General features: G+C 61.3%; 189 protein-coding genes and 37 pseudogenes (1 of these 226 cut by a window edge). 134 read left to right on the top strand and 92 right to left on the bottom strand.

Going from position 1 to position 230,686, the window contains the following annotated elements; all coding sequences use genetic code 11:
- Positions 1 to 1,312, bottom strand: partial view of a serine/threonine protein kinase gene (locus METH_RS22245; protein WP_024092571.1) — the 5' portion only. It extends 857 nt beyond the left edge of the window; the window shows 1,312 of its 2,169 coding nt (coding positions 1-1,312); the start codon lies at positions 1,310 to 1,312; the stop codon falls past the left edge of the window.
- 44 nt (positions 1,313 to 1,356) lie between these two features.
- Complete coding sequence (locus METH_RS22240; RefSeq protein WP_024092570.1) at positions 1,357 to 1,929, bottom strand: OmpA family protein; 573 nt, start codon at positions 1,927 to 1,929, stop codon at positions 1,357 to 1,359.
- 182 nt (positions 1,930 to 2,111) lie between these two features.
- On the opposite strand from METH_RS22240, the gene METH_RS22235 reads away from it, so the two are divergent.
- Complete coding sequence (locus METH_RS22235) at positions 2,112 to 2,954, top strand: M15 family metallopeptidase (RefSeq protein ID WP_024092569.1); 843 nt, start codon at positions 2,112 to 2,114, stop codon at positions 2,952 to 2,954.
- Positions 2,955 to 2,976: 22 nt separating this feature from the next.
- Here METH_RS22235 and METH_RS22230 read toward each other — a convergent pair whose 3' ends face one another.
- The 8 genes from METH_RS22230 to METH_RS22195 all read right to left on the bottom strand — a co-directional run bounded on the left by METH_RS22230 (position 2,977) and on the right by METH_RS22195 (position 9,515).
- The gene (locus tag METH_RS22230; protein WP_024092568.1) at positions 2,977 to 4,476 is read right to left on the bottom strand and encodes a caspase family protein; all 1,500 of its coding nucleotides are present in this window, start codon (positions 4,474 to 4,476) and stop codon (positions 2,977 to 2,979) included.
- Positions 4,477 to 4,605: 129 nt separating this feature from the next.
- Positions 4,606 to 4,932, bottom strand: a complete 327-nt coding sequence (locus METH_RS22225) for a hypothetical protein (RefSeq protein WP_024092567.1) — start codon at positions 4,930 to 4,932, stop codon at positions 4,606 to 4,608.
- A gap of 2 nt (positions 4,933 to 4,934) precedes the next feature.
- A complete protein-coding gene (locus tag METH_RS22220) occupies positions 4,935 to 5,321 on the bottom strand; it encodes a response regulator (protein ID WP_044008847.1) in 387 nt (128 codons plus the stop codon).
- Between the two features lie 33 nt (positions 5,322 to 5,354).
- Positions 5,355 to 6,218, bottom strand: coding sequence for a CheR family methyltransferase (locus tag METH_RS22215; RefSeq protein WP_024092565.1), 864 nt, complete (start codon positions 6,216 to 6,218; stop codon positions 5,355 to 5,357).
- Positions 6,215 to 6,697: a chemotaxis protein CheW gene (locus tag METH_RS22210; RefSeq protein WP_019297432.1), complete on the bottom strand. Its 483-nt coding sequence runs from the start codon at positions 6,695 to 6,697 to the stop codon at positions 6,215 to 6,217. The genes METH_RS22215 and METH_RS22210 overlap by 4 nt, the downstream gene beginning before the upstream one ends.
- On the bottom strand, positions 6,687 to 8,855 hold the full coding sequence (locus tag METH_RS22205; RefSeq protein WP_024092564.1) for a chemotaxis protein CheA: 2,169 nt from the start codon (positions 8,853 to 8,855) through the stop codon (positions 6,687 to 6,689). The genes METH_RS22210 and METH_RS22205 overlap by 11 nt, the downstream gene beginning before the upstream one ends.
- Position 8,856: 1 nt before the next feature.
- Positions 8,857 to 9,231 (bottom strand): response regulator, encoded by a 375-nt coding sequence (locus tag METH_RS22200; RefSeq protein WP_024092563.1) that lies wholly within the window; start codon positions 9,229 to 9,231, stop codon positions 8,857 to 8,859.
- Complete coding sequence (locus METH_RS22195; protein WP_044008846.1) at positions 9,228 to 9,515, bottom strand: STAS domain-containing protein; 288 nt, start codon at positions 9,513 to 9,515, stop codon at positions 9,228 to 9,230. The genes METH_RS22200 and METH_RS22195 overlap by 4 nt, the downstream gene beginning before the upstream one ends.
- A 413-nt stretch (positions 9,516 to 9,928) precedes the next feature.
- Here METH_RS22195 and METH_RS22190 point away from each other — a divergent pair, with 413 nt between their 5' ends.
- The 7 genes from METH_RS22190 to METH_RS22160 all read left to right on the top strand — a co-directional run bounded on the left by METH_RS22190 (position 9,929) and on the right by METH_RS22160 (position 17,627).
- Positions 9,929 to 12,301: a methyl-accepting chemotaxis protein gene (locus METH_RS22190; protein WP_024092561.1), complete on the top strand. Its 2,373-nt coding sequence runs from the start codon at positions 9,929 to 9,931 to the stop codon at positions 12,299 to 12,301.
- A gap of 165 nt (positions 12,302 to 12,466) precedes the next feature.
- The gene (locus METH_RS22185) at positions 12,467 to 13,411 is read left to right on the top strand and encodes a CheB methylesterase domain-containing protein (RefSeq protein WP_024092560.1); all 945 of its coding nucleotides are present in this window, start codon (positions 12,467 to 12,469) and stop codon (positions 13,409 to 13,411) included.
- 26 nt (positions 13,412 to 13,437) lie between these two features.
- Entirely contained in the window at positions 13,438 to 14,001 is a 564-nt protein-coding gene (locus METH_RS22180) for a chemotaxis protein CheD (protein ID WP_044008845.1), read from the top strand.
- 182 nt (positions 14,002 to 14,183) lie between these two features.
- Entirely contained in the window at positions 14,184 to 14,888 is a 705-nt protein-coding gene (modA, locus tag METH_RS22175; RefSeq protein WP_245603020.1) for a molybdate ABC transporter substrate-binding protein, read from the top strand.
- Positions 14,885 to 15,589: a molybdate ABC transporter permease subunit gene (gene modB, locus METH_RS22170; protein WP_024092557.1), complete on the top strand. Its 705-nt coding sequence runs from the start codon at positions 14,885 to 14,887 to the stop codon at positions 15,587 to 15,589. Before modA ends, modB begins: the two co-directional genes overlap by 4 nt.
- Positions 15,589 to 16,674, top strand: coding sequence for a molybdenum ABC transporter ATP-binding protein (gene modC, locus METH_RS22165; protein ID WP_024092556.1), 1,086 nt, complete (start codon positions 15,589 to 15,591; stop codon positions 16,672 to 16,674). The genes modB and modC overlap by 1 nt, the downstream gene beginning before the upstream one ends.
- Positions 16,675 to 16,796: 122 nt before the next feature.
- The gene (locus tag METH_RS22160; RefSeq protein ID WP_024092555.1) at positions 16,797 to 17,627 is read left to right on the top strand and encodes a bifunctional allantoicase/(S)-ureidoglycine aminohydrolase; all 831 of its coding nucleotides are present in this window, start codon (positions 16,797 to 16,799) and stop codon (positions 17,625 to 17,627) included.
- A gap of 52 nt (positions 17,628 to 17,679) precedes the next feature.
- On the opposite strand, the gene bhcR is transcribed toward METH_RS22160, so the two are convergent.
- Positions 17,680 to 18,513, bottom strand: coding sequence for an HTH-type transcriptional regulator BhcR (gene bhcR, locus METH_RS22155; RefSeq protein WP_024092554.1), 834 nt, complete (start codon positions 18,511 to 18,513; stop codon positions 17,680 to 17,682).
- A gap of 198 nt (positions 18,514 to 18,711) precedes the next feature.
- On the opposite strand from bhcR, the gene bhcA reads away from it, so the two are divergent.
- From bhcA to bhcD, 4 genes are all read left to right on the top strand, one after another.
- Entirely contained in the window at positions 18,712 to 19,902 is a 1,191-nt protein-coding gene (bhcA, locus tag METH_RS22150) for an L-aspartate--glyoxylate aminotransferase BhcA (protein ID WP_024092553.1), read from the top strand.
- The gene (gene bhcB, locus METH_RS22145) at positions 19,902 to 20,870 is read left to right on the top strand and encodes a beta-hydroxyaspartate dehydratase BhcB (RefSeq protein ID WP_024092552.1); all 969 of its coding nucleotides are present in this window, start codon (positions 19,902 to 19,904) and stop codon (positions 20,868 to 20,870) included. The genes bhcA and bhcB overlap by 1 nt, the downstream gene beginning before the upstream one ends.
- A gap of 16 nt (positions 20,871 to 20,886) precedes the next feature.
- On the top strand, positions 20,887 to 22,050 hold the full coding sequence (gene bhcC, locus METH_RS22140) for a 3-hydroxy-D-aspartate aldolase BhcC (protein ID WP_024092551.1): 1,164 nt from the start codon (positions 20,887 to 20,889) through the stop codon (positions 22,048 to 22,050).
- Between the two features lie 70 nt (positions 22,051 to 22,120).
- Positions 22,121 to 23,086, top strand: coding sequence for an iminosuccinate reductase BhcD (gene bhcD / locus METH_RS22135; RefSeq protein ID WP_024092550.1), 966 nt, complete (start codon positions 22,121 to 22,123; stop codon positions 23,084 to 23,086).
- Between the two features lie 67 nt (positions 23,087 to 23,153).
- Here bhcD and METH_RS22130 read toward each other — a convergent pair whose 3' ends face one another.
- From METH_RS22130 to puuE, 3 genes are all read right to left on the bottom strand, one after another.
- Positions 23,154 to 24,590: a uracil-xanthine permease family protein gene (locus tag METH_RS22130; protein ID WP_024092549.1), complete on the bottom strand. Its 1,437-nt coding sequence runs from the start codon at positions 24,588 to 24,590 to the stop codon at positions 23,154 to 23,156.
- Between the two features lie 67 nt (positions 24,591 to 24,657).
- Complete coding sequence (locus METH_RS22125; protein WP_024092548.1) at positions 24,658 to 25,149, bottom strand: ureidoglycolate lyase; 492 nt, start codon at positions 25,147 to 25,149, stop codon at positions 24,658 to 24,660.
- A complete protein-coding gene (puuE, locus tag METH_RS22120; protein WP_044008844.1) occupies positions 25,146 to 26,561 on the bottom strand; it encodes an allantoinase PuuE in 1,416 nt (471 codons plus the stop codon). Before puuE ends, METH_RS22125 begins: the two co-directional genes overlap by 4 nt.
- 149 nt (positions 26,562 to 26,710) lie before the next feature.
- Here puuE and uraH point away from each other — a divergent pair, with 149 nt between their 5' ends.
- Complete coding sequence (gene uraH, locus METH_RS22115; RefSeq protein WP_024092546.1) at positions 26,711 to 27,067, top strand: hydroxyisourate hydrolase; 357 nt, start codon at positions 26,711 to 26,713, stop codon at positions 27,065 to 27,067.
- 79 nt (positions 27,068 to 27,146) lie between these two features.
- Here the strand turns inward: uraH and METH_RS22110 are convergent, their stop codons facing one another.
- Entirely contained in the window at positions 27,147 to 28,055 is a 909-nt protein-coding gene (locus tag METH_RS22110; protein ID WP_024092545.1) for a LysR family transcriptional regulator, read from the bottom strand.
- Positions 28,056 to 28,159: 104 nt separating this feature from the next.
- On the opposite strand from METH_RS22110, the gene METH_RS22105 reads away from it, so the two are divergent.
- Positions 28,160 to 29,419, top strand: coding sequence for a urate hydroxylase PuuD (locus METH_RS22105; protein WP_024092544.1), 1,260 nt, complete (start codon positions 28,160 to 28,162; stop codon positions 29,417 to 29,419).
- 291 nt (positions 29,420 to 29,710) lie between these two features.
- Positions 29,711 to 29,914, top strand: a complete 204-nt coding sequence (locus tag METH_RS22100; RefSeq protein WP_024092543.1) for a hypothetical protein — start codon at positions 29,711 to 29,713, stop codon at positions 29,912 to 29,914.
- Between the two features lie 54 nt (positions 29,915 to 29,968).
- Here METH_RS22100 and METH_RS22095 read toward each other — a convergent pair whose 3' ends face one another.
- Entirely contained in the window at positions 29,969 to 30,886 is a 918-nt protein-coding gene (locus tag METH_RS22095) for a LysR family transcriptional regulator (protein WP_024092542.1), read from the bottom strand.
- A gap of 206 nt (positions 30,887 to 31,092) precedes the next feature.
- Here METH_RS22095 and xdhA point away from each other — a divergent pair, with 206 nt between their 5' ends.
- Genes xdhA through guaD form a run of 5 tightly spaced genes read left to right on the top strand, consistent with a single transcriptional unit; the run spans position 31,093 to position 38,770 of the window.
- Positions 31,093 to 32,556 carry a xanthine dehydrogenase small subunit gene (gene xdhA / locus METH_RS22090; protein ID WP_024092541.1) on the top strand — a complete coding sequence of 488 codons (1,464 nt, stop codon included), beginning with the start codon at positions 31,093 to 31,095 and terminating at the stop codon, positions 32,554 to 32,556.
- A gap of 12 nt (positions 32,557 to 32,568) precedes the next feature.
- Positions 32,569 to 34,887 (top strand): xanthine dehydrogenase molybdopterin binding subunit, encoded by a 2,319-nt coding sequence (xdhB, locus tag METH_RS22085; RefSeq protein WP_024092540.1) that lies wholly within the window; start codon positions 32,569 to 32,571, stop codon positions 34,885 to 34,887.
- A gap of 3 nt (positions 34,888 to 34,890) precedes the next feature.
- Positions 34,891 to 35,784 (top strand): xanthine dehydrogenase accessory protein XdhC, encoded by an 894-nt coding sequence (gene xdhC / locus METH_RS22080; RefSeq protein WP_024092539.1) that lies wholly within the window; start codon positions 34,891 to 34,893, stop codon positions 35,782 to 35,784.
- Positions 35,785 to 35,815: 31 nt separating this feature from the next.
- Entirely contained in the window at positions 35,816 to 37,411 is a 1,596-nt protein-coding gene (locus tag METH_RS22075) for a xanthine/uracil/vitamin C permease (RefSeq protein ID WP_024092538.1), read from the top strand.
- 60 nt (positions 37,412 to 37,471) lie between these two features.
- Positions 37,472 to 38,770 carry a guanine deaminase gene (gene guaD, locus METH_RS22070; RefSeq protein WP_024092537.1) on the top strand — a complete coding sequence of 433 codons (1,299 nt, stop codon included), beginning with the start codon at positions 37,472 to 37,474 and terminating at the stop codon, positions 38,768 to 38,770.
- A 104-nt stretch (positions 38,771 to 38,874) separates the two neighbouring features.
- On the opposite strand, the pseudogene METH_RS24255 reads toward guaD, so the two are convergent.
- Positions 38,875 to 39,239 (bottom strand): annotated as a pseudogene (locus tag METH_RS24255) (IS5/IS1182 family transposase); the annotation flags it as partial.
- 388 nt (positions 39,240 to 39,627) lie between these two features.
- On the opposite strand from METH_RS24255, the gene METH_RS24250 reads away from it, so the two are divergent.
- From METH_RS24250 to METH_RS22045, 5 genes are all read left to right on the top strand, one after another.
- Complete coding sequence (locus METH_RS24250) at positions 39,628 to 39,882, top strand: hypothetical protein (protein WP_024092535.1); 255 nt, start codon at positions 39,628 to 39,630, stop codon at positions 39,880 to 39,882.
- 27 nt (positions 39,883 to 39,909) lie between these two features.
- Positions 39,910 to 40,881 carry an IS5 family transposase gene (locus tag METH_RS22060; protein ID WP_024092534.1) on the top strand — a complete coding sequence of 324 codons (972 nt, stop codon included), beginning with the start codon at positions 39,910 to 39,912 and terminating at the stop codon, positions 40,879 to 40,881.
- A 532-nt stretch (positions 40,882 to 41,413) separates the two neighbouring features.
- The gene (locus tag METH_RS22055) at positions 41,414 to 41,902 is read left to right on the top strand and encodes a hydrolase (protein WP_024092531.1); all 489 of its coding nucleotides are present in this window, start codon (positions 41,414 to 41,416) and stop codon (positions 41,900 to 41,902) included.
- Between the two features lie 26 nt (positions 41,903 to 41,928).
- The gene (locus METH_RS22050) at positions 41,929 to 42,300 is read left to right on the top strand and encodes a hypothetical protein (RefSeq protein WP_024092530.1); all 372 of its coding nucleotides are present in this window, start codon (positions 41,929 to 41,931) and stop codon (positions 42,298 to 42,300) included.
- 2 nt (positions 42,301 to 42,302) lie between these two features.
- Positions 42,303 to 43,298, top strand: a complete 996-nt coding sequence (locus METH_RS22045) for a 1-phosphofructokinase family hexose kinase (RefSeq protein ID WP_024092529.1) — start codon at positions 42,303 to 42,305, stop codon at positions 43,296 to 43,298.
- Here the strand turns inward: METH_RS22045 and ppsA are convergent.
- Positions 43,295 to 45,673, bottom strand: coding sequence for a phosphoenolpyruvate synthase (ppsA, locus tag METH_RS22040; RefSeq protein WP_024092528.1), 2,379 nt, complete (start codon positions 45,671 to 45,673; stop codon positions 43,295 to 43,297). The genes METH_RS22045 and ppsA overlap by 4 nt on opposite strands.
- Positions 45,674 to 45,878: 205 nt before the next feature.
- Between ppsA and METH_RS24245 the strand changes: the two genes are divergently transcribed.
- From METH_RS24245 to METH_RS22005, 9 genes and pseudogenes are all read left to right on the top strand, one after another.
- Entirely contained in the window at positions 45,879 to 46,031 is a 153-nt protein-coding gene (locus tag METH_RS24245; RefSeq protein WP_024092527.1) for a GerW family sporulation protein, read from the top strand.
- 56 nt (positions 46,032 to 46,087) lie between these two features.
- On the top strand, positions 46,088 to 46,267 hold the full coding sequence (locus METH_RS25525; RefSeq protein WP_024092526.1) for a hypothetical protein: 180 nt from the start codon (positions 46,088 to 46,090) through the stop codon (positions 46,265 to 46,267).
- Positions 46,268 to 46,360: 93 nt separating this feature from the next.
- Positions 46,361 to 46,534: a hypothetical protein gene (locus METH_RS25520; RefSeq protein WP_024092525.1), complete on the top strand. Its 174-nt coding sequence runs from the start codon at positions 46,361 to 46,363 to the stop codon at positions 46,532 to 46,534.
- Positions 46,535 to 46,662: 128 nt separating this feature from the next.
- Positions 46,663 to 48,396: an acetate--CoA ligase gene (acsA, locus tag METH_RS22030; protein WP_084013889.1), complete on the top strand. Its 1,734-nt coding sequence runs from the start codon at positions 46,663 to 46,665 to the stop codon at positions 48,394 to 48,396.
- On the top strand, positions 48,393 to 50,390 hold the full coding sequence (pdhA, locus tag METH_RS23685) for a pyruvate dehydrogenase (acetyl-transferring) E1 component subunit alpha (RefSeq protein WP_024092523.1): 1,998 nt from the start codon (positions 48,393 to 48,395) through the stop codon (positions 50,388 to 50,390). The genes acsA and pdhA overlap by 4 nt, the downstream gene beginning before the upstream one ends.
- 1 nt (position 50,391) lies before the next feature.
- Positions 50,392 to 51,552, top strand: coding sequence for a dihydrolipoamide acetyltransferase family protein (locus METH_RS22020; protein WP_024092522.1), 1,161 nt, complete (start codon positions 50,392 to 50,394; stop codon positions 51,550 to 51,552).
- 11 nt (positions 51,553 to 51,563) lie between these two features.
- On the top strand, positions 51,564 to 51,800 hold the full coding sequence (locus METH_RS22015) for an acyl carrier protein (RefSeq protein WP_245603018.1): 237 nt from the start codon (positions 51,564 to 51,566) through the stop codon (positions 51,798 to 51,800).
- A gap of 98 nt (positions 51,801 to 51,898) precedes the next feature.
- Positions 51,899 to 53,149: pseudogene (locus METH_RS22010) on the top strand (IS5 family transposase).
- 282 nt (positions 53,150 to 53,431) lie between these two features.
- Complete coding sequence (locus METH_RS22005; RefSeq protein WP_245603017.1) at positions 53,432 to 53,842, top strand: hypothetical protein; 411 nt, start codon at positions 53,432 to 53,434, stop codon at positions 53,840 to 53,842.
- A 43-nt stretch (positions 53,843 to 53,885) separates the two neighbouring features.
- Here METH_RS22005 and METH_RS22000 read toward each other — a convergent pair whose 3' ends face one another.
- Positions 53,886 to 54,938 carry a sodium:calcium antiporter gene (locus tag METH_RS22000; protein ID WP_024092519.1) on the bottom strand — a complete coding sequence of 351 codons (1,053 nt, stop codon included), beginning with the start codon at positions 54,936 to 54,938 and terminating at the stop codon, positions 53,886 to 53,888.
- Between the two features lie 13 nt (positions 54,939 to 54,951).
- The gene (locus tag METH_RS21995) at positions 54,952 to 55,794 is read right to left on the bottom strand and encodes a universal stress protein (protein WP_024092518.1); all 843 of its coding nucleotides are present in this window, start codon (positions 55,792 to 55,794) and stop codon (positions 54,952 to 54,954) included.
- 299 nt (positions 55,795 to 56,093) lie between these two features.
- Between METH_RS21995 and METH_RS21990 the strand changes: the two genes are divergently transcribed.
- A complete protein-coding gene (locus METH_RS21990) occupies positions 56,094 to 56,648 on the top strand; it encodes an Hsp20/alpha crystallin family protein (RefSeq protein WP_024092517.1) in 555 nt (184 codons plus the stop codon).
- 90 nt (positions 56,649 to 56,738) lie between these two features.
- A complete protein-coding gene (locus METH_RS21985; RefSeq protein ID WP_245603016.1) occupies positions 56,739 to 57,137 on the top strand; it encodes a CBS domain-containing protein in 399 nt (132 codons plus the stop codon).
- Here the strand turns inward: METH_RS21985 and METH_RS21980 are convergent.
- Positions 57,134 to 57,886: a Crp/Fnr family transcriptional regulator gene (locus METH_RS21980; RefSeq protein WP_044008842.1), complete on the bottom strand. Its 753-nt coding sequence runs from the start codon at positions 57,884 to 57,886 to the stop codon at positions 57,134 to 57,136. The two genes, METH_RS21985 and METH_RS21980, sit on opposite strands and share 4 nt — an antisense overlap.
- Positions 57,887 to 58,123: 237 nt before the next feature.
- Complete coding sequence (locus tag METH_RS21975; RefSeq protein WP_024092514.1) at positions 58,124 to 58,948, bottom strand: class II glutamine amidotransferase; 825 nt, start codon at positions 58,946 to 58,948, stop codon at positions 58,124 to 58,126.
- Between the two features lie 291 nt (positions 58,949 to 59,239).
- Between METH_RS21975 and METH_RS21970 the strand changes: the two genes are divergently transcribed.
- The 4 genes from METH_RS21970 (at position 59,240) to METH_RS25300 (ending at position 61,618) form a co-directional block, all read left to right on the top strand.
- A complete protein-coding gene (locus METH_RS21970; protein ID WP_044008841.1) occupies positions 59,240 to 60,454 on the top strand; it encodes a preATP grasp domain-containing protein in 1,215 nt (404 codons plus the stop codon).
- A 146-nt stretch (positions 60,455 to 60,600) separates the two neighbouring features.
- A complete protein-coding gene (locus METH_RS21965) occupies positions 60,601 to 61,026 on the top strand; it encodes a DUF2267 domain-containing protein (RefSeq protein ID WP_024092512.1) in 426 nt (141 codons plus the stop codon).
- 192 nt (positions 61,027 to 61,218) lie between these two features.
- Positions 61,219 to 61,500 carry a DUF6691 family protein gene (locus METH_RS25305; RefSeq protein ID WP_342667108.1) on the top strand — a complete coding sequence of 94 codons (282 nt, stop codon included), beginning with the start codon at positions 61,219 to 61,221 and terminating at the stop codon, positions 61,498 to 61,500.
- Positions 61,391 to 61,618, top strand: coding sequence for a DUF6691 family protein (locus METH_RS25300; RefSeq protein WP_342667107.1), 228 nt, complete (start codon positions 61,391 to 61,393; stop codon positions 61,616 to 61,618). Before METH_RS25305 ends, METH_RS25300 begins: the two co-directional genes overlap by 110 nt.
- A 297-nt stretch (positions 61,619 to 61,915) precedes the next feature.
- On the opposite strand, the pseudogene METH_RS21955 reads toward METH_RS25300, so the two are convergent.
- Positions 61,916 to 63,058: pseudogene (locus METH_RS21955) on the bottom strand (IS3 family transposase).
- Positions 63,059 to 63,213: 155 nt separating this feature from the next.
- On the opposite strand from METH_RS21955, the pseudogene METH_RS21945 reads away from it, so the two are divergent.
- From METH_RS21945 to METH_RS25070, 3 pseudogenes are all read left to right on the top strand, one after another.
- Positions 63,214 to 63,555, top strand: a pseudogene (locus METH_RS21945) (transposase); the annotation flags it as partial.
- 118 nt (positions 63,556 to 63,673) lie between these two features.
- Positions 63,674 to 64,296, top strand: a pseudogene (istA, locus tag METH_RS23670) (IS21 family transposase); the annotation flags it as partial.
- Positions 64,290 to 64,412: pseudogene (locus METH_RS25070) on the top strand (MBL fold metallo-hydrolase); the annotation flags it as partial. The pseudogenes istA and METH_RS25070, both read left to right, overlap by 7 nt.
- A gap of 293 nt (positions 64,413 to 64,705) precedes the next feature.
- Here the strand turns inward: METH_RS25070 and METH_RS21935 are convergent.
- The 4 genes from METH_RS21935 to METH_RS21920 all read right to left on the bottom strand — a co-directional run bounded on the left by METH_RS21935 (position 64,706) and on the right by METH_RS21920 (position 68,665).
- Positions 64,706 to 66,088: an MBL fold metallo-hydrolase gene (locus METH_RS21935; protein WP_044008839.1), complete on the bottom strand. Its 1,383-nt coding sequence runs from the start codon at positions 66,086 to 66,088 to the stop codon at positions 64,706 to 64,708.
- A 63-nt stretch (positions 66,089 to 66,151) separates the two neighbouring features.
- Positions 66,152 to 66,808 (bottom strand): universal stress protein, encoded by a 657-nt coding sequence (locus tag METH_RS21930; protein WP_169731269.1) that lies wholly within the window; start codon positions 66,806 to 66,808, stop codon positions 66,152 to 66,154.
- A 202-nt stretch (positions 66,809 to 67,010) separates the two neighbouring features.
- Complete coding sequence (locus tag METH_RS21925) at positions 67,011 to 67,340, bottom strand: aldehyde dehydrogenase (protein ID WP_245603014.1); 330 nt, start codon at positions 67,338 to 67,340, stop codon at positions 67,011 to 67,013.
- Positions 67,341 to 67,378: 38 nt separating this feature from the next.
- Positions 67,379 to 68,665, bottom strand: coding sequence for a sulfite oxidase (locus METH_RS21920; protein WP_024092501.1), 1,287 nt, complete (start codon positions 68,663 to 68,665; stop codon positions 67,379 to 67,381).
- 529 nt (positions 68,666 to 69,194) lie between these two features.
- Here METH_RS21920 and METH_RS21915 point away from each other — a divergent pair.
- Genes METH_RS21915 through METH_RS21905 form a run of 3 tightly spaced genes read left to right on the top strand, consistent with a single transcriptional unit; the run spans position 69,195 to position 73,784 of the window.
- Complete coding sequence (locus tag METH_RS21915) at positions 69,195 to 71,816, top strand: cation-translocating P-type ATPase (RefSeq protein WP_024092500.1); 2,622 nt, start codon at positions 69,195 to 69,197, stop codon at positions 71,814 to 71,816.
- Positions 71,817 to 71,861: 45 nt separating this feature from the next.
- Entirely contained in the window at positions 71,862 to 72,575 is a 714-nt protein-coding gene (locus METH_RS21910) for a VIT1/CCC1 transporter family protein (protein ID WP_044008881.1), read from the top strand.
- 57 nt (positions 72,576 to 72,632) lie between these two features.
- The gene (locus METH_RS21905) at positions 72,633 to 73,784 is read left to right on the top strand and encodes a site-2 protease family protein (protein WP_024092498.1); all 1,152 of its coding nucleotides are present in this window, start codon (positions 72,633 to 72,635) and stop codon (positions 73,782 to 73,784) included.
- A 201-nt stretch (positions 73,785 to 73,985) separates the two neighbouring features.
- Here METH_RS21905 and METH_RS21900 read toward each other — a convergent pair whose 3' ends face one another.
- The 3 genes from METH_RS21900 to METH_RS21890 form a co-directional block, all read right to left on the bottom strand.
- Positions 73,986 to 74,423: a host attachment protein gene (locus tag METH_RS21900; protein ID WP_024092497.1), complete on the bottom strand. Its 438-nt coding sequence runs from the start codon at positions 74,421 to 74,423 to the stop codon at positions 73,986 to 73,988.
- Entirely contained in the window at positions 74,420 to 75,283 is an 864-nt protein-coding gene (locus tag METH_RS21895; protein ID WP_024092496.1) for a formate/nitrite transporter family protein, read from the bottom strand. The genes METH_RS21900 and METH_RS21895 overlap by 4 nt, the downstream gene beginning before the upstream one ends.
- A 65-nt stretch (positions 75,284 to 75,348) precedes the next feature.
- Positions 75,349 to 76,194 carry a universal stress protein gene (locus METH_RS21890; RefSeq protein ID WP_024092495.1) on the bottom strand — a complete coding sequence of 282 codons (846 nt, stop codon included), beginning with the start codon at positions 76,192 to 76,194 and terminating at the stop codon, positions 75,349 to 75,351.
- Between the two features lie 464 nt (positions 76,195 to 76,658).
- Between METH_RS21890 and METH_RS21885 the strand changes: the two are divergent.
- Positions 76,659 to 77,222 (top strand): annotated as a pseudogene (locus METH_RS21885) (transposase); the annotation flags it as partial.
- A gap of 405 nt (positions 77,223 to 77,627) precedes the next feature.
- On the opposite strand, the gene METH_RS21880 reads toward METH_RS21885, so the two are convergent.
- On the bottom strand, positions 77,628 to 78,716 hold the full coding sequence (locus tag METH_RS21880) for an IS110 family RNA-guided transposase (RefSeq protein WP_024092492.1): 1,089 nt from the start codon (positions 78,714 to 78,716) through the stop codon (positions 77,628 to 77,630).
- Positions 78,717 to 78,922: 206 nt separating this feature from the next.
- Here METH_RS21880 and METH_RS21875 point away from each other — a divergent pair.
- The 4 genes and pseudogenes from METH_RS21875 to METH_RS21865 form a co-directional block, all read left to right on the top strand.
- Positions 78,923 to 80,173, top strand: a pseudogene (locus tag METH_RS21875) (IS5 family transposase).
- 16 nt (positions 80,174 to 80,189) lie between these two features.
- Complete coding sequence (locus METH_RS25515; RefSeq protein WP_425412336.1) at positions 80,190 to 80,585, top strand: hypothetical protein; 396 nt, start codon at positions 80,190 to 80,192, stop codon at positions 80,583 to 80,585.
- Entirely contained in the window at positions 80,586 to 81,188 is a 603-nt protein-coding gene (locus METH_RS25510; RefSeq protein WP_425412335.1) for an IS110 family RNA-guided transposase, read from the top strand.
- A gap of 121 nt (positions 81,189 to 81,309) precedes the next feature.
- Positions 81,310 to 81,624, top strand: a pseudogene (locus METH_RS21865) (IS5/IS1182 family transposase); the annotation flags it as partial.
- A gap of 13 nt (positions 81,625 to 81,637) precedes the next feature.
- Here the strand turns inward: METH_RS21865 and METH_RS23665 are convergent.
- The 4 genes from METH_RS23665 to METH_RS21850 all read right to left on the bottom strand — a co-directional run bounded on the left by METH_RS23665 (position 81,638) and on the right by METH_RS21850 (position 85,197).
- Complete coding sequence (locus METH_RS23665; protein WP_169731268.1) at positions 81,638 to 82,546, bottom strand: DMT family transporter; 909 nt, start codon at positions 82,544 to 82,546, stop codon at positions 81,638 to 81,640.
- Between the two features lie 129 nt (positions 82,547 to 82,675).
- Positions 82,676 to 83,308: a LysE family translocator gene (locus METH_RS21860; protein ID WP_024092486.1), complete on the bottom strand. Its 633-nt coding sequence runs from the start codon at positions 83,306 to 83,308 to the stop codon at positions 82,676 to 82,678.
- A gap of 486 nt (positions 83,309 to 83,794) precedes the next feature.
- The gene (locus METH_RS21855) at positions 83,795 to 84,559 is read right to left on the bottom strand and encodes a DUF2182 domain-containing protein (protein WP_024092485.1); all 765 of its coding nucleotides are present in this window, start codon (positions 84,557 to 84,559) and stop codon (positions 83,795 to 83,797) included.
- Positions 84,556 to 85,197 carry a DUF1326 domain-containing protein gene (locus METH_RS21850; protein WP_024092484.1) on the bottom strand — a complete coding sequence of 214 codons (642 nt, stop codon included), beginning with the start codon at positions 85,195 to 85,197 and terminating at the stop codon, positions 84,556 to 84,558. Before METH_RS21850 ends, METH_RS21855 begins: the two co-directional genes overlap by 4 nt.
- A gap of 375 nt (positions 85,198 to 85,572) precedes the next feature.
- On the opposite strand from METH_RS21850, the pseudogene METH_RS21845 reads away from it, so the two are divergent.
- Positions 85,573 to 86,820, top strand: a pseudogene (locus METH_RS21845) (IS256 family transposase).
- Between the two features lie 30 nt (positions 86,821 to 86,850).
- Here the strand turns inward: METH_RS21845 and METH_RS25065 are convergent.
- Positions 86,851 to 87,156, bottom strand: a pseudogene (locus tag METH_RS25065) (IS6 family transposase); the annotation flags it as partial.
- On the opposite strand from METH_RS25065, the gene METH_RS24420 reads away from it, so the two are divergent.
- Positions 87,092 to 87,376, top strand: a complete 285-nt coding sequence (locus tag METH_RS24420; RefSeq protein ID WP_169731264.1) for a hypothetical protein — start codon at positions 87,092 to 87,094, stop codon at positions 87,374 to 87,376. The pseudogene METH_RS25065 and the gene METH_RS24420 overlap by 65 nt on opposite strands.
- A 4-nt stretch (positions 87,377 to 87,380) precedes the next feature.
- Here the strand turns inward: METH_RS24420 and METH_RS23655 are convergent, their stop codons facing one another.
- Positions 87,381 to 87,773, bottom strand: a complete 393-nt coding sequence (locus METH_RS23655; protein WP_084013887.1) for a GFA family protein — start codon at positions 87,771 to 87,773, stop codon at positions 87,381 to 87,383.
- Between the two features lie 11 nt (positions 87,774 to 87,784).
- Positions 87,785 to 88,558 (bottom strand): CmcJ/NvfI family oxidoreductase, encoded by a 774-nt coding sequence (locus tag METH_RS21835; protein WP_024092480.1) that lies wholly within the window; start codon positions 88,556 to 88,558, stop codon positions 87,785 to 87,787.
- Positions 88,559 to 88,651: 93 nt separating this feature from the next.
- On the opposite strand from METH_RS21835, the gene METH_RS21830 reads away from it, so the two are divergent.
- Positions 88,652 to 89,563, top strand: coding sequence for a LysR substrate-binding domain-containing protein (locus tag METH_RS21830; protein WP_169731267.1), 912 nt, complete (start codon positions 88,652 to 88,654; stop codon positions 89,561 to 89,563).
- 283 nt (positions 89,564 to 89,846) lie between these two features.
- On the opposite strand, the pseudogene METH_RS21825 reads toward METH_RS21830, so the two are convergent.
- From METH_RS21825 to METH_RS21810, 4 pseudogenes are all read right to left on the bottom strand, one after another.
- Positions 89,847 to 90,737, bottom strand: a pseudogene (locus METH_RS21825) (IS3 family transposase); the annotation flags it as partial.
- Positions 90,738 to 92,076: pseudogene (locus METH_RS21820) on the bottom strand (IS110 family RNA-guided transposase).
- 224 nt (positions 92,077 to 92,300) lie between these two features.
- Positions 92,301 to 92,543 (bottom strand): annotated as a pseudogene (locus METH_RS21815) (transposase); the annotation flags it as partial.
- Positions 92,544 to 92,809: 266 nt separating this feature from the next.
- Positions 92,810 to 94,292: pseudogene (locus METH_RS21810) on the bottom strand (IS1182 family transposase).
- A 184-nt stretch (positions 94,293 to 94,476) separates the two neighbouring features.
- Here METH_RS21810 and METH_RS21805 point away from each other — a divergent pair.
- Complete coding sequence (locus METH_RS21805; RefSeq protein WP_024092473.1) at positions 94,477 to 95,502, top strand: IS110 family RNA-guided transposase; 1,026 nt, start codon at positions 94,477 to 94,479, stop codon at positions 95,500 to 95,502.
- A gap of 613 nt (positions 95,503 to 96,115) precedes the next feature.
- On the opposite strand, the gene METH_RS21800 is transcribed toward METH_RS21805, so the two are convergent.
- Entirely contained in the window at positions 96,116 to 97,138 is a 1,023-nt protein-coding gene (locus METH_RS21800; protein WP_024092472.1) for a GlxA family transcriptional regulator, read from the bottom strand.
- A 110-nt stretch (positions 97,139 to 97,248) separates the two neighbouring features.
- Between METH_RS21800 and METH_RS21795 the strand changes: the two genes are divergently transcribed.
- From METH_RS21795 to METH_RS23650, 5 genes and pseudogenes are all read left to right on the top strand, one after another.
- Positions 97,249 to 98,307 (top strand): class I SAM-dependent methyltransferase, encoded by a 1,059-nt coding sequence (locus tag METH_RS21795; protein ID WP_024092471.1) that lies wholly within the window; start codon positions 97,249 to 97,251, stop codon positions 98,305 to 98,307.
- A 39-nt stretch (positions 98,308 to 98,346) separates the two neighbouring features.
- Positions 98,347 to 99,039: a hypothetical protein gene (locus tag METH_RS21790; protein WP_024092470.1), complete on the top strand. Its 693-nt coding sequence runs from the start codon at positions 98,347 to 98,349 to the stop codon at positions 99,037 to 99,039.
- A gap of 56 nt (positions 99,040 to 99,095) precedes the next feature.
- Positions 99,096 to 100,211, top strand: a complete 1,116-nt coding sequence (locus METH_RS21785; protein ID WP_024092469.1) for a class II histone deacetylase — start codon at positions 99,096 to 99,098, stop codon at positions 100,209 to 100,211.
- The gene (locus METH_RS21780) at positions 100,208 to 100,522 is read left to right on the top strand and encodes a hypothetical protein (protein WP_024092468.1); all 315 of its coding nucleotides are present in this window, start codon (positions 100,208 to 100,210) and stop codon (positions 100,520 to 100,522) included. Before METH_RS21785 ends, METH_RS21780 begins: the two co-directional genes overlap by 4 nt.
- A 23-nt stretch (positions 100,523 to 100,545) precedes the next feature.
- Positions 100,546 to 101,076 (top strand): annotated as a pseudogene (locus METH_RS23650) (transposase); the annotation flags it as partial.
- 368 nt (positions 101,077 to 101,444) lie between these two features.
- Here METH_RS23650 and METH_RS21770 read toward each other — a convergent pair.
- From METH_RS21770 to METH_RS23635, 5 genes and pseudogenes are all read right to left on the bottom strand, one after another.
- Positions 101,445 to 103,016, bottom strand: a complete 1,572-nt coding sequence (locus METH_RS21770) for a GMC family oxidoreductase (protein WP_024092465.1) — start codon at positions 103,014 to 103,016, stop codon at positions 101,445 to 101,447.
- A gap of 208 nt (positions 103,017 to 103,224) precedes the next feature.
- Positions 103,225 to 103,434: pseudogene (locus tag METH_RS23645) on the bottom strand (integrase core domain-containing protein); the annotation flags it as partial.
- A pseudogene (locus tag METH_RS23640) lies at positions 103,426 to 103,675 on the bottom strand (helix-turn-helix domain-containing protein); the annotation flags it as partial. The pseudogenes METH_RS23640 and METH_RS23645, both read right to left, overlap by 9 nt.
- Positions 103,676 to 103,882: 207 nt before the next feature.
- Positions 103,883 to 104,155 (bottom strand): hypothetical protein, encoded by a 273-nt coding sequence (locus METH_RS21760; protein WP_024092462.1) that lies wholly within the window; start codon positions 104,153 to 104,155, stop codon positions 103,883 to 103,885.
- Positions 104,156 to 104,159: 4 nt separating this feature from the next.
- Positions 104,160 to 105,557: pseudogene (locus METH_RS23635) on the bottom strand (ISNCY family transposase).
- A gap of 161 nt (positions 105,558 to 105,718) precedes the next feature.
- Here METH_RS23635 and METH_RS21745 point away from each other — a divergent pair.
- The 7 genes and pseudogenes from METH_RS21745 (at position 105,719) to METH_RS21720 (ending at position 111,474) form a co-directional block, all read left to right on the top strand.
- Positions 105,719 to 106,747: pseudogene (locus METH_RS21745) on the top strand (IS110 family RNA-guided transposase).
- Positions 106,748 to 107,393: 646 nt separating this feature from the next.
- Positions 107,394 to 108,902 (top strand): thymidine phosphorylase family protein, encoded by a 1,509-nt coding sequence (locus METH_RS21740; protein ID WP_024092456.1) that lies wholly within the window; start codon positions 107,394 to 107,396, stop codon positions 108,900 to 108,902.
- A complete protein-coding gene (locus tag METH_RS21735; RefSeq protein ID WP_024092455.1) occupies positions 108,899 to 109,777 on the top strand; it encodes a ribose-phosphate diphosphokinase in 879 nt (292 codons plus the stop codon). Before METH_RS21740 ends, METH_RS21735 begins: the two co-directional genes overlap by 4 nt.
- A gap of 56 nt (positions 109,778 to 109,833) precedes the next feature.
- The gene (locus METH_RS22880) at positions 109,834 to 110,124 is read left to right on the top strand and encodes a transposase (protein ID WP_024092454.1); all 291 of its coding nucleotides are present in this window, start codon (positions 109,834 to 109,836) and stop codon (positions 110,122 to 110,124) included.
- Between the two features lie 23 nt (positions 110,125 to 110,147).
- On the top strand, positions 110,148 to 110,357 hold the full coding sequence (locus METH_RS25505) for a transposase (RefSeq protein ID WP_024092453.1): 210 nt from the start codon (positions 110,148 to 110,150) through the stop codon (positions 110,355 to 110,357).
- A gap of 85 nt (positions 110,358 to 110,442) precedes the next feature.
- Entirely contained in the window at positions 110,443 to 110,694 is a 252-nt protein-coding gene (locus tag METH_RS21725; RefSeq protein ID WP_024092452.1) for a hypothetical protein, read from the top strand.
- 24 nt (positions 110,695 to 110,718) lie between these two features.
- Positions 110,719 to 111,474 (top strand): sulfite exporter TauE/SafE family protein, encoded by a 756-nt coding sequence (locus METH_RS21720; protein WP_044008873.1) that lies wholly within the window; start codon positions 110,719 to 110,721, stop codon positions 111,472 to 111,474.
- A 379-nt stretch (positions 111,475 to 111,853) separates the two neighbouring features.
- Here METH_RS21720 and METH_RS21715 read toward each other — a convergent pair whose 3' ends face one another.
- On the bottom strand, positions 111,854 to 112,702 hold the full coding sequence (locus METH_RS21715) for a LysR substrate-binding domain-containing protein (RefSeq protein WP_024092450.1): 849 nt from the start codon (positions 112,700 to 112,702) through the stop codon (positions 111,854 to 111,856).
- A gap of 133 nt (positions 112,703 to 112,835) precedes the next feature.
- Between METH_RS21715 and METH_RS21710 the strand changes: the two genes are divergently transcribed.
- From METH_RS21710 to METH_RS21665, 10 genes and pseudogenes are all read left to right on the top strand, one after another.
- Entirely contained in the window at positions 112,836 to 114,023 is a 1,188-nt protein-coding gene (locus METH_RS21710) for a 2-aminoethylphosphonate--pyruvate transaminase (protein ID WP_024092449.1), read from the top strand.
- Positions 114,024 to 114,042: 19 nt separating this feature from the next.
- Complete coding sequence (gene phnA / locus METH_RS21705) at positions 114,043 to 115,302, top strand: phosphonoacetate hydrolase (RefSeq protein ID WP_024092448.1); 1,260 nt, start codon at positions 114,043 to 114,045, stop codon at positions 115,300 to 115,302.
- A 5-nt stretch (positions 115,303 to 115,307) separates the two neighbouring features.
- Complete coding sequence (gene phnY, locus METH_RS21700; RefSeq protein ID WP_044008872.1) at positions 115,308 to 116,756, top strand: phosphonoacetaldehyde dehydrogenase; 1,449 nt, start codon at positions 115,308 to 115,310, stop codon at positions 116,754 to 116,756.
- 84 nt (positions 116,757 to 116,840) lie between these two features.
- The gene (locus tag METH_RS21695) at positions 116,841 to 117,683 is read left to right on the top strand and encodes a DMT family transporter (RefSeq protein WP_024092446.1); all 843 of its coding nucleotides are present in this window, start codon (positions 116,841 to 116,843) and stop codon (positions 117,681 to 117,683) included.
- 231 nt (positions 117,684 to 117,914) lie between these two features.
- Positions 117,915 to 118,202 (top strand): annotated as a pseudogene (locus METH_RS21690) (transposase); the annotation flags it as partial.
- Positions 118,203 to 118,286: 84 nt separating this feature from the next.
- Positions 118,287 to 118,727, top strand: coding sequence for an aminomethyltransferase family protein (locus METH_RS21685; RefSeq protein WP_024092443.1), 441 nt, complete (start codon positions 118,287 to 118,289; stop codon positions 118,725 to 118,727).
- Entirely contained in the window at positions 118,724 to 118,999 is a 276-nt protein-coding gene (locus tag METH_RS21680; RefSeq protein ID WP_169731266.1) for a glycine cleavage T C-terminal barrel domain-containing protein, read from the top strand. Before METH_RS21685 ends, METH_RS21680 begins: the two co-directional genes overlap by 4 nt.
- A 247-nt stretch (positions 119,000 to 119,246) precedes the next feature.
- Positions 119,247 to 120,269, top strand: a complete 1,023-nt coding sequence (locus METH_RS21675) for a putative 2-aminoethylphosphonate ABC transporter substrate-binding protein (protein ID WP_024092441.1) — start codon at positions 119,247 to 119,249, stop codon at positions 120,267 to 120,269.
- Between the two features lie 118 nt (positions 120,270 to 120,387).
- Complete coding sequence (locus METH_RS21670) at positions 120,388 to 121,515, top strand: putative 2-aminoethylphosphonate ABC transporter ATP-binding protein (protein ID WP_024092440.1); 1,128 nt, start codon at positions 120,388 to 120,390, stop codon at positions 121,513 to 121,515.
- On the top strand, positions 121,512 to 123,542 hold the full coding sequence (locus METH_RS21665) for a putative 2-aminoethylphosphonate ABC transporter permease subunit (RefSeq protein WP_024092439.1): 2,031 nt from the start codon (positions 121,512 to 121,514) through the stop codon (positions 123,540 to 123,542). The genes METH_RS21670 and METH_RS21665 overlap by 4 nt, the downstream gene beginning before the upstream one ends.
- Before the next feature lie 290 nt (positions 123,543 to 123,832).
- On the opposite strand, the pseudogene METH_RS21660 reads toward METH_RS21665, so the two are convergent.
- Positions 123,833 to 124,246: pseudogene (locus METH_RS21660) on the bottom strand (IS6 family transposase); the annotation flags it as partial.
- Positions 124,247 to 124,470: 224 nt separating this feature from the next.
- Here METH_RS21660 and METH_RS21655 point away from each other — a divergent pair.
- The 4 genes and pseudogenes from METH_RS21655 (at position 124,471) to METH_RS21640 (ending at position 127,544) form a co-directional block, all read left to right on the top strand.
- A complete protein-coding gene (locus tag METH_RS21655) occupies positions 124,471 to 125,352 on the top strand; it encodes a PhzF family phenazine biosynthesis protein (protein ID WP_084013883.1) in 882 nt (293 codons plus the stop codon).
- Positions 125,353 to 125,594: 242 nt separating this feature from the next.
- Positions 125,595 to 125,828, top strand: a pseudogene (locus tag METH_RS21650) (IS6 family transposase); the annotation flags it as partial.
- Positions 125,815 to 126,618 (top strand): annotated as a pseudogene (locus METH_RS21645) (transposase); the annotation flags it as partial. The pseudogenes METH_RS21650 and METH_RS21645, both read left to right, overlap by 14 nt.
- A 239-nt stretch (positions 126,619 to 126,857) precedes the next feature.
- Positions 126,858 to 127,544: a winged helix-turn-helix transcriptional regulator gene (locus tag METH_RS21640; RefSeq protein WP_156927571.1), complete on the top strand. Its 687-nt coding sequence runs from the start codon at positions 126,858 to 126,860 to the stop codon at positions 127,542 to 127,544.
- A gap of 31 nt (positions 127,545 to 127,575) precedes the next feature.
- Here the strand turns inward: METH_RS21640 and METH_RS23630 are convergent.
- A pseudogene (locus METH_RS23630) lies at positions 127,576 to 127,789 on the bottom strand (transposase domain-containing protein); the annotation flags it as partial.
- A gap of 64 nt (positions 127,790 to 127,853) precedes the next feature.
- Between METH_RS23630 and tnpA the strand changes: the two are divergent.
- From tnpA to METH_RS25060, 4 genes and pseudogenes are all read left to right on the top strand, one after another.
- Positions 127,854 to 128,144, top strand: coding sequence for an IS66-like element accessory protein TnpA (tnpA, locus tag METH_RS21630; RefSeq protein WP_245603028.1), 291 nt, complete (start codon positions 127,854 to 127,856; stop codon positions 128,142 to 128,144).
- 374 nt (positions 128,145 to 128,518) lie between these two features.
- A complete protein-coding gene (locus METH_RS21625) occupies positions 128,519 to 129,523 on the top strand; it encodes a tyrosine-type recombinase/integrase (protein ID WP_245603027.1) in 1,005 nt (334 codons plus the stop codon).
- Positions 129,505 to 130,254: pseudogene (locus tag METH_RS21620) on the top strand (IS30 family transposase); the annotation flags it as partial. The gene METH_RS21625 and the pseudogene METH_RS21620, both read left to right, overlap by 19 nt.
- A pseudogene (locus tag METH_RS25060) lies at positions 130,214 to 131,187 on the top strand (tyrosine-type recombinase/integrase). The pseudogenes METH_RS21620 and METH_RS25060, both read left to right, overlap by 41 nt.
- Positions 131,188 to 131,515: 328 nt before the next feature.
- On the opposite strand, the gene METH_RS23625 reads toward METH_RS25060, so the two are convergent.
- Positions 131,516 to 131,698 (bottom strand): transposase, encoded by a 183-nt coding sequence (locus tag METH_RS23625; protein ID WP_156927570.1) that lies wholly within the window; start codon positions 131,696 to 131,698, stop codon positions 131,516 to 131,518.
- A 112-nt stretch (positions 131,699 to 131,810) separates the two neighbouring features.
- On the opposite strand from METH_RS23625, the gene METH_RS24225 reads away from it, so the two are divergent.
- Complete coding sequence (locus tag METH_RS24225) at positions 131,811 to 132,200, top strand: hypothetical protein (protein ID WP_044008830.1); 390 nt, start codon at positions 131,811 to 131,813, stop codon at positions 132,198 to 132,200.
- Here METH_RS24225 and METH_RS21600 read toward each other — a convergent pair.
- Both METH_RS21600 and METH_RS21595 read right to left on the bottom strand, forming a co-directional pair.
- A complete protein-coding gene (locus METH_RS21600) occupies positions 132,145 to 133,293 on the bottom strand; it encodes an aminotransferase class V-fold PLP-dependent enzyme (RefSeq protein WP_024092426.1) in 1,149 nt (382 codons plus the stop codon). The two genes, METH_RS24225 and METH_RS21600, sit on opposite strands and share 56 nt — an antisense overlap.
- A 274-nt stretch (positions 133,294 to 133,567) precedes the next feature.
- Complete coding sequence (locus METH_RS21595) at positions 133,568 to 134,887, bottom strand: pyridoxal phosphate-dependent decarboxylase family protein (protein WP_024092425.1); 1,320 nt, start codon at positions 134,885 to 134,887, stop codon at positions 133,568 to 133,570.
- Positions 134,888 to 134,981: 94 nt separating this feature from the next.
- On the opposite strand from METH_RS21595, the gene METH_RS21590 reads away from it, so the two are divergent.
- Positions 134,982 to 135,302 (top strand): ArsR/SmtB family transcription factor, encoded by a 321-nt coding sequence (locus METH_RS21590; protein WP_024092424.1) that lies wholly within the window; start codon positions 134,982 to 134,984, stop codon positions 135,300 to 135,302.
- A gap of 285 nt (positions 135,303 to 135,587) precedes the next feature.
- On the opposite strand, the pseudogene METH_RS24220 reads toward METH_RS21590, so the two are convergent.
- Together METH_RS24220 and METH_RS24215 are read right to left on the bottom strand one after the other, a co-directional pair.
- Positions 135,588 to 135,899: pseudogene (locus tag METH_RS24220) on the bottom strand (transposase); the annotation flags it as partial.
- Between the two features lie 232 nt (positions 135,900 to 136,131).
- A pseudogene (locus tag METH_RS24215) lies at positions 136,132 to 136,270 on the bottom strand (IS110 family transposase); the annotation flags it as partial.
- Positions 136,271 to 136,449: 179 nt separating this feature from the next.
- Between METH_RS24215 and METH_RS24210 the strand changes: the two are divergent.
- A complete protein-coding gene (locus METH_RS24210) occupies positions 136,450 to 136,590 on the top strand; it encodes a hypothetical protein (protein WP_024092422.1) in 141 nt (46 codons plus the stop codon).
- Here the strand turns inward: METH_RS24210 and METH_RS21580 are convergent.
- Positions 136,584 to 137,222 (bottom strand): TetR/AcrR family transcriptional regulator, encoded by a 639-nt coding sequence (locus tag METH_RS21580; protein WP_024092421.1) that lies wholly within the window; start codon positions 137,220 to 137,222, stop codon positions 136,584 to 136,586. The genes METH_RS24210 and METH_RS21580 overlap by 7 nt on opposite strands.
- A 110-nt stretch (positions 137,223 to 137,332) precedes the next feature.
- On the opposite strand from METH_RS21580, the gene dctP reads away from it, so the two are divergent.
- The 6 genes from dctP (at position 137,333) to METH_RS21555 (ending at position 143,629) form a co-directional block, all read left to right on the top strand.
- Entirely contained in the window at positions 137,333 to 138,343 is a 1,011-nt protein-coding gene (gene dctP, locus METH_RS21575) for a TRAP transporter substrate-binding protein DctP (RefSeq protein WP_245603026.1), read from the top strand.
- Positions 138,344 to 138,420: 77 nt separating this feature from the next.
- Positions 138,421 to 138,930 (top strand): TRAP transporter small permease, encoded by a 510-nt coding sequence (locus METH_RS21570; RefSeq protein WP_024092419.1) that lies wholly within the window; start codon positions 138,421 to 138,423, stop codon positions 138,928 to 138,930.
- A gap of 3 nt (positions 138,931 to 138,933) precedes the next feature.
- On the top strand, positions 138,934 to 140,232 hold the full coding sequence (locus METH_RS21565; protein ID WP_024092418.1) for a TRAP transporter large permease: 1,299 nt from the start codon (positions 138,934 to 138,936) through the stop codon (positions 140,230 to 140,232).
- Positions 140,233 to 140,406: 174 nt separating this feature from the next.
- Complete coding sequence (locus METH_RS24415; RefSeq protein ID WP_169731265.1) at positions 140,407 to 140,883, top strand: hypothetical protein; 477 nt, start codon at positions 140,407 to 140,409, stop codon at positions 140,881 to 140,883.
- A complete protein-coding gene (locus METH_RS21560; RefSeq protein ID WP_024092417.1) occupies positions 140,810 to 141,772 on the top strand; it encodes a TAXI family TRAP transporter solute-binding subunit in 963 nt (320 codons plus the stop codon). Before METH_RS24415 ends, METH_RS21560 begins: the two co-directional genes overlap by 74 nt.
- Positions 141,773 to 141,844: 72 nt before the next feature.
- The gene (locus tag METH_RS21555; protein WP_024092416.1) at positions 141,845 to 143,629 is read left to right on the top strand and encodes a TRAP transporter permease; all 1,785 of its coding nucleotides are present in this window, start codon (positions 141,845 to 141,847) and stop codon (positions 143,627 to 143,629) included.
- A 167-nt stretch (positions 143,630 to 143,796) separates the two neighbouring features.
- Here METH_RS21555 and METH_RS21550 read toward each other — a convergent pair whose 3' ends face one another.
- Positions 143,797 to 144,393, bottom strand: a complete 597-nt coding sequence (locus tag METH_RS21550) for a glutathione S-transferase family protein (protein ID WP_024092415.1) — start codon at positions 144,391 to 144,393, stop codon at positions 143,797 to 143,799.
- A 64-nt stretch (positions 144,394 to 144,457) separates the two neighbouring features.
- Between METH_RS21550 and METH_RS21545 the strand changes: the two genes are divergently transcribed.
- Positions 144,458 to 145,162 (top strand): helix-turn-helix transcriptional regulator, encoded by a 705-nt coding sequence (locus METH_RS21545; RefSeq protein ID WP_024092414.1) that lies wholly within the window; start codon positions 144,458 to 144,460, stop codon positions 145,160 to 145,162.
- Positions 145,163 to 145,262: 100 nt separating this feature from the next.
- Positions 145,263 to 146,202 (top strand): annotated as a pseudogene (locus METH_RS23615) (IS5 family transposase).
- Between the two features lie 426 nt (positions 146,203 to 146,628).
- On the opposite strand, the pseudogene METH_RS21530 reads toward METH_RS23615, so the two are convergent.
- Together METH_RS21530 and METH_RS21525 are read right to left on the bottom strand one after the other, a co-directional pair.
- Positions 146,629 to 147,807, bottom strand: a pseudogene (locus METH_RS21530) (IS91 family transposase).
- Between the two features lie 11 nt (positions 147,808 to 147,818).
- Complete coding sequence (locus METH_RS21525) at positions 147,819 to 148,691, bottom strand: tyrosine-type recombinase/integrase (protein WP_024092410.1); 873 nt, start codon at positions 148,689 to 148,691, stop codon at positions 147,819 to 147,821.
- A 1,667-nt stretch (positions 148,692 to 150,358) separates the two neighbouring features.
- Here METH_RS21525 and METH_RS25055 point away from each other — a divergent pair.
- Both METH_RS25055 and METH_RS21510 read left to right on the top strand, forming a co-directional pair.
- Positions 150,359 to 150,619: pseudogene (locus METH_RS25055) on the top strand (DUF4172 domain-containing protein); the annotation flags it as partial.
- A gap of 273 nt (positions 150,620 to 150,892) precedes the next feature.
- Complete coding sequence (locus METH_RS21510; protein WP_024092406.1) at positions 150,893 to 153,433, top strand: AMP-binding protein; 2,541 nt, start codon at positions 150,893 to 150,895, stop codon at positions 153,431 to 153,433.
- Here the strand turns inward: METH_RS21510 and METH_RS21505 are convergent.
- From METH_RS21505 to METH_RS21495, 3 genes are all read right to left on the bottom strand, one after another.
- The gene (locus METH_RS21505) at positions 153,430 to 154,638 is read right to left on the bottom strand and encodes a pyridoxal phosphate-dependent aminotransferase (RefSeq protein WP_024092405.1); all 1,209 of its coding nucleotides are present in this window, start codon (positions 154,636 to 154,638) and stop codon (positions 153,430 to 153,432) included. The two genes, METH_RS21510 and METH_RS21505, sit on opposite strands and share 4 nt — an antisense overlap.
- A 133-nt stretch (positions 154,639 to 154,771) precedes the next feature.
- On the bottom strand, positions 154,772 to 155,659 hold the full coding sequence (locus METH_RS21500; protein ID WP_024092404.1) for a LysR substrate-binding domain-containing protein: 888 nt from the start codon (positions 155,657 to 155,659) through the stop codon (positions 154,772 to 154,774).
- Position 155,660: 1 nt separating this feature from the next.
- The gene (locus tag METH_RS21495; RefSeq protein ID WP_084013880.1) at positions 155,661 to 156,566 is read right to left on the bottom strand and encodes a LysR substrate-binding domain-containing protein; all 906 of its coding nucleotides are present in this window, start codon (positions 156,564 to 156,566) and stop codon (positions 155,661 to 155,663) included.
- Positions 156,567 to 156,703: 137 nt separating this feature from the next.
- On the opposite strand from METH_RS21495, the gene amaB reads away from it, so the two are divergent.
- Positions 156,704 to 158,206: an L-piperidine-6-carboxylate dehydrogenase gene (gene amaB / locus METH_RS21490; RefSeq protein ID WP_044008863.1), complete on the top strand. Its 1,503-nt coding sequence runs from the start codon at positions 156,704 to 156,706 to the stop codon at positions 158,204 to 158,206.
- The gene (locus tag METH_RS21485; RefSeq protein ID WP_024092401.1) at positions 158,196 to 159,467 is read left to right on the top strand and encodes an NAD(P)/FAD-dependent oxidoreductase; all 1,272 of its coding nucleotides are present in this window, start codon (positions 158,196 to 158,198) and stop codon (positions 159,465 to 159,467) included. The genes amaB and METH_RS21485 overlap by 11 nt, the downstream gene beginning before the upstream one ends.
- A 32-nt stretch (positions 159,468 to 159,499) precedes the next feature.
- Here METH_RS21485 and METH_RS21480 read toward each other — a convergent pair whose 3' ends face one another.
- Positions 159,500 to 160,636, bottom strand: coding sequence for a zinc ABC transporter substrate-binding protein (locus tag METH_RS21480; RefSeq protein WP_024092400.1), 1,137 nt, complete (start codon positions 160,634 to 160,636; stop codon positions 159,500 to 159,502).
- A gap of 112 nt (positions 160,637 to 160,748) precedes the next feature.
- On the opposite strand from METH_RS21480, the gene METH_RS21475 reads away from it, so the two are divergent.
- The 3 genes from METH_RS21475 to METH_RS21465 are packed head-to-tail and all read left to right on the top strand — an operon-like array spanning position 160,749 to position 162,780.
- Positions 160,749 to 161,231 (top strand): Fur family transcriptional regulator, encoded by a 483-nt coding sequence (locus METH_RS21475; protein WP_024092399.1) that lies wholly within the window; start codon positions 160,749 to 160,751, stop codon positions 161,229 to 161,231.
- Positions 161,228 to 161,977 (top strand): zinc ABC transporter ATP-binding protein ZnuC, encoded by a 750-nt coding sequence (gene znuC, locus METH_RS21470; protein WP_024092398.1) that lies wholly within the window; start codon positions 161,228 to 161,230, stop codon positions 161,975 to 161,977. The genes METH_RS21475 and znuC overlap by 4 nt, the downstream gene beginning before the upstream one ends.
- A complete protein-coding gene (locus tag METH_RS21465; RefSeq protein ID WP_024092397.1) occupies positions 161,974 to 162,780 on the top strand; it encodes a metal ABC transporter permease in 807 nt (268 codons plus the stop codon). The genes znuC and METH_RS21465 overlap by 4 nt, the downstream gene beginning before the upstream one ends.
- Before the next feature lie 123 nt (positions 162,781 to 162,903).
- On the opposite strand, the gene METH_RS21460 is transcribed toward METH_RS21465, so the two are convergent.
- From METH_RS21460 to METH_RS25050, 3 genes are all read right to left on the bottom strand, one after another.
- On the bottom strand, positions 162,904 to 165,186 hold the full coding sequence (locus METH_RS21460; protein ID WP_044008826.1) for a response regulator: 2,283 nt from the start codon (positions 165,184 to 165,186) through the stop codon (positions 162,904 to 162,906).
- Between the two features lie 17 nt (positions 165,187 to 165,203).
- On the bottom strand, positions 165,204 to 166,022 hold the full coding sequence (locus METH_RS21455; RefSeq protein ID WP_425412334.1) for a PhnD/SsuA/transferrin family substrate-binding protein: 819 nt from the start codon (positions 166,020 to 166,022) through the stop codon (positions 165,204 to 165,206).
- A gap of 217 nt (positions 166,023 to 166,239) precedes the next feature.
- Entirely contained in the window at positions 166,240 to 166,512 is a 273-nt protein-coding gene (locus tag METH_RS25050) for a hypothetical protein (protein ID WP_245603025.1), read from the bottom strand.
- Between METH_RS25050 and METH_RS21450 the strand changes: the two genes are divergently transcribed.
- The 4 genes from METH_RS21450 (at position 166,511) to METH_RS21435 (ending at position 172,060) form a co-directional block, all read left to right on the top strand.
- On the top strand, positions 166,511 to 170,398 hold the full coding sequence (locus METH_RS21450) for a PEP/pyruvate-binding domain-containing protein (RefSeq protein ID WP_245603024.1): 3,888 nt from the start codon (positions 166,511 to 166,513) through the stop codon (positions 170,396 to 170,398). The genes METH_RS25050 and METH_RS21450 overlap by 2 nt on opposite strands.
- Positions 170,399 to 170,555: 157 nt before the next feature.
- Positions 170,556 to 170,792: a type II toxin-antitoxin system ParD family antitoxin gene (locus tag METH_RS21445; protein ID WP_024092392.1), complete on the top strand. Its 237-nt coding sequence runs from the start codon at positions 170,556 to 170,558 to the stop codon at positions 170,790 to 170,792.
- Positions 170,785 to 171,087, top strand: coding sequence for a type II toxin-antitoxin system RelE/ParE family toxin (locus METH_RS21440; RefSeq protein ID WP_024092391.1), 303 nt, complete (start codon positions 170,785 to 170,787; stop codon positions 171,085 to 171,087). The genes METH_RS21445 and METH_RS21440 overlap by 8 nt, the downstream gene beginning before the upstream one ends.
- A 61-nt stretch (positions 171,088 to 171,148) precedes the next feature.
- A complete protein-coding gene (locus METH_RS21435) occupies positions 171,149 to 172,060 on the top strand; it encodes a MurR/RpiR family transcriptional regulator (RefSeq protein ID WP_024092390.1) in 912 nt (303 codons plus the stop codon).
- A gap of 59 nt (positions 172,061 to 172,119) precedes the next feature.
- Here METH_RS21435 and METH_RS21430 read toward each other — a convergent pair whose 3' ends face one another.
- The 3 genes from METH_RS21430 to METH_RS21420 all read right to left on the bottom strand — a co-directional run bounded on the left by METH_RS21430 (position 172,120) and on the right by METH_RS21420 (position 174,683).
- Entirely contained in the window at positions 172,120 to 172,554 is a 435-nt protein-coding gene (locus METH_RS21430) for a GFA family protein (protein WP_024092389.1), read from the bottom strand.
- A 65-nt stretch (positions 172,555 to 172,619) separates the two neighbouring features.
- Positions 172,620 to 173,894, bottom strand: coding sequence for a Vi polysaccharide biosynthesis UDP-N-acetylglucosamine C-6 dehydrogenase TviB (gene tviB / locus METH_RS21425; RefSeq protein WP_024092388.1), 1,275 nt, complete (start codon positions 173,892 to 173,894; stop codon positions 172,620 to 172,622).
- A 105-nt stretch (positions 173,895 to 173,999) separates the two neighbouring features.
- On the bottom strand, positions 174,000 to 174,683 hold the full coding sequence (locus METH_RS21420) for a DnaA N-terminal domain-containing protein (protein ID WP_024092387.1): 684 nt from the start codon (positions 174,681 to 174,683) through the stop codon (positions 174,000 to 174,002).
- Between the two features lie 551 nt (positions 174,684 to 175,234).
- Between METH_RS21420 and METH_RS21415 the strand changes: the two genes are divergently transcribed.
- Entirely contained in the window at positions 175,235 to 176,539 is a 1,305-nt protein-coding gene (locus METH_RS21415; RefSeq protein WP_024092386.1) for an AAA family ATPase, read from the top strand.
- A complete protein-coding gene (locus METH_RS21410) occupies positions 176,536 to 177,636 on the top strand; it encodes a ParB/RepB/Spo0J family partition protein (RefSeq protein WP_024092385.1) in 1,101 nt (366 codons plus the stop codon). Before METH_RS21415 ends, METH_RS21410 begins: the two co-directional genes overlap by 4 nt.
- 1,095 nt (positions 177,637 to 178,731) lie before the next feature.
- Here the strand turns inward: METH_RS21410 and METH_RS21405 are convergent.
- A complete protein-coding gene (locus METH_RS21405; protein ID WP_024092384.1) occupies positions 178,732 to 179,772 on the bottom strand; it encodes an OmpA family protein in 1,041 nt (346 codons plus the stop codon).
- Between the two features lie 174 nt (positions 179,773 to 179,946).
- Between METH_RS21405 and METH_RS21400 the strand changes: the two genes are divergently transcribed.
- From METH_RS21400 to repC, 3 genes are all read left to right on the top strand, one after another.
- A complete protein-coding gene (locus METH_RS21400; RefSeq protein WP_342667106.1) occupies positions 179,947 to 181,464 on the top strand; it encodes a caspase family protein in 1,518 nt (505 codons plus the stop codon).
- Positions 181,465 to 181,602: 138 nt separating this feature from the next.
- Positions 181,603 to 182,310: an IS6 family transposase gene (locus METH_RS21395; RefSeq protein WP_024092382.1), complete on the top strand. Its 708-nt coding sequence runs from the start codon at positions 181,603 to 181,605 to the stop codon at positions 182,308 to 182,310.
- Positions 182,273 to 183,028 carry a plasmid replication protein RepC gene (repC, locus tag METH_RS21390; protein WP_024092381.1) on the top strand — a complete coding sequence of 252 codons (756 nt, stop codon included), beginning with the start codon at positions 182,273 to 182,275 and terminating at the stop codon, positions 183,026 to 183,028. Before METH_RS21395 ends, repC begins: the two co-directional genes overlap by 38 nt.
- Before the next feature lie 481 nt (positions 183,029 to 183,509).
- Here the strand turns inward: repC and METH_RS21385 are convergent, their stop codons facing one another.
- Positions 183,510 to 184,448 (bottom strand): recombinase family protein, encoded by a 939-nt coding sequence (locus tag METH_RS21385; protein WP_052348813.1) that lies wholly within the window; start codon positions 184,446 to 184,448, stop codon positions 183,510 to 183,512.
- Positions 184,449 to 184,722: 274 nt separating this feature from the next.
- Between METH_RS21385 and METH_RS24595 the strand changes: the two genes are divergently transcribed.
- A complete protein-coding gene (locus tag METH_RS24595; RefSeq protein ID WP_024092379.1) occupies positions 184,723 to 185,790 on the top strand; it encodes a hypothetical protein in 1,068 nt (355 codons plus the stop codon).
- Between the two features lie 142 nt (positions 185,791 to 185,932).
- Here METH_RS24595 and METH_RS21375 read toward each other — a convergent pair.
- The 3 genes and pseudogenes from METH_RS21375 to METH_RS21360 all read right to left on the bottom strand — a co-directional run.
- A pseudogene (locus tag METH_RS21375) lies at positions 185,933 to 186,415 on the bottom strand (transposase family protein); the annotation flags it as partial.
- Positions 186,416 to 186,590: 175 nt separating this feature from the next.
- Positions 186,591 to 187,538: a homoserine kinase gene (locus METH_RS21365; RefSeq protein ID WP_024092377.1), complete on the bottom strand. Its 948-nt coding sequence runs from the start codon at positions 187,536 to 187,538 to the stop codon at positions 186,591 to 186,593.
- Positions 187,535 to 188,812 carry an aspartate aminotransferase family protein gene (locus METH_RS21360; protein ID WP_024092376.1) on the bottom strand — a complete coding sequence of 426 codons (1,278 nt, stop codon included), beginning with the start codon at positions 188,810 to 188,812 and terminating at the stop codon, positions 187,535 to 187,537. The genes METH_RS21365 and METH_RS21360 overlap by 4 nt, the downstream gene beginning before the upstream one ends.
- 211 nt (positions 188,813 to 189,023) lie before the next feature.
- Here METH_RS21360 and METH_RS21355 point away from each other — a divergent pair, with 211 nt between their 5' ends.
- The 6 genes from METH_RS21355 (at position 189,024) to METH_RS21330 (ending at position 195,967) form a co-directional block, all read left to right on the top strand.
- The gene (locus METH_RS21355; RefSeq protein WP_024092375.1) at positions 189,024 to 189,821 is read left to right on the top strand and encodes an IclR family transcriptional regulator; all 798 of its coding nucleotides are present in this window, start codon (positions 189,024 to 189,026) and stop codon (positions 189,819 to 189,821) included.
- Positions 189,822 to 189,950: 129 nt separating this feature from the next.
- Positions 189,951 to 190,091, top strand: a complete 141-nt coding sequence (locus METH_RS24590) for a hypothetical protein (RefSeq protein WP_206777824.1) — start codon at positions 189,951 to 189,953, stop codon at positions 190,089 to 190,091.
- 11 nt (positions 190,092 to 190,102) lie between these two features.
- Complete coding sequence (locus METH_RS21345; RefSeq protein WP_024092373.1) at positions 190,103 to 191,461, top strand: aspartate aminotransferase family protein; 1,359 nt, start codon at positions 190,103 to 190,105, stop codon at positions 191,459 to 191,461.
- Between the two features lie 230 nt (positions 191,462 to 191,691).
- The gene (locus tag METH_RS21340; RefSeq protein WP_024092372.1) at positions 191,692 to 193,179 is read left to right on the top strand and encodes an aldehyde dehydrogenase family protein; all 1,488 of its coding nucleotides are present in this window, start codon (positions 191,692 to 191,694) and stop codon (positions 193,177 to 193,179) included.
- A 31-nt stretch (positions 193,180 to 193,210) separates the two neighbouring features.
- Positions 193,211 to 194,092 carry an MBL fold metallo-hydrolase gene (locus METH_RS21335; protein ID WP_024092371.1) on the top strand — a complete coding sequence of 294 codons (882 nt, stop codon included), beginning with the start codon at positions 193,211 to 193,213 and terminating at the stop codon, positions 194,090 to 194,092.
- An 81-nt stretch (positions 194,093 to 194,173) separates the two neighbouring features.
- Positions 194,174 to 195,967, top strand: coding sequence for a SulP family inorganic anion transporter (locus METH_RS21330; protein WP_024092369.1), 1,794 nt, complete (start codon positions 194,174 to 194,176; stop codon positions 195,965 to 195,967).
- A 6-nt stretch (positions 195,968 to 195,973) separates the two neighbouring features.
- Here the strand turns inward: METH_RS21330 and METH_RS21325 are convergent, their stop codons facing one another.
- Positions 195,974 to 197,647, bottom strand: a complete 1,674-nt coding sequence (locus tag METH_RS21325; RefSeq protein ID WP_024092368.1) for an amidohydrolase — start codon at positions 197,645 to 197,647, stop codon at positions 195,974 to 195,976.
- An 88-nt stretch (positions 197,648 to 197,735) separates the two neighbouring features.
- Here METH_RS21325 and METH_RS22870 point away from each other — a divergent pair, with 88 nt between their 5' ends.
- From METH_RS22870 to METH_RS21295, 6 genes are all read left to right on the top strand, one after another.
- Positions 197,736 to 198,245, top strand: coding sequence for a MarR family winged helix-turn-helix transcriptional regulator (locus tag METH_RS22870; protein ID WP_024092367.1), 510 nt, complete (start codon positions 197,736 to 197,738; stop codon positions 198,243 to 198,245).
- Positions 198,238 to 200,145 carry a TRAP transporter permease gene (locus METH_RS21315; RefSeq protein WP_024092366.1) on the top strand — a complete coding sequence of 636 codons (1,908 nt, stop codon included), beginning with the start codon at positions 198,238 to 198,240 and terminating at the stop codon, positions 200,143 to 200,145. The genes METH_RS22870 and METH_RS21315 overlap by 8 nt, the downstream gene beginning before the upstream one ends.
- A 20-nt stretch (positions 200,146 to 200,165) precedes the next feature.
- Entirely contained in the window at positions 200,166 to 201,182 is a 1,017-nt protein-coding gene (locus tag METH_RS21310) for a TAXI family TRAP transporter solute-binding subunit (RefSeq protein ID WP_024092365.1), read from the top strand.
- Positions 201,183 to 201,301: 119 nt separating this feature from the next.
- Complete coding sequence (locus tag METH_RS21305; RefSeq protein WP_084013895.1) at positions 201,302 to 202,789, top strand: amidase; 1,488 nt, start codon at positions 201,302 to 201,304, stop codon at positions 202,787 to 202,789.
- 2 nt (positions 202,790 to 202,791) lie between these two features.
- The gene (locus METH_RS21300; protein WP_024092363.1) at positions 202,792 to 204,072 is read left to right on the top strand and encodes a malonyl-CoA decarboxylase; all 1,281 of its coding nucleotides are present in this window, start codon (positions 202,792 to 202,794) and stop codon (positions 204,070 to 204,072) included.
- Between the two features lie 11 nt (positions 204,073 to 204,083).
- Positions 204,084 to 205,646, top strand: a complete 1,563-nt coding sequence (locus METH_RS21295) for a malonate--CoA ligase (RefSeq protein WP_024092362.1) — start codon at positions 204,084 to 204,086, stop codon at positions 205,644 to 205,646.
- Positions 205,647 to 205,854: 208 nt separating this feature from the next.
- Here METH_RS21295 and METH_RS24205 read toward each other — a convergent pair.
- Both METH_RS24205 and METH_RS23605 read right to left on the bottom strand, forming a co-directional pair.
- Positions 205,855 to 206,013: pseudogene (locus METH_RS24205) on the bottom strand (ISKra4 family transposase); the annotation flags it as partial.
- A 39-nt stretch (positions 206,014 to 206,052) separates the two neighbouring features.
- A pseudogene (locus METH_RS23605) lies at positions 206,053 to 206,223 on the bottom strand (integrase core domain-containing protein); the annotation flags it as partial.
- Between the two features lie 72 nt (positions 206,224 to 206,295).
- Here METH_RS23605 and METH_RS21290 point away from each other — a divergent pair.
- Complete coding sequence (locus tag METH_RS21290) at positions 206,296 to 206,958, top strand: IS110 family transposase (RefSeq protein ID WP_024092361.1); 663 nt, start codon at positions 206,296 to 206,298, stop codon at positions 206,956 to 206,958.
- A 53-nt stretch (positions 206,959 to 207,011) separates the two neighbouring features.
- Here the strand turns inward: METH_RS21290 and METH_RS23600 are convergent.
- Positions 207,012 to 207,173: pseudogene (locus METH_RS23600) on the bottom strand (integrase core domain-containing protein); the annotation flags it as partial.
- Between the two features lie 5 nt (positions 207,174 to 207,178).
- Between METH_RS23600 and METH_RS25500 the strand changes: the two are divergent.
- Positions 207,179 to 207,451 (top strand): H-NS histone family protein, encoded by a 273-nt coding sequence (locus METH_RS25500; protein ID WP_084013894.1) that lies wholly within the window; start codon positions 207,179 to 207,181, stop codon positions 207,449 to 207,451.
- Positions 207,452 to 207,946: 495 nt separating this feature from the next.
- Here METH_RS25500 and METH_RS21285 read toward each other — a convergent pair whose 3' ends face one another.
- The 3 genes from METH_RS21285 to METH_RS21275 form a co-directional block, all read right to left on the bottom strand.
- Positions 207,947 to 209,002 (bottom strand): lysozyme family protein, encoded by a 1,056-nt coding sequence (locus tag METH_RS21285; protein WP_156927568.1) that lies wholly within the window; start codon positions 209,000 to 209,002, stop codon positions 207,947 to 207,949.
- Between the two features lie 98 nt (positions 209,003 to 209,100).
- Positions 209,101 to 209,592 carry a hypothetical protein gene (locus tag METH_RS21280; RefSeq protein ID WP_024092358.1) on the bottom strand — a complete coding sequence of 164 codons (492 nt, stop codon included), beginning with the start codon at positions 209,590 to 209,592 and terminating at the stop codon, positions 209,101 to 209,103.
- Positions 209,589 to 209,888 (bottom strand): hypothetical protein, encoded by a 300-nt coding sequence (locus METH_RS21275; RefSeq protein ID WP_024092357.1) that lies wholly within the window; start codon positions 209,886 to 209,888, stop codon positions 209,589 to 209,591. Before METH_RS21275 ends, METH_RS21280 begins: the two co-directional genes overlap by 4 nt.
- A gap of 181 nt (positions 209,889 to 210,069) precedes the next feature.
- Between METH_RS21275 and METH_RS21270 the strand changes: the two genes are divergently transcribed.
- Positions 210,070 to 211,104, top strand: coding sequence for an IS110 family RNA-guided transposase (locus tag METH_RS21270; RefSeq protein WP_024092356.1), 1,035 nt, complete (start codon positions 210,070 to 210,072; stop codon positions 211,102 to 211,104).
- Positions 211,105 to 211,375: 271 nt separating this feature from the next.
- On the opposite strand, the gene METH_RS21265 is transcribed toward METH_RS21270, so the two are convergent.
- The 7 genes from METH_RS21265 to METH_RS21235 all read right to left on the bottom strand — a co-directional run bounded on the left by METH_RS21265 (position 211,376) and on the right by METH_RS21235 (position 220,138).
- Positions 211,376 to 212,404 (bottom strand): YeiH family protein, encoded by a 1,029-nt coding sequence (locus tag METH_RS21265; RefSeq protein ID WP_024092355.1) that lies wholly within the window; start codon positions 212,402 to 212,404, stop codon positions 211,376 to 211,378.
- Positions 212,405 to 212,511: 107 nt separating this feature from the next.
- Positions 212,512 to 213,777 (bottom strand): histidinol dehydrogenase, encoded by a 1,266-nt coding sequence (gene hisD, locus METH_RS21260; protein ID WP_024092354.1) that lies wholly within the window; start codon positions 213,775 to 213,777, stop codon positions 212,512 to 212,514.
- A 4-nt stretch (positions 213,778 to 213,781) separates the two neighbouring features.
- On the bottom strand, positions 213,782 to 214,483 hold the full coding sequence (gene cuyB, locus METH_RS21255) for a cysteate racemase (RefSeq protein WP_024092353.1): 702 nt from the start codon (positions 214,481 to 214,483) through the stop codon (positions 213,782 to 213,784).
- Positions 214,480 to 215,685: a DegT/DnrJ/EryC1/StrS family aminotransferase gene (locus tag METH_RS21250; RefSeq protein WP_024092352.1), complete on the bottom strand. Its 1,206-nt coding sequence runs from the start codon at positions 215,683 to 215,685 to the stop codon at positions 214,480 to 214,482. The genes cuyB and METH_RS21250 overlap by 4 nt, the downstream gene beginning before the upstream one ends.
- Before the next feature lie 2 nt (positions 215,686 to 215,687).
- A complete protein-coding gene (gene cuyA, locus METH_RS21245) occupies positions 215,688 to 216,701 on the bottom strand; it encodes a D-cysteate sulfo-lyase (RefSeq protein ID WP_044008823.1) in 1,014 nt (337 codons plus the stop codon).
- Entirely contained in the window at positions 216,610 to 217,695 is a 1,086-nt protein-coding gene (locus tag METH_RS21240) for a GlxA family transcriptional regulator (RefSeq protein ID WP_024092350.1), read from the bottom strand. The genes cuyA and METH_RS21240 overlap by 92 nt, the downstream gene beginning before the upstream one ends.
- Before the next feature lie 7 nt (positions 217,696 to 217,702).
- Entirely contained in the window at positions 217,703 to 220,138 is a 2,436-nt protein-coding gene (locus METH_RS21235; RefSeq protein ID WP_024092349.1) for a GcvT family protein, read from the bottom strand.
- A 191-nt stretch (positions 220,139 to 220,329) separates the two neighbouring features.
- Between METH_RS21235 and METH_RS21230 the strand changes: the two genes are divergently transcribed.
- Entirely contained in the window at positions 220,330 to 221,853 is a 1,524-nt protein-coding gene (locus METH_RS21230; protein ID WP_044008822.1) for a trimethylamine methyltransferase family protein, read from the top strand.
- 8 nt (positions 221,854 to 221,861) lie between these two features.
- Here METH_RS21230 and METH_RS21225 read toward each other — a convergent pair whose 3' ends face one another.
- The gene (locus tag METH_RS21225; protein ID WP_024092347.1) at positions 221,862 to 222,836 is read right to left on the bottom strand and encodes a LysR family transcriptional regulator; all 975 of its coding nucleotides are present in this window, start codon (positions 222,834 to 222,836) and stop codon (positions 221,862 to 221,864) included.
- Between the two features lie 175 nt (positions 222,837 to 223,011).
- Here METH_RS21225 and METH_RS21220 point away from each other — a divergent pair, with 175 nt between their 5' ends.
- The 3 genes from METH_RS21220 to METH_RS21210 all read left to right on the top strand — a co-directional run bounded on the left by METH_RS21220 (position 223,012) and on the right by METH_RS21210 (position 226,166).
- The gene (locus METH_RS21220; protein ID WP_044008821.1) at positions 223,012 to 223,974 is read left to right on the top strand and encodes an ABC transporter substrate-binding protein; all 963 of its coding nucleotides are present in this window, start codon (positions 223,012 to 223,014) and stop codon (positions 223,972 to 223,974) included.
- A 75-nt stretch (positions 223,975 to 224,049) separates the two neighbouring features.
- Positions 224,050 to 225,081 (top strand): ABC transporter permease, encoded by a 1,032-nt coding sequence (locus tag METH_RS21215; protein ID WP_024092345.1) that lies wholly within the window; start codon positions 224,050 to 224,052, stop codon positions 225,079 to 225,081.
- A gap of 5 nt (positions 225,082 to 225,086) precedes the next feature.
- Positions 225,087 to 226,166, top strand: a complete 1,080-nt coding sequence (locus METH_RS21210; RefSeq protein WP_024092344.1) for a quaternary amine ABC transporter ATP-binding protein — start codon at positions 225,087 to 225,089, stop codon at positions 226,164 to 226,166.
- 209 nt (positions 226,167 to 226,375) lie between these two features.
- Here METH_RS21210 and METH_RS22865 read toward each other — a convergent pair whose 3' ends face one another.
- Positions 226,376 to 227,506: a tyrosine-type recombinase/integrase gene (locus METH_RS22865; protein WP_156927567.1), complete on the bottom strand. Its 1,131-nt coding sequence runs from the start codon at positions 227,504 to 227,506 to the stop codon at positions 226,376 to 226,378.
- A 159-nt stretch (positions 227,507 to 227,665) separates the two neighbouring features.
- Positions 227,666 to 228,061 (bottom strand): annotated as a pseudogene (locus METH_RS23590) (IS21 family transposase); the annotation flags it as partial.
- Positions 228,062 to 229,060: 999 nt separating this feature from the next.
- On the opposite strand from METH_RS23590, the gene ampC reads away from it, so the two are divergent.
- Together ampC and METH_RS21185 are read left to right on the top strand one after the other, a co-directional pair.
- Positions 229,061 to 230,215, top strand: coding sequence for a class C beta-lactamase (gene ampC, locus METH_RS21190; RefSeq protein WP_024092339.1), 1,155 nt, complete (start codon positions 229,061 to 229,063; stop codon positions 230,213 to 230,215).
- 61 nt (positions 230,216 to 230,276) lie between these two features.
- Positions 230,277 to 230,603, top strand: coding sequence for a hypothetical protein (locus METH_RS21185; protein ID WP_024092338.1), 327 nt, complete (start codon positions 230,277 to 230,279; stop codon positions 230,601 to 230,603).
- The last annotated feature ends 83 nt before the right edge of the window (positions 230,604 to 230,686 follow it).

Genomic DNA, 230,686 nt, shown 5'->3' with positions numbered 1-230,686 from the left:
TGAGCCGCGCCTTGTTGTTGCTGACCACAAGGCGCCATTCGCGCAAACCCTCAAGCGGCGTGACCGTGTCGAGCACATCGGTGCCCCAAGTGTCAGATATGGCGCCCGTGGCCAGCGTCAGATCGGCATCCTGGGACAGCGCCAGAAGGGCCTCCCGTGCCGCCTCGGACGGCACATTTCCAACGATCTGCAGCGGCCCGTCGACGGGCTTTTCGGCAATGAATGAATAGGGGCGGGCCACGGGGTAGGACGGCTGTAGAATACTGTCGAGCATGCCGCTGAAATAGGCGCCGGCGCCGCCGCCGCCGAGCAGCAGAAGTACCGCCAGGACCGCCCAAAGGCCGCCGCGGCCGCCTTTCTTTTCGTCAGCCTTCCGGTGAATTGGTTTGGCGGCGGGCGGTGGCGCCGGGGCGGGCTGGCTTGTCTGCGGCACGATGATGGTGGCGTCTTCAGCCGGGCCATCCAGCACATCTTCCAGGCTGCCGCCATCGGGATTGTCCAGAAAGGCCAGAACTTCACCTGCAGTCTGGAACCGCGCGTTCGGATCCGGTGCGCACATACGCTCAATCAGGGTTTTGAATGGTTCAGGCAGGCCATCCGTGTCGAGTGGTTTTTGCTTGTTTTCAACAACTTCCATCGGGTTGGCGCCGAGCTTGGGCGCCGCGCCGCGGAAGTTGGCCAACAACAGCGCCCCCAGCGAATAGATGTCTGAGCGGGCGTCGGTGTCACCGCTCATCTGTTCCGGTGCGGCATAGGAGTATTTGCCGGCAAACTCATTTCCGACAATGGTCTGAGCGCCCGGATTGGTATCCTTGGCGATGCCGAAATCGATAATCACGGCCTCGGCTGGATCACCGCCGCGCAGAATGATGTTGTCCGGGCTCAGATCGCGGTGGACGATATTGCGGACATGCGCCGCCTGCAGACCCTGGGCCACGCGGCGGCAAATCACCAGCAGGTCCTCAGCCGCCATCGGCCCCTGTTTCAGGCGTTTGTCGAGGCCGGGGCCTTCGACATAGTCCATCAGCAGATAGATATGGCCGTCCGGTGTGCGGTGATTTTCCGAATAACGCACCACCGCAGCATGGCGGATTTCCCGGATATTTTCCTCGCGCGCCATCAGGACGGTGAAGTCCTCGTTGGCGGCAAGTTCCTGCTTCAGCACCTTCAGCGCCACCAGGTTGCCGGAAATTTCCGAGCGCGCCTTATAGACATGAGAGGTGCCGCCGCGGCCCAGCAGGCATTCGATCCTGTAGGTATTGTTCAGCAGGTCACCCGGCTGGAACAAGTCGCCAGGGCGCGATTCAAGCATGGAAGTCTCCCTGGCCTCTGGTCCGGCGCGGGTCGGGGCGGCGTTCAGCCCAGAGCCTGGAATTCAACACGGCGGTTTTCATCGGCGCGCGTATTGTTTTCGTTGAAGGGTGCGGTTTCACCCATGCCGATGGCTTTGAGCATATCCTCGCTCACACCGCAGGAGCTGATCAGGTGGCGGCGTACTTCCTGCGCCCGCAACAGTGACAGCCGTTCATTATAGGCGGCGGATCCAGAGCTGTCGGTATGGCCGATGATCTGGAACACGGTGCCATCGAGCGCCTTCATCGACGCGCACATATTGGCCAGTTTCGGCGCCTGATCGGCGCGCAGCGCGGCGCTGTCGAAATCGAAGGAGATCTGGACATTGATCTGGGTCTGCCGGTCGACAGGATTGTATTCCTCGGCGGCGGCCACGGTTGCGGTTTCCTCCGCAGGATCCTCAGCCGCAGCTGCGCTGCTTGGCACGATCACCAGGCCGCGGGTCTTCTGCTTCTTGAAAGCTTCGGTGATTTCCTCGACCGACAATTCGCCGCCATCCGACTGCGCCAGAGTTGGCGGAGCGAAAATCAAGCCCGCACCCAGAACACTTGCAAAAATTCCTTTAAGGCGGATCATGCCCGGCGCCCTCCCCTGCCAATTCAACATGGCTGGCAGTCTATACCAGCACCTGCGGCCTGCCAATGGCAGGCAGAGTGCAGCGCGGGAAAAAAACACGGTGTTTCCGGCAAGTTGTAATCAGGGGGTTTACTGCCGGGCGGCGAGGGATTGAAATGGGCGTAAATGAACCGGGAGGGGAAATGCGGGTTCTGCCAGCTGTGATAATCGCCATTGGCCTTGTGCTGGCTCCGGCAATTTGGTTCGGGCTCAGCTGGCTGCTGAGCGAAGAAGACTTCCAAGGGTCGGGCGGCGTGGATTCGACCGCGCGGATCGAGATCGAGATGCTGCGCCAGCAGGTCGAGGATCTGCAATCCCGGATGACGGATCTGCAGAGCGAGGTTGCCAGCCTGCCCGCTGGAGGGGCAGGCGGCGGAACCCCTTTTACCGATGACGCGGCCGGGGAAGCCGCGATCTGGAACCAGACCGGCGGCGCCGATCTGGATTATGCTCAGGTGGTGCTGATCGCCGACCGGCTGAACGTGAACCGGGGGCTGCGGGTCACAGGCGGCAGGTATCTGACGGAAAAACTGGGCCGCCCGCGGGAGGATTTGAACGACACCTGCCAGCCGATGACCAATGCGAACCTCAAGGACAAACTGGTCACCGAACGGGTCGGGCCGATCCGGGTCAGCATGCTGCGCCCGGCCATCGAAAGCCTGAAGGTCGTGTTCGAGAACATCCGCCAGGCGGATCCGGATCTTTATGCCCGCATCAACACGGCCGGGGCGCTGTGTGTGCGGCGGATCCGCGGCACCGCAAATTCATTGTCCACCCACAGCTATGGCCTTGCCGTTGATCTGAATATCGACGGCAAGCTGGATAATTTCACCGATGGCAAGACCCAGCTTGGGCTGACCATCATGGCGGACTTTTTCTATGACCAGGGCTGGGTCTGGGGCGCCGGGTTCCGGCGTGAAGACAGCATGCATTTCGAGATCAGCCGGCGTCAGTTGGATGCATGGATCGCGGACGGTCAGCTGTGATGGTGTACCGCGGTGCTGCCTGTCAGCTTTCCAGCCCGTAAGCCTGCCGGATTCCCCGTTGGGTTCCCGGTCCGAAGTCCCCATCAATGGCGCCGGCGTAGAAATTGTTTTCTTTCAGTTTCTGCTGAAGGAAGCGCCGGGTCTGCGCTGTGAACATATTGGGCCGCTCGCTCAGCAGATTGAGCACATCCGAACTGCCGCTGCGCAATGCCGCATAGAGATAATGGGCTGAATCTTCCGGGCCTTTCGACGGGATCAGGCCGTCATCTATGAGGGCCGCAAAATTGAACTGGGCCTGCGGATGGCGCAGATCCGCGGCGCGCTCAAAGAAGGTCAGGGCTTTTTTCGGGTTGGCAGGCAGCCCCAGCCCGCCCTGATAGTGCAAGAAGCCGAGATCGTTGATTGCATCAGCAAAATCCTGGGCGGCGGCCGCCTGGTACAGTTCCAGGGCCTTGGCCGGGTCCGCGGCGACTCCTGTGCCGCGCTCATAGAGCTTGGCCAGTTCGAACTGCGCTTCGGGAGAGCCGGCCTCGGACGCACGCTGCAGAAATCCGACCGCCGCAGCAGGATCAAACCGGCCCTCATTCGGGTTGAGCCTGATATAGGCCAGGCCCAGCATCGAGCGGGTATCGCCGAGATCGGCCAGCGCCAGCAGCTGTTCTTCCTGGTCGGGCTTCAGCGCTGCCCAGGCTTCGGAGGCATCCGCGACTGTCACCGGAGCATCATTTTCCCCCGGGCCGGCGAGATAGAACGGGACACCTGTCAGCGAGCCATAGGTATGAGGTTCCTGCAGATTGGCGGTGTTTTCCATCACCCGGTCGCGCACCTGGCGGAACATCAGGCTGATCTCCAGCCCTGGCTGCACCATCTTTTCTATTAGCGCAGCGGCATAGGGCGAGTTGCTGCCGGTTCCGTCCAATGCCACCTGGCCGTCCTTGGCGGCAAAGGCCACCAGGGTGCCGCGGTCCGGATCGGCTGCTGCCATGCCGCCGCCGCCGCGGGTTGCGGCAGTCGTCGCGGCGGTTCCGCCGCTGCCTTGCTGCAGCGCAATGGAATCGCCCAACGGGTTGTCGCGGCAGCTGTCAAGGATCACGATCCGCATCTTGCGGGCCCGGTCCACTGCCGCCAGCAGTTGCTTCAGGGACAAGGACTGGCGCTGCACATCGCGGTTGCTGGCCACCTCGGCATCTGCCGGGATCAGAAAATTCTCGCCCTGCACCTCGATCCCGTGGCCCGCGAAATAGACCAGCGCCAAATCGGCCACTTCGGAACGGAAAGTGAAGTCCTCCAGCAGCTGCACCATATCGGAGGTGCCGGGGTCCAGAGCGAGGCTGACGTCAAAGCCGATCCCTTCCAGCGTGTCCGCCATCGCCACAGCATCGTGGCGGGTGTTCTCCAGCGGCGGCAGGTGCTGGTAATCCGCCACGCCGATAACCAGAGCAATGCGATCGCTTGCGGCCTGCGCNCCCGCCGCAACAAGCAGGCAGGCTGTGAAGATCAGAGGTTTGATGAAGAACGACATGCGGATACCCGGGCTGGCAGTTTCAGCTATGGCCCAATGTAGTCCGCTGCGGCAGCAAAGAAAAAGAAAATTTGCCGCTGACGAAAGTGATTTGACAGCCCCGCCCGGCCCGGGCGGGGCTGTCATATTTCAGGCGCTCGTCAGGCTGCCTGCAGCGCGCAGCCGCTCGCGCAGCTTCTCCAGCGTGACGCCGGCCGCTGCGGCCGGCAGGTCGGCAGGCCCGGATTTATCAACCTGCGCCTGCACGCGCTTGTAGAAACCGGAGAGCCCGGACAGAGTCTGGATCACCAGATCAAAGTCCTGCAAAGAGCGCAGCTCCTGGCTGGTTGGGGCAGTGCCGCGTTCCAGCACGTCCAGAACAACGTCTTCCAACGTTTGCATCTGGCTGCGCAACTGCTCCATCTCCCAGGCCGACGCGGCGCATAATTCGCCCAGGGCTTTGTCGGGACGGTCCATGGTTATAGCCGCCCGACGACCTGTTCGATGGCCTGTTTCATTGTGGCCACCGTGAACGGCTTGCGGACAATATTGTTCAGCCCCAGCTGTTTGCCCACCTGGATCATCTCCGGAGTCGGTTTGCCGGTTACCAGAATGAATCCAACCCGCTGGGTCATCTGATGGCCGCGCACTGCCTGCAGCAGCCCCAGCCCGTCCATGCCCGGCATGTTGTAGTCCGACAGCACCAGATGCACCGGAGTCTGGGTCAGTTTCTGAAAGGCGGACTGCCCGGCGTTCTCGACCATGTAGTTCTTGATGCCGATCTCATCCAGGCTTTGTGTGATGATCCCCCGGCTTGTCGACATGTCGTCAACGACCATAACGCGGAGAGAGTCTTTCAAGCTCATTTTTCTTTCCTTCTGCTCTGCTTGCAGCCGCGGTCAGGTTTTCCTGCCTGCGGGTAAGTTGACGTAAGTGGTGATCCCGGCCGTCTTCAGCTGCTGCGCCGCCGGGCCTGACATGCGCTCGGAGTGGCCGATGAAGAGGTAACCGCCCGGGTTCAGGGCATTCTGGAAGGCGCTCCAAACCTTCTGCTGGGTTGGGTTGTCGAAATAGATCGCAACATTCCGGCAGAAAATCGCATCGAACCTGCCGCGGAACGGGAAGGGTTCAATCAGGTTCAGCACCCCGAAAGTGATCAGCTTGCGCAGACTTTCGGGAAAGCGTCCGTCGGGACCGCGTTTGGGGACCAGCTTGCTGTATTTGGCATCGATCTGGGCCAGCTCGTCCTCAGGGTACTTCGCCGCTTGGGCATGCTGGACCACAACCGGATCAATATCGGTGCCCAGGATTTTGAAATCCAGCTGCGCCGCTTCCGGACAGATGTCCAATACCGTCATGGCAATCGAATAGGGCTCCTGCCCGTTCGAGCAGCCCGCCGACCACAACCGCACCCGGCCGCCGCGGCGCGCCTGTTCGATCAGCGGCGGCAACACGTCGTTGCGCAGCGTCTCGAAATGGTGCGGCTCGCGGAAGAAATGAGTCACGTTGGTGGTCAGCAGCGACAGCAGCCCGCTGCGTTCCTGGTCGGCATTCGGACCGTCCAGGCTGGCAAGGTAATCCTTGAACCTGGTGATGTTGCGCTGGCGCAGCTTGCGGGCCAGACGCGAAGACACCAAGGGCTTTTTGCTGCTGGCCATTGCCAGGCCGAAGTGTTTGTGCGCGAATTGCGCAATGGCTTCGAATTCCTGGTCCGTCAGCGAAAAGTTCTCTGTGCTGGGAGAGATGGAACCTTCTGCCCTCACGGCATCACCTGCTCCGGAGCCGAGATCACCGCATCCAGATTGATGATGCGCACCATGGTATCATCGTGCGAGATAATCCCCTGGATGTACTCCATCGTGTTGCGGCTATCGACCGGCGGGGTATCCTGGATGTCGTCCGGATTGATCGAGATGATCTCGGAGACCGACTCGGCCAGCAGGCCGACCGGTTTGCCATGCACCGACACGACAATGACCACATTACGCTCGCTGGCTTCGGTTTGCTGCAGGCCGAACCGGGCGGACAGGTCGTAGATCGGGATCACCGCACCGCGCAGGTTCATCACTCCCAGCACGTCGGCCGGGGCATGCGGCAGAATCGTCACCGGTGACCAGCGCCTGATCTCGCGGATCTGGGTGATCTTCAGGCAGAAGGCCTGCCCGGCCACGGTGAAGCTGACAAACTCGCTGTGTTCAGCGTGTTTCACTTCCTGATCGGTTTGCTTCACTTCAGCTTGCATTGCTCATTCTCCGCTCGGTGTCAAAGGCGGCTGCTGTGGGCGAGGCCGCAATGATGCTTTCAGGGTCGAGGATCATGGCGATCTTGCCGTCGCCAAGGATGGTTGCAGCGGCGACGCCCGCGATCTCTCCGCAGACGCCGTCCAGGCTTTTGATCACCACCTGGCGCTGGTCGTGGATATCATCCACCGCCAGAGCGCAGCGCTGGCCGGTTTCGGTTTCCACCAGCAGGTAGACGCCGGCCTGCCGATCGCTTTCGCGGTACAGCCCCAGGCTGCCGGCAACGTCGCAGATGGGCACGAAATTACCGCGGATCGACAGCAGAGTGCCGTCGGCGCCGAGGCTGTTGATCATGTCATCGCTGCCGCGCATGGTTTCGACGATTGAGGTGATCGGCACCACCATGGTTTGGTCGGCAACCGACACCACCATGCCGTCCATCACCGCCAATGTCAGCGGCAGGATGATGGTGAAGGTCGACCCCTTGCCGGGCGTGGAGGAGATGTTGATGCGGCCGCCCAGGCCGGTCACCGCATTCTTCACCACATCCATACCGACACCGCGGCCGGAGAGGTTTGACACCTCCTTGGCGGTGGAGAAGCCAGGCGCGAACAGCAGATTGTCGATCTCGCCGTCAGTCAGCTCGGCATTTTCCGGGATCAGGCCCTTCTCGATAGCGATCTGCTTGACCCGAGGGCGGTTCACACCGGCGCCGTCATCCTTGATTTCAATGCAAACACTGCCGGAACGATGGGAGGCCGACAGCCGGATTTCACCAACCTTGGATTTCCCGGCGGCTTCCCGGTCCTCGGGCTTTTCGACCCCGTGGTCCACCGCATTGCGCAGAATATGCGTCAGCGGGTCGGACAGCCGTTCGATCACCGTCTTGTCGACTTCGGTGTTTTCGCCTTCATTCACGAGTTTACAGGTTTTACCTGTTGCGGCCGAAGCTTCACGGACGATCCGGGCCATGCGCTGGAACAGCGGTTTCACCGGCTGAGCGCGGATGGCCATGACACCTTCCTGGATGTCACGCGCGAGGTTTTTGAAACCTTCAAGCTCTGTTTCAACGTCCCGTGTATCAGAAACGTCGAGGTTGGCGATTTGCTGCGCCAGCATCGAGTGATTGATGATAAGCTCCCCGACAGCGTTGATCAGCCGGTCCACCCGCTCGAGTTCGACGCGGAGCGTGGGCTTGGGACCGCCGCGCTGCTCCTGCATGCCGCTCTCGGCTTTCGGGGCCGATGCCTTTTCTTCGGCAGCTGCCGGTTTGGCTTCGGGTTCAGGTGCGGGGACCGGCGGTTCAAAAGGGACTGCGGGTGCCTCCCCCTCGGCTGCGTCCGCTGCAGGCGGAGCAGCCGGTGCGCTGAACATAGCATCCAGTGCTGCCAGTGCATTGGCTTCCGCTTCTGCGTCGCCATCGCCTTCGATCGACAGTTCGCAAAGACCTTCGACAAATTCGAAGACTGCTTCGACAATCGACCGGGAGTCCTTGGTCACCAAAGTAATGTCCCAAGCCAGGTAGCTTTCGCTCATATCCATCGCGTCAAAGCCGGGGAGCTCGGTTTCGTCAAGCTTCACGGTCAGATCGCCCATGTCCCTAAGCGCCTGGAACAGGAAGAACGGCTCATTGCCGGTGCCGTACATTTCCTTCAGCGGCCGGAACCTGATCCGGTAGGTTTCCTGCTGCGGCTCTGCCGGTGTTGCCGGCATGATGCCAAGATCGGTCACTGGCGCGGGAGCGCCAAGCCCCATCGGCTCGAAGGTGAGGTCTTCCTCTTCTTCCGGGATATATTCATCCAGCGCCGCCAGCAGCGTGTCGTGGTGCGCCTCGTCTATCTGGCCGCCGTCGCGGGCGGCTTCGACCAGCGCTGACAGGTGATCGCTGGAGCGCAGCAGCAGCTGGATCAGCTTTCCATCCAGTTCCATCCGGCCTGCGCGCACTTCGTCAAACACGGTTTCGAACCTGTGGGCAAAGGCCACCAGATCGTCCAGGCCAAAGGCCCCGGCGCCGCCTTTGATCGAGTGCACGGCGCGGAAGATTGCATTGACTATCTCAGGGTCGTGATCGCCTCCTTCGATGGCGGTCAGCCCCTCATCCGTTGCTTCAAGGAGCTCTTCGCACTCCTCAAAGAAGGTATCCTGAATCGAACCCGACATCTTAGGCTGCAGCTCCTGTCACACGCTTGAGAGCGAAGATCAGCGAAGCATCGTCAAACGGCTTGGTGATCCAGCCGGTGGCGCCGGCGCCGCGGGCGCGGGATTTCAGCTCAGGAGCGCTTTCGGTGGTCAGAACCAGGATCGGCACCTTGGAATTGATCCCGGTGCCGCGCAGCTCCTCGATCACGCCGAAACCGTCGAGGTTGGGCATGTTGATGTCGGTAATCACGACGTCCGGATCCACGTTGGGATACATGTCCACGCCTTCGCGGCCATCGACCGCGCAGTGATATTCAAAACCGGCCTCTTCCAGGGTCGCGGCCAGAAGATTCCGGATGGTGCGGGAATCGTCGATTGCCAGAACTTTGGTCTTCATGCTGTTTCCTCGTCTTCAAATCGGTTGGGCTCCAGCCCCAGAAGCGTCAGGGACTTGCGGCAGGGTTCGGTTATGTTGGTGACGGAGAAGCCTACCCCCTCGGACCGCCATTGCTGCTCTGCACCGAGCAGAAGCTGCAGGCAGCGGGAGGGCATCAAGGCAACGCCGCGGCAGTCAATTTCGACTGCTTTGGAACGTGCCCCTTGAAGAAAGGCGATCAGCGGATCCAGTTCCGCGAAGGCATTGGGCAGATCCAAAATATGTTTTTGCGTTTCCGTAGTCATTGTCGGCGATTCGCACCCCCGTTGTCGGCGATCAGTTCGAGTTCGATGATGGAATGGATATGCGGCGGGCCTTAACATTTGATTGCCGGCTCGCCCGCGTAGAGGGGGATTCTTAAGGAGATTGGCTGCCATTCAGCCGGGGAAATCCCCTCAATTTTTATCTGTGCCGGAGGGGCTGTAGAAACACCTGCCGGCTGCTGTGAGAGAGCGGATTCGATCTATTTGCAACCTGAGGGTGTATATTTACTCAGCCTTTACCGAGTAGCGCTGTAGCACTGCAGAATTCAGTATTTTTTGCAATGATGCGGGGTGGATCGCCCCCCTCCGTAAGCCGCAAATTAACGTATGCCGCGCATCCTAAGAAACATCATGTTTTGCGGGAGCCTAAACCGCAATGCTCTTAGGAGGACGGAATGAAAGCGCTAAAATCGCTCAAGCTGGCATATAAGTTGCCGCTGTTTATTGTTGGGTTCTGTGTGCTCGTGACGGCGATTCTCGTCACGATCAGCACGGTCAGCTTCCAGAACAGTGCAGAGAAAAATGCCGAAGACCAGTTCCGCTCTATGGTGGCGGACCGGAAGTTTGCGGTACAGACACTGTTGGACGGAATTCATGCGGATGTGCAGACACTGGCGGCAGTGCCGTCGACTGCAACCGCGATCGAATGGCTGACGATGACCTGGAACGATCTGGACGGAAATCCGGGGCAGATCCTGCGTCAGGCCTACATTGACGATAACCCGAATCCGCTCGGGCAGAAGCATCTGCTGGCGCGTGCGAAGGGTGACTCGCCTTATCACATGCATCACGAAAGCTTTCATCCGGCGTATAAGACCCTGATCGAAAGCAAGGGCTACTATGATGCCTTCCTGATCAACCTGGCCGGCGACATCGTTTATTCGGTGTTCAAGGAAAGTGATTTCGGAACCAACATGATGAGCGGCCCGTATAAAGACTCCGGCTTGGCTAAGGCGTACCGCTCTGCCCTGGAAGGCAGCCGCGGCGAGGTGTTCTTTGCTGATATGGACCCCTATGCGCCCTCTGCCGGTGCCGCAGCGGCCTTTGCTGCCGCACCTGTTGTGAACGACGCTAATCTGACGGTCGGCGTGCTTGCAGTGCAGATTCCGGTGGATCTGATGGGGGCCATTGTCAACAATGACCAGGGTATGGGGCAAACCACCCAGATCTATATTGCCGGCTCAGACATGAAAGCCCGGACCACTTCGCGGTTCGAAGGTGGCTATCAGGTGCTGTCGCAACTGCCTTCGACCCCCCAGATCACAGCGGCCTTCGACGGAGACTCGCACGTCCAGAAAGGTGTCCCCGGGCTGACCGGCCATACCGTGCTTGCCTATTCCGAGCTGCTGCCGCTGGAATTCGCAAATTGGGCAATCATCGCCGAACAGGACTGGGCCGAACTGATGGCGCCGGCGGTGAAGAAGCGCAACATGCTGCTCCTCGCCTCGTTGATCTGCGCGGCTGTCATGTCCTTCTGCGGCTGGCTTTTCGCGCGCTCCATCACGCGGCCGATCGACCGGATCTGCAGCAATATGGAAGCCGTGTCGTCCGGTGAACTCGATACCGATATCGAAGAGGCGAACCGGGGCGATGAAATCGGAAAGATCGGAAAGACCCTTGTTTCGATGCAGGACGACCTGAAACTGGCCCGTGCCGCAGAAGAGGAACGCGCGGAAATGCAGCGGCAGCAGCAAGAAGTTGTCGAAAGCCTAAGCGCCGGGCTGATGCAGTTGGCAGAAGGCGATTTCTCCCAGGCGATCAAGGACGCGTTTCCGCAGGAATACGAGCAGTTGCGGGAAAACTACAACAGCACGGTCAGCAACCTCAGCTCCACGGTCCGGCAGGTGATTGAAGCCTCTGGGAGCATCCGCAATGGCGCCGCTGAGATCAGTCAGGCGTCGGACGACCTGTCTCACCGCACCGAAAGCCAGGCGGCCACGCTAGAAGAGACGGCTGCGGCATTGGATGAACTGACTGCGTCTGTGAAATCCGCTGCCGAAGGCGCCCGCAGCGTTGAAACCACAATGGCCAAGGCCCGGACCGAAGCGGAGAACAACCGGGAAGTTGTGCAAAGCGCCGTTTCCGCGATGACCGAGATCGAGCAGTCCTCGAACCATATTTCGCAAATTATTTCGGTGATTGACGACATTGCTTTCCAGACCAACCTCCTGGCGCTGAACGCCGGCGTCGAGGCTGCGCGGGCGGGTGAAGCAGGCAAGGGATTTGCCGTGGTTGCCTCGGAAGTGCGCGCTCTGGCGCAGCGGTCTTCGGATGCAGCGATGGAGATCAAGACGCTGATCGGCGACAGCACCAAACAAGTCGAGCGCGGCGTTGATCTGGTCGGCAAGGCCGGCGAGGCGTTGCAAAGCATCGTCGAGCAGGTCACCCATATCTCGCAACTGGTATCCGGCATTGCCGAAGGCGCGGCTGAACAGTCGACAGGCTTGCATGAGATCAATACCGGGGTCACCCAGCTGGATCAGGTGACGCAGCAGAATGCGGCGATGGTGGAAGAAGCAACCGCCGCTGGTCATATGCTGAACACTGATGCTGGCAAGCTGACTGAACTGGTTGCCCAATTCCGGGTGGCTGACGGCGGCGCAGCCCCCGCTGCAGCCCGTACCGCCGTCTCGGCGGCGACCGCTCCGGCGGCCAAACCTGCGCCCTCGGCACACGGTGAGGCAAAGTGGGAGATCGAGGCCAGCCCGGTGCCAGCCGCGGCGGCCGCCAACGGCAATGCTGCGCGCGATCTCTGGCAGGACTTCTAAACACTCACCGAAGGCGCCGCGGCCCTGGTTGCGGCGCCCTCACACATGTCGACCTGTGCCTGCAATTCTGAGGGCATTGCAATTTGACTGGGGATGCCATTGCCTTCGCGAAATATATTGATCATTACCACTGACCGCAGCTTTGCCCGCAATTTGCAAAGCTACATGGAAACCGCCTACCCCGGCATGAAGGTCCTATTGGCCAACAATCTGATGATGGCCTACAATCAAGCAGAGGCCGCGCAGCCGGCTTTTGCCTTTGTGGAAGACGGATTTTCCAAACTGCCTGAGTTTGAAATGATGATGGCGCTGTTTTCTGCCATGGACACCCGTTGGGTGGCCGTCATGGACTCTCAGGCCGCGACGCCGGCCAGAAAGTCCTCGCCGCTGCTGGATGTCGGGGCGGGCATTTTCGAGCTGACGAAAGCGGATCATCCCAGCCAGTTTGCCCAGTATTTCGACATGATGATCAATGCGCCGCGGCGCAGCGCCCGTGCGGCCCCGGGCATCGCCGGCGCCCGGCCTTCTGCCGCAGCCGCTGCCAGCAAGAAGCTGATCCTGATCGGGTCTTCTACCGGTGGTGTCGAAGCGTTGCGCAGCATTCTGGTCGGCTTCCCCTTTGACTGCCCGCCGACGCTGATTGTTCAGCATACCGGCAGGAACTTCGGATCCGGTCTGGTGTCGCTTCTTGACCGGCTGTGCCCGGCGCGGGTGCGTGCCGCCGAAGACGGAACAGCCTTGGAGCCGGGCCATGTCTATGTTGCTGCAGGTCAGCGCCGCCACATGGGGCTGAGCAGCCGCAAGCCGCTGCGCCTGCGGATGAAGGACGGACCTGATATTTCCGGCCATACTCCGTCTGTAGACGCTCTGTTCACCTCTGCCGTGCCTTATGGAAAGGATGTTGTAGCCACGATCCTGACCGGTATGGGCCACGACGGCGCCCAGGGGCTTCTGGAGCTGCGCAAGGCCGGGGCGAAAACCTTTGCCCAGGACGAAAAGTCCTCGGTTGTCTACGGGATGCCCAGGGTGGCCTGGGATATCGGCGCCGCACAGCAGCAGGTACCCCTGCCACGGATGGCCAGCACACTGTTACAAGCCAGCAAGGCCTGAACGTAACACAGGAAGGACCCAAAACATTGACCACTGTTTTCGCCAATTCAAAGTCTGTAACAGTTCTGCAAGGGGAATACCGGGTGGCCACTGATCCGAAGACCGTTTTTTCAACGGTGCTCGGTTCATGTATTGCAGCCTGCATTTATGATCCGGAAAATGGTGTGGGCGGAATGAATCATTTTCTGCTGGCCAACGCCCGCCAGGGCGGCGCTGCCAATGCCCGGTATGGAATCCATGCGATGGAACTTCTGATCAACGGTGTTCTGAAGAAGGGGGCAATCCGGTCCAACCTGAAAGTCAAGGTGTTCGGCGGCGCCAAAATGTCCGCAAACCTGTCGGACATCGGCGCAGCCAATGCCAATTTTGTACAGCAATTCCTGCGAGATGAAGGCATTCCCTGCATTTCCTCCAGCGTTGGCGGCACCTCGGCCCGCCGGGTGCGGTTCCATGCGTGTTCCGGCGCAGCTCAGCAAACCCATGTACAAGACGACCGCAAGCTCGGCGAACTGGAGCAGCGCGCGGCGGCGCGGCCCATTCCGGCTCCTGCTCAGGCTGGCGGAAGTGCAGGCGTGGTCGACCTCTTCTGATTTGGAACGCCGGCAAAGGCCAGTTCGGGCAGCCGAAATTTTTGTTTGCCCGTGCCTGCCCGCAGAGGTAGTTCCTAGAAGTGATGACAAATATCCAGGCTGCAGTTTTGGCATTCCTGGTTCCGCCCCGAGCCTGGCGGGGCCTTTTGACTTCTGTTGCCTTGTTTTTGGGCTTGGCGGCCATGGCGCAGGCACAGATTACGGTCTTCGCTGCAGCCAGCACTAAAACAGCGCTGGATGAGGCCGCCGCCGGCTACATGGCTGAAACCGGACAGGCCGCCATTTTGTCTTACGCAGGCTCTTCGGCGCTGGCACGGCAGATTCAGCTTGGCGCCCCTGCGGATGTCTTCATCTCGGCCAATCCCGGCTGGATGGATGTGTTGCAGCAGGACGGGCTGATTGCTCCTGCCTCGAGGCTGGATTTGCTGACAAACCGGCTGGTTCTCATCGCACATGGAGCAGATGCCGCGCCGCTGGACCTGGAGACTGTTGACCTGGGCGCACTGCTGGGCGAAGGTCGGCTGGCGATGGCGCTGGTCGATGCGGTGCCGGCCGGGATCTACGGCAAAGCCGCACTGACCGCATTGGGGCTATGGCCCTCCGTTGCGTCCAAAGTGGCGCAGGCCGCCAATGTGCGCGCTGCCCTGGCGCTGGTGGCATCGGGCGAGGCGCCATTGGGTGTGGTCTATGCCACCGATGCGGGGGCAGGCAGCAATGTCACAGTGGTCGCGTCTTTCCCGGAGGGCAGCCATCCCCCGGTCCTCTACCCGGCTGCGGTGATCTCAGGCGGCAATGCAGCTGAGGCCGGGGCGTTTCTCAACTACTTGCGCAGCCCGGCAGGCCGCGGCATCTTTCTGCGCCACGGATTCGGAGCGGCTGATCAGTGAGCGCCGCTGCGGCATGGCTTGGACCCGAGGAATGGCAGGCAGTGATGCTGTCACTGCGGGTATCGCTCTGGGCAACGCTGGCCGCGCTGCCGCTGGCGGTCTTTGTGGCCTATGCGCTGGCACGCTGGAAATTTCCTGGCAAGCAGCTTCTGAACAGCCTGGTGCATCTGCCGCTGATCCTGCCGCCGGTTGTGACCGGCTATTTGCTGCTGATGGTGTTTGGCACCAAAGGGCCAGTCGGCGGTGCGCTGCAGCAGATCGGTATCGTCTTTGCTTTCCGCTGGACCGGAGCAGCGCTGGCCGCGGGTATTATGGCCTTTCCGTTGATGGTGCGGGCGATCCGCCTGTCGGTTGAGGCAGTGGATCCCAAGCTTGAACAGGCCGCTGCCACGCTGGGTGCTTCACGGGCGTTGTGCTTTGCCACCGTCACACTGCCGATGATCCTGCCAGGTCTGATTGCCGGTACAGTGCTGGGGTTTGCCAAGGCAATGGGAGAGTTCGGGGCGACGATTACATTCGTCTCCAGCATTCCGGGGCAGACACAGACGCTGCCGTCAGCGATTTATACTTTTCTGCAAGTGCCCGGCGGTGAGACCGCAGCACTGCGGCTGACGCTGGTGTCGATTGCCATTGCACTGATGGCTCTTCTGATATCGGAATACCTGGCCCGCAAGGCAGCCGACAGGTCAGGAGGGCGCTGATGCTGTCGGTTTCATTGCAACACAGGCTGCCGGATCTAGGCTTGAATGTTCAATTCGAAGCCCCGTCAGGTGTAACCGTGCTGTTTGGCAGATCCGGAACGGGTAAGACCACAGTGATCCAGGCTGTAGCGGGCTTGTTGCAGCCGGATCAGGGACGGGTGACGCTTGGCGGCGAGGTGCTGTTTGACACAGGCCAACGCAAGTGGCTGCCGCCGAACAAACGCCGGATGGGCTATATCTTTCAGGAGGGGCGGCTGTTTCCCCATCTGACCGTGCGGCAAAACCTGCTGTTCGGGCAATGGTTTGCGCCGCGTGGCGCCAAACGGGAAAGCCTAGACCGGGTGGTGGAGCTGCTGGGGATCGGCCCCTTGCTGCAGCGCCGGCCGGGGCTGCTGTCCGGGGGGGAAAAGCAGCGGGTGGCGATCGGCCGGGCGCTGCTGGCGGCGCCGCGGATGATACTTGCGGATGAACCTTTGTCGGCACTGGATGAGGCGCGCAAAGCTGAGATCCTGCCCTATTTCGAGCGGTTGCGGGACGAAGTCGGTATTCCGGTACTTTATGTCTGCCACTCGGCCGCCGAGGTGGCCCGGCTGGCGACAACGGTTGTAGTGCTTCAGGACGGCCAAGTGCAGCGGCAGGGCAGTGCTGCTGAGGTTCTGAGCGACTCTGCGGTCCTGCCAGCCGGGGTGCGTGCCGCTGGCGCGCTGCTGGAGGCGCAGGTGGCACGCCACCATGCCGACGGTCTGACAGAACTCAACGCCGGCGGCGTGCCGCTGTTCCTGCCGCAAATCGCTAAGTCGATTGGCAGCCCGGTGCGGGTGCGGATCTTGGCGCATGACGTGATCCTGTCGCGGCACCGGCCCGAGGGCCTGTCGGCGCTCAATATTCTGCCGGGCACGGTTGAGCATGTCCGCACCGGCAGCGGCCCTGGCGCAATGGTGTCATTGCAGACGCCCGCAGGCCGGGTCCTGGCGCGGGTGACACGGCGGTCGGCGCAAGCCCTGGAGCTGGAGGCAGGGGCAGAGTGTTTTACCGTGGTCAAAACTGTCTCCATCGCGCCGGAGGATATCGGCGCTGGCGGGTAAGGCGGTCCGCGTCTTCAAAAATACCAAAACAATCCTTCAGGTATTCTTGCTACGGAAATAAGTTCGGTTGCGGCCGCGGGGCGGCTATCAATGGGGCAGCAGTTCAGCAGGAAAGGCAGCCGATGACCAAACGATCCTATTACGCCCCAGAAGGCGGGTTGCCGCCGCAGACCCAGCTGCTGACCGACCGCGCCATGTTCACCGAGGCTTATGCGGTGATCCCCAAAGGCACGATGAGCGACATCGTGACAAGTCTGCTGCCCTTCTGGGACAAGGCTCGGTTCTGGGTGCTGTCGCGGCCACTGTCGGGATTTGCCGAGACATTCTCGCAATACATCGCCGAGGTTCAGCCAGGCGGCGGCAGCGACCGGCCGGAAACAGAGCCCGGCGTGGAAGCGGTTCTGTTCGTCGTGAAGGGCTCGATGACCCTGGCCATTGATGGCGCGGCACATGAAATGGAGGAAGGCGGCTATGCCTTTCTGCCGCCGCACGCCAGCTGGTCACTGCGCAACAACGGGGACGCACCAGTGCGTTTCCACTGGATCCGCAAGGCGTATCAGGCCGTTGCGGGGCTGGACGCGCCCGAAGCCTTTGTCACCAATGAAAACCATGTCGATCCCACTCCGATGCCGGAGACCGAAGGCAAATGGGCGACGACGCGGTTTGTCGATCCGAACGATCTGCGCCACGACATGCATGTGACGATCGTGACTTTCGAGCCCGGTGCGGTGATCCCGTTTGCCGAGACCCATGTGATGGAACACGGGCTTTACGTTCTGGAGGGCAAGGCGGTTTACCGACTGAACCAGGACTGGGTCGAAGTCGAGGCTGGCGATTACATGTGGCTGCGCGCCTTCTGCCCGCAAGCCTGTTATGCGGGGGGGCCGGGCAAATTCCGCTATCTTCTGTACAAGGACGTGAACCGGCACATGCCGCTAGCCCCGCTGCGCTGACAGGCGGGCGGAGCACCCGGCCCGGATATGTGCCCGGGCGCTGCCCGGCTGTTCAGCCGGGCTGGGTTTCCACAGCTGCGGGCGCACCCAATCCATACGAAAGTTTTTCCGCGGCGTCCTTCACCAGGGCGCCGATGCCGTTGATGCCGGCATCCGGCATCCGGGAGGCGGGGCCGGAGATGGAGATCCCCGCCAGCACCTCCCCTTGCATGCCAAAGACAGGCGCCGCAACGCAGCGCATTCCCGGCGCCTTTTCTTCGTCATCGAAAGACCAGCCGCGGCTGCGAATTTGCAGGAGATCAGCACGTAAGGCTTTCGCTGAAATGAGCGTTTTCGCCGTGAACCGCTCCAGCGTCCGGCCGCGCAAAAAGCGGGCCAGCTGATCCTCGCCGAAACAGCTGAGCAGCGCCTTGCCGATGCCGGAGGCGTGCATTGGGGAGATGGTTCCCGGCGGAAAGAAAGCGCGGATCGATTCATGCGTTTCCACCTGGCTCACGAACATCACGTCGCCATTGCGTTCGATCCCGAGATTGGAGGTCTCGCCGGTGGCTTCCATCAACTCCCGCATTACCGGCCGTGCCCGTTCGATCACACTGGAGCGGCGCAGGAAGGCGGAGCCGAGGCGGAACGCCATCGCACCGATGTGCCAGGTCTGCGACTGAGGCTCTATCTCGACGATCTGGCGCGCCTCCAGCGTCGCGAGCACCCGGTACATGGTGGCCGCCGACTGACCCAGCCCCGTAGACAGTTCCGTCAGGGTCATGCCACTGGCGCCGGCCAATGCGTCCAGCACATCCAGTGCCCGGTCAAGAGCCTGGATCGTGGTCGGCTGGCTGGCGGAGTCAAAGCCTTTGGGGCGGCCTTTGCGGCGTGGCGGCTGGGGCATTTTCAAGCCTCCCGAGGTAATTCAATAAGCAGCTTATGGATAAAACTGAAAATCACTTCTGTACAGTGAAAAAACTGAATGCGTTGATTTTATTTAGAAAATAACCCCAGATCGTGTTTGTGAAAGCTTTTTTCAAAAAAGTGTCCCTGTGGGTGCATTGCATCTAAAGTGAAGGAAATCGCCACAGGAGGGCACGACATGAGCTTTCAAAACCCGGTTTTCATCCCCGGTCCGACCAATATGCCCGAAGCGCTGCGTAAGGCGGTTGACATGCCGACGCTGGACCATCGCTCACCGCTGTTCGGCCAGATCTTGCATCCGGCGCTGGCCGGCGTGAAGAAGATTCTGAAAAGCGAAACCGCCGAGATCTTTGTCTTTCCGTCGACCGGCACCGGCGGCTGGGAGACCGCGATCACCAACACGCTGAACGCCGGCGACAAGATCCTGGCCGCGCGCAACGGCATGTTCAGCCACCGCTGGATCGACATGTGCCAGCGCCACGGGCTGGACGTTCAGGTGGTTGAGACCCCTTGGGGCGCTGGCATCCCCGCCGACCGTTACGAAGAAATCCTGACCGCTGACAAGGGCCACGAGATCAAGGTGGTTCTGGCCACCCACAACGAGACAGCGACCGGCGTCAAATCCGACATCGCCGCCATCCGCCGCGCGCTGGATGCCGCTGGCCACCCGGCGCTGCTGTTCGTCGACGGCGTGTCCTCGATCGCCTCGATGGATTTCCGGATGGATGAATGGGGCGTCGACATTGCCGTCACCGGCTCGCAGAAAGGTTTCATGCTGCCGCCGGGTCTGGCCATTGTCGGCTTCTCGCCCAAGGCGATGAAGGCCGCGGACACCGCGACCCTGCCGCGCACCTTCTTTGATATCAAGGATATGGCCGCCGGTTATGCCAACAGCGCCTATCCCTACACACCCTCTATCGGTTTGCTGAACGGTCTGAACATGGCTTGTGGTATGCTGCTGGACGAAGGGTTGGAGAACGTCTTTGCCCGTCACCACCGGATTGCCGAGGGCGTCCGCGCTGCGGTCCGGGCCTGGGGGCTGGAGCTTTGCGCCGTGTCGCCGGACATTTACTCTGACAGCGTCAGCGCAATCCGCACGCCGGACGGCTTTGATGCCAACAAGTTCGTGAGCCTGGCGGCGGAAAAATACGGGGTCGCCTTTGGCACCGGCCTGGGTGAGGTCGCGGGCAAGGTGTTCCGCATCGGCCACCTGGGCAGCCTGACCGACGTGATGGCGCTGTCGGGCATTGCGACTGCCGAAATGGTCATGGCCGACCTAGGGTTGAATATCCAGCTGGGTTCCGGCGTGGCAGCGGCACAGGACTACTACCGCGGCAACAGCGCCAACAGCGCCAAGGCCGCCGCTTAATGAAGGATACCGCTATGTATATCCCGACTTATGAAGACATGCTGGCCGCGCATGAGCGCATCCAGCCGCATATCCGGCGCACGCCGGTGCGCACCTCGGCCTATCTGAATGAGCTGACCGGCGCCGAGCTGTTTTTCAAATGCGAGAACTTCCAGGAGCCGGGCGCCTTCAAGGTGCGCGGCGCCAGCAACGCGGTGTTTGGACTGGATGAGGATCAGGCCGCCAGGGGCGTTGCGACGCATTCCTCAGGCAATCATGCCTCCTGCCTGTCTTACGCAGCAATGCGCCGCGGCATTCCTTGTAACGTTGTGATGCCGCGCACCGCGCCGCAAGCCAAGAAGGACACGGTGCGCCGGTATGGCGGCAAGATCACCGAATGCGAGCCCTCGACCTCCTCGCGGGAGGAGACCTTTGCCAAGGTGCAGGCGGAAACCGGTGGCGATTTCGTGCATCCCTACAATGACCATCGCGTTATTGCGGGGCAGGGTACCTGCGCCAAGGAGTTCGTGGAGCAGACCGATGGCCTCGACATGGTTGTGGCACCCATCGGCGGCGGCGGCATGATTTCAGGCACCTGCCTGACGCTGTCGACGCTGGCGCCGGAAACCAAGGTGATCGCGGCGGAACCGGAACAGGCCGACGATGCCTATCGCAGCTTCAAGGCAGGCTACATCATTGCTGACGATGCGCCCAAGACCATTGCCGACGGGCTGCTCGTGCCGCTGAAGGAGCTGACCTGGCATTTCGTCAGCACCCACGTCAGCGAGATCTACACCGCCTCGGATGCAGAGATCATCGACGCAATGAAGCTGATCTGGAAGCACCTGCGCATCGTGATGGAGCCGTCCTCGGCGGTGCCTCTCGCCACCATTCTGAAAAATAAGGACGCCTTCGCGGGCAAACGCGTGGGCCTGATCGTCACCGGCGGCAATGTCGACCTCGACAAGCTGCCCTGGATGAACAGCTAAACTGGGGAATACCGAAATGAACGCACAGACCAAATTTGACGACCTCGAAGTTGGCTATGATGTCCCGGCCGTGCCGGGCATGAACGAGGCCGACATCCAGACCCCTTGCCTGGTGCTGGATCTGGACGCGCTGGAGCGCAACATTAGAAAGATGGGCGATTATGCCAAGGCGCATGGCATGCGCCACCGGGTGCATGGCAAGATGCACAAATCGGTGGATGTGGCCAAGCTGCAGGAAGAACTCGGCGGCGCTGTTGGCGTCTGCTGCCAGAAGGTCTCCGAAGCCGAGGTTTTTGCCCGCGGCGGGATCAAGGACGTCCTGGTGTCCAATCAGGTCCGCGATCCGCAGAAAATCGACCGCCTGGCACGGCTGCCCAAACTGGGCGCACGTACTATCGTCTGCGTTGATGACATCGACAATGTGCCCGACCTGTCTGCGGCAGCACAGAAGCACGGCACCGAGCTGGAAGTCCTGATCGAGATCGACTGCGGCGCAGGCCGCTGTGGCGTGACCACCACCGAAGCGGTTGTTAATATTGCTAAGGCGGTGAACGCGGCCGAGAGCCTCAAGTTCACCGGCATTCAGGCCTACCAGGGTGCGATGCAGCATATGGACAGCTATGAGGACCGCAAGGCCAAGCTGGACATCGCCATCGCCCAGGTTGCCGATGCGGTTGAAGGCCTGAAGAAAGAGGGCATCGATTGCGAGCTGGTTTCCGGCGGTGGCACCGGCTCCTACTACTTCGAGTCGAACTCGGGCGTTTACAACGAGTTGCAGTGCGGTTCCTATGCTTTCATGGACGCGGATTATGGCCGTATCCTGGACAAGGACGGCAACCGGATCGACCAGGGTGAGTGGGAAAACGCGTTTTTCATTCTGACCCAGGTGATGAGCCACGCCAAGGCCGACAAGGCCATCGTCGATGCCGGTCTCAAGGCGCAATCGGTGGACAGCGGGTTGCCCTTCATCTTCGGCCGCGACGACGTGGAATATGTCAAATGCTCGGACGAGCATGGCGTGGTTGCCGACCCTGAGGGTGCGCTGAAGGTCGGCGAGAAGCTGCGCCTGGTGCCCGGCCACTGCGACCCGACCGCCAACGTGCATGACTGGTACGTCGGCGTGCGAAACGGCAAGGTCGAAACTGTCTGGCCGGTCTCGGCCCGCGGCAAAGCATACTGATCCACCAATCCCCGAACTGGCGGAGGTGCGCTTGCCGCCCTCCGCCTATTTTTGTTTAGGAGAAACAAATATGTACATCGTTCCAGAACAGGAAATCGCCGATCTGATGACGCGCAAGGCGGCGTTTGACGCGGTGGAGAAGGTTTTTGCCGCCATGGCAGCTGGCGACGCCTACAACTTCCCCGTTGTGCGCGAGGCGATCGGCCATGAGGACGCGCTTTATGGCTTCAAGGGCGGCTTTGACCGCGCCGGGCTGACCCTGGGCCTCAAGGCTGGCGGCTACTGGCCGAACAACTTGGAAAAGCGCGGGCTGATCAACCATCAGTCGACCGTCTTTCTATTCGACCCGGACACCGGCAAGGTCAAGGCGATGGTGGGCGGCAACCTGCTGACTGCGCTGCGCACGGCGGCGGCATCCTCGGTGTCGATTAAGCATCTCGCCCGCAAGGATGCCAAGGTGATCGGCATGATCGGCGCGGGGCATCAGGCCAAATTCCAGCTGCGGGCAGCCCTGGAGCAGCGGGAGTTTGAAAAGGTCATCGGCTGGAACCTGCATCCGGAGATGCTGCCGAACCTGCAAGAAGTGGCGGATGAGGCCGGGCTGCCGTTTGAAGCGGTGGAGCTGGAGGGTCTGCGCGAGGCGGATGTCATCATTTCTGTCACCTCGTCCTTTGACGCGATCCTGAAGGTGGACCAGGTCAGCCCCGGCACCCACATTGCCTGCATGGGCACCGACACCAAGGGCAAGCAAGAGGTCGATCCCCAGCTGCTGGTAACGGCAGACGTGTTCACCGACGAGATCGCCCAGTCAGTCTCCATCGGCGAGGCGCAGCACGCGGTGGCGCAGGGCCTGATCAAGGAGGCTGACGTCGCCCAGATCGGTGCGGTTATCAATGGCACCAACCCGGGGCGCACCTCAGACGGACAGATCACCCTGTTCGACGGCACCGGCGTGGGGCTGCAGGATCTGGCTGTTGCTGCCTCTGTCGTGGAACGCGCGGTTGAGGCGGGTATCGCCATCGAAGTCGATTTCTGAACCGGCTGGACATAAAATGAAAAGGGCGCCGCTTTGGCGCCCTTTCTGTTTTCAGGATCTCCGCGTGTCAGGCGCGGTCTTCATGCGGCAATGATCCACGGCCCTGACCGCTCATCCCGCCGGAGACTTCCTCGGTTGCTTCCCCCGTCAGTTCGTTTGGCAGAAGCAGGTTCAGCACGATGGCAATCAGTGCTGCTGGCAGCAGGCCGCTGGTGAGGAGAATGCGGGCTGTGTCAGGCATATGCTGCAAGGCACCAGGTTCAAGCTGCAGGCCAAGGCCGATGGACAGCGCAATGGCAAAGATCACCATGTTCCGTCGGTTCCAGTCCACGTCGGACAGCATCGACACGCCGGCCGCGACCACCATGCCGAACATCACGATCACGCCGCCGCCCAGAACCTCGATTGGCACGGTGCGGATTACCGCGCCCACTTTGGGCACCAGCCCGCAGACGATCAGGAAGATCGCACCGCAGGTCACGACATGGCGGCTCATCACCCCGGTCATTGCAATCAGGCCGACATTCTGGCTGAACGAGGTGTTGGGGAAGGCGCCAAAGAAGCCCGCAAAGGCCGTTCCCACACCATCGGCATAGGTTGCGCCTGCGATCTCCTTATCAGTGGCTTCACGGCCTGCGCCGCCCTTGGTCACGCCAGAGACGTCACCCACGGTTTCCACCGCAGAGACAAAGCTCATCAGGCAGAAGCCGATGATGGCCGCGGCAGAGAACTCAACCCCGTACTTGAACGGCTGCGGCAGGGCAAAGGCCGCGGCCCGCTCCCAAGAGCCGGAGATCGCCTCAAATGTCAGCATGCCGGTCATCAGCGCATAGATGTAGCCCACGATCAGCCCCAGCAGCACAGCCGAGACCGACAGCATCCCCTTTGTGAAAAACTTCAGCCCCAGCGTCACCAGGATCACGACCAGCGCTGCCGACCAGTTCAGAAGCGAGCCGTATTCCGGCGTGCCGATGGCCGGAACTCCGCCCGCGGCGTACTGAATGCCAACCTTGACCAGCGCCAGGCCGATCATGGTAACCACCAGACCGGTTACCAGCGGCGGCAGGGCAAAACGGATCTTGCCGATCACCGTACCCAGCAGACTGTGGAATATACCGCCGACAATGACGCCGGTGAAAAGGGCTGCCAGCCCGTCCACGCCCTTGCCTGCGACCAGCGGAATCATGATCGGCAGGAAGGCGAACGACGTGCCCTGCACAATCGGCAGCGCCGAGCCTACGGGGCCGAGGGTAATGGTCTGCAGCAGAGTCGCGATGCCGGCAAACAGCATCGACATCTGGATCAGGTACAGCAGCTCGGGGAAATCCGGCGAATTGGAGCCGAAGCCGAACCCGGCGGCACCGGCAACAATGATCGCCGGTGTCACGTTTGAAACGAACATCGCCAGCACATGCTGGATGCCGAGCGGCACCGCCTTGTGCAAGGGCGGGGTGTAGTTGGGGTCGCGCAGCTGTTCTGGCGTCCCGATGGAAGTATCAACCATGTGTTCTCCTGTTGGTCATGGGGATCTTGCCGCTTCTTGTTTTTTTGCTGGCGGCTTCTGGGAGTGGTCAGTCCGCGACCACTGTGAAAGGCTCCTTGAACCAGTGTTCCTCGAGGTTCGGCGAGGTGCCGATCCGGTCGACAACAATGTATTGGCCGGGCGCACCCAGCGGCGCAAGCACCCCGTGCCAGGTGCCCTGGTGCAAGTTTATGGATTGGCCCGGCTGGCTGATAAAGGCCTGCAGGTTGACCGGCACGCCGCTGTTGTCATCCGCCACCACCACCAGCATCGGCACGCCGCTGACAGGCACGAATGCCTGGCTGCCTTCCGGGTGGCGTTCCACCATGTCCACCTTGTGCGGCAGGTGGCGGGCTTTGGCATCAAACAGGCTGATGCCGGCCCGGCCGTCCGGGCCGAAATCCAGGGCCGCGCGATCGTGGTGACGGCCGCACATGCCCTGATTGATCATCTTGTCCGGCGCGCCCGCGATCTCGATCACGTCGCCATAAGGCGCAAAAGCCGCTGCGGTCAGCGGCTTTGCTGTCAGCAGCCCGCTCACGGCAGCAGATCCTGCAGACGGAACTGGGCAATACGCTCGACCTGGCGGCAGGCCTCGCCGAACTCGGTCGCCCGGTCATTGTGAATGCGGCGATGGAACGCCTCCATGATCGACGCCTTGTTGTGGTCGCGCACCGCGATGATGAAGGGAAAGCCGTGCTTCTCCACATATTCGGTGTTGAGCCGGGTGAAACTCTCGCGCTCCTCATCGGTCAGCATATCAAGGCCGGCACTGGACTGTTCCGAGGTGCTCTCAGCCGTCAGACGGCCGGCGGCGGCCAGCTTGCCCGCCAGATCCGGGTGTGCGGTCAGCACGCCCAGGCGCTCTTCCTCGCTGGCGGTGCGGAAGATCCGGCACAGCGCGTTGTGGACACCGGCAGCGCAGTCATGCGCCGGACCCAGCTCCAGATCAAAGGCGCGGTCGGCGATCCAGGGCGAATGCTCGAAGATCGAACCGAACTTGGTGACAAACTCCTCGCGGTCCATCCGGCTGGGGCGTTCGCGCTTGACCGGCGGATGGGTTTCGGCCCAATGCTCGGCAATGTCGATCCGGCGCGGGCACCAGACGCCCTCAAAGCCTTGGATATAGTCGATAAAACGCTTCAGACCCGCAACCTTGCCGGGCCGGCCGATCAAGCGGCAATGCAGCCCGATGGTCATCATCTTCGGCGCACCGGCCTTTCCTTCGGCATAAATCACGTCGAAGGCATCCTTCAGATACTGAAAGAAATGCTCGCCAGTAATCCAGCCCGGTGAGTTCGCAAACCGCATATCATTGGCTTCCAGCGTGTAGGGGATGATCAACTGATCGCGCCCGCCGGTTTCCCGCCAATAGGGCAGGTCGTCGTCGTAGGTGTCGGAGATGTAATCAAATCCGCCTTCCTCAGCCACCAGCCGCACAGTGCTGACGCTGCAGCGCCCGGTGTACCAGCCGCGCGGGCGCTCACCTGTAACCTCGGTATGCAGCCGCACAGCCTCTGCAATGGCCGCACTCTCCTCCTCCTCGGTCATGTCCTTGTGCTCGACCCATTTCAACCCATGGCTGGCGATTTCCCAATCCGCGTCCTTCATCGCCTGCACCTGTTCGGGGCTGCGGGCCAGCGCGGTGGCGACACCATAGATGGTCAGCGGGATGCCGGCGCCGGTGAACAGCCGGTGCAGTCGCCAGAAGCCGGCCCGCGATCCGTATTCATAGACCGACTCCATGTTCCAATGGCGCTGGCCGGGCCATTGCGCAGCACCGGGAATGTCAGACAAAAAGGCTTCCGAGGCCGCATCCCCGTGCAGGATGCAGTTCTCCCCGCCTTCTTCATAGTTGAGTACAAATTGCACGGCGGCTTTGGCCCCATTGGGCCACTGCGGGTCAGGTGCGTCAGCACCGTATCCGCGCAAGTCACGAGGATAGCGCGTCACGTCAGGTCTCCTGTCTTTTTATTATGTATAGAACAGATAATCATGTTCGGCTTTCAGTATATTTTTGAAAGAACTTTTTGACTCTTCCTTCTGTATGCAATGTGCTGGACCGCGCATACCTAGGGAAACGGAATGAATAGGAGGCTGACATGGCCGGATTTCTGACCACCCATGTTCTGGACACCGCCCGCGGCTGCCCGGCAGAAGGGCTGAAGATTGATCTCTACCGGATCGAGGGCAGCGAGCGCGTCCATCTGCGCAGCCTGACCACCAACGACGACGGGCGCACCGATAAGCAGATCCTGCCCGCAGGTGAATTCGCGACCGGCACCTATGAACTGGTGTTCCATGCCGGCGGCTATCTGCGCGCAACCGGGCAGGCAGGCGCCGCTCCTCTGTTCCTGGATGAAGTGCCGCTGCGGTTCGGCATCAGTGAGGCAGACAGCCACTATCATGTGCCGCTGTTGCTGTCGCCCTACGGCTATTCGACTTACCGCGGCAGCTGAGCCGCACTCCCCGAGATACCTCTCCTCCCGCTGGGCATATGCCGGCGGTTCCCGTCTCAGGAAACTGGGGCGGGCTTTTTCATTCTGAGGGCAGCGATGCCTGGATGTGATCCACCATGAAATCCATGAACAGCCGCACCTTGGGATCCTGGTGGCGGCGATGCACATACAGACAGGCCATCTGAATCGGGATCGGCGGCTCCTCTGCCAGCACCGGCACCAGCCGGCCGGAGGCGAGGTGTTCCGAGATCTCGAACACCGGTTTCAGGATGATTCCATGCCCGTCCAGCGCCCAGTTGGTCAGCACGTCGCCGTGATCCGATTCAAACGGTCCGGTGACTGTGACCCGCTTGACCCCGTCCTGGCTGCGCAGCGGCCACTGAAACTCCGGTGCGCCGGGATAGCGGAGGTTCAGGCAGTCATGCGCGTCGGTCTTCAGTTCCTCACTGTTCTTCGGCTGTCCGCGTTGCCTGATATAGTCCGGTGAGGCGCACAGCACCCGCGGGCAGTCAGCGATCTTGCGGATACGCAGATTGGAATCCTCCGGCACGCCCAGGAAAAACGCCGCGTCCAAGCCCTCCGCGGCCAGGTCCAGCTTGCGGTCCGACATCCGCAGCCGGATCGAGATCAGCGGATAGGCTTCCTTGAACTTCGGCACCGCGGGCGCAACCAGACGCTGCCCCAGCCCCAAAGGCGCCGCCACATAGAGCGTGCCGCGCGGTGTCTGGGTCACGCTGCTGATATCCGCCTCGGCCTCATCCACGGCTTCCAGGATTTTCACTGCACCTTGATAGAACAGATTGCCCTGCTCGGTCGGGTTCAAAAGCCGGGTGGTGCGCTGGAACAGCCGCACATTCAGGTGATCCTCCAGCTGCGATATGCGCGACGACGCCACGGCGGCCGATATCCGCATGTCCCGCGCGGCGGCGGACATGTTGCCAAGTTCATAAACCCGGACAAAGGTGCGGATGTTGTCGAGATAGGCCATTCAAGTATTCTTTGCGTTATTTTGAAACAGCTTGGATTTTTTACCTAATACATGAAAATAACGGCATGCTCTAGTCTTGGGTCAAAGCTTATGAGGAGAGAACAATGGAAGAGCTTGTGATCATGTGGGACTGGCTGGGCTTTGCTGTCCGCTGGCTTCACGTCATCACCGCCATTGCCTGGATCGGGTCGTCCTTCTATTTCGTCGCGCTGGACCTCGGCTTGCGGAAAGTTCCGCATCTGCCGGTCGGCGCGCATGGCGAGGAATGGCAGGTCCATGGCGGCGGTTTCTATCACATCCAGAAATACCTGGTGGCGCCGGAGAACATGCCGGACCATCTGATCTGGTTCAAATGGGAGAGCTACGCCACCTGGCTGTCGGGTGCCGGCCTTTTGATGATCGTCTATTGGGCGGGCGGCGAGCTGTACCTGATCGACTCCAGCAAAGCCGATCTGGCCCTGTGGCAGGGCATTCTGATTTCCGGCGCTTCGCTGAGCATCGGCTGGCTGGTCTATGACGCGCTGTGCAAATCGCCGCTGGGGGAACAGCCGACCCTTCTGATGGTGCTGCTGTTTGTTCTGCTGGTCGCCATGGGCTGGGGCTACAACCAGATATTCACCGGCCGCGCAGTGATGCTGCATCTGGGTGCCTTTACCGCGACGATCATGACTGCAAACGTCTTTTTCATCATCATGCCGAACCAGCGTATTGTGGTGAAGGATCTGCAGGAAGGCCGCACGCCGGATGCCAAGTATGGCAAGATCGCCAAGCTGCGCTCGACCCATAACAACTATCTGACGCTGCCGGTCGTGTTCCTGATGCTGTCCAACCACTATCCGCTGGCCTTTGCCACCGAGTACAACTGGCTGATCGCGGCGCTGGTGTTCCTGATGGGGGTGACCATCCGCCATTACTTCAACAGCAACCACGCAGGGACCAGCAACCCGACCTGGACCTGGCCTGTGACCGCCATCCTGTTCATCGGCATCATGATCCTGAGCCAAGCGCCTCTGCAACAAGATACATATGAGGAATCCGAAGCGCGGGAGCTGACCAAAAGCGAGCAGGTCTTTGCCAGCAATCAGCATTTCGAGGATGTGATGAATGTGGTGCCGGGCCGTTGTGCGATGTGCCACGCGCGGGAGCCCTACTATGACGGGATCCGCCGAGCGCCCAAGAACGTGCTGCTGGAGACTCCGGCCGATGTGGCGAAATACGCCAAGGAGATCTACCTCCAGGCTGGCGCCACCCACGCGATGCCGCCCGCCAATGTGACCTTTATGGAGGACGAGGAGCGCGCTTTGATCCGCCGCTGGTACGGCAGCGCTTCCAAGAATCTGCCGTTCGCGCTGGCTGCGAACTAAACTTAAAAGCCTGAATAACCAGGATGGCCCTGCCTTTAAGGCGGGGCCATTTTTTTGCAGCACCGCGCGTGCACCCCGGCTATGCACCTGTTGGCTGGAACCAAACCAACCGGACCCGCGTTAGTCCCGCAAAGGGTTTGCCCAAATTGACCGGTTTCTCAAGGCTTCCGGTCTGTTCAGCCACAGCGCCAATTCCTTTCGGGCACTCTTCCTCCGGCACCAATCGCCGGAGACTGGCCGTTTGGGACCGCGGCAGAACTGCGGGATTTGGACGTTGACGGAGGTAATACAATGTTTAAGGCACCCATCGCTATTGGATTTGCCATCTGTACCACCCTTGCGGCCTGCGGTGACACCACCGGCGAGCGGCTGGTTTATGGCGCTGGCGCCGGTGCTGCCGGGTCTGCCGTTCTGGACGGCAACCTGGTGACAGGCGCCGCAGTCGGGGCCGCGGCCAACTTGATCTATTGCGAAGAAAATCCGCACCGCTGCTGAGGCACGGACGCTTGACTGAAGAAGGCGGGCCAATGAAGCCCGTCTTTTCGCTTGCTAACTTCCCGCCTCGCTCCGCCTGAAGGCCGCCAGCCCGTGTTTCACTGCATGGTCAACAAACAGGCGGATCTTGGGGTCCTGCAGTTTCCGGTGCGGATAGAGGCAGCCGAAAATGGTCGGCTCCGGCGGCGTATCCCGCAGCACCTCGACCAGCGCGCCAGAGCGCAGATGCGCGGCCACGTCAAACCGCGGCTTGTTGACAATGCCGTGCCCGTCCAGCGCCCAATTGGTCAGCACATCGCTGTCGTCGGCATCGTATTTCCCTGACACCTCCAGCTTGCGCGGCCCCTCCGGCGTGTCCAGCGTCCAGAAATATTCCGGCGAGCGCGGATAGCGCAGCAGCAGGCAGTTGTGGCCGGTCAGCAGATCCTCCGGCACCTGCGGCGTCCCGTGCCGCTCAAGATAGGCCGGCGCGGCGCACAGCACCCGCGCGCAATTGGCGATCTTTCGCATTTTCAGCGTGGAATCATGCGGAGTCCCGATGAAGAACGCCACGTCCAGCCCGTCGGCCAGAATGTCGACCTTGCGGTCCGACATCCGCATGCGGATTTCGGTGGCGGGATAGTCCTCGACAAATCCCGGCACCAACGGCGCAATGATACGGCGGCCGACACCAAGCGGCGCGGTCACCCGGATCACCCCGCGCGGCGCCTCGGAGAACTGCGAGACCACCGCCTCGGCGTCCTCAATCGATTCGAGGACTTTCTTCGCCTCGGCATAAAACAGCTTTCCGGCCTCAGTCGGGGTCAGCGATCTCGTCGTGCGGTTGAACAGGCGGACGCCAAGGTGCTTTTCAAGCTCCTTGATCCGTTTGCTGGCGACCGCCGGTGTCAGCCGCAGATCCCGCCCGCCAGAGGTGATGCTGCCCAGTTCGACGACTCGGGTAAAAACCCGCAGGGATTCCAGATAAGACATGGTTCACAGACCTTTGCGGGGCGCGCTTGCGACCTGCCCATTGGAGCGGCAGGCGGCAGGGACGCCGGTTCCGGCATGCTTTAGCCTAATCATTCTCAACAGGGTGTTGAAAGGCTTTCGCGATTGCAGCCGTTAACCGAGGCAGTCGAACAGGGTAAAAATGTCATAAGCGGGCCAGCACGGCCCACAGACAATCGGGAGGCCAGATGGCACATCAAACCGACATCCGCTTTCTTCTGAACGGCAAGGACATTGTGCTGGAGGACCTGAAGGCGACCACCACCTTGCTGGATTTTCTGCGCCTGGAGCAGCGCCTGACCGGTACCAAGGAAGGCTGCGCTGAGGGTGACTGCGGCGCCTGCACTGTGCTGGTGGGACGGCTGCAGAATGGCGCCCTGCGTTATGAGGCGGTGAACGCCTGCATCCGTTTCCTGGCGTCGCTCAATGGCTGCCATGTGGTGACGGTTGAGCATCTGTCCGGCCCGGGCGGGCGGCTGCACCCGGTGCAGCAGGCGATGGTGGAATACCACGGCAGCCAGTGCGGTTTCTGCACGCCGGGCTTTGTGATGTCGCTTTATGCGCTATGGATGGAAAACCCGCAGCCGACCGGGGCTGAGGTGGAAACCGCGGTACAGGGCAACCTCTGCCGCTGCACCGGCTATGAGCCGATTGTGCGGGCCGCGCTGGCGGTGAACCAATACGGCTCCCCGGCCAATGATTACCTGACCAAAGAACGCGTTAGTCTGACCGCCAAGCTGCAGGCGATTCAGCCGGACGCCCGCGTGGTGACCGGCCCCGAGGACGACCGCGCCATCCTGCCACTGAATAGCGCCGATCTGGCGCAGGTGCTGGCAGAGAACCCCAACGCGACCATCGTGGCAGGCTCCACCGATGTCGGCCTGTGGGTCACCAAATTCATGAAGCCGATCTCTCCGGTGGTGTTTGTGTCCCATCTGGAAGAGCTGAAGTCCATCGAGCTGACCGACGAGGCGCTGATCATCGGTGCCGGCGTCACCTATACCGAAAGCGAGGCGGCGATCCGTGATGCCTTCCCGCATCTAAGCGCATACTGGGACCGCATCGCCGGCTGGCAGGTGCGCAACATGGGCACCATCGGCGGCAATATCGCCAACGGCTCGCCCATCGGGGACACACCGCCGGTACTGATCTCTCTTGGCGCCGAGGTGACGCTGCAGAAAAAGGGCGGCAGCCGCACCCTGCCACTGGAAGAATTCTTTATCGACTATGGCAAGCAGGACCGCGAGCCTGGGGATTTTGTCGCCTCAATCCGCATTCCGCTGCGCCGGGATGGTCAAATTGATGCTGCCTACAAGATCTCCAAGCGCCGGGATGAAGATATTTCCTCGGTTGCTGCCGGAGTCAGCGTGGACGTGGCAGACGGTGTGATCACCGCGGCCCGCATTGCGTTCGGCGGCATGGCGGCAACGCCCAAGCGCGCCGCCAGTGCCGAGGCTGCGCTGGTTGGACAGCCCTGGGGCGAACCGGCGTTCGATGCGGCAGCGGAGGCAGTGCAGCAGGACTTCACACCCTTGAGCGACTGGCGCGCCTCTGCTGACTACCGGATGCTGTCGGCCAGCAACCTGCTGCGCCGTTTCTACTTGGAACATGATGCGGGAACCGCCGGTGCCGTCCGGCTGGCCGTCGCCTGAGGAGATTTTGAGATGAAAGACCATCAGACCATCAGCGGCGCCGTTCACCATGACCGCCAGCATGACAGCGCGATCAAGCATGTGACGGGGCGCGCCGAATACACCGACGATATCGCCGAACCCTTTGGCACGCTGCACGCCTACCTGGGTGTCTCCACCGTGGCGCATGCCAAAATTAAGGGCATCGACCTGTCGGCCGTCCGCAACGCCCCCGGCGTGGTGGATGTGCTGACCGCCGCGGATGTGCCCGGCGTTAACGACATCAGCCCCACCGGTAAACATGACGAGCCGGTGTTCCCGACCGAGAAGGTGGAATTCCACGGGCAGCCGATGTTTGCGGTGATTGCTGAAACCCGCGATGCCGCCCGCCGTGCCGCCGAGCTGGCGCAGGTGGATTACGAGGTGCTGCCGCACGCCCTGGACCCGGTCCAGGCGCAGGAGGCCGGTTACCCGATGGTCACCGAACCCTTGACGCTGAAGCGCGGCGATGTCGAGGCCGGCCGCAAGAGTGCCGCCCACCGCATTCAGGCGCAGATGACCGTCGGCGGACAGGACCACATGTATCTGGAAGGCCACATCGCCTTTGCCATTCCGGGCGAGGATGAGGATGTGACCGTGCATTGCTCCACCCAGCACCCGAGCGAGGCGCAGCATATGGTGGCGCATGTTCTGGGCGTTGCGAACAACGCGGTGACGGTCAACGTGCGCCGAATGGGCGGCGGTTTTGGCGGCAAGGAAAGCCAGATGAACCTGTTCTGCGCGGTGGCAGCAATTGCTGCAAAGAAACACAACCGTGCCGTCAAGATCCGCCCGGACCGCGATCAGGACATGACCGCAACCGGCAAGCGCCATGACTTCGTGATCGACTATGACGTCGCCTTTGACGACGCGGGCCGCATTCAGGCGGTAGAGGGCGGCTTTGCCGCGCGCTGCGGCTATTCCTCGGACCTGTCCGGGCCGGTCACCGACCGGGCACTGTTCCATGCGGATAACGCCTATTTCTACCCGAACGTGCTGCTGAAAAGCCGCCCGATGAAGACCAACACCGTCTCCAACACCGCATTCCGCGGCTTTGGCGGCCCGCAGGGTGTGGTCGCGGCGGAGCGGATGATCGAAGAGATCGCCTATGTCCTGGGCAAGGACCCGCTGGATGTGCGCAAGGCCAATTTTTACGGCGAAGACGGTCGCGACCTGACGCCGTACCACCAGAAGGTGGAGGACAATATCCTCGACCGGCTGATCGGCGAGCTGGAAGAAAGCGCCGAGTACCGCAAGCGCCGCGAAGAGATCATCGCCTTCAACAAGGAGTCGAAGATCATCAAGAAAGGTATTGCCCTGACACCGGTCAAGTTCGGTATTTCCTTCACCGCGACCTGGTACAATCAGGCCGGTTCCTTGATCCATGTTTACAATGACGGCTCGATCCACCTGAACCACGGCGGCACCGAGATGGGGCAAGGCCTCAACACCAAGGTGGCGCAGGTTGTGGCCGACGCTTTTCAGGTGGATTTCGAGCGTATCAAGATCACCAAGACCACAACCGAGAAAGTGCCGAACACCTCGGCCACAGCGGCCTCGTCCGGCTCGGACTTGAATGGCATGGCGGCGCTGGATGCGGCGGAGCAGATCATAGCCCGGCTGACCAAATTCGCAGCGGAAACGTATGAAGTGTCCGAGGCGGAAGTAGAGTTCCTGCCGAACCGCGTACGCGTAGGCAGCGAGGTCATCCCCTTCGACACGCTGGTGAAAGAGGCCTATATGGCCCGAGTCCACCTGTCGGCAGCGGGTTTCTACAAGACGCCGGAAATCCACTGGGACCGCGCTGCGGGCAAGGGGCAGCCCTTCTTCTATTACGCCTATGGCGCGTCCTGCTCGGAAGTCTCCGTCGATACGCTGACTGGCGAATACCGGGTCGAGCGTACCGACATTCTGCATGACGTGGGCCGCTCGCTGAACCCGGTTCTGGACAAGGGCCAGGTGGAGGGCGCCTTTATCCAGGGGATGGGCTGGCTGACCACCGAAGAACTGTGGTGGGACGGCGAAGGCCGCCTGCGCACCCATGCGCCGTCGACCTACAAGATCCCGCTGGCCTCTGACCGGCCGCGCATCTTCAACACGCAGCTGGCCCAATGGTCGGTGAACAAGAAACGCACCATCAAGCGGTCCAAGGCCGTGGGCGAACCGCCGGTCATGCTGGGCATCTCAGTGTTCGAGGCGCTGTCGATGGCGGTGGCCAGCACTGCGGACTACAAGGTCTGCCCGCGCCTGGATGCTCCCGCCACGCCGGAACGCGTGCTGATGGCGATCGAAACCCTCAAAGGGCAGGGCTGAGCCATGGCCCGCCGCCTCTCCCTCCAGGACTTTCTGGCCAGCCACTGCCGTGTGGTGCAGATCGCGCTGACCCGCGTCCGGGGGTCCTCCCCGCGTGAAGTCGGCACCTGCATGTTTGTTGCAGCGGACGGCCTGTGGGGGACCATTGGCGGCGGCCAGCTGGAATATATCGCCATTGACCACGCCCGGCGGATGCTGAAGCAGGATGTGCTCAGCGACACGCTGGATGTGCCGCTGGGGCCGGAAATCGGCCAGTGCTGCGGCGGCCGGGTGGAAATGTCGCTGGCGCAGATGCGCCAACCCGACCGCGCGGCGGCCGTCACCGCTGCCAAGGCCGAGGAACAGGCGCTGCCGCATGTCTATGTGATGGGCGCGGGCCATGTGGGCCGGGCGCTGGCGGACCTGTTCCAGCATATGCCGCTGCGCTGCATCCTGATCGACCAGCGCTCCGAAGAATTGAACTTGTGCCAAGCGGATGTGGAAATCCGCCAAAGCGCCATTCCCGAGATCGACATCGCCACCGCCCCGGCGGGCAGCGCCTTTGTTGTACTCACCCACGATCATGCGCTCGACTTCCTGCTTGCCTCCGCTGCCCTGCAGCGCGGCGATGCAGGCTATGTCGGCCTGATCGGATCGGCCACCAAGCGGGAGAAATTCCGCCGCTGGTGCCGGGACCATTGCGACGGTCTGGGAACCGACCGTCTCATCTGCCCCATCGGGGCAGGCGGCAGCCGCGACAAGCGGCCCAGCGTCATCGCGGCCTTCGTGGCCGCGGAAGTGATCGCTGATTTGACCTCTGAAACTGCCGCGTCCACCCCCGCAAGGGGCACAGACCTGCCTGAAACAGGCAAGCAACCGGACGCAGAGGGAGACACGGCTGGGAAGATCAGCCGTTAAGGACTGCGTCCTCTGATAGGAGGAGGCCGCCATGACCAAAGGGCGGAGCTATACTTACAAACTGTTCGCGCGGAATGACTTCAGTGCATTCTGGGCGCTGTTCACCGACAACCTGATCAACCTGATCGTGCTTTCGGGCATCTGTCAATTTGTGTTCAACATGCCGGCGGACATCGTGTTCGGCCGTATCGTGCCAGGCGCTGCGGTGGCGATCCTGGCCGGGATCGCGGTTTACACCTGGATGGCCAAGCATTTCGCCGAGAAACAGGGCCGGGACGTGACCGCGCTGCCTTATGGCATCTCGACCCCGGTGATGTTTGTCTATCTGTTCGGGGTGATCGGGCCGATCTATTGGTCCACAAATGACGCCATGCTGGCCTGGCAGGTGGGCATTGGCGCCGGCTTCATGGGCGGCATTGTCGCCGCATTGGGTGCCATCGTCGGCCCTTGGCTGAAGCGGGTGACTCCGCGCGCCGGTATGCTGGGCACCCTCTGCGGCATTGCACTGGTGTTCATCGGCACCGTGCCGCTGGCGACGATTTTCGAGGATCCGTTCATCGGTTTCGCTTCGATGATCATCATCCTGTGGGGCCTGGTGGGCCGTCACCGGCTGCCATTCAACATTCCCGCAGGCCTGCTGGCGCTGATCGTGGGTACTGTCGTGGCGCTGGGAATGGGCAAGGCTTCGGTCTCCTTCGAGGGCGTGGGCGTCTACCTGCCGATCCCCTACTTCGGTGATCTGATTGCCGGCATCCAGCATCTGTTTGCCAACCCGGAGCTGTTCCTGGTTCTGGTGCCGGTTCAGATCTACAACTTCATCGAGACCATGAATAACGTCGAAAGCGCCGAGGCGGCGGGCGACCATTATCCGGTGGGCCTGTGTCAGGTAACCGATGGCGTCGGCACCATGATCGGTGCAGTCTTCGGCTCGCCGTTCCCGACCACAGCCTATATCGGCCACCCGGCCTACAAGCGGATGGGCGCGCGCTCGGGCTATATCATCGGCGTTGGTCTGGTGATCCCCTTTGCCGCCTTCTTTGGCCTCTTGGCGTTCCTCAACAACCTGATCCCCGTAGCTGCTGCCGCGCCGGTGCTGGTGTTTGTGGCGCTCAGCCTGGTGACCAATACCGCGCATTCGGTGAAGACCGACCATATCGCCGCGGTGACCATCGCGATGATGCCGCATGTCTCCGCCTTCCTGATGGTGAAATGGGGCGCAATGGCCGGCGCCCTGGGCGCACTCGGTGCCACTGGCATGGCACAGCTGGGCGATCCGGAGCTAACCGCAGCGCTGCTGCAGCAAGGCGCGCATTTCGAAGGCCACCAGGCTCTTAGCCAGGGCGCCATCCTGACTGGCCTGATCTGGGGTGCCATCGTCGCCAGCGTGATCGACGGTGATTTCCGCAACGCGGGCGGCTTTGCCCTGGCAGCAGCGGCAATGTCGCTGGTCGGCGTGATCCATTCTGCCAGCCTGCATTGGCCGGAGTTCAGCGGTGTCGCGATGGGCTATCTGATCGCGGCCGGTTTCCTGTTCATCTATCCGATCTTCCACAAAGCGGATGGGTACGAGGAAGCTGAGGACGACAGTGCAAAACCTCATGTGCCGCACCTGCCGGCAGGCGAATAACCTTAACGGACAGGGCAGGGGGCGTCGCGCCCCCTGCCAGCAACCAAGGACAATACAGAAATGACAGCGAAACAGACACTGCTGCGCGGGCGGGTGCTGACCTTCACCGCAGAGCCGCAAGGCGCTGAGGACACCAGCGCTTATGAGTTCATCGAAGACGGCGCGCTGCTGGTGGCGGACGGAACGATCCTGGCCAAGGGCAACTACGGCGACCTCGCCGTACAGGCCGCGCAGGCGGAGGTGATCGACCACCGCCCGAACATCCTTATGGCGGGCTTCATCGACACCCACCTGCACTTCCCGCAGGTGCAGGTGGTTGCGTCCTGGGGCTCGCAACTGCTGGAGTGGCTGAACAACTATACTTTCCCCGAGGAGACCCGCTTTGCCGACGCAAGCCACAGCGCCAAGATGGCCGGCCACTTCCTTGACCTTCTGACCAGTCACGGCACCACTACAGCGGTCGCTTATTGCTCCGTCCATAAAGCGTCTGCCGAGGCCTATTTCAACGAGGCCGCACAGCGCAATATGCGGATGATAGGCGGCAAGGTACTGATGGATCGCAACGCGCCGGAGGGGCTCCTGGACACGCCGGTCAGCGGCTATGACGACACCAAGGCGCTGATTGCGAAATACCACGGCAAAGGCCGCGGGCTTTATGCGGTCACGCCGCGCTTTGCCATCACCTCCACCCCTGACCAGATGGAAATGGCGGGCGCCCTGGTGAAGGAACACCCCGATTGCTACGTGCAGACGCATCTGTCGGAGAACCATGACGAGATCGCCTTTACCGCGGAACTCTATCCGCAGGCGCGCGATTACTTGGATGTTTACCAGTCCTATGGGCTGCTGACCGAAAAGATGCTGCTGGGCCATTCGATCCACCTGCAACCGCGCGAGATCGATGCGCTGGCCGAAACTAAGGCCAAACCGGTGTTCTGTCCGACCTCCAACCTGTTTCTGGGCAGCGGGCTGTTCGACGACGCAGGCCTGCGCGCGCGCGGCATCACCAATGCGATTGCCACAGATATTGGCGCGGGCACCAGCTATTCCATGCTGCAAACGCTGAACGAGGGCTACAAGGTTCTGCAATTGCAGAACCAGAAACTGCACCCTTTGCGCGCCTTCCACTGGATCACCCGCGGCAATGCGGCTGCGCTGGGGCTGGACGACAAGATCGGCACATTGGAGGCCGGCACCGAGGCCGATATCGTGGTCCTGGATTCCCGCGCCACCCCGGCGATGGAACTGCGGATGCAGCGGGCAGAGACGCTGTCCGAAGAGCTGTTCATCCTGCAGACCCTGGGTGACGACCGATCCATCGCGCAGACCTATGTGGCCGGCAAGCCGATGAAGGTCTAGCAGGCCGCTGAATTCGTCAGGCCAGCGGGACGCTGTTCTCCCCGATGGGATGATCCGTCATCGATCTTCCGGATCAGATGGCTGGAAGTCGGCCTATGGCCGCATCATCCAGCCTCACCCGCCAGAAACCGGGGCAACCGGGCAGGATTTCCAGCGGCGAGCGTGAGGATGCAGCGGGACCGCACCCGCTTGAGGCCGCGATAGACGGTCTGGGACAGCCGAAGGCTTCTTCGATCCGCTTGCGGTGCTTCTGGGACAGGGCATAGCCTTTGTGCCGGGTTGTGCGCCCGTCGATTGCTGAATGCGCCGCTTTCCTGGCGGCGTGCGGAGTGACGCAGGCCTGGCGGAGATCCGCGACGAATTCGGCGGCATCATATCCCTTGCCGTCCCCCAAGGTCAGCTGCCGCGTCGATCCAGGGGAGTGGCGGTGCAGCATATCCAGCGCAGCCCTGCGTTCGGCGCGGCCGTCCATTGCCCGGCAGGCGCATGCGCAGGTCATCCGGCCCATCATCTTGGGGCGGCGAGCCCGCCGTCTTCAACTGGAAACTCTTCATCGGCGCCCAGGCCTTGATGAGCGTGCTATCGACCGGTAAGACTGCATGTCTTTGGAGCGAATTCACTGCAGGGTGGGTCTACGACATTGACCAAGGCGCGACAGCATGAAGCTCATAGTACATGCCGGTACCCACAAAACAGCGACAACCACATTCCAGGATATCTGTTATCAGGGACGTCTAGTTCTTGAGGCGCATGGAGTATTGTATCCGCCATATGAATCCTGGCGGCAGCACAGCTTTCTGGCATAGACGCTTCAAGAAAAGGCCTACAATGACATTGTCTTTTTTCTCAGGAGGGCGATGCAAGTTGCCCAGCAGAGTAATTGTCACCACGTCTTATTGAGCGCGGAGGATTTTGAAAACGTCCTTGTAGAAACTGACCAAGCCAGGATCTTCAATGAGATAGCGACCTGTGTCGGTTTCGAGAGCGTAGAATGGTTTTTGTCAGGCGTGCTGCTTTCAGTTATTTTAAACCAATTTATGCAGAGAAATCTAAATACGGCACTTTGCCAACCATGGGGCTTTGTTGCACAAATCGGTTCAGGGATTCACTGATTGAATCCAGCATGATAGCTGGGAAGCATGAGCAGTTGGTCCCCGACGAAGTACACGACCACGAACTGGCCTTCGTACAACACAGCACTGAAGCAACGCGGATCGCTTCCGGTCTGGTTTGACCCTGGAATGGTCTGGACCCCGCCACCGACTGGCAAGCGCGGTCGGCAACAGCAATTCAGCGATGCGGCGATCCAGACGTGCCTGACCCTGAAAGTCCTGTTTGGCTTGCCGCTGCGGCAAACCACGGGTTTCGTCGAGAGCCTGTTGCGGTTGATCGGGTTGGACTGGATCGTGCCCGATTTCAGCACTCTTTGCCGCCGCCAGAAGATGCTGAATGTGAGCCTGCCATATCGTGGTGGAACCGGCCCGCTGAACCTTCTGATCCCCTCTCATGGCTTGCAAGCAAACCACTGCCGGGCAGCGGACAGCACGGGTATCAAGGCCGAGAGAGAAGGCGAGTGGGACGCCCGCAAGCATGGCGACCCTAAGCGGCGGATTTGGCGCAAGATACACATAGGGATCGACGAGGAAACGCTGGAGGTGCGCGCCGTCGCAGTCACCGCCAGCAATGTCGGTGATGCACCGACGCTGCCCGAACTGCTCGACCAAATCCCTCCCGATCACGATATCAGGTCAGTGACCGCAGACGGAGCCTGCGACACGCGCAAATGCCACGACGCGATTGCTGCCCGTGGCGCCCATGCCGTCATCCCACCGCGCAAGAATGCCAAGCCGTGGAAACCCACGAGCGCAGGCGCCATCGCCCGGAACGAAGCGGTCAACGCGCCGCGATACCTGGGCCGCGCCATCTGGAGACGATGGAGCGGATATCACCGCCGGAGCCTTGTCGAGAGCAAGATGAACTGTGTGAAACTTCTTGGTCAGTCACTCATGGCGCGCGACTTCGATAGACAGGTCGCGGAAATCCAAATCCGCATCGCTGTCCTCAACCGCTACACCGCTCTTGGCATACCCGTCACTGGGGCCGTAGGATAAGTCCGTCCGGGGAAAGCGGAAGCCTGCTCATCAACCGATTTGCGCAACAAAGCCCTTCCGGGAGGCTGAAGGCCATGTGCAGGAAGAGTTGCGCAGGTTTGCTGAGGCTGGCGACATCGTGATTGCCGGATTCAAGCCGATTTTGCGCGCTGCGAGCTGCATTGTGCTGATCCTGGCGGAAGGGTAGGAGGTGCCGGAATATGCGGTCCGGCTGGCCCGAAAGACGGGCAAGCCGCTTGTGGAGCTGATTGCATGTCCGGCTGGAACGGAGCTGGCCGCTGCAACGCGGGCTGCAGGCGGCATGGAGACCCGGCAGCTGTCATTGCTACGGCGCCGCTTGCGGATTTGCCATCGGCCGCACGCATTCAGAACGCGGCGCGCTGTCCGCTGATTATTCGGAGCAAGGGCTGAGGCGGCTGTCCGGGCGGCGGGCGCGATTGATGTAAATCATTTCGGCCCGTGGCAGCGGGCATAGACTGACAGTATCTTGGGAGACCGGGAGGGTACGGGCATTGACACCAATTGCTTGCCAATGATGGACATGACAGACAATACGACTGGCTGCTGCCCCAGGTTCAATCCTGAAGGCTGGGACGGACTCCATCTGCATTTTGAGAACAAGCCGTTTGTCCGGGCAAAAACCCGCTGCGTGCTGCATGTTCCACTGAACATGGGTAGTGTTTTTACCCGGGTGCAGACGCATATCGAAGAAGCCGGCGTACAGGACCCGGACGGATATCTGGTCCTCAGCCGCGACCTGTCCGTGCTTGAAGGTGAGCATTTCTTTGCGGTGACGGGAGAGGTGCCCGGCGAGGAAATGACAGAGTTCTCAGGAGATTTCATCACCCGGGTCTTTGAGGGGTCCTACCGCAAGGCAAAGGATTGGGAGCACGAAATGGAGGTCGCTGCCGAAGCAGGCGGTAAAACCGCCGGATCTGTCTACATGTTCTATACAACGTGTCCGCGGTGCGCCCGGGCATACGGCAAGAACTATGTTATTGGCGTTGCGGAAGTCCGATAGAAATCCAAGAAGCTGGAGAGGTGGCTATGCAAGACCCGGAACTGGAAGTCCTGATTGACCGGTTGGAAAGCAGGACAGATTTCACCCTGGCGGATTTAGACGGCGTGCTGCGTGCACTTGTGTTTCTGCTGCCGGATACTGTGCAGGATGAGGAGAACACTGCGCAGCGGATCGGCACTGCGGACGGTGCAATGCATGTTGCCGATAATGCCTTTCCGGATTGGGATGTGCATATCCGGGGACGTGCCTATGGCAAACACGGCCGCTGGCATTGTACTTTGCGGGAAAACGGCAAACTCGATAACGATGCGGCGATCGGTCTGGGCCAGTCGCCAGTTCTGGCGCAAGCTGTCCTGGCGGCGGTTCTGCGGCTGGCGATGATCCTGAAAAGGGATTGAACATGGCTGGGTCTGCTGCTGCCCGCAGGGGCAGAGAGGAATGCGAACCGGTTTCCGGGATTCTGACAATCACGCTCAACCCCGCTGTTGATCTGTCGACCTCTGTTGAGCGGGTGGTTGCCGGGCTCAAGCTGTATTGCGGGGCGCCGCGCGTCGACCCTGGCGGCGGCGGCGTCAATGCTGCCCGTGCGATCCGCAAGCTTGGCGGGGATGTGACGGCGCTGGTTGCGGCCGGCGGTGCTATGGGCGAATGGCTGCTGCGGCTTCTGGCGGCTGAGGATGTGCCGGTGCGGGCGGTTTCCGCAGGCGGTGAAACACGGCAAAGCTTTGCCGTGACCGATGAAACAACCGGCGAGCAGTTCCGGTTCAGCGTTCCGGGTGAGACGATGGACGGCGCCGACAGCGCCCGGCTTCTGAGTGCGGTCGCTTCGGCTGCGCCTGAAGATGGGTACGTGATTCTTAGCGGTGGTATCACGTCAGGGCTGGATGACGATTTCCCGCAGCAGATCATGGAGGCGCTTGCGCCGCGCACCCACAAGCTGGTTGTGGATACATCAAAGGCGGCGCTGAGCCATCTGCTGGCCTCGCCCGCCAAACCGTTGCATGTCCTGCGGCTTGATCAGCGGGAGGCGGAACAGTCTGCCGGGCAGCCACTGGCGTCCGTTGAGGACAGTCTGGCGTTTGCCCAAGACCTGATCGCGCGCGGTGCGGCGCGTATTGTGGTTGGCGGGCGCGGGGCAGAAGGGTCCATTCTGGCCACGCAAGGCCAGCGGTTCTTTTGCCGCGCCCCGCAGGTTGAGGTGTGCAGCAAAATCGGGGCTGGAGATGCGTTCACCGGTGCGCTGACGCTGGCCCTGGCCCGGGGCGAGCCGCTTGATCAGGCATTGCGCTGGGGCGTTGCCGCGGCGGCTGCTACGGTTGGATCAGAAGGGACCGCGCTGTTCGGGAGCGGCCAGGTGCAGGCGCTGCTGCCGATATGCGCGGTTCAGGCCGTTTAGCTGGATTCCGCAGCGGCAGCGTTGCGCAGAACCTGCAGGAAACTGTCAGGCGTGACCGAAATGCTGTCGATGCCGAATTCCACCAGGCGACGGGCATAGCCCGGGTCATTGCTGGGGGCCTGGCCGCAAAATCCGACCTTGGATCCCGCCTTATGCGCTTCGCGGATGACGGTTTCGATCATCCACAGCACCGCCGGATCGTCCTCGCGGAACATCTCTGCCAAGGCGTCAGAGTCGCGGTCGATGCCCAGTGTCAGCTGCGTGAGGTCGTTTGAGCCGATGGAGAAGCCGTCAAACCGCTGCGCAAATTCGCCTGCGCGCAGGACATTGGCGGGGATTTCGCACATCACATAGACCTCGAGCCCATCGTCACCACGCTTCAGCCCGTGTTCCGCCATGACCGCCAGAACGCGGTCTGCCTCTTCCGGGGTGCGGCAGAAGGGGATCATCACGATCACGTTGTCAAAGCCCATCTGCCCGCGCAACCGGGCAATCGCCTGGCATTCCAGCGCAAACCCGGCGCGGTATTCGTCAGAATAATACCGCGAGGCTCCCCGGAAGCCCATCATCGGGTTTTCTTCTAACGGTTCAAAACCCCGGCCGCCCAGCAGATCGGCGTATTCATTGGTTTTGAAATCGCTCATCCGGATGATCACCGGCTTGGGATAGCAGAAGGCGGCAATCCGGGACAGGCCCCGGGCGAGGCGGTCGACGAAGTATTCGGTTTTTTCGCCATAGCCTTCGGTCAGCCGATCGATTGCGGCGCGGGTGTCCGGATCGTGTATCTGATCGAAGCGGGCAAGCGCCATCGGATGGGCACGCACGGCGTTGCTGATCACAAATTCCATCCGCGCCAGCCCGACACCGTCAACCGGCAGCCGCCACCAGCGCAGCGCTGCACTGGGGTTGGCCAGGTTGAGCATGATTTTGGTTTCAGGCCGGGGCAGATCCGCAAGGGAGTCTTCGGTGACGGCTATTTGCGACAGCCCTTCGGTCACAATGCCGTTGTCCCCGCCTGCACAGGATACCGTGACGTCCTGCTGATCATGCAGAACCTCGGTGGCATTGCCGCAACCGACGATGGCGGGCAGGCCCAATTCGCGGCTGATAATGGCCGCGTGCGAGGTGCGGCCGCCATGATCGGTGACAATGGCAGCGGCCCGTTTCATAACCGGTACCCAGTCGGGGTCGGTGGTGCCGGTCACCAGCACCGAGCCCTCAACGAACCGGCTGATGTCATCAGCGCTTTCGATGATCGACACGCGGCCTGAAACAGCGCCGCTGCCGACACTCATCCCGGTCACCAGCATGCGCCCCGGATCCATCACTGAACAGGTTCTCAGCGTTCCGGCGCCAGTGCGCGACTGAACGGTTTCCGGCCGGGCCTGCACGATGTAGATCCTGCCGGTTTCCCCGTCGCGGGCCCATTCCATGTCCATCGGCATGCCATAGTGGTCTTCGATCACCTTGGCTTGCCGGGCCAGCGTCAGGATCTCCTCGTCGCTGAGGACATATCGCGCCCGCTCGGCCTTGGACGCGGGCACGTTGCGCGGGCTGCCGTCGCGGTCCTGGATCATCTTGATGGCCTTGGCGCCCAGCCGTTTTTCCAGAATTGGCGTCAGGGCGGGGGTGTCCAGGAACGGTTTGAAAACCTGGTACTCGTCCGGGTCCACGGCCCCTTGCACCACGTTTTCGCCCAGACCCCAGGCGGCGTTGATCAGGACGGCATCGGGAAAACCGGATTCGGTGTCGATGGAGAACATCACGCCCGCGCCGCCGGTATCGGCCCGCACCATCTGCTGCACCCCGACCGACAGCGCCACCTGCATATGGTCGAACCCGTGGATCTGCCGGTAAGAGATGGCCCGGTCGGTAAACAGCGAGGCATAGCATTTCCGGCAGGCCACCAGCAGCGCCTGCTCGCCAATGACGTTCAGGAAGGTCTCCTGCTGGCCGGCAAAGCTGGCCTCCGGCAGGTCTTCGGCGGTGGCGCTGGAGCGGACAGCAACGGGCACATCCACCTGTCCTGCCGCTGTGCCGAGGCTCCGGTAATGGGCAAGGATCGCTTGCGCGGTTGTCTCTGGCCATTCTCCTTCCAGGATCATGGAACGGATTGCCTGCCCCGCCTCTTGCAGCGTTCTCCGCCCCCCGGCCAAGGCGTTGAGTTGTTGTGAAATCCGGGGTTCCAGTCCGTTGGCGGACAGGTAGTCGCGGTAGGCATCAGCCGTAGTGGCAAATCCCGGCGGAACGTGAATCCCCTTGGAGCCGAGTGCCCTGATCATTTCGCCCAGGGACGCATTCTTGCCGCCGACGAGGCCGGTATCGGAGCGCTGCACCTTGTCAAAGCCGAATACGGGAGGGGTGGAATGGGCCATGTCCGATCTCCAATCCTGAAGGGATGCATCCATAATGCCATGAAACTGGCCTGATCCATTGATGCAGATCAGTCAGCCGGGCGGGCTGCCGGGGCCGGGGCCGGGTTCAAAGGCACAGGCGCGGATTGAGCGGCATCAATTTCCGCCAGCCGCCGGGCTGGTACGTTCAGTTCGTTGACTGTTGATCTGGTGAAAGGTGACGGCGATGGACAATGTTGAACGGCTGCTGAAGGGCGCGGTGGAAGAACTGGACCGCCTGCTGAATGCCAAGAACGTGCTGGTAGATCCGATTGAAAAGGGTGACGCGACAGTTATTCCGATTGTCAGTTACGGTTTTGGCTTCAAATCCGGGGGCTGAGCGTTGATGCGGCGTTCGGGCTGGGTGATCCAGCTGAAACCGGGCAGCTGTATGGAATGCTGACGCCGCTGGTTTACGGAATGTCCTGTACCCGGAAGCTGCGGGTGAATCTGCAACCCACCTTTGACCGGGCGGTGCTTACCGGCCGGGCCGAGCTGGACGCCTCCTGGGTTCCGGCCGCTTTTATTGTGCCGGCGGACCGCTTCGGATGGGCTGCCTTCGGGCCGGTTCGGTGACCTGGCTTGTTGATCCCCGCGTCCGCGCCGCGGGCTCAGGCCTTTGCGGCGGTTTGCAGGATTAAACGGTCCCGTCATTGCACGGAAACCACTTTGGTATTCACCGGAGAGAAGCGGCTTTTGCTGCTTCTTGAGTTTCACCCTATCGGGGTGACGGGCGCCAGCGCCGATGGCGAAACCTATTCCGCCGCGGACGTTGAGAAGCTGGTTCCACAGGCCATCGATACGACGGTTGCCCGGCTGGAGAGGATGCCGGGCGGTAAGTGAATCCATGTGCTTCGCTTGAAGCTCTGACTGCCGTTTCTGCGCCTGGCAGGTGCGGATCCGGCGGCCGGATTGATGCGCATCATAGCCGGACGCCCGTTCCCGGGTGATCATACAGCAGGGAGGATGTCATGGAAGTAGACAGGAAAGCAGGGGGTGAACGTCCGCGTGACGGTCCCGTGTTCTCTGCTGGCGGGGAAGGCAGCCCGTGGGCCGGTACTGAGAAATTGGTCGGCGGCCTGAATGGAGGCCTTAATATTGCGCATGAAGCCGCAGACCGGCACGTTGCTGCGGGGTATGGTGCCCAAACGGCCATCCGCTGGCTTGGCAAGGACGGCAGCAGGCGCGAGCTGACCTATGGGGATCTGGCTGGGATGTCGTCGCGGTTTGCAAATCTGCTGCGGGACCACGGGCTGCAGCAGGGGGATAGTGTGTATTCGCTGATGGGGCGGGTGCCGGAGCTGTATGCTGGCGCGATCGGAACGCTGAAAGCCGGGCTGGTGTACACGCCGCTTTTTGCCGCCTTTGGCCCCGAACCCATCCGGACGCGGATGGAAATCGGATCGGCAAATGTACTGATCACCACCGCCTCGCTTTACCGGCGCAAGATTGCACCGTTCCGGGATCAGCTGCCATCCCTGAAGCTTGTGCTGGTTGCTGGTGATGATGCGCCTTATGGCTGTGTCGCACTGGGCCCGGCGCTGAAGCGGGCAGGGGAGGCGTTTGAGACGGTCCAGACCGGGGCGGAAGACCTGGCGCTTGTGCATTTCACCTCGGGCACCACGGGAAAGCCCAAGGGCGTTGTGCATGTGCATGGCGCGGTGGAGTACCATGCCTATTCGGGGCGCATCGCATTGGGGCTGACGCCCGGCGCGGTCTATTGGTGCACGGCAGACCCCGGATGGGTGACTGGAACGTCTTACGGCATCATCGCGCCGCTGGTGAACCGGGTCACCATGATCGTGGACGAAGCCGAGTTTGATCTTGAGCACTGGTACCGCATCATTGCACGCGAAAAGGTCGAAATCTGGTATTCGGCGCCTACCGCGATCCGCATGATGATGCGGGCCGGGGCGGAGGCAGCGGCAGATTATGATTTTTCATCGCTGCGGTTTCTGGCCAGCGTCGGCGAGCCGCTGAACCCCGAGGCGGTGGTCTGGAGCGGCAAGGTGTTCGGACAGCCCTTTCACGACAATTGGTGGCAGACCGAGACTGGCGGCATCATGATTGCCAATCTGCCGGGCATGGAGGTGAAACCGGGGTCGATGGGCAAGCCATTGCCTGGGATCACGGCAGGTATCCTGACCGCGGGCGAAGACGGGCTGACCGAGTGCGGGACCGGAGAGATCGGCGAACTGGCGCTGCGCCGGGACTGGCCGTCGGTGATGCGCGCCTATCTGAATGAGGAAGAGCGGTTCGCAAATTGCTTTGCCGATGGCTGGTATCTGTCCGGTGATTTGGCGGCCCGGGATGAAGACGGGTATTACTGGTTTGTCGGGCGCAAGGATGACCTGATCAAAACCTCCGGCCATCTGATCGGCCCGTTCGAGGTGGAGAGTGCCCTGCTGGAGCATGCCGCAGTGGCTGAGGCGGCGGTGATTGGCGTCCCCGATGAAACCGCAGGCGAGGTCGTCAGGGCCTATGTCACGCTGAGCCGCGGGTTTGAACCATCAGAAGACCTGGAACGCGATGTGCGGGCGCATGCGCGCAAACGGCTAGGCGCAGCCGTTGCCCCGCGCGCAATTCTGTTCCGCAAGACCCTGCCAAAAACCCGCTCGGGCAAGATCATGCGGCGGCTGCTGAAGGCCCGTGAACTGGGCCTGCCGGTTGGCGACATTTCGACATTGGAGAGCGATGAGACATGAGTGTTCAGGACAAACCCCACCTTGGCCGCAGCCATGTGCGCAGCCTGCTGGCAGGCATGATGCGGATCCGCATGTTCGAGGACAAATGCGCCGAGCTGTACACGCAGGAAAAGATCCGCGGCTTTCTGCATCTGTACGACGGAGAAGAGGCGATTGCGGTCGGAGTGATTCCGGCGCTGGAGGAAGGCGACCGGATCGTCGCCACCTACCGCGAGCATGGTCATGCCCTGGTGCGCGGGGTTACGATGAATGCGGTCATGGCCGAGATGTTCGGTAAGAGTGAGGGCTGCTCGGGCGGGCGCGGCGGCTCGATGCATCTGTACGACGCGGCGGCCAATTTCTATGGGGGCAACGCCATTGTCGGCGGCGGCCTGCCGCTGGCCGCGGGGCTGGCACTGGCGGATCGGATGCAGGACGAACCTCATGTCACCGCCTGTTTCTTTGGCGAAGGCGCGGTGGCAGAGGGCGAGTTCCACGAGGCCATGAACCTGGCGGAACTTTGGGGGCTTCCAGTGCTGTTTGTCTGTGAAAACAACGGCTATGCGATGGGCACAGCACTGGGGCGCAGCGAGTCCGAGACTGACATCCGCGACAAGGCTGCGGCCTATGGGGTGAAGGCCGAAGTGGTGGACGGCATGGATGTGGTCGCGGTTGAGGCGGCGGCCCGCAGAGCGATTGCGGACATCCGCGAGAGCGGCAAACCGGTGTTTCTGGAGTGCCGCACCTACCGGTTCCGCGCCCATTCGATGTTCGATGCCCAGCTGTACCGCGACAAGGCCGAGGTCGAGCAGTGGCGCCAGCGCGGCCCGATTGTCCGGTTCCGCAACTGGCTGCTGGAAACAGGGCTGATCCACGAGGAGGATATTGCCGGGATTGAGGCAAAGATTGACGCCGAGATTTCGGAAGCAGTTCAATTTGCGGAAGCAGCACCGTGGGAGCCGCTTGCTAGTCTGTCCAACCATGTGCTTGGGCCGCAGCCGGATCCACTTCCGCCTGCGGAGGCAGACGGTGAGACGCAGCAGATCACCTACCGCGAGGCGGTACGGCAAGCGATCCGGGACGCGATGATCCGTGACAAGCGTGTGTTCCTGATGGGCGAGGATGTGGGCGCCTATGGCGGCTGCTATGCGGTGTCGATGGGTCTGATGGAGGAATTCGGCGAGGACCGCATTCGCGACACTCCCTTGTCTGAGTCCGGGTTCACAGGTGCCGGTATCGGAGCAGCGATGGCGGGGATGCGTCCGATTGTGGAACTGATGACGGTCAATTTCTCGCTGCTGGCGCTGGATCAGATCCTGAATACGGCAGCCACCGTTCGGCATATGTCCGGCGGGCAGGCCGGGGTGCCCTTGGTGATCCGCATGGCCACCGGCGCGGGCAAGCAGCTGGCGGCGCAGCACTCGCACAGCCTGGAGGGGTGGTACGCGCATATTCCGGGGCTGAAAGTGCTGGCCCCGGCCTCGCTGGAGGATGCGCGCGGGATGCTGTGGACGGCGCTGTGCGATCCGGATCCGGTGCTGATTTTTGAAAATGTCATGCTGTATAATCGCGAAGGTGGGATCAGCAGTGGGGCCGGGCCGGTGGATATCTCAAATGCGGCGGTCCGCCGCGAAGGCACGGATGTCAGCCTGATCACCTATGGCGGGTCGCTGTTCAAGACGCTGGAAGCCGCTGAGGAGATGACAGCCCTGGGCATTTCGGCGGAGGTGGTCGATCTGCGCAGCCTGCGGCCGCTGGATGACGCAACGATCCTGGCCTCAGTCGGCAAGACCCGCCACGCGGTTATTGTGGACGAGGGCTGGCGGTCAGGATCGCTGGCTGCCGAGGTTTCGGCGCGGATCATGGAGCAGGGGTTCTGGTCACTGGACGCGCCGGTGGGGCGGGTCTGTTCAGCTGAGGTGCCGATCCCTTATCCGAAGCATCTGGAAGACGCGGCAATTCCGCAGGTTCCGGCCATTGTGGCCGCAGCGCAGTCGGTCATGGGAGTAGGGTAAGATGGGTCTCTTTGTGATGCCCTCGCTTGGCTCCGACATGGAAAGCGGTACATTGGCCGAATGGCTGATCGCACCCGGCGATGCCGTGGCCCGGGGCGATGTGGTTGCCGTGGTCGAAACCCAGAAGGGCGCGATCGAAATCGAGTGTTTTGAAGCCGGCACAGTGCAGGAGCTGAAGGCGCGACCCGGTGCGGTGCTGCCTGTGGGTGCTCCGATGGCAGTCATTCAAGCCGAGGGGGAAGAGGCGCCGGCGGCCAGGCCGGGCTCTGGGCCGGAACCGGCCGCGGCTGGTCAACCCGCCCTGACCCAGGAAACTGTGCCGTCAGCCCCGGCAATGCCTCGCGCGAGCGCGGTCAGAGCGTCGCCTGCAGCACGGGCCCGGGCCGCGGAACTGGGGCTGGACCTTGGCGCGGTGACGGGCAGCGGCCCGGGTGGAGCCATTGTGCTGGCGGATGTCGAACCGGGCGGAATGCGCGACATCGGCGAGCCGTCCTCGCGCCTCAGCGAGATGCGCAAGGCAATTGCAGCTGCCATGACGCGCTCCGCGCAGACGATCCCGCATTTCTTCATGTCACAAACCATGGACATGCAAGGCGCCATTGATTTTCTGGCTGGCCGCAATGAAAAAGCCCCCCCGGCGGAGCGGATCCTGCTGGGCGCTGTGCTTCTGCGCGCGGCAGCTGTTGCTACGCAGAAGGTCAAGACCATGAACGGCCATTACACGGACGGCGCGTTTCAGCCCGCCGGACAGGTCAATCCCGGCCTTGCCGTGTCGCTGCGCGGCGGCGGTCTGGTGGCGCCGGCGCTTGCCGATGTTCCGTCAATGACGCTGGATGAGACGATGGCCGCGATGCGGGACGTGGTATCCCGCGCACGGGCGGGGCGGCTTAAAAGCTCCGAGATGACCCGCGGCACCCTCACGGTTTCCAGTCTGGGCGCAACCAGCGGAGAGGTAATGGCAGGCGTGATTTTCCCGCCGCAAGTGGCGCTGATCGGGATCGGGGCGCCGCAATGGCGGCCCTGGGTGGCCGGAGACAGGATTGTCCCGCGTCAGGTCATCACCGTGACCGTTGCCGCCGACCACCGGGTCAGCGGCGGGCGCCAGACGGCCAAGTTCCTCTCCGAATTCGAAACGCTGATTTCACAACCGGAGGCATTATGAACCAGACCGGCATGCGTGCCCTTTTTCTGGAAGAACTGACGCGGATTGCCCCGGACATCGATCCTGCGGAAGTGTCGGACGAGGATCATCTGCAGGATGATCTGGAATTGGATTCGATGGATGTTCTGAACCTGGTCACGGCTTTGCACCTGCGGCTTGGGATCAGCATTCCGGAAGCCGATTACACGAAGATCGCAACAACAGCGGCAGCCGTGCGGTATCTATCAGCTGCAGCGGGCGGTGAGTGAGCCTTTCCGGTTCCTCTAACAGGCTGCTGAAATAGTTCCGCCTCGACAGCGGTTTGAGAACATGATTCACCTTCTGCAGGGTAACGGCGGGGGTGATGATGCGCGGGACGGACGAGACGAGCGGGTCGCTGTTCAGCTACGTGGATCTGGAAGAGCGCATCCCGCCGAGACACCCGCTGCGCAAGATCAGACAGGTGGTCAATGACGCGCTCGCCAGTCTCGATGCTGAATTCGAGGCGCTCTACACCGATTTCGGCCGCCCTTCGATCCCGCCGGAGCGGCTGATCCGTGCGAGCTTGCTCCAGATCCTGTTTTCGATCCGATCCGAGCGGCAGCTCATGGAGCAGCTGAACTACAATCTGATGTTCCGCTGGTTTGCCGGCCTCGGGATCGATGATCAGGTATGGGTTCCGACCGTGTTCACGAAGAACCGCGACCGGCTGCTGACGACCGAGATGTCGCGCAAGGTGATGTCCACTGCCCGGAAGTCGCTTGCTTGCAAACGATGAGAGGGGCGATCCTCGCCCACCGCGAGGTTGCGCCGCTGCTGTCGGACGAGCATTTCTCTGTGGATGGCACCTTGGTGAAGGCCTGGGCGTCGATGAAGAGTTTCCAGCCGAAGGCAGAGGCCAGTCCGCCTGCCGATGATGGGCCGGGTGATCCGCCCGCCCCGGACACCACCCCCGAAACCGAGCCTTCCGATAGCCCCGCCGAGACCGATCCGATGCCCCGCAATTCCCACCGCCGCCGCAATGCCGAGGTCGACTTCAAGGGCGAGAAGCGCTCCAACGCCACCCACGTATCGGCCACCGATCCGGACGCACGGCTCTACAAGAAATCCCCCGGCACCGGGGCCATGCTGTGCTTCATCGGGCATGCGCTGATGGAGAACCGCTCGGGCCTGGTCGTGCAGGGCGACCTGACCCAGGCCCCTCTCGGCAGCATGCTGTGCATGCGCCTGCCGGGCAATGGACGGTCATGCCGAACGCAAGGCCGCTCTGGACATGATCCATCGCCATTCCCCTGGATCAACCCGGCAACTGACGCTGGCCGCCGACAAGGGCTATGACGCCTCCGGGTTCGTTTCCGACCCGCGCCAAGCCTGCGTCACGCCCCATGTCGCCCAGAAATCGAGATACTCCGCGATCGATGGCCGAACCACCCGGCATGAAGGCTACGCCCTGTCACAGAAGCACCGCAAGAGGATCGAGGAACCGTTTGGCTGGGCCAAGACAGTCGGAGGCATGGCCCAAACCCTGTATCGCGGTGTCGAGCGTGTCCGTTCGCGGTTCATCCTGACTATGGCGGCGAACAACCTCGCAAGACTGCCCCGGTTGCTGACCGCGTGACGCGGGAGAACGGCACCTGGCGCGAACGTCGAACGAGCCGAAAGACATGGTGATCACACGAACTAGCCCTGATGGCAGGACAGCGTTCCGGCTCAGAGACTATTTCAGCGACCTGCTAAGCAGATATCCGCCGGATCATAGCCTGCGGTGAGGAAATCCAGAGTGAATTGATTTTCATTAAGGCAGGCCCTCCGGGCAGGTGGGACAATAAACCGGAAGTGAAAATCTTTAAGAGGAGAGGCACAGATGGCTGAGAATGCAACAGACAGAACTCCGGGGCTTTTGGCGGAAGCGCTGAAGCCATTGCAGAGCACCTTGCTGTTCAATCCGATGTTCAAACCGCAGGTTGAGCAATTCTGGAATGTTCAGGAAAGAATTCTGGATGAAGCGGAGTTGTTCGCCCGGCATTGGTTCGAGCGGCGGCATGAAGCGACCCGCACCGCGCTGGATGCGGCCCGTACTGCTGTCTCGGGCGAACCACTGGAACCGGCCGCCGCGATGGAAGCTTTTTCCGAGTGGCGGCGCCATTCGGCAGAGCGCATCGCCGAAGATGGCCGGGAATGGTTCGGCATGATGTCCCGCTGCGCCAGCTATGCAAGTAAAACGGAAGCTGAGGCGGTAGGGGAAGCGGCAGAAGAAGCGGTGAAGATCACTAACAAAGCAACCAAGCCTGTGCAATCCGAGCCGGTCTGAACCGGGAAACGGCGGCGCCGGGCGTCAGCGCGCGGCGCATGGGTCAGCCGATATGGTATAAGGCGGCGATCGAGCCGAAGTAGACTGCAAGAACCAGCCAGGAATCGAGGCCCGCGCCGAATATCCTGGGGGTCCGGCGGATCAGCAGGCCGGCGACGTAGATTGCGGTGACCAGGATCCCCGCGGCGATGCTGAGCTGGGCACCGGTGGTTGCGTGGTTCAGGATCGGGCCGCCCCGGTAGGCGATGTCGGCCGGCAGCAGCAGGGCCAGCATGATCAGATTGCTGCCGAAGATGTTGGAGATTGCCATCGTATAAGCGCCTATGCGGGCAGCCGCCAGCGTTGTACTAAGTTCCGGCAGCGATGTCGCGGCGGCCAGCAGGGTCACACCGACAAAGGACGCCCCCAGTTGCGTTCGCTCGGCAAGGAGATCGGCACTGATGGCCAATGCGACACCGCCTGCGACAATCAGCAGGCTGTAAACTGCGGAGCGGAGGAGCAGCACAGAATTGCTGGCCTCGTCCGGCTCGCGCAAATGGGCGCGCAGCGTCTTGCGGCGTTCCTGCTCGTCCGGAAGATCGACAGGCGCCCAGGTGGTTTTCCGGTCGAAGACGCGCAACAGGTAGATAACCAGCGGAAAGCCGGACGCCAGCAGGATGGCGCCCAGTCCGATGCCCGGTCCCAGGCTTATGTCGCCCAGAAAAGTGACACACAGCAAAAGGCTCAGAAGCGCGATCAGGAGGACCGCAAGAAGCGCATGGTTCGGTTTCCGGGGCCAGGACGTCAGCGCGTAGCGGACTGCAAAAATGTCGGCAACGGCCAGGATTGCGGTCTGCATGGTGATCCCGCCGAACATATTACCCAGAACCAGCTCGGCATTGTTCACTTGTGCCGCGGTTACCGTTGTGACGATCTCTGGCAGCTCCGTCACGGTCGCCAGGAAAAGAAGCCCCACAAATTCCTTGGCCAGACCAAACCGCTCGGAAATTTCATCCCCTGCCAGGGCCAAGCGGGTTCCGGCAAACCAGATCAGCGCTGATGCGACGGCAAAGACCGCGGCAAGGGTGTAAATCGGCAAGGCTTCGGGATTGAACATTTGCCGTGCCAAGTCAGCCTGTCATCAGGACCGGGATGCGCAATTCCCGCAGCACGAAGGCCGTAACATCGCCAAAAACGATACGGTGCAATTTGGAATGGCCGTAGCCCCCCATGATCACAAGGTCGCATTCCTGGCTGGCGGCCTCCATCAGAATCCGGGTGCCCGCACCATGTGTTCCCGCCGGAACATGCCGCACCTCTGCCGTCACGCCGTGACGGGACAGGACGCGCGCAATCTCGTGTCCTTCGGTGCTGTAGTCCATTGACTGGCGCCGGGGTTCTTCGATGGTCAGAATTTCAATGAACTCCGCCTGCTGCAGAAATGGCAGCCCTTCATGGATGGCGCGGGCCGATTCTCGGGTACCGTTCCAGGCGGCCAGAACACGGGTTCCGATTTCTTTGCTGCCCCAATCATCCGGGAGGAGCAGTACCGGCCGGCCGCTGTTGACGATGAGTTCGTCGCGGAACCCCCTGTGGTCAAAGCGTTCCTTCTGCTGACCGGGCAGAAGAGTCAGTACCAGATCGGACCGTATCGCTGACTGCAGCATCTCGTCAGCAGCATCAGGCGAGCGGGCGGCGCGCGTGCGCCATTCCGCCGAGCAGCCGGCCTGATCCGTTGCCGCATCAAACAGCTTTTCTATTTCGCGGTCTTCATCGGATACACGTTTATAGAATTCCCCGAAGGTGATGTCATCGGCTGCAATTGCGATTCCGGTGTAAGGGACAAACGCTTCCCGCGTGTGAAGCCCGGTCAGGTGGGCGTCAAACCGCCGGGCCAATTCACAAGATGCCGGCAACAGGCGGCTGGCAGCGGATTCCGAGGTAAGGCAGGCAAGTATTGATTTGAAGCTCATGGTTCGCGGCCCCCTTCTTGATACTCAATGCACTGAATCGCGGGCATCCTGTCTGACCAGGTGAAATGCACGGTCTGTGTTTTTCCAAGCCTTTCGCGTCAGTTTCACCCTAACACAGCTAACAGAATTTCCAGCTGCGGGTTTTGACCCCGATCAATGCAGGCGTGAGCGGCAGGGCAGGCGACCGGTTCGTGACCTTTGACAGCAGGAAGAGTTGACGCTGGTTAATGCAGAGAGAGCCGGACCGGGTGAGGATACTCGGTATAGCGATTCACTCTTTGCCAGATGGAGGCTGAACGATGACCGGCAAACCGGAAGAAACCCCCAATGAAACCGCTGACAGCGAGGAAGCCGCGATAGCCGAACGCACCTGGGGTCCGCTTTGGAATATCCGCGACGAGATTGATGACCTGCTTGATGACCTGCATACCGGCAGCATTTTTGCTCCGCTGCGCCGTCGCAGAAAAGGGCTGGGCCGCCCGTTCCGCAGTACCTTGCCGGAGTTTTCATGGAAAACACCCGCGCTGGACGTGGCCGACAAGGAAGACGAAGTCAAACTGTGCGCCGAACTGCCCGGGCTTTCCGAAGATGACATCGACCTCCGTGTGAGCGATGGCATGCTGACCTTGCGCGGTGAAAAGAAGGAAGATCGCGAGGAGGGCGAAAAGGACGGCGACTATTATCTGAGTGAACGGCGCTTCGGGTCTTTTAAACGCTCCATCCGGATACCGGAGGACATAGATCGCGACAAGATTAGTGCAACCTTTAAGAACGGGGTGTTGACCGTCCACCTTCCCAAGAAGCCGGAAGCTCGGAAATCTAGCAAAAAGGTAGAGGTCAAAACTGCGTCCTGACGCCCCCGCTGCAAGCAACTGGCGAGCAGCGGGTTACGGTCTGGCCGAAGGCGGTCTAGAAAGGATATGCAAATGATTGTACAAGATATCATGTCTGTGCCTGTTCGGTTTGCCCGCCGTCAGGACAGTGTGGCCAGCGCGGCAGAGCAAATGCGAAGCCTTGGCATTGGCGTGCTGCCGGTTGCAGAAGACGAACGGATTGTCGGCATTTTCACTGACCGGGATCTTGCCCTGGCACTGGCGGGACAGGAAAGCGCGTTGAATGGGCTGACCATTGCCCGTGTCATGAATGCCGGCGTGATTTTCTGCCGTGCCACAGACTCAATCGAGGCGGCAGCAGCCCTTATGGGGGATCATCAGGTCCGCCGGCTGCCGGTGCTGGACGACCAGGGGCGGCTGGCGGGCCTCTTATCTGTTACGGATATTGCAGTGCATGCTTCGGAACAGCTTGCCGGTGAAACATTGGGAGAGATCGCCGAATACCGTTAGTCAGGAACCGGCGTTATCTCGGCGGCGAGACGGGCAGGTTCCACGCCGGCAATTTCAGACAGGGCTTTGAGGTCGTTTATCCGGATATCCATGTGATCTGCTGTTTCAACCACTCCGTTTCTGACAAAGCGGCGCAAGGTCCGGCAAACGTGGACCGCCGTAAGGCCGGTGAAATCGCCGATGTGCCGTTGGGTCAGAGGCAGGTGGAAAGAGACATTTTCCAACAGCCCAAGCGGTCTTAGCCGCAGGCTAAGCTCGATCAGCGCATATGCGATGCGGCTTTCTGCACTGCCGCGGCCCAGACGCAGCATGCGTTCGGACAGTCTGGCACGCTCGGCTGCCTGAACATGTTCATTTGCCCGCGCCAACTTGGGGGATGCAGCAAGCATCGTGTGCCATATCGTCAACGGGATGATGCACACCAGAGCATCCGTTACGGCCTCAACATCCAACCCGGCCGTTTTTCCGTCTGCGGCGGTCGGATCGGCAACATCCCCGGTCAAGACGAAATCGATCAGTTGCACCTCACCATGCAAGGACGTTTTGGACGTTGAAAGCCAGCCGTCGATCACGACGATGATCTTGCCGCCGTCCTCGCCGTCCTGGAGCAGGAATTTGTTAGCTGGAATGTGCTGGACGTTTGTTCGGAAGCTGTTCAGCATTGTGTCGCTGACGTCGAAATTCATGGCCCCGATGCGCAGAGCGGTGATTTTGGCAGACTGAGAGGGGATCAAAACTTGACTAGTCACAGAAATCTTCCTTGTCTGATATGACAATACGGAAGATGGAATGAGTACCGTACTGAACGGAGCTAGAGCATCTGAATTTCGTTCTTCATCTGCCAAGTTACTCGCGCAGATCGATTCTGTCGACAGAATGCTTCTGCCGAGTATAAGGCAGAAGACCTTGCCGAGACGGGGCCGCCGATTACATGTGAGCCGGCATTGGGTTCCGAAGCGGCGTCCCGGTTGATCCGCCGGGGTTGATCAGGCGCCGTCGGACAGCGCCCGCATTTCCAGGCGGAAACCCTCTGTTGCATGGAACACTACGCCATTGGGCACCTCCTTCCAGTCCTCATCAAAGGTGACAGGCTCCGAGGCCACCTCCACCGACTTGTAGGGGGTGCTGTGGCTGTGCTTGACGTGCGTTTCACCACAGACAGTACAGGTGTGGAGATGCTCGCGGCTGAGGTGAAAGAGCGTGCGGTTGAGCCGGGATCCGACCAGGTTCTGTCCGTCAGTTAGAACAATGTTCAATCCAACCGGGCGGGCGGGGTCCATTTCCGCGCACCAGGCGGTAATTTGGCTGAGCCCGTGATGCACGGTTTCCAGCAGCCCTTTTTCGGGATGGTGCAGGAACAGGCTCAGCAGGTAGCGAAAGACGTGTTCGCTGTCGGTCTGGCCCTGAATTTCGGACCTGTGCAGCGGGTCCATGCGCTCCAGCAGGCGGAAGCGGATCTGTTCGAAATTCGGAATGGTGCCGTTATGCGCAAAGATCCAGCGCCCGTGATGGAACGGATGGGTGTTTTCAACGCTCGTGGTTCCGACAGTGGCCTTGCGGACATGGGCAACCGCGGTGCGGGCGTACACGCGCGCGGCCGCCTTAGCAAAATGCTCGCCATGATAGGCAGCCCATGTCTGTTTCTCTATGACAGGAACACCGTCGGGATAGTCTGCAACCCCCCAGCCGTGGCCGTGCATCATGCCCTCCATGTCGCCCTGGCTTTGCGCCATGAGCGCGTTCTGAGCCTTGACCAGGCCGCATTCGACCCGGGTCGGCTCATTGGCGTGCATGGCATAGAGACGGCACATAATTTTTCCGGTCAGGTCGGGTCAGCGAATACTGTGATACTATGCCCAGCACGCTAGGCCGTAAAGCAGGGGGCCGTTTTGAACCCGTTTCAATCCCGGGAGGCGCGGGATCAATCAGCCATCGACAGGATTGCAGACAGGCTTACCAGGGATGAGCCCGCGCTGGTTTCGTCCCGTGACCTGTGGCCAGGCGTTCAGCAAGGTCGGGGCAAGGGTGCGTCCTTGTTCATAGGGGACCAGGTCGGCATCGCACTGTTCACGCCTGCGATGGTCAGATTCCATGACCACCGAATGGCCCTGCTTGCCAAACCCGGCGATATAGTTGTCGTGCGGCAGCGCTGCCCGGAATTCGAGGCATACCTTTCAGAATACCTTGGCATCAGCCAAGTCCGCTTCCTTGAAGCGCGCGCTGCTGACCCGGCTTCGGTGGCCAAGCAATGCTGGTCCGATCCGCGCCTGTTCAGAAACCTGCAAGAGGTGCTTGAAGCCGCGGGATCGCTTACCCTTTATGCCTATCTGGTGACGGGGCATTTGTGGCAGCTGGCCGAGGCCCTGGCGGCAGCTGCGCAACTGCCGGTCTATGTTGCAGGCCCGTCTCCGCGCATCTCGCGCCGGGTCAATGACAAGCTGTGGTTCTGGAACGTGGCGCGGGAGATTGCCGGGCAGGACTCCGTTCCGCCGACTGCATTTGCCTTTGGTCCTGCCGCAGCCGCCGGGCAGATTGCCCGCCTCGCCAGAAATTCCGAACAAGTTGTGGTGAAAGTGCCTGACAGTGCGGGCGCAGCCGGAAACATCCTGTTCAGCGCAGCGCAGGTTAAAGCCCTTGGCACAGCCGGGCTTCGCGGCCAGCTGGAACAGCAGTTGCGTGCAACGGGCTGGGCCGGCGGTTACCCGGTGCTTGTCGGGGTTTGGGAAAGCGGGGTGAAGAAAAGCCCTTCGGTGCAAATGTGGCTGCCGCATGCCGAAGAGGGGCCGCCCGAAATCCTTGGCGTATTCGAACAGCGAGTCGTTGGGCATGAAGGCAAGTTTGTCGGAGCGAGGTTCGCCAGCCTGGACAGGGAAATGGAAGGTAAGCTGGCAGGAGATGCCTTACGCTTAGCCACAATGTTCCAAAAGGCAGGCTATTTTGGACCTTGTTCACTGGACGCGGTTTTGAGGGAAACCCCGTCAGAGGATGATCAGCTCCACTGGATCGAATGCAACGGGCGCTGGAGCGGTGTTTCGATCCCGCTTGCCGCAGCAGTCCATTTGCTGGGACAGCGTCCGGAGGGGATCGTTGTTGTGCAGGAAAATCTTGAACTTGAGGCCCCCTATGAGGTCTCCTTGCAGTGCAGCAGCCTGGGTGACCTTTTGTTCCGGCGCGGGCAGTCACGGGAAGGGATTGTTCTAATTTCGCCGCCGCACCCGCTGCGTGCTTCGTTTAACGCGGCGGCAATTGCAGGCAGCCAGAAGCGGGCAGAGAACCTCATGGAGGAGGCTTTTCAAGGGATAAAGGCAGGCATCTGAGGCTGTGCAATTTATGTGAAGCAGAGGAGTCTGCCTGTGAGAGCAGGTGGGGCTGCAATCTCTTGCAAGTGCATTGATGCCTATTAATGCAGGGCAACTGGATTTGACTGACCTTGAGTGGGCAATTGCAAGCTGGAGGGAGGAATATGGTAACCACAGGTAACAAGACCCTCGATCATGCCCCGCTGGTATTTGCTGAATGGCTCAACCAGCTCTGCGACGATCTGGGCTGGCCGGACAAATCCAGAGCCTATCTTTTACTGCATGAGACGCTTCATGCGGTTCGTGATTTTCTGTCCGTAGACGAAGCTGCCGATCTGGCTGCCCAGCTTCCTGTTCTTGTCCGGGGGGTGTTCTACGATGGCTGGGATCCGTCCAAGACACCGGCAAAACCCCGAGGCAAGAAAGATTTGCTGGCTAGAATAGAAGCGAGGTTCGACAAGGAACCGCTGGAAGACCCTGAACGCGCCGCGACGGCGGTTTTCGATTTGTTGCGCCGTCATGTTTCGAAAGGCGAGTTTGATCAGGTCAGAAAAGCGATGCGCAAACCGATTCAGGAACTTTGGGACTGACCTGTCTCTGCCTTGTGTTCCATGAAGGGTATCCGATTGAAACCCCAAAGCGCGCTCCCTGCCGCTGCAGCCGGTTTTCTGCCGGCCTTGACCATGTTTGTGCTGCGCCATGTTATTGGAGGATAAAAGACGAGGTTGTTCTCCAGCTATGCCATCGGCCTGATATTCGGAATCGGAATTTCGGTCTCGGGAATGGCAACCCCGGCCAAAGTGCTCAACTGCTTTGACTTTGCCGGCATCTTGGACCCTTCGTTGATCTTCGTGATGGGCAGAGCGCTTGTCACTACGTCCTGCGGCTACCGTATTGTTTTGGGCCTAAGCCTCCCGCTTCTTGCGGAACGTTTTAACGTCCCGTCCCGCCGCGATCTGGACCCGCCCCCTTATCGGCGGAGCGGCAGTCTTCAGCGTTGGTTGGGGGATTGCCGGGTTTTGCCCCGGCGGTGCGCTGCCTGCGGTTGGCACTGCCAGGCATGAGGTGTTCGTCTTTGTCGCCGCCCTGGTGATCGGAAACCTCGCGGCAAAGCGGGTTCAGACATGGTCCGGCCCGCGTGCACCCGCACTGAAGAACCAGGAAAGAGAACTGAAAACATGACCGGATAAAAGGTGAACTTAACAGTCAAACCGGTCGTCACAGCGTGTTTCGATCCGGAAACGAACACGATATCTTATATGGTCAAAGATCCGGCATCGAACGCCTGTGCGATTGCCGATTCCTTGATGGACCTCCATTTTGCTGCCGGGCGCATCAGCTATGAGCATGCCGATGAGATTATTGCGGTTGCTGAGAGTGACCTGCCCCCCGCTGGTCCCTCGCTCATGACGAGAGTCTGCGGGGGTTTGCTCTGGTCCCCAACATTGGACCACCGGAAGCTGGAGTTTTCCGGCTGTGTCACGATGACGGGCTGGTGACGCCATCGGGATAATGCATGGCAATCGGGACGTTATACCCGATCGCACTGTGAGGTCGGTCTTCGTTGTAGTGTCTACGCCAAGCTTCCAACTTTTCGCGGGCGTCGGCAAGGCTCATGAACCAATGCGCGTTCAGGCATTCGGATCGGAACTTGCTGTTGAACGCCTCGATGAACCCGTTGTCCGTCGGCTTTCCGGGCCGTGAGAAGTCCAGCGTGACGTCATTGGCGTAGGCCCAGAGATCCAGATCGCGGGAGATGAACTCGCTGCCATTATCGACTCGAATGGTGTTCGGGTAGCCAATCCTGCCGCAAACCTGTTCCAGGGTTTGAACCACGTCCTCGCCGCGGTAGCTGAACCGAGGATCCACGACAGGGCAGAACCGCGAATGCGTGTCGACCACGGTCAGGATCCTCAATTTCTTTCCCATGGCCAGCTGGTCGTGAACAAAATCCATTGCCCAGACGTCGTTCGGCCCGGTGGCTTCTTCGCGATCCTCGCGCAGCTTGGCTTTCACTCGCCGTTTCGGGTGCTTATTCCGCAACTGCAGACCCAACTCATTGTAAATCCTGCGTGTCTTCTTGATATTGATGGTCCAGCCCTCTCGCCGCAACAGAACATGGACGCGCCTGTAGCCATAGCGCACACGCGTTTCTGCAATCTCCTTGATCCGCCGCTCGACGGCAGCCTGGTCCCCTCTCGGGACATCGCTGGGCGATGCCCTGCCGGGCAGTGATCCGCCGGGACTTGTAGTGGTAGGTGGAGGTGTCGAAGCAGATGGCCCCACAGGCCCTCCGGATCGACACGCCCCAGTCGACGCACATCCCGGTGACGATCTCGCGCAAACGGCCAGGCTTCAGAGCTTTCGCCGAATGACATCCTGAAGCATTTCCCGGTCCAGCGTCAGATCGGCTACGATCTTCTTCAGCCGGGTGTTCTCATCCTCCAGCGCTCTCAGCCGGCGCATCTCGTCCGGCAGAAGACCCCCGTATTTTTTCTTCCAGTTGAAGTACGTCGCCTGGCTGATCCCCGCCTTGCGGCAGATCTCCGCGACCGGCGTGCCTTGCTCGCCCTGCTTCAGGATGAAGGCCTTCTGCGCCTCCGTGAACTTCGATGCTTTCATGCGATTCCTCTCCTCTCCCAGCCAGGGAAACTTAGCGGAAAACTCCAGCTTCATACGGTCCAGTTTTCAGGGGGCAGAGCAAGAGCAATGGGGGCACATTCTAGATTGGGTTGCGACAATTCCCCTATCTTGCTGGAAAGCACGGAGAATGAAAGATGGCCCACATAGAGCTGGATTTGCGTGAACGGCGCGCAATTGAGGATATGCTGAACGCAAAGACGCCCGTGTGCAAGATCGCGGCTGCTCTCGGCAGGCATCGCTCTACTGTCTACCGCGAGATCAAGCGCAACCGCTTTGAAGACCGTGAACTGCCATATCTGAACGGCTACTACGGTGTGAATGCTCAGAGAACCGCGGCCGCCAGGCGCATGCGCCGCCGCAAACTCGTGCGATTGAAAGACCTGCGCAAAGCAGTGATCACCCAATTGAAGGAAGGCTGGTCGCCAGAGCAGATTGCCGGCCGTCTTTGGTTTGAAGGCCAACCGGTGCGCGTGAGTGAGAACGGCGGTGAGAAAATCGACCACGGTAGCGGCGGGATGATCCTGCTGCGGCCGGCGTAAAAGTCGTCCACCTTTGCCCTTCTTTTAACGGAGGGAGGGCGGGAGGATCTTCACCGTGGATTTATACCGCAAGGTTCGTCTGGCGTGCGCAGGGGGCATGAGCCAGCGTGAAGCGGCGCGGCATTTCGGGATATCTCGTGACAGCGTTCGGAAGATTTTGGCGTTTTCGGTTCCGCCTGGCTATCGGCGCTCAGCGCCGATCCGGCGGCCCAAACTGGATGGGTTCACCGGAATCATCGATCAATGGCTTTCAGAAGACCGGGAGAGACCACGCAAGCAGCGGCATACGGCCAAGCGGATTTTCGAGCGGCTTCGCGACGAGCATGGCTTCGAGGGCGGCTATACCATCATCAAGGACTATGTGAGGGAGCACGGTCGGCGGCATCGCGAAGTGTTCGTTCCTCTGACGCGCGCGCCAGGCCATGCTCAAGCCGATTTCGGCGAGGCAGTGGTAGTGATCGGCGGTGTTGAACAGAAGGCCCATTTCTTTGCCCTGGATCTGCCGCACAGCGATGCTTGCTACATCCGGGCCTATCCGGCGGCGACAGCGACAGCGGCAGCCTGGATGGCCACGTCCATGCCTTTGGATTTTTCGGGGCCGTTCCGCAGTCGATCCTGTACGGCAACGACCGGTGCCTTGTGGCGAAGATCGAGCCTGACGGAACCCGCAGGCGCAGTTGGACGTGCCCAAGCTGATCATCCCGTCTTTGCAGGTGAATATGCGGGCCGGTGAATTGCCGCCTGCGGATGACAGCGGCAAACGGTTCCTCAAGGTGCCGGTGGACGGCCTGTGACCAGACTCTGCATGAACAGGCCAATCCTGCAAAGCATGGCAGCAGCCAATGGGACAGCCGGTTTCGAGTTCCGCGACCTCCTCGTATCTCCGGATGCCGCAAACGAAGCGAACAGGCCGTTGTCCGGCCGCGGTATCAATGGCCGCGGCAATTGGTGCCGTACAGTTGACCACTACCTGTGTGCCGTCCGAAGGTGTCTCTGCCTGACACAACAACAGCTTTTCCCATAGACGCCTGGCCGATTTCTGGAGCGGGTCTTGCCGGGACAGAATTCAGCTAGCTGCGTGGCTTGATCATTCCGGATTATTGATGTTGATCGCTTCCAGATGCTCGGGCACCCGGGCCGGGCGGTGCAGTTCATGTGAAATGCGCCGTCTGAGCGCTTCGGAAGCCTCGGGTTCTCCGTGGGTCAGATAGGTCATGGCTGGCGCCGGGCCAGCCGCCATCCAGCCGAGAAGCTGATCGGCATCCGCATGGCCTGAAAAAGTTTCCAGCTGCGCGACTTGCGCTCCAATATCGTAATACTGTCCGAAGATGCGAAGGCGCCGCTCGCCTGTAGCCAAAGAAGCACCACGGGTGCCGCCGGCCTGATAACCCGACAGGATGATTATGGTGCGCAGGCTGCAGCCAAAGTTCACCATGTGATGCAGGATGCGGCCGCCGGTGATCATGCCGCTTGCCGAGATGATGACCATAGGCCCTTCACGTGAGTTCAGGTTTTTGGACTGTGCGGTTGAATTGACCCGGACGGGAAGCTTGAACGTTGCTGCACAATCCTGCTGCGCAATGCGGTGTTCAGTGCAATGGCGGAGATAGATATCAGTGGCGTCCGACGCCATCGGGCTATCGAGAAAGACGGGCACGCTGGGAATGCGGCCGACTGCCATCAGGCGTGACAGATGGTACATGATGCCCTGTGCACGGCCAACGGCGAAGGCGGGTATCAGCACGATGCCCTTTTGCTTGAGAAAGGGTTCCAGAATACTGGCCAATTCGTCCTCGGGAGAAATGGCAGGGTGCAGACGGTCGCCGTAGGTCGACTCGCAGACCAGAACATCTGCACCAGCAAAGGGCTCCGGCGGAGGCATCAGCGGGTCGCGGTCCTGGCCGAGGTCACCGCTGAAATGCACCGTTTTTCCGCCGATACTGATCCGGATCTGTGCGGCCCCGAGAAGATGGCCGGCTCGGATAAATTCGGCGCTGATACCGCCGCCAAGATCCAGCGGCACGCCAAAGGGGTGCGGCTTGAAGCGGCGTAGGGCAGCCCGGGCATCTTTTTCGGTGTAAATCGGGGCAGGGCGCTTGTGTTTGGAGTAGCCTTTGCGCCTTGCATGCCGCGCGCCCTCCTCGTGAAGGCGGCCGCTGTCCGGCAAGAGCAGCCCGCAAAGGTCGCGGGTCGGCGGTGTGCAATAGACCGGTGCCTTGCAGCCCGACCGGATCAAAGCCGGCAGGTAGCCGGAATGGTCCAGGTGGGCGTGCGTAAGGAGAATGGACGTGATGGTAGACGGGCCCACCGGGAACGGCTTTCGATTGCGCCGCCTGAACTGCTTGTAGCCCTGATAGAGTCCGCAATCGACCAGCACCCGCTGTTTTCCTGCTTCGATCAGGTATCGGGAGCCTGTGACCGTTCCGGTAGCCCCGAGGAAACGCAGCCTGGCACTGTTCTGCGGTGGCATGGCGACCTCCAGCCTTACCTTCAGGGCAGCAAATTATCATGCGCTGCCCGCCTGGTCTGCAGTTTATCTGGAAAACAGAACCGGCAGCTTCGCATGCTCCAGCAATTCGCGCGTGGCGGCTCCGAGTACGAAATCATAGGCCCACGAATGCCCGAAGGCGCCGGCGGCCAGCATGTCGGCGCCGCATTCCACCGCCACTTTGAGCAGCATGGATCCGGCTCCCGGTGTAGTTTTTTGGCGATCAATCAGAGTTACGGAATGCCCGTGCCGGTCAAAGGCCGCGGCCATGTCCTCCCGGCATTCGAGCCCAAGACCACCGTCGCCGATGTTGAGGATCGATATATTGGCACCAGGCTGCGCCAGGGCGCGGGCATAATGAGCCGCTCGGATGGCTTCGCGGGTGTTGCTCCAGCCGACCAGAATATTTGAGCCGATGACGCCGGGAGTCCAATCCTGCGGAATAATCAGGACCGGGCGTCCCGACCGGCGGATCAGCTGTTCCTGTAGCTGGCGCTGGCTGTGCCTTGCACCCTGCTGCGGACACTGCCCCGCCATCACAAGATCTGCGGCGGCCACATTGTCCAGCAAAAAGCTTTCCGCACTTTGGCTGCCCAGCGGCTGCTGCTTGAGGTCAGCCAAAAAATCCCGCCCTGTCACAGCAGCCTGAAAGACCCCGGCGATAGCAGCCGCTTCTTGCCGCTGCCATTCGGGGATGAACACCGCGCCATAGCTTACCAGGCTGCCTTCGGTTCCAGCGAAGGGCACCTGGCTTTCAATGGGAAGCACGCCGGTCAGATGGGCGCCCGTACGGCTTGCCAGATCTGCGGCTGCGGGGATAAGCCACTGCGCTTCTTTCGCCGAAAAGAGTGCGACTGCCAGGGACTTGATAGTCATCGGAAAACTCCTTGTTGTACGCTTTGTCTCATCGGCGCGGGAAGTTCGGCCGGTCCGTGTTGTAGTGCGCGGAGAGGTAATTCAGAATGATCCTGCGTTCGGAAGGATCAAGTTCAGGCATGCCCTGCTCCTCGGTCATCCAGTCCAGCATTTCTTCCCAGCCTTCGCGGGTCTTTCCCTGCTGGGCAACGATCATCTCGGAATGACAGGCTGTGCAGGTGTAATAAGTTTCCTCGACCCCCTCAGCCTCGACCAGTTGGCCGAACTCTCTGTCCTCCTGTGTTTCGGCCAGTGCCGGCGGCAGCGCCGCAAGGGCACAGCCAACGGCGGCACTGGCAGCTGCAAGCCAGAGGCGCACCGGGTGGAAGCCTGTTTTGCTTGATTGCCGCTCCTGCATCAGCCGGCTCGCAGGCCGACACGGTGCATCCGGTTGTTCAGATACCCCTTGGGATTCCAATCGATGGCGAAACGCTGCATTTCACCTGCGCTGTCGGTGGCGCGGGCCCAGATCTCATAGTAGCCGGGGACCGGGAAACTTACAGTGGTGCGCCAATTCTGCCAGGCGCCTTCATTGATGGGCGGGTCCAGTTCCGTTGCCTGCCATCTGGCTCCGAAGTCATAGGAAATTTCGAGACTGTCAATCGTGCGGTCCCCGGACCAGGCATGGCCGCGCACGTCCGTCGCCACCCCCGACGCTGCCCCATTTGCGGGGAAAGTAATCAGAGATTTCACTGGCATCCGTTCGATGATCCGGAAGTCCTCCTTGGGCACAGTATCGCCCGGAGCCACTGGGTATTCCGGAACGCGGTAGGAGGTGCCGGTCATTTTTGGGCCGTCATGCACCTGGTCGCGCAGCTCAATCCGGCGCAGCCATTTCTGCGAACAGGACCCGGGCCAGCCCGGAACCACCAGCCGCAGCGGCGCGCCGTTCATCGGGTGCAAGTCTGCACCGTTCATCGCGAAGGCAATCAGCACATTGTCCGTCAGCGCTTTGGCGATCGGCAGGCCGCGCGAAATCGGCAACTTACCCGGGTCACCGGAAAGATGCCCGTCTGCCCCGTAATGCGCTGTGTAAACCGCTCTGTCCTGAAGCCCGGCCGCCTGGAGCACATCCCGCAACCGCACACCTGTCCATTCCGAGCAGGCCACCGCGCCGTAGGTCCACTGGTTGCCGCTGGCCGGCGGGTCGAAAAAGGCCCGTCCGTTGCCGCCGCATTCCAGCGTCAGCGCAAGCGTGACGACCTCGAACCGCTCTTTCAGATCCCCAATAGACATTTCCAGAACGCTGTCCACAAAACCGTCTATCGAAAGTGTCCAACCTTCAGGGCTTGTGTCATCGGGTGCAATTCCGTTGTTGCGTATGAAGTGGCGCGCCGTTGGCGTGATTGGATCATCCAGGAGTTCGGGCGGCGTCTCCGCATTCAGCGGGCGGTCGTTCAGCAAGGTCAGCCCATCCTTGCCTGCCAAACCGTTGCTGCTGGCCATTGCTGCAGGAAAAAAACCATGCGGAAGGTTGTGGTGAAAGGGGATCGCCATACCTGCAGCCGCGCCAAGGCTAGCCAGGCCAGCGGTTCTCAGGAACCGGCGGCGGCCAGGGCCAAGCGCAGCTTCAGGTTCCGCGGCTTCCTGGTATTTCACACCGTCTGGCGCGACTGCAGGTTTCAGCGTGTTGCTTGAAGCCATGACTTAACTCCCCTTGCTCATGTCACTACCGATTGAACCGCCCGGCAACGGCATCAGTCCGCGGGTGATGCGGGATCGCAGGGCGGAATGCGCAAAACGTTGCCGTGTCTCCTGTCCCATGCGTCTGTGCGTTGCCACTGCGAGCACCAACTGCAGCTATTTGAACACGTGCCCGTGTCAGGCGCATTGACAGCGGTTAATGGGCGATGAGTAACGCAAGCAGTCTGAAAGACACCGGTTGGTCAGCGTACTGGCGGGCACAATCGTTTTCACGGCCTATCACCACACGGCGGCCTGCTCTGCTCGCCAACCTTGGACCAACGGAAGTTGGATTTTCCGGCTTAGTTTGGACTTCTGGAACGGCCATGCTGCCGGAATATGCGCCTGCTGGACCGAGGCCTTACCATTCTCATTCATGCTCAAACAACTTGGAAACCGCTAATGGATTACAGCGGTAAGGTTGCCGAATGTGTCCTGAATGCTGCACGCTGGGATCAGCTCCCGGATTGGGCAGCGGAGGGCAGAAGGTATGGCAAACGCATTTCAGCATGGAAGCGGCCTGTCACTGACCGGGCTGACGCGGCAGGAGGCAGAGGCCGCGCGGAAGAAATACGGCTGGAACGAGCTGCCAAGAGTCAAGCGGACCGGGCCGCTGTTGGTATTTATCCGGCAGTTCAGCAATTTTCTGGTTCTGATCCTGATCGCTGCGGGGATCATCGCCTTTACTCTTGGCGAATATGCCGACACGCTGGCGATTGGGCTGGTGATTGCGCTGAACGGCGTTCTGGGGTTCGTGCAGGAATGGCGGGCGGAAACCGCTTTGGAAAGCCTGCGCAATATGCTTTCCCCGCAAACGCTGGTGCTGCGGGACGGGCGCGAGCAGATGATCGAGGCGCGCGAACTGGTTCCGGGCGATCTCATCATTCTGGAGGCCGGCGCCAGAATTCCCGCCGACGCCGCTTTGCATGACGCGTCCGGGCTGCGGGTCGATGAAAGCGCATTGACGGGTGAATCCGTTCCCATCGGGAAAACCCCCGGAGAAGACGGCTCAGAGGTTTGCGCCGGCACCGTGGTGGCGGCGGGGCGGGCGCTTGCGGTGGTCACCGGAACCGGCGCGCAAACTTCATTTGGGAAAATCGCTTCGCTGACGGGATCGGTTGGCCTCAAGAAGACCAATCTTCAGGTCCAGCTTGGCCGTCTGGCCATGCAGCTGGGGTTTGCAGCCATGGCCATTGCCACCGCCATTCTGTGCCTTGGGCTGTATATGGGGCGGGACGTTGCGGAGATGTTCATGACTGGCCTGTCGCTGTCTGTGGCGATGGTTCCGGAAGGTTTGCCCGCGGTCGTCACCATCACCTTAGCGCTGGGGGCCGCCGCGATGGTGCGCCAGAAGGCGCTTGCTCGCCGGTTGCAGGCAATTGAAACCCTGGGTGCCGCATCGGTGATCTGCACCGACAAGACCGGCACCCTGACCGAAAACAAGATGACCGTAACCGGCATCTGGACCCTGGATCGCATCTATCAGGTAACCGGAACGGGATATGATCCAACCGGCCATATCGCCCTTGATGGTGCAGTTATCGGTGCCAAAGACGATGCCGTTCTGGCGGAAGTTCTGAACGCAGGGATGACCTGCACCCATGCCAACCTTCACCGCGAGGGTGATCATTGGGAAATGACCGGTGCCCCGACAGAGGGCGCGCTGGTCACCCTGGGCTGCAAGGGATGGGCGGACCCGCCGCAGCCAGACGCCGTGCTGGCAGAAATCCCTTTCAGCAGCGAACGCAAGCTGATGAGTGTGCTTGTGCGCAGCGGCAACGGGGCAAAGGTCTTTACTAAGGGGGCGCCGGAACAGGTTCTGAAGATATGCACGCGCACCATGACACAGGCAGGCCCGCGCGACCTGGGCGCGGAGGAGGCGGCACGCATTACCGCGGCTTATGAGGCGATGGCAGGGGAGGGGCTGCGGGTGATCGGCCTAGCCGCGGGCGCGGCGCAGGGCGGGACCATTGACGAAAAGGACATGACCTTTCTAGGGCTTGCCGGCCTGATTGATCCGCCACGGCCGGAGGTGCGGGCCGCAATCGGCGCGGCCCGGTCGGCGGGCATCCGTGTCATCATGATCACCGGGGATAGCCCGCTGACCGCGCAGGCCATCGCAACCCAGCTGGAGCTGCCTGCCGGAAAGACCCTGACCGGCGATGCGCTGGAAGCGCTGGAGGATGCGGAGCTGGACCAGGTTCTGCGGCAAGAGGTGCTGTTTGCCCGCACCCGCCCTGCGCACAAGATGCGGATTGTGTCTGCATTGCAGGAACAGCATCAGATCGTGGCGATGACTGGCGACGGGGTGAACGACGCTCCGGCGTTAAAAAAGGCTGATATCGGCGTGTCTATGGGAGTACGCGGGACGGATGTGGCCAAGGACGCCTCGGACCTGGTGCTGCTGGACGATAATTTCGCCACCATCGTGCGGGCCATCGGTGAAGGCCGCCGGCAATTCGGTAATGTGCGCAAGTTCGTGCGCTACCTGCTGTCGTCCAACGCCGGTGAAGTTATCGCCCTGCTGATCAACATCCTGATCGGCGGGCCGCTGATCTTTCTGGCGACCCAGATACTGTGGATGAACCTGGTGACCGATGGGGTGACGGCGGTTGCGCTAGGGCTGGAGAAGGGCGAGCCGGACCAGATGGAGCATCCGCCGCGCCGCAAGGACACGCCAATCCTCGGCAAGGGCGGCGTTCTGACCATTCTGGCGTTTGGCCTTTACACCGGCCTGGCCAGCCTCTGGGTGTTTCTGCACCTGCTGCCCGTGAACGAGGATCTGGCCCGCACCACCGCCTTCACCGCAATGGTTCTATTTGAAAAAGCCAGCGTCTTTGCCTTCCGCTCGCTGCATCTGCCGTGCTGGCGGATCGGTTTCTTCAGCAACCTGTTCCTGCTGGCGGCACTTGCGGTGACAATAGGGGCGCAAGTGGCTGCAGTTTACTGGCCGCCGCTGCAGGTGCTGCTGCACACGGTGCCGTTGCAGGCGGAACAGTGGGGGCTGATCGGCCTGCTGGTGCTGCCCGTATTGCTGGTGCCAGAGGGACTGAAAACTCTGCGCTACCTTGCCACCCGCCGCCGGAAGGGGCCCGCAGCCGTGCAGGCTTGACCTCCCTCAATGCAGGGTTCGCCGGGCTGGGCCACCATGCGTGGCATGAAAGGCGATCACGGACACAGCAAGGAAGAAATCGCGCACCGCCTGGCTGGCAGCAATGGCACCGGGCGGCTGCGGGATGCGGTTTACGGCGGCATCGACGGCGCGGTGACCACCTTTGCGATTGCCGCGGGCGTCGAAGGCGCCGGGTTCTCGTCTGCGGTGATCATCGCCCTGGGCATTGCCAATGTCCTGGCGGACGGGTTTTCCATGGCGGCGGCGAATTACCTGGGGACCAAGGCGGATCTGGACGACCGGAGGCGCCTGTACAAGGTGGAAAAGCGCCACATCCGCCAGTACCCGGAGGGCGAGCGCGAGGAGCTGCGCCAGATCTTCCAGGATCTGGGGCTGAGCGGCGACGTTCTGGAAGGCGCGGTGCGGTCTGTTGCCGCCAAGCCGGAGAAGTGGATCTCGCTGATGCTGACCAGCGAATACGGGCTGGCGCCGTCCGAGCCCAATCCGGTTGCCGCCGCGATCACCACCTTTGCCGCCTTCATGGCAGCAGGCATCGTGCCGCTCTTGCCGTTCATGCTGGGGCTGCCGGATCCTTTCATGACGGCTGCGGCCGCCACCGCGGCCGTGTTCTTCGGCATTGGCGCCAGCAAGAGCATCTGGTCGCTGTCGCCCTGGTGGAAGTCGGGGCTGGAGACGCTGCTAATCGGCTCCTGTGCCGCTGCCGTGGCCTATCTGGCGGGCAGCCTGTTCCGGGTTTGAGCCGGATCAAGGGGGGTGGGCCGGTTTGGCTCTAATCTGAGGAGGGGAGGGGAGTCCATGTTCTCAAACGCCATCAAGATCGCTACCCTGCAAGGGTTCGATATCAAGATTGATCCAAGCTGGGCCTTGATCGCCGCGCTGATCACCTGGAGCCTGTCGACGCAGTTCTTTCCGATGGTTTACCCCGGTGCTGCGTTCAGCGTTTATTTGACGCTGGCGTTGCTGGCAGTGCTAGGCTTCTTTGTCTCGCTGATCCTGCACGAGATGTCCCATTCTGTGGTCGCCCGCCGGTTCGGTGTCGAGATCAAAGGGATCACCCTGTTCATCTTCGGCGGGGTTGCCGAACTGGGGTCGGAACCCGAAACCGCCATCAGCGAGTTCTGGATTGCCATCGCAGGCCCGTTGATGAGCTTTGCCCTGGCGTTTGGCTTTTGGCTGATGGCACAGGCCGGGGGGCTGTTGGCGCATGAAATGGCGCTGAACCATGTGTTCGCCTATCTTGCGCTAATCAATCTGGTTCTGGCGGTCTTCAACCTGATCCCTGCCTTTCCGCTGGATGGCGGGCGGATCTTCCGGGCCTATCTGTGGAGCCGGAGCCGGAACCTGCTGCAGGCAACAGCCACTGCAACTAGGATCAGCAGCTACTTTGCTTATGCCTTGATCTTCTTTGGCCTTGTCGGCCTGTTTTCCGGCAACCCGATCGCATCGCTGTGGCAAGTGCTGATTGGCGTGTTTGTGCTGATGGCGGCAAAGGGGACCTATGCCCATCAGCTGCAATCCGCGGCGTTTAAAGACAAGACCGTTGCCGCCATGATGACGCCGGACGCGGTGACTGCAGGGCCGGAAAAGAGCCTGCAGTATCTGGCTGACGAGGTGATGCTGCCGGAGCGCAAGACCTTTGTGCCGGTGATCCTGGGGAACGTGCTGCTGGGCTATGCAGATACGGAAGTTCTGTCGCGCGTCAGACGCGAAGACTGGCCGACGACCCGGGTTGGCGATGTTTATACCCCTGTGGATGAGGAAAATACGATCGGTCCCGGCATGCCGGCTGCAGAACTGATGGCGAAGATCTCGGCCACTGGCCGCCGCAAGTTTCTGGTCGCAGACGGCCGCCAGCTGCTGGGGGTGATCAGCCTGACAGATCTCATGGGGTATCTGGCGGTGCTGCAGGACATCAGGCTGCAGGACGGCCAAAAAAAGCGGAGCTGACAGAATAAAACGGATACTGATTGTTCAGGGCCACCTGAACAATTCCAGACAGCATTTCTGCCATGTGCTGGCGCAAAGGTACGGGAGTGCAGCCGCCGAAGCGGATCATAAGGTTGAAGGTGTTGATGCGGCTGCCAGGAGAAGCGCAAGGCCTACCCGGAGGAGGCCGCACGCGACGGGGCCGCCGCGCGCTAAGGGCACTCAGGCTGCAATGATATCTTTCAGGTGGCTGGTAATATCGTCCAGCGCGACATGGGTCAGATCCTTGCCGGCTTCACCGATCACGGTGGACTTCAGCTCGCCCGGCAAAGCGGCCCGCAGCTGGCCCAGCATATGCGGTGCAGCTGTCAGTATCAGCCGGTCAAAGGCCCCAGCGGAATGCCGTTTTTCCAGATCTTCGGCGATCAGGCGCGCAAAGCCCGCCTCGGCGGCTTGTTTAGAATCGCTGGCTTCGAAGGTGGCGGACCCATGCGAGCCGGTTATCGGATGGGTCCCTGCACGGTCAGAGTTTTCTGCCACTGCCGGTGCCTGCAATGTGTGCCTTTCCGAGGCAGTGAACCCCTTACCCGGCCCATGATTTTCGATCATGCGCGCGATACGGGCATTGGCAAGTACAGCAAGAGTAATCGTCGGCTTCATGGCTTTTCTCCAGTTGTCGAGGGTTGGTTGCGTGTGCTGAGCTCTGGCGCAGGCAATTGACCGGCAGCCCTATCCGGCTGTGGTTTGCCGCCGAGAAAGGCAAACCAATAGGCCAAGGCGACCCCGCCAGCCCCGCCTGCGATGTTGCCCAGGGTCACCCACAGCAGATTGGCTGCTGCTGCGGACAGGGGAACTGCGGCTCCGGCTGCCCAGCCTTGGGGAAAGAAGTACATATTGGCGATGGAATGCTCGAGACCGAGCAGCACGAAGGCAGTAACCGGCCAGAGGACGGCCAGAATTTTACCTGCCGCACTGCGTGCTGCGAAGGACAGCCAGACGGCAAGACAGACCAGCCCGTTGCATAAGGCGCCGCGGACAAAGGCCTCCAGCGGATCCAGTTCGGCTTTGGTCCGGGCGATCCCGGCGGCTGTTCCGCCCATCGGCCCGTCCAAGAGGCCCGTGAGAGCAAAAGCGGTTGCCAGACCCGCCGCACCTGCCAGATTGCCAGCGTAGACAATGCCCCAGCTGCGGAACAGAAGGCGCAGCGGTATTTTACGGTCCACTGCGGCAATCACCATCAGGACGTTTCCGGTGAACAACTCAGCTCCGCCCGCGATCACCAGGATGAGACCAAGGGAAAACACAGCGCCGCCCAGCACCCTGATCGGACCTGCAGAGCTGTCGGAACCGGTCACCGCCATCGTATAGGCCGCGGCTCCGAAACCGATGAACGCGCCCGCCAGCATGGCAAGAATGAACATCTGCGGTGCCGCCAGCCTTGCCTTGGCAGCTCCGGCGGATTCCACAAGCGCCGCGATTTCAGCGGGTTTATGGGCATCGAACGGGGCGGGGCTGTTCATGCAGGGCTCCGGTGCAAAAGTCAGAGAGTAAGGAAAGTGAAGGTATGCTTGTCTTCTGAACCGGACTAATGCGCAAACAGGACAGGCAGGTCCGCCTGCTCCATCATTGTGCGCGTCGTGCCGCCGAAGACAGCCTCTCGCACGCGGGAATGGCCATAAGCCCCCATAACAACCAAGCCTGCTCCGGCTTCCTTGGCGCGCTCCCGGATTCCGCGGCCAATCTCATGCCCGCCGCTGGGAAACTGCGATACAGTAACGCTGCAGCCGTGATGGCTCAGCCATGCGGCAACATCGGTGCCAGGGTCCTCTCCATCCCGCTCGTCGGACATATCCGGATCGAAGCAGCCGATCACTACTTCGCTTGCCTTTCGGAAGTAGGGCAAAGCGGCATGGGCCGCACGGGACGCGGCAAGGCTGCTGTTCCAGGCCAGGAAAACGCGGCTGGGAGAGGCAAATGGCGTGCCGTTCAGCATCAGCGCAATTGGCGACTGGAACAGGACACCGTGCATTGCTTCCCGGAACACATCTTCATTCTTGCGCAGGCCCTCTGCTGCTTGCGCAATGTCGCAGGAACTGGCCCTTCGCGCGGTGAGCAGCCTGATATCGGTTCCCGCACCCACTGCATACTGCACATCGCCGGAACAGCCGCTGCGGGAAAGCAGTTCCTTGATTTCAGCAGCACGTCTTTCCGCGTCTTTTCTGGATTGCTGCAGCAATTCCAGCCAGCTGTCTGGCACTGTCACCCCGCCATAGATCGTGGAACCGTAGGCGTAGCCGGGTATGCCGGGCATGGTATCCAGCAGCAGGCAAGCCAGATGCGCTTCCTGCTCCAGCGCCGCTTCGGCAGCTGTGGTGATCGAGGTGTCGCTGCAGTCCTTGCTGAGAGCAAGGAGAGACGTGGTGCGTTGCATGGCGGGTCTCCGTTCTGCGGGTCGCGGCAAGCGGGCGTGCACACCGCATGGACCAGTAGATCATGTCTGCCGGAAGGCGCTATGATCCTGATCAATCCGGGGTGAGGACACTTTCCGGCAGTCGTCACAGCGTTTCACTGGCCCCAGAACTCATGCTTGAAAAGCTCATTAAGGTTGAGCAGCCGACTGGCCGGCGGAAGCTGAAGTAGGGCCAGCGCTGTAAAGCCGGTAACTGCAGTTATCGCTGTCATCGCCTCTAGCCGGTGGCCCTGCGGTGACTTTTTCTGCCGTAGACAAGCGTCTTGAACACGTGGAAGCGAAGCGCTGCGTGCCACAGCGAAGAGCCGGTGAAAAGCGTCGCCAAAACGATATGGATATCGCTCCAGTGGGTTTTGTCACGTAAACTCGGCGCCGGTTGTCGGTGTGCCGACATCAGCGTAATCGAAGTGTATGACCCAGGCTTCAGCCGAAATCCCGAGGTCAACTTCAAGGGCGAGAAGCGTTTGAATGCGCCCCATGCTTCGGTCACCGACCCGGACGCACGGCTCTACAAAAAGTCTCCCGGCACGGGTGCGGCGCTTTGCTGCATGGGGCACGCGTTGATGGAGAACCGGCACGGACTGGTTGTACAAGGCGACCTGACCCAGGCTGACGGCCACGCTGAGCGCAAGGCCGCGCTGGACATGCTGCACCGCCACTCCCCTGGATCGACCCGGCAACTGACCTTGGGGGCCGACGTCGGATACGATGCGTCCGAATTCGTCGCGGATCTCCGCCAGGCCTACGTAACCGCGTACGTCGCCAGGAAGGCACGGCACTCAGCAATCGGCGGGCGCACAACCCGGCACAAAGGCTACGTCCTGTCCCAGAAGCACCGCAAGCGGATCGAGGAGGTGTTTGGCTGGGCCAAAACCGTTGGCGGCATGTCCCAGACCGTCTATCGCGGCGTTGAGCGGGTGCGGTCGCGCTTCATCCTGACGCTCGCCGCTGGAAATCTTGCCCGGCTGCCCCGGTTGCTGGCGGTATGATGCTGGATGAGGTGGCCACAGGCCTGCTTCCAGCTACCCATTCCGGAAGATCGATGAGGGAACTCATCCCATCAGGGAGAACAGCGTCCCGCTCACCTGACTTCTTCAGCGGCCTGCTCTCATGATCGTTGTCAACCTCTTGTTTCATAGCCGCTTCTTCCGGCGGGGCCCGACAGGGCGTGATGTGGATGCACAGGGTAGGAGACGGAACTGAGACGACGGTTGAGCAAGCTCTCATGCGCGGGTTGGTTACCGCATGACCGTGGTTTCGTCCTGGGGCTGCCTCGTTCTAAGGATCGGGCATCGACAGTGTCGGCCCATAACAGGGCACAAGGGTTCCCCACCGCGTTCCGTCCCCAACCCTGCGCATCGGAAAGGGTAGAGGCGTCGTTGTTCGTAGTCTCCTCAGGCTTTGGCGGGTGAGACAGTGCGGGCGATCGCCCAGATGAAGCCGGCCATCTCGCGCGCGATCGCCGTGATGACCACTACTTTGGCTTTTCCGGCCGCAATCAAATGCCGATAGCGCGGGCACATCCTGAGCTGCCCTTTCCAGGCGATGTCGCGGACAGCCTGCGGCAGCCCCTCCAGCCGGGCAAGGAGCTTCGCGCTGACGCGCGCCTGCATCCGGTAACTCCAGGCGCCCTCGATCAGCGTGCGCCGGGCAAGTTCGCTGCCTGCTTTCGTGATCCCGCCTCGCCGCACGCTGCCCCCGCTGGAATGCTCCGATGGCGTCAGCCCCAGATAAGCCATCAGTTGCCGCGGATTGTCGTAACGTTGGAAGTCTCCGACCTCGGCCACCACCGTCACCGCGACGATGAAGCCCACACCACGCCTCGCCTGTATCGCATCAACGACCGGCGCGAGGCTCCAGGTTGGCAAAAGGTCTGCGATTTGCCGCGTCAGGCGCTCGACCCGCGCTTCGGCATCCGCGACGGCGTCGATGTAATCCTGAAGAACGATCTGTTGCGCTGGGTGTGTGAAGCGCACTGTCGCAAGCCAGCCCTTCTTGCCGGGATAGATCCGGCTGTGGCGTAACAGAAAGCCCTGAAGGTGCTGCCGCGCCTTGCCTGCCACCCGCATCGCGGTCGCGCGTGCCCGGACCAGATCCCGCATTGCTTCATGCGCCGCATCCGGCACCCAGACCGCCGTAAGCTCTCCAGCTCGATGCGGCTTCGCCAGCATCATCGCATCGCGACGGTCGGTCTTCACCCGGTCGCCCGCCTTCACCGGGATCAGCGATCGCGCCACCACGATGCAGTCATGCCCCATCTCGACAAGCTGGCGATAGAGACCATAGCCGCAGGGGCCTGCTTCATAGCAGAAATGAAGCCGCGCCCTCTTGGCCGCCAGCTTTTCGGCCAGCTTGCGGACCTGGTCAGGGCGGTGCGGCACCGTCCCCAGGTGGCGGACCTCTCCACCCCTTACGCCCTCTGCAAACGCAACCGAGATCGTCGCCTTGTGGACATCCAGCCCGATGAACGTGTTATCTTGCATGTGGTCTCTCCCCCATTCTTGAAGCACGGCACCCGCCAACCGGGCGCAACCCTCGAACGGAGAATGCCGAGAGAGAGGCCGCTAACCCAGCCTGTTCAGAAACCGATCATGGGGTCTAAACACCTAACAGGCTGCTGAAATAGTTCCGCCTCGACAGCGGTTTGAGAACATGATTCACCTTCTGCAGGGTAGCGGCGGGGGTGATGATGCGCGGGACGGACGAGACGAGCGGGTCGCTGTTCAGCTACGTGGATCTGGAAGAGCGCATCCCGCCGAGACACCCGCTGCGCAAGATCAGACAGGTGGTCAATGACGCGCTCGCCAGTCTCGATGCTGAATTCGAGGCGCTCTACACCGATTTCGGCCGCCCTTCGATCCCGCCGGAGCGGCTGATCCGTGCGAGCTTGCTTCAGATCCTGTTTTCGATCCGATCCGAGCGGCAGCTCATGGAGCAGCTGAACTACAATCTGATGTTCCGCTGGTTTGCCGGCCTCGGGATCGATGATCAGGTATGGGTTCCGACCGTGTTCACGAAGAACCGCGACCGGCTGCTGACGACCGAGATGTCGCGCAAGGTGATGTCCACTGCCCGGAAGTCGCTTGCTTGCAAACGATGAGAGGGGCGATCCTCGCCCACCGCGAGGTTGCGCCGCTGCTGTCGGACGAGCATTTCTCTGTGGATGGCACCTTGGTGAAGGCCTGGGCGTCGATGAAGAGTTTCCAGCCGAAGGCAGAGGCCAGTCCGCCTGCCGATGATGGGCCGGGTGATCCGCCCGCCCCGGACACCACCCCCGAAACCGAGCCTTCCGATAGCCCCGCCGAGACCGATCCGATGCCCCGCAATTCCCACCGCCGCCGCAATGCCGAGGTCGACTTCAAGGGCGAGAAGCGCTCCAACGCCACCCACGTATCGGCCACCGATCCGGACGCACGGCTCTACAAGAAATCCCCCGGCACCGGGGCCATGCTGTGCTTCATCGGGCATGCGCTGATGGAGAACCGCTCGGGCCTGGTCGTGCAGGGCGACCTGACCCAGGCCCCTCTCGGCAGCATGCTGTGCATGCGCCTGCCGGGCAATGGACGGTCATGCCGAACGCAAGGCCGCTCTGGACATGATCCATCGCCATTCCCCTGGATCAACCCGGCAACTGACGCTGGCCGCCGACAAGGGCTATGACGCCTCCGGGTTCGTTTCCGACCCGCGCCAAGCCTGCGTCACGCCCCATGTCGCCCAGAAATCGAGATACTCCGCGATCGATGGCCGAACCACCCGGCATGAAGGCTACGCCCTGTCACAGAAGCACCGCAAGAGGATCGAGGAACCGTTTGGCTGGGCCAAGACAGTCGGAGGCATGGCCCAAACCCTGTATCGCGGTGTCGAGCGTGTCCGTTCGCGGTTCATCCTGACTATGGCGGCGAACAACCTCGCAAGACTGCCCCGGTTGCTGACCGCGTGACGCGGGAGAACGGCACCTGGCGCGAACGTCGAACGAGCCGAAAGACATGGTGATCACACGAACTAGCCCTGATGGCAGGACAGCGTTCCGGCTCAGAGACTATTTCAGCGACCTGCTAGAGCCCTGTCTGGTCATCTTTGAAGCGTGTGGGGGTGCGCATTTCTGGGCGCGCGAGATGGAAGCGCTTGGTCACGGGTCCAAGCTAATTGCCCCACAATATGTACGGCCTTTCGTGAAGCGTCAAAAGAATGATGCCGCCGATGCTGAGGCGATCGTGATCGCAGCTCGTCAGCCGGAAATGCGCTTTGTGGCGGTCAAGACAGCTGAGCAGCAATCTCGCGCAGCAGTGTTTCGCGGCCGTGAGCGATTGGTCCATCAAAGAACTGAAGACGTGAATGCCTTACGGGCGTAGCTGTATGAGCATGGCCACGTATTCCCTGTAGGGATACGTTCTCTGGGTCGCATGGCGTCGCTGTTGGAGGATGAAACCGCGGACCTGCCAGCCCTGATCCGAGATGAGTGCAAAGAACTGCTGGCGCAAATTGCAGAGAAAACAGCTCGTGTCCTCGAAAGGGACAAGAGACTCTCAACTCTGGCGTCCCAGTCAGATAGAGCTCGTCGGCTCCAAACCATGCCGGGTGTCGGCCCCATCACAGCCATAGCGGTGGAGGCTTTCGGGCCCGACATGGCACAGTTCAAAACCGGGCGTAGCTTCGCAGCTTGGCTGGGGCTTGTGCCTAGGCAACACTCATCTGGAGGTAAAGAGCGTTTGGGGCGTATGACCAAGGCAGGCCAGGCCGATATCCGACGCCTTCTGATCATTGGCGCAATGTCTCGACTGAATTGGCTTGGGGTGCGCTCGGTTACTGAGGGTAGCTGGCTGTCACGCATGTTGGCGCGCAAGCCCAAGATGCTGGTCGCGATCGCTCTGGCCAACAAAATGGCGCGCCAAATCTGGGCGATGCTGACGAAACGCGAGGATTACAAAGATCCGGAACTTGCAAGCTTGGCATGATGCTCATGTAAATCTGCGAGGACCGGTGGGGAGTGTAAGAAGACGATGACATGAATGGGCGAAATGATCGAACAGATCTGGGAAGTCAGAAACTTCTTGCACTTAGGGCGGCAACCACAGAAGCGACTATATCGGAGCGCGGGCGCTGCTCAGAGGCCTGCCGAACGTCAATTGGCTGCTCGGGGATCGCGGCTATGGCGCTGATTGGTTCAGAGAAGCGTTGCAGGACAAGGGGATACGCGCCTGCATTCCCGGCCGAAAGCAGCGGAAGACGCCGGTCAAATACGACAAGCGCCGCTACAAACGGCGGAACCGCATCGAGATCATGTTCGGCAGGCTCAAGGACTGGAGGCGCGTGGCAACCCGATATGACAGATGTCCGAAAGTATTCCTCTCGGCCATCGCGCTCGCGGCAACCGTCATCTACTGGTTATGAAGCCTGACCCTAGCTACCGGACTAACTCGTGTCGTCGCGACCACACAACAATTAGCATTCCAGCTGGTACAATAGATACACCAACCCACCCTGCGGTCGAAGGAATTTCTTTTAGTAGTAGGACACCCACACATGTAGTAAGTAGCGGCACAATTGCAACGAACATTGCGGTTCCCAGTGCCCCAAAAGTCTCTACCGCCCGCGTATATGCGAGTATTGTAAAGGCCCCGACAATAACGCCTTGGAATAGAACTTGAAAGAAAAGGGCATCCAAAGGAGTTAAGGCAATTCGACTGATGCCATTAATAAATAGATATAATGGGATATACGCAATTAAAGAAAAAAAGCCTATAACACCTACTGCAACTGGCGCTGCAATTCTCAACTTTTGCACCCGGAAAGCATAGACTGCCCAGCTAAAGGAAGCTAAGAGAAGAAGCGCATCTCCCAATAACTGCCGTTCGTCAGTTTGATTCAAGCTATCCGCAAGCATGACTACAACACCTAAGCAGATAACCAGGGCGCCTAGATAAGTTGTGCGGCTACCTACACTCTCCCGCATCCAAAGGGCAACAATGAAGCTGAAAAGCGGAAGAGTTCCCTGCATAACGGTGGTGCCGTGAGCGGCAGGTGCTAGATTCAAGCCCCCATAAGCTAGAACGGCGAATCCAATTCCACCAAAGAGAACAAGAGATAGCACTTTTGTAGCAGTTAGTCCGCCCAATCCATATTTGAAGAAAAACGGAAGCAAGATAATACCGCCCACGCCGAATCTGATTGCTGCTAGATCGTACGGGCTAAGATGGTTGGCGACTCCAATTCTTGACGAAATTATTAAAGAGCAAAAAATAACTACTACTGCTAGCGCACTTATAAGGCCAACCGCCAGGCTCGGCTTCCTTTTATTTACATTTAGAATCAACGGATTGTGCCTTTTGTATTTTTTCAGCGTCCTGCTAGAAGCTGCCGCTCGTGCCTGGCGTGGCAAAAGGTCGGTACGAGCCCTCTTCGACCGATGCTGCGCGGTGCACGAATGGCTCCTTGTGCTGGGTTATTTCTCACCGAAAGCCACGTTCAGGCCCAGGACAACCAAGAGACCACCGCTCAAGCGCTTCATCAGGCGACCTGCCGCAGCTGAGCCTTTGAAGAACTCGATGATCCTGTCTGCAAGCGCCACAAAGATGACGTCTGCGCTAAAAAAGAACAGATTGGCGAATGTTCCAAGTAACAAAAGCTGAACCGAAATCGGGAATGTTGCTACCGGATCAGTAAATTGCGGAAGAAAAGCGACAAAAAAAATCGCAGTCTTTGGATTGAGAATTTCAACCGTAGCACTCTCCCAAAATGCCCGCTTGAGAGATTTGACCTGAAGGATTTCAATTTGGTTGCTCTGTGGCTCCCGATCAAACAGCATCTTGAGACCCAGCCAAATGAGGTACGCAGCACCTGCGATTTTCAAGGCGAAATACAATACCGGAACCGCAGCAAACACGAGCGCGAGGCCAAAAGTTGCCGCCAGAACATGGAAAAATCCACCGACCTGCATACCCAAAGCGGCGAACCAACCCGCCTTACGACCACCTGCCATTGTTTGCGCTGCTGCGTAAAACATTCCCGGGCCTGGCATGTAGGCAAAAACAGTGGTCGCAATAAAGAATGCGGCAAGTAGCTCAACCGACGGCATTATCTTCTCCCTCTTTATTCTGCATAAATGCTAACGGTCCCGCAGACCGGGACGCAGGCTATCGCGTGGCAATCACCGCCGCTGCGCCACCAAGAGAAGTCGCTCCTACCCGGTTTGCGATCCTCACCGCACGCGGTGTCCGCAACATCTTGCGAGCATGTGGGCGAGCATGATCCATGCAATGTCAATGCCCGCCAGAACAATGACCGTAACGGTCGCCACGGCATTGCCATGTGTGGACGGTTCCTGTTTAGCAAGAGTTTTTTGACGCAGTGATCATCGCGGCTTGCGGTCATGTGTCCGGCCTGATTGCGCGGCACCGATGACCGCTGGCCCTGATGAAGTCCGCGTGCCAAGTCCCGATCAAGTTGCCGGACTACGTCTGTCCTGGCAATGCCAATGAAGGTCACCACCAACACAACTTTTCGGAAATACCTCCATATTAACCTTCTTTCCACGAGCTTGACGGAAGGAAAATTCGCAAGTTCAAATATATCCAAATACCATATAACATAACCCGATTAAGATCATAGCAACCCCAGCCAATCGCCCCCAGTGATCACCGTGAGGCAACAGTTTTTCAGCTAGTACAAATGCTGTAACAGCAGCGATACAGGCGAGGTTCATCACTCCACCGACAAACAGCAAACCCATTAGCATCCAGCAGCAGCCTAGACAATAAAAGCCGTGGGCGGCACCCATGCGAATTGCGCCGAGAAGACCTTTTGAATAGTTCGTCGCCAAAAACACTAACGGCGAGCGACAGTGTCTTAAACATCTGCCCTTCAAGGATGTGAATTGCCAGATGCCTGCACCAATCAAGATCAACGCCGCCAGAAGTGGGCTAGAGGCAACCATCATTGGCGAAAGCAATGCGACCTTTTCCAGTCCCCATTGCAATATCGTGGCTACGACAGAAAATCCGACCCACACAATAATATAGCCTGAGGCGAACCAGCAACCAGCAACACCAGAAGCCCCTCTAGTAGAAGCTTTGGCATTCATGCGCGAAAAAATCAGTATGCTGCGAATGGCGGTCGGGACCATCATTCCAATCATCATTACCACCCACATACCGAACATTACGGTAAAATCCGCGAAGGTCCATGGTGTGAGCCCCAAATTCATGGGCGCCATTTTGCCGGTCATGTCAATAAACAGTGCCCAACTCAAAACGATAAACCCACCGACGGCCACTGTTAACACGCCCCTGTCCCACCACGACAACGAAATTGGAACAGAGTTCATCATGCAGACGCCACCAATCCATCTTGGTCATAGTGATGGACACAGTACTGCGCGAAGCTTGCCTCGAGCTCCATCTCCAGAGGACCACTTACCGACGCAGTACCCCTACCAATTTCAGCGTAGGTAAACTCGAAACTGCCGCTGGGTCGCGCAATCGCGATGTGAAATGCGTCACCGTTAAACTCATTGACAATCGGTTCGCCTGTGGCCTTGACGTATCCAGGAATATCAAGTTTTGCCACCCTTGCACTGAGGTTAATTTCAAGTTCAATAGGCGCGAAAACAGGATCAAATACCTCTGAGCAAGTGCTATTGAAGACCGAAAAATGATTCGTCCCCGGCTCACCAGTTTCACCGAGAATAATCTTTTTAAGAGCTTCACGCTGCAACTCATCAGCATACTCGTCGATAATTATCAACTCACGTCCGTTCCCCTCTGCTATTTCACCTGGCCAGATGATCATGAACGCCCATTTCAGTCCCGTGAGTGAGACTTCGTTAAAGTACCCGTCCTCCAAGTATCCTGCCTCGACGAACTGGCAAAATCCGTGAGTCGACGGCAAATTGAATTGACATCCGCAATTGGAGGCACAATTGCAATTCCCAAAAGTGTGGCTCTTTATCATCCACTTGTCGGGCATGGAGATTTTCCTTTTAATCTATTGATACGTAAACAGGCGGTGCGAGCCACACTGTTCTGAAGCGACGGCTTTGTGGTGCGAGAAATTTGGTAGCCTCCGACCAGTCCATAGAGGGCTATCGTAGGTAACCCACGCCCATCCAGTTCAAAAAACGAACTAACAATGGTATTAAAAATGTACTGATGTTGATTTCCGCTGAGGAGTGCCCCGGTAGGCCCCAAAATTTTCACTGAAAATTGACTCATGTGAACAACTTCCCCCGACAGTTTCGTGAGCTATGGCTGAATCTGGTGTTTGGGCGGTTTGAAAGCTGGCGGTGCATCTGGTTGGTTTGATGTCGCCAAACAAACCACCAACCATCGAGCACGCACCACCATGGATGACGCTACCATCATCGAATTTGCCGGTCGAGACACCGTGCCGGACCCGCTGACGGATCTTCTGCGCAAGGGCGCGCCGGAGCTTCTGCAAACGGCTGTCGAGGCGGAGTTGGCCGCTTTCCTGGCCGAATTTGCGAAACATCGCACCCCGGAGGGCCGGGCCGCGGTTGTTCGCAACGGACACCACCCCGAACGCGCCGTGCAGACCGGGATCGGCCCGGTCACGGTGCAGATCCCGAAGGTGCGCTCGAAGACGAACGCTCCGGTGACGTTCCGCTCGGCGCTGGTCCCGCCTTACGTCCGCAAGGCGAAGTCGATCGAGGCGGCGCCGCTCTGGCTGTACCTCAAGGGCATCTCTACGGCCGAGATGGGCGCGGCACTCAAGGCGCTCCTGGGCCCGGACGCGACCGGCTTCTCGGCCAAGACAGTGGCGCGGTTGAAGACGCAATGGGCGGCCGAGTACGACGCCTGGCGCAAGGCCAATCTTGGCCGTGATGAATGGGTCTATGTCTGGGCCGACGGGATTTACAGCGGCTTGCGCGGCACAGATGACCGGCTCTGCGCCCTGGTCGTGATTGGCGTAAATGCGCTCGGCGAGAAGCATTTCCTAGCCATTGAGGACGGCGTGCGGGAAAGCACCCAAAGCTGGCGCGAGGTCCTGCTGGGGCTCAAAAGCCGCGGCCTCAACGCTCCGAAACTGGCGGTCGGCAATGGGGCCATGGGATTTTGGGCGGCTCTTGAGGAAGTCTATCCCACCACCCGGCAACAGCGCTGCTGGGTGCATAAGACGGGCAACATTCTGAACTATCTGCCAAAGCGCAGCCAGCCCAAGGCAAAGAAGGCGCTGCACGACATCTGGCAGGCCGAGACCCGTGAAGATGCCCGCAAGAAGTTTGACTTGTTCGTCGGCACCTGCGAGGCGAAATACCCCAAGGCCGTCGAATGCCTGGTCAAGGACCGCGACGAACTGCTGATCTTCTACGACTTCCCCGCCCAGCACTGACAGAGCATCAGGACGTCAAATCCCATCGAGAGCGCGTTCGCCACCATCCGCCACCGCACGAAACGCACCAAGGGATGACTGAACCGGGACGGGATGCTCCACATGATGTTCAAGCTCGGCCAATGCGCTGAGAAGAGCTGGCTCAAGCTGCGCGGCTTCGCTCATCTCGCAGACGTCATCGAAGGCGTCGATTTCATCAACGGCATAAAGCCATCAACACAAGATCAGGCCGCCCCTTGATGACAGTCCAAACACCAGATTTGACAATAGCTCATCGACGGCACGCCAGAGCCATAATGACCGGTCCGCGATCTTCACCACGACCTCATCCAAATGGCAGACATCGCCGGGGCGGGCCTGCCGGCGGCGCAAGTTGCGCGCGATCAGCGACCCGAACTTGCGGGTCCAGCGTCGGACCATCTAGTAGGAAACGTCGATGCCGCGCTCCAGCAGCATCTCCTCGACTTCGCGCATGCTAAGGTTGAGGCGAACGTGCAGCCAGACCGCGTGAGTGATGATCTCGGGCGGGAAGCGGACCACGCAACGCGGCCGTACCCACGATGTCGACCATCTCATTATCCCTTATCTGGGCAGCAAGCGGCTCAATCAGGTGACCCAGGCGGATTTGGTTTCCTGGAAAGACGGGCTGCCCGGCAGTGCCTCCAGCGGCAACCGCGCACTCGCCGTTTTGCCCGGCATGACGCGGCACGCGGAACTGCTGAGCCTTCAACCGCCCGGCAGAAAGCCAAGCAAGGAGCGGGGACAAAGTGAACCTTTGCTGCAGTGGTACCACTAACCGATTACCCAGCAATCGGATCCTGCTCGCAAATTGGTACTTCAGGCAATTCATAGTAGTCGCCTTTTGTATCTACATGGATTTGTGTTTCCATTTTGAGGCCAGTTTCCCCGTCTAGGCTCCCTGCAAAGATGGACGTGACCGAACGATCCCCAGGCTGCCAAAATAATTGACCTCCGCAGGTTCCGCAAAAGCCCCGGCGCGCATCCCTCGACGCGTGAAACCAGGTCACGTCCCCGGCGATATGCAGGTTGGCAGTCGGGGTTTGTGTCGCGGCAACATAATGGCCGCTTGTTTTTCGGCATTGATTGCAATGGCATGCCATAACCGGGCGCAAACCCCCGTCGACGCGATAGGTGATTTTTTGGCACAGACAGCCACCGGTGTAGCTTTTCATCTCATTGGTCCTTAGTAGAGTACACATGTACGGAATTCGACGCTACGCCGTGCTGGAAGATCAGCAGTTTCATCGGCATGCGTAAAAGCGCTGTGGGGGCAGGCTGCGCTGGTTCCCGGAGCCGCGAGGTCAATGCTCTTGAACAGCAATAATTCGTCACGCGTCATTTCCGGGTAATAATACCACCGATGATAGGGTCGGTAGCGCAGCTCATAGATTTGACCGCGCCGATCCGGGTAGACCAGATCACAGGCGACCAGGTCATTCGGAGCGACCGATTGGCAATCAGCCAGTGCCAGAGGCGCGATGCGCACCGGCTCTTTCAGAGGTCGCCAGGCATTTATCTGTGCGACGCGTCTGTGCCCGACGGAGATCCCTAGGGTCTTGAGCTTTTCCATGAAAGATCGTTTGGTGTAATCCACATGAGCGTGGCGCGCGGTGCCGCGTGTGCTATTGCCAGGAGCGCTGCTGCGGATCGTGTGATCAATAATAAGTACCTCAGCTGCGCCCGTTGTTGCCAATATGGCCTGCTCAACTTCCTCATATCCAAATGAGGGCACATCTGCTTCTTCGATATCTTCAGCAAGCCGGGTCTCCGACGCCACCAATTGAAAACCATTGGCATCCAGCTGTGGCAAAACATCTTGGCACCGTGCGTCCAGGATGCGCACAGATTGCGCGTCAAATAAACCGCGCCGCTCTGCGGGCTGTCCATGCGGCTTGATAACATAGCAGGGCTTTTCTTCGTTCTGAGCAACAAAGGTGATTTCTGCGACTGTATCCATTTTGCGTCCTCCTCATGTTCTAATGAAGAAGAAGCAGGAATGCCGCAAACTTTGAATCTTTAAGCAATGAAATAGGTGTTCTATACTATGCTTATGCCTAGGAACCTCCCGCCCCTTGATCATCTTCGTGCCTTTGAAGCTGCAGCACGGCGCCTGAGCTTCAAAGAGGCTGCAAACGAAATGAATGTCACCCCCGCGGCTGTTGGGCAAAGGATCAGGGCGCTCGAAACCATTTTGAACTGTAAACTGTTTGTCCGAAGTATCAGGCAGGTTGCTTTGACGTCCGAAGGCCAGCTGTTGTTCGAGGATATGTCTGTGGCGATTTCAGCGATCAGGAATGGCATCTCGCAGCATTGGGCGCGTCAGAACAATCGTGCCCTTCGGATCAGCACGACAAACAGCTTCACAGAACTCACATTGCTGCCCCTATTGCCGGGTTTCACATCCCGCTACCCAAACGAGAATGTCCGCATCATTTCGACCGATGAAAAACTCGACCCGTCGAAACAGGAAACGGATGTCTGTATTCGTTTCGGGCGAGGTCATATAGCGGGATGTGAAACCGTTTCTCTCGGTAAAGAGTTCTACCTGCCAGTGTGCTCGCCGGACCTTATGGGGAGCCATCCAGAACCAGTTACACCTGCCGATGTTCAAGGTCTTCCACTTGTTGAAGAAGAGTGGCCCATCGAACGCGCCGCAGCCCCAACCTGGCGAAGCTGGATGAACAAACGCAATATCGAGTTTGCTCCGAAATGCCCAATGATTAAAGTGTCACTTGAAGCACATGCCGTCAGGGCCGCGGTCCAGGGGCAAGGCGTGGCAATGGTGAGTTTTCGGGCGGTCGCAAAGCTGATCGAAAATGGAACACTTGTCGAGTTGTTCGGCCCGGCCGGGCGCGACCGGGCAGCTTTTAACTATCACCTTGTCTGGCGGAAAGACGAGATATCGCCATTGGTAAATAAGTTTGTCGACTGGGCGAAGACTGCATTGACCCACGTTGCGTAAATCTTCTTGGCTCCGCTTGCCGATAGCAGGCACTCGAGCCGAAGGCCGACATTCGAACAACACGCAGCATCTGTAACTCTGGGCTCGCAGTCAGACTCCGCCGCTCGCCGCCCGAATGCCCGCTGCCATCTGAAGAACAGCGCTCTTTGGCCTGAACGGTTAGCAAAACGCCTGCAATTGCGGACGCTTCACCGGAAAAATCGACGATCAGGTGCACGGCTGGTCCCGGCACCCGCGGGCCAAATTGGACCTGTCGCGGTTTGATGCCGCTCCAAGTGCTCGTTTAAGCCACCTGTCGTTCGAAAGCGACGGGACTTTTCCAGCCCAGTGCTGAGTGGCGGCGGCGCGGGTTATAGAACCCGTTGATGTATTCGAAGATAGCCATCTCAGCCTGCCGCCGCGTTTCCCATGATCGCCGCCAGATCAGCTCGGCCTTGATGGATTTGAAGAAGGTCTCGACGGCCGCATTGTCATAGCAATTTCCTTTGCCGCTCATCGACACGCTGAACCCGTGTTGTTGCAGGATTTTCTGATAGTCGTGAGAACAGTATTGCGATCCACGATCCGTATGATGGATGCAGCCCATAGGCGGTGATCTGAAGGCTATAGCCATCTTCAACGCCCGGATCACCAAGTCCCGTTTGATCCGATTGCTCACGGCCCAACCGATGACCCGCCGGGAATGCAGGTCCAGGATGACAGCGAGGTATCGCCAACCCTCACGGGTCCAGACGTAGCTGATATCGCCAGCCCATTTTTGGTTTGGTTGGTCGGCAATGAAATTCCGATCCAGCAGATTGGGTGCGATGTAGAACTTGTGGTCGCTATCCGTCGTGGCCTTGTGTTTGCGGGTCCTGACAACGGATATGCTGTTCTGTCGCATCAATCTGCCCACACGCCGATGCCCAACATTCAGTCCGATCTCCTTCAGCTCTTCAGTCATTCTTGGCCGACCATAGCTGCCCAGGCTGAGACGCGATTGCTCCTTGATGTGGGCCAATGTCACCAGATCAGATCGCTGCCTGCGACTGGCAGGACGGCTGCGGAATGCACGCAAACCACGCGCGCTCACGTCCATAACCTTACACAAGCGTTCTGTTGGAAACTGATTTCGGTGTTCTTCAATGAACTTAAACCTCACGGCTTTTGGCTCGCGAAGAACACCGTGGCCTTCCTAAGAAACAGCCAACTCCTGTGGCATGGGCGCCAAGGCATAGCCGAGTGTTTTCGCGCGACGCTGGAGATTTGAGAGCACACGTTGCCGGTGTCGCTCGTCGTAGGCTGCCGCCCCCTGACCCTGGTAGGCCATGCCATGGCGGATGGCATTGTAGAACAAAACGGCAATCTTGCGCGCCGTGGCCGTCACCGCCTTTTGCTTGCCGATCCGCGCCGAGGGCCGTGTCACTCCGGCCAATTGTGACGGCAGCCAGCCGCAGAAGTGCAGCGGCGCGGCTTGAAGATCGACGCGTCCGCGAAGACAGCAGCTTGCCGCCAGAGATCTTGTTCCCCGGGGCCAGACAGAGCCACGACGTGAAGTGCTTGGCGCTCTTCCAGGCATGCAGGTCCGTGCCGCATTCGGCCACCAGCTTCGGAGCCAGCGATGGCCCGAGGCCGTGGATCTGCGTCAGATCTGTGCCCAACACCCCGTAGAGCGCAGCCCGCACATCGAAGGATGGCGCATTATGCTGCCTGCCCTTGATCCGCGCCTTGGGCAGCGGGGCCAGATCATCGTCTGCGCGGACCGTCAGCGCCCCCACCGCAGCCTCCAGCCTACGGTCGCACGTCTCGATCTGTGCCTTGTAGAAGTCGTAAAGCTCCAGCGACTGTGTCAGGGCAAAGACATGCTCCTCGCGGTCGTTGCCGACCAGCGCGGCTTTGATCGTGTCCATAGAGGATTTGCAGCGGACATCCCGGAACGCGGCAAGAACCTCCGGATCGCGCTCGCCGGCGACGATGGCACGGATGATCCGCATGCCGGTCGCACCAGTGATGTCGGAGACGACATGATGAAGTTGCAGGTTCATCTCCATGAGTGCCTTCTGCATGTGCTGGATATGGGCGGCAGCATACTCAGTGAGCCGTTCCCGTTGGCGCATGTAGGCGCGCAGGGTGGCGATCTCGGCCTCGGGGCGGAAACTGCCACGGAGCAACCCATAAGAGTGCAGCTGGCGCAGCCATCCCGCATCGCTGACGTCCGTTTTGCGGCCTGGCACATTCTTGGCATAGCGGGCATTCACCAGGATGACCTCGAAGCCATTCGCCTCCAGGATCTCGAAGGCCGGTATCCAGTAAACGCCGGTCGATTCCATGGCCACGCTGGTGACGTCGCACGACCGGAACCACTCGGCGAGGTCGTGCAGGTCTTGTGTGAACGTCCCGAAGGCGCGCACCGGCATGGTGTCCGTGTCGGGGTTCACAGCCGCCATGTGCATGGTCGAGCCGATATCGATCGCAGCCGCATTGGGGTTGACCATCTTCAGGTCCGGGTGGTCGCCGGTCTTGGGCTTTGTCATGACATCTCCTCCGTTCAAGGCGAAGGACGTGAGCCATGCAAGTTCGTCATCTTCCTAACCGGGATCGCCGCGATGGCGACGTCACCACTCTCAAGTGCGCATCAGCCCATGTGCCACGTTTTTTAACGGGGTCCATCCCACCAATAAGCGATCGGCAACTGCCCTTCAGGCGCAGCATAGCACAAGCTGTTTATACTGCGCACAGGCGGGCGGCGGCCCGGAACCTTTTTTAAGATTTCCCTTTCCTCCTTAAGAATGCGGTTCTCGCGCCGAAGCCGATCATTCTCTTGGGCAAGGCTCAAATCCTCCTTCGACACCACATCCGGGTCTCGGTGTGCCGTGATCCATTTGTTCAGCGTCGACATCCCGACACCCAGATCGTCAGCCACCTGTTTGCGCGTCAGCCCACTGATCAACGCAATGCGCACCGCGTCCTTGCGGAATTCGTCAGTCCTTCCACGCCCCATAGTTTGTCTCCTTTGTTGCAGTAAATGCTATCAAAGGAGCGGCATCAAACCGCGACAGGTCCAAATTCATCGTTGCACTAACGCAAGTCGGCAATGAGCTGAGGGTGTGTGGAAACTCGCCTGGTTTCTCGACGATGAGGATGTTTCAGTCGATTTTGTGGGGGCAGCCGGATTTTGGGTCACTTTAGCGCCCTATACGCCGGAGAGGGCTGAATCCGTGATCTTGTGGCGTTTTTTGCGGTACGATTTGAGCTGAGCGCCGCCCATCAGGCCGGAATGGCTGTCAGAAGCCCACGTACCCCGATCAGGGCGATCATCCGTTTGATGTTATAGGCGAGGACATGGAAGGCCATCTCGGTGCGGACGTTCTTGAGCGTTCGCATCCGGAAGTGCGTCGCTCCTATCCAGCTCTTGATCGTGCCGAACGGGTGCTCGACGGTTGAGCGGCGGAGGCCCATCAAGGCCGGGTTGCGGCTCAAGCGGTCGCGCATCTCGTCGACCAAATGCTCGTGTTCCCATCGGGTGATACGACGTTCCTTGCCGGTCGTGCAGCGCGCCTTGACAGGGCATGTCTGACAGACGTTGGTCCAGTATCGCCGTACCACCAGGCCGCCTTCTTCGGTCGTGTAGCGGTAAGTCAGCGTCTCACCTGCCGGGCATCGGTAGATATCCGCATCCGCGTCACAGGCAAAGTCGGCCTTCACATACATGCCCTTCTTGCGGTTGCCCGAAGTCTCGGGCCGGGGGAGGGTTGTGGTGATGCCAGCCTCGTGACAGGCCAGAATTTCCCGGCCGCTGAAATAGCCCTTGTCAGCGACCGCGCTCATTTCGCCGCGTCCGAGAGCGGCCTTCGCCGCCTTGGCCATCGATGACAGCTGTTCACGGTCATGCCCGGCATTGATCACGTCATGCGCGACAATCAGATGGGTCCCGGTATCCACTGCGGATTGGGCGTTATAGCCCACAAAACCGCTGCCTTTGGCGCTGGTGGCCATGGAGCGGGCATCCGGATCCGTCAGGAAGATCTGCCTGTCTGGGCTCTCCCTGAGCGCCTCGCCCATGTCCACCAGGCGCTCGATCTCCTGCCGGATGCGCTCGCAGCGTTGCGCCAGGTTGGCGATCTTCCCGGCCCGGGCCTCGCCCTCTTCCTGACGGTCGACCCGGACCATTTCTTCAAGGTAGCGCTCGATGCTCGCGACCAGATGGGCGGTGCGGCTGGCGATCTTGCCTTTGGTGAAGTTCTTGTCGCGATTATTCACCGCCTTGAACTTGGAGCCATCGATGGCAACACAATCCCCCTTCAGCACCCCGATCCGGCGGCAGAGTTCGACGAACTGCGCACAGGTCCGCCGGATCGCAGGGCCGTTCTCAGGGAAATTGATCCCCCGGATCAATTCCTGGTCCTTCGAACTCGCGCCGGAAGTCGGCGATCGTCTTGTGGTCCGGGACAAGCCGGCCCGTCAGCCACATCACCTCGACATTGCGCCCAGCCTCCCGCTCAAGGGCACGGCTCGAAGGGGCGCGGTTCAGATAGCCATAGATGAACAGCTTCAGCAGGACCGAAGGGTGATAGCCGGGCCGTCCTGTCTGCGCCGGCGCCGTCCGCAGGAAACCGATCTCCCCAAGATCAATCTCGTCCACGTAGAGGTCAATCACGCGGACCGGATTATCCTCGTCTATCCAGTCTTCCAGCCGGGCCGGAAAAAGTGTCACCTGACTGCGGTCCGTACCCTCGATATATCCCGACATGCCTGCCTCCGGTCTTTGCCGAAAAGCATACAGCATCCGGAGTTTTCACACATGGGGTAATCGCGGGAGCGCGTCGTTGTAAGGTCAGTGATTCATGCCTTTGAACGGGTGGTTGTTCCCCGAGAGGATGGAAAAATGGGCTCACGACTGGACGCCGGGCCCAAGCATCAGAAGGAGAACAACCATGTGTGAGTATATCGGCCTCGACGTGTCACTGAAAGAGACGGCGATTTCTGTGCGCCGTGACGGCAATCGGGTCTGGCGGGGTAAATGTCCTTCCAAGCCGAGCGCGATCTCTGAAGTTCTGCGCAGGCGCGCTCCTGCGGCGCAGCGGATCGTATTCGAGATAGGCCCGCTATCTGTCTGGTTCTTTCACGCGTTGAGCAAGGAAGGGCTCCCAGCCATCTGCATCGATGCGCGCCATGCAAAGGCCGCGCTCGACATGGCCCCGAACAAGACCGACGCGAACGACGCCGACGGCCTCGCGCATTTGGCCGAGGTCGGGTTCTACCGCGAAGTGCGGGTGAAGGGTTTCGACAGCATGCTGACGCGAACACTGGTGGCGGCACGCACCCGGCTGGTCCGGATTGCGACCGAGCTCTCCAACCAGATCCGGGGTCTGATGAAGACCTTCGGGCTGGTTGTCCCGCGCAGAAAGGGCAGTCGGTTCGAGGAAGAGGTCCGCCGCCTGCTCTCCGGCCAGGAAGACCTCGCCAGTATCTTGATGCCGGTCCTGGAGGCTTGGCGTAGCGTCCGCACCCGGGCCGCGGAACTCACGCGGCAAGTTCTGGCCACAGCCCGGCAGAGCGATGCCTGCCGATTGCTGATGTCGATTCCTGGCATCGGCGCAATTACAGCGTCCGCATTCGTGACAGCTATCGAGGAACCGGAGAATTTCCGAAAGTCGCGTTCGGTCTGGGCCTGGCTGGGCTTGACGACCCGCCGTTACCAGTCCGGCGAAGTCGACTACGGCGGTCACATCTCCCGGCGCGGCGACGCCCATTTGAGAGGTCTGCTCTACGAGGCCGCAACCGTGGTCCTGACGCGAACCCGCGCCGACAGCGATCTGCGTCATTGGGGACTACGTCTACGGGAAACCATCGGTTTCAAGCGCGCTGCCGTCGCTGTGGCCCGCAAACTGGCCGTCATCATGCACGCGATGCTGAAATCTGGCGAGCCCCTCCAACGGGCGGGTGCCGCTCCGACATGAAAAGAGATCGGCGCATCTGACTGCGCTGACGCAACACGAGACGTCTCCGCCGGGACGTGGGGAGAGCCATTCCGCTGAGGCTGTTGCACTGCTGGCCACCTGGTCCGAAGCGTGCGTTTCACACATTGGAAGGCTCAACCGCGAAGCCCCATCATGCGGCGGCCGATGCCGACCGCGAAGACAACACTGCCCCCGGCAATGGTGACGGCCCGCCACCAGACAAAAGACTTGCATTACGAGGTGCGATTAGACAACAGCCTCAGCCCATTGCAGAAGTGTCCAAATCTCGCTGCAGGCGCACGCCGCATGAAAAATGCCGCAGGAGCACAGAATCCCATGCAGCTAAGCAGCACGAAGACCGGCCATTCATGCACCCTGCAGCGAGATTAGAAAGGTCAACTAACAGGGTGTGGACAGACTCTCCATCGCGGCGCCGAGCGGGTGCGGTCCCGCTTCATCCTGACGCTTGACGCAGGAAAACTCGCCCGGCTGCCCCGGTTGCTGGCGGTATGAGGCTGCATAAGGCCGCCACAGGCTTGCTTCCAGCCACCCGATCCGGAAGATCGTTGAGGGAACTCATCCAAACAGAGAGAACAGCGTCCCGCTGGCCTGACTAAAGCAGTGACCGGTTAAACTCCGGCATCCGGAACTTGCGCCGATATTCACTTGGCGTCAGCCGTGTGACACGCTTGAAAAGGCGCCGGAAAAACGCCGGTTCCTCATATCCTACGTTCCAGCCGATCTGGTCGATCGGCGTATCGGTGCGTTCCAGTCGTCGCTTGGCCTCTTCGACGCGAAGGTACTGGACATATTTGATCGGCGGCGTACCCGTCGCTTTTGTGAACCGTCGCTTGAAGCTGCGTCCCGGCAGGCCCGACCGGCGCTCCAGTTCCTCGACCGGACTGGCGATAGTATAGTTCTTCTTCAGCCAATCCTGGAGATCACGCACCACCGCATCGCCGTGATCGAGTGGCGGGTTGAACGTGACATAGGGCGCCTGCCCGTCCACATGCCATTGCAACAGCATGAATCGCGCGATGGCCTGCGCCGCTGTCGGTCCGACGAGGCGGGCAATCAGGTAGAGCACCAGGTCGTGCCACGAGGCCGAGGCGCCCGACATCACGAAATCTCGGCGCTCGCCGCTGGCGACCAGCACCTCCTGCAACTTGAGCTGCACCTTCGGGAAATTGCGCCGGAACGTGTGCTCATAGGCCCAGTGAATCGTTGCCTCACGCCCATCCAGCAGACCGGTTTCCGCCAGCAGCAGAACGCCCGAGCAGGCCGAACACAGGATCGCGCCCTCAGCATGCCGGGCGACAAGCCAATCCACCAGTTCCGGGTATCGGCCGGGCACCCATTCAGCGTCCTCGACCAGCATCGAGGGCACGATCACGATATCGGTGCGGTCAACCTTGTCTAAGGTTATGCCGCCGCCATGCGGCAACCCGCTGGCGCCGGTTTCCGGCATGTCTTGCGGGGTGACGATCTGCACGTCGAAGGGTGGATCCCGGGGCATCGCGTCGTCGAAGCTGCCGAGCGTTTCGAACAGGGTCAGAACCTCATAGAGGCCGGCAAGCGGAGAGATCATCACTTCGGGCAAAGCGATAAGGCTGACATGGGTCGCGCGGGGGGGCATTTTCTCCTCCTTGGCACAAATGAACCGATTTCGATGAGTATCGATCTTACGCGACCGGAATGCAACCGGCAGGATGTGTGCATCTGTTCTCGATACAAAAGGAAACGCACATGTCGTTGGACGACAACAAACTCAACGCCTTCGTCGACAAGGCTGTGACCGACCTTGCCGCCGGATATGGCGGCGTGATGGTCAGCCTGGGCCGCAAGTTGGGGCTCTACGAGGCAATGGCGGGGGCCGGACCAATGAGTTCGCGCGAGATCGCGGACCGGGCCGGTTGCGCCGAGCGCTATGTACGCGAATGGCTGAACAGCCAGGCCGCGGGCGGTTATCTGGTCTATCATCCTTCAAGCCAGACCTACGAACTGCCACCCGAGCACGCCGTCGTGCTGGCCGACGACACCAGCCCCGTCTACATCCCGCCCGCCTGGGACGTGCCGGCCTCAATGTGGTTCGACGAGGATCAGGCCATCCGCGCCTTCCGCACCGGCGAAGGCGTCCCGTGGGGCAACCACGACGCGCGCCTGCATTGCGGATCTGCCGCGTTCTTCCGCAACGCCTATCGCGGTGAACTGGTGGCCAACTGGCTGCCCGCGCTCGATGGTGTCGAAGACAAGCTCAAGGCAGGCGGCCGCGTCGCGGATATCGGCTGCGGACACGGCTATTCCTCGATCATCATGGCCGAGGCCTTTCCGAAATCGCACTTCAGCGGTTTCGACACGCACGAGGCGTCAATCCGAACCGCCCGCGAGAATGCCAGGGAAGCCGGGGTTGAGGATCGCGTCTCCTTCGAGTTGGCCGATGCCGCTTCCGTGCCGGAGGCAGGCTTCGACCTCATCTGCTTTTTCGACTGCCTACACGACATGGGCGATCCGGTGACCGCCGCCAAACGGGCCCGCGAGACGCTTGCCAAGGATGGCACGGTGATGCTGGTCGAGCCCTATGCGCAGGATCGCGTCGAGGACAACCTGACCCCGGTCGGGCGGCTCTACTACGCGGCCTCCACTACGCTCTGCTGTGCGCATGCGCTGTCGGAGGACGGGGGCTGGGCGCTCGGTGCGCAGGCGGGTGAGGAACGTCTGGCGGACGTATTCGCCAAGGCCGGGTTCTCGCACTTCCGCCGCGCGACCGAGACGCCGTTCAACCTGATCCTCGAAGCGAGGCCCTGAAACCCGCCCCCGAAATCAATCCGAAAGGAGTCTTCGACAATGCGACATTTCATTTTGACCACCACCCTGATCGCAGCCGCCCCGCTGGCCGCAACAGCCGAACAGGCGATAACGCTCGATTTCATTGACCATATCGAGGCCGGGCTGAACGAGCTTGATGTCTTCGTAGCCCGCGAGGGCGAGCCGACGCATGTCTATCGCCCGGCGCCGGACGAGGCCGCGGCGCGGTTGGGCGACCAGATCTTTGCCGGCGCCGGGCCGGTTGCGCACAATCCGTTTGATGCCGAGGCGATCGGTCCGCATCTCAAGGGCCGACCGCTCGGCATGACGCTTGGCGACTGGCTCGCAGCCGACGGCAGCGCGACCGTGACCTGCGCGGACGGTACCGGCACGGTCGAATCCGTGTTCACCGGCCTTGTGCCCGAGGGCGTCTACACAATGTGGTATTCCTTCGTGCCCCAACCGCCGACGGAGCCCTTTACCGGCGCGCTCGATCTGCCGCTCGGCGCCCGCGACGGGTCGCAATCCGGCTTCACCGCCGATGCGAAAGGCAGTGCGACCTTTGAAGCCACGTTCGAGCCCTGCCTGCAGCCCAGCGATCCGCAGCTGTTGGCGATGCTGGCGATTACCTGGCACGGCGACGGTGAAACCTACGGCTCTGCGCCCGGCTCGTTCGGCAATCTGTCGCATGTGCAACTGTTCGCGCCGCTGCCCGCGGCGAGCGAGAGTTAAAGAACCTGCGGCGGGCGGCATGCTCCGCCCGCCGCCGTCAAGGGAAGGACAAACAAATGACCACCGGATTTCTATGGGACGAGCGCTATGCCTGGCATGACGCCGGGCCCGCATCGAGCAACCGCTGGGCCGAACCCTGGCCCGCCTTCGATCGGCCCGAGGCGAAACGCCGCCTGCGCGGGCTGACTGAGGCCAGCGGCCTGCTTGCCCAACTGGCCCCGATCGCGGCCCGCCCGGCGAGTGATGAGGAATTGCTGCGGTTCCACGACGCGGATTATCTGAAGAAGATCGCGGAGATGAGCGCGGCCGGGGGCGGCGAGGCCGGCGAGGCCGCAACCTTCGGACCCAACGGCGACGAGGTGGCGCGGCTGGCCGCCGGTGGCTGCCTTGCCGCGACCGATGCGGTGCTGAACGGCGAAGTCGAAAATGCCTACGCTCTGGTACGGCCTTGCGGGCATCATGCCGAGCCCGACCGCGGGCGAGGCTTCTGCATCTTCGGCAATGTCGCACTGGCTGTGCATCATGCCCGCGCTATGCACAATGTCTCGCGCGTCGCGGTGATCGACTGGGATGTGCATCACGGCAACGGCACACAGATGGCGTTCTACGATGACCCCGACGTGTTGACGATCTCACTGCATCAGGACGGTTACTATCCTGTCGACAGCGGTAGACTGGACGAGACCGGCGTGGGCGCGGGCAACGGCTTCAATATCAACTTGCCCCTGCCGCCCGGAAGCGGGCATGGCGCCTATATCGCCGCGTTCGAGAAGGTCGTGACCCCGGCTGTAGATCGCTTCATGCCCGACCTGATCTTCGTCGCGTGCGGCTTTGATGCGGCGATGAGCGATCCGCTTGGGCGGATGCTGTGCCACAGAGACACATTCCGGGAGATGACCAGGGCGACGCTGGCGCTGGCAGACACCCATTGCCAAGGCCGGCTCGTGATGTGTCAGGAGGGCGGATATGCACCGAGTTATGTGCCGTTCTGCGGCCTTGCCGTCATCGAAGAACTGTCCGGCATCCGAACCGAGGTCGAGGATCCGCTGCTCGATTGGTATTCCGCGATCGCGGGCCAGAAACTGCAACCCGCGCAGGAACAGGCCATCGACGCCGCCGCGCGGCAGGCCGGATTGACCGGTTGCCATTCAGAAAACAGGAGGAAATCATGATTGTTGCACGCTGGAGCCTCGATGTCCGGTTCGGCCACAAGGACGCGGCACTCGCGCTGATGCGCAAATGGTGGGACGAGATCGCGCCACAGATCGACTGGACGCCGGATCAGGCTCGCATTGTCGTGGGCTCGGTAGGTGCGGCTGAATCTGCGGTTGTGGTCGAGATCACTCTTAATGACCTTGGTGCCCTTCACACCGCCTGGACCCGTCTCGCCGAGGCCACGGGTCAGGCAGAGTGGGCCAGCGACCTGGAGCCGCACATAGTGTCTGGATCGCCACGATGGGAAGTGTTTCGTGTGATCGCTTAGCCCGCCAGTTTTTTCTTCTACGGGAATGGGCGGGCGGCTGCCGGAACGGCGCCGAACTCTGGCGCCGGCTGCGGGCCGATGGTTTCCAGGGCAGCCTCCGTGTCGTCGGGGAATGGGCCACGCGCCAGCGCCGTGCCGAGCGGGCAGCGCCATCGGGCACAGAAAAATCGCCGCCCGCGCTCAAGATTGCCCGCCTCCTGACCTTGGGCCGGGATCATCTGTGCCAGGCGGATGCCATCCAGGTCGCAAGGATCGAAGCTTCGTTGCCAGCTCTCGCCACAGCCCGAAGGCTGACCGACCGGTTTACGGACATGGTACGCAATGCTCGCGAAGAGGCGCTGGAAGAATGGCTGAATGAAGCGGAGGACGGGCTGCTCGGTGCCTTCGCTCGTGGGCTCCGGCGCGATCAAGCCGCGGTCGCCGCAGCGCTGAGGGAGCCTTGGTCGAACGGGCAGACCGAAGGGCAGATTAACCGCCTCAAGACACTCAAACGCCAGATGTATGGAAGGGCGAACATCGACCTGCTCAAAGCGCGGCTCGTTCAAGCGCCCTGATCTGAGAGGGGCCGAAGTTGCACCAAAATTGAGTCAGAGCCAATTTCGCATGCCGTTTCACACAATCCGGCATAATGCTTCATGCTGCGTCTCCTTCCTTGATGCTTGTGGCTGCTTCACACAGACCACGTATTATCATCAGCTCGAGACGCAGCACCTACCGGAGACCGAGGCTGGAAGTGGGGCGCAAGCCGAATACCCCATCTGACCCTAAGGCCACTTCACCCTTTGCAGACCGGCTGCGGAAGGCTGGAAAACCGCACAAAGTCATCATTATTACCGTCGCCCGCAAGCTAATGGCAAACGTTACTGCACTCTGCAAATCTCGCCGGAAATGGGCCGCTCAGACCGTTTGAACGGTACAGCTGCTAGAAGGATTTTTGCAAGATTAGGGCCGCGCCCTTTTCTGCAACCATCATGGTTGGAGCATTGGTGTTTCCACTCGTCATTGTCGGGAACACCGAAGCATCGATTACACGCAAGTTCTCCAATCCACGAACAGTCAAATCCGGCCCTACGACAGCTAAAGGGTCAACGCCCATCCTGCAGGTAGAGGTCTGATGCCACGTTGTACTGGCCCCCTCGCGAGTCGCCTTGATGATGTTTTCTCGATCCATCTTGGGTCCGTAAACCTCGCCTCGGACCGGAGCAAAAATTGGGTGTTCGATCATGCGGCGTTGAAATTTCAGAAATGCTACATGGGTTTCCAGGTCCATCGGGTCCGACAGGTAGTTCGGATCAACCAGTGGGCGGTCAAATGGGCTGGCGGAGGCAAGCCTCACCGTGCCTTTTGACACCGTCCGGCAGATATAACCGCCGAAAGACAAGCGAGGTGGCATATCTATTCTCCGATCCAGATGTGTGTTGGAAACGTTACAAATGGACTGCGCGCTTGGGTATTCATCACTGTCCCTCAGCCTGACAAATGCCCCTGCGTCCACGCCGGTTGTGGCAAGCGGGCCGGTGCCTGTCGCGTTGAATTCCTTTAGGCTGGCCGCCTCTCCCGCTATCGGGAACCCAAATTTCTCGGGTTCGCGCAGTGTGAAGCCGATGCGGGGGCCACCCAAATGATCCAGCAGGTTTTGACCGACACCTGCAAGGTCGTGACGACAAGGAATGTCGTGCTCTGACAAATGATTTGCCGGGCCTATGCCTGAGAGCATCAGCAGGTGAGGTGATCCGATCGCCCCCATTGAAAGAATGACCTCGCCAGCTGAAACTGCTTGGGAATCGCGTCCCTTGACGAAAGTCACGCCAGTGGCACGTGTCCCGACGAACATCACGCCGGAAAGATGCGCACCGGTAACGACCGTTAGATTTGGCCTGTCTTCGATCGGGTTCAAAAAGGCATCGGCTGCACTCACACGCCGACCGTGATTGGTGGTGAACTGATAGTAGAAACACCCCTCCTGGTTTGCGCCATTGTAGTCGGGGTTTCTTGGTACGCCGAGGTCCTCATAGGCTTCGAAACACATCTCCTGAAGGGGGTGGCGGTTGCGTGGGAGTTCAACAGAGATTTCGCCACTGGTCCCGTGATATCCGTCCTCAATCACACGGCTGGCTTCGGACTTGATCATAGAAGGCAAAATTTCGTCATAGGACCACCCCCGGTTTCCCAGCTGCGCCCAATGGTCGAAGTCTCCGCGATTGCCCCGCACATACATGCCCCAATTGATTCCGCTGGACCCACCCAGCCCCTTACCTCGGTTCAGCAAGATGCGTCGATTATTGAGGTGTCGTTGCGGTTCCGACCTGAATGCCCAATCAAGCGGTGAGTCCCAATGATCGACAGATGCGCCGTAGGCATCCAACTTCGGGGCTTTCATGACCTGTCCGGCCTCAAGCAATAGAACCTTGATCTCCGGATCGGCGGAAAGTCGATTAGCCAAAATGCACCCAGCGGTGCCAGCCCCGCAAATGATGAAATCAAACCGGTCCATATTTCCCCCTTTGATCTACCTTCAAAATCGAGTGCCGGTTGAATACGTCCAAAACCGTCACTCATGGATTTCACACAATGTTTGGAGCACATAAACAATTCCTCTAGTGTAGGTTTTGGAGCTCTTTTAGTACAAAGCGTGTACTAATTAGAAAATCTGACGTGACCCCGGGTAATCCCCCCATTTTGCGAGGGCTTGGTCGTAGAGTTTACGCGGCCATTCTCAGTTTCTGGGCGGGGGTCATCCCGCCGTTGCCCATATTCGGGCGTTCATTGTTGTAGGACCACAGCCATTCGGTGGCAATCTGCTGCACCTCGCCGATGCTTTCGAAAATGTAGAGGTCCAGCCATTCGTGCCGGACCGTGCGGTTGTAGCGCCCGACATAGGCGTTCTGCTGGGGCTTGCCGGGCTGGATGAACGATCAGCTTGCGATGGACGGCGTGGCGGCGTTCGTACATATCCTGAGCATTCACAGCATAGTATCCGTTCAGCTCTGGCAGTTCCTTGTCGTGAAAGAAATTGCGCTTCAGTTCGCGATAAATCGTCGACGCTGCGCGGCCCAGCCGGTCTGCGATCTCAGGCACCGGCATTTTGGCTTCAAGCCACTTGGCAATCTTCCGGCGTTCTTCCAAACTCAGGTGAGGGTAGCTGCGTCCCATTCAATAGCCTCCATGCAAACATCTGTTTTGATACAGAATTTGCACTTCGGATGTGAATCCACCCGCGTACACGCGCTTGTTGCAACCATCCAGAAATGTTACCGGCTGCGCAAAGCAGAAACGTCACCTAGGGGCGTGACGGGAGCAAGGCTTTGCAGCCCGCAGACCCCAAATATCGGAGGGCTGTAAAGCCTTGCGAGGTTCAGGTCATAGACCGAGCTTTCGCCGTTCTTTCTTATTGTAGAATGCTTTGATGCCTTCTTCGTGCAGGATCTCTTCGAAGGCGCGCCAGGCGAGGCCATCACCGAAGAAGGGCGGGTTATCGGAAACCGTCAACGTGCCGAACTGGTTCTCCACGGACAGGATCCAGCCGGGATCGATGCTGGTTCGGTAGATCTCAACATCGAAATGATGCCCGTCGATGACGACGGATTGCGTGTAGTCGGAGAAGATGATCTCTGGGTCGTCGTCGGCAGTCATGCCTTCATTCTTGGGCCTGTTCAGCCGCGAGCACAATCTTCTTCTTGGCCCGCGACCCTGACGGCCGGCCTGGTCTCCGGCCATTCGGCTTGTAACCCATCTTCTCTGAGTTCGTCCGCACCTTGGGCTTGGGCGGGGCGGCATCCTGCATCTCTTTGATGTGCTCGAGGACAGCGCTCAGGCGTTTGTTGCCGGTGATAGCCGCATGGGTCACGCGCTGATCCATGTCGAAGATTTTGTAGGGCAGGGAGCGGCCTTTCCAGCGCACCTCAAACCGGCCATCCACGAAGGCGTAGGTGTCTACATATTTGCCGACCAGGCCGCGTGTGATCTCGCTTTCCTCGAGCATGATCCGCTTGCGGTCATAGGAAAACGTCAGTTGCTATGCCGACATAGCGGTTCTCGCGCCAGCACAGGACATCTGCCAGCCGATCCGGCTCGACATTCAATGCGCGGTGCAGGTTGTCAGATTTGGCTGAGGCTTTGGCGAACTTGACGTTGTAGCGTTCCTTGAAGCCTTGCAGAAAAGCGTTTCCAGCCTCCATGTCCGAGATGCCAGCGAGCCGCAGTTCCTTCACCAGCCGGTCTTGCAGCGTCCGGTTTGCGCGTTCGACACGGCCTTTGGCCTGGCTCGAATTGGCGCACAAAATCTCGATGTTCAGCTCACTCAGAGCGCGCCCGAACTGGGTGATCCGCGCGCCGCCCTTGGCGTCTTCCTTGGCCACGCGAAACACCGTGTGTTTGTCACTGTAGAAGGCAACCGGGCGTCCGTGTTTGTGCAGATAACTCTCGAGCGCCTCGAAATAGCTGAAGGTGCTCTCTGACTTCACAAACCGCAGTTCCATCAAGGTGCTTGTCGCGTCGTCAATGAACACAAGAAGAGTGCAGGGCGGCGCGCGATCCTCAAACCAACGGTGATCCGAGCCGTCGATCTGGATCAGCTCGCCAAAGCATTCCCGGCGCAGGCGCGGCTAATGGAACTGGCGCCGCTGCTTGCGCGAAAGCCAAAGACCGTCCTCGGCCATCTGCCACCCGGCAGTGCATCCGCAGAATGCACGAGAGGGCATTTGCGCAACGTCTCGCGTGAGACTTTGAACCCGTGATGCTCGGCCAGCATCTCAGCGGCCAGTGTCGGCCTAAAATCCGGATAGTTCTCTTTGATCAGGCTCAGTGCATACTCGCGCTTGGCCCTGTGAATCCGATTGTTCGGAGGCTTGCCGCGCGCCTTGTGCCGGATCGCAACGGCACCGTCCTGACGGTATCGCTTCAGCAGCCTAAATACCTGGCGCCGCGTCAGATCCAACAGGTTCGCCGCGTTGTCTACCGTCAGCCGGCCATCATCGACCTGCGCCAGAATTTCCACACGATTCAGCTCGCGCTCGCTCATCATCACCCATCCCATGTCCGCTCATCCTCGTCTTGTTTTGAGGGAAGAGTGACACTTCTGAATTGCTCATGGGTGGCATTTTAGATGGGGTGGTTGCCGCCAATTCCCCGAACGGCATCGCGATGTGCCATGAATGAGAGTGTGAACAACACATTCAAATGGAAAGGACGGCAACCATGACGGAAGATATCATCATCGGCGTTGATCTAGCAAAGAACGTATTCCAGCTGCACGGCGCGGCTGCGGACGGGGCTGTTATTTTCCGAAAGAAGCTCACGCGGGGGCAATTCCATCGCTTCATGGCCGATCATCCGGCATCGCTTGTGGTCATGGAGGCTTGCGGTGGTGCGCATTACTGGGCGCGTGAACTGGAATTACTGGGTCACCGGACCAAGCTGATCTCGCCGCTCTATGTGAAACCCTTCGTCAAGCGTCAAAAGAACGACGCAGCGGATGCCGAGGCAATCGTTGAAGCCGCACAGCGTCCCTCGATGCGTTTTGTTGTACATAAATCAGAAGGTCAGCAGGCGAACGCTGTTCTTTTCCGCTACCGGGAAAAGCTGGTGAAGCAACGGACCGAGCTCATCAACGCGATCAGATCGTATTAGTACGAATTCGGGCACGTCATTCCGAAAGGACCGCGCCATCTTCGAAAGGTGGCCGAAATCGTGGAGGATGTGGGCGCACCCTTACCTCAGGAAGTCCGAGATATTTGTCGTGATCTGCTCTGCCAGATCTCCGACAAAACACGCCGAATTGACGAAACGATGAAACAGATCAACGCCAAATCCAGCCAGCAAGAGACATCAAGACGGCTGCAAACGATGCCGGGGCTAGGACCGATCACAGCGGCGGCCATCGAAACCTTTGCACCGCCTATGGATACATTCGGTCGGGGACGAGACTTTGCAGCCTGGCTGGGGCTGGTTCCGAGACAAAACTCGACAGGAGGAAAACAACGCCTGGGCCGAACGTCGAAGATGGGTCAGCTGGACATCCGACGGCTTCTGATCATTGGGGCGATGTCGGTGATCAACTGGGCCTCTCGCGGCCACGACTTCAAAAATGGTTGGCTCAACGCCATGCTCAAACGCAAACCGCGCATGGTCGTGGCAATTGCATTGGCCAACAAAATGGCGCGCGCAGTCTGGGCGATGACAACGAAGCAGGAGGCTTATCGGGAACCGGCCGCAGAGACCGCGTGAGGGAAAATACGAAAGGTAAACGAGAACAAAGGAATGTGAGGAAGGCAAAGCCCCGATGGGCAAGTTGATCGACCAGATCAGGGTGAGCGAAACCAGCGCAAAGTTAAGGACGCAACAGTCCGAAGTTTAGATTTGGAGCTGACCCGCGGTTCTCCATATCGGCCAGCGGCGCTTGAGAGGCCGCACAAGAAGGCCTTACACAAGTACGCACTCGATCACTGGCTCAAAAGGTCAATGTTCTCCTTGCAAAGCAGGCGGCAACCACACAAGCTTTGCGACCACAACGATAAAATGTATAAGATGTATTATGTACAATTTGTCGGAAAATGTTTCATAGACCGCCTCTGAAATTACCCGCCGGTCAATACGGCAGGCCTTGCGATCGTGCTGCCGCCCACTAGTTCGTATCCGGAATGCTTCATGGGTCAAACACACCTGGGGTTTCTTGGGACTGTAGTTACCGCCACTGGCTCTCCGTCTCTGATAGGGGCCGGGCCGCTGCGGGTTTTGGTCGGTGGCAGATTGTCTCAGGGATCCAAGCTGCTGGACTGCACAACCGCAGGTCCTGTCCGGTGCGCCTCCGCGATATCGGTAATGTGCTGCTGATCCCTCAGCATTCGGACATCATCTGGCTGGAGCACATACGATGAATACCAGCAGTCACAGCCTGCGGCTGATGCCAGCCGGGATAGACACCTACAGCCACCCAGTAGTCTATATGCATGCCGATTGCCACGTCTGCCAGGCCGAAGGGTTCCGGGCTCTCACGCGGGTGCGCATCGACTGCGGCCGCAAATGGGTTATCGCGACGCTGAATGTGGTGACTGGCGGCTGCTGGCTGCCGCCCGATGCCGCGGCGCTGTCGGACGCTGCGTGGCAGGCCCTGCAGCCCGGCCCCGGCGCATTGGGCCGGCTGTCGCACCCGGAACCGCCCGCAGCCGCGTCTTTCATTCGTGCCAAGGTCTATGGCGAACGCCTTGCGCAAGCACAGTTCAACACCATAATCGGCGATGCGCTGGCCCGCAGGCTTTCGGACCTGGACCTTGCCGCCTTTGTAACCGCCTGTTCCGGCGACCGGCTGGACTTCGAAGAAACCATTGCCCTGACACGCGCCATGCAGGCGGCAGGCAAGAGCCTGAATTGGGGCAAGGACCTGGTTCTGGACAAACACTGCGTCGGCGGGTTGCCGGGCAACCGGACCACACCGATTGTGGTAGCGGTTGTTGCAGCAGCCGGGCACATCATCCCGAAAACCTCCAGCCGGGCCATAACCTCCCCCGCTGGAACCGCAGATGTCATGGAAGTCATGGCACCGGTGGAACTGGATCTAACGGCAATGCGCCGGGTGGTCGAGACACAGGGCGGCTGCGTTGTCTGGGGAGGCGGTCTGCGGCTTAGCCCAGCGGATGACGCCTTGATCCGCATCGAACGGCCCCTGGACTTTGACAGCGACGGCCTGATTGCGGCCAGCGTATTGTCAAAAAAGGCAGCGGCCGGTGCCGACAGGGTGATAATAGACATCCCTGTAGGGACGACCGCCAAGGTCCGTTCTTCTGCTGCTGCGGCTGCCTTGTCGGCACGTCTGAACGCCGTCGCCGCAGCAGTCGGATTGGAGTTGAAGATCCACATTAGCGACGGCAGCCGGCCGGTGGGACGGGGCATTGGCCCGGCACTGGAAGCGGCCGATGTGCTGAAAGTTCTGCGCCGTGACCCGGATGCCCCGGCGGACCTGCGCGAACGGGCACTGACCCTTGCCGGTCTCCTGCTTGAGCTGGGCGGTGCAGCCGGAACCGGTCCCGAGACGGCCGCCCAACTGCTGGACAGCGGTGCGGCCGAACAGCGCTTCATGGCGATTTGCGAAGCGCAGGGCGGGTTCAGAGAACCGGAAACTGCCGCGCACCGGACACAGGTGACCGCCGCGGACAGCGGAACGGTGACCGCTATCGACAATCGCCTGATCGCCCGGATCGCTAAGCTCGCCGGTGCGCCGCAGCGTGCCCGTGCGGGGGTTCTGCTGCTGGCCCGTCCCGGTGACCGGGTGCAGCGCGGCGGCCCTTTGTTTGAAATCCACTCTGAAACACCGGGGGAATTGGCCTATGCCCAGGACTATGCCGCGCGCCAGCCCGGGCCCTTCAGCATCACGGAGCTGTCATGAAGCCTGTTCTTGCCCCGTTTCCCGATATGCAGCCTATGGCGGCACGTCTTGCGCCGGTTCTTGGCACCCGGATCGTTCCGGTGGCCTGGCGGCATTTCCCCGACGGCGAAAGCCTGATTACTCTGAGCGGGGACGTTGCAGACTGCGATCTGGCTATCCTGTGTACTTTGCGGGATCCCGACAGGCACATGCTGCCGCTGCGCTTTGCGGCGGCCACTGCACGGGAATTGGGAGCAAACAGCATCGGGCTCATTGCCCCCTACCTCGGCTATATGCGCCAGGACCAGCGTTTTGCTGCCGGGCAGGCCGTCAGCGCGCCGCTGTTTGCAGCCTGCCTTGAGGAAAGTTTTGACTGGCTGGTCACGGCTGACCCTCACTTGCACCGGATCCCGGATCTGGCGGCGCTTTTTACCATTCCTGCGCGGCGGGCGGTAACCGCCCCGGCGCTTGCAGGTTGGATCACCCGGAACATCCCCGACCCTGTCCTGATCGGCCCCGACGAAGAAAGCCGGCAATGGGTGGCCCAGGTTGCTGCACTGGCAAGTTGCCCCTGCGAAGTGCTCCGCAAGCATCGCAGCGGCGACCGGGAGGTAGAGGTCAGCGTCCCTTCCGTTGCGGCATTGAAGACAGGTACAGCGGTCATTCTGGATGACATCGCCTCCTCCGGCCGGACATTGGTCAAGACCATCGAACGTCTGGCGCCGGGCAACCCGCCGGTCTGCGTTGTGATACATGCGGTCTTTGCCGCCGGAGCTCACGCAGGAATACTGGCCGCAGGCGCCCGCCGGATCGTCACCACCGACAGCATCCCCCACGAAAGCAACGCAATCAGCATCGCGCAAATACTGGCTGAAGCAGTGTGCAGCCTGCCCTGAGACCGGCACGGCATACCTGAAAGAAGAGAAAAACTGAGACCCCACCTGAGTTGACTTTGCGCACTGCACCCGGCACCGGAGCCTGGCATGCTGCGGCTTCTGCCGCGCATGCTGGTAAGTTCACCTATTCCGATCACGCGATCGAGGTCTGTCTGACCCTTCGCGCAGTCTTTGGCTTGCCGCTGCACCAAACGCAGGGCTTTGTCCGCTCGCTCATCAAACTGCTCAAGCTCAGCTTGCCGGTTCCGGATTTCACGACACTTTCCCGGCGTGGCGCGCACCTGAAGCTAACTCCGGCAAAGCAGGTCCAGCCCGGCCCAATGACCCTGATCACAGTACTGGACTGAAGGTTGTCGGCGAAAATGGCTGGATGGAAGAGAAGCATGGTGCCCGAAAACGAAGGAAAACGTGGCGCAAGCTGCATATCGGCTTCAACCCCCTAAGCGGAGGCATCGTGGCCGCCAGCCTCACCATCGAACGTGTCGGCGACCGATCAGCGGTTGCTGGGTTGCTGCGGCAGCTCGACGGACCGGTCGCCAAGATTATTGCGGATAGAGCGTATGACGGGAGTCCCGTCTAGGATGGAATCATCCGGCGACTGGGTTCCAATGTCGAGATAATCATTCCACCACCGAAGAAGGCAAACCCCGGGGCCTATCCCTCACGTGACGATCCTGAGTGACGAAGAATTCGAGGCGCAGGCCTTCCGGGAACTCGAAGCGGCTAAAAAAGCGGTGTTTGAGCGTGAAAAGGCAAGCGTCACCCGTTTCCAATACCCTGACAGTAGCACCGTTTTTCAGCGGCTGCGCGCGTGGTGGTATGTGCGCCAGCATCGTGCCGGTGCCTACAAAGAAAAGGCACTTGCCGTGCCGAGCAAAGCGTCTGTATGGCATTGGGCCACAACCAAATACCTTTGAATGCGAAAGACCGGCTTCCCCACCATGACACTCTTTGAAATTCTCCTGCTCGCTGGCGCGGGCATTGCCGCAGGTCTTCTCAATGCCGTAGCCGGGGGCGGGACCTTCCTGAGTCTGCCTACACTGATCTACATAGGCGTGCCCCCGGTCAGCGCCAATGCCACGGCGACGCTGACCGCCTTGCCGGGATATATCAGCAGTGCATGGGGTTTCCGGCACGACATGCAGCGCGAGGGCGTCTTGGCGCTTTGGGCCATTGCCGGTGTCGGGATTGCCGGCTCTGTATTGGGTGCGCTTCTTCTCATCATCACCCCCGGCGATACGTTCCTGTGGGTTGTGCCATGGCTACTGTTGCTTGCGACTGTGATGTTCGCCTTCGGACCCGCATTGCTGCGTGCAATACAGAAACGTGGCGCGGGCAGCGCCGGGATTGGGGTATCCGTCGCAGCTATTCTGGCGGTTTCGATCTATGGCGGCTATTTCAATGGGGGGCTCGGTATCATGCTGCTCGCGACATTTGGATTCATCGGTTACAGCAACCTGCATGGGATGAATGGCCTCAAGAACGTGTTGTCAGCCGTGGTCTCGCTGGTATCAGCCATCACCTTCATCGCTGCTGGATTGATCGCGTGGGAACCTGCGTTCGTTATGGCCATCAGCGCAACCGTTGGCGGATATCTTGGCGCAATCGTGAGCCGCCGCATCGTCAGAACCGATCTCCTGCGGCACTTCGTGACGGCCATCGGCCTTATAATGGCGGCAGTGTTCTTTCTGCGTTGAACTGAAGAAAGCAGACCTTGGGACGGCTGCCATGAATGTCAGCAAAGTCCAAGGTTTTTCGATGCGGGCCGCGGTGCATCAGTGGCGTTCGAATGTAACCCGGCCCGCGTTGGAATACCTGTCAAAGAGGAAGCCGCCGGGGTTGGGCGGCGTCTGCTTACCATGCTGGATTCACATGATGAATTCCACTTCAGCCTGTATGCAACATAGCCGCCCGCATTCCGCTTTTGGCGGAAAACCCCCGGCCGTGGTCTGCTGGCAGAGATAATATCAACCAACCCGATCAGCAGGTGCAACGAGCAGCTTAAATTACGCCAGATCCTTTCCAACGATTGGGAAGTAGCTCAACGGCATGATCCCCCGCCGCTTCGTACAGGATTCAACAATTCATAAAGGTCCTGATGATCCGCAGGTTCTTTCGCTGCTTCAGGTGTATCAGCGTTTCCGACATCGACAAATCAGAACCGTCCAGAGCGATCTTGATCAGCCTTGGGTCGCTGCCGAATTCAGCGTCGGAAACGAAACCAATGCCGAGCCCCGACGCAACGATCTCAAGCATCGCCTCGCGCCCTTCAGCGACCACCGCCGGCACGAGGGTGACACCGTTTCTTAGGGCTTCCTTTTCCAGCTTCTGACGGGTTTTCGAGCCTTTTTCGCGCAGGATCAGCGGGTATTTCTTCAGATCGGCGAGGTGGATTCGATCAATGCGGCGGCTCAGAAACGCCTTGGCCGCCACAGCCACGATAGCCGAGCTACCCAGGCTTTCGACATACATGTCGGAGCCGGGATCTTGACTGCCCACGACTCCGATTTCGGCGTCATAGTTCCTCAGGCTTTCCACCACATCTTCGCTGTTTCCGGTCAGTACCGAGATTGAGACCTCCGGATATCTGCTGCGAAACCGGACCAGACGGTCGGTGAGGTGAAATGCACTGTCGACCATGATCCTTAAGTGACCCTTAAGCGCGGCACGGCGCTCTGACAGCAGGTCATCTATGCGTTCTTCAACCTCGAAGAGCTGTTTTGTCGTCAACAAGAGCTGTTCTGCCAGCGGCGTCAGGGTGATCTGCTTGCGCTCACGGTTGAACAATAGAACGTCGTGATCGCTCTCGAGCTTGCGCACCTGTTCCGATACCGCAGGCTGGGTGAGCGCCAGGCGTTCGGCCGCGCGGGAAAAGCCGCCGGTCACTGCGACATAATGGAACGCCCTGATCTGACTATAATTCACTCGCTGTCCTCTCCATTCTTGCGCAGCCTGCACATATAGGCTCAGCCTGTGGTATCATCGCTAATAACAATTTTTCAAATACATTCTCTGGGCATAGACCTTGTGAAAACATTGTCAGATCAAGGAAGCTGTCATGGGTACCGACACGGCGAAGATGAATTCACCCAAACTTGGCGAGCCATATTTGCTCACGCCGGGGCCTTTGACAACGTCATATGAGGTCAAGGAAGCCATGCTGCGCGACTGGGGCAGCTGGGACGACGATTTCCGGGCGATGACCCGCAAGATGCGCAGTCAGTTGCTGGCGCTGCTGGGCGAGGAACGGGCGGAATACGACTGCGTGCCGATCCAGGGCTCCGGGTCCTACTGCGTCGAGGCGATGCTGGGTTCTTTCGTTCCGAAAGACGGCAAGGTGCTGGTGTTGGCGAATGGTGCCTATGGTCTGCGGGCCGCCCAGACGATGGAGTGCATCGGCCGCGACTTTCATTTGATTAACAAGGGCGATTACCTGCCGCCGCGCGGCGATGAAGTCACCGCGATTCTTGAGCAGGATCAGGACATCACCCATGTGCTGATAATCCACTGCGAAACAAGCTCCGGCATTCTGAACCCGGTTGAAGAGCTGGCCGGGGCCGCGCATGCCGCAGGGCGCAAGGTTCTGGTCGACAGCATGTCTGCCTTTGGTGCCGTGCCGCTGGATGCGTCGCGCGTCAAATACACGGCCATGGTCAGCTCGGCCAACAAATGCATCGAGGGCGTACCAGGTTTTGGCTTCGTGATTGCCCGCAAGGACGAGATCGAGGCCGCCAAAGCCAACAGTCATTCGCTCTCTCTGGACGTGCATGCGCAATGGGCGACGATGGAGAAGACCGGCCAATGGCGGTTCACCCCGCCCACCCATGTGGTCGCGGCCTTTCTCAAGGCGCTTGACGCCCATCACGAAGAAGGCGGCGTCGCCGGACGTGGCGCGCGCTATACTCGCAACCGCGACGTGCTGGTCGAAGGAATGCGCGGAATCGGGTTCGAGACCCTGCTGGCAGACCGCTGGCTGAGTCCGATCATCGTGACCTTCTTTTGCCCGGCAGACCCGAAATTTGAATTCTCGCGCTTTTACGAAAGCATGAAGGACAAGGGCTTCATCATCTATCCCGGAAAGCTGACCGTCGTGGACAGTTTTCGGGTCGGCTGTATCGGCCAGATGGATGAGGATGTGATGCGTCAGGTTGTAACGGCCGCAAACCAGACCCTCGATGAAATGGGCGTAGCAACAGCGGCCCCGCCGCAGGCCGCGCTCGACGAACGCAAGAAACTCGCAGCATAGCACTCACAAGGATATCAGAATGACCATCACTTCTCCGGTCGAGGCGAACGACCGCACCTATTCGACGCCCAGCACCTGTGCGATTGCGATCTGTCTTGATGGCTGTGAGCCAGAGTACCTGGACAAGGCAATCGCCGACGGGCTTATGCCGACGCTTAAGCGGATGAAGGAACAAGGCACGGATCGGCTTGCGCATTCGGTCATCCCCTCTTTCACCAACCCCAACAACCTCTCGATTGCCACCGGGCGTCCTCCGATTGTGCACGGGATCTGCGGCAACTATCTTTTTGAACCGGATACCGGTGAAGAGGTGATGATGAATGACGTGCGCTTTTTGCGCGCGCCGACAATCTTTGCCAAGTTCTACGAGGCCGGCGCCCGGGTGGCCGTCGTCACCGCCAAAGATAAGTTGCGGGCGTTGCTGGGCGCAGGTCTGAAATTCGAAGACGACCGTGCCAAATGCTTCTCGGCTGAGAAATCCGACAGCTCGACACGTGCCGAGCACGGACAGGAGAAAGCCAGCAAATGGCTGGGCATGGCACAGCCCGAGGTTTACTCGGCTGAGCTCTCGGAGTTTGTCTTCGCCGCCGGCGTGAAACTGCTCGAAGAGTGGAAACCCGATGTGATGTACCTGACCACCACGGATTACGTGCAACACAAATACGCCCCCGATCAGGCCGAAGCCAAGGCCTTCTACGAGATGTTCGACAAATACCTCGGTCAGCTCGACGCGCTGGGTGCGGCCATTGTCGTGACGGCCGATCACGGCATGAAGCCCAAGCATGACGCCAATGGCGCCCCTCAGGTGATTTACGTCCAGGACCTGCTGGACGAATGGCTAGGCGAAGCCGCCGCGCGTGTCATCCTGCCGATCACCGACCCTTATGTGGTGCACCACGGCGCGCTGGGTGGTTTCGGCACTGCCTATCTGCCAGAGGGCGCCGGCGTGGCGGACATCATCGCCAAACTCGCGGCACAGCCCGAAATTCTGGAGGTGATGACCCGCAGCGAGGCTGTCGGCCGTTTTGAGCTGCCTGCCGACCGGATCGGTGACATCGTGATGATCTCGACCGAGAACATGACCATTGGCACCTCCGAGCACCGACATGATCTGGCAGCCCTGAACGAGCCTCTGCGCAGCCACGGTGGCCTGACCGAACAGGAGGTTCCGTTTATTTGCAACCGGGTTCTGGATCTGCCCTCGGCGCCGGTCCTGCGCAACTTCGACGCCTTCTTCTTTGCAACAAAGGCGGCCGCTCTTGAAGAGGCAACGGCATGAACACGATGACGAAAACGGACATCCGCAACGAAGGCATGCGCATCGGTGGCGAGGTTGTCTTTACCGATGATGTGGTCGAGGTGCTCTATCCTTATACCGATGAGGTAATAGGCACCGTGCCCGCCGGGACCGCCGAACATGCCCGCAAGGCGTTCGAGATCGCGGCCAATTACAAACCCAAGCTGAGCCGCTACGAGCGCAGTCAGATCCTGCAGAGGGCAGGAGAATTGATCGGCGAAAGGCGCGACGATCTGGCGAAATGGCTGACGCTGGAGCTGGGCATCTGTCACCAGCATGCGATCTATGAAACCAAGCGGGCGCAGGATGTCTACCAATTCGCCGCGGCCGAGGCGATGAAGGACGATGGCGAGATCTTTTCCTGCGATCTGACGCACAACGGTAAGGCCCGAAAGATCTTCACCAAGCGCGAGCCGGTCCGCACGATCTCGGCGATCACGCCGTTCAACCACCCGCTGAACATGGTCAGCCACAAGATCGCGCCGTCGATCGCCACCAACAACTGCATGGTCTGCAAGCCTACGGAGCTGACGCCGCTGACCTGCATCGCGCTGGCGGACATCCTGTACGAGGCGGGTCTGCCGCCAGAGATGTTCCAGGTGGTGACCGGCATGCCGCAGGATATCGGCGATGAGATGATCACCAATGACAACATCGACATCATCACCTTTACCGGTGGGGTGCCGGTGGGTAAGATCATCGCTGCCAAGGCAGGCTACAAGCGGCAGGCGCTCGAGCTGGGCGGGAATGACCCGCTGATCATCTGCAATGATCTGTCTGACGCCGAACTCGACAAAGCCGCTACCATTGCCGTGGCCGGGGCCACCGGCAATTCGGGCCAACGCTGCACCGCTATCAAGCGCATCTTGGTACAGGAGAGCGTGGCCGAGAAATTCGTGCCGCTGGTGCTGGAAAAAGCCAAGAAGATCAAGTTTGGAGATCCGCGCGACCCGGAGACGGAACTGGGCTGCGTGATCCATTCGCAGGCGGCAGAGCTGTTCGAAAACAGGGTTCTACAGGCGGAAAAGGATGGCGCGAAGATCCTCTATCATCCGGAACGCCGCGGCGCTCTCCTGCCGCCGATTGTCGTGGACCATGTGCCCCATGACAGCGAACTGGTGATGGAAGAGACGTTTGGCCCGATCATCCCGATCGTTCGGGTGCCAGACGTTGATGAAGAGGTCATGGCGATCTCGAACTCGACCGATTTTGGACTGTCCTCGGGGGTTTGCACCAACGACCTGAATCGTGCGATTGCCTATATCAACGGTCTTGATGTCGGCACCTGCAACATCTGGGAACAGCCGGGTTACCGGATCGAGATGTCGCCTTTCGGTGGCATCAAGGACAGCGGAAACGGGGTCAAGGAAGGTGTCATCGAAGCGATGAAATTCTTCACCAACGTCAAGACCTACTCCCTGCCCTGGCCTGAATAGCGTGAGGATCGAATTAACAAGCCGGGCCCCCGCGGCCTCGGCCTTCCCTGCCGCCAATACGGCGACCTGCACACAGACCGCAATATGAGCGCTGAAACCTTTTTCATTGTGATATTTGCGGCCTTTCTTCACGCCTTGTGGAATGCCATCGTCAAGGGCGCCGGCGACAGGGCGCTGGTCTTAGGCCTCATCGCCTCGGGCCATGTCGTGCCTGGGGCTGTGCTGATTTACCTCTACGGAATGCCGGACAGCGCAGCCTTTCCATTTATCGTGGCGACCACTGTCATTCACTGGGGATATTACGTTTTGCTGAACGTGGCTTATCGCACCGGAGACTTGAGTGTCGTCTACCCGGTCGCGCGCGGAGTTGCCCCGGTCCTGATTGCTCTGGGGGCGCTGGTCTGGGCGGATGAACACCTGCCGATGATGGCCTGGATCGGGATCTTCGCCGTGTCCGGGGGGATCATGTTGCTGGCCGGTGAGACTTTCGCCGGTCAAGCGGCCCGCAGCGGTCTGGTGGCAGCTGTGGGCCTCGCCGTGGTGATTGCAAGCTACTCGATCGTCGACGGTATCGGCGTGCGGGTCTCGAATAATCCGGGGGGCTATATCGGCTGGATCTTTGCCGCCGAGATCTTTGTCGTGCTTTACATATTCGGCACGCGCTGGTCCCGGTTTCGCGTCATGTCGCCCAAGGCGATCTGGATCGGTCTGATCGGCGGGTTCGTCTCGGGCGCGGCCTACGGGCTGGTTCTGCTGGCAAAGACAACCGCCCCGCTTGGCATCGTGTCGGCCTTGCGCGAAACCTCGGTGATTTTTGCAGCCCTGATCGGTGTCCTGTGGTTTGCCGAAGGCCCGCGCCGCAACCGGATCGTAGCCGCAGTGGTCGTGGCCTCCGGCGTGGTCCTTTCGGTCGGCGCGAGGGGCTGATCATGCAAATCCTGTCATCTGTCATCGAATTGATGGGCGCGACGATGCTGCTGCTCTATGCGGTGCGCATGGTCCGTACGGCGACTGAACGCGCCTGCGGTCCGTCTTCCAACGGGTCCTGACCGCAAGCCGCAACCGGTGAGCGCGGCTGTCTCGGGGCTCGTGCTCGCGACCATCCTGCAAAGCCCGGCCGCCGCCGGGCTTCTGATGTCCGGGTTTTCCGCGGTCAGCGCCATCACCTTCGGCAGAGGGATCGAGTTCCGGAGCTGGCACAAGCTCGAGCCTGGGATCGGAACGGAGGCGTGGTTTTGCGATCCCCGGACCCCCTGGCAGAAAGGGTCCGTCGAGAACCTCAACAAGCGGGCGCGCCGGTACCTGCCGCGGGATACGCCGGTGGCCGCGCTCTCAAATCGCTCAATGAAGGCGATTTGCGACCGCTTGAACGGCACACCCGGAAAATGCCCCGGATGGCGCACACTGGCTGAAGCCTTCAGGGACGAACTCATGAAGCTGAGATAGCAGGAAACGTCGTTACGACCTTTGAGCCTTTAGGCCCATGTTTTTCTGACCGACGTTACGTCCTCATGGTCGCTCTTGGCGGTGATGGGCCCCAAGTCGCGCGATGTGCTGGCGGCGGTCACCAAGGCTGATCTTTCAAACGAAGGATTTGCTTTCGGGACCGGTCAAACGATTGATTGCGGCTACGCCACGGCCATGGCCAACCGGATGGCCTATGTCGGCGAATTGGGGTGGGAGTTGATCGTGCCGACCGAATTTATGGCCGGTGTCTACGAAACGGTGATGCAGGCCACGGCGGCATATGGAGTCCGCGATGCCGGTTATTACGTCCGCGACGGGCTGCGCTTGGAAAAAGGCTTTTGCGCCTGGAGCCGTGAACTTACCCCGGATATTATGCCGATGCAGGCCGGGCTGAGTTTTGCCGTCGATTTCGACAAACCCGGAGGCTTTGTCGGCATGGAAGCTCTGCTCGCTGCTAAGGAGGATCCGACGGATCTCAACCGCGCATCCTGCAGCTGGTCGTGAGGGATCCCGAGATTCAGTTGTGGGGCGGCGAAGCGGTGCTGCACGATGGTGTGGAAATCGGCGAGGTGCGTTCGGCCGGCTATGCTCACACGCTGGGCGGGGCCGTTGCACTTTGCAATGTGCACGCCGAGGTGAAGATCGACAAAGCCTTTGTGGAAAACCAGAATTTCGAGATCGACACTGCCGGATTGGGTAGCGCAGCGAACGCCTATCTGCGAACGCCCTACGATCCGACGGCGTCCCGCGCGCGCCTGAGCTTCATTTATTGTTGATGGGAGGAGTCGTTTCGGCGGACCCATCGCTGATGTCGAACGACATGGCCGGTCGCCGGGTGAACAGCCCGAAGCGCTCGGCTTTCTTTTGACGGGTTCACCGGGTCTGCGCATCCCACGCGGCGAATATATATTACCTCAGCCTATGGTAAGACAAGAATTATCAATTTTGTTTGTCGCGGAATCTTGTCAGAATGTTACCCAGGCGAATTAGTTAAAAAGACAGCATGCAACCAGGGAGATACGGATGACATTTCCAATCAAGGCGGCCATCGCGGGTGCCGTAACGGCCACGCTTGTGGCTGGCGCGGCCTACGCCGAGGCGGAGCTGACGGTCTATACCGGGATCGAGGCCGAGGATCTGGCACGCTATGCCGAAACCTTTAACAAAAGCCATCCTGACATCACCATCAACTGGGTGCGCGACTCGACCGGTGTTATCACGGCCAAGCTGTTAGCAGAACGTGACAACCCTCAGGCAGATGTGGTCTGGGGTCTGGCGGCATCCTCGCTTTTGATGCTGAAATCCGAAGGCATGCTCGAAGCCTATGCACCCAAAGGCGTGGAAGAGCTCGATCCGAAATTCGTCGATCAGGTCAACCCGCCGGCATGGGTGGGCATGGACGCCTGGGTCGCGTCGGTCTGCTATAACACCATCGAATCCGAGAAGCTGGGCCTGACCCCGCCGACCTCCTGGGCGGACCTGACCGCCCCGCAGTACAAAGGTCACATCATAATGCCGAACCCGGCCTCGTCCGGGACAGGTTACTTCGATGTGTCCAGCTGGTTGCAGCTCTTTGGCGAAGAGGACGGCTGGGCGTATATGGACGCGTTGCATGAGAACATCGCGCGCTATACACATTCCGGTTCCGCACCTTGCAAACTGGCAGCCGCCGGCGAAATTCCCATTGGCATCTCATTTGCCTTCCGGGGTGCGAAATCCAAGGAAGCCGGCGCCCCGCTCGAAATCATCGTGCCCAGCGAAGGTGTGGGCTGGGACATGGAAGCCACCGCAATCGTGGCCGGCACCGACCAGCTTGAAGCGGCGCAGAAGCTGCTCGACTTCTCCGTGACCAAGGAAGCGAACGAGATGTACAATGAGGGCTACGCTGTCGTGGCCTATCCCGGTGTGGCGAAACCGGTCGAGCATTTCCCCGAAAACCTTGTCGACGCAATGATCAATAATGACTTCGAGTTCGCGGCGAACAACCGGGCTGCCATCCTGAAGGAATGGCAGAGCCGGTATGATGGCAAGTCGGACCTGAACTGACGCGCCATTATTATGAGGGCGCCCCTTTGTCGGGCGCCCTCTTATTTCCGATCCCCACCGACTGCGTAAAAGAGGCGCGCGCCTGAGCTGCGTCCTTCTCGCCTGAAAGGAAACAGACGTGCAGATTAACGGCAATGGTGCATATCTCAAAATCGAGAACCTGTGGAAATATTTTGGCAATTTCCTGGCGCTGGAAGACATCACTCTCGAGATCGAAGAGGGTGAGTTAATCTGCTTTCTCGGGCCTTCGGGGTGCGGCAAAACAACGTTGCTGCGTGCCATTGCTGGTCTGAATCTGCAATCGCAAGGGACAATCACACAGGGCGGCAGGGACATTTCCAAACTGCCACCGTCAGAGCGGGATTTCGGCATCGTTTTTCAATCCTATGCGCTGTTTCCCAACCTGACCATCGAAAAGAACGTGGCCTACGGACTCGAAAATACTGGCCGAAGCAAATCCGAGATCGCGGCCCGCGTGTCTGAGTTGCTTTCGCTTGTCGGTTTGTCGGAACAGAGCAAGAAATATCCCGCGCAGCTTTCAGGTGGACAGCAGCAACGCATCGCGCTTGCCCGCGCCATCGCGACAAATCCGGGGCTTCTGCTACTGGACGAGCCGCTTTCGGCGCTGGATGCCAAGGTGCGCGTGCATCTGCGGCACGAGATCAAGGAACTGCAACGCAAGCTGGGCGTCACGACGGTCATGGTGACCCATGATCAGGAAGAAGCGCTGGCCATGGCGGACAGGATCGTAGTGATGAACCAGGGTGTGATCGAGCAGGTTGGCTCTCCTACCGAGATCTACCGCGATCCGCAGTCTCTCTTTGTGGCCGATTTTATCGGCGAGATGAACCAGATCCCTGCCACCGCGGTCTCGAAGGATCAGGTCCGTCTCGGTTCCGGTGTGATGGATTGTACCCCGCATGGTTTCGGTGATGGTGAACAGATCATCGCGGCGATCCGCCCCAATGACGTCATTCCGCACGGCGACAGTGCGCATTCTCTCGGGCGGGACGATATCGTCGAGACCGAGGCCAACGCGATAGATGTGAAGGTCGGAGAAATGGAGTTCCTCGGATCGTTCTGGCGCTGTCGCCTTTCGCACGAAGTCTTCGGCGCGAATGACCTGTTTGCCGATTTCTCGATCAACGCGGTTCGGCGGCTGGACCTGCAGGAAGGGTCGAACATGCTTATCGAATTGCCCAAGGCGCGCCTGATGGCTTTTGCCCGCACGGAGCAGTACGCATGAGCGACGCAACACTCCCCAACACTGCGACCGGCAAGGCAATTCACGGCAAGCCCATTCGAGGCAAACTGTCCCGCGATGATATCATCATGCGCGGCAGCATGATCGTCATCGGCCTCTATCTGCTGATCACGATGGTCTTTCCGCTCTATGCGATGCTGTCCAAATCGTTCTCGACCTACACCTTCGACCTCGCGGCCTATGAGGTGCAGGTCAGCGACGAGACCGGCGGCAACTTTTCGGACCCGACGACCTTTGCCACGCTGAACGCCCGGCTGGACGTACTGGAGGACCGCGACCTCAATGCCGGTTCGGACGGTCGTCTGGGCGTCACGCAGTTCTTTCCCGGCTTCAGCTTTCGCAGCCCGGTCAACTATCGGCTCCGCAACACGGCCGACAGCGGCCGCTTCCTGATCGGATCGACGCTGAACGACGGCACCGACTGGGTTGAACTCGACAGCAACACCTTCCGCCGCGTGCAGCTGCGCCCGGTGGAATCGAGGGGGCTGGACAACTTCAAGGCCTATTTCGACACGCCGGCGCTGTCGAACTCGATCAAGAATTCCGCCATGATTGCGGTGGTCAGCACGGTCATCACCGTCTTCCTCGCTTTCTGGTTTGCCTATGCGCTCAACCGCTCATGCATGCGCTTCAAGGGGTTGTTCCGGCTGGTGGCGATGGCGCCCATCCTGGTGCCGTCCTTGCTGCCCGGTATCGCGCTGGTCTATCTCTTTGGCAACCAGGGCATGTTGAAGGAGCTGCTCTTCGGGGCGTCGATCTATGGCCCTATCGGGATCATCATAGGGTCGGTTTTCTTTACCTTTCCGCATGCGTTCCTGATCATTTCCACGGCGCTTTCGATCTCGGACGCGCGGCTTTACGAGGCGTCGGTGGTGCTGCGTGGCAGCCCTTGGCGGACGTTCTGGACCGTCACCATTCCCGGCGCACGTTATGGTCTGGTGTCTGCGGCCTTTGTCGTCTTCAACCTCGTGATCACCGATTTCGGGCTGCCAAAAGTTATCGGCGGGCAATTCAACGTTCTCGCGGTGGACATCTACAAGCAGGTGATCGGACAGCAGAACTTTGAGATGGGCGCCGTGGTTTCAGTGGTGCTGATCCTTCCGGCGATTGTCGCCTTTGCGATTGACCGGCTGGTGCAGAGCAAGCAGGTGGCCCTGCTGTCAGCACGCTCCGTACCCTATGCGCCGTCGCCGAACGTCAGACTGGACTGGACGCTGTTTGGCTTTTCCAGCCTTATCGCAATCTTCATCCTCGGTGTCCTGGGCGTCTGCCAATTCGCGGCGCTGGTGAAATTCTGGCCCTATGACCTGAGCTTCAGCCTCAACAATTATCAGTTCGACCGGATGGATGGCGGCGGATGGGGGGCGTACTTCAATTCCATCAAACTCGGTCTGCTGACTGCGGTGATCGGGACAGCGGTGGTCTTCTTCGGTGCCTACCTTGTCGAGAAATCAAATGGCTTCAGAACCGGACGCACGCTGTTTCAGATGTTTGCCATGCTGCCCATGGCAATCCCGGGGATGGTGCTGGGCTTGGCCTATATCTTTTTTTTCAACAATCCCGACAATCCGCTCAATTTCATCTATGGCACAATGGCCATTCTCGTGGTCTCGACGGTGACGCACTTCTATACCGTGTCTCACCTGACTGCGACGACGGCATTGCAGCAGATGGACCGGGAATTCGAATCCGTATCGGCCTCGTTGAAGCAGCCTACCCTCAAGCTCTTTACCCGGGTAACGGTACCGGTCAGCATGCCGGCGATCTTCGATATCTCGATTTACCTCTTCGTGAATGCTATGACGACAGTCTCGGCGGTGGTGTTTCTGTACTCGCCGAAAACCTCTCTGGCGTCGATTGCGGTGCTGAACATGGATGATGCAGGCGATATTGCGCCGGCTGCGGCCATGGGCATGATGATTTTTTACACCAATGCCGCAGCCCGTGTTTTCCACCTGATCGCATCCCGCGGCGTCCTGACGCGCACCCAAGCGTGGCGCAACAAGTAGCACGCACCGATTTTCTGGAGACTGGGACCTTGTTGCATGACACAGCGTCGTGACAAACCGGCCCCATTCCCCGAGGTTTTATGAAACACGTTCAAAGACCGCACGATCGAGGGCAGTCATGCGGTTCAGGGATTTGATCGCGATGTTTGTCTCGGTGATTTGGCTCTCGATTTCCCGGCTGCGGAGCTTTGCTCCGATCACTGTCTTGCAGCGCCCGATTTGGGTCTCTGTCTGCCATGTGATTCTGACCTTGTCCGTGATCGCGGCGATATGATCGTCACGTGAGGGATATCCGTGATGATCCGTTTCGGAACGACGCCATACCGCTTGATCAGCCGCAGCAGAAACCGCTTTGCCGCGCGCTTGTCCCGTCGAGACTGGAGGATTTCATCCAAAACAACACCGTCCTGATCGACAGCACGCCAGAGCCAGAATGACCGGTCCGCGATCTTCACCACGACTTCATCCAGATGGCAGACATCGCCGGGGCGGGCCTGCCGGCGGCGCAAGTTGCGCGCGATCAGCGACCCGAACTTGCGGGTCCAGCGTCGGACCGTCTCGTAGGAAACATCGATGCCGCGCTCCAGCATCATCTCCTCGACCTCGCGCAGGCTCAGATTGAGACGGACGCACAGCCAGACCGCGTGAGCGATGATCTCGGGCGGGAAGCGGTGGCATTTGCAGCTGATCGAAGCCTGGGTCATACACTTCGATTACGCTGATGTCGGCACACCGACAACCGGCGCCGAGTTTACGTGACAACACCCGGTGATCAACACGATGCGGCGCCGCAAGGCGGCAGTGAAACCATTTTGGCAGATGCTGCATCATGAACGAATGTCGGCGGCGACATTCACTTTTTCTGACTTAATTGCGTATCTGGTGTCCGATAGTTAGATGGTTCAAACCAGCATAGAAGGTTTTCTTGATGCCAAATCTCCCGGTCTCTTTGCACGCTGCTTTCGCGGCTGCCCCCTTAGGAGGTAACATTGGAGGCGTCGTATATGAAGATGAGCCGCTGTCAGCAGAATGCCGTCAAAGAATCGCGGCCGATCTAGCCGCTCCAACGACGGGTTTTGTCACTGAGAACGAGGATGGATCATTTCATGTGCGTTATCACTCCAGTCTTCGTGAAATGGACATGTGTGGACATGTGACCGTCGCCATTTTCGCCGCAATGTTCGAGGACGAACGCATAACCGAAGGGCGCTACGAACAGCATACACGGGCGGGAATAATTCCCGTTGAAGTAGATTCAGGGGGCAAAATTTGGATGAGCCAGCCGCTCCCCCGTTTTGATCTAAATGCAGTCAGTGTCGCAGAGGCTGCGCCGCTTCTAGGACTTGAGAGCAAGGCTATCATCGATGTGGCGTCGGCATCTTCGGCCCTACGGCATGTGTTCGTTGAGGTGCCGGATGAACAGACACTCGCGCGCCTGCGACCGGACGATGAAGGCCTGCGTGGACTGAGCGCATCAAGAGGCATCGACACTATTGGCGTGTGGTGCTGGCAAAGCGGTGGACAAGGCAGGTTGCGCGTACGTTTGCGCGACCTGTGCCACGGCGTAGGCGATCCGGAAGAGGCTGCGAGTGGAACTACAAATGGGGCGTTGGCCTGCCACATTCATCGCGCCGGAAGAATCGACGCAGCAACCAACGGCGAGGTTAGAATGATAGGTGAGCAGGGTTTCGAAATGGGCCGTGCGAGTAGAGTGGAAACTATTTTGACCGAACATTCCGGGAATATCGCCAGCGTCCGGGTTGGTGGACATGCAGAGGCACGATTGAAGGGCCAATACTTCCTAAAATAAAATGAGCCGGAGAGAATTACTCTCCCAAACAACCGTACTCAAGCAGACCTTGGGATATGACGCAGCGAAAGCCCGCTTCGTCCGCTCACTGCCAGTCCAAGCCCGACTAGGTGAACGGCCTCTATCTCGGAGAACAGCCATTCACGCCTGGGGCGGCGAATTTGCGGCATGAGGCTAGAGGGTGTTGTCACGTAAACGCGGCGCCGGTTGTCGGTGTGCCGACATCAGCGTAATCGAAGTGTATGACCCAGGCTTCGATCAGCTGCAAACGCCACCGCTTCCCGCCCGCGATCATCGCTCACGCGGTCTGGCTGTGCGTCCGTCTCAATCTGAGCCTGCGCGAGGTCGCGGAGATGATGCTGGAGCGCGGCATCGATGTTTCCTACGAGACGGTCCGACGCTGGACCCGCAAGTTCGGGTCGCTGATCGCCTGCAACTTGCGCCGCCGGCAGGCCCGCCCCGGCGATGTCTGCCATCCGCAAAGCGATCGGAGCAAAGACACTGGATCCAAAGCTGCTGACGGCCGCTGAAAAGCTGCAATACGAAGGCTATCTGCGCCGCCAGCAAACCAACCGGATGGTTCGCCAAATGGCTGATGATGGCGTGCCGATCCGGCGGATCGTTCGCCAGACAGGGCTCAGCCGCCAGCTCGTCCGTCAGATTTTGCGTGGGGAACGCGAGGATGTTTTCCGCATCCGTGAGAGCAGTCTGACCCCTTGGCTGCCACGGCTGGAGCGGGAATGGGCGGACGGCTGCCGGAACGGCGCCGAACTCTGGCGCCGGCTGCGGGCCGATGGTTTCCAGGGCAGCCTCCGTGTCGTCGGGGAATGGGCCACGCGCCAGCGCCGTGCCGAGCGGGCAGCGCCATCGGGCACAGAAAAATCGCCGCCCGCGCGCAAGATTGCCCGCCTCCTGACCTTGGGCCGGGATCATCTGTGCAAGGCAGATGCCATCCAAGTCGCAAGGATCGAAGCTTCGTTGCCAGCTCTCGCCACAGCCCGAAGGCTGACCGACCGGTTTACGGACATGGTACGCAATGCTCGCGAAGACGCGCTGGAAGAATGGCTGAATGAAGCGGAGGACGGGCTGCTCGGTGCATTCGCTCGTGGGCTGCGGCGCGATCAAGCCGCGGTCGCCGCAGCGCTGAGGGAGCCATGGTCGAACGGGCAGACCGAAGGGCAGATTAACCGCCTCAAGACGCTCAAACGCCAGATGTATGGAAATCGACCTGCTCAAGCCGCGGCTCGTTCAAGCGACCTGATCTGAGAGGGGCCGAAGTTGCACCAAAACGGAGTCAGAGCCAAAATTGCATGCCTGTTCACACCGCGATGATCACTGCGTCAAAAACTCTTGCTAAACAGGAACCGTTCACACAGGCAATGCCCCCGTCCCTATTTAGTGCAAAATCTGAACTAAATTCGCTACTAAATTAGTACTAGATGCAAAAGTTAAAGTTAGGCACACTGAAGAAAAGGGATCTCTTGATGTCCATCCGTAGGAGAAACATGCTCTACTGCCCGGTCAATATGGCCTGCGAAGTGTTGCAGCCACGCTGGACCATCCACATTCTGGCTGAGATGTGGTGGGGCACTTCCCGCTTTAACGATTTTCGCCGTGCTATCCCGCGAATGTCGCCCTCGTTGCTTTCCAAGCGGTTGGCGGAGTTGGAGCATCGTGGTCTGATCGAGCGTGTTGAAGATAAGGCTACTGGTAAAGTGGAGTATCTGCGAACTCAGGCGGCCGTCGAGCTCGAGCCGATCATCGATGTGCTCGGCAAATGGGCTTATCGCAATGCAGATAGCAGCGAGGAAGTATGCAACGCCGAACCTGGCGCTTTCGTGTGGAACCTGCGCCGATCCATTGATGCCGAAGCACTTCCTGCCCGTAGAGTAGTGATCAAACTGCATTTTCCCGATCAGCCCAAAACTGAGCAGAACTATTGGATCACAGCCAGACCACGAGCGCCGGTCGATGTCTGCTATATCGATCCGGGTTACGACATCGATCTTTACATCACTTGTGAACTGGCGATTCTTGTGTCGGTCTATTTCGGCTATTCCAGTCTGACAAGGGAGATCGAGAACGACCGGATCAACCTGATCGGGAAAGCCTCGATCGCTCGCAGCATTGATCGGTGGCTTATCCTGAGCTCTTTCGCACGGGACGCGCCAATTGGGTCCGACGTCAAATGAATTGTAAGCGTTGCCCACGCCCCACGCGGGATCAGCTTGGCGGAATGAAGTTCCAGGGGCGTAGTTCATCAACCCGGCTGGTGGGGTGACCTGCAGCGATGGCTTCTAGGGTGGCCTTGAGGTAGGCGAAGGGCTCAGCCATTGATCTTTGCTGTGGCGATAAGCGAAGCGATGCGGCCCCAGGCTCGGCCGCCTTCATCATGGCCGCCGAATAGTGCGTTCTTTCTTGTGTGGGCCAGTTCCCGTTCATTCTGCCCATGTCGGGCAAGTTTACCGGGTGCAAATAAGTTGGCAATGCCTTCGGTCGGGGTGAACGGCGCGACCGTGTCGCAGGTCGCACAGCGCCACGAGATCAGGCGGCAGCAGATCTATGTCTGGCGATACGAGCTGAGGAGGAAGGGGCTTCTGACGCCAGACGACGCGACGCAATTCCTGCCCTTCGATATTACGTCGCCGCCGGAACCGCCGGGAGCGTGCGCCCCTGAAGCGAACTTGGCGTTGATTGAGGTGGTTCTACGCAATGGTCGCAGCTTGCGGGTCGATGCCCATGTGGATGCGGCGGTGCTGACCCGTTTGATCCAGGCGGTGGAGGCGGCATGATCGGCCCGGGCACCGGCATTCGCGTTTACCTGGCCTGCAGTCACACTGATATGCGCAACTATGTGGCGACGATTATTATGCGGAGCCGTGTACATCGTCTCTCTGATTGTGGTTTTTACAGACGGTTAGGCAAAACAAAAAAGCACATGCGCCCCGCATAACTATGCTCTCCCGCGATGGTTTCACTCCTTGAGGAGAGAGAAGATGACTGCCCAGTACCGTAATCGCTGGTTCCTGGATCCGGGGTCGGTTTCGTTGTGGATCGATCAGTTCGCGGACGAGCTTGGCCTCAGAGGTATTCGCCGCTGACCATTGAAGGCTACAGGGCACCGGCACGCCATTTCGCAGTTTGGCTGGAAAGCACCGGTATACCTATGGTGAGCGTCGATGATGGAGTTGTTCGTCGCTTCGCCGAACACCAGTGCCAATGTCCCGACGGGCGGCGATGGCAGCATGTCTCACCAAAGTATGCGCGACGTGCCAGAAGGTTTGTTGTTTTCCTAAAAGGTGCGGGCGTCGCACCTCCGCCGTTAAAGGCCGCGTCAGAATTTCCCTTGCTTGACGACTATCAGCACTGGCTGCGTTTGCATCGGGGTTTGGCGGAACGGACAGTCTCCCGTCATATCCACATCCTCAATAAGCTGTTGCCGGAACTCGGTACAGCGACCCACGATTATGATGCTGCCCGGATACGCATTGTTGTCCGCAAATGGCGGGGGCAAACCGGTCCGGCCGGCCTGAGAACCATAACAAGCGCCTTGCGAAGCTATCTTCGCTTTCTCGCCGGCGCGGGCTTGTGCCGTCCCAACCTCGATCACGCCATTCCGCCGGTCATACAATGGCGTCTTTCGTCGTTGCCGCAGTATCTGGCAGCCGCAGATGTGGAACGTGTCATTGCATCCTGCGATCAGCTTGCCCGGGGGCGCCTGCGGGACCGGCCGATCCTGCTCCTTCTGGCGCGCCTGGGGTTGCGGGCCGGGGATGTCGCTGGTCTCAGACTGGGCGATATCGACTGGAACGCCGGTATGCTGCAGTTGAGTGGCAAGGCGCTTCGCCAGGTTCAGCTGCCATTGCCGCAAGATGTAGGCGATGCGCTTCTCGCGTATGTCGAACAGGAACGCCCGCGCGTGCCCCAGGACGCGGTCTTTCTCATGATGGTCGCCCCTTACCGCTCATTTGATCAGTCATTCCACGTCTCGACCATTGTGGCGCTGGCCTTGAAGCGCGCCGGCATTTCCGATCCGCCATCGAGCGGAGCGAGCTTGCTGCGCCACTCCGCGGCAACTTCGATGCTGCGGTCGGGGGCCACATTGGAAGCTGTCGGCACGGTTCTACGCCACCGCTCGCTTAAAATGACCGCGCAATATCGGCCAAGTTAATCCGCAAATGGTCTCCGCAACAAATCGCAGGCTGGCTGATGCGCGAACACCCCGATGATGAGCACAAGCGCGTCTCCCATGAGACGATCTACCGTGGCCTGTTCATCCAAACGCGCGGCGTTCTTAAGAAGGAATTGCTGGCGCATCTGCGAGCAACGCGGTTCATTCGTCGGTCGCGTCATGCCACCCTGAAGCGCAGTGGCCTCGGCCGAATCAGAGAGACCGTATCGATCCGGAAAAGGCCGGCGGATGTCGAGGACCGCGCCGTACCAGGACACTGGGAGGGCGATTTGATAGCCGGGTCCGGCAACAGCTTCATCGCGACCCTGGTTGAGCGGCATTCCCGGTATGTGATGTTGGCAAAGGTGGGCAACAAGGACAGCCACAGCGTTGTACAGGCGCTGATCAAGCAGTCAGATAAGCTCCCAAAGGAACTGTATCGCTCGCTCACTTGGGACCGTGGTACGGAAATGTCAGGGCATCGAAATTTTACTCTGGCGACCGATATCGACGTCTTCTTCTGTGATCCTCACAGCCCGTGGCAACGTGGCACAAACGAAAACACAAACCGATTGCTGCGCCATTACTTTCCAAAGGGCACTGATTTGTCGATACATAGCCAAGCAAAGCTGAGTGCTGTCGCCAGGCAGCTCAACGAACGACCTCGAAAGACGCTCAACTACCAAACACCTGCCGAGCGTTTCCAAGCCTGTGTTGCGTCGATCCGTTGAAACCACCGTTCATACCTGGGATGCCTATGCCTACAGCTTCCAACTGCTGGTGACATTCGCCGCCGGGCGATTGAGAAAGCGGCCGTGCCTTCTACAGATCGAAGACATCGACGTGCCCACGATCCTCGCCTTTCTCGAGCACATCGAACAGACGCGAGGCAACAAGGCCCGTACGCGCAACGCAAGGCTGGCAGCCGTAAAGTCCTTCTTTCGCTATCTCGAGCACCGAGTACCTGCCGTGCTGGACCAGGCGCTTCGGGTGCATGCCATTCCAATGAAGAAGGTTGATCAGAGGCTTGTAGCGTCGCTTTCGAGGACAGAAGTACAAGCGCTGCTCGATACGCCGGATCGGAGGACAGCATCGGGCATCCGTGATCGAGCCATGCTGCATCTGGCTTTTGCTGGAGGGCTGCGCGTTTCTGAACTCATCAGCGTCGGGCTCAACCAGTTTGACGGGCGGTCACCTGCCAGCATCCACATCATGGGCAAAGGACGAAGGGAGCCCGTGCTGCCGCTCTGGCAGGAAACCGCTGCCGCAATTCGCGCCTGGATCGCAATCAGACCCGAAATTGGCGACACCGCGCTCTTCCTGAACAATGCCGGTCGAATGATGACGCGTGCCGGTTTCGAATATATTCTCGAGAAACACACCAATACGGCTGCCCGCATCGCGCCCCCCCTGGAGGCCAAATCGATAACGCCCATGTTCTGCGGCACAGCTGCGCAATGCACATGCTTCAGGCGACCCGGGACATTCGCAAGGTCGCACTGTGGCTTGGTCACGCCACGCTCCAAAGCACCGAGATCTACTTGCGCGCCGACCCAACCGAAAAACTCGAGATGCTTGACGCTCTGGAGCCGCTCGGCATCAAGCCGGGCAAGTTCCGGCCACCGGACAAACTGCTCGCGATGCTTTTTCGCGCGGTAGAATAGTTATGCGGAGTCAATGTAGGCGGAACCGCCAGGAAAAGTGCCGGTCTGCTACTTCGGCTCCGCATAATAATCGTCGCCACATAGTTGCGCATGTCTGTGACGCCGCAGGCAAGATACACCCGGACACAGGTTCCTGGGCCGATCATGCCGCCTCCACCGCCTGGATCAAACGGGTCAGAACCCCTGCGTCCAGATCACTGGGAAACCGGAGGCACCGCCCGTGGGCCAGGCGCAGCTCTACTGGAACGGAAAGGCTAGCAATGGGTTCCTCTGCTAACGCCTCGGCCGCCGGGAGGTCAACCGGCAGAAACACGGCCCCTCGGTCAGGCTACCATAGACCCTTCCGCTTCAGCTCGTATCGCCAGCCATAAATTTGCTGCCGGGTCACATCGTGATGCTGTGCCACCCGCGTTACCGTTGCCACGTCGATCCCCACAGATGTGACGATCGCAAGCTTCTCCTCGTCGCTCCAGCGCCGACGCCGTTCAACGCCCAAGATCTCGCCGCGCATGACAAACTCCCCATAAGACACGTCGGTAACGACGTCGTTATGCACGTGTCTTAGAACATCAGGAGAAAATCAGGCAGGCGGTAGAAACCGGGCGCTTACCGAGCAACTGGAATTGGCGCTGGAGGACCTGCTGGTTGCGCTCGCCGAGGCGGATGAACTGCCGCCGGAGGGCGACGATGAGCCGGAGACGGACAACCAGACCCCGGAACCAGCCGAACCGCGGGAGTCGAGGCGCCGTCGTCCGAAGGTGACCGACGAGGGCATCGACGAATTGCGCGACATGCTGGCATCAGCACGAGTGTCCGTTGAGGCATGGCACAGCTTCCTCGAAGACTTCGTCGCTGAGCCCGACATCATCGCCCGCTGCGGTAAAAATCGGGCGTTTACGCTCAGTTTCTCTGTCGGCGCCCATCAATGGCTAATGGCTGCGCTTAAAGCGCTCACCTCTATCGGAAGGCAGCTTTCAAGGCCTCTGACAGTCGATCGAGATCATTGTCAGTGACATGAAGATATGGAGCGAACCTCAGTGAGTTTCCGCGGCGGCTCAGGTACACTTTCCTCTCAGCCAGGGTTGGGAGCAGTGTCTCAGGGATGCCGCCTTCAAGACCAGCACCCAAAATGTTAGGGCTCCGCACTTCCTTGGAGACAGGCACGAACCCGTAGGGCTCCAGGATCGCCGCGATCCGGTCGTTAATTCCCTCAAGCGTTTCGGCGATGTTCGCCACGCCCCACTCGGCGATCTGTTCCAGCGCTACGACACCGCCTGGCAGGACTGACGGGATGTTTTTCTGTCCCATTTCGAAACGCCGCGCCCCAAGTTGGTACTGGTCGTTGTACTTTATAAGGTTCTCAAAAACATCCGCTTCGGCACGGCTCAGCCACGTTTCTTCCAGCGGGCGGGCCTCGTGCCACTTCGGGTCTGCGTAGAACAGGCTCAGACCATAGGGGCAGAGCAGCCATTTATACCCGGCTGATATCAAAAAGTCTGGTTTTAGCGTGTCAATGTCGATGGGCTTAGCCCCAAGAGATTGGGTAACCTCAAGAATGAAATACGAACCGACCGACCGGGCCGCCTCGGCGATCCGATCGAGGTCAAGCAGGGTCCCGTTCGTCCAATGGCAATTCGGTAGGGCCAACAATTTCGTCTTGGGCGTGATCCGGTCCAAAACGGCTTGTGTCCAGTCAAAGTCGGAGGGCGTAGGAACAACCACAAATTTGGCGCCCGTCACCTGCCCCAGACGCTGCCACGGCAGGTAGTTCGACGGAAAGGCCTCATCCAGGACAATGATCTCGTGGTCGTCTGTCAGGTGTTCTTCAAGAATGCGGGCCGCAGTAGAAGCACCGTAACTGGCAGAGGGTGTCACAGCGATATTGTCAGCGCTCACCCCAAAGGCGCGGCCTGCTGCGGCCCGGAAGGCTTCCGCGTCATCGAAGAAGTGGTTGGGTTTGCGTTCCCATGGCCGGCACTTGGATAGCGCTCCTTCAACCAAGGCTTTGCCGGCCTTCACCAACAATGGCGTATTATAGGAACAGTTTAAGTAAGCGAGGTCCGCCGGGATGTCGAATAGATGCCGTTGGGAGGGTATGATTGCCATCGGAGGGAATGCCTTTGCCTTAGATCAACCGATAGAACCGGTTGATTATTTCAGATATAACAGCCAACAATTTCATTGTATTCGGGACAGTACCCCCAGGTTTCGTTGATGGCATGGAGGCCCCCACCAGACGGCATCGAAATGTGCCAAAGGGGGGGCGCTGCGATGGATTGAAGACCTCGGCCATTCAGGCAAAACAAAGCGAGGTTTCACCGGCCAAGGACCGGGCCGAGAACCGAAGCCGCCGTTCAAGTCAACTTCGCAAAGGTCTGCTTCAGAAGCCCACCCCCTCCTTGGCACATGCGATAGCATCCAGAGTACGCTGAATGTCACCGTCCGTTGTCGCCCACGATGACACTGAAAAGCGGATCGCTTCTCGCCCCTGCCAGTTGGTGGGACCAAACCATGCGTCTCCGCTGTTTTGCACATCTGCTGCCAATTTGGCTGCCCATCCATCTGCCAAAGGCAGCGACGCGACGACTTGGTTCAGGACCACCTCGTTGAGGACTTCGAATCCCTGTTTGCGCAGTCCAGCGGCCAAGGTCTGCGCGTGTTCGCTGGTCCGATTGATCATCTCGGACAGCCCGTCGCGACCCAACGAATGCAAGGCGGCCCAAATCTCGACCCCCCTCGCGGATCGAGAGAACTCAGGCACCATATCTTTTGGCGCGGCATCGCCGCCAACCTTGAGATAGGGCGCTTGTGTGGCCATGGCCGCATGGACCGAGGTAGGATGTTTGCAAATGGCAAGACCGCATTCGTAGGGTGTATTGAGCCACTTGTGCCCATCCACAACCCAACTGTCTGCACTCTCATACCCGGCTAGTTGATCGCGGGTAGTATCACTCGCCGCGGCCCAAAGGCCAAATGCGCCATCAACATGCACCCAAGCGCCATTCGCGCGTTCTACGATCTGCGCAACGGGATCACTGGCACCTGAGTTAACATTGCCAGACTGAGCAAGAATAATAGTGTTTTCATCCGGGGCCGGCAGATGGTTGGCATCCATCCGGCCTTGTTCGTCACAAGGCACCCACTCAATAACATCCGTGCCGACCCCGAGCATCGTCAACGCCTTCAAAACCGTCACATGGCTTTGCGCTCCCGCTATCACCCGCAAGCGCGGCGCGCCCCAAAGCCCTCGTTCTAGTACATCCCACCCTTGTTGCGCCAAGATCGCGTGGCGTGCACCAGCAAGGCAGGTGAAATTAGCCATTGTCGCGCCCGTGACAAACCCGACTGAGCTTTGCGCGGGCAGGCCCAGCACATCGAGCAGCCATTTTGCCGCAACCTGTTCAAGTTTTACACCGATAGGGCTGGTTGCGTCGTTAAAGACGACCTGATCCCAGGCACTCGTCAATATCCGTGCGCCCAAGGCTGCCGGCAAGGTGCCACCCACTACTAGGCCAAAGAACCGCCCACTTGTTGTGGCAGTCGTGGCTGGAGACCCTAGCGTATTGAGCAAGCACAGCGTTTCGGTTGGGTCCGTGGCTGCCGTCGGCATGTCCGTGTCGAACCCGCTCAGGGCGGCAATCGCCTCATCGGATACTGCGACAGCTCGGTCATGGATTGTTTGAAGATAGGTCTTGGCCATCTTCAAAGACACAGAAAGCACGTTGCGAGATTGCAATAGGGGATCGGACACGGTATATCTCCATAGAAGAAGTTCTATATAGGCATTCTTCAATATGAATAACGATCCGTCAACCTTGGATGTACTGAAGGCGCTTGGAAATAAAAACCGGCTTCAAATCCTGAAGTGGATCCTTTCACCGACCGAGTATTTTCCACCTCAGCGGGATGGTGATTTGATTGAGGACGGTGTTTGCGTTGGCTTTATCACGCAAAAGATTGACCTTACCCAACCCACGGTGACCGCGCATATGAAGGTCCTGGCTGATGCGAAGCTGGTGACATCAAAGCAGATCAAGAACTGGGTGTTCTACAAAGCGGACCGGGAGCGCATCAAAGGCGCTCTTGCTCGGATGGGAACAGAGCTTAAGCTCTAGACAGGACGTTCACCGGCATTGCCTGTGTGGACGGTTCCTGTTTAGCAAGAGTTTTTTGACGCAGTGATCATCGCGGTTTGCGGTCATGTGTCCGGCCTGATTGCGCGGCACCGATGACCGCTGGCCCTGATGAAGTCCGCGTGCCAAGTCCCGATCAAGTTGCCGGACTACGTCTGTCCTGGCAATGCCACGGGGTGTTCTGGCTGCGGCTTGCTTTGATCATCATCACGTCTATTGCCCTTGCATCTCAGCGTGCTGCGTAAATACAGCAGTGTTGTTCACTGTTTATGCGGCTCGATAGGTTCCCCCTCTCGCCAAGAGCGCCCATATGATCCGAGCAGTTTTATTGGCCATTGCGACACTGACCAGTCGAGGAGCCTAGCGTTCCAGCAGGCTGCGGATCCAATTCGCCGTTCGCGTTTGCGTATCGGCAACACGCCTCAGAATGGCTGTGGCCACAACCACCAGAAGTTTACGCAAATATCCGTCTCCCATTTTGGTAATCCGTCCCAGCCGCTCTTTGCCGCCAGACGAATTTTGCCGGGGAACCAGCCCGAGAAAGGCTCCGAACTGGCGGCCGGACCGGAAGAGTGACGGGTGAGAACGGCGGTGAGAAAGTCGAACACGGAAGCGGCGGGATGATCCTGCTGCGGTCGGCGTAAAAGTCGTCCACCTTTGCCCTTCTTTTAACGGAAGGAGACGCCAGCATTGACCACGAAATAACCGCTGATACATAAACAAGGGTGGGTCAAATCTCGGTGAAAATACCGGGTCAGTTCTCAGTGAAAATCAACAGCACCACCGCAAGCCCCCATGACCACAAGCGATGCCGGATAATCGGCCATGAAGCGATGGAATTGCCCCCGCGTGAGCTTCTTTCGGAAAATAACAGCCCCGTCCGCAGCCGCGCCGTGCAGCTGGAATACGTTCTTTGCCAGATCAACGCCGATGATGATATCTTCCGTCATGGTTGCCGTCCTTTCCATTTGAATGTGTTGTTCACACTCTCATTCATGGCACATCGCGATGCCGTCAGGGGAATTGGCGGCAACCACCCCATCTAAAATGTCACCCTTTAGCAATTCAGGAATGTCACTCTCTCCTGCCATGAGAACAGGCAGCGGAAGCAGATATGGGATGGGTAACAATGAGCAAGCCCGAACTGAACCGCATGAAGGTTTTGGCGCAGATCGATGATGGCCGGCTGACGGTTGCGAATGGAGCGAACATGCTGGGGCTGAGGCGCCGCCAGGTGTTCCGGCTGCTGTACGGCATTGCCCGTCAATAGGATTCGAAAATCAACCGCTTGATCTCCTCCACCCCAAGCTCCGGTGGCAGAAAATCGTTGCTCATCAGGATTTCCGCATAGTACGGGACATTTGCCAGCCGTTCCTCCAGCGATTCGGTGACGCCCATCCGATAATATCCGCTCTGGTGGAAATAGGTCGTCAAAGCCCTCACCCGGGCTGCTCGGCCCTGAAACCCGAAGTCATTGAACATCTCTTCCAGCTGGCCGATCCGGCGGGCGTCGACCTTTTTCAGCACCTCAGCCGTTGCCGGGCAGGAATGGGCCCAATCGCGGATCGCATTGTCGTATTTCGGATCGTAGTCGGTTTCGCTTAGCAAGACCCGCACATAGCCAAGATATTTCCGGCGGCAGTCGCGTTTTGGGTCATCGAATACACGGTTGAAGACGGCAGAATTTGAAGTTACCCAATCTTCACGCAGCGCCTGCAAAAGCTCGTCAAGGTTGGAGAACAGCCAGTAGAAGGCCCCGGTTGTCGCATCCAGCTCAGCTGCCAGGCGGCGCAAGCTGAGCCCTGATATCCCATCGCTGACCAGAATACTGCGGGCGGCCGCAACCCAATCCGCCTTTTCGAGAGGCGTTTCCTTGCGGTCTGTTTTCTTTGCTGTGCCCATGAATCCGGCATTTCCCCCTGCGGCATTTTTGTTTTCCGTGTTGACAATTTATATCGGCGCACCGCAACAATCCACCTTACGTAACGACTGTTATGCGTGCGGACAACCGCATGTGGCATCAGACGGAGAAGGTGATGTTCATGAACTGGATTTTGAAAAGCGCAGCGGCGATTGTCCTGCTCGCAACGCAGGCGGCGGCGGGCACAACGCTGAAGTTTGCAACGGACTCGGGCGCCGAAGGCTCGCCGTCTGGAAATGCGCTGAAACGATGGGCTGAGCTGATTGAGGAGGGCTCGGACGGCGAAATCGATGTGCGCGTCTTTTACCAGAACCAGCTGGGCGGCCAGCTGGAGCTGTTCGACCTGTTTGTTGCCGGGGAAGTGGACATGCTGCTGAGCTGGCCCTCCACCTCCTATGACAAGCGCATCGGGCTGCTTTACACCCCCTACATGGTGACCTCCTGGGAGGAGGCGTTCGAAGCCTACAAGCCCGGCGGCTGGGCCAACGAAACTCTGAACGACGCCTTTGCGGGCCTCGGTATCCGCTATTACGGGGCCTGGCCGGAAGGGTTTGCCGGCGTTGCCACCCGCGGTGGTTACGCGCTGGATCTGGAGAGCGCCGACGGTATGAAGGTCCGTACTCCGCCGTTCTTCCCGATGCCGCAGACTCTGCAGGCGATGGGCTATCAGACCGCGGCGATCGACTGGTCGGAGGTTTTCACCTCGATCCAGACCGGTGTGGTCGACGGTGATGCGGGCAATGTGATTTACTGGGATTACGAATACTTCCGCGACGTGCTGGATTACTACGTCCGCACTAAGCACGTCTTTGTCACCGGCAGCCTGATCGCCAATGCTCAAAGCATGGAAGGGCTGTCCCAAGAGCATCAGGATCTGGTCCGCGACAGCGCTATCACTGTCATGCAGGAGCGCTTCGAAACGGCCCGGGCCGATGACGAGAAATACGTCCGCATGGCCGTTGAGTCCGGCATGGAGTACTTTGAGCTGACTGACGAGCAGCTGCAACCGATGGTCGAGAAAGTCCGCGCTGAAGTCTGGCCCCAGCTGGAAGCGGATCTCGGGCCGGAGATCCTCAGCAAGATGCGTGAACACGCTAAATGATCTGACCAGAGGTACAGATCTCTCCGGCGGGCAGCCAGCAAGCTGCCCGCCGCCCTGTTTGCAAGGCTGGAATTCTCATGCTGCTGAAACTGCTTCACTTTCTGGACCGCGGACTTACGGGCCTTATGGCTGCGGCCATCATCGTCAGTACCGCCGCAATTATCGGGCTGATCACCTTTCTGATCCTGTCCCGTTTCGTGTTTGGATGGTCCGTTGTCGGGCTGCTGGAGCTGTCCACCTTATGCGCGATCTGGCTGTACATGACCGGAGCTGTTCTAGCCTCCCGCAACAAGGAGCATATTGTCGTGGATTTCACCGCACAGGCAATTTCCTCGCCGCGGCTGCAAGCACTGCATGAACTGCTGGTGGCGGTGATTGTGCTGGTGCTGGGTCTGTTCTTTCTGTCGCTGGCGCGCGACATGCTGGGCTGGTCCTTCCGGCGGCCGCAGACGACCCCGGGCCTGGGCATTCCGCTTCTTGCGGGACAGGGCGCCATCGTATTCGCCGCTGCGGCCGCCACGTTATATGCGCTGCGCGATGTCGTGGCCGGCATTCTGAAACTGTTCATTCCCAGCAGGGAGACCTGAGCTATGGAGCCGATCTGGGCAATCCTCATCCTGTTGGTCCTGATGGTGTTCGGCGTGCCAGTTGCCTGGTGCTTCGCCGGCGTGCTGATGTACCTTGTCTGGGCTTATGACGTCTCTACCCTGACCCTGCTGCTGCAGGGTTTCCGGTCACTGGATTCGGTTATCTTGCTGGCCTTGCCGCTGTTTGTGCTGGCGGGTTACCTTATGCAGTCCGGCGGCGTTGCCCGCCGCCTGATCAGCTTTATGGAGCTGATGGTCAAAGGCCGCAAAGGCGGGCTTGGCGCGGCGCTGGTACTGTCTTCGGGCATTTTCGGCGCCATCTCAGGAACCGCGACCGCTGCGGTTGCGTCGATCGGCACAATTATGATCGGGCCGCTGGCTGACCGCGGCTATCCGCGCGGCTACACTGCGGCGCTGCTTGGCCTGTCATCGCTGCTGGGCATCCTGATTCCGCCGTCGATCACCATGATCCTGTTCGGCGTGGTCACCCGCCAGTCGATTACCGCGCTGTTTGCAGCCTCTGTTGTGCCGGGGCTTCTGCTGATGATCGGGCTGATCCTGTTCAACAAAATCATGGCTGGCCGGTTTCTTGCCGCTCGCGAGAACCTGCCGCCGCCCGCGGAGGTCACTCAGGAGAGCGGCTTCAGCATCACTTACAAGGCGCTGCCAGCGCTGTCGATGCCACTGATTATCCTGGGGGGCATCTATGGCGGGGTATTCACCCCGACCGAGGCGGCCGCCGTGGCTTGTGTGACCGCCATTCTGATCGGTTTCTTCATCTACCGGGATCTGACCTTTGGCCGTCTGCGCGACAGTCTGATTTCAGCGGGCGAGACCACCGGCACGATCATCTTCATTCTGCTGTTCTCGTTTATGATCGGGCGGGTGATGGTGGCCGAGGGTGTGCCGCAGGAGCTGACAGAATTTGTCACTGGGCTGACAGACAACCGGATTCTGATCCTGCTTCTGGTAAATGTCTTCCTGATCTTCGTCGGCATGATCATGGATGATCTGTCGGTTACTGTTGTGATCGCGCCGCTGTTCTTGCCGCTGATGCTGGCTAATGACGTGGATCCGGTGCATTTTGGAACCATTGTCGCCTGTTCAGTTGTGATCGGCGCCAACAGCCCGCCGGTTGCGCCGATCCTGTATATGGCCTGCCGCACCGGCAAGGTCTCGATTCACCGGGCAGTAGCGCCGGCGTTGATGATGATCTTCTGGGTTGCGCTGCCGGTGATGCTGGCGGTAACCTTCCTGCCAGCGCTATCGCTGTTCCTGCCTCGGCTGATAGGCGTCTACTAGGAGTGGTTTCCAGAATCTGGCACAGCCTGGCAGGGCAATGCCCTCACAGTCAGAGGTGTGGCGGGTAAGATGCGCGCCACACCGCAAAAGGACCTTGCCGCAGGAGCGCGCCCTGTCGGTTATAGGGCGAAGGAATGCAAGGGGTCTGTTGCGTTGGGCTTTCTAGGCTGAGATTTGCGGTATTTCCGTTTCCACTCAAGCGGTTTCAAAACAGAGGTTCGCGGCGAAGACGATCCCGTGGTAGAAGCCGCGCTTTGGCTGGGTCAGATGCTTGGGCACCGCTTGGTTGCTCTCGATCCGATTTTTCAGGTGTTTGCCTGTGATTTGGCGGATCTCTTTTTCTGGCCCCAGCCGTTCATTGATCCCGCCGATCCCTTTGCCGTAACTTCGGGTTTTACCGGTGCAGCGCCGGCGCGGCGGACACGAACCCCATCACGGCCCCTGTTCTTCCAGTTGTCGGCGGCGCGCGCAAAGCGGTCATTCAAGCATATGCAAACCCGTGTCGCCATGGCCGGTCTGGCGCAGCGGCCAAAGTTGGACTATCGACTATTCACGGTCTGGGACGGAGGAACCACTTATGACGAAATTTCTGAAACATATGGGCGCCATGATGGCAGCCGGCGTGCTGCTGGCAGGAACAGCCCAGGCTGAAACGCGGGTGACCTACAAATCTGCCAAGAGCGGCTCCTCTTACTACCAGATGGGGGTGGAACTGGCAGAAGCAATGAAAGCCGGAACCGATGGCGGCATCATCGTCACCATCGAGGAAAGCCAGGGGTCGACCCAAAACGTAATGGAAGTGCGGGCGCGCGGCGGCGACTATGTGTTCACCACTCCGCCAGCGCTGGTCGGTCTCGCGCAGCAGGGTAAAGGCCCCTTCGAAGGAAAGTCGGCGCCGCAATTCGATGAAATCCGGGCGCTGTTCCCGATCCCTTCTCTGACCATGCATTTTGTGATGGCCGGCGAAGGCGGCACCGGCACGCTGGACGACCTGGCGGGCAAGACTGTGCTGCTGGGCAAGGGCTCGTTCGGTGCGACCGAAGGCGAGAAGTACCTCACCCTGTTCGGCCTCGCCGACAAGGTGAAGATCGCCGATGCGGAGCTGTCGAACGCGGTTGCCGCACTGAAGAACGGCCAGATCGGCGCCTTCGTCACCGCCGGCTCCTTCCCGGCGCCGAACGTAGTGGAAGCGGCCGCCTCGACCCCGGTGACGCTGCTGTCGCTCAGCCCGGAACAGGTGGCTGAGACCAAGCGCACCCGGCTTGTGATCCCGGCAGGCACTTACGCTGGTCAGGATCAGGACGTGGTGACGACCTCGCTGCCGGTGGCTGCCTTCACCACCACCAAGATGGACGACGAAACCGCCTACCAGCTTACCCGGACCTACTGGGAACAGAAGGCCAGGATGGCCGGCACCTCGGCCTGGTGGGGTGGCGTAACCGCCGATCTGATGGCGCATATCACCACGCCGCTGCACCCGGGTGCAGTCCGCTATTACGAGGAAGCCGGTATCGCCCTGCCGGACGCCCGGAACCAATAAGAGCCACAGCGGCGCACTCAAGGAGGCTCCCGTTTCCGGAGCGCGCCGTTTCTTTTGCCGAAAGCCCGCCTCATGACCCATCTTCCGAAAAGCCGTCTTGCGGCCGGCTTCTGGCTGCTGCTGGCCGCAGGCCTGGTCAGCTACCACCTCGCCCTGGTCTTTACCGGCATCGTGCCCAACCTGGTCAGCCGGCCGCTGCACATGGCTTTCATACTGCCGTTCGCGCTGGTGTTCGGCGTGCAGGAGCGCTGGCGGCTGCTATCGGGGATCGTGCTGGCAATCTCGGGCTGCGCCGCGGCAGTCTGGGTGGCGCTCAACGCCGATGCCCTGGGCGACCAGTACGGCTTCCTCGAGGGGCGCGGCCAGGTGGCCATTGCGGTGGTACTCTTGGCAGTGGTGCTGGAAACCGCGCGCCGGGCTATCGGCTGGCCGCTGCCGGTGGTGGCAGCGCTGGCGCTGCTCTACGGGCTTTTCGGCCAGCACATTCCCGGCGAGTTCGGCCATTCCGGCACGCCGCTGGAAAGCTTCCTCGGCACCCTCACTATCGCCGAGGGCGGCATCTGGGGATCGCTGACCGGGGTGTCGGTCGGGGTGGTGTCGATTTTCGTGATCTTCGGCGCGGTGCTGAACGCGGGCGAGGCAGGCCAGGGTTTCATGAATGTGGCCGGGGCCGCCGCGGGCCGTCTCAAGGGCGGCGCGGCCAAGGTTTCGGTTATCTCATCCGCGCTGTTCGGTTCGATCTCCGGCTCGGCGTCGGCCAATGTCGCCTCTACCGGCGCCATCACCATGCCGGCGATGACGCGGCTGGGCTACCCCAAGCGGCTGGCGGCCGCAGTCGAGGCGGTGGCCTCCTCCGGCGGTCAGATCATGCCGCCGCTGATGGGGGCGGGAGCCTTCGTGATGGTGGAGCTGACAGGGGTGCCCTACACTTCGATCATGGCGGCGGCAGTGCTGCCGGCGCTGCTCTATTTCCTGGCGGTCTGGGTCGGCATCAACGCCTACAACCGCCGCTTCGACCTGCGCGGCGTGCCAGCCGAAGAGCGGCCGCAGCGGCGCGATGTGATCATCACCTCGCTATTCTTCCTGGTGCCGTTCAGCGTGCTGATCTGGAGCATGTTCGGGGCCGGGTTCACGCCGGAATATGCCGCGGCGCTGTCGGTGATGGCCGGTGCTGTGCTGCTGGTCTTCAACGCCGAGATGTCCTTTCGGCCGCGCCAGATCCTCGACCGCACCGCTGCGGCGCTTCTGAACGGGGCACGGCAGGTATCGATGATCGCCGCGATCATCCTCTGTGCCTCGATCATCATCGGCGTGCTGTCAATCACCGGGCTGGGAGTGAAGATCACCTCGCTGATTATCCAGGGGTCGGGCGGACTGCTGTGGCCGTCGCTGATCCTGACTGCGATCGCATGCCTGATCCTGGGCATGGAAGTTCCGACCACCGCGGCCTATGTGATCTGCGTTTCCGTCGCAGGACCGGCGCTGACACAGCTTGGGCTTGAGCCGTTGCAGGCGCATCTCTTCGTATTCTGGTTCGCGCTTCTGTCCACCATCACTCCGCCGGTCTGCGGCGCAGTGTTCATCGCAGCCGGCATGATCGGGGAGAGCTGGCTGAAGGTGGCGCTCACCGCAATGTCGCTGGGCGTCGGGCTGTACCTGATCCCGCTGGGGATGGTGGCCAATCCGGGCATCTTAAACCTCGCCCATGATCCGCTGAACGCGCTGATAGCACTGCTGCGCATGGGCGTGGGGCTGACGCTGGTCTCTGCCGGGCTGATCGGAGCGCGCCGCCTGGCTCCGACCATAGGACTCTGCGGGCTTGGGCTCGCGGTCACGTTCTCCGGTCTCTGGATCTGAGCACGGCCGGGCCGAAGCTGACCGAAATCGAGGTCAGCCTGAACCGGTCCCGGCTTTCAGCGTGATGTCCATAAAGCACTGAAAGTTGTCAGCGCGTGCTTATTCTTCAGCGGGGCCGGAAAAATGACCGAAAGGCCCGGCTTCGCGGCCCTGCCCTGTTTCCGCCGTCAGGATCTCTCCCGTTCTGTGACGGCCTTGAACGCCGGACGATCGGCGCAGCGCCTTATCCAGGCTTGGACGGAGGGCTGCTCCGGCATGGCGTCCGGAAGCCAATGAAAGGGGCTCGACAGCAGCAGGTCGACCGCCGAGTAGTCCTCTCCGAGAAGATAGGGCTGGCCGTCCAGCGCTTCGGACAGGCGGGCGAAAACGGCATCCAGGTCGCGGAATGTCGCGTCCAGGACGGGATGATCGATCTTCGCCCAGTCGAGCACCAGCACGGGCTCCATCACGCCCTGATAATAGAACAGCCAGCTCAGAAAGGCGCCGCGCTGCGGGTGCCCGGCGGGACGGCCGAGCCCGGCCTCGGGGAACTTGTCAGTCAGGAAAGCGACGATTGCACCGCGCTCGCGAACATGGTCATTTCCGTCGGTCAGGTAGGGCACCTTACCCTCGGGATGCGGATTGCGCGGGTCCGGACCGCCGCTGCCATCCTGCCGGTCGACGGTGACGCCGATCACATCGATACTGTCGGCAACGCCCAACTCCTCGATCAGGACAAGGATGGACGTCGAGCGGGAGTTCGGGGCGTGGTAGAGTGTCGGCATGGGTATCTCCTGGAATTGCGTGATGCCTTGACTTAGCTGCAGGCTGCTGACAGATCGCGTCAGCATGGCCCGGACCGACCGCCTCATGCGCCTGATGGACGCGCTGCGCCGCCTGCCCGCGCCGGTCACGGCCGCGCGGCTGGCGGCGGAGACGGACGTATCAAGGCGGCAGCTCTACCGTGACATCGCCACGCTGCGCGCGGGCGGCGCCCTGATCGATGGCGAGGCCGGGGTCGGCTACCGGCTGACCGAGGACCCGGCGCTGCCGCCGCAAAGCTTCTCCCGGCTGGAGATCGAGGCGCTGGTCCTGGCCGTGGGAGAATTGCGCCAGACGGGCGATGCGGCACTGGAGGCGGCAGGCCGTTCGGCCCTTGCCAGGATCATTGCCACGCTTGCCGACGGGCAGTCGCAGCAAGCCATGCACACCGTTTTGCGCAGCTTCCGCCCGCCGCCTGCCCGCGTGCAGGTCACCGTGGACATGCCGCTTCTGCGCCGCGCCTGCTGGGAGGAACTGGCGCTCGACGTGCGGTATCGTGACCTCAAGGGCCGGGTCACGCAGCGCGAGGTCTGGCCCCTGGGCATCAGCTACTCGGACCGCACACTGATGGTGCTGGTCTGGTGCTGCCTGCGGCAGGACTGGCGCGTCTTCCACGCCGCCGGGATCGAACTCGCATGCCTCAACGGACGCAGCTTCCGGCCCCGGCGTGTGTCTTTGCTGCGCGACTACGCAGCGCGGCACACCGCTCCCGGATCGTCCGCAAAAGAGTAGAAGCGGCCTGCTTGGAGCCTAAGTTCATGCTGGTCACGGCTTTGTCGCGCAGCGGCGAGGAGGGATTCATCTCGTGAATCCAGCGTGGTAGTTCGGCTGCATGAGCAGACCCAACCCGCCGAGCTACAAGACCAAGAACTGGCCGGTCTGCAACGAACCCCTCGAACAGCGTGGTTCCCTGACGATCTGGTTCGACCGAGACATGGTCTGGGTGCCGCCGCCGCCCGGCAAGCGAGGCCGACAGCCGCAGTATAGCGACGCCGCGATCCAGACGTGTCTGACACTGAAGGCCCTCTTCGGCATGGCGCTCAGGCAGACGACGGGCTTCGCCCAAAGCCTCCTGCGGCTGATCGGTCTCGACTGGACGGTGCCGGATTTCAGCACTCTGAGCAGGCGCCGGAAGACCCCTAGGACGTGTCGCGGACATTCCCTGCGGCGGTTCGAAGGGGCCTCTGAACCTTTTGATCGACAGCACCGGCATAAAGGCAGAGGGCGAAGGCGAGTGGCACGCCCGCATGCATGGCGGCGCGAAACGCCGGTTGTGGCGCAAGCTCCTCCTTGGCGTCGGCGAACCGACGCTGGAAATCCGTGCGGTCGAGGTTACTGGCAGCCATGTCGGTGACGCGCCGATGCTGCCCGGGCTGCTGGACCAGATCCCCGCCGGCGCGGAGATCGGATCGGTCACCGCGGACGGTGCCTGCGACACGCGGAAGTGCCGCGAGGCTGTCGCCGGCCGAGGCGCACACGCTGTCATTCCACCCCGCTAGAACGCCAAGCCGTGGAAGCCATCCACTCCTGGTCCGATCGCCCGGAACGAAGCGCTCCGCGTTTCGAAATACCTTGGACGCGCCATCTGGCATAAGTGGATCGGATACCACCTCCGAAGCCGCGCCGAGACGAAGATGCATCGTGTAAAACTGCTGGGGCAGAGCCTTATGGCACGCGACTTCGATCGTCAGGTTGCCGAATTCCAGGTCCGCGCTGCGGTTCTGAACGGCTACACCGCGCTCGGCATACCCGTCACAGAACCCAAGGGATAAGTCAGTCTGGGGAAAGAGGACGTGCGGGCTTTACGCTCCTTGCGCAACAAAGCCCCCTAAATGCCAAGTTTTCGCTGGGAGCGGTCACTGCTTGTGCCGCATCCAACGGCGGCCTTGTCTGAGGTTTGTGGCTGCTGTCATCGTGAGATGCAGCGGCGATAAATCTGACAAGGAGGAAAGCGCGGGCGGCTTTCGTTGCTATGGGGGTTGTGCGTTACGAGTTCAGCCTTCGTTGGCCGGATCGGTGGGGCTGATCGCTTTGACGAGTGCAGGCGCGGCGGTTTTGACGGCCTGTTGTTGCCGGTTGGTTTGTCTTTTCGCATCCATTAGCCTGTTTTGGTGCCTGTTTTGGCGCCTGTTTCATGAGGCCGGGCGCAGTGATCGGTTCGGCGTCTGCGTCTCGCGAGGCCGGGCATTTTCGCTGTGTCATGCGGCCTCCCCCAATGGCGGCGCGCGGGATTTCGGGGTTTGGCCGCGGGTGAATGTCTCAACGATGCGCATCGCCCCGCCGCATTTGGGGCCAGGCCGGCACACGATCCGGCCGTCGGGATCATCGCTTGCCGCTTCACCGGTTGCCTGACCGGGTTCGGGCCCCGCGTTGAGCAAATGCCTGATCTTCTTGATCCTGCCGCGGCGGATGCCGTTGGCGAGGAAGCCGGAGGGCAGGACGTGGATCAGGAAGCGACGGATGAACTCGTCCGTGCGCAGGCGCATGATCTTCAATCGGTCACCGCGCCTGATGCGGTAGTCTTTCCAGCGGAAGGCCACCGTGCCGGCATTGGCGCTGACCAAGCGCTGGTTCGAGATCGCGACGCGGCGGGTATAGCGGCTGAGACAGGCCAACACGGCTTCGGGCCCTCCGAAGGGTGGCTCGGCGTAAACAACCCAATCGGTCTTGCGTAGTGGCGCGGGATGGGCTGCCAAGCTGCCGGAGCCGGCCAGTCCCGCCAATGCTCCGAAGAAACGCAGCTTGCTCGTCCGGAGCAACCGGATCAGCCCTTCAAGGAACAGGCGCCGGAACAGCCGGGACAGGACCTTCACGGATAGGAAGAACCTTGGGCGGCAGCCGATCCAGCGGGTGCCGTCCTGGGACAGCCCGCCACCTGGCACGATGACATGCACGTGCAGATGGTGGGTCATCGCCGGGCCGCATGTGTGCAGCACCGATGCCATGCCGATCTTTGCGCCAAGGTGTTTTGGCCGGCAGCGATGGTCAGTGGCGTTTGTGACGAAGCCTTGAACAAGAGGCCGTAGACCGCCGCCTTGTTCTGGCAGGCAAAGTCGGCAATCCGGGCAGGGAGCGTAACAACCGCATGGAAGTCTTCGGCCGGCAACAGGTCTTCCATGCGCGCCAGAGATCCTGGTCCGCGCCGTGGCCCCCTGGCATTTCGGGCAGTGCCGATTGCGGCACGAGTTATAAGCGATGTGCCGGCGGCCGCACTTGTCACAGGCCGCGACGCGGCCGCCAAGCGCGGCGGTCCGGCAGGTCTCAATCGCGGACATCACCGTCAACTGCGGAAGGTTCAGGCGCCCAGCGTGTTCTTGGCGGCAGGCAGGCCCGTCGGCGCGGAAGATCTCCGCGGCCTCCAGTCCGGGGCGCGGCACGAAAGCCGGGCTTAACCGGGCCCGGCCTCCCGACCCGCCAGAAGATCAAGCGGGCTGATGACATCCCGGATCGTTTTGGTCGCCACCTTGGTGTAGACCGCCGCCGTTTCCAGCTTGGCATGCCCAAGCAGCACCTGGACGACCCGGATGCCAGTCCCGCTTTCCAGCAGATGGGTGGCAAAGCTGTGCCGCAGAGTGTGAGGTGAGACCTTCTTCGTGATCCCGGCAAAGTCACAGGCCGCACCAAAGGCCCGGTGGACCTGCCGCGCCGGGATTGGATCGACCCGGTTGCGGCCGGGAAAGAGCCAGCCTGCCGGACGCGCTTCGCGGTAATAGCCGCGCAGCAGTTCGAGCAAACTTGGCGGCAGCATCACATGGCGGTCCTTGCGGCCCTTGCCTTGCCCGACGCGGATCAACATGCGGTCACTGCCGGTACCGGTGACCTTCAAGTGCGTAACCTCGCCCGCCCTCAGCCCACCGCCACAGGCCACGCTGAAGGCCGCCCGGTATCTGAGCCCGGGCCCCGGCGCGGCCTCCGAAATGCGCGCGGCCTCCTCGGCGCTCAGAACCGCGGGGATCTTCTTCGCTGCGCGCTGATAGCGCATGTGCCGCTTCATCTCCGGGCCCGGGCATGTCGCCGCAAAAAAGAAACTCAGCACCGTCAGCCGGTTGTTGAAGGCCGGCCCGCCGGCGCCCGGTTCCTTCATGTCGAGCTGAAACGCCCGCAACTCCGCTGGCGCCGCGGTGCCCGGCGAATGCCCCGGGAACCGCGTAAACTCCCGCATCGCCGGCAAATACAGCGTCTGCGTCTTGGGCTGCAGACCCTTGATCTGCATGTCTTCGAGAAACCGCTGGCGCAGCTTCGGCACATATTGGTCGGTCATGGAAATCTCCTGCCATCAGATTGAGAAGCTCCCAATCGTCAGACAGACGCGCGCATCCGCAAAATCCCAGCCCGCAAGTCAACGCGCTGTTTCCGCAACAAGCGCCACTACCGCGAAAGCGGTTTCGTCCCTGTCCGCATCTCCCCCGTTCGGCCACCTTACAGCGAACAACCGCTCTCGCGACAGCCGGTCTCAGGCTTCATATTCCAGTCTCAATGCCCTGAGCCCGACCGCAACTATTGTGGGCCGCAGACGATCTGCAGTCTCAAAAAACCTGCGCTGAAAACAGCGGTAACATCGCGCCTGATTCCGGATAATCTCAGGCCGCTCCTTCTGCAGCTCAATAACTTCGATCAATTCCAGCTCCGACAATGGAACCTCATCCACCCGGGTTCCGTTCTCAAAACTCACCAGGATAGCTTTCGGGCTTGAGGCAATCCGGTCCGTCAGAAGGCGGCCGGGAGCATTGCCGTGCCTGCAGATGATGGCTGCCCGCCTGGACCGCCTGAAACTTCTGCGCGCAAGGCAAGCTGTGCACCTCCGCCGCCTTTGGCGTTTCGCCGTGGTTCAGGGATGCGTTTAGCCCGGCAGCTGTACTGCCGCCGGTGTGCGTCTCCGGGTCAAGTTTGCCATCGCTGTGCCCGCCTGGCCCGCCTTTCGCAGTGCCGGCTGTCGGCACCAGTGGCGGGGTGTCTTGAGCCAATCTGGATCGCAATCCCGCGACGGCCACACCTTCGCTGTATCGCGTTTCCGGCCGGATGGGTCGCGGTGAAACCCAATATAAAGCTGTGCCGCCCGCCAACCGCGGTGGATGTTCTTTTTCATGATGATAACTTCTGTCCCGATGTTGCTTCGGCCCCTGCCTGCTGCTGAGGCAGAGCGGCCGGTGCCTGATCCATGTTTTCCGGCTGAAACCGCCACAGCCTTCGGCATCCCTTCAGAAGTGATCTTTCGATGGAACTTTTTCCGCGGCACGCAAGGGCAGCTTATGACTGTGCAAGATACCGTGACATCGGCTTCCAGATGTCATGCTTGACGAGTACCGGCTATGGATGAAACCGGCGGCGCAGCGCCATGTTGCCGGCCAAAATAAGCAGAATTCGTCAGCGGGTACGGATTCCCTGGGTAACGCAATCTTGCCGCGGGGTTACGCTTTGCTTGGTCATTGGGGCATTCCTGAATTTTCCTGGGATTGATACCCCGGCCCGAGCGGGCTGATGCGGGGGGCTTATAGTGCTCCGTGCTGGATTAGGACACGGCGGGGATTCCTGTGTTCCAGCGGATTTTCCGCCCGGCAACGATAATCCGCGATGCGCAATCCGCCCGGCCCGCGCGGTTTTCTCCTGTTTCGAAGGGAAGGCCGAAGCAAGACTGAGGAAATGACCATCACCCGATGGTCCAGGGCATACAGGGCAGACCTACCATCAGGCCGCTACGAGGGCTGTCCTGGAGGGGATGCTAGCAGGTTAGAGGCCTTTCGGGGCGTGTCCTCGATGTTCAACCAAGGACGCATTCGAAAGTGATTTCCACTGCCTTGGGAATGACGAGTTCGCGCATCAGTATCCACATGGCACCGATCCCGGCAGGACCGGCGCTGATCGATAGCATCGCCCCCTATAACTCACCATGGAACAATATTTGAGCTATAGAAAGGCCCGCTATACCTCATGCCGTGGAACTGGAAATTACCTGTGCGGCCGGACGTCCGATATGGCACCCCGGCTCTCGGGCCATTGGAACAGCAGTTTCTGCTGTCTTCCGGCGAGTTTCCCGGAGCTGTCCATCATGTCAGCCAACCTGAGCGCCAGCAACTCCGCATCGGGTAGCTAAGCGATGAGGCGATGCAAATCGTCTCCGGCCGCCTTGACCGGCCGGCAGTACATTTTGAGGCACCGCCTTCAGGTCAAGTCGCGTACGAAATGGAACGTCAAGGGCAAAGGACTGTGATCGATATCGCCGCTCCCACTGGCCTGCTGTGTTTGCCAAGAGACCGGTGATGGAAACTTTCAGCCTGCATCTCGTTTCAGATGGTCCACAATGCCGCTGGCCGGATTGGCGGCTTGATAGCGTCATGTTTCTCATCTGCCGCACTCAATCTTCAATCCGGCTCCACAGCCGGAACCGGGCTGGCAAGGGGCCGCCGGTCAATAATTGACAAAATTAGTAAATTAAATTACCCGCCGCGCTCGAAGGAGATGCGGATGTTCTACGACCTGGACGAATTGCGCGCGTTTGCCGGCAATCCTTGCGTGATTGCGGCGGACGGAGCCGAGCTGACTTACGCTGCGCTGGCTGACGCTGCCGCAGAGTTCGGCAGACTGCTGCCGCAAGACCGGCGGCTCATTGCGGTCGAAGCAGCATCCGATCCCGAGGCCATCATCGCCTATGCAGGCGCCTTGGCCGCGGGCCACGCGGTGATGCCGCTGCCGGCCGCGGACCCCGTCACCGCTGCCCGGCTTGAGGAGCGGTTCCGCCCGGCTGCCAGCTTCCGGCGCATGGGCGGATCCTGGCGGCTGCTGGCGCACGCCCATGACCCCGCAGAAATCCACCCGGATCTGACACTGCTGCTGCAGACCTCCGGCAGCACCGGCCACGGCCGCGGGGTGCGCCTGTCCGGCACTGCGGTGGATGAAAATGCCAAGGCCATTGCCCAGTATCTGGAGATCCGGCCCGACGACCGCGCCGCACTGATCCTGCCGCTGCATTACTCCTACGGCCTGTCGGTGCTGCACTCGCATCTTGCCGCCGGTGCCAGCTTATGGCTGTCTCCCGGCTCGGTGCTGGACCCCGGCTTTGCCACAGCGCTGGAGGCCTCCGGCGCCACCAGCCTGGCCGGCGTGCCGCATCACTTCCGCCTGCTGGACAGCGCCGGCCTCTCCCATACGCTGCCGGAGCGGATCACAACCCTCACTGTTGCCGGCGGTGCCATGGAGCCGGAGCAGGTCGGCGCCTGGTCCGCCCGGATGCAGGCCCGCGGCGGCCGGTTCTATGTCATGTACGGCCAGACCGAGGCCACCGCGCGGATCAGCTACCTGCCGCCGGATCTGGCACTGGACAATCCCGGCGCCGCCGGCCGCGCCGTACCCGGCGGCCGCCTGCTGCTGCGCTCTGCAGCCGGTACCGAAATCACCACGCCGGAAGGCGAAGGCGAGCTGATCTACCAGGGCCCGAACGTGATGATGGGCTATGCCGAAAGCTGCAGTGATCTGGCCAGGGGCGCAGAACTCAGCGAACTGGCAACCGGCGATCTGGCCCGGCGCGATGCAAACGGGCTCTACCACATCACCGGCCGGCTCTCGCGGATGTCCAAGATCGCCGGCCTGCGCATCGGCCATGACGCCATCGAACGTGCCATGGCCGCTCAGGGGCATGAGGCCGCGGTTTGGGGCGATGACAGCCGTATCTCGATTGCCATCTGCGGGCCAAAGGACGGCATCGCCGCACTGGCCGCCAAGCTGACCGGCATCGGCCAGCAGCATTTCACCGTCCTGCCGCGCAAATCCCTGCCGCGGCGTGCCAATGGCAAGATCGACTATCCGGCGCTGAAGGCGCAGTCGGCGCAGCCCAAACCTGCCCGGAATGTGCTGGCAGCCTTTCAGGCCGCCTTTGCGCCGCAGACCGTGGGCCGCAACGACAGCTTCGCTGCGCTCGGCGGAGATTCCCTGCGCCATGTCGAGCTGTCCCTGGCCCTGGACGAGGCCCTCGGCGGCGCCCCTGCCGGCTGGGAAGACATGCCGATCAGCGCTCTGGAGCAAGCCGCCCCGGCGCCCGGTGCCAGCCTGCCCTTCGATCTAGCGGCGCGTGCGGTTGCCATCCTCGCGGTGGTGGTGGCCCATCAGACCTTCTGGCCGGTGTTCGGCGGGGCAGCGGCGATGGTGATCCTGATGGGGATGAGCATCGCAGGCTTCCGCTGGGACGCGCTGAAGTCCGGCGATATGCGCAGTTTCTTCAAACCGGTGGCGGCGGTGCTGATCCCCTATTACCTGATCCTCGCAGGCTATGCCGCGGCCTGGGAGCAGGTGCCCTGGGCTTCGGTCTTTCTGGCCGGCAACTTTGCCCTGACGATCCCGGAAACCCACCTGATGCTGCCGTATTTGTACTGGTTCATCGAGGCTTATCTGCAGATGACCCTGCTGGTGGCGCTGCCCTTTGCCGTGCCGCCAGTGCGCCGCTGGCTGGTCCGCCAGGGCGCGTTCCGCACCGGCCTGTGTTTTCTGGCACTTGCCGTGGCGCTGCGGCTGATCGTACCCGAGGTCTGGCCAATCGGCGGCCGGGCGCAGTTCACCGCGCCGTGGGTCTTCTACCTGTTTGCCCTGGGCTGGTGCATCACCGCCGCCAGCACGCTGCGGCAACGGCTTCTGGTGCTGGGGGCAGCCTGCCTGATCATGCCCTCCGCGGCCTATCTTGGCGGCAACTGGTACGGCGGCTGGATCAAATACATGTGGCTGTTGGCGCTGATTGCCGGGCTGCTGTTCGTCACCCGCCTGCCGATGCCGCGGTTTGCGGCCCGCCCGCTGATGCGGCTGGCGCAGGCCGCCTTCCCGGTCTACCTGCTGCACCGTTTCGTGCCGGAACTGCTGATGCCGATGATCGGGCTGGAGGGCCGCAGCCCGCTGACCGATGCGCTGGCAATCTTTGGCGGCCTTGCCCTCGGCCTCGCCGCTGCTGCCGTGCAGCGCCAGCTGGTGCTGGCCTGGACCAGCGCCCGGAGCCGCCGCCAGCCGGCCGCGGCACAGGCCTAAGCCAGCGCCGCGACTGCAGCGGCAATCCGGGTCAAGGCTTCCTGCAGCTCCGTCTCGGATGTCGCATAGGAGATCCGGAAATAAGGTGAGATGCCAAAGGCCCGGCCCGGCACCACGGCCACATGGTGGCAGTCCAGCAGGTAGGCGCAAAAATCCGCGTCCGTCTCCAGCACAGCCCCCTTCGGCGTCCGCTTGCCCAGCACGCCGGCGCAATCGGCAAAGGTATAAAACGCCCCCTCCGGCACCGGGCATTCAATGCCGTCCATGCCATTGAGCGCCTCCACCACCAGATCGCGCCGCGCCTGGAAACCGGCCCGCCGCTCTGCCAGCACCTCCTGCGGCCCGTTCAATGCTGCCGCCGCTGCCGCCTGCGAAATGGACGACGGGTGCGATGTCGATTGCGACTGCACCACTTTCATCGCTGCAATCAGATCTTTCGGCCCGCCCGCATAGCCCAGCCGCCAGCCGGTCATCGCATAGGCCTTGGAGACGCCGTTGACCGTCAGCACCCGCTCCTTCAGCCGCGGCTCCACCTGCGCAGGCGTGGCGAATTCGAACCCGCCATAGGTGATGTGCTCATACATGTCGTCGGCCATCAGCCAGACATCCGGATGCCGCAGCAGCACCTCCAGCAGCGGCCGGTAATCCGCAGCGCTGTACCCCGCGCCTGCCGGGTTCGAGGGCGAATTCAACAGCAGCCATCGGGTGCGCGGGGTGATTGCCGCCTGCAGTTTCTCTGCGGTCAGCCGGAACCCTGTGTTACTGCCGCAAGGCACCAGCACCGGCTCGCCGCCTGCAATGCGGATGATATCGGAATAAGAGGTCCAGTAGGGCGCGGGCACGATCACCTCATCGCCGGGATCAAGGCTCGCCATGAAAGCATCAAACAGGATCTCCTTGGCGCCGGTGCCCGCGGTGATTTCGTCCAGCCCATAGTCCAGCCCGTTGTCGCGTTTGAACTTCGCCTGAACTGCCAGCCGCAATTCCAGCGTGCCGCCAAGCGGGGTGTATTTGGTCTCCCCCGCCCGCATCGCGGCGGCGGCAGCCTCCTTGATATGGTCCGGCGTGTCGAAATCCGGCTCCCCGGCGCCAAGGATGATCACCGGCGCCCCCTGGCGTTTCATCCCGGCAGCTTTTGCGCCGATGGTCAGAATCTCCGAGACCCCGATCGGGTCAAGACGGCTTGCGCGGCGGAACTGGGCCATGGCGAGGGCTCCCTGCTGGTTTGCTGGCGCCGCAAGGTTGCCGCGGCAAAAGCATCAGGGAAACCGGCAGTTTGCGACAGCATTCATTCCGGTTTGGCATCAAATGCCAAGCGCCGCGCCCAGGCGCATCTTCTCAATCCGGCCTCGATCGCAATTGTTTTTTCAGCCACCGTTCAAGCTTCTGCACCGCCTCCGGCACCGGCCCGTGCGGACGCACGAGGTAATAACGCTTGCGCGACACCAGCTCCGGTCCCGGGATCCGCAACAGATCCCCTGCCGCAATCTCCCGCGCCACCATGTCATAGGGCACAATCGCCGCGCCCAGACCCGCCGCCGCGGCCGCAATCACCATCGAATGCTGGTCGAAATAGCGCCCGTCCTGCCGCGGTGCCCCTGCCAGCCCGGCGCGGTCGAACCATTCCGCCCAGGATCCCGCCCGGCTGTCCAGATGCAACAGCGGCGCCTGCGCCAGGTTGCCCGCCAGCTCCAGCCGGTGCGCGGCGTAGAATCCCGGCGCGCAGACCGGCACCATTTCCTCGCCGAACAAGGGCGCCATATGGGTGCCCGGCCAGTTGTCCAGCCCGTAGTGCACCGACAGATCGAAGTTCTCCCGCGCAAAATCAAACGGTTCCAGCCTCGTCGAGAAACTCAGCTCCACCTCCGGATGGCGGGCGAAGAAATCCGGCAGCCGCGGAATCAGCCACAGGTTGGCAAAGGCGGGCAGCACCGCAATCCGCAAGGCCGAGCGGCCCGCACCGGCAGCTGCAGCCTTCTGCAGCGTCGCCCGCAAACCGGCCAGATCCAGCTCCAGATCGGCGGCCAGCCCCTGCCCTGCCGGCGTCAGCACCACGCCCCGTCCCGACCGCTGGAACAGGTCGAACCCCAGATCCGCCTCCAGCTCCTTTACTTTCTTGCTGACGGCGCTTTGCGTCAGGCCCAGCTCCTCTCCCGCCGCAGTGAAACTCTGATGCCGCGCAGCGCTTTCGAAACAGCGCAGATGGGTCAGGCTTGGCAGCCGCATTTCACACCTCCCCCAGTTGCGACAGCAGCCATTCGCGGAATTTGATCAGCGGATACTCCTCGGCCTGATCCGCAGGCCAGACCAGGAAATACTCGCCCAGTCTCACCGCCGCGCCTTCCATCGCCAGCGCCAGCCGGCCTTGCGCAATCTCGTTCTCCGCCAGGAAATCCGGCAGCAAAGCCACCCCCAGCCCATGCACTGCCCCCTGCGTCATGGCCGAGGATTGGTCAAACAGCATCCCCCGGAGCTTGGCCGCCGGCACATCATGCAAGTGAAACCATTGCTCCCAGCAATCAGGATGGGTCTCCAGATGCAACAGCGGGTAATCCAGCAGGTCCGCCGGCGCAGACACCGGCCCCGCCATCAGCCCCGGCGCGCAGACCGGCAGCACATGTTTCGGCATCAGGGGCAGATACGCCACCCCCGGCCAGTCCCGCGTGCCGTAATGGATCGCCGCCTGCGCCGTGCCCGCATCAAAGCTGAACGGCAGATTATGCGTGTGCAGGTTCACCGTGATGCCGGGATGCGCGGCGGCAAACTCCCGCAGCCGCGGCGCCAGCCAGTGCAGCCCGAATGACGGCAGGATCGACAGGGTAAAGCTGCCGCCGTCCGGGTTCGCCCGCAGCTTGACCGAAGCCTGCGCCAGCCGTGTCAGGATCGCCCTCGCTTCCTTGGCAAACCCGGTCCCCGCCGGCGTCAGCTGCATCCGCATCTGGTCACGGGCGATCAGATCGACCCCCATCTGCTCCTCCAGCTGTTTCAGTTGGCGGCTGATGGCGCTTTGCGTCAGGGACAAATCCTCTGCCGCAGCCGAGGCACTGCCCAGCCGGTCCACCGCCTCCAATGCCAGCAGCGAAGGGATGGAAGGCAGAAAACGGCGCGGCGCGATCATATGACTCAAACTCATAGGGGCAGGATTTAGTTTCATTAGCAATCCGGAGAGCGCGGTGCAATTTCTATATCAGAACCGTATCCGGCAGGATGCCCGCGGAATCCACCCAAAAGTTTTCCTCATGCCCTGCCCCGCTCGACAAGGACCCTGAAATGCCCCATTCCGACATCCTCGCCGCTGCCGGCCTGACCCAGGCCGAACTGACCGGCGGCAGCCTCGCCGTCACCACACCCGTGGACGGCAGCGAAATCGCCCGGCTGAAAACCCACTCCGCTGCAGAGGCCGAAGCCCGGATCGCCGCCGCCAAAGAGGCCTTCAAATCCTGGCGCCTGGTGCCTGCCCCGCGCCGCGGCGAACTGGTGCGGCTTCTGGGTGACGAATTGCGCCGCGAGAAGGAAAACCTGGGCCGCCTCGTCACTCTGGAATGCGGCAAAATCTACCAGGAAGGCCTCGGCGAAGTGCAGGAGATGATCGACATCTGCGACTTTGCCGTCGGTCTCTCGCGCCAGCTTTACGGCCTTACCATTGCTTCCGAACGCCCCGGCCACGCGATGCGCGAAAGCTGGCACCCGATGGGCACCTGCGGCATCATCACCGCCTTCAACTTCCCCGTTGCCCCCTGGTGCTGGAACGCCGCACTGGCGCTGGTCTGCGGCGACCCGGTGATCTGGAAACCCTCCGAAAAAACCCCCCTGACCGCGCTGGCGGTGCAGAAAATCTGCGACCGCGCCATCGCCGCCTTTGGCAAAGACGCCCCCGAGGGCCTTATTCAGGTGCTGATCGGCGAGCGTGATCTGGGCGAGGTGCTGACTGCTTCCAAAGACGTTGCCATCATCTCCGCCACCGGTTCGGTGCCGATGGGCAAGGCCGTGTCTGCCGATATGTCCAAACGCCTGGGCCGCACCATTCTGGAGCTTGGCGGCAACAACGCGATGATCGTGGCACCCTCCGCCGATCTGGAAATGGCCCTGCGCGCCATCGTCTTTTCCGCCGTCGGCACCGCCGGTCAGCGCTGCACCAGCCTGCGCCGCCTGATCGTGCATGAGGATATCTACGACGCGCTGATCCCGCGCCTGGTCAAGGCATACGAGGGCCTGCCCATCGGCGACCCGCTGGCGGACGGCACCCTGGTCGGCCCGCTGATCGACGCCGCAGCCCTTGATGCGATGACCAGCGCGCTAAAGCGCGCCCAGTCCGAAGGCGGCACCGTGCATGGCGGCGCTCAGGCCCTGACGGACACCCACGGCGCAGCCGCCTATGTGCATCCGGCAATTGCCGAGATGCCTGCCCAGACGGACATTATGCACACGGAAACCTTCGCCCCGATCCTTTATGTGGTGAAATACTCTGATCTGGACCAAGCCATTGAAATGCAGAACGAAGTCCCCCAGGGCCTCAGCTCCTGCATCTTCTCGACAGACGTGCGCGAAACTGAATATTTCCTCTCGGCAGCGGGCTCGGACTGCGGTATTGCCAATGTGAACATCGGCCCCTCCGGCGCTGAAATCGGCGGCGCATTCGGGGGCGAAAAGGAGACGGGCGGCGGCCGCGAAAGCGGCTCCGACGCCTGGAAAGGCTACATGCGCCGGCAGACCAACACGGTGAACTATTCGCGCGAGCTGCCGCTTGCTCAGGGGATCAAATTTGACATCTGAAACGGCGTCCAGCCTGTGGCAGCAAACCTGTCAGGAAAACGCTGCCTTCCCGGAATTCACCGGGGAGGCAGAGGCCGACCTTGTGGTGATCGGCGGCGGCTACACCGGCTGCGCCGCGGCACTGCAAGCCGCAGAAATGGGCGCCACGGTCCAGCTGATCGAGGCAGCGGAGATCGGCAGCGGCGGCTCGGGCCGCAATGTCGGGCTGGTGAATGCGGGCCTCTGGCTGCCGCCCGAAGACATCAACGCCGAACTGGGCGCAGACTCCGGCAACCGCCTGTCGGCCCTGCTGGGCGGCGCGCCTCAGAGGGTGTTCTCCCTGATCGAAAAACACCGCATTCAATGCGAGCCGGTGCACACGGGCACCCTGCACTGCGCCCATGCGCCGGCCGGGCTGAAGGACCTGCAGCGCCGCCACGCGGAGCTCGCCGCCATCGGCGCGCCGGTGGAATTGCTGGACCGGGACGAAGCCGTCCGGCGCACAGGCTCCGCTGCCGTGCACGGGGCGCTGTTCGATCCGCGCGCAGGCACTATCCAGCCGCTCGCTTATGTCCGCGGACTGGCCCGCGCCGCCGCGGCGGCCGGCGCGCAGCTGCACATGCATTCCCCCGCCGCCGCGATCCGCCGCGACGGCAGCAGCTGGCATGTCTCCACCCCCAAGGGCAGCATCCGCGCCAAACATCTGATCATGGCGACAAATGCCTATGCCCGCGATATCACCGGCTATGAGACGCCGCAGGTGATCCCGGTGCATTATTTCCAGGCTGCCACCGATCCGCTGCCCGCCGCGCTGCAGGGCAAAATCCTGCCGGGCCGCGAAGGCTGCTGGGACACTGCGCTGGTGATGTCCTCCTGGCGGCTGGATCAGGCCGGGCGTCTGGTGATCGGCGGCATGGGCGCGCTCAACCACTTCGGCAGCGCCCTGCACCGCAACTGGCTGCCGCGCAAGCTGGCGGCGCTCTATCCGGAACTGAAAGACATGCCCCTGCGCAGCCACTGGCACGGCCGGATCGCCATGACCACCGAACACCTGCCCAAGATCCTCGATCTGAACGGCGGCTTGGCCTGCTTCGGCTACTCCGGCCGCGGCATCGGCCCCGGCACGCTGTTCGGCGCCGCCATGGCCGAAACCTTGCTGACCGGCGACCGCGCCCGCCTGCCAGTGCCGCCGTCACGCAGCCACGCGATCGCCTTTGCAGGCCTGCGCAGCGCCTATTACGAAACCGGCGCCACCCTCACCCATCTGGTCAGCAACCGGTAAAAAGGCGGGCCGCCCTGGCCCGCCTCCGCGTTTTAACAGCCGGCAATCGCAGCGCCGAGGCTCTGCAGCAGCGCCGGATAAAACTGCGGTCCCGGCTCCAGCCCGGCCCCCAGCGGATCCAGCACAGCAGTGCCTGCCCCGGTGCCATCCAGCACGGTGGCCGCCAGGCCGGGATTGAACTGCGGCTCCGAGAACACGCAGGACACTTCCAGCTCCGCCACCGCATCGCGCACTTCGGCAATCCGGGCCGGGCTTGGCGTGCTGGCGTCGCTCAGCGAGATCGCCCCTGCCGCCTGCAGGCCAAAGCCCTGCTCGAAATACTGATAGGCATCATGGAACACGATGAACTGCCGGGCCTGGAACGGCTCCAGAACAGCCGAGATACTGGCGGCAGCATCCGCAATCTCCTGTTTGCCTGCCTCTGCGTTGGCCTTGTAGGCGGCTGCATTATCCGGATCGTGTTCTGACAGCTCTGCTGCGATCACGTCCAGCCACACCTGCGCATTTGCCGGCAGCAGCCAGGCATGCGGATCGGCCCCATGGTGCTCATGCCCATGGGCCGCAGCGTGAGCCTCATGGTCCTCGTGCTCGTCATGGTGATCATCGTGGTGATCATCGTGGCCTGCTTCCCCATGCTCTTGATGATCATGGCCTTCGTGACCGTCACCGCCTTCGCCGCCGGCATGCGCTTCGTGATCCGCATGATCTTCGTGGCCTTCTTCCCGATGACCGTCCTGATCTCCGCGGCCCTCGGGATCCGCGTGGCCGCCGTGCTCCCCATGCGCGTCCTCATGCGCATGCGCCTCAAACCGCGCCCCTTCGCGGAAGGCCAGCACCGTGGTGCCCTCTGCCTGCAGCAGCTCGACCCGGTGCGCGTCCCCGGCCAGCTTCTCCAACGGGCCTTCCAGCCAGGGGGTCAGCGGCTCTCCCAGCCAGAACACCACATCCGCCTGATCCAATGCCCGCGCTTCCGAGGGGCGCATCGAATAGCCATGCGGCGAGGCCCCCGGCGGCACCACAAGGTCAGGCGCGCCCAGGCCCTGCATCACCCGCGCAACCAGCCCGTGCACCGGCGTGATATCCGCCGCCACTCGCGGCACCTCCGCCCAGGCAGCCCCCGTCCCGGCCCCGGCCAGCAAGGCCACAACCGCCGCACCGTTTTTCCACATGCTGGATTTTTGCATTTCCGCCTCATGTAACTTTATAACATCACGCGGTTGATAAACGTCATAACATAACATATCAAGAGCCAAATCAGCCTCCGTCCAAAGGACCCCCGCAATGGACACCATCGGTTTTGAACCGCATGACCACAGCAGCTGCATTCACGATTGCATCGCAGCGGTGGACACTCAGTGCCGCAGGGCCGGGCTGCAATTCACGCCCGTGCGCCGCCGGGTGCTGGAGATCCTGCTGCAGGAACACCGCGCGCTCGGGGCATATGAAATCCTCGACCGCCTGCGCGAAGAAGGCCTGGGTTCACAGCCCCCGGTTGCCTACCGGGCGTTGGATTTCCTGGTGAAAAACGGCTTTGCCCATAAGATCGAACGCCTGAACGCCTTCATCGCCTGCACCCATCCGGGCGAGCATCACGCGCCGGTCTTCCTGATCTGCCGCGCCTGCGATGCGGTGGCTGAATCCCAGCGCGAGCCTACTCAGGGCCAGCTCGGCCAGGCCGCCCGCGACGCGGGATTTGTCATCGAACGCGCCGTGATCGAGGCCGAGGGCCTGTGCCCCAAATGCCAGCAGGCAGGCGCCGCATGAACTTGATTTCTCTCGAGCATCTGACTGTCGCCTATGGCGGCAAAACAGTGCTGTCCGGTGTGAATCTGGTGATTGAACCCGGCGAGATTGTCACCGTGGTCGGCCCCAACGGGTCCGGTAAATCCACCCTGCTGCGCAGCGTGATCGGCGCGCTGAAACCCACAGGCGGTGCCGTCAACCGCGCACGCGGCCTGCGCATCGGCTATGTGCCGCAGAAACTGCATATCGACCCCACCCTGCCGCTGACCGTGCGCCGCTTTCTCAGCCTGCCGGAACGGGTTTCCGATAGCCGCGCCTCCGAGGCATTGGAGCAGGCCGGCGCCGGCGATCTGGCCTCCCGTCAGATGTCCGGTCTCTCCGGCGGCCAGTTTCAGCGGGTTCTCTTGGCGCGCGCGCTCCTGAACAATCCGCAGCTGCTGATCCTCGATGAAGCCACCCAAGGCCTGGACCAGCCCGGGTCCGCCGCCTTTTACCAGCGCATCGAGAAGGTCCGGCAGGAGCTTGGCTGTGCTGTGCTGATGGTCAGCCACGAGCTGCATGTGGTGATGGCGGCCTCGGACCGGGTGGTCTGCCTGAACGGCCATGTCTGTTGCGAAGGGGCGCCGGAACATGTCGCCTCCGCGCCCGAATACCGCGCCCTGTTCGGCACCGGCACCCAGGGTGCGCTGGCGCTTTACCGGCATGAACACAATCACAGCCATGATCATGATTGCACGCATGGCAACCATCACGAGGCAGCGGAATGATCCTGCTTGACGATTTCCTGATCCGCGCCGCCCTGGCCGGCATCGGCGTGGCCCTGGCCGCGGCACCATTGGGCTGTTTTGTGGTTTGGCGGCGGATGGCCTATTTCGGCGATGCCACTGCGCATGCGTCAATCCTGGGCGTGGCGCTGGCGCTCAGCTTTGATGTCTCGGTCTTTGCCGGTGTGCTGGCTACCGCGCTGGCCATGGCCACCACTGTCTCGGCGCTTGCAGGGCGCGGCTATGCAATGGATACGCTGCTGGGGGTTCTTGCCCATTCCTCGCTGGCCTTCGGCCTGGTCGCAGTGTCTTTCCTGCAGGGCGTTCGGATTGATCTGATGGCCTATCTCTTTGGCGATATCCTGGCAGTGGGCCGCGGTGATCTGGCGGTGATCTGGGGCGGCGCGCTGCTGGTGCTGGCACTGCTCTGGTGGCGCTGGTCCGCGCTGCTGACGGCCACTTTGAACCCGGATCTGGCCCATGCGGCAGGCATTGATCCCCGGCGCGAACAGATGGTGCTGACGCTGGCTTTGGCGCTGGTGGTGGCGGTTGCCATCAAGGTGGTCGGGGTGCTGCTGATCGCCGCCATGCTGCTGATCCCGGCGGCAGCCGCCCGCCCCTTTGCGGTCACGCCGGAACGGATGGCGGTGATTGCCGCGCTGCTGGGAATGCTGGCGGCATCGGGGGGGCTGCAGCTGGCTTTTGTGTTCGACACCCCGGCCGGCCCCAGCATCGTTTGCCTGGCAGCCGCGCTTTTTGCCGCCTCCAGCCTCGCCGGCCTGGTGCTGCAGCGGCACCGCGGCTGACCGCTGCCCTACCGCATCCCTGCCGCGAGTGACAGGAAAGGGCCCCGGTCCGGGCAGCAGGCCTGACACCGGGCCTGTCTCTGCCTGCCGGCATCCCCTTGGCCGGCCTGTGTATGCGCCGCCTCAGCTGCCGGTGCGCTGCAGGTCATCATCGCAGGTCCACTTGCTGACCGCTTCGATCAGCGCCTTCTTGTTGATCGGCTTGCTGAGGAAATCATCCATCCCAGCCGCCAGGCATTTTTCCCGGTGGGTCTGCAGCGCATTGGCAGTCAGCGCCACAATCGGACATCTTCCGCAGCCAGTCTCCGCCTCGATCCGGCGCATCTCGGCGGTGGCCTCCAGCCCGTCCATCTCCGGCATCATCATATCCATCAGAACAATATCGGGCCGCTCTGCCTGGAACTGCGCAACAGCCTCCACACCGTTTTTGGCAACGCTGATCTTCAGCGGCGTATTTTTCAGCATTTTGGTAACCACCAGCTGGTTGGTGCGGTTGTCCTCGGCCAGCAGGACATTCACCCGCCGGACTTGCGGCGCCTCCATGCCCCCGCCGCTGGCAACAGCAGCCGGCTTTTCGCCCTGAACGTTCAGCACCCGGGTAATCACCTGCTGCAGCTGCACTGCCCGCACAGGTTTCAGCGCAAACTCGCAATTCCCGATCGCCTCGCAATCCGACCGGGTCAGCGCATGTTCCACCGAGGACAGCACAATCAGCGGCACCGTTTCAAAACCCGGCATAGCGCGGATCCGGGCTGCCAGTTCCTGCCCGTCCATCGCCGGCATCTGGTAGTCTAGAATGATGAAATCAAACCGGCGCCCGTCCAGCTGCGCATCCGACAGAATCTCCAGCCCCTCATGCGCCGAGCCGGCCAGGGTGCAGGCCACCCCCCAGGAGCTCAGACGTTCGGACAGCATCACCCGGTTCAATTCCAGGTCATCCACCAGCAAGCCGTGGAGTCCGGCCAAGCTGAGCGGGCTGCCCGCCCGAGCCGGGGCAACATGGCCGCCCGCCTGCAGCGGCAACTCGATGGTGAACACAGACCCCTCGCCCAGCTCCGACCGCACCCGCACCGAGCCGCCCATCAGCGTCAGCAGCCGCGCCGAAATTGCCAGCCCCAGGCCGGTGCCCTCGAAATTGCGGCTGGCGGCATTGTCAGCCTGCTCGAAGGCACGGAAGATATCTCCGGTCCGGTCCGGCTCAATGCCGATTCCGGTATCGGTGACCTGCAGCGTCAGCAAATGGCGGCCGTCCTGCGCGCGGCCGGTCAAGTCGATATAGACATAGCCCTTGCGGGTGAACTTGACCGCATTGCCGGCGACATTGGTGATCACCTGGCGGATCCGGCCGGCATCGCCCACAAAGATTTCCGGCAGCGCGGGGTCGTACCGCAGGGTGATCTCGACCCCTTTTTCCGCCGCCTTGGGCGACAGCAAGGTGACCACATCCTCCAGCGCTGTCTGCAAATTGAACGGCGCAAGGTTAAGCTCGACCTTGCCGGCCTCGATCTTGGAGAAGTTCAGGATGTCGTTGATAATCGTCAGCAGCGCGGTGCCGGATTTCGAAATGGTCTCCGCATACATCCGCTGGTCCTCGTCCAGAGCGGTGTCCTGCAGCAGCTCCGCCATGCCGATCACCCCATTCATCGGGGTGCGGATCTCATGGCTCATATTGGCAAGGAATTCCGACTTGGCGCGGTTCGCAATATCTGCCGCTTCGCGCGCCTGCTCCATAGCGTATTCGCGCTCGTCGCGCTCGGCGAATGCGTCTTCCAGCACGCCGACCGAAAAATCCAGCGCCCGGAATTCCCGGGATGCGAACCAGGGCAGCGGCCGCAGCGGGCTGCGCAGCCCGGCAAGGGCATCAGACATCCGGTTGTGGATCATCTGCAACGGCCGCAGCGCCAGAACATGCACCAGCAACAGCACCAGAAGCGACAGAGCCAGCACCGGCACAACGGTCCAGATGATGATCTGACGCACCTTGGCCGCCACCAGCGCTTCACCGTCGCGGGTCGACCACTCCACCATCATGGTGCCGAAGGAGGCGCCTTCCAGCTCAATCGGCCGCTCATAGATCACATGATGATCCGGCGGCGGCACGGCCGGCGCATTGGCCGCGGCCAGCAGCCTGCCCGACGGGCTGCGGATCTGGATCGATACAATCTTCGGGTTACGGTTGACGGCCTCGATCAGCCCGGTCTCCAGTACCGGAACATCCTCGACGATGATCGATTCCAGCATCAGCCCGCTGAGCAGTGAAACCGTCAGGTCAGCCTGCTCGGCAAGCTGCTCCTCAAGCCGCTGCACCTCCTGGCGCTTGGCCAGATGGCCGACCGCCAATCCAACGGCCGACGCGGCCAGCAGCAGCGACAACACGATCTGAAATAGTATGCCTGTACGTTTCATATCTCTACTGCGGCACCTCAGAATGCCAGGCTGCGCTCCATCGCCCGGCGGATGATGTCATAGTCGGCATCTGCTCCCAGCAAAAAGCCGTTTTTTGATATCCGGCGCACGATTTCCTCGTTGTCCGAGGACAGCATCACCTTGCGCATCGCCTCCAGCACGCTGTCCGGCATATCCGGCGACGCCAGCCAGGGTTTGGTCACATTGTCAAACGAGGCCAGCACCCGGATCGGCACGCCCTTGGCGACCAGTTTCTTGAACGTGCTTTCCTTCAGCGCGCCCGCGGTATACTTGCCGGCGCCGACCGCCTCTCCGACCAGGTCGTGGCGGCCGAGATAGGCGAAATCATGCAGGTCGGCGCCGCTGATACCGGCCTCCAGCAGGTGTTCCTGCGCCAGGTAGCGGCCGATCGTCGACAGTTCATCGCCAAAGGCAAAGCTCAGCCCGGCCAGTTCCTCAACCGACTGCAGGCTGCTGTCCTTATGCACCACGATCACCCCCTTGAACCGCTTTCGGCCGTTCTTGGATTCCATCGCGATAATCCGGATCTCCGGATTTTCCATCATCACATGCACATAGGACGCCGGGCCGAAACGGGCAAAATCCACCTCGCCGCCAGCCAGCTGGCGGATGCTTTCGCCATACTCCTTGGCGATCTTCAGCCGGATGGAAACCGGCTCCCCCAGTTCATCGCTCAACCGGCCGGACAGGAAAGACAGGAAAGGCTGGTACTTTTTGACCGTTGCGGTTGGTTTATCGGCCGCATAGGTGCCGAACACCAATTCGATCCCGGCCTGGCCGGTGCCGGGCAGCAGGGCTGCAAGTCCAACGGCCAGCGCAGCCCCGGGGGCCGCCTCCCGCAGGCGCCTCGTGAAAAGCCTAACTATATCAACGCTACACTTAAAAAGTGTCACGATTCTAGCCTCCTGACTGCGATCGGCTGGCACCGCAGGCGGGCCGCCATACTTGGTTACATAGCACATGGTTAAGAACGCAATATTAACGCACCTCGCATTCTCCGAAAAATTTTACGGTTCCTTTATTTTGCGCCCGCTATATTAACTCTTCAGTAAGATATTCGTAATCTTTTAGGCAAATTCGCCATAATGTCAGAAGATCAGTCTCAACAGGTGCAACAGGAACTGCCGTGAAGAATACCAACTTGCCCTCCAGGACCGCCAGGTCCTTCCGCCGCTCAGCACAAGTCACCGTGCTCACTTCGCTTTTTTCAGCGTTGCCCGTTGCGGCCCTGGCTATTCCATCGCCGGAACTGGTGATCGGCTCGGTGTCTTCGCTATCGCAGGTTCTGGCCGTGGGAATTGCCATGGTTTCCGGTGTTGGCGCAATTGTTGCAGCAAAACTGGGTTTTACCCCCAAACCGGGCGGCTCGCCACGCCGCTACCCGGTCAAGCTGATCTTCACCCTCGTGCTGGCGGCCATTGCGCTGGCGGCAGGAAACTATTGGCAGTACTCCTCGCATGCTCAGGCAGAGCTGGCAAGGCTGCAGGCCACTTTGACCCGGCCGGCGCAGTTTGACGGCACCGCCATCAAGGATGCCAGCCTCAAGGAGACCAGCTTCTCCAAACAGGAGAACCACCCGCTGGCGATGAGCACCACAGACGCCGCGGCGGCGCTGCAGGATGGCTCCACCCTGTTCTACGACATCCGCGAGACCGGCGAAAACGCCATGGGCACCCTGCCCGGCGCTGCCCACATCCGTTTCCCGGACTTCCTGCAGTCGCGCCCGGTGCAGCCGGGCCAGAAGGTCGTGCTGTTCTGCCACAACGGCAACCGCAGCTCGGAAACCTGCGCCAGGCTCGCCGCCATGGGCATCGACTGCAGCTTCATCGCCGGCGGCATCGAGAAATGGATCGTCGAGGGGCGCGATTTCTCCGACAAGGACGTGAAAACCCTGTCCGACCTGCGCGCCATTCCGGACTACCCGGGCAAGGATGTGCTGCTCGGCACCGATGATTTCAAGGCGCTGCTGACCACCGAGGACCTGCAGATTGTCGACACCCGCTATCCCGGCGATTTCGAGGGCGGCCACCTGCCCGGCGCCATCAACATCCCGATCCGCAAGATGACCACCGATGACCTGATGGCACGGATTGCGGAACTGGATCCGGAGAAGCCGACAATCGCCGCCTGTTATGACCGCCGCAGCTGCTTCATGAGCCAGGTGCTGGGGCTGGAGCTGTCGCAGCAAGGCATTGATTTCCGCGGCCGCTACACTCTGCCATGGGAATATTTCGTCGCACCGAAACCGAAACCGCATGTGCAGGACTGGCTGGCCGAGCAGCAGACCGGTCTCTGGGACCAGGCGATCTCGGCGCTGGCAACCGCCCTCCTGTGGGTGCATGAGCGCAGCCATATCCTGCTGGGCCTCCTGGCGCTGTCCATCGCGACCCGCATCCTGGTGCTGCCCGTCGCGCTGAAATCCGAACGCGATCAGATCATCACCAATGAAACCGCGGACGAATTGAAAGCGCTGAAGGCAAAGCTGGCCCATGACCCGGTGCGCAAGGCGCGCGCGGTGCAGGCGTTCTACACCGGCAAGGGCCTCACCCCGATGAAAAACCTCACCGCGCTTTTGTTCCTGCCGGTGATGATGCTGGGGGTTTCCGCGGCGCAGGAGGCCAGCGCCTCGCTGCAGGCTCCGCTGTTGTGGATGGCCGACCTCGGCGTGCCTGACCCGCTGTTCATCATGCCGGTGCTGTTCTGTGCCCTGGCCGCCGTTTACCTGTTGTGGGCCGTCGCCAAGACCAGGCGGCAGAAACTGCTGTGGATGGTGCTGGGCATGCCCGCGCTGTTTGCCATGGTGTTTTCCCTGTCCGGCGCCGCCAATGCCTACCTCTGCTTCAGCCTGACGCTCTTGCTGGTCCAGCGCGCCTATGTCACCGGCATGCACCGCACTCTGGCTGAGGCCCTGTCCCTGCGCGCCCACAAACGCAGGCTCGCCAAACTGCCCCGCGGCGTGATCCCGATGGGCTATACCGAGGAACTGCAGGACGCCGGCAACAAGGCGCTGCGTCTGTCGATCCTCAGGAATGCGGGCCTGCCGGTGCCCGGCGGCGTGATCGTGCGCTCCGATGCCATCCAGAACTACCGCGCCATGTCTGATGCCCGTAAAGATGCATTTGCCGCAAAGGTTTTCCGTCTGGCCGGCGGCAAACCCGTCGCCGTGCGCTCCTCCGCCAGCAACGAGGACGGCGCCGACCAAAGCTTTGCCGGCGTCTTTGAATCGGTGCTCGACGTCACCGCAGAGACCATCCGCGGCGCCCTGGACGAGGTGGTGGCCAGCTTCTCCTCCGAACGCGCCGCCAGCTACTCCGGCGAGGGCGACAGCACCGGTCAGGGCAATATCGTGGTGCAGGAGATGGTGCAGGCGGAATACGCCGGCGTCCTTTTCACCCAGGACCCGATGGCCCCCGGCATGGCCATGATCGAATGGGTCGAGGGCTGCGGCGAAGACCTGGTTTCGGGCCGCGTCACCCCGACCTCCCTGCGCTTTGGCCGCTACACCGGCCTGCCCGCCGCCGAAGATCAGGACCGGACGCTGGACATGGCGCCGCTGCTGGCGCTTGGCAAACAGATCGAGGCGACCTTCGGCGCCCCGCAAGACGTGGAATGGGCCTATGCAAACGGTGAGTTCCAGATCGTGCAAAGCCGCGACATCACCACGCTGAGCCTCGGCACCGAGCAGGAGAAGACCCGCCTCGCCGAATGGCGCGATGTTCTGGACCGTTACGGCGATGCAGATCCGGACCAGACCATCCTGGAACAGGACGAAATGTCCGAAGTGCTGCCCCGCCCCACCCCGCTCAGCTTCTCGCTGATGAGCGAACTGTGGGCGCCTGGCGGCAGCGTCGACCTGGCCTGCCGCGATCTGGGCGTGCCCTATGGCCTGCCCGAGGGCTGCGACGGCCATCTGGTCAACCTCTTCGGCAAAACCTACGTCGATGTGGCGCTGAAACAGGGCATGACCCTGAAGCTCACCGCCGCCAAGGCCAAACAGCTGCGCAAACGGGCGCAGCCGATGATCATCCGCTTCCGGGCCGAGGTGATGCCGGAACTGCATAACAAGCTGGCGATCTGGCAGGCCGTGGACTATGCCGCCCTGCCCCAGGACAAGCTGCTGGAGTCGATCGCCACCCTCAAAGAGATGTTCATCCGCGAGGTCTATCTGGAAGCGGAGAAGATCAACATCCTGGCAGGCTTCACCATGGGCGAGGCAGGCACCGCCGCGGCGGGCGACCCGGCCCTGCGCGCGCATCTGATGCACGCGGAACTGCCCAATGCGCCCTCCAGCCTGCTGGCCTCCTGCACTGGCAAGGACGCCCAGGCACGCGCCATGCGGCTGATGGGCCACCGCTCGATCTTCGACTACGAGCTGTCCTCGCCGCGCTACGCTGAGGCGCCGGCGCTGCTCAACTCCCTGCTCGACAGCGCGGTGGAGCCGATCGGCACCGTGCCGGTCCCCGCCAACCTGCCGGATGAGCTGGACGGCACCATCGGTATCGCCATCGCCTATCAGGACCTCAAGGAGCAGGCCAAGCACGAGGCCCTGCGCGTCGTCGCCGAATTGCGCCGCGCCCTGTTGGCGCTGGGTCAGTCCAGCGGGCTTGGGGATCTGGTGTTCAGCCTGACCTTCGGCGAAGTGCTGCAGGGCAACTGGGCCGACCCGGACGCGCTGCGCCACCTGGCAGAGGACCGCGCCAAGACCGAGGCCCTGCGCAAGAAGTCCGCACCCTCCGCCGTCACCCTCAGCCTGCGCGACTGCGAACTCTTGTCGCTGGGTGTCCAGACCCAGGCCGGCGGCGGCTCTCTGGGCGGCACCTGCGTGGCCGGCGGCTCTCTGGGCGGCACCTGCGTGGCCGGCGGCGGCAGCGCCACTGCCCGGGTGTTCTGGATGGAGGATGACAGCGACATCAGCCCCGCGGCCTTTGCAGATTTCCAGGACGGCGACATTCTGGTCTGCCACATGGTCAACCCGGCCTGGCTGCCATGGGTGCAGCGCTCCGGAGCAGTGCTCAGCGAAGTCGGCGGCTGGCTCAGCCACATGGCCATCGTTGCCCGCGAAAAGGACGTCCTGATGCTGGTCGCCTGCAAGGGTCTCGACAGCCTCAGCCACGGCGAGCGGGTGACCGTCAGCGAAGACGGCAGCATCCATCCGCTGGAGGAAAAGGGCCTCAAGGCGGTCTCCGCCTGATCCGACCGCCAGCCTGGAAAACAAGAAGCACCCGCGCCGCCAGGCAGCGGGTGTTTTTTTATCTCCCGGCTGACAGGCCGGACATCCCCCGCGGCTTCCATCCTTGCACTTTTGGCAAAGATTGCCATATCCTGATGAAGTAAAGGGAGACCTGCCAATGGCCACCATGAACGTATCCTTGCCGGATCAGATGAAAGACTGGGTCGAAGACCAGGCCCGCGCCGGCACCTATGCCAATTCCAGCGACTATGTCCGCGACCTGATCCGCCGCGACCAGGTCCGCGCGGCCGCCATTGGCGAACTGCAATCCGCCATCGACGCAGGCCTTGCCAGCGGCCCGGCAGAGGCGCTGACAGCCGAAGGGTTCAAGGCCGCTATGCGCCGCAATGGCTGAACCGCGCTGGCGCCTGCGCCCCGCCGCCCGTGCCGACCTCGCCGCCATCTGGCGCTACGGGCTGGAAACCTGGGGTGAAACACAGGCCGATGCCTATGCCGACAGCCTGTTTGCCCTGTTCGATCTGATCGCCGGCTTCCCCGGAATGGCCCGCGAACGGACTGAATTCACCCCGCCGGTGCGCATTCACCCGACCGGCGCGCATCTGGTGATCTACCGGCTGGAGCAGGGACGCCCCGAGATCATCCGCATCCTGCACGCCCGCCAGGACCTGATGGCCTTCCTTTCGGAATAGTGCGGCTAAGAACACCCGTTCCGCCCTTGCCATTCCCCGCACATCTGCTCTGATGCGGCGCATGGACCCGCATCTCGACCCCCGCAAAACCGCCCGGCTGATCCAGCACCTCAAGGACCGGATGGACGATCTCCCGCCCAAGCTCAAGGCGGCGGCGAAATATGTGATCGACAACCCCGGCGACTTCGGCCTCGATACCGTCCGCACCTCGGCGCAGAAAACCGGCATCAGCGCCAACAGCTTTGTCCGCCTCGCCCAGCATCTGGGCTATGACACATTCGAAACCTTCCGCGCCCCCTTCCGTGCCGCCCTGACCACAGTCCGCGACGCTGATCTCGGCCAGGACTGGCTCGACCGCATGGCGGACGGCGGCCCGGCCGGCGCGCTGCAGGCCGCAGCCGCCCGCAACCAGCTCAACATCACCTCGCGGTCCCTGCGGCTGATGACAGCAGAACGCACCCAGGCCATCGTCGGCACGCTGCTGTCCGCCCGCCGCAGCTATGTCACCGCGACCCGGTCATCTTATGCGCTGGCCTATTACTTCCACTATGTTGGCCGCATGGCGCTGCCGGGACTGGAGCTGGTGCCCCGCCACATGGGCGCCGCCCTCGACGATCTCCTCGAAATCGGAGCCCGGGACTGCCTGATCGCCGTCACCTTCGCCCCCTATTCTGCCGGCACCATCCAGGCGCTGCGGCTGGCCGGGGAGCGCGGCGCATCGGTGATCCTGATCTCCGACAGCGAGGTCATCGCCCCCGGCATCCGCACCGACCACGTGCTGGCGGTCGCCGCCAATTCGCTGCACCCGTTCGGCGCCATCGGCGGCGCGATGGCGGTGCTGGAATGCCTGCTCACCCATCTGATCGAGGCCGGCGGAGACCAGGCCCGAAACCGCATCGAAGCCTATGACGCCCTGCGCCAGGACAGTGGCGCCTATTGGAGCGGCCCGAAACTGCCGCGGATCGGACGGTAAAGCCCGCCTGGAAAACAGCCCCCGCCCCGCAGCCCCAAAGTCCGGCCAGCCCCCTGCGGTCAGACATCGCCGTCAATAAACGGGTTCTGCGCTTCATACTGGTCCCGGGTGATCCGCTTGTGATCGCCTTCCAGCCGCACGGCGGCCATTGCCCGGTCGGCATAGATCTCCGACCTGAGCGGCCAGGTCAGCGCCGCGTCAAACAGCCCCGGCATCAGGTCATAGGGCGCGTTTTCCTTGTCCACATCCCGCATCCACAGCTGCGACCCGCAGGTGCTGCAGAACGCCCGTTCGGCAAAGGCGGTGGATTGATAGCGGGTCACCGGCCCCTCAACCGTCACCGCCTCTGCCGCGGCCTCGAAACATAAGAAAAGCCCGCCGGTCCAGCGCTGGCACATCCGGCAATGACAGGCGCCGGCGCGGGGATCGTGCTGCCCCTTCACACGGATCTTCACTGCGCCGCACAGGCAGCGGCCTTCCAGAACGTAACTCATATCCGACCTCCTTGCTGACACGGCAAGGCTACAGCACTTCCGGTATCAACGGGAGGTTCCGCTGATCAAAGCCGCAAATCGGCCTGATCCGGCGCCAGCACATATTTCAGATCATAAATCAGCGCGCCCTCAGTCCCCAGGCCGCGGACCGCTGCTGCGCCCATCTCCCGGAACTCCGAATGCGCAACCGCCAGAACAACCCCGGCATAGGCCCCCTGCCCCGGCGCCGCCACCAGCGGAATGCCGTATTCCGCCTGCGCTTCCTCCGGGTCGGCATGGGGATCATACACATCCACCGCCGCGCCGTATTCCTCCAGGCTGCGCACCACATCAATCACCCGCGTATTGCGCAGGTCCGGGCAGTTCTCCTTGAACGTCAGCCCCATCACCAGCACCCGCGCACCCGCGACCGGCAAGCCGCGTTTCAGCATCGCCTTGACCATCTCGCCCGCCACATAGGCGCCCATGCCGTCATTCAGCCGCCGCCCGGCCAGCAGGATCTCCGGGTGATAGCCCAGCTGCTCCGCCTTGTGGGTCAGGTAATAGGGATCCACCCCGATGCAGTGCCCGCCCACCAGTCCGGGGCGGAACGGCAGGAAATTCCATTTGGTTCCAGCCGCTTCCAGCACCGCCTCGGTGTCGATCCCCATCCGGTTGAAGATCTTCGCCAGCTCATTGACCAGCGCGATGTTGATATCCCGCTGGCTGTTCTCGATCACCTTGGCCGCTTCGGCCACCCGGATGCTTGCCGCCTTGTGGGTGCCCGCCGTCACCACCTCGCGGTAGAGCGCATCGACCCGTTCCGCCACCTCCGGCGTCGAGCCGGACGTGACCTTGACGATATCCGCCAGCCGCCGCGCCTTGTCGCCGGGGTTGATCCGCTCCGGTGAGTAGCCGGCAAAGAAATCCTTGTTGAACACCAGCCCCGAGCGCGTTTCCAGAAGAGGCACGCAGTCTTCCTCGGTGGCGCCGGGATAGACGGTGGATTCATAGATCACCAGATCGCCCGGTTGCAGCACCCCGCCGACAATGGCCGAGGCCGCCAGAAGCGGGCTCAGATCCGGCCGGTGGCTGGCATCCACCGGCGTCGGCACGGTGATAATATAGATCGAGCAATCCGCGATCGCGGCCGGGTCCGAGGTGAAGCTCAGATATTCCGCCGCCGCCAGCTCCGGCCGGCCCAGTTCGCGGGTGCGGTCCTCGCCCCGGCGCAGCTCGGCAATACGGCCAGGGTCAATGTCGAACCCCAGCACCGGCCGGTGCCGCCCGAAGGCCGCTGCCAGCGGCAGCCCCACATAGCCAAGGCCAATGACACAGATTTTGTCCTGCACGCCGCTCATCCGGGCTGCTCCTTGTTACTCGCCGGGGGTCTTAAACCAAGCCCCTGCCCGCCCACATAAGGCCCTGCCCCCAAGGGGTTCAACCGCCCCGCCGCGGATTTGGCCTCACGCCTCCACCACAATCGCCGCCACATCGCCGTCCACATCCCGGCAGGCGGCCAGCAGGCGCGGCATCAGATGCGCCATCACATAATTGGCATGGAACCGGCTCGGCGCCTTCAGCACCAACCGGCCCCCTGCCCGCCCGGCCTTTTCCAGCCCTTGAATCCACGACGCATAATTCGCCGGGTCCTCCGCATGCAGCACTGCCTTGGCCAGGCTCCACTCGCTGCCGTCCGAGACATCCGGCGCAGGCGGTGCCGCTCCGGGGCGCAAGGGCACCACATTGGGCGCAGGCTCGTCATTGTTCTGCATCCGGTGTTCGAAATCCGGGCCCACAGCCGCCCAGCGTTCCCGGGTGTCCGCCAGCAGCCGCTCCAGATCGATCCCGTATTCAGTGACCCGGCCGCGCGCGCCCTGGCGTTTCACCACCAGCCAGCCCCAGCCCCGCAGCTTGGCCATCTCGCGCTTCACCGTGCGTTCATCGACATCCCACAGCCGGGCAATCTCGCGCTGGCCCACTGCCAGCTCATCGCGCTGCCAGTTGTAGCGCGCGGTCATCAATGTCATGAACCGCAGCACCAGCTTCTGCGCCCCCTTGCCCTGGCCAAGCGCATATGCCCCCATCGCTGTGAGGATGTCATACTTCAACGCAGAGGCATTGCGCCCCGCAGGCCGTTTGGCAAGCATTGCTGCCCCCGTTTCTCTTCCCTGCCCTGCTGGGCCGGGATATGCTGCCTCAAGTGCTCCCAGCCAGTTTTGCCGGGAATTGCGCCATCCGGTTTGCTCCGAACTCAACGCTATTCGTTTGTTGTACCTGATTTGCGTCCGGAATTCCGATTCTGTCAAGCGCTGAGCGGAATTGAATTCAATCCCAATCCCTTTTTCGAAAGAAAAATTGGTATCAATGGTATGGGGGGACATCCAGTGTGTCCCCTATTGGGCCGGAAATGTCCCCCAATCTGCTGTGTCTTGGCGCGGGGTGTCCCCCTAAATATGGCCCCTGAACGCCAGAAAAATCCAATAAAACGAATCGCTTGGCGGATCAGCTTCGAATCGGTTCCGCCCTTGTTTTGCTGGGCCTTCCGCAGATCTGTCCCCGCGGGGACAGGACGCTGTTCCAAACCATATTAGCTTTTGCGTTTTTTGCAAATTCGGCGTAAATGAATATTGAGGCTGAATTAGCGTCCGCAAAAAATGGACGCTGCTAAATCGAAAACGTGTGAGGCTAAGGAGCAGCGATGTTTACGCACGAAGACCTGTCCAAAATGCAGGCCCAATCTCTCAAGATGCAAAGCTGGATCCGCCAGCAGACCTTCTCCCCCGAAATGGAAAAGACCCTGCGCCGGTTCTCCTCCTGGGAAGTGGCCGAGCTGATTTTCCGGGTCAACCAGTCGACCCTGCGGGGACGGCTGTCGGCGGACCCCTCGCTGCCCCAGGGCCATGTCGAGGAGGACGGCCGCCAGCGCTGGTATTCGCTGGAGGAAATCAACGAGCTGCGCCGCCGCATCAAGATCAACCGCAAATCCCTGCTGCCCAAACGCCCCGCAGGGAAACGGGCACTGCGGGTGGCGATCTCCAACTTCAAAGGCGGCGCCGGCAAATCCACCGTGGCGCTGCATTTCGCACATGCTGCGGCGCTGGACGGCTACCGGGTGCTCTGTGTCGACTTCGACCCGCAGGCGACCCTGTCCCACTCCATGGGCCTTAGCGATGTCACCGAGGATTACACCGTCTGGGGCATCATGGCGCGCGACCTGGTGCGCGAGACCGAACGGATGAACGCCGTGGCCAGCGGCGCCGAGTCCGGCACCGCCCTGCCCCGGCGCCAGCTGCCCGATGCGATCACCGGCATGGGGCTGCAGGACCTGCGGGTCAGCGACTTTGTCAAACCGACCAGCTGGCCGACCATCGACATCATCCCCTCCTGCGCCAATGCGGCCTTTGTCGAATTCGCCTCGGCCCAGTACCGCCACCTGAACCCGGAATGGTCGTTCTTCGCCGCGGTCTCCCGCTACCTCGACCAGCTGCCCGCGGAAGATTACGACCTGATGATTTTCGACTGCCCCCCCGCGATCGGCTACCAGTCGATGAACGCGGTCTTTGCCGCCGACATGCTCTATATCCCGTCCGGCCCCGGCTATTGGGAATATGACTCCACCACCTCCTTCATCGGCCAGCTGTCCGAGGCGCTGGAAGATCTGTCGGCCTTTAACGGCGTTGTCCCCGCGGGGACATTTGCGCTGCCCAAAGTGTTCCAGGATGTCCGCTTCCTCCTCACCCGTTACGAAAGCGGTAACGATTTGCACCGTGCGATGCGTTCGGCATTTATGAAGGTGTTTGAGGGTAGAATGACCGAACACCCGATCGAGATGACCCGCGCAGTCGAACAATCGGGGCGGTTCCTGAGTTCCATCTATGAAATCGACTACCGGGATATGACCCGCGAAACCTGGCGGCGCGCGCGCGCCTCCTTCGATCAGGCTTATGACGAATTCAAAGCCTACGCGGTGGAAGCCTGGGAGAAACTGGAGGATGAGGCATGAGCAAACGCAGAGTCTTCGACATCGACTTCCCGTCTGAGCCACAGGTTTTCCCCGCGGGGACAGCCGCCAAAAAACCGGATGAAAAACCGGCGGATGCGCGGCGCGGTCCGATGGCCACGGCGATTTCGGAAAACGCCGACGCGTTGCGTGCCCGGGCTGAAGCCGAGCAGGACATCCGCGCCGAGAACGACCGGCTGGCGCATGAATTTGTCCGGCTGAAAAAGCTGGGCCTGGTGGTCGACCGGATCCCGCTTGGCATGATCACCATGAAAAAGCTGATCCGCGACCGCAAGGATGAGCGTGATCCCGAGCTGGACGAGCTGAAAGAGTCGATCAAGGCGGTTGGCCTGTCCAACCCGATCCGGGTCGAGGCCAAGGAAAACGGCCAGTACGAGCTGATCCAGGGCTACCGCCGGATGCGGGCCTATTTCGAACTGCTGAGCGAGACCGGCGACAAGAGCTATGCCCATATCCCCGCGGGTTTGGTGGCCAAGGGCGACAGCCTGCAAAGCCTGTACCGCCGGATGGTGGACGAGAACCTGGTGCGCCGCGACATCTCATTCGCCGAGATGGCCCAGCTGGCGCTGCGCTATGCCGAGGACACCGGCACCGGGGCCGAGACCATCGAAGATGCGGTCAACGACCTTTACGCCTCTGCCGGCCGGCAGAAGCGGATCTACATCCGCCATTTCGCGCAGGTGCTGAAGGCGGTCGGCGACGATCTGAAATTCGCCGAGGCGATCCCGCGGGCGCTGGGGCTGGACCTGAAAAAGCGGCTGGAGGCGGATGCGATGAACGCGCAGGTGCTGCGCGATACGCTGGCGCGGGTGCAGCCCTCGGGCGAAGAGGCCGAGCTGGACGTGCTGCGCAGCTTTGCCGAGGGCAAGCGCAAGAACGCCCCCCGCGCGCCGTCGTCGCCGCGTCCCGGTGTCGCCAAAACCACCTTGCGCTGCACTGTCCCCGCGGGGACAGTCCGCTGCCAGGCCCGCGACGGCAAGATCGAGATGGCGATGGAACGCGACTTCTCAGAGATCGACCGGCACAAGCTGGAAGACGCCATTGCCGCCTTCTTCGAGGCTTTGGAACAGGAAGACTGACCGCCTGTCCCCGCGGGGACAGGACCGCAAAACCGTTTCGGCCCGGCAGAAATGCCGGGCCTTTTTTGTGCCTGGCGCTGGCCGCCGCCGGTGTTTTAAGCGGCTGTCCCCGCGGGGACAGGCCAGGCTGCGGGGCGGCAGCTGCCGGGCGTTTCAGTATCTAATCAGCGTGTTTGAGCCTGTTTTTCGACGCTGTCCCCGCGGGGACAGCGCTGGGGCCTTTGGCTGCGGCACGGCAACTTCCCTCACCCCGGCATCCATTGGCCAGGCCCGCGGCGTCTGGAATGCGGACCCTGTCCCCGCGGGGACAGACACAGAAAAAACGGAGCTTCCTGCCGCCGGGCAGCCGCTGCCGCCTGTGTCCTGCTGATGGGGTTCTGCAGATTTCGCCCCGGGACATTCCGGCCTGTCCCCGCGGGGACAAGCGGGAAAAACCGCGGCGGTGGCCTGCAGGAGCCAGCCTCCCCCGGCGGTTCCTCCGGCTCTGCCTGTGAAATCTTTGCCTGTCCCCGCGGGGACAGCGCTGGGGCCTTTGGCTGCGGCACGGCGATTTTCCCAGCCGGAAAACCATCGGCAGGGGACGCGAGGGCGGGAAACCGGACACTGTCCCCGCGGGGACTGGGGCGGAAAAACACTGGCGCAGGCCCGGATGCTGTCAGTGTTCAGCCGCATGGTTCAGTCGCGCTCTCATTGGAATTCCCAGTTGTCCCCGCGGGGACAACTATGTTGATCAGACTGAATGCATGTAAAATCCTGCTGTGTCCCCGCGGGGACAAACCGGCCGGCATGGGCGTGGGGGCCTGGGCAGTGGCGGGTAGATCTGTCCGCCCGGCGGGGGCGCATGTGTCCTGCTTGGGGGGCAGAAGGCCCGTGGCGGCAGGCCCGGAATCCGAAGTGTCCCCGCGGGGACAGCAGCCTGAAACCAGCAGAGTTCGGGCGGGAAAACCGCCGTGTCCCCGCGGGGACAGAGGACGGGCCGCGGCCAGGGACAGGGGTTCTGCAAAAAAAAAGCGGCCCGGCAGAGCTGCCGGGCCTTTGGGTTTTCCGGTGCTGTCCCCGCGGGGACAGCCGGTTATTTTCGGCATGACGGGCGGGTCAGTTCAGGATCTTGAACTCAATCCGCCGGTTCTTAGCCCGGTTCTGCGCCGTGTTGTTGGGCACCAGAGGAGTGGTTTCACCGTACCCAACGGCCACCAGCCGCGCGGCCGGAATGCCCGTTTCCTGCAGATAGCCGTTGACCGCCGCCGCGCGTTTTTCGCTCAGCTGCATGTTCCAGGCGGACTTGCCCTGGCTGTCGGTGTGGCCGCCGATCTCGACCACCATGCCGGGGCAGCGGCGGATGATATCCGAGAGGCTGTTCAGAAAGTCGCGGGAACTGGCATCAAGCCGGGCGGTGGAGGGCGCAAAGTTCACGCTGCGGCCTTGCGACAGGATTTCGAACCGCCCGGCACAGGCCTCGCGGCTGAAGTCGCCGCTGGATTCCAGCGCAGTGGCTGCCCCGGCGGCGGCTGTCCCCGCGGGGACAGATGCGCTGCCCGGGGCGGTGCGGTCAAACATCAGATCCATGCTGACCAGCCCGACAGGGGTAATGGTGACGCCTGCGGCTTCCTCCAGCTTTTCGCGGCCGGGGTTCAGCTTGAACGCCTCAAGCTTGAGGATGACCGGCTGCACGGTGGCAACGGCGACGCGGTCGGTGCCGAGCAGTGTTACCGCTACCGGAACGGTCAGATCTGCCGTGACCCCATGCAGCGACACGGTGACCGGCAGCTCGATCTGTTTTCGCTGCACTGCAGCAAGATCGGCGATCTGCGCCGGGTCGATCCGGGCGGTGATCACCGCCTCGGGGTAGGTGAAGGTCTCAAAGAACAGGAACCGCATCCGCACGTTGCGCAGGTCGATAGAAGTATCGACGGAATCGAGCGCGATGTGGATCTTGGCCTCGCCCTGCTCGGAGATGCTGCCGGAGAAGGCGGCAAAGCGGCTGGATTCCGCAATGCTGCCCTTTTTGATCGAGATAAAGCGGATGGCGGAGGAATCGGGATTGAGCTGCCAGCCGTGCTCAAACGGGCCGGCGGCCAGGGCTGGGCGGATGAGAAGGAAGAAAACTGTTAAAAATGAAAGTGTTATACGTATCATGCGCGCTCCGTTCGGGTTGCCAACGTGAAACTCCCGCCAGCAGGCAGGGACGAAAGAGATGGGCCCAGACTAACAGCACACTTGCTGCCGGGCGCAAGGGCACGATAGTTTCGTAACCAAATACCCTTAACAATTGCGAAGCTGCCCTGCAGGGGCGAGAATTGGAGCAGATGCGTGCGTGGTTTGATGATCTGGGTCCGGCTGATGGTGCTGGCTGTTGCGGCGGTTTGCTGGGGGGGCAGGGTGCTGGCCGAAGAACGGCTGGCGCTGGTGATCGGCAATTCGGCTTACGGTGCGGTGCAGCCGCTGGACAATCCGGTGCGCGACGCCCGGCTGATAGCAGAGACGCTGGAGGGTCTGGGCTTTGATGTGACGCTTGCCGCGGATGCCAGGCAGATTGAAATGAAGCGCGCCATCGGCCAGTTCGGACGCAAGCTGCGCGGCGCCGGAGAGGATGCAACCGGTCTGTTCTACTATGCCGGCCACGGGGTGCAGAGCTTTGGCAGCAACTATCTGCTGCCGGTGGATGTGGCGCTGGCGGATGCGGCCGACCTGGATCTGATGGCGGTGGAGGCGCAGTCGGTTCTGCGGCAGATGGCCTCGGCCAGGAACCGCACCAATCTTGTGATTCTGGACGCCTGCCGCAACAACCCGTTCAAAGACATTGCCGACCTGAATGAAACCGGCCTGGCGGAGATGAAGGCGCCGACCGGCACCTTTCTGGCCTATGCCACGGCACCGGGCGGTGTGGCGCTGGACGGGGAGGGGGAGAACAGCCCCTTCACCGAGGCGCTGGCGCGCGAGATCACGGTGCCGGGGCGGCCTGTGGAACAGGTGTTCAAGCAGGTGCGCCGGGCGGTTCTGGACCTGAGCGGCGGCGGCCAGACGCCGTGGGACACCTCCTCGCTGGTGAGTGATTTTGTCTTCGTGCCGGCCGAGCCTGAAGAGGTGATGAGCGCCGCGGAGCTGCAGGAGGCGCAATTCTGGCAGTCGGTTCAGGCGTCGCGGGACGCGATGCAGATCATGCTGTACCTGCGCGGCTACGGCGATGGTAAATACGCCGATGAGGCGCGGGGGCTGCTGTCTGAACTGATGGCGGAAGAATTGCAGGGCGGTGCGCCGGTTGCGGCGGCCCCGGATGCGGCAGCGCCGGCGGCGGAGTCCGCACCGGCCGCTGCGGATGCGGAAACGGCGATGTTCCAGGCCGCCCGGGACGATGGCAGCAAGGCGGCCTATGAGGCCTATCTGATGGCCTATCCGGAGGGGCGGTTTGCCGTGATAGCGGCGGCGGAAGCGGCGGCGATGAAAGCCGGCGGAAGCCAGGACCCGGCGGCCGGCGGTGAGGCGGTAGCGGCGGCGCCGCAGCCTGATCCCGCGCCGCCCGCGCTGGCGGAGGCGGGGCCGGTCACCTATGCCAGCCCGATTCAATCGGAGATGCCGCAGATTGCCGGGCTGACCCTGGCCGAGGCGGTGACCCGCTCCCCCGTATTTCCGCCCATTGAGGGCCTGCCGGAGAGCTATTGGAAGGATCAATCCTGCAGTGCCTGCCACCAGTGGACGCGGGAACGGCTCTGCACCCAGGGCAACACCTATCTCAGCCTCAACATGCAGCGCTCGCTGGGCAAGCAGCACCCGTTTGGCGGGGGGTTGAAACAGACGCTGAAGAGCTGGGCGGCGGGCGGTTGCCAGTAACCGGCTGAGCGGCTGCAGTAAAAGGGCAGGGGAGGGCTCCCGCCCGCTGCGGTGCATTTTAAAATGCACCGTTGCCGTTGGGCGCGGCGGGCACCGTAAAGTTAATGCGGTGGGTCATGTAAAATGCGACATGGCTGCATGACCGATGTCCGCCTCTATCGCCGCCACCGTTTCCCGCCTGACGTGATTGCCCATGCGGTCTGGCTGTATTTCCGGTTTCCCCTGAGCCTGCGCATGGTCGAAGACCTTCTGGCTGAGCGCGGGATCATCGTATCCCATCAGACGGTGCGGGCGTGGGCCGAAAAATTCGGGCGGGAATTCTCGAAAACGATCCGTCGCCGGTCGGCTGGCAAATTTGGCGGCAAATGGCATCTGGATGAAGTTGTCATCTCGATCGGCGGCTGCAAGCACTGGCTTTGGCGGGCCGTTGATCAGGAGGGATTCGTGCTGGATGTGCTGGTTCAAGCCCGCCGCGGCCGGCAGGCCGCCATTCGGCTGATGCGGAAGCTGTTGTCCCGGCAGGGCCTTCCGCCGCGGGTTTTGATCACCGACAAACTTCGTTCTTATCCGGCAGCAAAGCGCGAGATCATGCCGGGGGTTGAGCATCGCTCGCACAAGGGCTTGATTAACCGGGCTGAAAACTCACACCAACCGGGCCGAAGGCGCGAGTGCGTCATGAAGCGCTTCAAGTCACCGCGCCAATTGCAGCGCTTCGTCTCCATTCATGACGCGATTGCAAACCTGTTTCACCTGCCGCGCCACGAGATGACATCCGAAGACTTTCGCGAACTCCGCGCCGCCGCCATGGATGCGTGGCGCGGCATCGCTCAACTCGAAGCCGTCTGAACATCAAAGCCAGTCCGGATTCTGCGCCAGGCCGGTTAACTTTACGGTGCCGTTCCACGATATCGCTCAGCTCACGGCCCGCGCTCTCCGCCGCAAGCTGGGGCTTGAGGAACTTCAGCAAATCCACCATCAGCTTGCCGCCAGTCTTGGAGAAGCAAGCACCCTGCTCGAACCGGATCAGGCAGAGAAAATGGGCAGCAGTGACGCTCAAACTGAGCAGCACTATCAGAACTCAATTAAAGACTCTTACGAATCTGAACAGGGCGTTAAGCCAGCGCACGCATCGGATACGGAATCGAAAGACGACGCCGGTTATGCTGAGAACCCCCCAGCAGGAAGATCCGTCACCCGTGAAACTCCACCCCCGTCACCGAAGGCCCCTGCTCCCAGCGGACCAAGCCTTTCCCTCCGCCTCATCCTCTCGTCCTGCGGCGAGATCCACGGCTACGCCGATGGCCCTGTCCGCCACTGGCCCGATCTTTTGCGCGCTGCAGATACCGTGCGCCCGATGATGGGCATTTCATCTGCTGTTCAGGAAGAAGCCAAACGCGCCACGGGTGCTGCCGAGGCATCAGTCGTGATTTCTGCCATGCTTGAGCGTTTTGGCGAAATCCGGTGTCCCAGTGCGTATCTGCGGCACCTCAGCGCTAAAGCTACTTCAGGGCATTTTTCAAGCGGACCGATGGTGATGGCTTTGGCCCGCCAGGAAGCGGCATAGAGAGTTCACAGCTGTGAACTCTCTCCTGACTAGGCAACTGATCCAGGCAAGCGTGAAAGACTGGGACTTCGTCTTGGCTGCTGATTTTCAAAGGTCCACCCGGATGCCAGCCTGGCAATCCCGAGTGGGACGGGGCAACTGTCACCGAAATAGTTGAGATGCCTGTGAATACTGTACTCATTAGCTTCAGGCCCCGTCAAAGCCTGCTCGCCGGCAGTCGCCAGTTAAAAACCGACCGCCCAACTGAGACCTCGCAGGTCGTGAGGAACAGAGTCGGGCCTAGCAAGCTTACCGCAGCGCTGCGCAAACGGCGAGAAACAGCACGATCAACTGCAATGCAGGGCAGGGTGCTGGGAATTAAAAGCAACCCATACCCAGGCGTTTCATGGCTCCGGATTTCCTGTATTTGATAGAAGATACGGAACGGGGGATGATCAGCAAGGTCTGTGGCGGCCCGACCGCCGGGACCTGCGGTTCTGTTCTAAGGCAGGCTGTCATCCGGTGTTTCGGAACCGCCTTCTTCGGAACAAGCCGTCCCCAGCAGGCCCCGTGCCCTGGCGCGGTCCATCAGCATCTTGACGGAAGACACAGACCATTTTGTCCGCCCGCGCGGGGTCCGCTCACGCATGGTTTCGAGCCGGTCCGCGACCTGCTTGAGGGTGATATCCGGGGCAGAGCCTGCGATTGCGGCGACAACCGCCAGCAGCCTGTCGTCCGGATCCCTGCGCCTGGCGCGCTCCAAAACCCGGCCTTCCAGCAAACCTTCGCGGACATAGCGCTTAGCGGCGCGGATCAGCCGTTCCCGCGACCAGGGTTCAGCGTCAGCGGGAAGCCGGGCATTGACGATGCGGGCCACATCCTCCCAGGGCATATCCGGCCGCAGCCGCCGCACCTCGGGCACCCAGTCCTGAGCAGTGTCTTCAAGCCGCCGGAACAGGGCTTCATCGCGGGCAGCCTGCACTTTCCGGATCGCTGCAGCGTCCTTGCTGCGCAGTCCGGGGTTGCCGCCGATCCGGCCCTTTGCCCGCGCCGATTTCAGACCGGCCATGGTGCGCTCCCGGATCAGGGCGCGCTCCAGTTCGGCAGCGGCACCCAGAACCTGAAGGGTGAATTTCCCTTGCGGGCTGGAGGTGTCGACCGGATCGCGCAAGGACTTGAAATGGGCGCCCTTGGCCTCCAGCCCTTCGATCATCTCCAGCAGATGCGAGAGCGAGCGCGCAAGCCGGTCCAGCCGGATGACAACCAGAGTGTCACCCGGGCCAAGCCTGTCATAGAGCCGGTTCAGAACCGGTCGTGCCCGGTCGCCGCCGGAGGCCTGTTCCTCATGCACCCGGACACAGCCCGCCGCCCGGAGCTCCTCGGCCTGGGCGGCGGTGGACTGGTCATCCGTGGAGACACGGGCATAGCCGATAAAGGGCATGGCAGGGCCTTTGGCGGGGTTAAAGCAGGCGGTCTTGCGCACATTCGCCCACTCTGTGCGTATTTTCAATTTAATATGTCAGTATCAATCGACCGTTTGCAAACGAATGCAAGAAAGTGTTCTCTCGTCCTGCTGGCACATAATCCCTTGGTTTCATAGCGCTGAGCGCGATCTGAGAGGTTCCGTCGGCAGGCGCGCCCCTACCATATTATGAGTATGGGCAGTGGCCGCAAAATCGCTTGGGTAATGTGCAAAATGGTCTTATTTTGCACATATGAATCCGCAAGCATCTACTTTACCTGATGATTCCCACGACCCCCTCATCACTACCGAGGGGGATGAGGAGGCTCACGAAGGCGATCTCTGGTTCCTACCCGGGCCGCTCCAAGACGAACCGGATGATCTGCCTCCCGGGCCACGGTCGGAACCGCGTGATACCGCGGTCATCGACGATTGGGCAAAGGCAGAGGCGGCTCACGCTGCGCGGCTGGCAAGGGTGGCTGGACGCTTGGGTGCGCTGGACGACCGGTTGCTGCGCGGCCCGGAGGGCTGGCGGCACAGACTGGCTTTGATCGAGGCGGCAGACCTAAGTTGGTTCGCAGGGGATCGGGTGAGCTCTGATCGTCTGGCACTCTGGATATCGATGCGGTTATCAGGCGCACAAGATGACCCAAATGCCTTGGCACGTATTGGATGGGCTGTCAGGCGCCTGATAGGCGGTCCCGGACCGAAGGCCGACTTAGCGGCCTTCCTGGATCGCCGCGACCCCGACAACATCCTGGCCAGCGCCGAGCGTTTCGAGGATCGCGCGGGCGGATGGCTGTGCGTAATGGCTGCGGCGGCCGGTCTCCACCCGATCACGCGGGCTTGCATGGGCTTTCATCTCTGGAGCCTGGCGGGCCTCGGACAACACGACGACCAGCTCGAAGCCGCCGTCACCGCGGCCAGGATCGCGGCCAGCGATGGAAGCGGTGCCATCTTCGCACCGCTCGCCATGGGGGGGGCAGGGGGGCTGCGTACATCTGGCCTCCCAGCAGAGCGCCTTGCCCGCTGGCTGGATGGGATGAACAGCGCGATCTTAACGGCGATGCGTCATCTAGATGACACCGAAACATGGGGAGCCCGGGCAGAAGGAGCCATGTCTCAGCTTTCGGGGCGAACTCCGGCCGCTCTTCGTTCGGCGTTGACAGAGTGGCCTTTGGTGTCGGCCCCGATGGCGGAGGTCTTAACCGGCGCAAGTCGCGCGGCTGTTCAAAGGAACCTTGCCTGGATGGAACAGAGAGGCCTGATCCGAGAAGTGACGCAGCAGGGTCGCTTCAGGATGTGGCGGATCAAGGACTAGACCGTTATGATCAGAGCTAGCGGCAAAGGCCTTATCAGTTCAACAAGGTAAGGGCGCTTGGCACCGATGCCTACGTTCATCGATGCTGCTGAAAGATCCTGATTTGACTGTCGACCTGAGTGTTTCGGTCAGAACCCCGTTAAACGATCCGCCAACTCGCCTTGCGGTTCGCCCTGTCGACCAGTTGTGCCACCGCGAATTTGCTGGTTCGGGTCAATGGCCACAAAGAGCAACGCTTGCTCTCGGCGTTCTGCACCTGGGCAATGCCGAAGTGCAAGAACCCAATCGGGTAGCGCTTGAAGCACTGGCGCTTGGGTTTGTCACCTTCGATATCCGGTAGCTGTGAAATGCCATGCCGCTGAAGACACCGGTACAGCACTGACCGGGTCAGGTGCGGTATCGACGGCTGAAGGGCAAAGAGGCAATCGTCCAGCGGCAGCAGAGTATGCCGGCGGAACGCGAGGACCATTGCTTCCTTGGCCTCGGACAGGACAGTGGAGCGCGTTTCCTTCGGGCCGGTCTTGATATCCTCGACCATCGACCGTTTGCGCCACATTGCCACTGTCTTTGGGTTGGTTCCGACCTCCCGACTCAATTCAGCGAGCGAAGCCTGCGATCACTGTATTGCTGCTTTGACAGCGTGCGTGCCCTATCGGCAGATTGCGCCGCAATCGCCTGCCGGGTGACAGTGCGTGGCGCCGCCGTGACGAACTTGCCCCTTAGGGCTTCCTTGCAATCCGCCGAAGGGATCGCCCCGTCAAACCCTGGGATCAAACACCTAGGTAATCTGATCCCCACCATTAGGTCAGATGCGGCTGGGTCAGCCAGTGCCAGCAGAAATACCGGGCGTCTTCCAGGAAAAACGCGTTGCGCCCGGGCGAGCCCTCTTCGTCCATGCGCGGGACGATCCAGCCTACATAGGTCACAGCGCGCAGCGCCATGAAGAGGTCGAGGCGAGCCATGTCCAGCGTACGGACCGAGCGATATCCCCGGATCAGCGCGGCCTTGAGCCTGTCGTAATCCGGTTCTTTGCGGTTCTTGATCAGCGCCGTGGCGATGTCGAACAGCCGAAACCCGTAGCCGCCGTCGTCAAAGTCGATCAGCCGCAGAGCGTCGCCATCGACCAGCACGTTCTCGCGCACCAGATCAGCGTGGATCAGCCCGAAGTCCAGATCGGCGCAGGCCTGTTCCAGATCGGCGCGGGCGTGGCGGCGGAAGGTGGCCAGCATGTCGCGGGTCGGCGCGTCCAGCGCCGGGCTCTCCCAGAAGCGGTGCCAGAGCGGCGCCTCACCCAGCAGCCCGTCGATGTCCCAGCGGATGCGCGCGAAACCCGGCGGCGGGTCGAAGGCGTCGCTGGCGGCGTGAAGCCGCGCCATGTCGCGGCCAAGCCGAAAGAAGGTGCCAGCCCGGTCGTCAAGGTCGAGCGCGCCGCGGCTTTGGCCCATGGGGCGACCGTCCAGCCAACCGACCATGTCGACGGCGTGGCCGGCGACAGTTTCCAAGAGCGCGCCGGACAGCGAGGGCCGGGGGCGGGGCACCGACAGGCCGGCGCGGTCCATCGCGTCCAGCCATTGCAGTTCCGAACGCAGTTCGGCCCCGGTCCGCAGCCCGGGCCGGCGGATGCGCAGGGCAAAGGCACCGTCCGCGCCGCGCACTCGGTAGACCCTGTTCTCGCGCCCGGCCACGAAGTCGCAGGCCGCGCCGCTCATACCCCAGAGCGCCAGGGCCTCGGTCACGGGATCGGTCATGCCGACACCAGCGTTTCGGCGAGGACGTCGTCCAGCGTATCGATCAGAAGTTCCAGATGGGCTTCGCCGAAGGGCATCGGCGGACGGATCTTCAGCGTGTTGGCGTGACGCCCGAGCCTGGACAGGATGATGCCGCGATGGCGCATGGTATTGATTACGCGGCCGGCGAACGCGCTGGCCGGAGTTTTGCTGTCGCGGTCGGTGACGAACTCGGCGCCGAAGACCATGCCGGACTGCCGCACGTCTCCGATGATCTCGTATTTTCCTGCGAGGGCGTTCAGCCGCTCTGCAGCAAGCCTGCCGATCCGGGAGGCATTGGCTTGCAGGTCCTCGGCTTCCAGCTCTTCCAGCACCGCCATGGCCGCCGCGGAGGACACCGGGTTGCCGCCGAAGGTGTTGAAATAGCGAAAGGCGTGACGGAAACGCGCCATGATCTCCGAGGTGGTGACAAGCCCGGCGACCGGGTGGCCGTTGCCCATGGGCTTGCCCATGCAGACCACGTCCGGTGTGACGCCCTGTTTCTGATGCGCCCAGAAGTGGCTGCCGCAGCGGCCAAAGCCGGATTGCACCTCGTCGGCGATCAACAGGCCGCCCGCGCGCCGGACCGCCTCGGCCGCCGGTTTCAGCCAGCCTTCGGCCTGTGCCGGAAAGCCTTCGTTCAGGAACAGCGGGCAGACGATCAGCGCCGCGAACCCGGCGCCCGAGGCTTCGTGCGCGTCGATGGCCTCTTGTACCTGCGCAGCAAAGCGCTGCCCGTCGGGGTCGTGGATGCGGTAGCTGTCGGGCGCTTCGACGTGGCGCAGGTACTGGTCCAGCCCAAAGCCGACGGCGGGCACGTTGTTGCGCGACAGATGAGAGACCAGCGTGGTGTTGCCGTGGTAGGTGGCATCGGTCGCCACGATTCCGCGCTTGCCGGTCATGGCCTCGGCCATGCGCAGGGCGATGTCGTTCGCCTCGGATCCGGTGCAGGTCATGATCGCGGTATCGAGCGGTGCGTCGAAGGTCGCGGTCAGGCGTTCGACATAGTCGAGGATGCCCTCGTGCAGATAGCGGGTGTGCGTGTTCAGACGGCGCGCCTGATCGCAGATCGCCTCGACCACGCGCGGGTTGCAATGGCCGACATGCGGCACGTTGTTGTAGCAGTCGAGGTACTTGTTGCCCTCGGCATCCCAAAGCCAGACCCCTTCGCCTTTCACGACATGCACGGGGTCGTCGTAGAAGGTCGAGACGTTCGGTCCTAGAAGGGCGCGGCGGCGGGCGATGAGATCAGACATCAGGTGTCTCCTGTTTTCGAGGCGCGCAAGGCCGGGGAGGGCTATGACGGTTGGCAGTACAGCGCCGGACGCGGGCATTGTTCCGGGCATTGACCACTTTTCTGCGGTGATATATTATCAATGGCGGTGATTTTATCGGGCCGCTTGCCTTTGTGTCAATCTTTTCCCGATTGTCGCTACGGGCCGCCCGCCGAAGGTTAGGGGAACCACAATGTCATCGACCGTTACAAAGGCGCTCGGATTGCTGGAGTTTTTTTCCGAGGATCAGCCAGAGCTTGGCCTGTCCGAACTGGCGCGCCAGTCGGGTCTGGATAAGGCCGCCGTCCACCGGATGATGGGGTCCATGGCCGAGTCCGGCCTTGTCGAACAGCAGGCAGATTCGCGTCTTTACCGGCTTGGCGCCGGGGTTCTGCGGCTGGCGCGTGTGCGTGAGACCGCCTTTCCGATCGTGTCCATCGTGCAGCCGATGCTCGAGGAGCTTTCGGCCGAAACCGGCGAGACCGCGCATGCCTCGCTGATCTCGGGGAAGGCGCTGGCCAATATCTCGACCTGCGAAAGCAGGAAAGGCAGCCGGGTGTCGCTGGTCGCGGGTGAAATCCTGCCCTTTCACAGCACGGCCTCGGGTCTTGCCACGCTGGCCTTTGCGGATGACGCCCTGGTGAAGCGGGTGCTGGCGGCGCCCAAGGCCGCGCGCACCCGGTTCACGGAGACCGATAACGGCGCGATCCGCGCGCGCATCGCCGAGGTCCGCGAGGCGGGGTATTCCGAGGCCGACCAGACCAACGAAGAGGACGTCCACGGCCTTGCCGCGCCGCTGTTCGACCGCTCGGGCATGGCCTGCGGGGCGGTCTCTGTCGCGACGCCTTCGCACCGGATGACCGAAGAGCAGCACCAGATCAGCCTGCGGGCCGTGCTGCGCGTCGCCGGGGCCATGACCTCGGAGCTGGGCGGGCAGCAGCCCCGCGCCTATGCGGACAGGATCGCGCGGCTTCTGGACGGCGGCGGCTGAGCACTTCCCGGGACACCCTGGAGGCGAATGATCCAAGGGGCGCCGGCCATGAGAATGGCCGGCGCCCGACTCTTTTCATTGACAGGCCGCCGGATAATCGGCACGATATATGAACAAGCGGTGCAGATAATGAACCAATGGAAGGGGTTTGCCATGACAGCGCCGCCGCCGATTCGGACGATGACCCTGCGATTCTGCGGGCCGTTTGCCGTTCATGATTTCACCTGTCCGGGCGATGCCCTTGCCCGGGTGCCCGCCATTTCCGCCTGAAGGGATCCCCCATGAAAGACGAAAACTTCCTCAAGGAAAACAACGCCCGCCACATGTGGCACCCGATGGCGCATCCGGCGGACAGCCTCGAGAATCCGCCCGACATCATCACCGAGGCCGAAGGCGTCCAGATCGTCGACATCGACGGCCACCGCACCGTCGATGCGGTCGGCGGGCTCTGGAACGTCAACCTCGGCTATTCCTGCGCTCCGGTGAAGGCGGCGATTGCCGCGCAGCTGGACCGGCTGCCCTATTACTCGACCTTCCGCGGCACCTCGAACGATGCGGTGATCGAACTCAGCTACATGCTGCGCGAGTTCTTTGCTCCCGACGGGCTCAGCCGCGCCTTCTTCACCTCGGGCGGTTCCGACAGTGTCGAGGTTTCGCTGCGCCTTGCGCGGCAGTATCACAAGATCCGCGGAGAGCCGGGCCGGGTGAAGTTCCTCAGCCTCAAGAAGGGCTACCACGGCACGCATACCCTCGGCGCCTCGGTCAATGGCAATGCCAACTTCCGCACCCAGTACGAGCCGCTGATGGCGGGCTGCCACCACATCCCGGCGCCCTATCCCTACCGCAACCCCTTCAACGAGACCGATCCGGCGCGGCTGGCGCAGCTGTGTCTGGCGGCGCTCGAGGACGAGATCCGGTTCCAGGGCGCCGAGACGATCGCGGCCTTCATCATGGAGCCGGTGCTGGGCGCAGGGGGCGTGATCACGCCCCATGAAAGCTTCATGCCCGGCGTGCGCGAAATCTGCGACCGCCACGGCATCCTGCTGATCGCCGACGAGGTCATCACCGCCTTCGGGCGCACCGGGTCGTGGTCCGGGTCGCGCCATTGGGGCGTGAAGCCCGACCTGATGTGTACCGCCAAGGCGATCACCAACGGCTATTTCCCCTTCGGCGCGGTCATGGTGGCCGAAGCCGTGACCGAGGTCTTTGAACAGGATCGGTCGGGCAAGGGCTTCATCGGTTCTGGCTATACCTACTCAGGCCATCCCGTCGGCGCGGCGGCGGCCATCGCCTGCCTGAAGGAAACCGGCCGGCTTCAGGTCAAGGACAACGCGGCGGCGCGCGGTGCGCAGCTTTTCAAGGGGCTTCAAGCGCTTGCGGCGAAGTACGACGTGATCGGCGACCTGCGCGGCGGCCACGGCCTGATGTGCGCGCTGGAACTGGTGTCGGATCCTGCCGCCAAGACTCCGATCGACATGGAGACCATCGGGAGGGTGCAGCGCGCCGCCTACGAGGCCGGCGCGATGGTGCGCGTGTCGGGCCCCAACATCATCCTGTCGCCGCCGCTGGTGCTGACCGCCACGGACGTCCAGACCATCCTGTCGGCGCTCGACGCCGGTCTGGCCGCGGCGGCCGGGTGAAAGGTCAGGCGATGTTGTCCGGCCGCTCCGGCCTCCGCCGGCAGGCCGGGCTGTGACGTCTCGACGCTGACCCGCGGGTGCGATCCAAAACATAAACCAACGATTCAATAATAGAGCCGATTGACGCCCTCAGGTGGGGGCCACCCCACCGGGAGCCTGTGATCGTGCGGTGGGGACAGACCGGGGTGCGGTAGCCCGTTGCGCATCCCCATGGACGAGAGGATTACGACATGCCTGCCCAACCCGAGATCGACGCGCTGCGCGACGCGGCCATTCCCGACCGCGCCCTGTTCATTGGGGGGCGCTGGGTGCAGGCGTCTGACGGGGGCAGGCGCGATGCGGTCAGCCCGATCGACGGCGCGACCCTGACCACGCTGGCCGAGGCCACCGCCGCGGACGCGGGTGCCGCCGTCCGGGCCGCCCGGGCCGCCTTCGAAGATGGGCGCTGGTCGCGCATGGCGCCGATGGCGCGCAAGACGGTGCTGCACCGTTTCGCCGACCTCGTGCAAAGCCACGCGCTTGAACTGGCGGTGCTGGGCGTACGGGACAACGGCACAGAGATCGGCATGGCGTTGAAGGCGGAACCGGGGTCCGCCGCCGCCACCATCCGGTTCTACGCGGAATGCGCCGACAAGATCGGCGGAGAGATCGCGCCCACGCCGGACGGGACGCTGGCGCTGGTCCACCGCGAAGCCATCGGCGTGGTCGGGGCCATAGTACCGTGGAACTTCCCGCTGATGATCGGCGCGTGGAAGATCGCGCCGGCGCTGGCGGCCGGGAACTCGGTGGTTCTGAAACCGGCAGAAAGTGCCGCGCTGTCGCTGCTGCGCCTCGCCGAACTGGCGCAGGAGGCCGGGATACCGGACGGCGTTCTGAACGTCGTCACCGGCGCCGGTCCGGTGGTCGGCGAAGCGATGGGCCTGCATCCCGACATCGACGTGCTGGCCTTTACCGGCTCGGGTGCGACGGGACGCCGCCTGCTGGAATACTCCGCGCGCTCGAACATGAAGCGCTGCTACCTCGAACTCGGCGGCAAGTCGCCCAACATCGTTTTCGCCAACGCGCCCGACCTCGAAGAGGCGGCGCAGGCCGCGGCCAACGGCATCTTCCGAAACTCCGGTCAGGTCTGCATCGCAGGGTCCCGCCTGCTGGTCGAAAACAGCATCCACGACGAATTCGTTCGCCGGGTGGTGGAGATCGCCGAAGGCCTCACGGTCGGGGATCCGCTGAGTCTGGACACCGACATCGGGGCGGTCCACTCGCAGGCGCAGCTGTCGGGCAACCTCGCCGCAGTCGACAAGGCCCGCAACGAAGGCGGCACGGTGCTGACCGGCGGCAAGCGCATCCGCGAAGACAGCGGCGGCTATTACATGGCGCCGACGGTGGTCGACCGTGTCGCGCCCACGGCGGCGCTTGCGCGCAACGAGGTCTTCGGCCCGGTCCTGGCCGTCACCGGCTTTGCCGACGCAGACGAGGCGATCGCGCTGGCCAACGGCACCGACTACGGCCTTTCGGGGGCGGTCTGGACCGCGGACCTGTCGGCCGCGCATCGCGTGACCCGGGCGGTCAAGGGGGGGCTGCTGCACGTCAACACCTACGGCGGGTCGGACATCACCGTGCCGATGGCCGGCATGAAGCAATCCGGCAACGGCGTCGACAAGTCCATGCACGCCTTTGAGAAATACACCGACCTCAAAACGGTCTGGATGAAACTGTGACGCATATCGACCGAAAACCAGAGGATACCGAATGACAAATGACCTTGTTCTGCTGGGCACAAAGGGCGGCCCGGCGATCCGTCAGGGCGGCGCCATGCCCACCTGCTCGCTGTTGCGGCTGGACGGCAAGTCGATCCTGGTGGATTGCGGCATCGGCGTGTCGCGCAGCGTGGTCGAGGCGGGCGTCTCGCTGCTGGACCTCGATGCCATCTTCATCACCCACCTGCATTCGGATCACGTGGTCGAGCTTGGCCCGCTGATCTACACCGCCTGGACGACGGGGCTGAACAAGCCGTTGACGGTCTACGGCCCCGAAGGCAGCGAAGATTACTGGCGGCATTTCCTGAAGGCCATGGCCTTTGACCACGCCATCCGGATCGACGACGAAGGCCGCCCCGAGATTGCCGGGATGATCCGGTTCGAGACCCTGAACGAAGGGTTCGAGACCGCACTTGACGGCGTGGCTGTGCGTGCGCTGCGGGTCGATCACCCGCCGGTGACCGAATGCTATGCCCTGCGGTTCGAGGGCGGCGGGCAGAGCGTCGTCTTTTCCGCAGACACCTGCTATTTCCCGCCGCTGGCGCGCTTTGCGGCAGGCGCCGACGTTCTTGTGCACGAGGCGATGTTGACCGCCGGGGTAGAAAAGCTGGTGGCGCGCACCGCCTCGGCCGGGCGGCTGCGCGAACACCTGTTGGCCTCGCATACACCGGCCGCCGATGTCGGGCGGATCGCGTCGGACGCGATGGTCGGTCAACTGGTCCTCAACCACCTCGTTCCCGCCGACGATCCCGATTTCGGCGAGGCCGACTGGAAGGACGAGGTTTCCAGGACGTGGAACGGCCCGCTTGTCGTGGGGCGGGACGGGTTGCGCATTCCGCTCGGCGGCCAGGGCGGGGACGGCAGCCGTGGCTGATCCGGTGCCGGTGCCGCGCCGCTGCCGGGACCGGCAGGACGGGCGGTTTGCCGGCGCAACCGTCTCCGGCGCCGGCCGTCTGTGAGCGCCGCGACCGAAATCCTTGGCCGCCTGGTCCCTGTCCGCCCGTGGATGACGGCTGTCGATGGTCAGAGCCTGCGCGCGGACGCGATGGCGGGCCTGACCGGCGCGACCATCGTGCTTCCGCAGGGCATCGCCTTTGCGGTGATCGCCGGTCTGCCGCCGGAATACGGCCTCTTCACCGCGATGATCGTCCCGCTCGTCGCGGCGATCTGGGGGTCGTCGATGATCATGGTTTCCGGGCCGACCACGGCGATTTCGGCGGTGCTTTTCGCGACGCTGGCGCCCCTCGCGCCGGTTGGCACTCCCGAGTATGTCACGCTCGCCCTTGTCCTGACGCTGCTGGTCGGCGCCATGCAACTGGCGGCGGGCCTGTCGGGCCTGGGCGAGGTGATCGCCTTCATCTCGCATTCGGTCATCGTCGGGTTCACCGGCGCCGCCGCGGTCCTGATCTTCGTGTCGCAGCTCGGCCCCGCGCTGGGGCTGGGGGCGTCAGAGGGCAGCGTGCTGCCCCGCCTGCTTGCCCTGGCGGACCGCCGCGACATGATCGAGCCCGCCGCCATGCTGATTGCGGCGGTGACGCTTGGCACGATCCTGCTGATGACGCGTCTCGACAAGCGCCTGCCGGCCTACATCCTCGCCCTGCTTGCGGGCTCGGTCGCGGGGGCGCTGCTCGACGCCGCGGGACGGGGCGTCGCCCACTTTGCTCCGCTTGGCGCCGTCAGCCCCTCTTTTGCAGTGCCGCAGTTGCAGGCGGACAGCCTTGCCGCCCTGCTGCCCGGGGCCGCGGCGGTCGCATTCGTCGGCCTGCTCGAAGCCATCTCGATCGGGAAATCCTTCGCCGTCGCGCGCAAGGAGCGCTTTGATTCCAATCAGGAGATCGTGGGGCAGGGGATGTCGAACCTCGTCGGCAGTTTCTTCCAGTGCTATGCCGGGTCCGGCTCCTTTACCCGGTCGGGCCTGAACGCGGACAGCGGGGCGAAAACGCCGCTTTCGGCGATCCTGGCCGCCGGGTTCCTGTTGCTGATGCTCTGGCTGGTCTCGCCGCTGGTCGCGCGCGTGCCGGTTCCCGCGGTCTCGGCGATCATTCTTTACGTCGCGCTGAAACTGATCGATCACCGCGAAATCCGTCATATCGTGACGACCAGCCGGTCCGAGACCGTCATCCTGCTGGTGACCTTCGTGACCGGCGTCGTTTCGGAGCTGGATTTCGCCATCCTCGCCGGGGTCGTGGCCTCGCTTGTCGTCTTTCTGAGCCAGAGCGCGCGGCCTCTCGTGGCGGTCGGCGCCCCGGCCGGCGTGGGCGGCCGCCGGGTGTTTCTGAACGCACATCACTACGGCCTGCCGCAATGCCCGCAGATCAGCATGACGCGGCTGGAGGGGCCGCTGTTCTTCGGCTCCATCGACCATGTGGAACGGCGGTTCCGGCAACTCGACGCGCAGGATGGCGATAAGACCCGGATATTCAACCTGCGCGGTGTGGGACGGATCGACATGTCGGGGGGTCAGTTCGTTCTGGACGAGGTGCGCCGGGCGCGCGCGCAGGGGCATGACCTGCACCTGATCGCGAAACACCCCGACATCCTGCGCACGCTCGAACGGCTGCATTGCGGCGATGTGCTTGGACCGGACCATATCCACGGCACCAAGGCCGCCGCCATCGACGCGGCGGTGGCCGCCGCACAAGACGACATTTGCGCCCGCTGCCGCCTGCGGGTCTTTCACGAATGCGCAAGAAAGCCCGGGGCGCCGGCGGATGAGAGCGGTCCGCAGACGGCCGGATTGACCCCGTAACGGCCGCTAGGCCAGTTCCTTTTGCGCGGCGTTCTGCCGGGAAAAGACCACCTGTCCCTTCCAGACGGTTTCCTGCACCGAAATGCGGGCGATCTCTTCGGGCGACATCGCCCGGATGTCACCGGGGAGCACAATGAAATCGGCCCAGGCGCCTGGTGCCAGAACGCCGATCTCGCCTGTCTTGCGCATCGCGCCTGCGGCATTCGTGGTGAAGAGCGGCAGCGCCCGGTCGAGGTCGATCGCCTGGCCGGGGGCCACTGTGCCGGGATACTGCCCGGTTGCGTCCCTTCGGCAAAGCAGGCTGGCGAGCCCGGTCCAGGGGTCGGCGTCGGGCGCGGAGGCGGGCCAGTCGGTTCCGAAGATCACCGTCGCCCCGGCGTCCTGCAATGACCGCACGCGGTGCACCTCGTTCAGGCGCGCCTCACCCAGCACCGCGCGCTGCGCGGCGGTGGCGGCGTTCGGGGCCCAGAGCTTTGGCGAGACCTCGGCCACGGCATCCAGTTCGGCAAAGCGCTTCAGGTCGGCGTCGGAGACGAAGGTGCAATGGGCGATCTCGTGGCGCAGGCCGGACGGGCCGTTCGTCTTTCGCGCGGCCTCGATCGCGTCAAGACCCTTGCGCGCGGCGTTGTCGCCGACGGCGTGCATCTTGACCACATAGCCCGCCCGGTCCAGATCGGTGACGATCTGGTTCAGGTGCCCGGGTTCGAGCAGCAGCGCCGCGTCGGGATCGTGGCTCTCCGGGTCGTAGCCGGGCGCCGGCAGGTAGGGGCTGAGAAACGACGCGGTATGCGCCGGGGCCACGCCGTCGAGGAACAGCTTGGCAAAGCGCAGGTCGATGCCGTCGCGCTGGTAGGCGAGGCGCTGCCGGTCAAGCTCTTCGGGCGTGGCGGTATCGCCGCTCAGTGGCGAAAAGGCCGTCAGATGGGCCGCCACATGCAGGGTCAGGTCGCCCCGGTCATGCGCGGCGGCATAGGCGGCCAATGCGTTTTCGTCGGCCGCAGGCTCCTTGAAGGCGGTGTAGCCGAGGCTGTTGAAATAGCGCACGAAGTAGCGGCAGGCTTCGGCCATCTGGTCGTCGGTCCAGTCGGCCATCCTGCGCACCGGCGCGCAGGCGGCCTCTGCCAGAAGGCCGGTCAGCTCGCCGTCGCCGTCACGCTCCAGCACGCCGCCGGGGATGCCGGGGGTATCGCGGTTCAGCCCGGCAAGGGCCAAGGCCCTGCTGTTGCACCACATCGCGTGTTGCGAGGTATCCGTCACCGCCACCGGGTGATCGGGCACCAGCCGGTCGAGCCATGCGCGCGGGGTCATGCCCAGCTCGGCCCGCATCTCCATCCGCCAAGGCCCGCCGGTGATCCAGCTGCCCGCAGGCTGGCGCGCCGCCTGCGCAGCCAGCGCCTCGGCGAGCTCCGCCACGGTCGCGGTGTAGCCCACATAGACCTGGAAGAGATCGCGGCAAGCACCCCAGAGCGCGTGGGTATGGCTTTCGATCAGCCCGGGCATCGCGAAATGCCCGGCCATGTCGATGCGCTCGGTGGCCGGCCCGGCGAGTGATTCGATCTCGGAAGTAGAACCCAGAGCCACGATTCGACCGGAGGAAACCGCCAAGGCCCCGGCTTCGGGCCGGGCGGCATCCATCGTCATAAACCTGCCGTTCACATAGATTTTTTCTGCTTTGATCATAGGGGCCTCCTCCGCTTTCGTGAAAAGCGTGCAAAAGTTTGTTGATTTTGTCAACGGTATCGGTAGCCTTTGCTGGAGGAGGAGTTCGATGACGCAATCAGTAAAAAAGACGTCGCAATCGGAGGCAGACGCGCTTCGCCCGCTGTCTTCCTTGCCCGAGGCCCTGAGCTTTCGCATCTCGCGCCTTGCGGCAATCAACGAGCGGAGCGGTGGCCGGTATTTCAAGCGCGAGTACGATCTGACCCTGGTGGAATGGCGGATCCTCGGGCTGACGGCGACCGAGGGGATGATCCACTTCACAACGCTGCGCGACACTCTGTTGCTCGACAAGGGGCAGCTCAGCCGGACGATCAAGGCGCTGGTGGCGCGCGGGCTTATCGAGACCCGGAATTCCGAGGCCGATGCGCGCCAGATCGACCTTCACATCACGCCGGCGGGACAGGAGCTCAACGATCAGGCCCTGCGCTTCACCTCCCAACGCAATGCGGTCCTCGCCGGTGTTCTGACGCAAGCCGAGCGGGCGGAGTTCGAGCGCATGCTCGACCTTCTCATCGGGCACAACCAGGCACTCCTCGCGAAAGGAATAACAAATGGATAAGGTTGCAGCAGACAGGGGCCTGGCCCACGTGACGCAAAAGGCCGGACGCGGGCTGGCGCTGGTCTTCTCGGTGATCATCGTCACGGTCATTGCCTTCTTCGCGCTGGACGAGGCCAACGCCCGGTTCGGCGCTCTCGCAATCAGCGTGGTGATCGTCGCCCTCTCGAAGCCCGCGGCCCTCGACCGGCGGCTGGGGCGTTTCGGCTGGGTGATCGACCTCGGCCTGATCGCGGCCTTCCTCTATTCGGCGGTCTGGTTCTTTCAGGTCAAGGCGGAGCTCTACACCGGCTTCTACATCGCCACGCCAGAGAACATCCTCGCGGGTCTCGCGGGCCTTGCCGCGCTGATCGCGCTGTCGGTCCGGTGCTGGGGCTGGTCGCTTGTGATCATGGCGCTGGTCTTTATCGCCTTCGGCTTTGCCGGTCCGCAACTGCCCGGTCTGCTGGAGCATTTCGGCATGGAGCTGAGCGACTTCATGCAGATCGCCTGGTATTCCTTCGACGGGGTGTTCGGCCGCATCACCGGCCTCGTGGCCGACAACGTGCTGATCTTCCTGATCTTCGGCGCCGTGCTGGAACGGACCGGCGCAGGCGAGAGCCTGATCCAGATTTCCACCGCCCTGACCGCGCGCATTCGTGGCGGCGCGGCCCATGCCGCCATCGTTGCCAGCGCCGTCTTCGGCATGATGAGCGGCAGCGTCGCGGCCAATATCGCCGGCACCGGTGTCTTTACCATTCCGATGATCAAGCGGCAGGGCTTTTCGGCCAATTTCGCCGCGGCTGTCGAGACCGCCGCCTCTTCGGGCGGGCAGTTGACCCCGCCGATCATGGCGGCGGCCGTCTTTGTCATGGCCGACCTCGTGGGCATGCCTTTCGCGATGGTGATCCTCGCCGCCGCGCTGCCAGCGCTCTTCAAGTATATCGGCCTCTTCGCACAGGTCTATGCCGAGGCAGTGCGGCTCGATATCCAGCCTCTGCCCAAGGAAGAGATCCCGGTCCTGACCTCGCGCGACTGGCTGAACTCTGCCCTGGTCTTTCTGCCGATTGCCGCGCTGATGCTGGCCTTCGTTTCGGGCAAGAGCCCGGCCATGGCGGGGCTGGTGGGCGTCGTCATGGCGATCGTGACGGGCCTGGTCCTCAATCCGGCGTTCCGCCGCGAGCCGCAGCGCATCCTGCAAGCCCTGGCAGACGGTGGCATCAGCGCCGCGAAGATCATGCTCGCCGTGGGTGTCATCGGGGTCGTCCTGGCAGTGATCAACGAGACCGGCATCGCCATCCGCTTTGCCACCTCGATCGCCTCGGTCGGCGAGGGCAACCTGATCCTGGCGCTGATCCTCGCCATGTTCGGCGCGCTGATCCTCGGGATGGGGCTTCCGACCCTGCCGGCCTATCTGATCATCGCGATCATGATCGCGCCGGCGATCATCAAGGCCGGAGTGCTGCCGCTGGCGGCGCATATGTTCGTGCTCTACTTCGCGGTCTACTCCTCGATCGTGCCGCCAATTGCCTATGGCTGCTACGTCGCGGCGCCGATCGCCGGCGGCAACCCGCTGCGGACCTCCTTCGTGGCGTTGCGGATCTCGATCGTCGGGCTGCTGGTTCCCTATATCTTCGTGTTCTCGCCCTCGCTGCTGCTCGTGGCCGGCGAGTTCAGCTGGACCGAACTGGGGCTGACGGTCCTGCGCCTTCTGGCCGCGGTCTGGATGCTGGCGAGTGCGCTTGGCGGCGCCGATCCGCGGATGGGCGTGCTCGGGACCGGCCAGCGTGCGATCCGTCTGCTGATCGGGGCTGCCGCGATGTTCCCGATGTGGTTCCTCTGGGCGCCGGCCGTCGCCGCGACCGTTCTGGTCGGACTGTTCCTGCCACGGCCGGTTCCTCTGGGCGCCGCCAACTCTAACTAAAAAACCAACAGGAGACTGAAATGAGACCCTACTTCAAGGCACTCTGCAAGCCGCTGGCGCTTGGCCTGACCGCGGCCACGCTGCTGGCGGGCACCGCCACGGCCGAGCTTTTCAAGGTTGCGTCGATCGCGCCGGGAATGTCGCCGTTCATCGTCAACACCGCGATTTCCAAGGTGGTCAATCAGCATGTGGAGGGCGTCGAGTTCCAGGTGCGCGCCACGGGTGCCGCAACCAAGCACATGGTCGATGCCGGTAAGGGCAAGGTGGACTTCCTGTTCGGTTCACCGACGATCAACTGGTTGATGGTCAATCAGTTCGGCCCCTACAAGGGCATGGCCGCCGCGCCGGAACTGGAAAAGAGCGTCGGCATGATCTTTTCCTATCAGATGGGACCGTACCATTACATCACGCGCGCGGATTCCGGGATCGAGACGCTCGAGGACATCCGGGGCAAGAAGGTCTTCATCGGCCCTCCGGGCGGTGCGGCCAGCGGTGTAGTGCTGCGCAACATCCTGAAGCCGGTCACCGGCATGACGGCAGATGACATCGAGGTTCAGCCCTTCGGCTTCGACGCGGCGGCGCAGGCCTTTCAGGATGACAAGATCGACCTGATCATCCTGCCGACCAACATTCCCAGCCCGGTGGTGCAGCAATTCGCGCTGACCAAGGAAATCCGGCTGCTGGATATCGACGTCGACAAGGGCATCGTGAACAAGGCGACAGGGGGCACTGTAAATACCATCCCGGCTGGAACCTATGGCAATAACCATGTCGGCAGCGACGTCACGACACACGGCGCCATCGTGAACTTCAGCGCGGGCATGCATGTAGATGAAGAGGTTGTCTACCAGGTCACCAAGGCGATCTGGGAAAACCTGGATGAAATCCACGGCACGGCGGAATGGATGAAGAACACCATCCGCAAGGACACCGCGCTCGAACTGATCGCCGGGCGGCTGCATCCGGGTGCCGAGCGGTACTACCGCGAAGCCGGCTGGGAGATCCCCGAGCCTGTGACCTTCGCATCCGCCAACTGACCATCCCTTCCTCCCCGGCGGGGCATCCTGGGCCGTGATGGCCCCGGTCCCCGCCGCACCCCGGACCGCTGCGGATGCTCCCGACCGCAGCGGTCCTCCTGACCACGAAAGCGCCGGCCATGACCCTTGTGAATCCGCAGCCCTCCTCTGATGCCTCTGACCGGCCGGAGTACAGCGGGCCGGAGTTATGCCGGCTCGAAGCCGTCGCCGTTGTCGGCCTGTTGCGGCGGGGAGAGGTGTCTTCGCGCGAGGTTCTCGAAGCTGCATATGACCGGATCGGGGCGATTGAACCAGCCATCAACGCGACACCGACCCTCTGCACGGAAAGAGCGTTCGACGCGGCAGAGAAGCTTGATACCGCGAATTGCGACCACCCGGGCTGGCTTGGCGGCCTGCCGATCGGAATCAAGGATCTCACCCCGGTGTCCGGCGTGCGCACGACCTTCGGAACGCCCGGCTTCGCCGATTTCGTGCCGAAGGACAGCGATCCACTGGTAGAATTGCTCGAGGCGCGTGGCGGGATTGTCGCCGGCAAGACGAACACACCGGAGTTCGGGGCCGGCGGCAATACCTTCAACGATGTCTTCGGGGCTACGCGAAACCCCTGGGACACGGCCCTGAATGCAGGCGGATCGTCCGGCGGCGCAGCTGCGTCGCTTGCGGCGGGGGAGCTTTGGCTCAGCCATGGCTCCGACCATGGCGGATCTCTTCGGACCCCCGCCGCATACTGCGGCATCGTCGGGTTGCGGCCCAGCCCGGGGATGTGCGGCGGCGCGTCGAGGGACAATGGCTTCATGATCGAGGGCGTTCAGGGCCCTATGGCCCGCAGTGTACGTGATTGCGCACTGTTCCTCGACGCAATGTCCGGGTTCGATCCCCGCTTCCCAATTTCCTATCCCGCACCTGCGGAGTCCTTTCAATCCGCAGTGGAACGCGCCGATGGGCGGATCCGGATCTCCTTTTCGCTCGACCTTGGTGGGCTGTCGCCGGTCGACCGCGAAGTCGAAGATCACCTGCGGGGCGTGCTCTCCCTCCTGGAACGCGGCGGTTCGCAGATCGAGGAAACCTGTCCCCCTTTTCCGGAACTTGAACGGACTTACAGGGTCCTGCGCGGTATGACATGGGCCACAATGGCCCGGAGAATGCCCGAGGATATCACTCGCCACTTCAAGCGAACGTTGACCGAAAACGTCGCCTTCGGCGAGGCGCTGACCATGGCAGACATTGCGCAGGCCAATCTGGATCGAACGGCCATCTACAACGCGATGGTCGAACACTTCCAACGGTTCGACGTGCTGGCCTGCCCGGTCGTGGGGTGCATGCCGCACGCCCAGTCCGAAGAATGGGTACAAGAAATCAACGGGCAAATACTGACCGACTACATGGACTGGCTCCGGTTTGCGTTCCTGGCCTCCACCACCGGTCTGCCCGCAATTTCGATTCCGGTGGGGCTCGGTCCGAGGGGCCTTCCCGTCGGCCTTCAATTGATTGGAAAACCGCGCGGAGAGGCCGCATTGCTGGCAGCAGCTCGGGCGGTCGAAGTCGCCGTCGGCGGCCCGTTAACCCCGGTGGATCCGAAAGTGACCCACTTATCGGAAAGCCTATAGCCATGCCAGAAACCAATCTATTGAGTGATATCCTGCGGCGTGTCGCAGGACGTGGGCGCACGGGCAGCCTGGTTCCCGACAACGCAGAGGTGCTGCGCATGTGCCGGGCGCTTCTGGCCGAACGCAGCGAGGCGGCAGGACTGGGGCTGGCGCGGCAGATCCTCGACTGCCTCGAGCGCAAGACACAGGAAGACCGAAACGAGATCTTTCTCAGTATCGCTTTGAATTTCGGGGTGGACGATATTGCGCTTCGGGCTGCCATCGACCAATGGGAGCCCAGCAAGGTTCATACGGCGCGCACCATCCATTTTGCCGCCGAGCCGCAAAGTCAGGAACTCATCCGCCGGCTGAACAAGGTGCCCGGAGCCACGGCACGGCTGGTCGCCATGCGCGGCGCGTTGCTGGACGCCTTGCCGAATTCGGCAGCAATGAAGGAGCTCGACCAGGATTTCCGCCATCTTTTCCGCTCGTGGTTCACCCGAGGTTTCCTCGAGATGCGGCGGATCACTTGGATGACGTCGGCCGAAATTCTCGAGAAGATCATCGACTACGAAGCGGTTCACGAAATCACTGGCTGGGCCGATCTGCACCAGAGAGTGGCCGATCCCGACCGGAGGCTGTTTGCATTCTTCCACCCGGCTATGCCCTCGGAGCCGCTGATCTTTGTTCAAGTTGCCTTGACTGACGCCGTTCCCTCCGCAATCCCCCCGATCTTAAGCCGGGACAGGGAAGTGCTGGATCCCGCGTCCGCAAAGGTTGCCACCTTCTATTCCATATCGAACTGCCAAAAGGGGCTGCGGGGCATCTCCTTCGGCAATTTCCTCATAAAGCAGGTGGTTACCGAATTGCAGCGCGAGTTCCCTCAATTGAGGACCTTCGTGACCCTCTCTCCAGTTCCCGGCTTTCGGTCCTGGGCACAGCGCGCGCTGGAGGACGATGATCCGCTTCTGTCTTCCGATGACCGGGCGTGCCTGAAGCAGCTGCACGCAGGTTCGCCGTCTGCCTGCCTGGCGAAGCTGGCGGCGCGTTACCTGACGCAGGCGAAACGTACCAATGGGGCTGCGCTCGATCCCGTTGCGAATTTCCACCTGGGCAACGGCGCTTTACTGTACAAGATACATCCCGACGCAGACCCCAGCCAGCGCGGCATCGGCGCGTCGTGGGGTGTGATGGTCAATTACCTGTATGACAGCGAAAAAATCGCCGCGAACCACCAAGCCTACGCGTCGCGGCAATCCGTGATCGCCTCTCCGGCTGTCCGGTCCCTGGCCGAAGCAAGATAAGGACACCCCCTATGTACGAACAGAACCACCTTGCCAGTCGGCTGCGGGCAGCCAGCCTCGGCAGAGAAGACGCGCCGTTCCTGCACCTGCCTGCTTCGGGACAGACCACCAGCTACGGGGATTTCTTTGCCAACGCCGAGAAACTGGCAGCGGTACTGGTCGATGCAGGTGTCGGCCCCGGGGACCGCATTGCCGTACAGGCCCCCAAGACCCAAACCATGCTGGAACTCTACGTTGCCTCGGTCCTGGCCGGCGCCGTCTTTCTGCCACTCAACACATCCTATACGGGATCCGAGCTTGAGTATTTCCTGACCGATGCAAGCCCCCGTGTCTTCGTCTGCGATCCGGCCCGACTGGAAAGCCTTGGTCCCATCGCCGCCAAAGCCGGTGTCACAAAGGTTTTCACGCTGACGGCGGACGATGGCGGGACCCTGGCAGAGGCCAAGGAAGCCAGTTCGGCCGGCTTCGTTCCGGTTGTGCGCGGGTCGGACGACCTCGCCGCAATTCTCTATACCTCGGGGACCACGGGCCGGTCCAAGGGCGCCATGCTGACCCATGGCAATCTCGCCTCCAACGCCGAAACCCTGCGGGACGTGTGGAAATTCACGCGCCGCGACGTGCTGATCCATGCCCTGCCGATTTTCCACACGCACGGGCTGTTCGTCGCCACGAATGTCACCCTGATGGCCGGCAGCGCATGCCACTTCTTTGCCGGGTTCGACAGTTCGGCGATCATGGACAGCCTTCCAAGGGCCACAGTTCTAATGGGGGTCCCAACATTCTACGTCCGGTTGCTCAAGGAGGCCGGGCTGCCGGAGGCGACGGCGTCGATGCGGTTGTTCATCTCGGGGTCCGCACCCTTGTTGGCGGAAACCCATGAGCAATGGCGCAACGAAACCGGCCATGCGATACTTGAGCGCTACGGCATGACCGAAACAAACATGATCGCGTCGAACCCTTATGATGGCCCGCGCAAGCCTGGCACGGTCGGGCTGCCCCTGCCGGGAGTGGAGGTTTTGGTGACGGATCCGCAGAGCGGCACGCCGCTTGATCAGGGAGAAGTCGGCATGCTGGAAGTGCGAGGCCCCAACGTCTTTGGCGGCTACTGGCAGATGCCCGAGAAAACCGCGGAAGAGTTGCGCGCCTCAGGGTTCTTCGTTACCGGTGATCTGGGACAGATCGACGGTGATGGATACGTTCATATCGTCGGCCGTGAAAAAGATCTCATCATCACGGGCGGGTATAACGTTTATCCAAAAGAAATAGAGCTGCTGATCGACGATTTGTCGGAGGTCGCTGAAAGCGCCGTGATAGGCGTGCCACATCCGGATTTCGGCGAGGGGGTGGTTGCTGTCGTCGTTCCATCGCCCGGCGCTTCCCTGACCGGAGAGGACGTTCTCAGAAAGATCAGCGGAAGCGTTGCCCGTTACAAGCAACCGAAACATGCCGTCATCATTGACACCTTGCCGCGCAACACGATGGGAAAAGTGCAGAAGAATGCACTTCGCGAGCAATACTCGGGCATCTTTGAGAAGAGCGGAACGGAACTGAACAAGAAACAACCCGCAAGCTGAAGATGATACGTGAATCCCTGTCGCCGATGACCTGATGGGATGAGATGCCTTCCCACCAAACCGTGGCTCTTGTTGCGGGCATAGGTGGAAAAGAGAAGCCTTCTGAAGGACATCGAAGTTTTGGGCACTGATCTGGCAAGACCGTTCGCAGCCGTGTAGGATAGGGCGCAGCGGAAGCTATTGTGTGGGAGTGGAAAGGATCTGGGCTTCAAGCGGCGTTGAAGTGCCGAGTTGACAATCTTCCATCTAGAACGGCCGCTCTAACCGTGGCGACCCTGTGGGCACCCCGTGGTGACCACCGCACTCGTTGCTTCTTTCCCATGCGGACTTTGGCGATTTCGTTACCCAAGATTTCGGCTCGGGATGTCGGTAAGCACTGACATGCTCCCCGTAGAGTCCGCAGTTATTAGTTCGCTCTGTTCAGGTTTTGGCCCTCTACTGACCGTTGGTGATACTCCCACGGAGTGAGCCCGTCGAGGCTCGTGTGGGGGCGATGATGATTGCAGTCTTCGCGCCAGGCCGCGATCAGCTCCCGGGCGTGGCTCAGATTGGCGAACAGGTGCTCGTTCAGATGGCGTAATCGGGGCTCACCCCCCCCGGGATCGCCGGTAGTCTTCTTACCGGTAAAACTGTGACCGGGAGAACGACCATGACCAGAGTATTGTTCGCAGGCCTTGATGTCTCGCTTGAATTGACCAGCATCTGCGTTGTCGATGCTGACGGCAGCTTGGTCCTTGAGGCCAAGGCGGTTTCGGACCCTGCCGACATCAGTGAAGTGCTGGTAAATATTGGTGGCACCTTCGAACGAGTTGGTTTCGAGGCCGGTTCCTTGTCGCAATGGCTCTACAATGGCCTCATTGGCGCCGGCTTGCCCGCGGTCTGCATGGAAGCGCGGCACGCCAAGGCTGCGATGGTAGCCATGAACCGCAACAAGAACGTTCGCAACGACGCGCGGTCTCTGGCCCAGCTCACTCGCTTGGGCTGGTTCAAGTCGGTCCATGTGAAGTCGACGGAGAGCCAGGAGATGCGCACGCTGCTCATGTCGCGCGAGTTCTTCGTCAACAAACTGCGCGACCATGAGAACGAGATCCGCGGGCTGTTGCGCCCATTCGGTCTGAAGGTGGGGCGCCTGTTCGCCCATGGCTTCGGCAAGGGTCCCGTCAGGGACGGGGATGAGGCGAAGGCCGTACGAGTGCCTGGTGCTGTTTTTGCGCGCGATCACGCAAGCCCGCCGTTTAGCATGGTCCGCCTCACCTTCGACCGCCAACATGCGGCGCCCCCTACGACGGGCAGACCGCGGACAGAAGCATGACCCCATGACGGATCCGGACCCGATCGCACTTGACGAACACGCCCCGATTACAGAAGGCACTCGTCACGCAGGCGGCCGTTGAAGCTTTCCACGAAGCCATTCTGCATCGGCTTGCCCGGCGCGATGTAGTGCCATTCGGCTTTACGGTCCTCCTGCCAGCGCAGGATAGCGTTCGATGTCAGTTCCGTTCCATTGTCGCTGACCACCATGCACGGATACTCTGCAGAAAATTATAATCAAAAGCGGGGGCGTTTTCAGGGATCACATCAATCTGAAGGCGGCTTACCGGGCGGCGGAAACTGCTGTTGCTGAGTTCGGTTTCACACTTGAAGAAGTTTGTTCAAAGCATGGTAGCCGGCCCAAACCTAAGTCACCGCCCAAGTACCGGAACCCTGAAGCCTCAAGTCAAACCTGGACGGGCAGGGGGCGCAAACCGCAATGGATTGTCGAAGCGGTGAGAAACGGGCGCGACATTTCCGAAATGGAAGTGTGATGCAGGTCTCGTAACCTATACCTCAATTGTTAACCTGAAACGTGATGCAGTCAGAACCGCCCCGGTATCAGGCCAGGGCACCCAAATGATCGGAGGGGCATCTGACTGTACACGGCGCACTCTTCTTTCTGACTGTATCCTGGGCCTCAGTCTTCGGAGTGTGGTCAGGACTTTTTGCGGCCGTGTATTTTCTCTTTTTGTGCGCCGTGAAATCCGGCGGTTTCTTCCAGAGCCTTGATCAAATCTCAGTCTGGAGAAGAGGCTGAGCAGATGAAAAACAGCCAGTCCGATTCTTTATCAGCATGAACTGGAAGGCGCTCATCCTGCTGCCTGCATGTCGCATATGGCGCCATACTTCAGGGGTTCAGTAAACTACCTGTTGGCACCATGTCGTCCCTCCTTTAGGTCTGCCTGCAACTATCCCTTAGATTGAGGGACTGAAAGCCGCGCAATACTTTTCTGTGCAGTACGTTGGGGGATTGTCGAAGGTCCGGATCACTGCCCCAAACTCGTCCAGCCCGCTTTCAGCGGTTTTGCCTGAGCCGCCGGAGAAGCTGCAGTGATCCGCGCGCTTCCGGAGCCAAAGATCCTTTCCATCTGCTCACCGTAGAAAGCCCGCGTGATCGTCGCGCGGTTCCCGGCATATCCATGATAAGCCGACTTGCCAGACGCCAGCGGCAAGCCAGCCCAGATACGCGCCAGGTTGTCCATGAAGGCGGAACGCGAGATCCGGCCGCTCTCGAACTTCTGATATCCGGCGTCCGAAATCAGGAGCGCAGCCATACGGTTTTGCGTCTCCCGGCTGAAACGAGTTCTATCAGGCAGACCGAGACGCTTCTGCAAATTAAGCAAGGTCGAAGGTATGATCTGAAAATTTCCGATGGCGTGGGGCTGGCCCGGCGTGCGGTCGATCGAGGCGTAAATTTCCGCAAAAGTCATCCGCGAGGGTTTCTTGCCAGGTTTAACCTTGGCACCGTGATGGATCGCGTCGTAACGACCGCGGGGAGCTTTAGCAAAGGCGATGAGGGCAAACAGTTGCTCAGCACTGGAGCCGGAAGGAAGGTGGAAAGAGGCTGGGGCAGGGGGCTGCTTTCCCGGCCGCGAGCGCTCAAAGGCGTCGAGAGCAACCCACTCACTTTCCCGCGTGGCGAAGTTCCAGCCGCTTTGGGGGGAGGCCGGAGCAGAGGCAAGGCTTTCCCGAATTTCGGTGGTCTCTTTGAGGCTGAAGCTGCCGGAGCTGGACCAGTCTTCTGCGGTGACGGCCACAAGAGCCAAGAGCGCCATCAGGAGGGCCGAAAGGGCAATCCGTGGCCTCTGACCCCAGAGAGAAATTGAGGCGCTTTGCGCCGCTCCACAGGCGGGCTTTTGGCACAGCCCTCCCTGATGGTTCGGGCCAGCAACGCCCAATTCGGCCCTTCGGTCCTCATAGAAGGTCCACACCTCACGCAGCAAAGCTGCAATCAGCGCAAGGCGCTGATTTGATTGCCAAAATTCGCATTTTGTCAATTTGGTAGTGGCAGCACCTTGTGAAGCCCTATTTTCAAGGGCCAAAATTGCCCCTGGCCCGGCCGTGGCCCGGCTCTGGCCCGGCGTGGCCCAGGCCGCGGGCCAGCTCTGGCCCGGCAAAACTGGGGTTGTTCGTGCCTCATTCATCGCTCGATCTCCACCTCTGCCTCGCGCTCCAATCCGTCGCTGCCCTGCTGCATGTCGCGCCGGATCGCGTCCTGGAATGCGGCCTCCTGGCTGGCAAGGTTTGCGTGCTCTTTTTCCAGGACTAGGCTGGAGTCACGTCGCAGCGTCTCCACCGCTTCGGTAGCAAATGCGAGGAGCTCTTGCTGGCTGGTATCGGACTTCGACATGAGGGAGGCGATGAGCAAACGGATCATCTGCATCTCCTTCATGACAGAGAACCGCAGCGCCGACAGGCGTTCGCCTTGCGCCTCGACCCGGCTTTCCAGCCCTTGCAAGGAGCCCGTGCCTAAGACCTGACCTTCTCGTTCGTCAGCGTTTCTCACGGCCCTTTCTTGCAGGTCCGTGATAGCGCGGTCCAAAGCTTCTTGACGGTTTTCAGCGGTGCCTTCGATCAGGGCGCTCGCTACCGGCCCAAGCCGGACACGGAGGTTCTGCTGTGTCTCACTCATCGTTCAATGTCCTTGTCACGCTGCAGGATGATTTCTGCCTGCTTTTCAACTTCTTTAAGTTTCTCATCGAAAAGACCGGGCAGGGCAGGGGGCTCCTTCTCCTTCTCCTTGGCCTCTTTTTCCTTCACCGCCTCGGGTTTCTGCTGCGGTTCTTCTCGGGCTTTCTCTTGTTCCGGCTGCCGGGCGCGGGCGCCAGCGAGGCGGCCGTCCAGCCAGGCATCAAGGGCGGTCTGGCGGATGCCAGTTTCGTTTTCGATGGTCTTTGACAGCCGGTCCGGATCTTCAGTCAGCAGCATCGCCTCATCCCGTGCCCGGCTGATTTCGAAGTAGAAACTCTTCTGGGTCGCTAGGGTCAGATGGGGTATTCGGCTTGCGCCCCACTTCCAGCCTCGGTCTCGGGTAGGTGCTGCGTCTCGAGCTGATGATAATACGTGGTCTGTGTGAAGCAGCCACAAGCATCAAGGAAGGAGACGCAGCATGAAGCATTATGCCGGATTGGATGTATCAGTAAAAGAAACCGCCATTTGTGTTGTCGGCGACGACGGCCAAGTCTGCTCAGAAATGAAGATTGCGAGCCACCCCGAGGAGCTCTCTCTGGCTTTGAGCAGCATCGGGGTCCATTTCGAACGGATCGGGTTGGAAGCCGGTCCGCTGTCGCAATGGCTGTTCGAAGGGCTGGCGCGCGCGGGGCTTCCGGTGATTTGTATCGAGACACGCCACGCGAAGGCCTTCCTCAAGGCGCAGGTGAACAAGACCGACCGCAATGATGCGCGTGGGATCGCGCAGATGATGCGGGTCAACCTGTACCGTCCGGTGCATGTGAAGACCCGGGAAAGCCAGCAGCGCCGAGCCCTGCTGCGAGCCCGGAAGCTCCTGCAAGAGAAGGCGATTGCTGCCGAGAATGATATTCGCGGCTTGCTGTGCAACTTCGGGCTCAAGGTCGGTATCGTCGGCAGAGGGAAGTTCGAAGCCCGCGCCTTGGAACTCATCGCGGAACTGCCGGAACTGGAGAAGGTGATCAGCGTCTTGCTCGCGGCAAGGCGCAAGCTCCGTGAGGGCTTCGCCAAACTGCACCGCGAGGTTGTGGAAATCGCGACGGGAGACGCCGTTTGCATGCGCCTGATGACAGTCCCAGGTGTTGGCGCGGTGACTTCTCTTGCCTTCGTCAGCACCATTGATATCCCGGCGCGCTTTCGAAGGTCTCGAGCGGTTGGGCCGGTCTTAGGGCTGACACCGGTCCTAAAACAGTCCGGAGAAAGTCAACGCGTCGGCCGGGTATCCTTGTGTGGCGACGGAATGATGCGAGCCTTGCTGTACGAGACCGCGCAATCCATGCTGACCAGGGTGAAGAAATGGTCATGGCTAAAAGCTTGGGCCGTGGGCGTCGCGAAGCGTAGTGGCTTCAAGAAGGCCGTCGTGGCTTTGGCGCGGCGCCTTTCGGTGATCATGCACAGGATGTGGGTCGATGGCAGCGAGTTCCGTTGGTCGCGGGAGGGAGCCATCGCAATGTGATCGACCCGGAAAGGAGTTAGAGTTCCACCGCAGGTGGGAAGACGTCCTTCGCGGGACGATGGGTGAGGCGAGTTCGCAATGGGTCCAGTTCCGGCAGCATCATGGCTGCCAGGCCGCGAGTCAGATCGGACCGCTTCACTCTTCTAATCCCATGATGGGAGGGCCAGCGTGCCGATCCCGAAGAGAAGCGAGGGCCCGCGAAAGACCTGAAGTCCTGCCGCGAATGACTGCTCGATGGCGCTTGACCAAAGAACGCCGAATAGAGAAGGATCTAGGAGTGAAAAACCGTGATCCCCAGTAGCACAAAGCCCGCGATGAAGACGGTTTCCGCCACCACCAGGGTGATGGCTTGGCCGCCAACGTCCAGTATGCGTCTGAGCGATGTTTTCATGCCGACCGCGGCGATCGAGATCAGCAGCGCCCACCGGCTCGCTTCACTGAGCACGCCGACGGCAGGTGCCGGGATGAACCCAAGCGAGTTCAGCGTGGCAAACCCCAGAAAGCCGGCCACGAACAGGGGGAGAGCCGGCGGGCGGTTGATTTCCCCGGACGCCCCGGAGGCGCCCCGCATCAGCAGGGAAATCACCAGAACGATCGGGGCCAGCATTGCAACACGGAACAGTTTGACCAGCGTGGCGACCTCTCCGGCCTCTTCAGACACGGAAAATCCGGCCCCGACCACCTGGGCTACATCGTGGATCGTGCCACCAAGGAACACACCGATCGTCACATCGTTAAAAGCGAAGGTTTCGCCAAGGATCGGATAGAGGATCATCGCGGCCGTCGACAGCATCGTGACGCTGAGCACTGTGAAGATGAGGTTCTGCTCGGAATGTTCGTTCCTGGGCAGAACAGCCGAGATTGCCATGGCCGCTGAGGCGCCGCAAATCGCCACCGCCCCCCCCGTCAGAAGGCCAAAACGCCAGCCGCGCCCCAAGAAGCGAGCCGCCAAAAGGCCGAAGCCTATCGTCAGCAGCACCCCGGCCACAAGCAGACCGATCAGCTCCAGGCCCAGACCCGCCAACAACTCAAGGCTGATCCGCGCGCCCAGCAGCGCTACGCCGAAACGCAGCACGCTGCGCGCGGTGAATTCCACGCCTGCGCGACAGGTCTCTTCTTCGCTGAGGAAATGCAGCGCGATGCCCAGAAGCAGCGCCATCAACATCGCAGGCGCACCATAGTGTTCCGAGATGAATTGCGCGGCGACCGCTATGACAAGAGACACCAGAAACCCCCGCGCGCGGGTCCGCAGGCCCTGCAGCGGATAGAGACTTACATGTTGAATAACGCTATGGAACATAATACTTTTCCGGTTTCATGGTGGCAATGAAGAACTGTTCGGGGACGTCGGTTCAGGGTGACGTCCCCGTTTTCGCAGTTCGCTGGCCAGAAGGGCGCGCGCCAGTGTCAGCTCAGACGCAGCTCCGCCGCCCGGGCATGCCCCTCCATGCCTTCCATCCGGCTGATCCGCGCCGTGCGCAGCGCCAACTCATGGGATGCTGCGGCATTGCTGCGCTGCCAGGTGACGGTCTTGGTGAACTTGTGCACCGACAAGCCGCCGGTATAGCGCGCCGCGCCGCTGGTGGGCAGGACATGGTTCGGACCGGAGGTCTTGTCACCGAAGGACACCGTGGTCTCCCGCCCCAGGAACAGTGAGCCATAGGCAGTGAGGCGGTCCAGCCACCAATCGAGATCTTCGGCCTGGACCTGCAGGTGCTCGGGGGCATAGCGGTCACTGACTTGGGCCGCTTCTTCACGGCTGCCGCAAAGGATGACCTCGGCGCGATCCGCCCAGGCCTGGCGCGCGGCCGATTGGTTGGGCTCCGGCAGCTCGCGGATCAGGCCCTCGGCCCGGGCCATGACACCTTCGGCCAGGGTCTGGCTCGTGGTGACCAGCCAGACGGGGCTGTCGGCACCATGTTCCGCCTGGCTGACCAGATCCCAGGCAACGGTTTCTACTTCGGCGGTATGGTCGGCAATGACGAGCGAGTCCGTCGGCCCGGCGAACATGTCGATCCCCACATCTCCAAACAGCATCCGCTTAGCCTCGGCGACATAGGAGTTGCCCGGGCCGACCAGAATATCGGCGGGTTTGGCCCCAAACAGGCCCTGCGCCATGGCGGCAATGGCCTGGACCCCGCCCAGGTTGAGGATCAGATCCGCGCCGCTCAGGTCCATCGCATAGATGATCGCATCGGGTATGCCGGTCTCCGGCCGGGTCGGCGAAACTGCCGTGATATGTTTGACACCGGCCACTTTGGCGGTGGTGATGGTCATCAGGGCGCTGGCAATGTGGCTGTAGCGGCCTCCGGGCACGTAACACCCCGCGCTGGAGACCGGTATCTGCTTCTGCCCTGCCACCAGCCCGGGGATGACCTCGATCTCGCATTCCCCCATGGTGGCTTTTTGCGCCTCTGCAAAGCGGCGGATATTCGCATGGGCGAACTGGATGTCGTCTTTCAGGTCCTGCGGAACGCGGGCACAGGCGGCGGCCCGGTCTGCATCGGAAAGCACGATGCCGCCAGCCCAGCCGTCCAGTTTCTTTGCGTAGCGCCGAACCGCCTCTTCTCCCTCACGTTCGATATTGGTCAGCATGACCGAGACGATATCGCGGATGCCGTTGTTTTCTGCTGCGGGCCGGGGCGCGGCCTTTTTGAGATAGGTGATTGCCATTGGATCAGCTCGCTTCTTGGGTGGTGTGGTCATGGATGGCAGTGGCCAGAACATCGACAGTGTCGACAATCGGCACCTGCGCGACCAATTCTTCTGCCATCAGGGAAAACTCGGAACAGGCGACAAACAGCATATCGGCGTCGCACCGGGTCAGTTCGGTTGCCGCATCGGTCAGGATGCCCAGGGCATCTGGCGTGGGTCCGTTTACCTTGATCTGCTTGATGGCGGTCAGCATCCTGTCCGCATCGGCCGGCCAGAGCGCCGACAGCCCCGCCTCTTTGAGGGGCTCATCAAACACTCCCGCCATCTTGACGGCGGGCGAGGCCAGAATTCCGACTTTGGCCCCTTGCGGCAGGTTTTGACGGGCCACAGCCACCGAAAGCGCCACCATATCGAGAAAGGGAACTGTGGCTGCCGCCGTAATGAAGGGCGCATAGTGGTGGGCCGTGTTGCAGGGCATGGCCAGGGCAGTGGCGCCAGCGGTTTCCAGCCGCTGCGCCATGCCAGCAAGAACCGGGCCCGGGTTTTCGCCGCGCCCTTCGATCAGATGCGCAATCCGCGAGGGCACCTGCGGGTTCATGTCGATCAAAAGCGGCAGGTGGTCGGCATCATCGCGGGCCTCGATCTTCTGCAGCAGACGTTGTTGCAAAAGGATTGTGGCCTCTGGCCCCATCCCGCCCAGAACACCGACCACGCGACGGGTCATGACGCCACCTCATCCACGGCCTCGCAGATCAGCTCTGCAACGAAGGCGCAGTCCTGTTCGCTGAACGGCAGCGGCAGACGCATGTCAAACAGCGCCGACAGCACGCGATCGGTATGCGGCAAGGCATGCCTGTCCATGTAGCGCCAGCTTTGATGGTTGGAGGTGAAGCCCCTTGGTTCGGCGGCGCCAAACCACTTCAACTCGACGCCGCGCGCATCGGCAGCGGCCAGCACGGCCTCGCATTGCGCTGCGCTGAAACCGGGCAGACGGAATTGGATCGACGATCCCACCGGCGTTTCCGCAGCAGGCCTTGTGATGGTGCGGATCCGGTTCGATGCGGCAAGCCCGCGATCGGTAACGGCATAGAGCGCGTTCCAGGCGCTGATGCTCCCGTCGAGCCGGGCCAGCTGCGGGCGCAGGATCGCTGCACGCAGGCTGTCCATCCGGGCAGAACAATTCGGCATCTGATAGCGGGTTTCGGCAAACGCCTCGGGTGCGGGGCCTGCGCCGTGCCGTTCATACAGCATGTAACTGCCCGACAGGATCGTCGCACGCGCGGCAATCCCGGCGTCATCAGTGGTCAGGAACCCGCCTTCGCCCGAGTTCATGTGCTTGTATGTCTGTGTCGAGAAACAGGCGGCCTTGCCGAAGTTCCCCGAGCGTCTGCCGTTCCAGCGCGCACCCATCGTGTGGGCACAATCTTCGATCACCGTGACCCCGGCACGGTCGCAGATGCGCATCAGGGCCTCCATGTCGCACAGATGCCCGCGCATATGGGACAGCAACAGGAACCGTGCCCCGGTGGCAGCAATCTTCTCTCCAAGGTCGCCCAGATCCAGACGCAGGTCTTCGGTGATTTCGACCAGGGCGGCGCGGCCGCCGGCGGCGGCGATGGCCCCCGGCACCGGGGCCAGCGTGAAGGCATTGGTCAGAACAACATCGCCCGGCGTGACGCCGCAGGCGCGCATGGCGATCTGCAGCGCCTGACCGCCCGACGTCAGCGCAAGGCAGTAGGCACTGCCTTGCCAGTCGCGGTACTCGGCTTCCAGCGCCGCCACTTCGCCTGTTTCGCCGGGCAACAGATTGTATCGGTGCAGCCTGCCGCTTTCCAGAACGGACATCGCGGCCTGCATCGACTCGGCAGGCAAGGGCGCCTGCTGCGTGAACACTTGGGTGAACTTCCGAGCCACGATGTCCTCCATCTTTACAGGTTGACCCAGCGGTTGCCGTGATCGAAGGCGAAGTCATACCCGCCCAGAGCCGCAGCGCCGCCCGTGTGCAGGAACACCACGCGCTCGTCCTTGAACTCACCCTTGCGGGCCAGATCGATCAGCCCGGCCGCGCCCTTGGCAGAATAGCAGGGGTCCAGCAGGATGCCCTCAAGCTCGGCAAACATGCGAATGGCCTCGATGCCGCTTTTGGTCGGCAGGCCATAGCCCTCACCGACGTAATCGGTATTGGCCATCACGTCTTCACGCTTGACCACACCCGGGCAGCCCAGTTTCTCGGCGGTTTTGCAGGCCAGATCATAGACCATCTGTTCCTGTTTCGGCTGCGGCGCCCGGGTGCCGATGCCCAGCACGGGGATCTGGCTGTTCATGGCACACATGCCGGTTACAAGCCCCGCCTGGGTGCCCGACGACCCGGTCGCATGCACGACCCGGTCGATCTTGAGCCCGGAGTCATTGGTTTGCGCCAGCAATTCAAACGCGCAGTTCACATAGCCAAGCGCGCCGGTCGGATTGGAGCCGCCACCGGGGATGACATAGACCTTATGGCCTTTGGCACGCATTTTCCCGGCTGCGCGTTCCATCTCGGCGGGCATGTTCTGGCCTGCGGGGAACTTTTCGGTCGTGGCGCCATGCAGGTGATCCAGCAGCACGTTGCCGTTGGTGTTGTAATTGCTGTCCTCATACCCGGTCCGGTCCTCCAGCAGGATATGGCATTTCAGCCCCAGTTTGGCGGCAAAGGCTGCGGTCTGGCGCCCGTGATTGGTTTGGGTCGCGCCTTGTGTCATCACCATATCGGCACCTTGTTCCAGCGCCTCGGCCATCAGGAATTCCAGCTTGCGGGTCTTGTTGCCGCCAGTCGACATGCCGGTGCAGTCGTCACGTTTGATCCAGAGATCAACCCCCAACTCCTTGGACAGGCGTTTCATGGGTTCCAGCGGTGTGGACAAATGAGCGAGATGGACTCGGGGAAAGCGGGAGAGATGCATAGCTTGTTCCTTGATGTTCAGATGTAAGTTGACGCGGGCGCGAAGCGGTCGTCAGCTGAGCCCGTCGTTTGGAAGGGGAAACCCCGAATTCCTGTGTGTATTTCTTCGAGAAATTCGACAGGCTGATAAAGCCGCAGGCCACCGCGACTTCGGAAATGGGCAGAACGGTCTGTTCGATCAGCGCCTTGGCACGGCGCAGGCGCAGCGACCGGTAGAATGCAGCCGGGCTCTGGCCCAGCTGCGATTTGAACTTGCGTTCCATCTGGCGGATGGAAAAACCTGCGATTTCAGACAGCTGCGCCACCGTCAGCGGGGTTTCCAGCGCGTTCTCCATCGCCGCGATCACAGGTTCCAGCTTCACGAGGCGCAGGGCCATCACATCGTTGGCACTGCGCGGCTGCTGGATGGTTCCGTCACGGATTTCCCCCATCAGCAGCACCTGGGCCACCGATTGCGCCAAATGCGGCGACAGCGGCGCCACGATCTGCGACAGCACCAGATCCGCAGTAGAGGCCATGCCCCCGCCCGTCATGATCCGCACCTTCTGCGCAAACAGCGGCAGCGACTGGTCCAGCGAATACCCCGCATCCTGATCCAGCTGCTGGATTTCCCAATGGGTGGTCATGTCATCCGTGTCTGGATGCAGCCGCTTCCATTCCGCAGCCGCATCGGACAGCAGCGTGATGCTGACGCCCAGACGTTCCAGCCAGCACAGCCGCGGCTTCAGCCTGCGGAACGCCGGCCGGATGCCCGCACCGCCCAGCACCAGCAGGTGATCGGGCAGTGCGGCGCCGTCGGGCTGGAACGGGGTTGCGCGCACCAGGCTGCCCCCCATTCCCTCGACCAGCGCGTCATCCTGTGTTGTGCATACCTGATGGGCAAAACGGACCTCAGAACTCAGCCGCGTGGCGATGCGCAGGACATCAAGCACCAGCGCCAGCTCTGTCGGGACATATCCCTGCTCAGCCAGTATTATGACCACAACGTTTTTCATGACCGGCTCAGCTCCGCATCAGGCCATAGCCGGGATCATAGGGCGACGGCGCAATGACCTCGGCCTCTACCATGCCGCCATACATATCCAGCTGCATTGTGGTGCCTTCGTCCGCCAGCTCCGGATCGACAAAGGCATAGGCCAGGTTCAGACCCACCCGGTGCCCCCAGTCGCCCGAGGTCACGGTGCCCACGACCTTGCTGCCCTGCATCAGCGAGGCCCCGCCTTGGGCCGGCGCATGGGTTGCGTCCACCTTCAGCGTCACCAGCTTCTTGGACGGGCCCTGCGCCTGGCGCTTCTGCAGCGCCTCGCGGCCGATGAAATCGCCCTTGTCCATCTTCACGAACCGGTCCAGCGAGGTCTCGAAAGGGTCGAATTCCGTCAGGATATCCGCCTTCCAGTGCAGGAACCCCTTCTCCATCCGCATCGATTCCACCGCGCGGGCGCCGAACAGCTTCATCCCATGCGCCTCGCCTGCCTGGCGCAGCGCCAGATAGGCCGCGTAAAGCGAGGCATTGGGCACGTGGATCTCATAGGCCAGCTCGCCCGAGAAGCTGACGCCCAGGACGGTCGCCGGCGAGAACCCGATGAAGCATTCGCGCACCGACAGCCACGGGAACGCCTCTTTAGACCAATCGCCGCGGGAACAGGCCGACAGCACATCGCGCGCCTTGGGGCCTGCCAGAACCAGAATGGTCTGCTCATTGGTCAGCGACCGGATCTGCACGTCCTCATCTGCACGGACATGCTGCTGCAGCCAGTCCATGTCGTGATATTCACTGGCCGCCGCAGACCCGTACCAGACCCGCGCCGCGCCCCGGTCGGATGCCGGCAGGTTGGCAATCGTCGCCTCGCCCTTGACCATGCCATGACGGTTCAGCAGATAGCCCAGCCCGACCCGGCCGTCGCGCTTGGTCACGGCGCCGCAGAACATGCGGTCCAGAAAGCTGTGGCGGCCGTCGCCGGTGATCTCAAACCGGTTGAAGCCGTTCACTTCGCACAGGCCGACGTTTTCCTGCACGTTCTTCACATCCTCTGCGACGATGCCGAAGGCCTCGTCGAAATTGAAAGTCAGCGAGGGGTGGAAATCCGGCGCGGGCTTGATGTAGTCCATCCGCTCCCAGCCGTTTACGACAGTGAACTCCGCACCCTCGGCTGCCAGCACAGGGGTCAGCGGCGTGGTCTTGGCCGGACGCCCGGCGGGGCGGTGCTCATGCGGGAAGTGGAAGCGGAATTCGTTCTGGTAATCCTCGATCGCTTTCAGCGCCGTCAGCTCCACATTGGTGTGGCCGGTAAAGCGGCGCGGGTCGATGCACCAGGTGTCATAGCAGGCCTCGCCATGCACAATCTGCTGCGCCAGCAGCCAGCCGTGGCCGCCGCCTTCGCCCAAGCCCGCGCGCAGGCCGATAGCGCAGAAGGCGTTGCGCTTACCCGGGATCGGGCCGATCAGCGGCGCGCCGTCGATGGTATAGGTGATCGGGCCGTTGACAATGGACCGGATCCCGGTTTCGCGCAGCGCAGGCATCCGTTCAAAAGCGCCCTCCAGCACGTCCATCACACGCTCCAGATCATCGGGGCACAGGGCGTTCACGAAGTTCGGGTCGATCCCGTCCATGCCCCAGGTTTTGCAGTCCTGCTCGTAGAAGCCGATCAGCAGCCCGTTCTTTTCCTGGCGGCTGTAGTAGTCGCTGATCGGGCAGCGGATCAGCGGCATCCGGTGGCCCGCGTCAATGATGCCGGGGATGTCTTCGGTCAGGAAATACTGATGCTCCATCGAGGCGACCGGGTGGTGCACCCCCATCATCGCGCCAACCTCGTTCACCCGGTAGCCGCAGGCGTTCACCACGATGTCACAGTCGATGTCACCATGTTCCGTGTGCACGGTCCAGGTGTCGTCCTTGTGCTGGGTAAGAGCGGTGACCGGGGTATTGCGGTAGACCTCGGCACCTGCCTTACGGGCGTGGTAGGCGAGCGCCTGGCACAGTTGCGCAGGGTCGATATCGCCGTCCAGCGGGTCCCAGAGACCCCCTATCATATTGTCAGTAGAGATCAGCGGGTGGCGGCGGGCGCATTCCTCGGCGTCGATCACTTCGAGATGCACATCCATGCCGCGCGCCATGGAGGCGAAGTGGCGGTAGCCCTGCATCTGCTCTTCGGTATTGGCCAGCCGGATGCCGCCGTCTGCATGGTGGTAATTGATTGGGTATTCCGGGTTTTCAGCCAGCTGTTTGTACAGGTTGATCGAATGGGTCTTGAGGCCGACCATGGTCTGGTTCATGCCAAAGTTCGTGACTTGTGCGGCGGAATGCCAGGTGGTGCCGCTGGTCAGCTCATTGCGTTCGACCAGGACGACGTCACTCCAGCCTTCCTGGGTGAGGTGGTAGAGGGTGGAACAGCCGGCGATGCCGCCGCCGATCACTACAACTTTGGTACGGGATTTCATAGAAGAGCGCCTCCGAAACAATTTGACCCAGATACACCGTCACATTGCCTCTCAGAGCAATTGCACGGCTCTGTTTTCATATAATTTCGAACTTAGAGTTCTATTTTTTAGCATAAATCGAGAGACCATTGCGCCAAGCGCAGCCAAGGCCATTGGATCGCATCCGTAGCACCTGCTTCAAAGGACGTGATATGGCTGTACAGCGTGGAAAGAGAGGCGGGCGCCGGGAGCGTCTGGCACAGCGGGCAGCAAAGCCTGCAGTGGACCCATGCCCGCCTGGTCAGGCCGGCGGCGCATACAAACCACTCAGCGATTCTGATTTGCGGCGCATATACGATACTGCGCTCGACTTGCTCGAAAAACTCGGCATCGGCGAAGTGCCGGACCGGCTGCACGCCGATCTGCTGGCCATCGGGGCCATCGACAATGGCAACGGACGGATCCTGTTCCCGCCTGCATTGGTCGAAGAGGCAATTGATCAGGCCGCCAAGACCTTTATCCTGCATGGCCGCGACCCGGAGCGCTCGATCGAGGTCGGTGGCAACAAAGTGTATTTCGGCACCGGTGGCGCGGCGGTACAGACCCTGGATATGGACAGCGGGCTCTACCGCCCGTCGACCCTGGAAGACCTTCATGATTTCACACGGCTCCAGGACACGCTGGCCAATGTCAGCTGGTTCACCCGCTGCTGCGTGGCAACGGACGTGCCCGGCAATTACGATCTGGACGTCAACACGGTTTTTGCGCTGCTGAAAAACACCTCCAAGCCAACAGCAACCTCGTTCACGCTAGCCGAGTATGTGGCCCCGATTGCCGGGATGCTGGACATCGCGGCAGGCGGCCCGGGAGAGTTTTCCAGGCGCCCCTTTATGAAGGCCCATATCAGCCCGATGATCTCGCCTATGCGCTATGGCGAGGATGCGGTGGATGTGGTGTATGAGTGTATCCGGCACAACATTCCGATCTCCTGCATCACTGCGGCGCAGGCCGGGGCGACCGCGCCTGCCACATTGGCCGGCTTTCTGGCGCAATCGCTTGCTGAAACACTTGGCAGCCTGCTGATGGTACACGCCATCCAGCCCGGCTATCCCATGGTGTTCTCCAACTGGCCGCTGGTGATTGACCTGCGCACCGGTGCGTTTTCCGGCGGCAGCGGCGAGACCGCGGTGCTGAACGCGGCCTCGGCGCAGCTGTCGAACTGGTTGGGCCTGCCGTCGGGGGTGGCCTGCTCGATGACGGACGCCAAGGCCATTGACGCTCAATACGGGATGGAAAAGGGCATCACCTCGATGGCGGCGGCGCTGGCAGGCGGCAACCTGATCTATGAAAGCTCGGGAATGACCGCATCGCTGTTGGGGGCAAGTTTCGAGGGGTTCGTGCTGGATGATGAAATGCACTCGAACACCTACCGCGCGCTGCGCGGGATTGAGGTGACGGATGAGAATCTGGGGTTCGAGGCCATCTGCGGCGCTGTATTGGGAGAGGGCCATTTCCTTGGCGGTCAGCATACATATGCCGCGATGGAGCGCGACTACTTCTATCCAAAGCTTGCAGACCGCGACGAGCCGCGCACATGGGCTGAAAACGGGGCGCAGGATGCCTGGGGGCGTGCCAGGATAAAAGCCCGTGAGATATTGCGTTGCCACAACCCGGCCTATCTTACCCCAGAGCAAGAACAGGAAATCCGGTCCCGGTTCAAAATCCTGTCATCCTGATGCGGAAGTCAGTCCACTAGTTTAAAGCTGTCAGCAAGCCATGGCGTTTGCTGATGCAGCGTTGAGATGACATGCTCCCGGATTAACCCCCGCATTTGGCTGTCGATCAGTTCCAGCACGGACCTTGAACAATCGGGGGTCGAGACAATGGCCAGCGTGCGCGAAAAGCTCTTGCCGGGGAACCGGTGTATAGCAAGTTTCGGCTGAAACCGCTTGGCCCGGGAGAACAGCAAGGGTGTGGTGATGGTCCACCCGGAGCCCGCCGCAACCATTGCCATCAGCGTTTGGTTGTTGCTGCATTCAAAGTTGGAGAGCGCTCTAAGTCCTATGCGCCGCATCTGGGATTCTATCTGCCTTGCGATGATCAGGTTGCTTGAAAATCGCAAGAACGGAAGCTTGGTGCGGCCTTCGACAATATCCGCCAATGACTGCTCGCTGAACCGGGGCAGCACCACAACAAAGGGGTCACGCAGCAATGGGCGGTCCTGCAGGTCGCGCAGCCTTTCATCCGGTGTGGTCGTGATCCCCAGATCAAGATGGCGGTTGCGCAGCAGTTCGATAATCGCGTGGCTGGAATCCGTTTGATACATGAAGTTGCAGGACGACATGTTTTCCGACAGGAAGACTGCCAGTTCCGGAATGATATCGCTGTCGAAGTCCTCAATCGTGCCGATCCTCAGATAACTTGCGTCTGCAATACTTCCAGCCGAGGCCTCGGCCTTGGCTTTGCGGATTGCATAAAGCGCATCATCTATATTGCGCAGAAACACCTGACCCTTGGGGGTCAACACCATTGGCCTGCGCGAGTGGTTGAACAACTCGACCCCAAGATGATCTTCCAGATTGCGCAGATGATGCGACACGGTACTGATGGTCAGTCCGGTGTCTTCGGATGCCGCCTGAAGCGAACCTTTCTGTGCACATATCTGAAAAATCTCCAGCCACTTGAGACTAAGATCTTTGGGGGCTGGTTGGCGGGCCATGTGATCTTTCTTTCTAAGGATCTGCATCGGATAACTTTTAAATTATGATACTATTGATCAGATATCATCCTATCAATCGAATAGTTGTCTTCCGTTTCAGGAAGCTGTGGGAGCTTTGCAAACCATAGCAGATTGGGCTTCTGGCGGTGCCAAGCCAAAAACTTGGGAGATAGAAATGAAAAGATTGCTTTTGACATCCGCATTTGCCATGGGCCTTGCTGCGCCGGCTTGGGCCGAAGGCTGCGGTGACGTGACCATCACGCAAATGGACTGGGCTTCGGCCAATGTCGTGACTTCAGTGGCCAAATTCCTGATGGAACAGGGGTATGGGTGCAGCGTCACGACCGTTCCATCCTCGACACCGACAGCTTTGACCTCCGTTGCAGAGACCGGCATTCCTGACATTCTGACCGAACTTTGGGTCAATACTGCCCCAGCTTATGCCGAACTTGTTGCGGACGGTAAGCTGATCGAACTGGCCGACGTGCTGTCAGATGGCGGTATCGAAGGTTGGTGGGTGCCGCAATATGTGGTCGATGCGCATCCCGAAGCGGCCACCCTGGACGGTATTCTGGCCAACCCCGGCCTTGTCGGCCGCCGGTTTGACAATTGCCCCGATGGCTGGGGATGCCGAACCGTCAATGACAACATGAACCGTGTCATTGATATGGAAAGCAAGGGGATCGAGGTGTTCAACCATGGATCGGGCGAAACGCTGGCAACAGCCATCGCCTCGGCCTATGCGGACCAGAAACCCTGGTTCGGCTTCTACTGGGCCCCGACCGCCATTCTGGGCAAATATCCGATGGTTCAGGTTGATGTCGGTGCGCATGATGCGGAACTGCATAACTGCAACAGTTCCAAGGACTGCGCGGAACCCGGTGTCTCGGCCTATCCGCGTGCTGCGGTCAAAACGGCTGCGACGACCGATTTCCAGCAGCGTGAACCCGCGATCGCCGAACTGATGTCGAACATTTCATTCACCAACGACCAGATGAACGGGGTGCTCGCCTGGATGGAAGACAACAATGCCTCTGCCGAGGAAGGCGCTGTGTATTTCCTGACAAACAACAAAGATCAGTGGAGCGGCTGGCTGAACGACGACGCCCGCGCAAAGCTGACCGCGATCCTGAATTAAAGCAACGCACGAGCGTGCCCCGGCAACCAGTGCTCGGCGGCACGCTCATTTGAAGATCTGTTAAGGGGCCAAAGCGTGACGAGCTACGAGAAACTGTTTGACCGGTTGGGATTGCGTGACTGGTGCGATGCCGATGCGGCGGATTCGCCGATGAGCATGGCCCAATTGCTAGCCCAGACCAATGAAGGCAATGCGGAGAGTTCCGGGACACTCCCGTTTCCTTCGTTGGACACCCTTCACGAGGCCTGCAACGCTTTTCCCCAAACCCGGGACATGACGATCAGCGTCGAGCAAGGTTTCCTTTCCATCAAGGACAGCCTCAAGTTTGTCCTTGACCCGCTGACCCAGCCGTTGTCGTGGATACTGGAAGGGGCGCTTTTTACCTTCATGGCCACACCCTGGTGGATTCTGATCCCGCTTCTGGTCTTGGCGACCTGGCTGGCCACGCGCACCGTGAGCATCACGGTCTTTGTCGCGTCTGTCTTCCTGTTCTTCGGCGTGATCGACCATCTTGATGTCGCCTTGCAGACGCTGTCGATCATATTTGTCTGCACCGGGTTCAGTGTTCTGTTCGGTGTGCCGATTGGCATCATGATGTCCCGGTCCGACCGGATGCAGCAGATTATGCTCCCCATCCTCGACATGCTTCAGACGCTGCCGAGTTTCGTCTATCTGATCCCGCTGATCTTCCTGTTTTCCGTGACCGAGCCAAAGCTGTATGGCATCGCGATCATCCTCTACGCGATTGTCCCCGTGATCCGGCTGACCGACCTGGGCATCCGGCTGGTCGAGAAAGACGTGATCGAGGCCGCCGACGCCTTCGGAATGACAGACCGGCAAAAACTGTATGGTGTGCAACTGCCCCTTGCCCTGCCCAATATCATGGCCGGGGTGAACCAGACGATCATGATGAGCCTTGCAATGGTGGTGATTGCGTCTCTGGTCTCCGCTCCCGGTCTCGGCGTGCTTGTCCTGCGGGGAATACGCAACCTGGAACTGGGCGTTGGACTGGTCGCTGGCTTCGGTATTGTTTTGCTGGCGGTGGTGCTGGACCGCTGCTCCAAAGCAGCCCTGCAACGCATTGACCCAACGCACAAGACGGATTGACTCAAATGACGACACCCAAAATTCAGATCCGGAACTTGTACAAGATCTTCGGCTCCAACCCGAAAGCCGTTCTGCCCTTGGTGCGGGATCAGGGCCTTGGCAAACCGGAGCTCCTGGAACGGCACCAGCATGTGCTGGGGCTGCGGGACATCAATATTGACATGCAAGCCGGGGAAATTTCCGTCATCATGGGGCTGTCAGGCTCTGGGAAATCCACTCTCATCCGGCACCTGAACCGCTTGATCGAGCCAACCGCTGGAGAAATCCTGTTGGACGGGCAGGATGTCACGGATCTGAACCCGGTTAGCCTCCGCGGCATACGGCGCACGTCCATGTCCATGGTGTTCCAGAAATTCGCCCTGCTGCCCCACAAGACCGTGCTGGAAAATGCGGCAACCGCGCTGCGCATTCAGGGGGTCGAGCGGGAAAAAAGGGAGGCAGAAGCGCGCAAATGGCTTGATCGTGTCGGCTTGTCCGGGTTCGAAAACCGCTATCCCAATCAGCTATCAGGCGGGATGCAGCAGCGTGTCGGCATTGCCCGTGCGCTGACCGCAGATACCGACATCATGCTGCTGGACGAAGCCTTCTCGGCGCTGGATCCGCTGATCCGGACCGACATGCAGGATCTGCTTCTTGAACTTCAAACTGAACTGCACAAAACGATCATCTTCATTACGCATGACCTGGATGAGGCGCTGAAGCTTGCCGATCATCTGGTGATCCTCAAGGACGGCGCTGTTGTACAGCAAGGCTCTCCGCAAGAGATTGTGATGAACCCGGGCGACCCGTATATCGAAGCCTTTGTGGGTGACATCAACCGCGCGCGGGTGCTGCGGGCCGGAACCATCGCCGTTGCGGGGGCTCCGGTGGGAACCGTTGCCGGAGAAGTCGACTGGCAGGACACTCTTGAAACTGTCATCAGAACAGCAGGCGGGCGCGCCGATGTCTCGGTAAGAGTCCTCCGGGAGGGGCAGGTCGCGGGGAAGATCGAAATGCGTGATTTGATGCTGGCTTTGGTGCCCTATGCCTCCAACAGAAACACCCCGGAGGTCCAGGGTACGGCTAGCGCATCAAGCGTAGCATAGCTGCGACGTTGAATTTTGAGTTGCTCCAAACGGTTGTTTTTTTGTCGCAGTCGGAAAAGTCACCAAACACTAAAAACGAGTGTGCTGCCCCCCTAGCGAAGCTGTGTTTGATTTTGTCACGTTGCGGTTTTTTCAGAGAATCTGACATTCGTGCAAAACGCAGCATCCGGCACTTTGGGATCAACTGCCGCCTTGCGGCGTCGCGGCGACTAGACCACCGCCCTGGAAGACCAGAGTGGATCCCGGGTGCTCCCTGGCATGACGGGAGCCAGCCGAGGCTGTGTGAAAACGTTAGCCCGCGAGCGCTCTCGTCGAGTTCGTGCCCACAAATTGTCCAGAAGACCACTCAGCTGGGCGAGAGATTGCGGATAACCGCTTAACAGCCCATCGACTTTCCCAGCCACTTTGTCTGTAGCCTTGGCCAGGTAACTTGCATCAAGATGGGCGTAACGCTCGGTGCTGTCCGGTGACCTGTGGCCAAGCAGCTTGCCAGTCATGTGCAGGATTTCGCCCGACATGATGGCGTGGGAGGCATAGGTGTGGCGGAGATCGTGCAGCCGGATCCCGTCGGGCAATCCGGCCAGGTGTTTGAAGGTTTGCCAAGCGTGGTCGATTGATATGCGATGCGGCTGCTTAGTCCGCCGCGCCGGGAATACGTAGCTGGACCGGCGGTGTTTTCGCAGCCGGTCAAGGTACTGGATTGCAGCATCGCTCAGATTGACCTCGCGCGGGCCTGTTTTGGTGCGCCGGAGGGCGAGCCTGTCTTTCTGGACTTCGTCCCATCTCAACCGCAGGATTTCGCCGGAGCGGCAGCCGGTCAGCAGCATCAGCCAAATCGCGTCCGCAGCGTCCCGTTGTTTGGAGGAGGCAGAGTCCAGCACGACGGCCAGCCGCCGAAGCTGGCCGCTGCTCAGCATGCGCCCGCGCGCCAAGCGCCGGTTGAAACGCAGAGGCGCTGCCGGATTGGGCAAATCCGCCGGAAGAAGTCCTGCTTCCCGGCCCCAGTTCAGTATTGTCGTGAAGTGCCGGAGCGCCTGGTTGGCGCCGCCCGGCCTGGAGCGGGAATAGGAATAGAACCATTCCGCGATCTCGGGCGTTGTGATCCGCGCAATTCTCCGCCGGCCAAAGGCGGGAAGAAGGTGTGTGTCCAGATAGTAGCCCAGGGCGGAAAGCGTGGAATTGGCATAGATCCCGCGCTTGGCATCCAGGAAGGCGGTGCAGCGTGCCGAGAAGGTGAGTGTGTTGCGCTGCTCCGGGGCAGGGGGCTGTTGTCCTGTGCCTCTGTGCGCATGGAAGGCCTCGCGTGCCTCGCAGATTTCCATGTCCTCAAAACGCCCCAAGGTGACACGCCGGGTTTTCCCGCGTCCCGCTGCCAGCAGACCCAGGACTTGGCGCCGCCGGGCTGGACACGCAGGGCCAGGCCGTCGCACTGGGCATCATGAAGCACGTATTCCTTCTTGCGCGGCTTGAGAGATGACAGGATCAGCGGGGTGAGGAGGGTAGGCCTCGCCCGGATCGAAGATCAGGGGACTGTAGGCAGCGGCCGACGCTTCCCGCTCTTCCCTGGACCACGTGGCCGCGTAACGCCGAACCGCATCATAGCCGCCGCCGTATCCATGAGCCCGGAGCTCCTCAAAAATCCGGATGCGGGTCAGTCTCTCACGCTTGGGCTTCTTGGCGTTCTCAGTTAGCATGCCGTCAAGCTCATCCCTCCAGTGGCCAAGCTTTGGAAGCGGCTGAACAGTCCGCTCTTAGGTGAGCGCAGTCACACCGGACCGGACTACCTTCCTCACTGTGTTCCGCGACACCCGCAGCTCGCGGCAGATCTGCTTGATCGACTTCTTATCCTGAAAATATGCCCGCCGGATATTCGCAATCGTCTCCACAACCATCATCCCACACTGTGCTCCCCGATAACCACGGGAGCATCATGACCATCAATGTTAAGGGGGGGCATTTCTGGAAGCCGATCACCCCTCTACGGGGCCAGAATTGCACGCCTGTTTACACGCGGATTTCTAATGTCTCTTGCAGGAGGCGCAGCTGCCCAGGCGAGACTGTCCAGCCTAGTTCCCGCAAAAGGGATCGTCCCCCCCCGGGGCGGAACCTGGGTAGTGCAAACGACTTGTGGCCGCGGTGGAAAGTGGCTCGGAACGAGACGCGTTCCGCCGCTCCCAGGCCGCAGGGAGATTGAGCTATCCAGGTTCCGTCCGGATGCCGATGCAGTCGGTATCCGGATAGAGCCCGGTCACGAGCCGAAAGCTCGGGATTTGCCGACACAAGAACAGGCGTTCAAGACGAGCGCGGCAAAGACCCGCATGCAGCCCAAACACGACATTCATGCAAGGCCGGCGATGCCTCTGCTGCACGCGCGAAAGCCTTCCCGAGAGCTGACCTTCAAGTCTGCTCAGCCGTCCCTGGCGATGCCGCGCCTTGCTTGAAGGTCAGCGAAGCGCAGGAAGCGCCCTTTGCAAACCTCGACCGTTTGAAGCAGCCAGCCGAGGTTTTCTGCTACGGCGCAGCCCACCATTCCTGCCATTCGCTGTGACTGCGAGATTTTCGAACTGGTCGGCTCACAAACTGCGGGACCTTTCGGGCTTTCGCTGCGGGTGCTCAGTTTTCGTTGCGGTCGCGATACGTTCAGAGGAGGGGAGAGAAGCGGTAGCTCGCCGCGCGCGCGAGCCAACCATTCCGCAACACCGGAAGCCGCCATTCAAGCCCCACCGAACTTGGCTGCCCTCTGCGCTGCCGCAAGTCAGTCTCGGATGCTGATGCAACGCCAGCATGGGTATAGAAAATCTAATAGCGCGAGCAACAATTTCTCGTTTGAGTGGTGCGATCTCTGCCTGTAGAGCCGCTCCTGCCCATGTGAGGGCTCAAGTAATGAGGCAGACATGAAATTTTTTACAGCCGCAGCAATCACGCTGCTGTCTCTCCCAGCTGCGCTTACCGCCGCGCCCTGGACCGACGCACAAATGCAAGAGCTGGCTGAAAGCAGCTTCGCTGCCGTTATCGAAGAATACAACGTGCCCGGGCTGGTTGTCGGTGTGACGCACCGCGGGCAGACCTACTATTATGCGGCAGGCCTTGCCTCCCGTGAGGACAATACTGCCGTGTCTCCGGATACGCTTTTCGAGCTTGGATCGGTGAGCAAACTGTTCAACGTCAGCCTGGCCGCCCTGGCTGAAGCACGCGGCGATATGGACCTGAACGAGCAGGTTTCCGAACGGCTGCCGGACCTTGATGGCACTGCTTTCGGGGACTTGTCGCTGATGGATCTCGCAACTCACAACTCCGGAGGGCTGCCACTGCAGGTGCCTGAAACCGTAGCGAGCTCCGAAGGCCTCGTGGAGTGGCTGGCCGATTGGCAGCCAAGCGACACAGGCTCCCGAAGCTACTCGAATATCAGCATCGGTCTCTTGGGGCATATCACAGCCAATGTCTTGAGCATGGGGTATGCGGATACGGTCGAGCAGGATCTGTTTCAGGAAATGGGCCTGCAAAGCACCTGGGTGAATGTCCCTGAAAAATCCTTGGAGCGCTATGCGTATGGCTACGACCGCAAGACGGACCTTCCGATCCGGGTCAATCCCGGGGTTCTGGACGCCGAAGCCTATGGCGTGAAATCCAGCGCGCGCGACATGGTGCGTTTCCTGGAGCTTAACATTGGGCACGCCGATGCCTCGGACGACCTCAACGCCGCTTTGAAAAGAACCCGCCAGGGGCTGGCGCAAACAGACGCCTACGTTCAGAACATGATCTGGGAGCAGTATCCCTGGCCGGTCAGCGTGGAACAGATGATCAAGGGCAACAGCTACGCCTATATCCTGAAGCCGCAGCCGATGGAGACGCTCGATCCGCCTTTGCCGCCGCAAAAAAACGTCATCCTCAACAAAACCGGGGCGACCAATGGATTTGGAGCCTATGTTGCCCTCCTGCCGGGAGAGGAGCTGGGGGTGGCTGTTCTGGCAAACCGGAACATCCCGAACGAAGCCCGCATCCGGGCGACGTACGCCTTCATTCAGCGCGTGCTGGCAGATCAGGAGTAGGATGGATTGCGCCGCCACTTGACCCAGAAAGCGGCGGCAACAATTTAGGAAGTTTCCGTGTATGAAGAAGGTGTTCTTTGGGCTCGCCCTGCAATTGGCCTGCCCCTCCCCGCTTGCAGCGCTCGATGCCTGGTCTCTCGAAAAATGCAGCATCTACGCGAAAGCCTGGCGCAGTTATGACGCTGGCCTCCCAGACCTCAGCACTGGCTTCAGGGCGTCGAACGAGACGTTCATCGCAGCCGGCTGTCAGGCCCGGACATCGGCCTGCCCCTCAAATGACGCCGATCATGAGGTTGCCGATCAGCTCAACTGGATCATGGTCATTGAGGGCGCGCCGGGCTCGTTTCTGCCATTCTCTTGCCGTCGGCATTCGCTCGCAGCCCATTGACACTGTCGCGGTTTCTCATCTTGCGGTCACAGATGGGAACCGCGAGGCTGGCGCGGCCTGCCCAATCGATCCGCAACACAGGA

Source organism: Leisingera methylohalidivorans DSM 14336 (genome assembly GCF_000511355.1).
Lineage (GTDB): Bacteria > Pseudomonadota > Alphaproteobacteria > Rhodobacterales > Rhodobacteraceae > Leisingera > Leisingera methylohalidivorans.
This window is presented reverse-complemented; position numbering and strand designations above follow the sequence as displayed.

Coding starts and splice junctions, on each gene's coding strand:
- METH_RS21830 (WP_169731267.1), top strand. CDS start 88,652: ATGCCTAGGAACCTCCCGCCCCTTGATCATCTTCGTGCCTTTGAAGCT.
- METH_RS21550 (WP_024092415.1), bottom strand. CDS start 144,393: ATGCCGACACTCTACCACGCCCCGAACTCCCGCTCGACGTCCATCCTT.
- phnY (WP_044008872.1), top strand. CDS start 115,308: ATGACGAAAACGGACATCCGCAACGAAGGCATGCGCATCGGTGGCGAG.
- METH_RS22105 (WP_024092544.1), top strand. CDS start 28,160: ATGGAAGAGCTTGTGATCATGTGGGACTGGCTGGGCTTTGCTGTCCGC.
- METH_RS21295 (WP_024092362.1), top strand. CDS start 204,084: ATGTACGAACAGAACCACCTTGCCAGTCGGCTGCGGGCAGCCAGCCTC.
- METH_RS22055 (WP_024092531.1), top strand. CDS start 41,414: ATGATGGACATGACAGACAATACGACTGGCTGCTGCCCCAGGTTCAAT.
- METH_RS21275 (WP_024092357.1), bottom strand. CDS start 209,888: ATGCTGCTGACTGAAGATCCGGACCGGCTGTCAAAGACCATCGAAAAC.
- METH_RS21305 (WP_084013895.1), top strand. CDS start 201,302: ATGACCCTTGTGAATCCGCAGCCCTCCTCTGATGCCTCTGACCGGCCG.
- METH_RS21420 (WP_024092387.1), bottom strand. CDS start 174,683: ATGCTTGCCAAACGGCCTGCGGGGCGCAATGCCTCTGCGTTGAAGTAT.
- METH_RS22205 (WP_024092564.1), bottom strand. CDS start 8,855: ATGTCGGGTTCGATTCAGGATACCTTCTTTGAGGAGTGCGAAGAGCTC.
- METH_RS22225 (WP_024092567.1), bottom strand. CDS start 4,932: ATGGACCGTCCCGACAAAGCCCTGGGCGAATTATGCGCCGCGTCGGCC.
- hisD (WP_024092354.1), bottom strand. CDS start 213,777: ATGGCAATCACCTATCTCAAAAAGGCCGCGCCCCGGCCCGCAGCAGAA.
- METH_RS21225 (WP_024092347.1), bottom strand. CDS start 222,836: ATGGCCCGCCAACCAGCCCCCAAAGATCTTAGTCTCAAGTGGCTGGAG.
- METH_RS21210 (WP_024092344.1), top strand. CDS start 225,087: ATGACGACACCCAAAATTCAGATCCGGAACTTGTACAAGATCTTCGGC.
- METH_RS21465 (WP_024092397.1), top strand. CDS start 161,974: ATGATCCTGCTTGACGATTTCCTGATCCGCGCCGCCCTGGCCGGCATC.
- xdhB (WP_024092540.1), top strand. CDS start 32,569: ATGAAAGACCATCAGACCATCAGCGGCGCCGTTCACCATGACCGCCAG.
- METH_RS21735 (WP_024092455.1), top strand. CDS start 108,899: ATGAAGCCTGTTCTTGCCCCGTTTCCCGATATGCAGCCTATGGCGGCA.
- METH_RS21560 (WP_024092417.1), top strand. CDS start 140,810: ATGACGAAATTTCTGAAACATATGGGCGCCATGATGGCAGCCGGCGTG.
- cuyB (WP_024092353.1), bottom strand. CDS start 214,483: ATGACCCGTCGCGTGGTCGGTGTTCTGGGCGGGATGGGGCCAGAGGCC.
- METH_RS21920 (WP_024092501.1), bottom strand. CDS start 68,665: ATGGCTTCAAGCAACACGCTGAAACCTGCAGTCGCGCCAGACGGTGTG.
- phnA (WP_024092448.1), top strand. CDS start 114,043: ATGACCATCACTTCTCCGGTCGAGGCGAACGACCGCACCTATTCGACG.
- METH_RS25525 (WP_024092526.1), top strand. CDS start 46,088: ATGCTGACGCCGCTGGTTTACGGAATGTCCTGTACCCGGAAGCTGCGG.
- METH_RS22160 (WP_024092555.1), top strand. CDS start 16,797: ATGACCAAACGATCCTATTACGCCCCAGAAGGCGGGTTGCCGCCGCAG.
- METH_RS21985 (WP_245603016.1), top strand. CDS start 56,739: ATGTCTGTGCCTGTTCGGTTTGCCCGCCGTCAGGACAGTGTGGCCAGC.
- METH_RS21625 (WP_245603027.1), top strand. CDS start 128,519: ATGGTGAGCGTCGATGATGGAGTTGTTCGTCGCTTCGCCGAACACCAG.
- METH_RS21665 (WP_024092439.1), top strand. CDS start 121,512: ATGAGCGACGCAACACTCCCCAACACTGCGACCGGCAAGGCAATTCAC.
- METH_RS22075 (WP_024092538.1), top strand. CDS start 35,816: ATGACCAAAGGGCGGAGCTATACTTACAAACTGTTCGCGCGGAATGAC.
- METH_RS21965 (WP_024092512.1), top strand. CDS start 60,601: ATGGTAACCACAGGTAACAAGACCCTCGATCATGCCCCGCTGGTATTT.
- METH_RS24245 (WP_024092527.1), top strand. CDS start 45,879: ATGGACAATGTTGAACGGCTGCTGAAGGGCGCGGTGGAAGAACTGGAC.
- METH_RS21410 (WP_024092385.1), top strand. CDS start 176,536: ATGAGCAAACGCAGAGTCTTCGACATCGACTTCCCGTCTGAGCCACAG.
- xdhA (WP_024092541.1), top strand. CDS start 31,093: ATGGCACATCAAACCGACATCCGCTTTCTTCTGAACGGCAAGGACATT.
- modA (WP_245603020.1), top strand. CDS start 14,184: ATGGCGCAGGCACAGATTACGGTCTTCGCTGCAGCCAGCACTAAAACA.
- METH_RS21835 (WP_024092480.1), bottom strand. CDS start 88,558: ATGGATACAGTCGCAGAAATCACCTTTGTTGCTCAGAACGAAGAAAAG.
- METH_RS21345 (WP_024092373.1), top strand. CDS start 190,103: ATGAAAGACGAAAACTTCCTCAAGGAAAACAACGCCCGCCACATGTGG.
- METH_RS22195 (WP_044008846.1), bottom strand. CDS start 9,515: ATGACTACGGAAACGCAAAAACATATTTTGGATCTGCCCAATGCCTTC.
- METH_RS21300 (WP_024092363.1), top strand. CDS start 202,792: ATGCCAGAAACCAATCTATTGAGTGATATCCTGCGGCGTGTCGCAGGA.
- METH_RS21795 (WP_024092471.1), top strand. CDS start 97,249: ATGTCGTTGGACGACAACAAACTCAACGCCTTCGTCGACAAGGCTGTG.
- METH_RS21970 (WP_044008841.1), top strand. CDS start 59,240: ATGGCCCTGCTTGCCAAACCCGGCGATATAGTTGTCGTGCGGCAGCGC.
- METH_RS23625 (WP_156927570.1), bottom strand. CDS start 131,698: ATGCGCGGCGAGATCTTGGGCGTTGAACGGCGTCGGCGCTGGAGCGAC.
- METH_RS21790 (WP_024092470.1), top strand. CDS start 98,347: ATGCGACATTTCATTTTGACCACCACCCTGATCGCAGCCGCCCCGCTG.
- METH_RS21280 (WP_024092358.1), bottom strand. CDS start 209,592: ATGAGTGAGACACAGCAGAACCTCCGTGTCCGGCTTGGGCCGGTAGCG.
- METH_RS21265 (WP_024092355.1), bottom strand. CDS start 212,404: ATGTTCCATAGCGTTATTCAACATGTAAGTCTCTATCCGCTGCAGGGC.
- tviB (WP_024092388.1), bottom strand. CDS start 173,894: ATGAGCGGCGTGCAGGACAAAATCTGTGTCATTGGCCTTGGCTATGTG.
- bhcA (WP_024092553.1), top strand. CDS start 18,712: ATGAGCTTTCAAAACCCGGTTTTCATCCCCGGTCCGACCAATATGCCC.
- METH_RS24250 (WP_024092535.1), top strand. CDS start 39,628: ATGCAAGTTGCCCAGCAGAGTAATTGTCACCACGTCTTATTGAGCGCG.
- METH_RS21415 (WP_024092386.1), top strand. CDS start 175,235: ATGTTTACGCACGAAGACCTGTCCAAAATGCAGGCCCAATCTCTCAAG.
- METH_RS24210 (WP_024092422.1), top strand. CDS start 136,450: ATGAGCAAGCCCGAACTGAACCGCATGAAGGTTTTGGCGCAGATCGAT.
- METH_RS21895 (WP_024092496.1), bottom strand. CDS start 75,283: ATGAACAGCCCCGCCCCGTTCGATGCCCATAAACCCGCTGAAATCGCG.
- METH_RS21460 (WP_044008826.1), bottom strand. CDS start 165,186: ATGAAACGTACAGGCATACTATTTCAGATCGTGTTGTCGCTGCTGCTG.
- METH_RS21800 (WP_024092472.1), bottom strand. CDS start 97,138: ATGCCCCCCCGCGCGACCCATGTCAGCCTTATCGCTTTGCCCGAAGTG.
- METH_RS21995 (WP_024092518.1), bottom strand. CDS start 55,794: ATGAGCTTCAAATCAATACTTGCCTGCCTTACCTCGGAATCCGCTGCC.
- METH_RS22020 (WP_024092522.1), top strand. CDS start 50,392: ATGGGTCTCTTTGTGATGCCCTCGCTTGGCTCCGACATGGAAAGCGGT.
- METH_RS21590 (WP_024092424.1), top strand. CDS start 134,982: ATGAATAACGATCCGTCAACCTTGGATGTACTGAAGGCGCTTGGAAAT.
- METH_RS21510 (WP_024092406.1), top strand. CDS start 150,893: ATGTTCTACGACCTGGACGAATTGCGCGCGTTTGCCGGCAATCCTTGC.
- ampC (WP_024092339.1), top strand. CDS start 229,061: ATGAAATTTTTTACAGCCGCAGCAATCACGCTGCTGTCTCTCCCAGCT.
- METH_RS21325 (WP_024092368.1), bottom strand. CDS start 197,647: ATGATCAAAGCAGAAAAAATCTATGTGAACGGCAGGTTTATGACGATG.
- repC (WP_024092381.1), top strand. CDS start 182,273: ATGCGTGGCGCGGCATCGCTCAACTCGAAGCCGTCTGAACATCAAAGC.
- bhcC (WP_024092551.1), top strand. CDS start 20,887: ATGAACGCACAGACCAAATTTGACGACCTCGAAGTTGGCTATGATGTC.
- dctP (WP_245603026.1), top strand. CDS start 137,333: ATGTGGCATCAGACGGAGAAGGTGATGTTCATGAACTGGATTTTGAAA.
- METH_RS21570 (WP_024092419.1), top strand. CDS start 138,421: ATGCTGCTGAAACTGCTTCACTTTCTGGACCGCGGACTTACGGGCCTT.
- METH_RS21880 (WP_024092492.1), bottom strand. CDS start 78,716: ATGCAAGATAACACGTTCATCGGGCTGGATGTCCACAAGGCGACGATC.
- METH_RS25050 (WP_245603025.1), bottom strand. CDS start 166,512: ATGGCAATTCCCACGGCCAGAACCTGCGATAGCGAAGACACCGAGCCG.
- METH_RS21655 (WP_084013883.1), top strand. CDS start 124,471: ATGCCAAATCTCCCGGTCTCTTTGCACGCTGCTTTCGCGGCTGCCCCC.
- METH_RS21580 (WP_024092421.1), bottom strand. CDS start 137,222: ATGGGCACAGCAAAGAAAACAGACCGCAAGGAAACGCCTCTCGAAAAG.
- METH_RS21220 (WP_044008821.1), top strand. CDS start 223,012: ATGAAAAGATTGCTTTTGACATCCGCATTTGCCATGGGCCTTGCTGCG.
- uraH (WP_024092546.1), top strand. CDS start 26,711: ATGGCCGGATTTCTGACCACCCATGTTCTGGACACCGCCCGCGGCTGC.
- METH_RS21910 (WP_044008881.1), top strand. CDS start 71,862: ATGAAAGGCGATCACGGACACAGCAAGGAAGAAATCGCGCACCGCCTG.
- METH_RS23655 (WP_084013887.1), bottom strand. CDS start 87,773: ATGAAAAGCTACACCGGTGGCTGTCTGTGCCAAAAAATCACCTATCGC.
- METH_RS21545 (WP_024092414.1), top strand. CDS start 144,458: ATGGCCCGGACCGACCGCCTCATGCGCCTGATGGACGCGCTGCGCCGC.
- bhcD (WP_024092550.1), top strand. CDS start 22,121: ATGTACATCGTTCCAGAACAGGAAATCGCCGATCTGATGACGCGCAAG.
- METH_RS21310 (WP_024092365.1), top strand. CDS start 200,166: ATGAGACCCTACTTCAAGGCACTCTGCAAGCCGCTGGCGCTTGGCCTG.
- METH_RS21785 (WP_024092469.1), top strand. CDS start 99,096: ATGACCACCGGATTTCTATGGGACGAGCGCTATGCCTGGCATGACGCC.
- bhcB (WP_024092552.1), top strand. CDS start 19,902: ATGAAGGATACCGCTATGTATATCCCGACTTATGAAGACATGCTGGCC.
- METH_RS22210 (WP_019297432.1), bottom strand. CDS start 6,697: ATGCAAGCTGAAGTGAAGCAAACCGATCAGGAAGTGAAACACGCTGAA.
- METH_RS25305 (WP_342667108.1), top strand. CDS start 61,219: ATGGCAACCCCGGCCAAAGTGCTCAACTGCTTTGACTTTGCCGGCATC.
- ppsA (WP_024092528.1), bottom strand. CDS start 45,673: ATGGCCCATTCCACCCCTCCCGTATTCGGCTTTGACAAGGTGCAGCGC.
- METH_RS21915 (WP_024092500.1), top strand. CDS start 69,195: ATGGCAAACGCATTTCAGCATGGAAGCGGCCTGTCACTGACCGGGCTG.
- METH_RS22240 (WP_024092570.1), bottom strand. CDS start 1,929: ATGATCCGCCTTAAAGGAATTTTTGCAAGTGTTCTGGGTGCGGGCTTG.
- METH_RS21450 (WP_245603024.1), top strand. CDS start 166,511: ATGGTTTCCGGTGTTGGCGCAATTGTTGCAGCAAAACTGGGTTTTACC.
- METH_RS21760 (WP_024092462.1), bottom strand. CDS start 104,155: ATGACTGCCGACGACGACCCAGAGATCATCTTCTCCGACTACACGCAA.
- METH_RS21900 (WP_024092497.1), bottom strand. CDS start 74,423: ATGAAGCCGACGATTACTCTTGCTGTACTTGCCAATGCCCGTATCGCG.
- METH_RS22870 (WP_024092367.1), top strand. CDS start 197,736: ATGACGCAATCAGTAAAAAAGACGTCGCAATCGGAGGCAGACGCGCTT.
- METH_RS21890 (WP_024092495.1), bottom strand. CDS start 76,194: ATGCAACGCACCACGTCTCTCCTTGCTCTCAGCAAGGACTGCAGCGAC.
- METH_RS21435 (WP_024092390.1), top strand. CDS start 171,149: ATGGACCCGCATCTCGACCCCCGCAAAACCGCCCGGCTGATCCAGCAC.
- METH_RS21365 (WP_024092377.1), bottom strand. CDS start 187,538: ATGACCGATCCCGTGACCGAGGCCCTGGCGCTCTGGGGTATGAGCGGC.
- METH_RS21440 (WP_024092391.1), top strand. CDS start 170,785: ATGGCTGAACCGCGCTGGCGCCTGCGCCCCGCCGCCCGTGCCGACCTC.
- METH_RS21235 (WP_024092349.1), bottom strand. CDS start 220,138: ATGAAATCCCGTACCAAAGTTGTAGTGATCGGCGGCGGCATCGCCGGC.
- METH_RS21505 (WP_024092405.1), bottom strand. CDS start 154,638: ATGGCCCAGTTCCGCCGCGCAAGCCGTCTTGACCCGATCGGGGTCTCG.
- METH_RS21805 (WP_024092473.1), top strand. CDS start 94,477: ATGTGTGAGTATATCGGCCTCGACGTGTCACTGAAAGAGACGGCGATT.
- bhcR (WP_024092554.1), bottom strand. CDS start 18,513: ATGCCCCAGCCGCCACGCCGCAAAGGCCGCCCCAAAGGCTTTGACTCC.
- METH_RS22050 (WP_024092530.1), top strand. CDS start 41,929: ATGCAAGACCCGGAACTGGAAGTCCTGATTGACCGGTTGGAAAGCAGG.
- METH_RS21695 (WP_024092446.1), top strand. CDS start 116,841: ATGAGCGCTGAAACCTTTTTCATTGTGATATTTGCGGCCTTTCTTCAC.
- METH_RS21270 (WP_024092356.1), top strand. CDS start 210,070: ATGAAGCATTATGCCGGATTGGATGTATCAGTAAAAGAAACCGCCATT.
- METH_RS21360 (WP_024092376.1), bottom strand. CDS start 188,812: ATGTCTGATCTCATCGCCCGCCGCCGCGCCCTTCTAGGACCGAACGTC.
- METH_RS22130 (WP_024092549.1), bottom strand. CDS start 24,590: ATGGTTGATACTTCCATCGGGACGCCAGAACAGCTGCGCGACCCCAAC.
- METH_RS21525 (WP_024092410.1), bottom strand. CDS start 148,691: ATGACCGACCAATATGTGCCGAAGCTGCGCCAGCGGTTTCTCGAAGAC.
- METH_RS21335 (WP_024092371.1), top strand. CDS start 193,211: ATGACAAATGACCTTGTTCTGCTGGGCACAAAGGGCGGCCCGGCGATC.
- METH_RS21315 (WP_024092366.1), top strand. CDS start 198,238: ATGGATAAGGTTGCAGCAGACAGGGGCCTGGCCCACGTGACGCAAAAG.
- METH_RS22095 (WP_024092542.1), bottom strand. CDS start 30,886: ATGTCTTATCTGGAATCCCTGCGGGTTTTTACCCGAGTCGTCGAACTG.
- METH_RS21385 (WP_052348813.1), bottom strand. CDS start 184,448: ATGCCCTTTATCGGCTATGCCCGTGTCTCCACGGATGACCAGTCCACC.
- METH_RS25505 (WP_024092453.1), top strand. CDS start 110,148: ATGGAAGAGAAGCATGGTGCCCGAAAACGAAGGAAAACGTGGCGCAAG.
- METH_RS21240 (WP_024092350.1), bottom strand. CDS start 217,695: ATGAAAAACGTTGTGGTCATAATACTGGCTGAGCAGGGATATGTCCCG.
- METH_RS21475 (WP_024092399.1), top strand. CDS start 160,749: ATGGACACCATCGGTTTTGAACCGCATGACCACAGCAGCTGCATTCAC.
- METH_RS22110 (WP_024092545.1), bottom strand. CDS start 28,055: ATGGCCTATCTCGACAACATCCGCACCTTTGTCCGGGTTTATGAACTT.
- METH_RS21340 (WP_024092372.1), top strand. CDS start 191,692: ATGCCTGCCCAACCCGAGATCGACGCGCTGCGCGACGCGGCCATTCCC.
- METH_RS21355 (WP_024092375.1), top strand. CDS start 189,024: ATGTCATCGACCGTTACAAAGGCGCTCGGATTGCTGGAGTTTTTTTCC.
- METH_RS22185 (WP_024092560.1), top strand. CDS start 12,467: ATGGAAACCGCCTACCCCGGCATGAAGGTCCTATTGGCCAACAATCTG.
- METH_RS21850 (WP_024092484.1), bottom strand. CDS start 85,197: ATGCCCGACAAGTGGATGATAAAGAGCCACACTTTTGGGAATTGCAAT.
- METH_RS22045 (WP_024092529.1), top strand. CDS start 42,303: ATGGCTGGGTCTGCTGCTGCCCGCAGGGGCAGAGAGGAATGCGAACCG.
- METH_RS22235 (WP_024092569.1), top strand. CDS start 2,112: ATGCGGGTTCTGCCAGCTGTGATAATCGCCATTGGCCTTGTGCTGGCT.
- METH_RS24595 (WP_024092379.1), top strand. CDS start 184,723: ATGAATCCGCAAGCATCTACTTTACCTGATGATTCCCACGACCCCCTC.
- METH_RS21710 (WP_024092449.1), top strand. CDS start 112,836: ATGGGTACCGACACGGCGAAGATGAATTCACCCAAACTTGGCGAGCCA.
- METH_RS21600 (WP_024092426.1), bottom strand. CDS start 133,293: ATGGCAATCATACCCTCCCAACGGCATCTATTCGACATCCCGGCGGAC.
- METH_RS21935 (WP_044008839.1), bottom strand. CDS start 66,088: ATGCCACCGCAGAACAGTGCCAGGCTGCGTTTCCTCGGGGCTACCGGA.
- METH_RS21740 (WP_024092456.1), top strand. CDS start 107,394: ATGAATACCAGCAGTCACAGCCTGCGGCTGATGCCAGCCGGGATAGAC.
- METH_RS21290 (WP_024092361.1), top strand. CDS start 206,296: ATGACCAGAGTATTGTTCGCAGGCCTTGATGTCTCGCTTGAATTGACC.
- METH_RS22190 (WP_024092561.1), top strand. CDS start 9,929: ATGAAAGCGCTAAAATCGCTCAAGCTGGCATATAAGTTGCCGCTGTTT.
- METH_RS21595 (WP_024092425.1), bottom strand. CDS start 134,887: ATGGCCAAGACCTATCTTCAAACAATCCATGACCGAGCTGTCGCAGTA.
- METH_RS21430 (WP_024092389.1), bottom strand. CDS start 172,554: ATGAGTTACGTTCTGGAAGGCCGCTGCCTGTGCGGCGCAGTGAAGATC.
- METH_RS21565 (WP_024092418.1), top strand. CDS start 138,934: ATGGAGCCGATCTGGGCAATCCTCATCCTGTTGGTCCTGATGGTGTTC.
- znuC (WP_024092398.1), top strand. CDS start 161,228: ATGAACTTGATTTCTCTCGAGCATCTGACTGTCGCCTATGGCGGCAAA.
- METH_RS21495 (WP_084013880.1), bottom strand. CDS start 156,566: ATGAGTTTGAGTCATATGATCGCGCCGCGCCGTTTTCTGCCTTCCATC.
- METH_RS21905 (WP_024092498.1), top strand. CDS start 72,633: ATGTTCTCAAACGCCATCAAGATCGCTACCCTGCAAGGGTTCGATATC.
- METH_RS21405 (WP_024092384.1), bottom strand. CDS start 179,772: ATGATACGTATAACACTTTCATTTTTAACAGTTTTCTTCCTTCTCATC.
- METH_RS22000 (WP_024092519.1), bottom strand. CDS start 54,938: ATGTTCAATCCCGAAGCCTTGCCGATTTACACCCTTGCCGCGGTCTTT.
- METH_RS21720 (WP_044008873.1), top strand. CDS start 110,719: ATGACACTCTTTGAAATTCTCCTGCTCGCTGGCGCGGGCATTGCCGCA.
- METH_RS21230 (WP_044008822.1), top strand. CDS start 220,330: ATGGCTGTACAGCGTGGAAAGAGAGGCGGGCGCCGGGAGCGTCTGGCA.
- METH_RS21860 (WP_024092486.1), bottom strand. CDS start 83,308: ATGCCGTCGGTTGAGCTACTTGCCGCATTCTTTATTGCGACCACTGTT.
- METH_RS22100 (WP_024092543.1), top strand. CDS start 29,711: ATGTTTAAGGCACCCATCGCTATTGGATTTGCCATCTGTACCACCCTT.
- guaD (WP_024092537.1), top strand. CDS start 37,472: ATGACAGCGAAACAGACACTGCTGCGCGGGCGGGTGCTGACCTTCACC.
- METH_RS21990 (WP_024092517.1), top strand. CDS start 56,094: ATGACCGGCAAACCGGAAGAAACCCCCAATGAAACCGCTGACAGCGAG.
- METH_RS21780 (WP_024092468.1), top strand. CDS start 100,208: ATGATTGTTGCACGCTGGAGCCTCGATGTCCGGTTCGGCCACAAGGAC.
- METH_RS21555 (WP_024092416.1), top strand. CDS start 141,845: ATGACCCATCTTCCGAAAAGCCGTCTTGCGGCCGGCTTCTGGCTGCTG.
- METH_RS21185 (WP_024092338.1), top strand. CDS start 230,277: ATGAAGAAGGTGTTCTTTGGGCTCGCCCTGCAATTGGCCTGCCCCTCC.
- acsA (WP_084013889.1), top strand. CDS start 46,663: ATGGAAGTAGACAGGAAAGCAGGGGGTGAACGTCCGCGTGACGGTCCC.
- METH_RS24590 (WP_206777824.1), top strand. CDS start 189,951: ATGAACCAATGGAAGGGGTTTGCCATGACAGCGCCGCCGCCGATTCGG.
- xdhC (WP_024092539.1), top strand. CDS start 34,891: ATGGCCCGCCGCCTCTCCCTCCAGGACTTTCTGGCCAGCCACTGCCGT.
- METH_RS21685 (WP_024092443.1), top strand. CDS start 118,287: ATGGGCCCCAAGTCGCGCGATGTGCTGGCGGCGGTCACCAAGGCTGAT.
- cuyA (WP_044008823.1), bottom strand. CDS start 216,701: ATGCATCTCTCCCGCTTTCCCCGAGTCCATCTCGCTCATTTGTCCACA.
- METH_RS21445 (WP_024092392.1), top strand. CDS start 170,556: ATGGCCACCATGAACGTATCCTTGCCGGATCAGATGAAAGACTGGGTC.
- METH_RS21500 (WP_024092404.1), bottom strand. CDS start 155,659: ATGCGGCTGCCAAGCCTGACCCATCTGCGCTGTTTCGAAAGCGCTGCG.
- METH_RS22060 (WP_024092534.1), top strand. CDS start 39,910: ATGAGCAGTTGGTCCCCGACGAAGTACACGACCACGAACTGGCCTTCG.
- modC (WP_024092556.1), top strand. CDS start 15,589: ATGCTGTCGGTTTCATTGCAACACAGGCTGCCGGATCTAGGCTTGAAT.
- pdhA (WP_024092523.1), top strand. CDS start 48,393: ATGAGTGTTCAGGACAAACCCCACCTTGGCCGCAGCCATGTGCGCAGC.
- METH_RS22200 (WP_024092563.1), bottom strand. CDS start 9,231: ATGAAGACCAAAGTTCTGGCAATCGACGATTCCCGCACCATCCGGAAT.
- METH_RS21640 (WP_156927571.1), top strand. CDS start 126,858: ATGCTCTACTGCCCGGTCAATATGGCCTGCGAAGTGTTGCAGCCACGC.
- METH_RS21675 (WP_024092441.1), top strand. CDS start 119,247: ATGACATTTCCAATCAAGGCGGCCATCGCGGGTGCCGTAACGGCCACG.
- METH_RS22015 (WP_245603018.1), top strand. CDS start 51,564: ATGCGTGCCCTTTTTCTGGAAGAACTGACGCGGATTGCCCCGGACATC.
- METH_RS21250 (WP_024092352.1), bottom strand. CDS start 215,685: ATGGAGGACATCGTGGCTCGGAAGTTCACCCAAGTGTTCACGCAGCAG.
- METH_RS21975 (WP_024092514.1), bottom strand. CDS start 58,948: ATGTGCCGTCTCTATGCCATGCACGCCAATGAGCCGACCCGGGTCGAA.
- METH_RS21395 (WP_024092382.1), top strand. CDS start 181,603: ATGACCGATGTCCGCCTCTATCGCCGCCACCGTTTCCCGCCTGACGTG.
- METH_RS21855 (WP_024092485.1), bottom strand. CDS start 84,559: ATGATGAACTCTGTTCCAATTTCGTTGTCGTGGTGGGACAGGGGCGTG.
- amaB (WP_044008863.1), top strand. CDS start 156,704: ATGCCCCATTCCGACATCCTCGCCGCTGCCGGCCTGACCCAGGCCGAA.
- METH_RS22220 (WP_044008847.1), bottom strand. CDS start 5,321: ATGAGCTTGAAAGACTCTCTCCGCGTTATGGTCGTTGACGACATGTCG.
- METH_RS21770 (WP_024092465.1), bottom strand. CDS start 103,016: ATGGACCGGTTTGATTTCATCATTTGCGGGGCTGGCACCGCTGGGTGC.
- METH_RS21480 (WP_024092400.1), bottom strand. CDS start 160,636: ATGTGGAAAAACGGTGCGGCGGTTGTGGCCTTGCTGGCCGGGGCCGGG.